Annotated in this window: 167 protein-coding genes, 7 tRNA genes and 1 pseudogene (1 of these 175 running past the window's edge); 108 read left to right on the top strand and 67 right to left on the bottom strand. The window is 60.9% G+C overall.

Annotated features, from left to right (window positions below; translation table 11 throughout):
* Window positions 1-389: 389 nt before the first annotated feature.
* The 5 genes from PSN43_RS09280 to PSN43_RS09260 all read right to left on the bottom strand — a co-directional run bounded on the left by PSN43_RS09280 (window position 390) and on the right by PSN43_RS09260 (window position 4383).
* Window positions 390-1565 carry a pyridoxal phosphate-dependent aminotransferase gene (locus PSN43_RS09280; protein WP_272700432.1) on the bottom strand — a complete coding sequence of 392 codons (1176 nt, stop codon included), beginning with the start codon at window positions 1563-1565 and terminating at the stop codon, window positions 390-392.
* A gap of 76 nt (window positions 1566-1641) precedes the next feature.
* Complete coding sequence (locus PSN43_RS09275) at window positions 1642-2070, bottom strand: FKBP-type peptidyl-prolyl cis-trans isomerase (protein WP_272700431.1); 429 nt, start codon at window positions 2068-2070, stop codon at window positions 1642-1644.
* 69 nt (window positions 2071-2139) lie between these two features.
* The gene (gene trpS, locus PSN43_RS09270; RefSeq protein ID WP_272700430.1) at window positions 2140-3129 is read right to left on the bottom strand and encodes a tryptophan--tRNA ligase; all 990 of its coding nucleotides are present in this window, start codon (window positions 3127-3129) and stop codon (window positions 2140-2142) included.
* Window positions 3130-3153: 24 nt separating this feature from the next.
* Window positions 3154-3795, bottom strand: a complete 642-nt coding sequence (locus tag PSN43_RS09265) for a site-2 protease family protein (RefSeq protein WP_272700429.1) — start codon at window positions 3793-3795, stop codon at window positions 3154-3156.
* Between the two features lie 216 nt (window positions 3796-4011).
* The gene (locus PSN43_RS09260) at window positions 4012-4383 is read right to left on the bottom strand and encodes a response regulator (protein ID WP_272700428.1); all 372 of its coding nucleotides are present in this window, start codon (window positions 4381-4383) and stop codon (window positions 4012-4014) included.
* A 208-nt stretch (window positions 4384-4591) separates the two neighbouring features.
* Here PSN43_RS09260 and PSN43_RS09255 point away from each other — a divergent pair, with 208 nt between their 5' ends.
* From PSN43_RS09255 to lepB, 4 genes are all read left to right on the top strand, one after another.
* Window positions 4592-4789: a hypothetical protein gene (locus tag PSN43_RS09255; protein ID WP_272700427.1), complete on the top strand. Its 198-nt coding sequence runs from the start codon at window positions 4592-4594 to the stop codon at window positions 4787-4789.
* An 11-nt stretch (window positions 4790-4800) separates the two neighbouring features.
* Window positions 4801-5718 carry an ATP-binding protein gene (locus PSN43_RS09250; RefSeq protein ID WP_272700426.1) on the top strand — a complete coding sequence of 306 codons (918 nt, stop codon included), beginning with the start codon at window positions 4801-4803 and terminating at the stop codon, window positions 5716-5718.
* Between the two features lie 4 nt (window positions 5719-5722).
* A complete protein-coding gene (locus PSN43_RS09245; protein WP_272700425.1) occupies window positions 5723-6742 on the top strand; it encodes a glycosyltransferase family 2 protein in 1020 nt (339 codons plus the stop codon).
* Window positions 6743-6906: 164 nt separating this feature from the next.
* Window positions 6907-7758, top strand: a complete 852-nt coding sequence (gene lepB, locus PSN43_RS09240) for a signal peptidase I (RefSeq protein WP_272700424.1) — start codon at window positions 6907-6909, stop codon at window positions 7756-7758.
* A 10-nt stretch (window positions 7759-7768) separates the two neighbouring features.
* Here the strand turns inward: lepB and PSN43_RS09235 are convergent, their stop codons facing one another.
* The 4 genes from PSN43_RS09235 to PSN43_RS09220 form a co-directional block, all read right to left on the bottom strand.
* Window positions 7769-8797, bottom strand: coding sequence for a Ppx/GppA phosphatase family protein (locus PSN43_RS09235; RefSeq protein WP_272700423.1), 1029 nt, complete (start codon window positions 8795-8797; stop codon window positions 7769-7771).
* Between the two features lie 82 nt (window positions 8798-8879).
* Complete coding sequence (gene mltG, locus PSN43_RS09230) at window positions 8880-9944, bottom strand: endolytic transglycosylase MltG (RefSeq protein WP_272700422.1); 1065 nt, start codon at window positions 9942-9944, stop codon at window positions 8880-8882.
* Window positions 9920-10333, bottom strand: coding sequence for a Holliday junction resolvase RuvX (ruvX, locus tag PSN43_RS09225; protein WP_272700421.1), 414 nt, complete (start codon window positions 10331-10333; stop codon window positions 9920-9922). Before ruvX ends, mltG begins: the two co-directional genes overlap by 25 nt.
* Before the next feature lie 168 nt (window positions 10334-10501).
* On the bottom strand, window positions 10502-14023 hold the full coding sequence (locus PSN43_RS09220; protein WP_272700420.1) for an FAD-binding and (Fe-S)-binding domain-containing protein: 3522 nt from the start codon (window positions 14021-14023) through the stop codon (window positions 10502-10504).
* A 495-nt stretch (window positions 14024-14518) separates the two neighbouring features.
* On the opposite strand from PSN43_RS09220, the gene PSN43_RS09215 reads away from it, so the two are divergent.
* The 3 genes from PSN43_RS09215 to PSN43_RS09205 all read left to right on the top strand — a co-directional run bounded on the left by PSN43_RS09215 (window position 14519) and on the right by PSN43_RS09205 (window position 18812).
* The gene (locus PSN43_RS09215; protein WP_272700419.1) at window positions 14519-16219 is read left to right on the top strand and encodes an autotransporter family protein; all 1701 of its coding nucleotides are present in this window, start codon (window positions 14519-14521) and stop codon (window positions 16217-16219) included.
* A 231-nt stretch (window positions 16220-16450) separates the two neighbouring features.
* Window positions 16451-17593: a pyridoxal-phosphate-dependent aminotransferase family protein gene (locus tag PSN43_RS09210; RefSeq protein ID WP_272700418.1), complete on the top strand. Its 1143-nt coding sequence runs from the start codon at window positions 16451-16453 to the stop codon at window positions 17591-17593.
* Between the two features lie 34 nt (window positions 17594-17627).
* A complete protein-coding gene (locus tag PSN43_RS09205; protein WP_272700417.1) occupies window positions 17628-18812 on the top strand; it encodes an NAD(P)-dependent oxidoreductase in 1185 nt (394 codons plus the stop codon).
* Window positions 18813-19162: 350 nt separating this feature from the next.
* Here the strand turns inward: PSN43_RS09205 and PSN43_RS09200 are convergent, their stop codons facing one another.
* From PSN43_RS09200 to PSN43_RS09185, 4 genes are all read right to left on the bottom strand, one after another.
* Complete coding sequence (locus PSN43_RS09200; RefSeq protein ID WP_269942148.1) at window positions 19163-19321, bottom strand: YqaE/Pmp3 family membrane protein; 159 nt, start codon at window positions 19319-19321, stop codon at window positions 19163-19165.
* A gap of 69 nt (window positions 19322-19390) precedes the next feature.
* Window positions 19391-20101: a DUF3298 and DUF4163 domain-containing protein gene (locus tag PSN43_RS09195; RefSeq protein WP_272700416.1), complete on the bottom strand. Its 711-nt coding sequence runs from the start codon at window positions 20099-20101 to the stop codon at window positions 19391-19393.
* A complete protein-coding gene (gene hypF / locus PSN43_RS09190) occupies window positions 20098-22428 on the bottom strand; it encodes a carbamoyltransferase HypF (RefSeq protein WP_272700415.1) in 2331 nt (776 codons plus the stop codon). Before hypF ends, PSN43_RS09195 begins: the two co-directional genes overlap by 4 nt.
* Before the next feature lie 40 nt (window positions 22429-22468).
* Window positions 22469-23392: a DUF362 domain-containing protein gene (locus tag PSN43_RS09185; RefSeq protein WP_272700414.1), complete on the bottom strand. Its 924-nt coding sequence runs from the start codon at window positions 23390-23392 to the stop codon at window positions 22469-22471.
* Between the two features lie 79 nt (window positions 23393-23471).
* On the opposite strand from PSN43_RS09185, the gene PSN43_RS09180 reads away from it, so the two are divergent.
* From PSN43_RS09180 to PSN43_RS09165, 4 genes are all read left to right on the top strand, one after another.
* The gene (locus PSN43_RS09180) at window positions 23472-24962 is read left to right on the top strand and encodes an ABC transporter ATP-binding protein (RefSeq protein WP_272700413.1); all 1491 of its coding nucleotides are present in this window, start codon (window positions 23472-23474) and stop codon (window positions 24960-24962) included.
* A gap of 251 nt (window positions 24963-25213) precedes the next feature.
* Complete coding sequence (locus PSN43_RS09175; protein ID WP_071544271.1) at window positions 25214-25480, top strand: RNA recognition motif domain-containing protein; 267 nt, start codon at window positions 25214-25216, stop codon at window positions 25478-25480.
* A gap of 296 nt (window positions 25481-25776) precedes the next feature.
* Window positions 25777-25932, top strand: a complete 156-nt coding sequence (locus tag PSN43_RS09170; RefSeq protein ID WP_272700412.1) for a hypothetical protein — start codon at window positions 25777-25779, stop codon at window positions 25930-25932.
* Window positions 25933-26026: 94 nt separating this feature from the next.
* A complete protein-coding gene (locus tag PSN43_RS09165) occupies window positions 26027-26257 on the top strand; it encodes a cold-shock protein (protein ID WP_272700411.1) in 231 nt (76 codons plus the stop codon).
* On the opposite strand, the gene PSN43_RS09160 is transcribed toward PSN43_RS09165, so the two are convergent.
* Window positions 26254-28215, bottom strand: a complete 1962-nt coding sequence (locus PSN43_RS09160) for a molybdopterin biosynthesis protein (RefSeq protein ID WP_272700410.1) — start codon at window positions 28213-28215, stop codon at window positions 26254-26256. The two genes, PSN43_RS09165 and PSN43_RS09160, sit on opposite strands and share 4 nt — an antisense overlap.
* Before the next feature lie 264 nt (window positions 28216-28479).
* Complete coding sequence (locus PSN43_RS09155) at window positions 28480-29682, bottom strand: aminopeptidase (RefSeq protein ID WP_272700409.1); 1203 nt, start codon at window positions 29680-29682, stop codon at window positions 28480-28482.
* Between the two features lie 287 nt (window positions 29683-29969).
* Between PSN43_RS09155 and PSN43_RS09150 the strand changes: the two genes are divergently transcribed.
* The 5 genes from PSN43_RS09150 to PSN43_RS09130 all read left to right on the top strand — a co-directional run bounded on the left by PSN43_RS09150 (window position 29970) and on the right by PSN43_RS09130 (window position 33053).
* Window positions 29970-30158 (top strand): ferredoxin, encoded by a 189-nt coding sequence (locus PSN43_RS09150; RefSeq protein ID WP_066802455.1) that lies wholly within the window; start codon window positions 29970-29972, stop codon window positions 30156-30158.
* A 290-nt stretch (window positions 30159-30448) separates the two neighbouring features.
* The gene (locus PSN43_RS09145) at window positions 30449-31267 is read left to right on the top strand and encodes a YkgJ family cysteine cluster protein (protein WP_272700408.1); all 819 of its coding nucleotides are present in this window, start codon (window positions 30449-30451) and stop codon (window positions 31265-31267) included.
* A gap of 3 nt (window positions 31268-31270) precedes the next feature.
* On the top strand, window positions 31271-31636 hold the full coding sequence (locus PSN43_RS09140) for a hypothetical protein (RefSeq protein ID WP_272700407.1): 366 nt from the start codon (window positions 31271-31273) through the stop codon (window positions 31634-31636).
* 15 nt (window positions 31637-31651) lie between these two features.
* Window positions 31652-32278, top strand: a complete 627-nt coding sequence (locus PSN43_RS09135; protein WP_272700406.1) for a tetratricopeptide repeat protein — start codon at window positions 31652-31654, stop codon at window positions 32276-32278.
* 85 nt (window positions 32279-32363) lie between these two features.
* Entirely contained in the window at window positions 32364-33053 is a 690-nt protein-coding gene (locus PSN43_RS09130) for a DVU0298 family protein (protein WP_272700405.1), read from the top strand.
* Window positions 33054-33122: 69 nt separating this feature from the next.
* Here the strand turns inward: PSN43_RS09130 and PSN43_RS09125 are convergent, their stop codons facing one another.
* Window positions 33123-33524, bottom strand: a complete 402-nt coding sequence (locus PSN43_RS09125; protein WP_272700404.1) for a VOC family protein — start codon at window positions 33522-33524, stop codon at window positions 33123-33125.
* A 197-nt stretch (window positions 33525-33721) separates the two neighbouring features.
* Here PSN43_RS09125 and PSN43_RS09120 point away from each other — a divergent pair.
* The 9 genes from PSN43_RS09120 (at window position 33722) to PSN43_RS09080 (ending at window position 43738) form a co-directional block, all read left to right on the top strand.
* A tRNA-Val gene (locus PSN43_RS09120) sits at window positions 33722-33796 on the top strand.
* 219 nt (window positions 33797-34015) lie between these two features.
* The gene (gene thrS, locus PSN43_RS09115) at window positions 34016-35953 is read left to right on the top strand and encodes a threonine--tRNA ligase (protein ID WP_272700403.1); all 1938 of its coding nucleotides are present in this window, start codon (window positions 34016-34018) and stop codon (window positions 35951-35953) included.
* A gap of 1 nt (window position 35954) precedes the next feature.
* Window positions 35955-36485 (top strand): translation initiation factor IF-3, encoded by a 531-nt coding sequence (infC, locus tag PSN43_RS09110; RefSeq protein ID WP_272700439.1) that lies wholly within the window; start codon window positions 35955-35957, stop codon window positions 36483-36485.
* A gap of 41 nt (window positions 36486-36526) precedes the next feature.
* Window positions 36527-36724: a 50S ribosomal protein L35 gene (gene rpmI, locus PSN43_RS09105; RefSeq protein WP_015416378.1), complete on the top strand. Its 198-nt coding sequence runs from the start codon at window positions 36527-36529 to the stop codon at window positions 36722-36724.
* 183 nt (window positions 36725-36907) lie between these two features.
* Window positions 36908-37261 (top strand): 50S ribosomal protein L20, encoded by a 354-nt coding sequence (gene rplT / locus PSN43_RS09100; protein ID WP_014321735.1) that lies wholly within the window; start codon window positions 36908-36910, stop codon window positions 37259-37261.
* A 3-nt stretch (window positions 37262-37264) separates the two neighbouring features.
* Window positions 37265-38317: a phenylalanine--tRNA ligase subunit alpha gene (gene pheS, locus PSN43_RS09095; protein ID WP_442874869.1), complete on the top strand. Its 1053-nt coding sequence runs from the start codon at window positions 37265-37267 to the stop codon at window positions 38315-38317.
* A 225-nt stretch (window positions 38318-38542) separates the two neighbouring features.
* Window positions 38543-40945 carry a phenylalanine--tRNA ligase subunit beta gene (pheT, locus tag PSN43_RS09090; RefSeq protein WP_272700402.1) on the top strand — a complete coding sequence of 801 codons (2403 nt, stop codon included), beginning with the start codon at window positions 38543-38545 and terminating at the stop codon, window positions 40943-40945.
* A gap of 305 nt (window positions 40946-41250) precedes the next feature.
* Window positions 41251-41559, top strand: a complete 309-nt coding sequence (locus PSN43_RS09085) for a MerR family transcriptional regulator (protein ID WP_272700401.1) — start codon at window positions 41251-41253, stop codon at window positions 41557-41559.
* A gap of 31 nt (window positions 41560-41590) precedes the next feature.
* A complete protein-coding gene (locus PSN43_RS09080; protein ID WP_272700400.1) occupies window positions 41591-43738 on the top strand; it encodes an AsmA family protein in 2148 nt (715 codons plus the stop codon).
* Here PSN43_RS09080 and PSN43_RS09075 read toward each other — a convergent pair.
* Genes PSN43_RS09075 through flgB form a run of 7 tightly spaced genes read right to left on the bottom strand, consistent with a single transcriptional unit; the run spans window position 43735 to window position 49740 of the window.
* Window positions 43735-45156, bottom strand: a complete 1422-nt coding sequence (locus PSN43_RS09075; RefSeq protein ID WP_272700399.1) for a FliI/YscN family ATPase — start codon at window positions 45154-45156, stop codon at window positions 43735-43737. The two genes, PSN43_RS09080 and PSN43_RS09075, sit on opposite strands and share 4 nt — an antisense overlap.
* A gap of 2 nt (window positions 45157-45158) precedes the next feature.
* Window positions 45159-45908 (bottom strand): FliH/SctL family protein, encoded by a 750-nt coding sequence (locus PSN43_RS09070; RefSeq protein WP_272700398.1) that lies wholly within the window; start codon window positions 45906-45908, stop codon window positions 45159-45161.
* On the bottom strand, window positions 45895-46893 hold the full coding sequence (gene fliG, locus PSN43_RS09065; protein WP_272700397.1) for a flagellar motor switch protein FliG: 999 nt from the start codon (window positions 46891-46893) through the stop codon (window positions 45895-45897). Before fliG ends, PSN43_RS09070 begins: the two co-directional genes overlap by 14 nt.
* A 3-nt stretch (window positions 46894-46896) precedes the next feature.
* A complete protein-coding gene (fliF, locus tag PSN43_RS09060; RefSeq protein ID WP_272700396.1) occupies window positions 46897-48489 on the bottom strand; it encodes a flagellar basal-body MS-ring/collar protein FliF in 1593 nt (530 codons plus the stop codon).
* Between the two features lie 52 nt (window positions 48490-48541).
* Window positions 48542-48871, bottom strand: coding sequence for a flagellar hook-basal body complex protein FliE (gene fliE, locus PSN43_RS09055; RefSeq protein ID WP_272700395.1), 330 nt, complete (start codon window positions 48869-48871; stop codon window positions 48542-48544).
* A gap of 17 nt (window positions 48872-48888) precedes the next feature.
* On the bottom strand, window positions 48889-49329 hold the full coding sequence (gene flgC / locus PSN43_RS09050) for a flagellar basal body rod protein FlgC (RefSeq protein WP_269942167.1): 441 nt from the start codon (window positions 49327-49329) through the stop codon (window positions 48889-48891).
* Window positions 49330-49740, bottom strand: coding sequence for a flagellar basal body rod protein FlgB (flgB, locus tag PSN43_RS09045; protein WP_272700394.1), 411 nt, complete (start codon window positions 49738-49740; stop codon window positions 49330-49332).
* Between the two features lie 432 nt (window positions 49741-50172).
* On the opposite strand from flgB, the gene PSN43_RS09040 reads away from it, so the two are divergent.
* The 3 genes from PSN43_RS09040 (at window position 50173) to hflX (ending at window position 53645) form a co-directional block, all read left to right on the top strand.
* Complete coding sequence (locus tag PSN43_RS09040) at window positions 50173-50736, top strand: tetratricopeptide repeat protein (RefSeq protein ID WP_272700393.1); 564 nt, start codon at window positions 50173-50175, stop codon at window positions 50734-50736.
* 463 nt (window positions 50737-51199) lie between these two features.
* Window positions 51200-51796 (top strand): IMP cyclohydrolase, encoded by a 597-nt coding sequence (locus PSN43_RS09035; protein ID WP_272700392.1) that lies wholly within the window; start codon window positions 51200-51202, stop codon window positions 51794-51796.
* A gap of 400 nt (window positions 51797-52196) precedes the next feature.
* A complete protein-coding gene (gene hflX / locus PSN43_RS09030; protein ID WP_336314028.1) occupies window positions 52197-53645 on the top strand; it encodes a GTPase HflX in 1449 nt (482 codons plus the stop codon).
* On the opposite strand, the gene PSN43_RS09025 is transcribed toward hflX, so the two are convergent.
* The 3 genes from PSN43_RS09025 to PSN43_RS09015 form a co-directional block, all read right to left on the bottom strand.
* Window positions 53642-54604: a cation diffusion facilitator family transporter gene (locus tag PSN43_RS09025; protein ID WP_272700391.1), complete on the bottom strand. Its 963-nt coding sequence runs from the start codon at window positions 54602-54604 to the stop codon at window positions 53642-53644. The genes hflX and PSN43_RS09025 overlap by 4 nt on opposite strands.
* A gap of 4 nt (window positions 54605-54608) precedes the next feature.
* Complete coding sequence (plsY, locus tag PSN43_RS09020) at window positions 54609-55196, bottom strand: glycerol-3-phosphate 1-O-acyltransferase PlsY (protein ID WP_272700390.1); 588 nt, start codon at window positions 55194-55196, stop codon at window positions 54609-54611.
* A gap of 71 nt (window positions 55197-55267) precedes the next feature.
* The gene (locus PSN43_RS09015) at window positions 55268-57322 is read right to left on the bottom strand and encodes a ribonuclease catalytic domain-containing protein (RefSeq protein WP_272700389.1); all 2055 of its coding nucleotides are present in this window, start codon (window positions 57320-57322) and stop codon (window positions 55268-55270) included.
* 90 nt (window positions 57323-57412) lie between these two features.
* On the opposite strand from PSN43_RS09015, the gene PSN43_RS09010 reads away from it, so the two are divergent.
* Window positions 57413-57709, top strand: coding sequence for a SemiSWEET family sugar transporter (locus PSN43_RS09010; RefSeq protein ID WP_272700388.1), 297 nt, complete (start codon window positions 57413-57415; stop codon window positions 57707-57709).
* Window positions 57710-57766: 57 nt separating this feature from the next.
* Here PSN43_RS09010 and PSN43_RS09005 read toward each other — a convergent pair whose 3' ends face one another.
* Window positions 57767-59041 (bottom strand): IMP cyclohydrolase, encoded by a 1275-nt coding sequence (locus PSN43_RS09005; RefSeq protein WP_272700387.1) that lies wholly within the window; start codon window positions 59039-59041, stop codon window positions 57767-57769.
* Between the two features lie 241 nt (window positions 59042-59282).
* Here PSN43_RS09005 and PSN43_RS09000 point away from each other — a divergent pair, with 241 nt between their 5' ends.
* From PSN43_RS09000 to PSN43_RS08985, 4 genes are all read left to right on the top strand, one after another.
* Entirely contained in the window at window positions 59283-59675 is a 393-nt protein-coding gene (locus PSN43_RS09000; RefSeq protein WP_272700386.1) for a hypothetical protein, read from the top strand.
* A gap of 111 nt (window positions 59676-59786) precedes the next feature.
* Window positions 59787-61049 (top strand): adenylosuccinate synthase, encoded by a 1263-nt coding sequence (locus tag PSN43_RS08995; protein ID WP_272700385.1) that lies wholly within the window; start codon window positions 59787-59789, stop codon window positions 61047-61049.
* A gap of 12 nt (window positions 61050-61061) precedes the next feature.
* Window positions 61062-61901 carry a DNA polymerase III subunit delta' gene (locus tag PSN43_RS08990; protein ID WP_272700384.1) on the top strand — a complete coding sequence of 280 codons (840 nt, stop codon included), beginning with the start codon at window positions 61062-61064 and terminating at the stop codon, window positions 61899-61901.
* A 2-nt stretch (window positions 61902-61903) separates the two neighbouring features.
* Entirely contained in the window at window positions 61904-62383 is a 480-nt protein-coding gene (locus tag PSN43_RS08985) for a GNAT family N-acetyltransferase (protein ID WP_272700383.1), read from the top strand.
* Between the two features lie 77 nt (window positions 62384-62460).
* On the opposite strand, the gene PSN43_RS08980 is transcribed toward PSN43_RS08985, so the two are convergent.
* The 3 genes from PSN43_RS08980 to PSN43_RS08970 form a co-directional block, all read right to left on the bottom strand.
* A complete protein-coding gene (locus PSN43_RS08980) occupies window positions 62461-64158 on the bottom strand; it encodes a Na+/H+ antiporter NhaC family protein (RefSeq protein ID WP_272700382.1) in 1698 nt (565 codons plus the stop codon).
* Window positions 64159-64334: 176 nt separating this feature from the next.
* Window positions 64335-64655: an antibiotic biosynthesis monooxygenase family protein gene (locus PSN43_RS08975; protein WP_272700381.1), complete on the bottom strand. Its 321-nt coding sequence runs from the start codon at window positions 64653-64655 to the stop codon at window positions 64335-64337.
* Window positions 64631-68461, bottom strand: coding sequence for a class I adenylate cyclase (locus PSN43_RS08970; protein ID WP_272700380.1), 3831 nt, complete (start codon window positions 68459-68461; stop codon window positions 64631-64633). Before PSN43_RS08970 ends, PSN43_RS08975 begins: the two co-directional genes overlap by 25 nt.
* A gap of 274 nt (window positions 68462-68735) precedes the next feature.
* Between PSN43_RS08970 and PSN43_RS08965 the strand changes: the two genes are divergently transcribed.
* From PSN43_RS08965 to PSN43_RS08950, 4 genes are all read left to right on the top strand, one after another.
* Window positions 68736-70892 carry an acyl-CoA dehydrogenase family protein gene (locus tag PSN43_RS08965; protein ID WP_272700379.1) on the top strand — a complete coding sequence of 719 codons (2157 nt, stop codon included), beginning with the start codon at window positions 68736-68738 and terminating at the stop codon, window positions 70890-70892.
* A 351-nt stretch (window positions 70893-71243) separates the two neighbouring features.
* A complete protein-coding gene (locus tag PSN43_RS08960) occupies window positions 71244-73085 on the top strand; it encodes a 4Fe-4S ferredoxin (RefSeq protein WP_272700378.1) in 1842 nt (613 codons plus the stop codon).
* A 594-nt stretch (window positions 73086-73679) separates the two neighbouring features.
* Window positions 73680-74489, top strand: coding sequence for an electron transfer flavoprotein subunit beta/FixA family protein (locus PSN43_RS08955; RefSeq protein WP_272700377.1), 810 nt, complete (start codon window positions 73680-73682; stop codon window positions 74487-74489).
* 11 nt (window positions 74490-74500) lie between these two features.
* Window positions 74501-75517: an electron transfer flavoprotein subunit alpha/FixB family protein gene (locus PSN43_RS08950; RefSeq protein ID WP_272700376.1), complete on the top strand. Its 1017-nt coding sequence runs from the start codon at window positions 74501-74503 to the stop codon at window positions 75515-75517.
* Between the two features lie 179 nt (window positions 75518-75696).
* Here the strand turns inward: PSN43_RS08950 and PSN43_RS08945 are convergent, their stop codons facing one another.
* The 4 genes from PSN43_RS08945 to PSN43_RS08930 form a co-directional block, all read right to left on the bottom strand.
* Window positions 75697-77772, bottom strand: a complete 2076-nt coding sequence (locus tag PSN43_RS08945; protein WP_272700375.1) for an ATP-binding protein — start codon at window positions 77770-77772, stop codon at window positions 75697-75699.
* A complete protein-coding gene (locus PSN43_RS08940; RefSeq protein ID WP_272700374.1) occupies window positions 77769-78191 on the bottom strand; it encodes a response regulator in 423 nt (140 codons plus the stop codon). Before PSN43_RS08940 ends, PSN43_RS08945 begins: the two co-directional genes overlap by 4 nt.
* A gap of 283 nt (window positions 78192-78474) precedes the next feature.
* A complete protein-coding gene (rarD, locus tag PSN43_RS08935) occupies window positions 78475-79398 on the bottom strand; it encodes an EamA family transporter RarD (RefSeq protein WP_272700373.1) in 924 nt (307 codons plus the stop codon).
* Between the two features lie 79 nt (window positions 79399-79477).
* Window positions 79478-80902, bottom strand: coding sequence for an aminotransferase-like domain-containing protein (locus PSN43_RS08930; RefSeq protein ID WP_272700372.1), 1425 nt, complete (start codon window positions 80900-80902; stop codon window positions 79478-79480).
* 142 nt (window positions 80903-81044) lie between these two features.
* On the opposite strand from PSN43_RS08930, the gene PSN43_RS08925 reads away from it, so the two are divergent.
* From PSN43_RS08925 to PSN43_RS08910, 4 genes are all read left to right on the top strand, one after another.
* The gene (locus PSN43_RS08925; RefSeq protein WP_272700371.1) at window positions 81045-81764 is read left to right on the top strand and encodes an AzlC family ABC transporter permease; all 720 of its coding nucleotides are present in this window, start codon (window positions 81045-81047) and stop codon (window positions 81762-81764) included.
* Complete coding sequence (locus PSN43_RS08920) at window positions 81740-82066, top strand: AzlD domain-containing protein (protein WP_272700370.1); 327 nt, start codon at window positions 81740-81742, stop codon at window positions 82064-82066. Before PSN43_RS08925 ends, PSN43_RS08920 begins: the two co-directional genes overlap by 25 nt.
* A 9-nt stretch (window positions 82067-82075) precedes the next feature.
* Complete coding sequence (locus tag PSN43_RS08915) at window positions 82076-82765, top strand: aspartate/glutamate racemase family protein (protein WP_272700369.1); 690 nt, start codon at window positions 82076-82078, stop codon at window positions 82763-82765.
* Between the two features lie 145 nt (window positions 82766-82910).
* Window positions 82911-84752, top strand: coding sequence for an AMP-binding protein (locus tag PSN43_RS08910; RefSeq protein WP_272700368.1), 1842 nt, complete (start codon window positions 82911-82913; stop codon window positions 84750-84752).
* A gap of 160 nt (window positions 84753-84912) precedes the next feature.
* Here PSN43_RS08910 and PSN43_RS08905 read toward each other — a convergent pair whose 3' ends face one another.
* From PSN43_RS08905 to PSN43_RS08895, 3 genes are all read right to left on the bottom strand, one after another.
* Window positions 84913-85458, bottom strand: coding sequence for a peptidylprolyl isomerase (locus PSN43_RS08905; RefSeq protein ID WP_272700367.1), 546 nt, complete (start codon window positions 85456-85458; stop codon window positions 84913-84915).
* A 126-nt stretch (window positions 85459-85584) separates the two neighbouring features.
* Entirely contained in the window at window positions 85585-85956 is a 372-nt protein-coding gene (locus tag PSN43_RS08900) for a response regulator (protein ID WP_272700366.1), read from the bottom strand.
* A 184-nt stretch (window positions 85957-86140) separates the two neighbouring features.
* Complete coding sequence (locus PSN43_RS08895) at window positions 86141-86383, bottom strand: hypothetical protein (protein WP_272700365.1); 243 nt, start codon at window positions 86381-86383, stop codon at window positions 86141-86143.
* Between the two features lie 16 nt (window positions 86384-86399).
* Between PSN43_RS08895 and PSN43_RS08890 the strand changes: the two are divergent.
* The 3 genes and pseudogenes from PSN43_RS08890 to PSN43_RS08880 form a co-directional block, all read left to right on the top strand.
* Window positions 86400-89189, top strand: a pseudogene (locus tag PSN43_RS08890) (sigma 54-interacting transcriptional regulator); the annotation flags it as partial.
* 27 nt (window positions 89190-89216) lie between these two features.
* The gene (locus tag PSN43_RS15985) at window positions 89217-89396 is read left to right on the top strand and encodes a helix-turn-helix domain-containing protein (RefSeq protein WP_442874870.1); all 180 of its coding nucleotides are present in this window, start codon (window positions 89217-89219) and stop codon (window positions 89394-89396) included.
* Between the two features lie 138 nt (window positions 89397-89534).
* On the top strand, window positions 89535-89882 hold the full coding sequence (locus PSN43_RS08880) for a thioredoxin family protein (RefSeq protein ID WP_272700362.1): 348 nt from the start codon (window positions 89535-89537) through the stop codon (window positions 89880-89882).
* Window positions 89883-89962: 80 nt separating this feature from the next.
* On the opposite strand, the gene PSN43_RS08875 is transcribed toward PSN43_RS08880, so the two are convergent.
* A complete protein-coding gene (locus PSN43_RS08875) occupies window positions 89963-91324 on the bottom strand; it encodes a putrescine aminotransferase (protein WP_272700361.1) in 1362 nt (453 codons plus the stop codon).
* A gap of 54 nt (window positions 91325-91378) precedes the next feature.
* Window positions 91379-92932: an amidohydrolase gene (locus tag PSN43_RS08870; RefSeq protein ID WP_272700360.1), complete on the bottom strand. Its 1554-nt coding sequence runs from the start codon at window positions 92930-92932 to the stop codon at window positions 91379-91381.
* A 570-nt stretch (window positions 92933-93502) separates the two neighbouring features.
* Between PSN43_RS08870 and PSN43_RS08865 the strand changes: the two genes are divergently transcribed.
* Window positions 93503-94198 carry a substrate-binding periplasmic protein gene (locus tag PSN43_RS08865; protein ID WP_272700436.1) on the top strand — a complete coding sequence of 232 codons (696 nt, stop codon included), beginning with the start codon at window positions 93503-93505 and terminating at the stop codon, window positions 94196-94198.
* Window positions 94199-94261: 63 nt separating this feature from the next.
* On the opposite strand, the gene PSN43_RS08860 is transcribed toward PSN43_RS08865, so the two are convergent.
* Both PSN43_RS08860 and PSN43_RS08855 read right to left on the bottom strand, forming a co-directional pair.
* A tRNA-Ala gene (locus PSN43_RS08860) sits at window positions 94262-94337 on the bottom strand.
* Between the two features lie 37 nt (window positions 94338-94374).
* Window positions 94375-95904 (bottom strand): glycosyltransferase family protein, encoded by a 1530-nt coding sequence (locus tag PSN43_RS08855; protein ID WP_272700359.1) that lies wholly within the window; start codon window positions 95902-95904, stop codon window positions 94375-94377.
* 70 nt (window positions 95905-95974) lie between these two features.
* On the opposite strand from PSN43_RS08855, the gene PSN43_RS08850 reads away from it, so the two are divergent.
* The 3 genes from PSN43_RS08850 to ruvC are packed head-to-tail and all read left to right on the top strand — an operon-like array spanning window position 95975 to window position 97883.
* The gene (locus PSN43_RS08850; RefSeq protein WP_272700358.1) at window positions 95975-96574 is read left to right on the top strand and encodes an RlmE family RNA methyltransferase; all 600 of its coding nucleotides are present in this window, start codon (window positions 95975-95977) and stop codon (window positions 96572-96574) included.
* Window positions 96575-96628: 54 nt separating this feature from the next.
* Window positions 96629-97375: a YebC/PmpR family DNA-binding transcriptional regulator gene (locus tag PSN43_RS08845; protein ID WP_272700357.1), complete on the top strand. Its 747-nt coding sequence runs from the start codon at window positions 96629-96631 to the stop codon at window positions 97373-97375.
* A 4-nt stretch (window positions 97376-97379) separates the two neighbouring features.
* Window positions 97380-97883: a crossover junction endodeoxyribonuclease RuvC gene (gene ruvC / locus PSN43_RS08840; RefSeq protein WP_272700356.1), complete on the top strand. Its 504-nt coding sequence runs from the start codon at window positions 97380-97382 to the stop codon at window positions 97881-97883.
* A 68-nt stretch (window positions 97884-97951) separates the two neighbouring features.
* Here ruvC and PSN43_RS08835 read toward each other — a convergent pair whose 3' ends face one another.
* Entirely contained in the window at window positions 97952-98413 is a 462-nt protein-coding gene (locus PSN43_RS08835; RefSeq protein ID WP_272700355.1) for a hypothetical protein, read from the bottom strand.
* 152 nt (window positions 98414-98565) lie between these two features.
* On the opposite strand from PSN43_RS08835, the gene ruvA reads away from it, so the two are divergent.
* The 3 genes from ruvA (at window position 98566) to PSN43_RS08820 (ending at window position 100411) form a co-directional block, all read left to right on the top strand.
* On the top strand, window positions 98566-99186 hold the full coding sequence (gene ruvA, locus PSN43_RS08830; protein WP_272700354.1) for a Holliday junction branch migration protein RuvA: 621 nt from the start codon (window positions 98566-98568) through the stop codon (window positions 99184-99186).
* Entirely contained in the window at window positions 99183-100169 is a 987-nt protein-coding gene (ruvB, locus tag PSN43_RS08825) for a Holliday junction branch migration DNA helicase RuvB (RefSeq protein ID WP_272700353.1), read from the top strand. The genes ruvA and ruvB overlap by 4 nt, the downstream gene beginning before the upstream one ends.
* 86 nt (window positions 100170-100255) lie before the next feature.
* Window positions 100256-100411, top strand: coding sequence for a rubredoxin (locus PSN43_RS08820; protein ID WP_272700352.1), 156 nt, complete (start codon window positions 100256-100258; stop codon window positions 100409-100411).
* Between the two features lie 71 nt (window positions 100412-100482).
* On the opposite strand, the gene PSN43_RS08815 is transcribed toward PSN43_RS08820, so the two are convergent.
* The 4 genes from PSN43_RS08815 to PSN43_RS08800 all read right to left on the bottom strand — a co-directional run bounded on the left by PSN43_RS08815 (window position 100483) and on the right by PSN43_RS08800 (window position 104787).
* Window positions 100483-100737: a hypothetical protein gene (locus PSN43_RS08815; protein ID WP_272700351.1), complete on the bottom strand. Its 255-nt coding sequence runs from the start codon at window positions 100735-100737 to the stop codon at window positions 100483-100485.
* Between the two features lie 258 nt (window positions 100738-100995).
* On the bottom strand, window positions 100996-101874 hold the full coding sequence (locus tag PSN43_RS08810; protein ID WP_272700350.1) for a CPBP family intramembrane glutamic endopeptidase: 879 nt from the start codon (window positions 101872-101874) through the stop codon (window positions 100996-100998).
* Window positions 101867-103039 carry a class II aldolase/adducin family protein gene (locus tag PSN43_RS08805; protein WP_272700349.1) on the bottom strand — a complete coding sequence of 391 codons (1173 nt, stop codon included), beginning with the start codon at window positions 103037-103039 and terminating at the stop codon, window positions 101867-101869. Before PSN43_RS08805 ends, PSN43_RS08810 begins: the two co-directional genes overlap by 8 nt.
* Window positions 103036-104787, bottom strand: coding sequence for an aldehyde ferredoxin oxidoreductase family protein (locus tag PSN43_RS08800; RefSeq protein ID WP_272700348.1), 1752 nt, complete (start codon window positions 104785-104787; stop codon window positions 103036-103038). The genes PSN43_RS08805 and PSN43_RS08800 overlap by 4 nt, the downstream gene beginning before the upstream one ends.
* Window positions 104788-104879: 92 nt before the next feature.
* Here PSN43_RS08800 and PSN43_RS08795 point away from each other — a divergent pair, with 92 nt between their 5' ends.
* Window positions 104880-105407 (top strand): tetratricopeptide repeat protein, encoded by a 528-nt coding sequence (locus tag PSN43_RS08795; RefSeq protein WP_272700347.1) that lies wholly within the window; start codon window positions 104880-104882, stop codon window positions 105405-105407.
* 71 nt (window positions 105408-105478) lie between these two features.
* Here the strand turns inward: PSN43_RS08795 and PSN43_RS08790 are convergent, their stop codons facing one another.
* Window positions 105479-105952, bottom strand: a complete 474-nt coding sequence (locus PSN43_RS08790; RefSeq protein ID WP_272700346.1) for a hypothetical protein — start codon at window positions 105950-105952, stop codon at window positions 105479-105481.
* Between the two features lie 188 nt (window positions 105953-106140).
* Here PSN43_RS08790 and PSN43_RS08785 point away from each other — a divergent pair, with 188 nt between their 5' ends.
* A complete protein-coding gene (locus tag PSN43_RS08785) occupies window positions 106141-107427 on the top strand; it encodes a DUF401 family protein (protein ID WP_272700345.1) in 1287 nt (428 codons plus the stop codon).
* 104 nt (window positions 107428-107531) lie between these two features.
* Entirely contained in the window at window positions 107532-107912 is a 381-nt protein-coding gene (locus PSN43_RS08780) for a pancreas/duodenum homeobox protein 1 (protein ID WP_272700344.1), read from the top strand.
* A gap of 155 nt (window positions 107913-108067) precedes the next feature.
* On the opposite strand, the gene PSN43_RS08775 is transcribed toward PSN43_RS08780, so the two are convergent.
* Genes PSN43_RS08775 through PSN43_RS08750 form a run of 6 tightly spaced genes read right to left on the bottom strand, consistent with a single transcriptional unit; the run spans window position 108068 to window position 113584 of the window.
* On the bottom strand, window positions 108068-108868 hold the full coding sequence (locus tag PSN43_RS08775; protein ID WP_272700343.1) for a tetratricopeptide repeat protein: 801 nt from the start codon (window positions 108866-108868) through the stop codon (window positions 108068-108070).
* A gap of 27 nt (window positions 108869-108895) precedes the next feature.
* A complete protein-coding gene (carA, locus tag PSN43_RS08770; RefSeq protein WP_272700342.1) occupies window positions 108896-110020 on the bottom strand; it encodes a glutamine-hydrolyzing carbamoyl-phosphate synthase small subunit in 1125 nt (374 codons plus the stop codon).
* Window positions 110020-110760: a 3-deoxy-manno-octulosonate cytidylyltransferase gene (kdsB, locus tag PSN43_RS08765; RefSeq protein ID WP_272700341.1), complete on the bottom strand. Its 741-nt coding sequence runs from the start codon at window positions 110758-110760 to the stop codon at window positions 110020-110022. Before kdsB ends, carA begins: the two co-directional genes overlap by 1 nt.
* A gap of 18 nt (window positions 110761-110778) precedes the next feature.
* Window positions 110779-112065: a 3-deoxy-D-manno-octulosonic acid transferase gene (locus PSN43_RS08760; protein WP_272700340.1), complete on the bottom strand. Its 1287-nt coding sequence runs from the start codon at window positions 112063-112065 to the stop codon at window positions 110779-110781.
* Window positions 112066-112977 (bottom strand): D-alanine--D-alanine ligase family protein, encoded by a 912-nt coding sequence (locus PSN43_RS08755; RefSeq protein WP_272700339.1) that lies wholly within the window; start codon window positions 112975-112977, stop codon window positions 112066-112068.
* On the bottom strand, window positions 112943-113584 hold the full coding sequence (locus PSN43_RS08750) for an HD domain-containing protein (protein WP_442874868.1): 642 nt from the start codon (window positions 113582-113584) through the stop codon (window positions 112943-112945). Before PSN43_RS08750 ends, PSN43_RS08755 begins: the two co-directional genes overlap by 35 nt.
* Before the next feature lie 404 nt (window positions 113585-113988).
* On the opposite strand from PSN43_RS08750, the gene hypD reads away from it, so the two are divergent.
* Complete coding sequence (hypD, locus tag PSN43_RS08745; RefSeq protein ID WP_272700337.1) at window positions 113989-115083, top strand: hydrogenase formation protein HypD; 1095 nt, start codon at window positions 113989-113991, stop codon at window positions 115081-115083.
* 2 nt (window positions 115084-115085) lie between these two features.
* Window positions 115086-116090 (top strand): hydrogenase expression/formation protein HypE, encoded by a 1005-nt coding sequence (hypE, locus tag PSN43_RS08740; protein WP_272700336.1) that lies wholly within the window; start codon window positions 115086-115088, stop codon window positions 116088-116090.
* A gap of 498 nt (window positions 116091-116588) precedes the next feature.
* Here hypE and PSN43_RS08735 read toward each other — a convergent pair whose 3' ends face one another.
* From PSN43_RS08735 to PSN43_RS08725, 3 genes are all read right to left on the bottom strand, one after another.
* Window positions 116589-117602, bottom strand: a complete 1014-nt coding sequence (locus PSN43_RS08735; RefSeq protein ID WP_272700335.1) for a chemotaxis protein — start codon at window positions 117600-117602, stop codon at window positions 116589-116591.
* A 62-nt stretch (window positions 117603-117664) separates the two neighbouring features.
* Window positions 117665-118684 carry a tRNA dihydrouridine synthase gene (locus PSN43_RS08730; RefSeq protein WP_272700334.1) on the bottom strand — a complete coding sequence of 340 codons (1020 nt, stop codon included), beginning with the start codon at window positions 118682-118684 and terminating at the stop codon, window positions 117665-117667.
* Between the two features lie 65 nt (window positions 118685-118749).
* The gene (locus tag PSN43_RS08725) at window positions 118750-119427 is read right to left on the bottom strand and encodes a substrate-binding periplasmic protein (protein WP_272700333.1); all 678 of its coding nucleotides are present in this window, start codon (window positions 119425-119427) and stop codon (window positions 118750-118752) included.
* A 373-nt stretch (window positions 119428-119800) separates the two neighbouring features.
* Between PSN43_RS08725 and PSN43_RS08720 the strand changes: the two genes are divergently transcribed.
* The 48 genes from PSN43_RS08720 to PSN43_RS08485 all read left to right on the top strand — a co-directional run bounded on the left by PSN43_RS08720 (window position 119801) and on the right by PSN43_RS08485 (window position 152147).
* Window positions 119801-119876 (top strand) — tRNA-Thr (locus PSN43_RS08720).
* A gap of 12 nt (window positions 119877-119888) precedes the next feature.
* Window positions 119889-119974: transfer RNA gene (locus tag PSN43_RS08715), tRNA-Tyr, on the top strand.
* A gap of 63 nt (window positions 119975-120037) precedes the next feature.
* Window positions 120038-120114, top strand: a tRNA-Gly gene (locus tag PSN43_RS08710).
* Between the two features lie 47 nt (window positions 120115-120161).
* Window positions 120162-120237 (top strand) — tRNA-Thr (locus PSN43_RS08705).
* An 84-nt stretch (window positions 120238-120321) separates the two neighbouring features.
* Window positions 120322-121515: an elongation factor Tu gene (tuf, locus tag PSN43_RS08700; protein ID WP_272700332.1), complete on the top strand. Its 1194-nt coding sequence runs from the start codon at window positions 120322-120324 to the stop codon at window positions 121513-121515.
* Window positions 121516-121517: 2 nt separating this feature from the next.
* Window positions 121518-121667: a 50S ribosomal protein L33 gene (gene rpmG, locus PSN43_RS08695; RefSeq protein ID WP_269941391.1), complete on the top strand. Its 150-nt coding sequence runs from the start codon at window positions 121518-121520 to the stop codon at window positions 121665-121667.
* Between the two features lie 12 nt (window positions 121668-121679).
* A tRNA-Trp gene (locus PSN43_RS08690) sits at window positions 121680-121756 on the top strand.
* 84 nt (window positions 121757-121840) lie between these two features.
* A complete protein-coding gene (gene secE / locus PSN43_RS08685) occupies window positions 121841-122098 on the top strand; it encodes a preprotein translocase subunit SecE (protein ID WP_272700331.1) in 258 nt (85 codons plus the stop codon).
* A gap of 33 nt (window positions 122099-122131) precedes the next feature.
* A complete protein-coding gene (gene nusG / locus PSN43_RS08680) occupies window positions 122132-122689 on the top strand; it encodes a transcription termination/antitermination protein NusG (protein ID WP_272700330.1) in 558 nt (185 codons plus the stop codon).
* A 43-nt stretch (window positions 122690-122732) separates the two neighbouring features.
* Window positions 122733-123158, top strand: a complete 426-nt coding sequence (rplK, locus tag PSN43_RS08675) for a 50S ribosomal protein L11 (RefSeq protein WP_272700329.1) — start codon at window positions 122733-122735, stop codon at window positions 123156-123158.
* A 14-nt stretch (window positions 123159-123172) separates the two neighbouring features.
* A complete protein-coding gene (gene rplA, locus PSN43_RS08670) occupies window positions 123173-123880 on the top strand; it encodes a 50S ribosomal protein L1 (protein ID WP_272700328.1) in 708 nt (235 codons plus the stop codon).
* Between the two features lie 151 nt (window positions 123881-124031).
* Complete coding sequence (gene rplJ, locus PSN43_RS08665; protein ID WP_272700327.1) at window positions 124032-124553, top strand: 50S ribosomal protein L10; 522 nt, start codon at window positions 124032-124034, stop codon at window positions 124551-124553.
* 40 nt (window positions 124554-124593) lie between these two features.
* A complete protein-coding gene (gene rplL / locus PSN43_RS08660; RefSeq protein ID WP_272700326.1) occupies window positions 124594-124980 on the top strand; it encodes a 50S ribosomal protein L7/L12 in 387 nt (128 codons plus the stop codon).
* A 287-nt stretch (window positions 124981-125267) separates the two neighbouring features.
* The gene (gene rpoB, locus PSN43_RS08655) at window positions 125268-129401 is read left to right on the top strand and encodes a DNA-directed RNA polymerase subunit beta (RefSeq protein ID WP_272700325.1); all 4134 of its coding nucleotides are present in this window, start codon (window positions 125268-125270) and stop codon (window positions 129399-129401) included.
* A gap of 83 nt (window positions 129402-129484) precedes the next feature.
* Window positions 129485-133639, top strand: a complete 4155-nt coding sequence (rpoC, locus tag PSN43_RS08650) for a DNA-directed RNA polymerase subunit beta' (protein WP_272700324.1) — start codon at window positions 129485-129487, stop codon at window positions 133637-133639.
* A 214-nt stretch (window positions 133640-133853) separates the two neighbouring features.
* On the top strand, window positions 133854-134225 hold the full coding sequence (rpsL, locus tag PSN43_RS08645) for a 30S ribosomal protein S12 (RefSeq protein ID WP_014324023.1): 372 nt from the start codon (window positions 133854-133856) through the stop codon (window positions 134223-134225).
* Window positions 134226-134323: 98 nt separating this feature from the next.
* A complete protein-coding gene (gene rpsG / locus PSN43_RS08640; protein ID WP_272700323.1) occupies window positions 134324-134794 on the top strand; it encodes a 30S ribosomal protein S7 in 471 nt (156 codons plus the stop codon).
* 15 nt (window positions 134795-134809) lie between these two features.
* A complete protein-coding gene (gene fusA / locus PSN43_RS08635; RefSeq protein WP_272700322.1) occupies window positions 134810-136882 on the top strand; it encodes an elongation factor G in 2073 nt (690 codons plus the stop codon).
* A gap of 130 nt (window positions 136883-137012) precedes the next feature.
* Window positions 137013-137333 (top strand): 30S ribosomal protein S10, encoded by a 321-nt coding sequence (gene rpsJ, locus PSN43_RS08630; RefSeq protein WP_014324026.1) that lies wholly within the window; start codon window positions 137013-137015, stop codon window positions 137331-137333.
* 10 nt (window positions 137334-137343) lie between these two features.
* A complete protein-coding gene (rplC, locus tag PSN43_RS08625) occupies window positions 137344-137976 on the top strand; it encodes a 50S ribosomal protein L3 (protein WP_272700321.1) in 633 nt (210 codons plus the stop codon).
* A 12-nt stretch (window positions 137977-137988) separates the two neighbouring features.
* Entirely contained in the window at window positions 137989-138609 is a 621-nt protein-coding gene (rplD, locus tag PSN43_RS08620) for a 50S ribosomal protein L4 (protein WP_272700320.1), read from the top strand.
* Window positions 138609-138902, top strand: a complete 294-nt coding sequence (rplW, locus tag PSN43_RS08615; RefSeq protein WP_272700319.1) for a 50S ribosomal protein L23 — start codon at window positions 138609-138611, stop codon at window positions 138900-138902. The genes rplD and rplW overlap by 1 nt, the downstream gene beginning before the upstream one ends.
* Before the next feature lie 3 nt (window positions 138903-138905).
* Window positions 138906-139736 (top strand): 50S ribosomal protein L2, encoded by an 831-nt coding sequence (rplB, locus tag PSN43_RS08610; RefSeq protein ID WP_272700318.1) that lies wholly within the window; start codon window positions 138906-138908, stop codon window positions 139734-139736.
* An 11-nt stretch (window positions 139737-139747) separates the two neighbouring features.
* Window positions 139748-140017, top strand: coding sequence for a 30S ribosomal protein S19 (rpsS, locus tag PSN43_RS08605; protein WP_272700317.1), 270 nt, complete (start codon window positions 139748-139750; stop codon window positions 140015-140017).
* Between the two features lie 12 nt (window positions 140018-140029).
* Window positions 140030-140362: a 50S ribosomal protein L22 gene (gene rplV / locus PSN43_RS08600; protein WP_272700316.1), complete on the top strand. Its 333-nt coding sequence runs from the start codon at window positions 140030-140032 to the stop codon at window positions 140360-140362.
* A 1-nt stretch (window position 140363) separates the two neighbouring features.
* A complete protein-coding gene (rpsC, locus tag PSN43_RS08595; RefSeq protein WP_272700315.1) occupies window positions 140364-141002 on the top strand; it encodes a 30S ribosomal protein S3 in 639 nt (212 codons plus the stop codon).
* 2 nt (window positions 141003-141004) lie between these two features.
* On the top strand, window positions 141005-141418 hold the full coding sequence (gene rplP, locus PSN43_RS08590) for a 50S ribosomal protein L16 (RefSeq protein WP_272700314.1): 414 nt from the start codon (window positions 141005-141007) through the stop codon (window positions 141416-141418).
* A 1-nt stretch (window position 141419) separates the two neighbouring features.
* Complete coding sequence (gene rpmC / locus PSN43_RS08585; RefSeq protein ID WP_272700313.1) at window positions 141420-141611, top strand: 50S ribosomal protein L29; 192 nt, start codon at window positions 141420-141422, stop codon at window positions 141609-141611.
* A 3-nt stretch (window positions 141612-141614) separates the two neighbouring features.
* A complete protein-coding gene (gene rpsQ / locus PSN43_RS08580; protein WP_014324036.1) occupies window positions 141615-141881 on the top strand; it encodes a 30S ribosomal protein S17 in 267 nt (88 codons plus the stop codon).
* Between the two features lie 18 nt (window positions 141882-141899).
* Window positions 141900-142268 (top strand): 50S ribosomal protein L14, encoded by a 369-nt coding sequence (gene rplN / locus PSN43_RS08575; protein ID WP_269941378.1) that lies wholly within the window; start codon window positions 141900-141902, stop codon window positions 142266-142268.
* Between the two features lie 7 nt (window positions 142269-142275).
* Window positions 142276-142599, top strand: coding sequence for a 50S ribosomal protein L24 (gene rplX / locus PSN43_RS08570; protein WP_272700435.1), 324 nt, complete (start codon window positions 142276-142278; stop codon window positions 142597-142599).
* An 8-nt stretch (window positions 142600-142607) separates the two neighbouring features.
* Window positions 142608-143147: a 50S ribosomal protein L5 gene (rplE, locus tag PSN43_RS08565; RefSeq protein ID WP_272700312.1), complete on the top strand. Its 540-nt coding sequence runs from the start codon at window positions 142608-142610 to the stop codon at window positions 143145-143147.
* An 11-nt stretch (window positions 143148-143158) separates the two neighbouring features.
* A complete protein-coding gene (locus PSN43_RS08560) occupies window positions 143159-143344 on the top strand; it encodes a type Z 30S ribosomal protein S14 (protein WP_014324040.1) in 186 nt (61 codons plus the stop codon).
* A 15-nt stretch (window positions 143345-143359) separates the two neighbouring features.
* A complete protein-coding gene (rpsH, locus tag PSN43_RS08555; protein ID WP_272700311.1) occupies window positions 143360-143743 on the top strand; it encodes a 30S ribosomal protein S8 in 384 nt (127 codons plus the stop codon).
* A gap of 12 nt (window positions 143744-143755) precedes the next feature.
* Window positions 143756-144292: a 50S ribosomal protein L6 gene (rplF, locus tag PSN43_RS08550; protein WP_272700310.1), complete on the top strand. Its 537-nt coding sequence runs from the start codon at window positions 143756-143758 to the stop codon at window positions 144290-144292.
* A 10-nt stretch (window positions 144293-144302) separates the two neighbouring features.
* Entirely contained in the window at window positions 144303-144662 is a 360-nt protein-coding gene (gene rplR, locus PSN43_RS08545) for a 50S ribosomal protein L18 (RefSeq protein ID WP_272700309.1), read from the top strand.
* Between the two features lie 16 nt (window positions 144663-144678).
* Complete coding sequence (rpsE, locus tag PSN43_RS08540; RefSeq protein WP_272700308.1) at window positions 144679-145170, top strand: 30S ribosomal protein S5; 492 nt, start codon at window positions 144679-144681, stop codon at window positions 145168-145170.
* A gap of 12 nt (window positions 145171-145182) precedes the next feature.
* The gene (rpmD, locus tag PSN43_RS08535) at window positions 145183-145356 is read left to right on the top strand and encodes a 50S ribosomal protein L30 (RefSeq protein WP_272700307.1); all 174 of its coding nucleotides are present in this window, start codon (window positions 145183-145185) and stop codon (window positions 145354-145356) included.
* Window positions 145353-145799: a 50S ribosomal protein L15 gene (gene rplO, locus PSN43_RS08530; protein WP_272700306.1), complete on the top strand. Its 447-nt coding sequence runs from the start codon at window positions 145353-145355 to the stop codon at window positions 145797-145799. The genes rpmD and rplO overlap by 4 nt, the downstream gene beginning before the upstream one ends.
* Window positions 145800-145831: 32 nt before the next feature.
* Window positions 145832-147142 (top strand): preprotein translocase subunit SecY, encoded by a 1311-nt coding sequence (secY, locus tag PSN43_RS08525; RefSeq protein ID WP_272700305.1) that lies wholly within the window; start codon window positions 145832-145834, stop codon window positions 147140-147142.
* 2 nt (window positions 147143-147144) lie between these two features.
* Window positions 147145-147915 (top strand): type I methionyl aminopeptidase, encoded by a 771-nt coding sequence (map, locus tag PSN43_RS08520; protein WP_272700304.1) that lies wholly within the window; start codon window positions 147145-147147, stop codon window positions 147913-147915.
* 131 nt (window positions 147916-148046) lie between these two features.
* Window positions 148047-148160, top strand: coding sequence for a 50S ribosomal protein L36 (rpmJ, locus tag PSN43_RS08515; protein ID WP_014324049.1), 114 nt, complete (start codon window positions 148047-148049; stop codon window positions 148158-148160).
* A gap of 12 nt (window positions 148161-148172) precedes the next feature.
* On the top strand, window positions 148173-148544 hold the full coding sequence (gene rpsM, locus PSN43_RS08510; protein WP_272700303.1) for a 30S ribosomal protein S13: 372 nt from the start codon (window positions 148173-148175) through the stop codon (window positions 148542-148544).
* 78 nt (window positions 148545-148622) lie between these two features.
* Window positions 148623-149009: a 30S ribosomal protein S11 gene (gene rpsK / locus PSN43_RS08505; protein WP_014324051.1), complete on the top strand. Its 387-nt coding sequence runs from the start codon at window positions 148623-148625 to the stop codon at window positions 149007-149009.
* A 15-nt stretch (window positions 149010-149024) separates the two neighbouring features.
* On the top strand, window positions 149025-149651 hold the full coding sequence (gene rpsD / locus PSN43_RS08500) for a 30S ribosomal protein S4 (RefSeq protein ID WP_272700302.1): 627 nt from the start codon (window positions 149025-149027) through the stop codon (window positions 149649-149651).
* A 12-nt stretch (window positions 149652-149663) separates the two neighbouring features.
* Window positions 149664-150704 (top strand): DNA-directed RNA polymerase subunit alpha, encoded by a 1041-nt coding sequence (locus PSN43_RS08495; protein WP_272700301.1) that lies wholly within the window; start codon window positions 149664-149666, stop codon window positions 150702-150704.
* Window positions 150694-151185, top strand: a complete 492-nt coding sequence (gene rplQ / locus PSN43_RS08490; protein WP_272700300.1) for a 50S ribosomal protein L17 — start codon at window positions 150694-150696, stop codon at window positions 151183-151185. Before PSN43_RS08495 ends, rplQ begins: the two co-directional genes overlap by 11 nt.
* Before the next feature lie 77 nt (window positions 151186-151262).
* The gene (locus tag PSN43_RS08485; RefSeq protein WP_272700299.1) at window positions 151263-152147 is read left to right on the top strand and encodes a selenium metabolism-associated LysR family transcriptional regulator; all 885 of its coding nucleotides are present in this window, start codon (window positions 151263-151265) and stop codon (window positions 152145-152147) included.
* Here PSN43_RS08485 and PSN43_RS08480 read toward each other — a convergent pair.
* From PSN43_RS08480 to PSN43_RS08465, 4 genes are all read right to left on the bottom strand, one after another.
* Window positions 152144-152977 carry a menaquinone biosynthetic enzyme MqnA/MqnD family protein gene (locus tag PSN43_RS08480; RefSeq protein WP_272700298.1) on the bottom strand — a complete coding sequence of 278 codons (834 nt, stop codon included), beginning with the start codon at window positions 152975-152977 and terminating at the stop codon, window positions 152144-152146. The two genes, PSN43_RS08485 and PSN43_RS08480, sit on opposite strands and share 4 nt — an antisense overlap.
* Window positions 152977-154047, bottom strand: a complete 1071-nt coding sequence (mqnC, locus tag PSN43_RS08475; protein WP_272700297.1) for a cyclic dehypoxanthinyl futalosine synthase — start codon at window positions 154045-154047, stop codon at window positions 152977-152979. Before mqnC ends, PSN43_RS08480 begins: the two co-directional genes overlap by 1 nt.
* A 90-nt stretch (window positions 154048-154137) precedes the next feature.
* The gene (mqnE, locus tag PSN43_RS08470) at window positions 154138-155232 is read right to left on the bottom strand and encodes an aminofutalosine synthase MqnE (RefSeq protein WP_272700296.1); all 1095 of its coding nucleotides are present in this window, start codon (window positions 155230-155232) and stop codon (window positions 154138-154140) included.
* Window positions 155233-155236: 4 nt separating this feature from the next.
* Window positions 155237-155878 carry a TetR/AcrR family transcriptional regulator gene (locus PSN43_RS08465; RefSeq protein ID WP_272700295.1) on the bottom strand — a complete coding sequence of 214 codons (642 nt, stop codon included), beginning with the start codon at window positions 155876-155878 and terminating at the stop codon, window positions 155237-155239.
* Between the two features lie 124 nt (window positions 155879-156002).
* Here PSN43_RS08465 and PSN43_RS08460 point away from each other — a divergent pair, with 124 nt between their 5' ends.
* On the top strand, window positions 156003-156830 hold the full coding sequence (locus PSN43_RS08460) for a 1,4-dihydroxy-6-naphthoate synthase (RefSeq protein ID WP_272700294.1): 828 nt from the start codon (window positions 156003-156005) through the stop codon (window positions 156828-156830).
* Here the strand turns inward: PSN43_RS08460 and PSN43_RS08455 are convergent.
* The 7 genes from PSN43_RS08455 to PSN43_RS08425 form a co-directional block, all read right to left on the bottom strand.
* On the bottom strand, window positions 156827-157732 hold the full coding sequence (locus tag PSN43_RS08455) for a DMT family transporter (RefSeq protein WP_272700293.1): 906 nt from the start codon (window positions 157730-157732) through the stop codon (window positions 156827-156829). The two genes, PSN43_RS08460 and PSN43_RS08455, sit on opposite strands and share 4 nt — an antisense overlap.
* A 172-nt stretch (window positions 157733-157904) precedes the next feature.
* Window positions 157905-158174: a hypothetical protein gene (locus tag PSN43_RS08450; protein WP_272700292.1), complete on the bottom strand. Its 270-nt coding sequence runs from the start codon at window positions 158172-158174 to the stop codon at window positions 157905-157907.
* 143 nt (window positions 158175-158317) lie between these two features.
* Window positions 158318-158845, bottom strand: a complete 528-nt coding sequence (yjgA, locus tag PSN43_RS08445) for a ribosome biogenesis factor YjgA (protein ID WP_272700291.1) — start codon at window positions 158843-158845, stop codon at window positions 158318-158320.
* Window positions 158845-159462, bottom strand: a complete 618-nt coding sequence (locus PSN43_RS08440; protein ID WP_272700290.1) for an ABC-type transport auxiliary lipoprotein family protein — start codon at window positions 159460-159462, stop codon at window positions 158845-158847. The genes yjgA and PSN43_RS08440 overlap by 1 nt, the downstream gene beginning before the upstream one ends.
* A gap of 12 nt (window positions 159463-159474) precedes the next feature.
* Window positions 159475-160626 (bottom strand): MlaD family protein, encoded by a 1152-nt coding sequence (locus PSN43_RS08435; protein ID WP_272700289.1) that lies wholly within the window; start codon window positions 160624-160626, stop codon window positions 159475-159477.
* Between the two features lie 3 nt (window positions 160627-160629).
* Complete coding sequence (locus tag PSN43_RS08430) at window positions 160630-161433, bottom strand: ABC transporter ATP-binding protein (protein WP_272700288.1); 804 nt, start codon at window positions 161431-161433, stop codon at window positions 160630-160632.
* A 9-nt stretch (window positions 161434-161442) separates the two neighbouring features.
* Complete coding sequence (locus PSN43_RS08425; protein ID WP_272700287.1) at window positions 161443-162585, bottom strand: ABC transporter permease; 1143 nt, start codon at window positions 162583-162585, stop codon at window positions 161443-161445.
* A 157-nt stretch (window positions 162586-162742) separates the two neighbouring features.
* Between PSN43_RS08425 and PSN43_RS08420 the strand changes: the two genes are divergently transcribed.
* From PSN43_RS08420 to PSN43_RS08410, 3 genes are all read left to right on the top strand, one after another.
* Window positions 162743-163216 (top strand): Lrp/AsnC family transcriptional regulator, encoded by a 474-nt coding sequence (locus PSN43_RS08420; protein ID WP_272700286.1) that lies wholly within the window; start codon window positions 162743-162745, stop codon window positions 163214-163216.
* Between the two features lie 18 nt (window positions 163217-163234).
* Entirely contained in the window at window positions 163235-166255 is a 3021-nt protein-coding gene (locus tag PSN43_RS08415; RefSeq protein ID WP_272700285.1) for a proline dehydrogenase family protein, read from the top strand.
* A gap of 572 nt (window positions 166256-166827) precedes the next feature.
* On the top strand, window positions 166828-166856 hold the 5' end (the start) of the coding sequence (locus tag PSN43_RS08410) for a TetR/AcrR family transcriptional regulator (protein ID WP_272700284.1). The gene runs 553 nt beyond the window's last position; 29 of the gene's 582 nt are visible here — the first part of the coding sequence; it begins with the start codon at window positions 166828-166830; its stop codon lies beyond the right edge, outside the window.

Below are 166856 nucleotides of genomic sequence, written 5' to 3'. Positions count from 1 at the left end.
TTCACCTCTTTCCAGGGCATGTGCACCTCCAGGCTTCCATGCCCAAAGTGTTACCCATGTTCCCGGACTAATGTGTTACCTATGTACCCGGACTGTACCTTCTTTCCTCCCCTTCCCCCGGACCCCCATCCCCTCCTTTTCCTAAACTTTTTGTGCCGCTTCGCGGGATGTGCGCCGCCCGCAATTTCAGCGGTATTTCAAATAGTATTCGGCCCCTTGCCGAAGGCGCGCTAAAAAGTTTTGGAGAGTCCAGAGAACCTTTTCCAAAAGGTTCTCTGGCAGGTCCAGGGCAGCGCCCTGGCCGTCGGAGACGCCCGGCCGGCCAGCCGGCATGAAAAAACGGGGGCATGTGACCATGCCCCCGTTGCGGGTCGTGTGGCCGGTCGCGGTTAGGCGAGGTCTTTCAGGTATTGTTCCAGGCGGTTCATGCCTTCCTCGATGTTGGCCATGGAGGTGGCGTAGGAGAAACGAACGTAGCCTTCCGCGCCCTGTCCGAAGTCGATGCCGGGGGTGACGGCGACATGTGCTTTTTCGAGGATGTCGTAAGCCAGCTCCAGGGAGGAGCCGTCGAATTTGGCGGCCTGTTTGCGCATGTTGACGAGGATGTAGAAGGCCCCGGTGGGCTCGTTCTTGACGGGCAGCCCCATGCTGTCGAGGCGTTCGAGCATGTAGACGCGCCGTTTGTTGTAGGTGGTCTTCATGCGTTCGACGTCGGCCCCGGCTTCCTTGAGGGCCGCCAATCCGCCCCATTGCGCCATGGTGTTGGCCGAGATGAAGAAGTTCTGGCAGAGGTTCCGGAGAGTGCGCATGAAGTTCGGCGGGGAGATGAGGTAGCCGAGCCGCCAGCCGGTCATGGCGTAGAGCTTGGAGAAGCCGTTGAAGACGAATGCGCGGTCCGTGTATTCGAGGATGGAGTGTTCCTTACCCTCGTAGACCAGGCCGTGGTATATTTCGTCGGAAATGATCCACAGGTCGTGCTCCTCGGCGATTTCTGCGATGGCCTTGAGGCGTTCCTCGGAGAGCAGGGTGCCGGTGGGGTTGGCCGGGGAGTTGATGAGGATGGCCTTGATGCCGTCGTTTTCGGCCAGGGCCTTGCGGATGGCGGAAACGCGGTACTGGAAGCCGTCGTCCTCGAAGACCGGGACCTTGACGGGTTCGGCCCCCGCGAAGAGGATGAAATTGTCGTAGCAGGCGTAGCACGGGTCGGAGGTGATGACCTTGTCGCCTTGCTGGAGGATCGTTGAGAAGAGGACGAGCATGGCCGGGCTGGTGCCCTGGGTGACGACCATGTTGTCGGGGTCGAGGGTCACGCCGTAGCGCTTCCCGTAGTCTTCGCAGATGGCTTCGCGCAGTTCACGGATGCCGAGGGAATGGGTGTAGTGGGTCAGGTTCTCGTCGAGGGCCTTGCAGGCGGCTTTCTTCGCGCATTCGGGGGTGTCGAAGTCGGGCTCGCCCACACACATGCGGATGACGGACTGCCCGGCCCGCTCCATGGCTTCGGCTTTTTCGTTGATCTCCATGGCCAGGAACGGGGCGATGCCGCAGCATCTGTCGGATATGCTCATGTCGCGTCTCTTAAAATAAAACCCCGCCCCTCGCCGATGCAGCAAGAGGCGGGGAAGTTGGTCGAAGTTGTATTTTTTACGCTACTTCCACTATTTCGATGTCGAAGACCAGCGTCTCGCCGGCCAGGGGGTGGTTGCCGTCCAGAGTCACCGTTTCGTCGTCGAATTCGGTCACGCGGACATAGGCGGGCTGGCCGTCCTCGGTGCGGATTTCCAGCATGATTCCCTCTTCCAGCTCCACGTCGGGGGGAAGCTGCTCGCGACGGACCTGGAAGACCAGTTCTGCGCTGGGGGAGCCGTATCCCTCCTCGGGGGGGATTTCCACGGTCACGGTGTCGCCCGCGGACCGGCCTATCACGGCATTCTCGAAACCGGCGATGACCATGCCTTCTCCGAGCTTGAACTCCAGAGGCTCGCGGCCCTGGCTGGAATCGAACTGGCTGCCGTCCTCCTTGAGGGTGCCGGTGTAGTGAACCTTGACGGTGCTGCCTTTCTGCGCAGTCATAGAATCTCCTGGATGGTTGTTGGACCCGATCTCGGCCGGGTTGATTTCCTCAATATAGCCTGTTTTTGCCTAGAAGTCGAAGTTGATGACCTTTCGGACCTCTTCCATGGTCTGCCGGGCGTAGACGCGGGCCTTCGCGTTGCCTGCTTCGAGGATTTCGCGAACCCGTTCGTCGGTGCACGCGGCGCGGCGTTCGTGCAGGGGAGTGAGGAAACGTTCCAGGGATTCCATGAGCAGCTTCTTGCAGTCCACGCAGCCCCAGGAGGCGTCCTTGCATCCCTTGACGATCTCGGGAAGTTTTTCCGGATCGGTCATGAGTTTGTGGTAGGGGAAAAGGTTGCAGATCGCGGGGTCGCCCGGATCGGACTTGCGCAGCCTGTTCTCGTCGGTCTTCATGCCGCGAACCTTAGGCATGATCTCGTCCAGCGGCTCGGAGAGCATGATGGAGTTGCCGTAGCTCTTGGACATCTTGCGGCCGTCCAGGCCGGGCAGGACCGGGGCTTCGGTGAGCATGTCGGCCGGTTCCGGGAACAGCTCGGTGTTGTTCAGGTGGTTGAAGCGGCGGGCGATTTCGCGGGTCAGCTCCAGGTGGGGCAACTGGTCCTTGCCCACGGGCACGGCCAGGGGCTTGTACATGAGAATGTCGACGGACATGAGGACCGGGTAGCCGAGAAATCCGTGGGTGTTCAGGTCCTTCTGGGTCAGCTGTTCCTTTTGGTCCTTGTAGGTGGGGCAGCGCTCAAGCCAGCCCAGCGGGGTGTACATGGACAGAATCAGGTTGAGCTCGGCGTGCTCCTTGATCTGGGACTGCTGGAAGATGGAGCATTTTTCCGGGTCCAGTCCCGCTGCCACCCAGTCCTTGACCAGGCCGGGAATGAATCCCTTGATGCGGGTGGGGTCGGCGTATTCGCTGGTCAGGGCGTGCCAGTCGGCCACAAAGAAATAACAGTCGTATTCTTCCTGAAGCTTCAACCAGTTGGCAATGACGCCGAAGTAGTGGCCGAGGTGAAGGGGACCGGTGGGTCTCATGCCGGAGAGGATTCGTTGTTTTTCGCTCATGATGAAGTGGTCTGCTGTTAGAGGTTAGAGGGGCACGCCCAGCAGGGAGCCCAGGCCCTGGACCAGGGGAATGACCACCCGGCCGACGATATCGAGCCCGGTGTATCGGCCGAGCAGGATGATGGCTATGAGGATGATGAATCCGTAGCGGCTCAGGGACATATACTTGTAGGCGGCCCGGGGTGGAAGAAAGTACGCCAGGATGTTGCTGCCGTCCAGCGGCGGGATGGGCAAAAGATTGAAGGCGGCCAGGATGAGGTTCACGAAGACCCCGTAGTAGGCGACTGCGTAGAAGGCGTTGGCCGGGTTCAGCCCGAAGAGTCCCATGAGATGGAACGCGGCGGCGAACGCGGCGGCCAGGATGAAGTTGATGCCCGGCCCGGCCATGGCGGTATACATCATGCCCTTGCGCGGGTTGCGGAAGAAACCGGCGTTGACCGGCACGGGCCTGGCCCAGCCGAAATGGACGAAAAAGAAGGCCAGGGTGCCGATGGGGTCCAGGTGCTTGAGCGGGTTCAGGGTCAGCCGCCCCTGCGACTTGGCCGTGGGGTCGCCCAGCAGGTAGGCCACGTAGCCGTGCGCCACTTCGTGGAAAACCAGGGCGATGAGCAGCCCCGGCGCCAGGGTCAGATATATTCGGATGTCCTGTGCAGTGATGTCGAACATCTGGAGCCGCTACCATGCAACGGGGTGGGGCGGCAAGGGAATTCAGCCCGGCAGACCGCCCTGGACGGCCGTTTTCACACGTTCGCCGTCTTGTGGGCGGACATCCGTGAAATGCGGGGCGCAGCGGGTTTCGCAGATTTTCGGTTGGCCATAAACGCCGGACGCCTCCCCTTGCGGGAAGGCGTCGTTTCGGGAGTGGAGGCGCGTGGCGGTCGGCTACGAGCCGGCTTTGTTCAGCGCCATTCTGACCTTGTCCTTCAGTTCGGTCAGATCCACCGACTTGACCACGTAGTAGTCCGCGGCGATGGATTTGAGGTCGTGCTGGAATGAATCGTAGGCCGTCGAGAGTATGACGGGTATCTGCTGATCCTTGGTGCGGATTTCCTGCAACAGATCGAGCCCGGAGCGGTTGACGCCCAGCTTGATGTCCAGAATGACGATGGTCGGACGTTCCCTGGCGACGACGTCGAGAATGTCCTCCTCGCCGTCCGAGGTGGCCACGGTATAGCCGTCCGCCTCCAGTTCTTCCCTATAGAGCATTCGGATGTGTTTTTCATCGTCGACGACGAGAATCTTTGGTTGGCTCATGGCTTCCTCCTTGGATTTAGCCCTTGTTTCGAACATAGGCGATATTTCACTTTAGGGTCAACCGCGGTTTGAACCTTTATGGCGAATAATCATCGCGCTCACGGTGTGCGGGACGGCGGGAGGGGGCGAACTTGAACTCGATCGCCAACCTGGGTACTGTCCGGCCAGCCGTTGGCCCTCAAAATGACCTGCGGCAAAGGAGACCCACATGATCTTTGTTAATCTTGAACCGGACGGAAAGCGCATCGAGCTGAGCGACATTCGCACGGTGCAGGCTGTACTGAACAAATTGCAGCTCCGTTCCACCATGGCTATCGTCGCCAGGCGCGGCGAATTGCTCACCGCGGACCGCAAGCTCTCCCATGGGGACGAGTTGCTGGTCCGCAAAGTAACCTCGGCCGGTTAGGGGGGCGACACATGAAATGCACCCGATGCCGCAAGACGGCCCACGTGGCCCTGCCGAGCCACCATTCAGGTTTTTGCGCGGACTGTTACCCGCTTTTCTTCACCAAGCAGGTGGAGACGGCCATCCGCCGCGAAAAGATGTTCACCCATGACGACCGCATCCTGGTGGCCTTGTCCGGGGGCAAGGATTCCCTTGCGCTGATGCTCGAATTGAAGTTGCAGGGGTACGACGTGACCGGCCTGCACATCGACCTGGGCATCCCGAATTCTTCGGAGAAGGCCCGGAAAAAGGTCGAGGATTTCTGCTCGCTTCACGAGCTTCCCTTGCGCGTCTTCGAGATGGCGGCCTGGGGGCTGCCCATCCCCGACGTCAAGAAGCACATCAAACGCCCGGTCTGCGCCGTGTGCGGAAAAATGAAGCGCCATCATTTCAACCGTATCGCCGTGGAGGAAGGCTTCGACGTCCTGGCCACGGGACATAACCTGGATGACGAGGTGGCCCGGCTGTTCGCCAACACCCTGCGCTGGGACACGGCCTACCTGTCCGACCAGGGGCCTGTCCTGCCCGCGTCCGAAGGGTTCGTGCGCAAGGTCAAGCCGCTGTTCAGGCTGAGCGAGTTCGAGACCGCCAACTACGCCTTCCTCAAGGGGATCGAGATTCATTCCGATCCCTGCCCGTATGCTTCGGGGGCCAGCTTCACCGGCCACAAGGAGTTGTGGGGTGAGCTCGAGCACCGCAGTCCAGGACAGAAACTCCAGTTCTATCAGTCGTTTCTGAAGAACGGAAAGCCCGCTTTCGCGCACATGGAAAAGGAGAGCGGGGCGGAACTCGCCCCGTGCACCGAGTGCGGCTCGCCGACCAGCGCCGAAATCTGTTCGGTCTGCCGTATCAAGGCGGCCGTGGCCGAAAGCAAGGCGCAGGCGGAATAGCGTCGTGGCCGCCCCGAGAATATCCGTGACCATGCCCTGCTATGAGTGCGGGGATACCGTGGCCGAAGCGCTCGATTCGCTCCTGGCGCAGGAGGGCGCGGATTTCGAGGTGGTGGCCGTGAACGACGGCAGTACCGACGACACTGCGGGAATCCTGGCCGAGTATGCGCGCCGGGATTCCCGCGTTCGTTGTTTTTCGATTCCGCACGGCGGCGTCATCCGCGCGGCCAACGCGGCCATCGAGGCCGCGCGGGGCGAGTATATCGCCCGCATGGACGCCGACGACATCGCCTTGCCGGGGAGGCTGGCCGCGCAGGCCGCGCTTCTTGACGGCCACCCCGACGTTGGCCTTGCCGGGTGCCGGGTGCGGTTCGGCGGCTGCCGGAAAACCTGCCGCGGGTACGCCCGCTATGTGGACTGGACCAACAAACTTCTCACCCACGAGGCCATCAGCCTCAACCGGTTCGTGGAATTTCCCGTGCCCAATCCGTCGATCATGTTCCGCCGGTCCACCCTGGAGGAACATGGCCCCTATCGGGAGGGTGATTTCCCCGAGGATTACGACCTGCTCCTGCGTTGGCTGGAAGGCGGGGTGCGCATGATGAAGGCGGACGCCGAACTGCTGGTCTGGAACGATCCGCCGGACAGGCTGTCGCGCACCCATCCCCGCTATGACGTGGACGCCTTTTACCGCATCAAGACCGAATACCTTGCCCGATGGTTGAAGCGGAACAATCCGCATCATCCGGTGGTCCATATCCTCGGTTCGGGACGCACCACCCGCAAGCGGGCCGACCGGCTTCTTGCCCATGGCATCAAGTTCGCCGCCTATTACGATGTGGACCCGAAGAAAATCGGCCACAGGGTGAACGGCCTGACGGTCCGCGACCGCTCGGAGATACCGGGACCGGGGGAAGGTTTTTGCATCCCCTATGTGGCCAGCCGGGGGGCGCGGGAGGAAATTTTCAAGTTTTTCGACGAGCGCGGCAGCGTGCTTGGGCGGGATTATATTCCAGCCGCCTGATTTTCGTCTTCGCCTGGCCAAACGTGCCGGAATCTGGCACTCTTTTCCTTAGACGAGTTTTTCCCCTTGTCCCGCATCCGTATCGGATCGCGGCCCCGGCCAAGAGCGCAAGGCCGGGGACGAATCGCTCAAACCGGCCGCCTCCGGTTCGGGAGGGTCCATACATGACCCATATCGATGTTCATACGAATCGGGGCTTCGTCAAGCCCCGCAACCCCTGGCTGGCGCTGCTCCTTTCCCTGGCTGCGCCGGGATTGGGCCAAGTCTACAACGGCCAGTGGAAAAAGGGGATCGGCTTCTATCTGGCCGAGTTGGCCCTGGCCCTGTTCATGCTTCTGTTCTGGGCGGATTTCGCGGCCATGCTCCTGTGCGTGTCGATCCTGCTCGGCTACAACCTGTTCGTGGCCGGGGAGGCTTTCGCCGTGGCCCGGAGGCTGAAGGAATACACGCTCAAGCCGTGTAACAGGTGGTGGGTCTATCTGCTTTGCCTGCTCGTCAGCTTCGTTTCGGGCCTGGTGTTCGAGGATGTGGTCAAGGGGCGGTTTTTCATGGCCTACCAGGTGCCGTCCGCGTCCATGCTGCCCACCATTCGCGAGGGCGATCATTTTATGGTCGAGATCCTGGAGCCCGAGGACGAACTGCGCCGGGGCGAGATCGTCATATTTTCCCTGCCGGCCACCCGGGAGTTCGATTTCGTCAAGCGGATCGTCGGGTTGCCCGGCGAGACCGTGGAGATCAGGGATCGGCAGGTGCTGGTGAACGGCGTTCCGCTGGAGGAGGCTTACGCCTTCCATTCCAAGGAGGGGATGATCCCGGTGCGGGACCTCTTCGGTCCGGTGGTCCTGGGAGAGGACGAATATTTTCTCATGGGCGACAACCGCGAGGACAGCTACGACTCGCGTTGGCTCGGGCCGGTGCCCAGGACGCGGATAAAGGGAAGGGCCGGATACGTGTATTTCCCCGGCGACACCGGGGCATCCGACTGGTCGGACAGGCTGGGCGAGCCCCTGCGGTAGGCGGCGCGGCCTACCAGAATTCCCGGGCAGCCAGCAGGCCGTCGGCCTGGTTGACCTTCAGCGGGTGGACTTCCTTGATGCCCAGGGCGTCCATGTAGCCCAGAACCAGAATGAGGTTGGTCAGACGGCTCTCGGCATACTCGCTGTTGAAATCCTTGTCTGTTTTGCCCGTCCATTTTTTGAGAGCCGCCGCCACTTCGTCGCGGGTGTAGGCCGCCTTGCGGACGCCCAGAACCTCGGGCACAGAGTAGTAATGCACGCCGCCGATTCCAGCCACGGTCAAATTCTGGTTGGCCAGCCTGTTGCATATGTACATAGGAACGGTCATGGCCGCGTGGGACTGTATGTAGGCCAGGGCCTGGCTTGCCTCTTCGGAGCTGACCGGGTTGGGGCTGACCGTCATGTTTATGTCCTTATTCTGGACGATCTGAATGACCACGTTCTTGAAGGCCACGGAGGCCATGGGGTCGAGATAGAAGAGCAGGCCGCCGTCGTCCTTGCGGATGGTCATCTGCATGGAGTTGCCGCCGATATCCCAGACCAGGAGGTCTCCGGCCTTGTCGGCCAGGGCGTGGCGCGCCGCATGGAAGCTGAGCATGGCCGCCTGCTGCTCCGAGATGATCCGCGCCGGGATGCCCGTCTCCTGACGGATGCGCACGAAGTACGCTCTTCCGTTCTGGGCCTTTTGAAAGAGTCTGCCGCCCACGGCGGAGTATTCCAGGGCGTTCCGCTCCACGGCCATGGCTTTGAGCCGTTCGAGGATCTTGATCCCCTGGGCCATGACTTCCTTGCTCAGGTTGCCGTCGTAGGAGCGGCTCAGATCTTCGGCGAAGTCGACCTTTTCGGACCGGCTGTCCACGGTGTTGACGATCAGTCCGGTGGAGACGTCCACGTCCGCGACGATGCATTTGATGACCGCCGCGCCGATGTCGAAGGCCGCCCGCCGGACGACGGTGGCGTCCTGCGCCGCTCCGGGCGAGGCGATGAACAGGCCAAGTAGAAACCCTGCCAGCAATGCCGTATTCAGTCTCGGACGCATCCTATCCCCCATGAGTCCTGTCGCGATTGCTTTTGTAACCTATAGAAAAAACGGTGACACCGCAACGGCAGGCGGAGAGCCGTTACTGTTTGGTGGAGCGGTAGGTCGCGCGGTTGCGTTTGAGCTGATACATGCGCACGGCCCGGTTGTGTTCCGCAAGAGTCCGGCTGAAGTAATGGGAACCGTCTCCCTTGGCGACGAAATAGAGATAGTCGTGCTCCTCCGGATGCATTGCGGCCACGAGCGATTCCAGGCCGGGTGAGCAGATGGGGCCCGGTGGCAGCCCCCGATGCACGTAGGTGTTGTAGGCGTTGTCCTTGTCTTGCAGGTCGCTTTTTTTCAGATTCCCGTCGAAGTCCGGGCCCAGGCCGTAGATGACCGTTGGGTCGCATTGGATGAGCATGTGCTTTTTCAGCCGGTTGTGGAATACGCCGGAGATGCGGGCCCGTTCCGTCGCGTCGCCGGTTTCCTTCTCGACGAGGGAGGCCAGGATCACGGTCTTGTGCAGCTCCTCTGCCGGAGGCGGGCCGCCGGGCCATATCTTTTTGATGCTTCGGAAGAATTCCCGGATCATGACCTCGGCCATGTGTCGCGAGGGGCGTTCCTTGGGCGGGGTGACCAGGTAGGTCTCGGGGAAGAGGTACCCCTCGGCGTCCCTGGCATTGATGCCGAATTCGGCCAGCAGTTCGGAATCGGCCACGGCCTTGGCGAAACCGGCCGCATCGCCGAGGTCCGATTCTTCGAGAACCCGGGCCGTCTGCCACCATGTCAGCCCTTCGCGGATCGAAACCCGCTGCATGACTCCGCTGGACGAAGTCAATTCATTCAGGATGCGTTCGGGCAGCCACCCCGTGGACAGGCGGAATACGCCCGCGCGCACGGCCGAGCCTCGTCCCGTGCGCACGGCCAACTGGTAGAAGCGCCGGGTGTCGGTGATGAGCCCTTCCTTCTTGAGGTTGGCGGCTATGGTGGTGAATATCTGGCCCGGCGCCACGCGGAACTGGACTTCGCGGCCCGGCGTCTCGGGCGCTGTGGTCAGGAACTGCTGCTCTTGCCACGCCTTGAACCATGCGTAGCCGCCCGCGCCGAGCGCGGTGAGGGTGGCCAGCAGGGCCAGGGAGATCAGGACGTAACGGAATCGAGCCATGAGCGAAGGATGACCACGGCCGCCTGGCTGTCCAGAACGGCCTTGCGTTTTTTGCCGCGCAGCCCGGCGGCGTTGAGTTCCTCTTCGGCCTGGGCGGAGGTCAGCCGCTCGTCCATGAGGTGGACGGGCGCGTCGATCCTTCGTTCCAGGCTCTCGGCGAAATTGCGGGCCTGCCGGGTGGTCAGGGTTTCCTCGCCGGACATGGCGAGGGGGAGGCCGACCACCACCGCTTCGATGGCTTCATCATGAATGATGTCGGTCAGTTCGTCAAAGAGGGCCTGGCGAGTGGTCCGCTCTATGGTCCGGTAGGGCGAAACCAGGGTGCCCGTGGGGTCGCAGACGGCCAGCCCCACGCGCTTGAGCCCGAAATCTATGCCGAGCGCGCGCACTATGCGGCCTCCGAGGGGAGGCCCGCCAGGCGGCAAGCGGCCGGGACGCGGGAATCGGTCCCGTCGGATTCGTCTTTTATTTTGTGGCTGTCCATGGTCTCCTCCATGCGTCGTTTCAGGCTTCGGAGGCCGGGCGGGCCCGGACCGATCAAGTGAGCCGCGAGGGGGCTAGGCCCCCTTGCGTTCCACCATGTCGAGCAGTTCGTTGAGTTCCTTCTCCCACTTGGGACCGCCCACGCATTCGGCCAGGTATTCCACTGCGTGCAGGACGCGGTTGGGCCGCTTCATTTGCAGCATGGACCGCTTAATGCCGACCTTGCAGGACGGGCAGCCCACCACGATGGGACGGTGCCGGTCGAAGCCGAGGTCCTCGCGCAGTTGTTCCTGCTTGCGTTCGCGCAGCTTGTTGTAGATGGCCGGGCTGGTCAGGGCTCCGAGGCCGGACTCGCCGCAGCAGCCGGGGGAGAGGTCCACGTTCGCGCCTGTCAGGCTCGCCAGGGCCGAGCGATACATCTCCGGAGCCTTGAGCTTGGGCACGCCGGTCCACTCCATGTGGCAGGCCGAATGATACAGGATCGGTTCGGCCCGGCGTGCGGCGGGCAGCCGCTCCAGGAGGAACTGGACCACGTCGAGGTGCTTGAGCGGGTCGGCCAGCTCGGAGGAGAAATCGTAGGTCTCCAGCGACTCACGGCAGGTGCCGCAGGCCGTGAGCAGGGTAGTCGCCTTCAGCCCCGCCTTGCCGGTCTTGACCAGCAGGTCCAGGAATTCCTGGACGTTGCGGTGGCGGTTCGTCTTGTATGCCTCCTCGCAACCCGAGGCGAGCAAAGGGTAGCCGCAGCACATGTGGTGGTCGGGCAGGACCACGTTCACGCCGGACTTGAGCAGCAGATAGACCGAAGCCATGCCGATGGACCTTGAGAAGAGCGATGCTCCGCAGCCGGGAAAGTAGAGCACGGTCTGGTCGCGGTCCACGCCCGGGTTCTTGAAGACCGAGCCTTCTTCCAGATGCAGCCTCTCCGCCAGGTTGTGGTAGTCCATATGCGGGCTGCGGTTCTTCACCACCGGAGACTGGATCTTGGACAGCCAGCGGGCCGGGACCATACCGAGCGTCTTGTCCTGGAGGGACTGTCCCACTGCCAGGACCTTCGCGGCCACGGGCAGGGTCTGGGCCGGATTCTTTGCCAGGTTGCGCAGGACGATCTGCTTGAGCGGATGCCCGGATTTGCCCTTGGAGTCGAGGAACGAGCGCATGGAGAGGGCCGCGCCGGCCGAGTCGATCTTGACGGGGCAGGCTGCCTGGCATTTGCCGCAGGCGGTGCAGTGGTCCATGAGGTCGCGCAGTTCCTTCATCAGCTCGTGGGCGGGCTCGCCGGTCTGGGTCTGCGAGTAGTAGATGCCTTCGATGAGCGCGCCCAGGGCGATGTTTTTGTTGCGCGGGTGGTACATGAGCCCGCGGGCGGGCTGGTACATGGGGCAGACCTGCTTGCATTTGCCGCAGCGGGTGCAGGTCTGGATATTCCTGAGCAGGCCCATGAGGGCTTCCTTGTCCTTGAGGGCGGTCTCGTCCAGGTCGTGGATGAGCCGGTTGAAGGAGAAGGTGAAGGGCGTGCTCGGCAGTTCGCGCGAGGCCAGCTTGCCGGGGTTGAACACCCCGTTGGGGTCAACTTCCTTGCGGTATTGGGAGAGGGCCCTGATCTTTTCTTCGCTCAGGAAGCCTATCTTGGTGATGCCGATGCCGTGTTCGCCGGACACCTGCCCGCCGATTTCCAGGACCTTCGTCATGACCGTGTCGGCGGCTTCGTGCGCGGCGGCCAGCATTTCCGCGTCGTTGGAGTTGACCGGCAGGTTGACGTGGCAGTTGCCGTCGCCTGCGTGCATGTGGTTGGCGATGACGATGCGCTTGAGCTGGAGTTCCTGCCACAGGTCCTTAATCTCGCGGTCGAGCTTGGGATAGGTGTCGCGGAGCTTCAGGAACAGGAATCGGCACTGGGCCTCCTGCTCCACATCGGAAAAGTCGCGGGACGTGATGCTGCCGCCGAGGATGGAACGGATGCGCCTGCGCGCTTCCCTGATGTCTTCATCCTCGGGATTGACGCCTTCCAGGTTCTCGATCTTGTCCAGGGTGGTCGAGTATATCTTGGCCAGATAGACCAGGTTCAGGTCTTCGAGGAACTCCGAGAACTGGGGGATGACCTCCATGGGAATGACAACGTCCTCGTTGACCTTGAAGCCCGAGGTGCGCTTGGCGATGGCGGACAGCTTGTGGCGGTCCTCCCAGAACAGCTCGGCTTCGCGCTCGTCGCGGGCGGCGAAGATGTCCACGCCGTCGTAGGGCTGGGCCAGGGCGAGCACGGTCTGGCAGGCAGCGTCCAGGGCTTCCCTGTCGTCCGAGTCGAGCTGCATGATGATGACCGAGATGGGGTCGCCTTCGTATCGGGTGGATTTGGTCTGGTATTCGATGGCTTGGACGTATTTCGGCCCGAATTCCTCCAGTGCGGAGATTTTGACCCGGTCCCCCTCCTCGCGGATGGAGTCGCGCATCCCGACCACGTCCTTGATGACCAGCATGGCGTTGTTCATGGACCGGCCGAAGAACTCCAGGCAGAGCACCTGCGAGTGGGCCAGGGCGGGGTGGCAGATGAAGGTCGCGGTGGTGATGATGCCGTCAGTGCCTTCCTTCTGCACGCCGGGCAGGCCGCCCAGGTACTTGTTGGAGACGTCCTTGCCGAGTCCGGGGCCGCGAATCTCGTCGCCGCCGAGCGTCACGGTGTCGAGGAGCTTGCCCTTGTTGTCGAGGATTTCGAAAATCGCCGTGTCGGAGGGGTAGATCTTGTGGCGCGGGTGGTCCTTGCGGCGGATTTCGATAAGCGAGCCGTCGGGCCGGACCATGCGGTAGCTGAGGAGATTGTCGATGGTCGTGCCGTATTCGAAGGCGAACGGCCCGCCCGCGTTCTCGGAAATGTTGCCGCCCAGGGAGGAGCCCGCCTTGGATGCCGGGTCCACGGTGAAGAGCAGTCCCTTCTTGGCCGCAGCCTGGATGGCGTTCAGGGTGATGACGCCCGACTGGGCGGTCATGGTCCGCGCCTCCGGGTCGATGTCGATGATCCGTTTGAAACGGGAGAGCGACAGGATCACGCTGCGCGCCTCGGCCGGAATGGCTCCGCCGGTCAGTCCCGTGCCGCCGCCGCGCGGGATGAGTCCGAAACGCATTTCGTTGGCCAGCCGGACAATGCCCTGAATCTGCGATTCGTCCTCGGGGAAGAGCACGAGCATGGGCAGTTCCATGCGCAGGTCCGTGGCGTCGGTGGCCGACTCAATGCGGGAGTGCGGCTCGTGGCCGATGGCGTCCTCGGGCATGAACGCCTTGAGGCGTTTCACGATCTCGTCGCGGAAGGCCAGTTCGTTGCCGTGGCGTTCCCAGAAAAGTTCGATGCCCTTGGTCAGGATGGTGGCGAATTCACGGTCCAGCATGGGACGGGACATGTTCAGCCGCCGGTCCACTGCCGTGCGGACCAATTCCGGGTCGATGAAGGGGTTGTAGCGCACGAGGAAAAGCTCGGCGGCCAGGTTCGAGGCGAGTTTCTTCACTTTTTCGGGCCAGTGCTGAAACTGTTCCATGTCCACCACTCCGAGGGCGCGGGTGATGAGCTGTTCATCGGAAATAGATATATGAGGTCCAAGCTGGGCCATGTCTTATTACTCCATGGGTTGGGTGAAGAGGTGAGAGTTAAGCCCTTTTTGCCCGGTTGGCAAGTTTGCGCCGGTCCGCTTCGGACTTCGCGCCGGCTTTCGGAAATATATAAAACAATGAGTGTTGCAATCGCTTGACTTGAATTCGTTTTGTCGGTCAATATAAGACAATTCTATAATTGAGTGAGGATTCATGTTATGCCGCATCCCAAGGGGAAATGTCTCATTGCGTCTCTGGTCACATTATGCTTGGTCCTGTCGGTGACGCCGGGGTTCGCCGCGGATTACGTGATCGACAGCCCCACCACCACGACGCAGGATTTGGCTGCGGGCGACACGTTGGAAGTTACGGGTAGCGGTAGTATCACGCCTCCCTTAGGCGATAGGGGCGTCAACGCAGTGGGTGGGGGGCATACCATCAATAACGCTGGCGAGATTTCGGCCTCGGGGATCGGCACGACGTACGCGGTTCATGCCGAAGGCGGTTCCAGTTCCGTGAATAATACCGGTAGCATCACCGGTTCTGGTTCGCACGTCTTGGGCGTTCACCTTGTAGACGGGAACAATCAGATCACCAACTCGGGCGAACTCATGACCACAGGGAACGGTGCGGACGGAATATTGGCCCAAGGCGGCTCCAGCTCCGTAAATAATAGCGGGACCATCGTCGTCACAGGAGCGGGCAGTTACGCTGTCGACCTCCAGGGTGGCGACAACCAGGTGGTCAACTCCGGTACGATCACGACCTCCGGCAACACCGGTGTGGGCATCTACGCCACCGAAGAGAACAACATGATCGTCAACACCGGCACAATCGCGACCACGGAAGGCTCTGGCGACGGCATCCACGTCGAGGACGCCAACAACACGGTCTCCAACTCGGGAACAATCACTACCCAAGGCACGAGCGCCCACGGCATCTCCTCCGATGGCGGCGGCAACACGATTACCAACACGGGAACGATCACCACCCACGGCGCTTCGGCCGACGGCATTCGGACCGAGGACGACAACAACACGGTCACCAACTCCGGGAGAATCGTCAGCGACCAGTCCAATGCCATCACCTTTTTGGGGGCAGGCAACACGCTGAACCTGAAGGCTTTCTCCTTCCTCGGCGGAGGCGTCGACTTGGGCGGCGGGACTACGGTGAACATCGATTTCGCTCCTTCCAGCTCCGTTTTTTGGGAGTTTTCCGGCACAGTTGACGCCATGAATTTTACCGGCTCGGTGCCGGTCTTCTACAATGCCGCCACCTCCCAGGTCGCGACCTTTGATCCCACTGCGTTTTCAGGTTCCTCGGACGCGCTCGCGGACATGACCGACAACGTTTCATCCGTGATTCGCGACCGTCTGGATTGCGTCGGAGATCGTTGGTGGACATCGGTATTCGGTTCGACATCCAAATACGACGGCTCTTCGGCAACCTTGGACTTCGACTCCAGCAACATGGGCGTGGCCATCGGCTATGACGCATCCATTACGGAAAGCACCACTTTGGGGGTTCTGGCCGGCTATCTTTGGAACGATTTCGACGTGGATTCTCTCAACGCGAAGTCTTTCGACAACAAGTCGGACGGCGCTTTCCTCGGCATCTACGGCAGGCAACGCTGGAGTTCCGTGTTTATTGATCTCGCCGTCACCGGCGGTTGGCTCGACCATAGCGACGACCGCATGGTCAACAACAACCTTGCCGCTTCGGGAGAGTCCGAAGCGGAGGCTTCCTACGACAGTTGGTGGTTTTCGCCTGAAGCCACCATCGGATATGAATTCGCGTTGAGCGACGAATGGTCCCTGGTCCCTGCCGCGAGCCTGCGTTACGCCCGGCAGACCATGGACAGCTATACCGAATCCGGCGGCGGCGACGCCAACGCGCATGTCGCCGGACGCGACGTGTCCATGCTTGAACAACGGCTGGAGCTTGGCGTGCGCGGGATGATGGATTCCTTTTCCCTGAATGTCCGGGCGGGCTGGCAATACCGCAACGCCCTGGGCGATGATGACGTCGAGTTGACCATGCTCGGCCAGAACAAGGCCGTGTCCACGGAAATGGAAGATCGAAGCGCCCTGTTCCTCGCCGGAGGGGTCGCGGCGCATCTGACCGATGCGGTGTCGCTGAAGTTGAACGGCGAAGCCGAATTGGGCGACGACAGCACTTCCATCGGCGGTTCCGCCATGGTCTGCGTTTTGTTTTAAAGACTCCGGGCGGACCGGCCGTTTCAGGATGGCCGGTCCGCGCCGTACGAAGGCCGACGAACCCGGTCATTTGCGGAAGGCCGTTCGGCCTGTCTCATGCGGTTCAGAATACCGCGCCCATCCCCTTGTCCCCCTTGCCTTTCAACCACTGCCGTTATACTGATTTGAAACATTTTTCATGGTATGGGGTAGTCTTTTCATTTCCGTCATCATCACTGAAGGGTAGAGATCATGAGCAAGCCGAATTTTGCGCCTTTGAAACTGTTCATCACGGGGCCGACCTACATCCGGCAGGATGTCAAGGAGGCGGCTCTGTTGCCCGAGTTCGGGCACCGCGACACGGAAAACGAGCTGCGGTTCGGGCCCATCCGCGAGAATCTGCGGAAGCTCGCCGGATGCGGCGACGATTTCGAGCCGATTCTGTGCCTCGGCTCCGGCTCCACGGCCATGGAGACCTCGGTTCGCTCCCTGGTGGCTGAGGACGAGACCATCCTCAACGTGTCCGTGGGTTCCTTCGGCGACATGTATTTCAATATCGCGGCCAGCAACGGCAAGAAGGCCGTGAACCTCAAGTTCGACTACGGCGAGGCCATCGATCTCAACGTGCTGGAGGACAAGCTGAAGGAAGTCCGCCCCCAAGTGGTCTCCTTCACCCATAATGAGACGTCCACCGGCGTGGTCAACGACGTGAAGGCCGTTTGCTCGCTCGTCCGGCAGTATGGGGCCATGCCCATCGTGGACGGCGTGTCCATCTTCGGCGGAGCCGAGCTGGCGCTGTCCGAGTCCGGTGCGGCCATGTATTCCACGGCCACCCAGAAGGCGCTCGGCCTGCCCGCCGGGTTCGGCATCGGGTTCGTCTCCGGCGAAGCCGAAGAGAAGGCCCGTAAGGTGACCAACAAGGGCCATCATCACGACATCACCAAGCATCTCGACCGGGCGCGCAAGAATCAGACCCTGACCACGCCCAACACCACCCTGGCCAACCAGATGTGGTTCCAGCTCGACCGCATCGTCAACGAGGAAGGCATCGAGAATCGTTTCGCCCGCCATCGCGAGATGCGTTCCATGGTCGAGAAGTGGGTAGGCGGCCTCGACGGGTTCGAGATGTTCGCCCCCGAAGGGCACCGCTCGCCAACTCTTTCCACCGTGATTTGCCCCGAAGGCGTGACCACGGCCCAGCTCAAGGGGAAAGTGAAGGAAGCTTTGCGCGGCGAGGGATACCTCATGGACCCCGGCTACTTCAAGTTGAACCAGCTTCTGGAGGAAGCGGACCGCCGCCCGATCTTCCGTGTGGGCCACATGGGTGACATCACGCCCGCCATGCTCACGGAATACCTGGCCAAATTGGAAGGAGAACTCGATAAGCTCCGATAGATCGACGACATAAGCATGTCACGGGGAGGTGGATATGCGGATACTTGCCAATGACGGCCTCGTGGAAGAGGCGCGGAAGTACTTGAGACAGCAGGGATTCACCGTTGAAACCGAGAAACGCGACGAGGACGATCTCATGAGCGAGATCGGGTCCTTCGACGCTCTGCTCGTACGCTCCGCCACCAAAGTCACCCGGGTCTTGCTCGAAGCCGGGGTGAAGGACGGCGGCAAGCTCAAGATCGTCGGGCGGGGCGGCGTGGGCACGGACAACATCGACCTTGAGGCGGCCAAGGAGCTGGGCGTCATCGTCAAGTTTGCGCCCAACGGCAACACCAACGCCACTGCCGAGCACGCCTTGGGACTCATGTTCGCCATCGCGCGCAAGGTGCCCTTCGCCCATCGCACCCTCATGGACGGGACCTGGCACAAGAAGCGGTTCAAGGGCGTGGAGCTCTTCGGCAAGACGCTCGGCATCATCGGCTGCGGCCGCATCGGCCAGTCCCTGGCGGCCAAGGCGGGAGCTCTCGGCATGAAGGTCCTGGGTTATGATCTCTACCGTTCCATCGACGCCCCCCTGACCTATGTGGACTCCATCCCCGAGCTGCTCGAAAAATCCGACTTCGTCTCCCTGCACTGCGGTGGTGCCGAGCCGGTCATCAAGGCCGAGGAACTCGCCCTGATGAAGGATTCCGCCTACCTCATAAACGCTTCCCGCGGCAAGAACGTGGCCGAGGACGCCCTGTACGAAGCCCTCAAGACCGGGAAAATCGCGGGAGCGGCCCTGGACTGCTACGAGTCCGAGCCCAAGCGCGAGGGAGAGCCTTTCCGGAACAAACTCCAGGAGCTGGACAACATCGTCATGTCCGCCCACCTGGGAGCCTCGACCAACAACGCGGGCATTCGCACCGGGCTTGAAATCGCCGAAGTGGTCGCCGGATACCTCAAGCGCGGCGAGTACGGCAATTCCGTGAACGTGGGGGAGACCGTGGAGGAAGAGGGGGCCGATATCTACACCATCTTCATCACCCATGAGGACAAGCCCGGCATGTTCGGCAAGTTCGGCACCCTTATGGGCGAGATGGGCGTGAATATCCGCGAGAACAATTCCCGCAAACTCGGCGAACAGGTCCAGACCGTGTATATGGTCCACGCCAAACCCACCGAAGAGGTGCGCGAGGCCCTGAGCCGCATCGAAGGCGTCAGGCGCGTGACCATTTAGTCTTTGCGTGAAGCAGTAGTGGGACCGCCTTCGGCGGATTTGTCAGGTGATTTCGCCTCCGGCGGGCAAGGGGCACACCCCCTTGCATCCCGATTGCGCCCCTGCGGGGCGGAAATGGCTTTTCAATCAAATCTGTTTCAATTTGAAAGACCTGATTGCTCCGGGAACGCCTTTCATTGATAAACCTTCGCCGAAGGCGACATAGGGATTCCAAAGGGGGCCCGCCCCTTTGGCCGCCGGAGGCGAAATCACCCATCCATCCCGCCGAAGGCGGTTCCTCTACTGCTTTCACCGGAAAGTTTCGGAACAAAAAAAAGGCTCGGCATATGCCGGGCCTTTTGGTTGTCGGGTCATCGTCTGGACAGCAGCCAGATGACGTGGACCAGTCCGGGGAAATAACCCAGGAGGGTCAAGAGCAGGTTGACCCAGAACTGAAGTCCCAGGCCTACCTTGAGGAATGCGCCCAGCGGCGGGATGAGGACGGAGATGATAATGCGGATGATTTCCATGCGGGCTCCTTTGAGCGGTTTTTAAGCTTGATTATCCTTATCGTTTTTCCCGCATGGAAGCAATGTCCGTCAGTTCCCAAGCGCGGCTTTCGCGATGTCCTGGGAGATATATCCCTTCAGGTGGTCATAGGGGATGGTTACGACCTGTTCGCCCGCGGCATACGGGGCCACCTGGTAAGGGGCGAAATAGAAGGCCACGCCTTCCGGGGTCAGGATGAATTTGTCGAAGTTTTTCCCGAGGGGTTCAATGCCGTAATTGAGCATTTCCGGCAGATACATTTCTCCGAGGGACTTGGTGAGCACTTCGCGGCAGATGGCTGAAATCTTGTCCAGGGCGGCCACGCGGTTGGGGAAGAGCTTGCCCAGGGTGAGCGAACTGCCGTCGGTCATGTCGAAGACCCAGGTCATGGGCCAGTGGTTGGGGTGCGCCCCGCCGGTGTAGAACATGACGTTGAGCTTGACGGAAACATAGCGGCCGCCAGCGATGGGCCAGACCCCGTACCGGGTCATCATTTCGTACTGGTGGGGGAAGAAGCTCCGGTCGTGCTCCGGGTCGCTCATCTTGAAGTCGAGGATGGAGGCGGAGACATAGTCCCGGATGGTCTTGCTGGCCTCGCTTTGGCAGAGCACCGGGTATTCGGCGTCCACCTTGAATCCGGGCGTGTCCTCCTGGATGGAAACCGAGGTCAGCACGGGCGGGGCGCAGGGCGGGGCTGCCTGGATGGTTGCCGGGACGAGCAGCAGAAAAAGGGCGAAGAGTAGGGTCGCTATACGGTTCATAAGGTCTCCTGAGAGTTGAGCAGCAATTTCCGCATCCCCCATGCCGCCTGTCCCAGGGAGATGCAGCCGTCATTGGGCGGCAGTTGGGTATGCACCAAGGGTATCAGACCCGCGCCTTGCAGGGCCAGGGGCAATTCGACTGCGAGGGTCAGGTTCTGCATGACTCCGCCGGACAGGGCCACATGGTGGATGTCCAGGAGCATGGAAAAGGAGAAGGCCAGTTCGGTCAGCCCGGCAATGAGGCCGAGGTGGAAACGGCGGGCGATTTTAGCAACCGGCACGCCCCGTTCCAGGTCCTTCAGGACCGCCGCCACCAGGGAAAGGGTGTCCAGCGCCACCGGATCGGCGGATTGGAGCGGACAGGGGTAGGCCTCGGTTTCGTCCATGTCTTGGGCTTTTTCGAGGAGGATGGCCGCCTGCCCTTCGTAAGAGATGGTTTCGGCCAGTCCGCAGAGGGCGGCCACGCCATCGAACAGCCTTCCGCAACTGGAAGTCTTGGGCGCGTTGATATCCTTTTCGAGCAATTGCGGCAGGAACCGGCTCGCGGCTCCGAAGCGTTTCAGCCACGGCCATTCGTAGCGGCCCGGCTCCCGGACGCCGAGTTCCCACAGGGCGGCTTGAGCTATGCGCCACGGCTCCTTCACGGCAGTCTCGCCGCCGGGCAACCGGATGTGGGCGAAGCGGGCGAGCCGCTGGTGATCCAGGGTGGACGGGTCGACCAACAGGCATTCCCCGCCCCAAATGGTGCCGTCCTCGCCATACCCGGTGCCGTCCAGGGCCAGGCCGATGACCGGGCCGTCGAATTTGTTTTCGGCAAGGACGGCGTGGATGTGCGCGTAGTGGTGCTGGAGCGCGGCCACGGGCACGTTGCGTCTGCTCCCCAGGTCTTCGGCCAGGGTGGACGTCATGTAGTCCGGGTGCAGGTCGCGGACGATGAGCTTGGGCTCGACTTGCAGGATATCTTCGAGGTGGGCTTGGATCTCATTGTGAAAACGCATGGTTTCCAGGTTGGACATGTTGCCGATGTGCTGGCTGGTGAAGGCCTGGTCGCCTTTGGTCAGGGTCAGGGTGCACTTGAGCTCCGGCCCCACGCCGAGGACCGTGTCGCCTTTGACCGGCAGGAAAACCGGGGAGGGCACGAAGCCGCGTGCCCGGCGCATGAAGATCGGCTCGCCCGTCCCGGGATTGACCCGGATCACGGAATCGTCCGTACGGATGAGGATGTCCCGGTTGTGGAATAGAAAAATGTCGGCGATGGACGACAGCCTTTCCAGGGCCTCGTCGTTGTCCAGGCAGATGGGCTCCGAGCTCATGTTGCCCGAGGTCATTATCAGGGCCGCTTCCGGTCCCATCAGTTCCGCATAGTCGTGGAGCAGGATGTGGTGGAGCGGGGTGTACGGGAGCATCATGCCGATGAAATTCGTGTCCGGGGCCACTGATCGGGCTAGGGGGAAGGGGCGTTTTTTCGCCGTCAGCACGATGGGACGCCGGATGCCTGTCAGCCATTCTTCCTCGGCCGGAGAAATATGAGCCAGCCGTTGGGCGGTAGCCATGTCCGCGACCATCACGGCCAGCGGTTTGTCCGGCCGGTGCTTTCGCAGCCTGAGTTCGGCCACGGTACTGTGGGAGGCCGCGTCGCAGACCAGATGGAAGCCGCCGAGACCCTTGACCGCGGCGATTTTCCCTTGGGCCAGTTCGCGGGCCAGTCCCCGCAGGGATTCATCGCCCTGGGAAATGACCGTGCCGTCGGACCGGGTCAGCCATGTGGCCGGGCCGCAGGCCGGGCAGGCGTTGGGCTGCGCGTGAAAGCGCCGGTCCAGCGGGTCCATGTACTCGGTTTCGCACTTCGGGCAGAGGGGAAACTTGGCCATGGAGGTCTGGGGCCGGTCATAAGGTATTGAGCGGGTGATGGTGTAGCGCGGCCCGCAGTTGGTGCAGTTGGTGAACGGGTAGCGGTATCGCCGGTTGCCCGGATCGCTCATGTCGTTCAGACAGTCGCGGCAGGTGGCCACATCCGGGGATATGAGCACGGAGTTCCCGGATTTGCGGGTGGATTCGAGGATGATGAAGGCGTCCTCGCCTTCGATCGGCTTCATTCCTTCGGAATCGAGGGTGACGATGCGCGCCAGGGGCGGCAGCTTGCCCGTCAGGTCCCTGGAAAAACCGTCCACCTGTCCGGCGTCTCCCTGAACTTCGATGAGCACTCCGTCCGACGAATTGTTCACCGAGCCTGTGACGCCGTGGTCGAGGGCGATGCGGTAGACGAAGGGCCTGAAGCCCACGCCCTGCACCTGTCCGGTAATGGTGAATTTTTGGCGTCTATGCATGGTTGTCTTTATCGTTCAACGCTATTTTTCGCAAGGGGAATCAGTTTCTTGCAAGGTGTTTCAACAGGCTGCGGAGCCTTCCACGAAGCAGCCGCATGGGTGCGAAAGAAAGCTCGCGTTCCTCGGAGAGAATGAACCCGGCCGAGTTGAAAGCGCCGGGCGTGTCCAGGGGGTACTCCAGCGCGGACGGGTCGGCGCCTTCCATTCCCCTGAGGCGCGCCTCTTCCCACAGGGGGACCTGTTCCGGGGTCAGTCCAAGCAGCGCGGCGGCCATCGTGTCCAGGGCCACGCCGTTTTCGGCCGCGGCCATGAGTCCCAGCGGGAACGGCTCGCCCTTGATGGGGCCGTCCCGGTGCATGGGGCGGACGCCGTCCATGAGGTGCGCGGCCTGCGGCAGGGCACGATACACGTCCATGAGCATGGACCGGAAAATTGCGTGGCTGTGTCCGAGCCGGTTGTGAGCCAGCGCCTTGCGGAAGCCCACTACACAGCCGAACAGGTTCTTGACCGCGCCCGACAGGGTCATCTGGCAGTGGACCTTGAGCTTGGGCAGGTTGAGGATGCGATCCGCTTCCATGGCGTCCAGCGACAGGCCGATGGTCCCGCCCAGGGTGAGCGGAAGGGGGGTCGGCCGGGCGAGGCTCCGCACATCGAGGCCGAGTTCGGCCAGAGCCTCTTCGAGCCCGGAGGCGCGCGCCACGGAGGCGGCGGACCCGAAGGCCGGGGAGTCGGCTACGGTCACTCTCGCGCCGTGGTCCAGCAGCCATGCGCAGGCCGCTCGAACCACCTGTGGATGGGTGGTGCAGTGGGCCGCATTGCTTCCGTTGACGAGGTTGGGCTTGACCAGCACCCGATCGCCATGGGCGGGAGCGAAGCCGATGCTTTCGAGAAGCGCGGCCACGGCCTGGGCGAGCTGTTCAGGACGGTATTCCGGAACCCTGAGGATGGCGACGGTTTCGGGCATGACGGGCAGCATAGGCCCGGCCGTCGCGGATGACAAGTCGGGGGTTGCCAGCCGGGCCGTGAAAGGAGAGAGTGGCCGCATGAATCCACTTGTATCCTTGAAAGACGTGAGCGTGACCCGAAACGGCAGGCGACTGCTCGGGCCGCTCGATTGGCGGTTGGAACGCGGCGGCCACACGGCGGTGACCGGGCGCAACGGCGCTGGCAAGACCACGCTGCTGCGGCTCCTGCGCGGCGAAATCACCCCCGACCCCGGCGGGGAGCGGGTCTACGATTTGGGCGAAGGGCCGCAACGGTCCGTATTGGGCCTGCGGCAGCGCATCGGCCTGGTCTCGGCGGACATGCAGGACTTCTACTTTCTTCATACGCCCAGGGTGAAGGGGCGCGATGTGGTGTTGGCCGGATTCTTCGACACGCCCATCCTGTACCAGCCCGCGTCTCCGGAACAGGAGAGGGCGGCCGACGCGGTCATCGACCGGCTGGGTATCCGAGATTTGGCCGAGAGCGAATTGCGCGCGCTGTCCACGGGGCAGGTGCGTAAGCTGCTGGTGGCCAGGGCCCTTGCGCCGGAGCCGGATATCCTGCTCCTGGACGAGAGTTTGGACGGGCTGGACGCGAGGGCGCGCGTCGAGGTCGTCGAACTGCTCGGCCTGGCCGCGGAGCGCGCCACTCTGGTCTGCGCCGCCCACCGCGCAGGGGACCTGCCCGAGTGCGTGGACCGGGCGCTGGCCCTGGACAACGGGCGCGTGCTTGCCGAGGGCGTTCGGGATCAGGCCATGCGGGCTTTGAGCGAGACGGCCCCCGACATGGTTGCCTGCGACCTGCCGCCCGCACCCGCGTCGGACCATTTCGATTTTCTCCTGCGCATGAAGAACGTGTCCGTGGTGGCCGACGGCGTCCGCATCCTCGACAGCATCAACTGGGAGGTCCTGCCCGGCGAGAATTGGCTCGTGCTCGGCGAGAACGGAGCGGGCAAGTCCACGCTGCTCAAGCTTATTACCAGCGAGATCGCGCCCTATGCCGACGGCGAGCGGGGAACGGGCGCGGTGGAGAGGCTGGGCGGCATGACCATGGACGAGGCCCGGCCGCTCATAGGCGTGGTCTCGCCCGCGCTTCAGGCGAGCTATGCCCGCGAATTGGGCTGGGAGGTGACCGCCGAAGAGACGGTCATGTCCGGGTTTCGGGGGTCCGTCGGAATGCTCGACGAGCCCACCAGCCGGGAACGGCTCGGGGCCGAGCAGTGGCTGGAAATCGTCGGCCTCAAGGGTTTGGGCTCCCGGCGGCTCCGGCACATGTCCTACGGCCAGCAGCGCCGCGTGTTCCTGGCCAGGGCCATGGCTCCCGGTCCGAAACTGCTCCTTTTGGACGAGCCCCTGTCCGGTCTGGACCCCGCTTCGCGGGCGCACCTGATCGAGCTTGTCCAACGCCTCGCAGAGGCCGGAACACCCCTGATAATGGTCTCTCATTACCCCGAGGACCGTATCCCGGCCATAAACCGGATTTTGGAAATTGAGGGTGGGCAAATGCGCCTTTGCGGCGATATCGCAAAGGGTAAGAGGGCCTTAGGATAGGGGGGATGTCGGAACTGGTCGGGATTATTCCTTTTAAATTTAGAAAAACCCCTTGACTTGTTTCTCTTTTTGTCCAAATGTGCCCATCAGTGTGTCAGCGTACCCCTGTAGGGACGGTCTATTTCCGGCCGACGCTGACTGGGGAAAGGAAACAGGTATATCGAGAAGCAGTGTGCGCATCGTGTACGCTGCTTCTTTTTTATTTAGATCGATGCTTAAGCATCATACCGCATTCACGGGAGTGAATAACCATGTCTAAGAATATCTATGTCGGCAATCTGCCCTGGTCCGCAACCGAAGACGAAGTCCGCGCGGCTTTCGAGGCTCACGGCCAGGTTTCCTCCGTTAAACTGATCGAAGATCGTGAGACCGGCCGCCCCCGCGGTTTCGGCTTCGTGGAAATGGACGACGATTCCGCCGCTCTGGACGCTATTGAAGCTCTGGACGGCAAGGACTTCGGTGGCCGCAACCTGAAGGTCAACGAAGCCAAGCCCCGCGCCGAGCGTCCCCGCTGGTAGCCCAGCGCGCCTGATAAAGGCATCGATGCCCGTCTCTCGCGAGGAGGGACGGGCTTTTTTTTGGGGGATTTCCCGTTAACTCCCTGAATGGGAAGACCGGGCGTTGAAAGCCGCTTCGCGGCAAAGGCCGGGCTGTTTCGTCTCATGCGGGCAAGGGCCGCACCCTTGCTTCCCCTGCAAGCGCCTTCGGCGCGGGCTTTTTCGCTCCACGGCGTTCCGCCTCCAAAGCGGGGAGTTAATGATATAGGTTCCGTTTTTTGCGGCCTTGGGCCGTTAACCCTGAACAGGGAGTTGTTTTGGCCAAGCCAAATTATAAGTTTGCGAAACGGCAGAAAGAGATGGCTAAGAAAAAGAAAAAAGAAGAAAAACAACAGCGTAAGCTGCTGAAGAAACAGGAAGGCTCTGAGCCTGGCCAGGATGATGAGTCCGAGGACGAGGACGGCGGTTCCTGATTCCGAAGCAGGCCGGGGTTGGCCGCGTATTGCCAAGACCCCGGCCAATGGGTAATGTCAGGCAAAAATCATTCGATTTCCTGCGGAGGCGACAGTGCGACACTCGGGCGAAGTGACCTGGTTCAACGAGCAGAAGGGATTCGGCTTCATCCTCGGTGAGGATGGGCGTGACGTCTTCGTCCATTACACTGAAATCGTCCGCGACGGTTTCCAGACCTTGGAACCCGGTGAAAAAGTCACCTTCGGCCTCGTGGACGAGGAAACGGGCCCCAAGGCCGTGGAAGTCCGCCCGACCGAGGAAGCCGGGACCGTCGGCCTGAGCTAGTCCTGCCCCAATCCCATGCCCGGCTCCATAATCCGGCCGGTCATATCCGTTTCATATCCGCCCTGCGCCTTGATTCTGGCCTGGACGTCCTTTTTCCCGATGATCTCGATGAGAGTTTGAATGCGCTCGTCGCCGACGTATTTTTCGGGAATGATCAAATCATAGCGTTCGTGGGCCAAGGGCGCGAAGTCCAGGTCCAGCGCCTTGGCCGCGGCATAGATGCCCAGCCCGCATGAGGCCGCGCCGGTGAGCACGTTCACGGCAACGGCCATGTGCGTGAATTCCTCGTTCTCGTATCCGGCTACATCGCGCGGGCTGATGCCCGCCGTTTTCAGATGATGGTCCAGGAGGATACGCGTCCCGGCTCCCCGTTGGCGGTTGATGAAGACCACGTCCTTCCGGGTCAGGTCGCCGACCCCCTGGATGGAAAGCGGGTTCCCCTTCGGCACGATGAGCCCCTGGTGGCGGATGGCCAGGTTGACCACGGTCACCGGCAGGCCGCCAAGATACTTTTCGATGAACGGAAAGTTGAAGTCTCCGGTCTCGGGGTCGAACAGGTGCGCCCCGGCGAACAGGGCCGAGCCCGCCTTGAGCGCGGTCAGGCCACCCATCGATCCGGCGTGGCTCGAAACCAGCCGCAGGGGTTCGGGCAGTCCCATGAGTTCGTTGGCGAGCAGGTCCAGGGTGTTGTCGTGGCTGCCCACGTGGACCAGCACCCGGTCGAGGTCGCCCTTGTGGACCAGCAGTTCGGCGCGGACGGTCTCGCCCTGTTCCACGCCCTCGACGTCCTCGGGAATGTAGGCCACGGCCTGGGCTTTGGTCATGGTCGTTATCATGCCCGCTCCCCGGGCCAGCGGAGCGCCCACGATGTTCTCGCCGATGCGTCCCGCGGCGAGCCGGATGGCTTCGCGCATCCCCGGCCTGGACGGCGTCTTGCGGGCCAGGACGATGTCCGTCAGCCTGCGTTCGGGCGCGGATTTGCCCATGAGCCAATGGACCACGGGCGCAAGGATTTTCTCGTGGCAGACCACGGCCGATACCGGGTAGCCCGGCGCGCCCACCAGGAGTCTGCCCGGATAGCCGCTGCGTTCGTCGGTCACGGCCAGCAGCGTGGGCTTGCCCGGCATGACCGAGATGCCGTGGACCAGAACCTCGCCGATGGATTCGAATACCTTTTTAGAATAGTCCTTGCTGCCCGCGCTCGACCCCGCGCCGACCACGACCATGTGGCACCCCTTGGCCAACCCGTCCAGCACCGCCCCGCGCAGTGCGTCCTCGTTGTCCGGCACTGGCGCGGACCAATCCGCGTCGATACCCCAGCCGTTGGCGTAGGCGCGGAAAACCTGGGAGTTGGATTCGATGACCTGTCCGGCGCACGGTTCCGGCTTGTCGAGGAAATTCAGCACTTCGTCGCCCGTCGGCAGGAAGATGGTTCGGACCCGTTCACGGACCTCCACCTCATAGATGCCCGCCGAGATGAGCGCGCCGATGTCGGACGGCGTCAGCTCCCGGTTCTGGGGAATGAGCAGTTCGGTGGCCACAATGTCCTCACCGATGCGGCGTACGTGCTGCCACGGAAAGGCTGGCGCGTCGATGAGCACGGTGGCTTCATCTTTCTGGACCACGTTTTCGATCATGACCACCGCGTTTTTGCCCTCGGGAAGCGGGTTGCCCGTGTTGACGAACACGAATCCCTCGCCGAGCGCGAGGGCCACGGGCGCGTCCTCGCGGGCCAGGAAGGTGGATTCCGCCGACACCGCCACGCCGTCCATGGCCGCCGCGTGGAAGGTGGGCGATGAGTACTTCGCGTATATCGGACCGGCCGTGACTCGTCCCGCGGCCTCGTGGGTGGGCACCTGCTCGGTGCCGAGCAGAGCCTCGCGGTCAAGGTGCGCCTTGGCCAGAGCCACGGCTTCTTCGGGCGGGACCGTCTTCAAATATATATTGCGTTTGGTCATGTCGGATGCCTCCGGCGGCCAAGGGAACCCCGCGCGGAGTCTGCCTTGACCTTTCTTGCTGAGTTGTTTTCGCACTTTCGCGGCATGGGTGAACAGGCGTTGGTGTAACGTCCCGGCGGCAATAATAGCAAATTTTTTCCCGGAATTCCCGAGAAAAAGCGGTGTCCTCGAATCGGACCATGGGGAGGGGAGGAGCTGCGTGGAGTGTAGGGAAGGGAGAAAGGGGAAGGTTCCTTGCGACGGAACCTTCCCCTTCTTGTGAGTCTATTCGTACTGGAATTCGCCGTCCCTGTAGATGACGAGCTCTTCGCCGCCCTTGAGGGTGGCGGTGACGGTCTTTTGCTGGGTGTTGACCAGGTCCCAGTGCAGGGCGGAATCATTGAAGCCGAGTTCCTCCTTCCGGGCCTTGTCCAGCGTGGACTGGTCTCCGGCGAAAGTGTCGGCATAGGACGCGCCTACGGCTACATGGCAGTTGCCTTGGGGGCCGCCGAAGTTCTCGTCGAACAGCGTGTTGGCCATGAACGCGTTGATCTTGGAGAAGCGGCGGTCGGTCAGGGAGAATTCGCCCAGCCGGTTGGCCCCCTCGTCCAGGGTCAGTTGCTTGGCCACGAATTCGCCGCCGGACTTGGCTTCGGTCTTGACTGCCACGCCCTTTTCAAAGGTCAGACGCACGCCTTCGACGAAGTTGCCCGAGCGGAAGGAGGGCTGGTCGGCGTAATAGACGCCCTCGGTGCCGCGCCAGTCCGGGGAGAGGAATATCTCGAAGGACGGGATGTTGTGGCCGGACACGCCGAGCCATTGGCGCTGTTCGCCCGGGGTGACGATGAGGTCGGTGTCCTCGGACTGGATGCGCAGGTGTTCGACGTCCAGCGCGTTGAGCCATGCCTTGACCTTTTGGGTTTCTTCGAAAATCTCGTGCCAGCGGGCGGGCGGGTTGTCGTCGTCCAGGTAGCACGCCTTGACGACCTGGGCCTTGAACTCGTCCATGGACAATCCGGCCGCCTTGGCCAGGGCCGGGGTGGGGTAGATGCACAGGGTCCAGCCGAAGTCGCCGGACTGCTCGCGCTTTTCCATGATGTCGCGCATGAACTTGCGGGCCACGGCGGCCTGTCCGATGCGTCTGGAATCGACGTCCTGCAAATGCGTCAGAGAGGCCGGGGCGATGAGGGAGATGAGCCCGTTGAGCCCCCCGACGAATTCCTTTTCGCCCGCCGGGATGGCCGTGAGCTGGTTTTCGTCGCTCTTTCCATAGAAGGAGAGCTCCATGTGGGGGGTCAGGTTTTGACGGGGGATGGGGTTGATGCCCTTTCCTATGAGCAGATCATACATGGCGTCGGCCAGGGGCATGGCGTCGGTGTCGAAGCGCAGGAGCACGAAATCGCCGGGCTTATATGGTTTGGTGCGGGCGGTGGACAACCCCCACCACAATGTCTCGGCATATTTTTTCAATTCGTTTTCAGTGAACATATGGGTACCTCTTTTGGTTATGAGCGGTATTTGAGGCAGTCAGAGTAAACGACTCCGCGCCGCATCACAAGCGGTGGGGGAAAACGGGAATTTGCAGGACTTTTGAAAAGCGCTTTCATGTCTTGACACATGGCGGGCATGAATATATCAGCAAGTTCGTGCCCGGCCTGCATGGTCGGCATCGTACCTTGAAATGTCGTGTCTCGCCCCGGTCGCAGGCCAAAAGGGCAGCGCGCGAAACAGTCCCGCATACGGCGGGCATCCCAAATTATTTTCTGGAGGGAAAAATGGGCTACACTATCACTATCGACACCGACAAGTGCACCGGCGACGGCGAATGCGTGGACGTTTGCCCCGTTGAAGTTTACGAACTTCAGGACGGCAAAGCCGTTGCGGTCAACGAAGACGAATGTCTCGGTTGTGAGTCTTGCGTCGAGGTCTGTGAGAACGACGCCATCACCGTCGAAGAAAACTAGTCTTCACGATTTGATATGGTTACGGGAGCGGCGGGTATCCGGCGCTCCCGTTCCATTTTGAGGCCGCCGGAAGAGTGGCTGCGCAGCGGGTCGCGGCCACGGGAAAATGTTCCGGTCCAGGCCTGTTCGGCGCCGGAGCCGTTGTCGGGGATCGTCTCGTCTTCCCATCCGGCAACCCCGGCCCTTTTTTTGGGGGCCGTCGGTTGACGGCGTCGAATCAAGACTTAATTGGTCTGAGCAACCACACCCATGGCCGGCGTCTCCGCCGGGCCGGTCCAGGAGCAGACAGAATGGCCCTTGATTTTACCGAGTATTTCAAAAAATACGAAGCCATCGTGGCCGAGGTCGATGCGGTCTTCAAGAAATTCGAAACCGAGATGCCGGACCTGGTCAAATGCGGCAAGGGATGCAGCGACTGTTGCTACGCCCTGTTCGATGTGACGCTGGTCGAGGCCATGTACATCAACGCCAAGTTCAACGAAAAATTTTCCGGCATGGAGCGCTCGGCCGTTCTGGACCGGGCCGACAAGGCCGATCGCCAGATTCACAAGCTCAAGCGCAAGGTATTCAAGGCGAGCCAGGAAGGCCGCCCGGTCAATGAGATCCTGCTCGAAGTGGCCAAGGCCCGTGTGCGCTGTCCCATGCTGGGCGACGACGATCTCTGCTCCATCTACGAGAACCGGCCCATCACCTGCAGGCTGTACGGCGTGCCCACCTCCATCGGGGGCGAGGCCCATACCTGCAACAAGGCCGGGTTCAAGGGCGGCGAGAAGTACCCCACCGTGAACATGGACATCATCCTGGACAGGCTCCTGGCCATCGGCAAGGAAATCCAGACGGGCGTGGGCTCCCGTTTCCGCGAATTGGGCGAGATGCTTCTGCCCGTGTCCATGGCCATCGTCACGGAGTACGACGAGGCGTATCTCGGCGTGGGTGAAAAGACCAACCTGCGTGAGAAGAGCCCCGAGGAAGAGGTGCAGCCGCGCGAGATCATCGCTCCGGCGGCGGCCAAGGGCCCGGCGAAGTCCGCAGCCTGCGCCTCCTGCACCGAATCCAAGTCCTCCTGCGAAACCTGCGGCGAGTCCATCGTACTCGGCGGCAAGGAATAGCCTATGACCAAGACCGTCAATTACGAGGAAATGCCCGAACACGAGGTCGAGGCCCGCAAGCGGCACATGTACGAGAAGATGTCGCCCCGGCGGCGCAAGTTCGTCGACCGGCTGGGCTATGAGAACTGGGACCCGTTCGCGGCCCCGTTCGATCCCATCGACATTCGCGTGGAGAAGACCGGCCTGACCCAGGCACAATTGACCCAGCTTTTCATTTTGCAGTCCGGCAGGCATCTGAATCAGGAATACATCGACCAGGTCAACGAGTTCAACGTCATGCTGGTCATGAACTTCGAGAAGGTTCGACCCATCTACGAATTCTGCCTCTGGTACGCTGAGCATTGCAAGAAACACGGCGTCGAGCCATAAAGCGAGGATATTCACATGGAACACTTCGACAATATTGATGATTACATTGCCGATCTCAAGTCCAAGCTGCGCGACAACCCCAGTTGCGGCAACACCCATTACAATCTGGGCGTGGCCTATCTTTCCCGCCGCGACTTCATGGAGGCCGAGCGCGAGTTTCTGGACGCCGTGGCGCATTCTCCGCGCATGGCCGAAGCCTATGTGCAGCTCGGCGGCATCGCCCTGCAGCGCGGCGATATGGATTCCTGCCTGAGCTACAACGTTCAGGCCACCCAGCAACGGCCGTTCTTCGCCGTGCCCTGGGGCAACATCGGTTTCGTCTACATGCAGCAGGGCGACAACGACAAGGCGCACAAGTCCCTGAAGAAGGCCCTGAAGCTCGATCCCGAGTTCGCCCAGGCCCAGGCGACCATGTCCAGCGTGCTCATCGCCATGGGCGAATACGAGGAAGCGGACATGATCCTCAAGTCGCTTCTCGAAAAGCAGCCCCACTTCGGCCCCGGCTGGAACAACAAGGCCATCATCGAGGCCGAGCGCGGCAACTGGGCCGAGGCGGCCACCTGCATCGAGCGGGCCGAGGAATCCGGTTTTGAGGTCCCGGCTGATTTTCGCCAGGAAGTGCAGGACAATATCGCGAAATAAGAATCGTTCCTGTTGCCCGGTCCGAAAAGATGATTATATCAAGGGAGCTGTCCATTGACGGCTCCCTTTTTTCATGGAGGTTTGCATGTCACGATTCCGCAGCATCAAAAAGGCCGTCCACGATATCCTGGCCGATGACGATTGGCAGGCCCGGCTCGTCGAGCTTGACGACTATCGTCCCGTGGACCTGGTCCCGCCTCTTCTGAATCTTCGCCTGGACCGCCTGGAGACGGTGCGCTGGCGGTCCGCTACGGCCTTCGGGCTGACTGCCGCGCGCATGGCCGAGGCATCCATGGAGAAGGCCCGCATCCTCATGCGCACGCTCATGTGGTACATGAACGAGGAGTCGGGCAACCTCGGCTGGGGAATTCCGCATTTCATGGGCGAGGCCATGGTCAACAGCGAACGCATCGCCAAGGAATTTCACAAGATCCTGGCTTCCTACATATTCTGTGACGAGGAGTGCGACGGCAATTTCCTGGATCACCCGGAATTGCGGCGCGACGTCTACTGGGGGCTGGCCCGCTTGGCCGAGGTGCGGCCCGAGCTGGTGGCGCACGGCGAAAAATACCTCGTTGCCGCTTTGGACGACGCCGACCCGTACAACCGCGCCTACGCGGCCCGCGTGCTCGGTCTCATCAAGGCCGAAGGGGCCAGGGGCGGAATGGCGGCCCTGGCGGATGATCCCGTCGAAATACGCACTTTTCTCCATCGCGAGCTTGTCGATACCACCGTGGGCGAGCTGGTGCGCAACGCCCTTGAGGATCTCGGGTAGCCGTTGACCTCCAGTAGTGAAAAAAACGGGGCGGCACGCACGGCGGCCCCGTCTTGTCCGACGTATCCCTTATAAGTGGTATTTCTTGAAATCCTCGCTTGGTTCGATTTCCACATAGACGTACAGCGCCACGCCGTAGGGATCGAGGGTGCAGAACCCGCGGTCGCCCCATGGGTGGTCCTCCAGAGGCATGATCATGGGCAGTCCTGCTTCGGTCAGTCGGCCGTGCGCCTCCTCGACGGCGGCCGCGCTTTCCAGCTTGAGGTTGCAGGTCAGGCCGCCGCCGTATGGTTGGTGGCCGGGGTTCTGCGGCTGCATGAAGTGCAGGGTGGGGCCGCCTTCGCCGAATGCCAGGCCGATGTACCAGCCGCAGTCGAAAATCAGGCGGCCGTTCAGGTGGGTTGTGTAGAAGGTTCTGGCCGGGGCCAGGTCCTCAACCGTGATGGTTGGAGAAATTTCTATCGGATTCATGTGGTTTTCCTTGGTTGCTGTTCCTGTATCCGTACGTCAAATCAAATGGTTGCGCCACCATGGAGAATCAAAAAATGGCGGCATCAGCGGGTTTGCGGGGAGGAGGCGAAAGGATGATTCGTGAAAAGGAAAAAAAATACACATCGTGCTTGACAACTGACCGCCCTCCATATACTTTCCACTCCGCTTCGACGTGAAGGCGCGTAGCTCAGGGGGAGAGCATTTGCTTGACGTGCAAAGGGTCGTGGGTTCAAATCCCTCCGCGCCTACCAGAACATCCCCGAAAGGGAGGCCTAGTGCCTCCCTTTCATTTTTTGAGGAAGCAGGCGAAATCGCCGAACTGAGCCGTCGCCCATTGACGGCCCCGGGTTCCGTCCCTACCTATTCCCCTTGGCGGATGTGAACCGCAGCCTGCGGATCAGGTATTTCACGGCGTCGCAATTTGGCGCGCCATAATGTTCCGGCGGCCCGCCGGACAAGGGAGAAACGAAGTGTTGGTTGATATCTCCGGTAAACAGGTTGAATTGGCCGACGGCGCCACCTGCGCCGACGCCCTTCAAGAAGGGTTGTCCAAAAAACAGTTCAAGAACGTCGTGGCCGCCAAATGCGGCGGAACGACCGTTGATCTGTCCACTCCCGTTGCCGGTACCTGCACTACCATCGAGCCCGTCTTCGCCGAGAGCGAGGAAGGGCTCAACGTCATTCGGCATTCTGCCGCCCATGTCATGGCCGAAGCCGTCAAGAAACTGTTCCCGACCGCCAAGGTGACCATCGGACCCTCCGTCACCGACGGGTTCTACTACGACTTCGACTACGAACGTCCGTTCACTCCCGAGGACTTGGAAGCCATCGAGAAGGAGATGCTCTCCTCGGTCGGCGCGAACAAGGAGTTCGTCCGCACGGTCATGTCCAAGGCCGACGCCAAGAAGATGTTCGAGGCCAAGGGCGAGACCTACAAGTCCGAAATCATGGATGACCTGGGCGGCGACGAATTTTCCATTTACACCCACGGCGACTTCGCCGACCTGTGCCGCGGCCCGCATGTCGCCCGCACCGGCCAGATCAAGGCGTTCAAGCTGCTTTCCGTGGCCGGGGCCTACTGGCGCGGCGACGAGAAGAACAAGCAGCTCCAGCGCATTTACGGCACCGCCTGGGAGGACCCCAAGGCGCTCAAGAAGTATCTGACCCGGTTGGAGGAGGCCAAGAAGCGCGATCACCGCAAGCTCGGCAAGCAGCTCGACCTGTTCTCCTTCAGCGACGAGATTGGTCCGGGCATGTCCCTGTGGCATCCGCGCGGCATGTTGCTGCGGACCATCCTTGAGGACTTCGAGCGCAAGGAGCACCTCAAGCGCGGCTACGAGCTCGTTCAGGGGCCGATCATCCTCAAGCGTGAGCTGTGGGAGAAGTCCGGTCACTACGACAACTACCGCGAAAACATGTATTTCACGGAAATCGACGAGCAGGCTTACGGCATCAAGCCCATGAACTGCCTGGCGCACATGATCATCTATAAGAGGAAGATCATGAGCTACCGCGATCTTCCGCAGCGCTACTTCGAGCTGGGCGTGGTCCATCGCCACGAAAAGTCCGGCGTGCTCCACGGGCTCATGCGCGTGCGCACCTTTACCCAGGACGACGCGCATCTGATCTGCCGCCCGGATCAGGTGGAGGAGGAAATCCTCAACCTGATTAAGTTCTACAAGGACATCTACGCCCTGTTCAATTACGAGTTCGACGTGGAGCTGTCCACCCGCCCGGAGAAGTCCATCGGTTCGGACTCGGACTGGGAGCTGGCCACCGAAGGACTGCGCCAGGCGTTGGATAAATCGGGTATGCCGTATGCCATTAACGAGGGCGACGGCGCGTTCTACGGCCCGAAGATCGATTTCCACCTGCGTGATTCCATCGGACGGAGTTGGCAGTGCGGTACGATTCAGGTAGATTTCACCTTGCCAGAGCGCTTTGACATAGTATATGTCGGCGAGGACGGCGAGAGGCACCGGCCCGTGATGATCCATCGCGCCATGCTCGGCTCCATCGAACGCTTCATCGGCGTGCTCACGGAGCATTGTGCTGGCGCGTATCCTGTATGGCTGGCTCCCGTTCAGGCACGTTTGTTGAATGTGACTGACTCGCAACTTGATTTTGTGAAGAAAGCCAAGGAGTTCTTCGTTTCCAAGGGCATCCGCATCGAAGCGGACACTCGCAACGAGAAACTTGGCTACAAGATACGGGAAGCTCAAGTCGAGAAGATCCCGTACATGTTGGTAATCGGTGACAAAGAGGTTGAGGCCGGGTGCGTCAACATCCGTTCAAGGGACGGAGAGGACCCCGGGATGGTGACACTGGAGGAAGCTGCGCAGTTGATTCTTGATGCTGCAAAGGCGCCCTTCAAAGCAGGAGGAATGAGTTATAGCTTTTCGGGGTAACATCCGCCGCGACCAGAAGAGGGAAGACCTGGTCCGGCGCAACGAAAGGATTCGCATCCCCAAGGTGCGGGTCGTGGATGATGACGGTGAGCAGCTTGGTGTCATGGCAACCCGCGACGCGCTTGATCGCGCCCGGGAAAAGGGTCTTGATCTCGTGGAGGTCGCGCCCAACGCCGACCCGCCTGTCTGCAAGATCATGGATTACGGAAAGTTCAAGTACCAGCAGCAGAAGAAGCTGCAGGAAGCTAAGAAGAAACAGACCGTAATCAAGATCAAGGAAGTCAAGTTCCGGCCCAAGACCGACGAGCACGATTACCAGACCAAGCTCAAGAATATCGTCAAGTTCCTGGAGGGCGGCGACCGTTGCAAGGTTACCATCTTCTTCCGGGGACGTGAAATAGTCCATAAGGACCGCGGGCTTGCCATGCTCGAACGAGTCGTAGTGGACACCCAAGATTTAGCCAAAGTCGAGAGCAAGCCCATGTCGGAAGGACGGACCATGACAATGATGCTCGCTCCGGTGAAAAAATAGATACTCGCGAGGGACCACCTGTCCCTTTCTAGGAGGATACTATGCCTAAGATCAAAACCCGCCGTGCAGCCGCCAAGCGGTTTTCCAAGACCGCTACCGGTAAGTTCAAGCGCCGCCGCAAGAATCTCCGGCACATTCTGACCAAGAAGAATGCCAAGAGAAAGCGTCGCCTGGGCCAGTCCACTACCGTGGACTCTACCAATATGAAGGCTGTTCGTCGTCAGTTGCCCAACGGCTAGCAATCCGACTGATTAGGTCTGTCGGCGGCGTATCAAGAGAGGCGGGGAAAGGCCCCGGCTCGCACGTTCGCCGACTCGACCCAGACGAGATGCCCGTTGATCCCTTTCAACCTATAAAGCAATCCACCTCGCCGGGGGAGTCCGTCCGGCCCGGGAGGTAGTAGAAGCGATGGAGGTTTTACCATGAGAGTAAAGCGTGGAGTTGCCGCCAAGCGGCGTCACAACAAATATCTGAAAATGGCCAAGGGTTACCGCGGCGCAGGCTCCCGCCTGTACCGCACCGCTCGTGAGCGTGTGGAAAAGGCTCTGTGCCATGCCTACAAGGACCGGAAGCGCAAGAAGCGCGAGTTCCGGAAGCTGTGGATCATGCGCATCAACGCCGCCGCCCGCATCAACGGCATGTCCTACAGCCGCTTGATGGATGGCCTGAAGAAGGCCGGCATCGAGCTGAACCGCAAGGTTCTGGCGGATATGGCAGTGCGCGACCCGCAGGTGTTCGCCAAGATCGCAGAGGCAGCCAAGGCCAAAGTGAGCTAACAAGTGAGTAGTGAATTGAAGTCCTTCCTGGAAGGACTCGACAGCCTGGCCCAGGATTGCGCTTCGCGCAAGGGCCAGGCTTGTTCGTTAAAGGAACTGGAGGAACTCCGCATAGAGTTCCTGGGCCGGAAGGGTAAGCTCGCCCAGATCATGGGTCGCCTCGGCAAGCTCGACGTCGCCGACAAACCCGCAGCGGGCAAGAAGGCCAACGAGGTCAAACAGGCGGTCACCGGTATGATCGACGCCTGGGAGGCCGAGCTGCACGCGGCGGAGTCCGGTCAGGCTCTGTCGCGCTTCGATCCTTCCATGCCGGGCCGCAAGCCGTGGGCCGGTTCCCTGCATCCCGTGACCCTGGTCATGGACGAAATCGCCTCCATTCTGGTCGGGCTCGGCTTTGAGCACGCCGCCGGTCCCGAGGTGGAAAACGACTGGCACAACTTCGAGGCCCTGAACATGCCGCCGGACCATCCGGCCCGCGACATGCAGGATACCTTGTACGTGTCGGACAAAATCGTCCTGCGTACCCACACCTCGGGAATGCAGATTCGCAGTATGCTCAAGCGTAAGCCTCCGGTGGCCGTCATCGCCCCGGGCAAGGTCTACCGCCGCGACTCGGACCTGACCCACACCCCCATGTTCCACCAGATCGAAGGGCTGCTGGTCGACCGCAATGTTTCCATGGGCGACCTCCGCGGCACTCTGACCGTGTTCGTGCGCAAGGTCTTCGGTCCCAAAACCGAAGTCCGCTTCCGTCCGAGCTTCTTCCCGTTCACCGAGCCTTCGGCCGAGGTGGACATCTCGTGCGTCATGTGCGGCGGCAAGGGCGAGACCGACGGGAAGACCTGCCGGGTGTGCAAGGGCACGGGCTGGGTCGAGATTCTGGGCTGCGGCATGGTCGATCCCAACGTGTTCAAGTCCGTGGGGTACGACCCCGAGGTCTACACGGGTTTCGCCTTCGGGCTCGGCGTCGAGCGCGTCGCCATGCTGAAGTACGGCATCAACGACCTGCGCATGTTCTTCGAGAACGACGTCCGCTTCCTGGAACAGTTCGCCTAGATTTTGCGTGGCGCACGAAGAGCTAAAGCTTTTCGTGCGCCCCATTGACATATTGAGCTTCACGAAGCTCGCACCCTACGAAGACAACTTTTCCACCTCCCTTCGACTGCGTGGCCGCGATTGCGGGCAGTCCGCGAGGGGCAGGGGATGGCGGGCCGTGAGACGAGGGACACCCCCTTTTGCGAAAAGGGCGTCTCTTTCCTGATTCGGCTGCCGGAGGCACTCATGTTAGTTAGCTTGAATTGGTTGCGTGAATTTGTTCCCTACGAGGGAGATATCCAGGTTCTCGGGGACAAGCTGACCATGCTCGGACTGGAGCTGGACGGCATCATCGATCCCTTTGAATCTATCCAGGACATCGTGGTCGGCCATGTCGTCGAGCGCGAAACCCATCCTGAATCCGACCACCTGTCGGTATGCACCGTGGACGTCGGCGGCCCCGAGACCCTGACCATCGTGTGCGGCGCGCCCAACGTGGGCAAGGGCCAGAAGGTTCCTGTCGCCATGGTGGGCACGACCATGCCCGACGGCATGAAGATCAAGAAGGCCAAGCTTCGCGGCGTCAAGTCCATGGGCATGATCTGCTCCGAGCGCGAGCTGGGGCTTTCCGAGGACCATGAAGGCATTTGGGTGCTCGACGATTCGTTCAAGGTGGGCGACAAGCTGGTGGACGCCCTGAATCTCGAACGGGTGGTCTTTGATTTCGACATTACTCCCAACCGCGCGGATTGTCTTTCCATTCTCGGTTTCGCCCGCGAGACGGCACTTGCCTTCGATCTGCCGCTGACTCTGCCTGAGCTGAATCTTGTCGAAGGGGGCGGCAACGCTTCCGACGAAGTCAAGATCGTCATCGACGATCCCGAGCTGTGTCCGGCCTACCACGCCCGGCTCATCAAGGGCGTGCAGACCCGCAAGGCCCCGGACTGGATGCGTTTCAAGCTCCTTGCCCTGGGGCAGCGTCCCATTTCCAACATCGTCGACGTCACCAACTACATCATGTTTGAACTGGGCCAGCCGCTGCATTCCTTCGATCTCGACCTGATCGAGAAGGCGACCATCCGCGTGGCTCCCGCCACGGACGGCATGAAGTTCACCACCCTGGACAACATGGAGCGGACTCTTACCGCTCACGATCTGCTCATCTGGGACGGCGTCAAGCCCGTCGCCCTGGCGGGCGTTATGGGCGGCCTGAATTCCGAGATGGGCGCCGGGTCGAGCAACGTTCTGCTCGAAGCCGCCGTGTTCCGTCCCGGCACGGTTCGCAAAACCGCCCGCAGGCTGTCCCTGCCTTCCGAAGCGTCCTACCGCTTCGAGCGCGGTGTCGACCAGGTCATGACCCGTTTCGCCCAAGATCGCGCCGCTCAGCTCATGGCCGAGACCTCCGGCGGCACGGTTGTTTCCGGTGTCGCCACCGCCGAGCCCTGCCCGTGGCAGGACCGTACCCACGGCTACCGCCACAAGCGGTGCATGTCCCTGCTCGGCCTGGACCTGGAGCCGGAATTCGCCAAGAAGGTTTTTGTGCTCGAAGGGTGCACGGTCAACGACGCCGATCCGGACAACTGGACCGTTTCGTCTCCGTCCCATCGCCTCGACCTCGAACGGGAAGTGGACTTGTACGAGGAAGTGGGCCGCGTTTATGGCCTTGACCGCATTCCGGCGGTGCTGCCCAAAGTTGCCAAGTCCCTTGAGGGCGCGGACGGGACCCCGGTGTACGATTTCATCAAGCGCGTCAAATTCTGGGGGCGCGGCGTTGGGCTGAACGAGGCCATCAACTACAGCTTCACAGGCTCCGACGATCTCGACCGGCTCGACCTTCCCGAAGAGGGCCGGGTTTTCATCGCCAACCCCCTGTCCGAGGAACAGAACGTCATGCGCACCGAGCTGGCCCCGGGTCTGCTGAATGCGCTCAAGAACAATCTGGCCCAGGGCAACAATCACATCCGTCTGTTCGAGGTCGCCAAGCAGTTCGTGTACGACGAGACCTCCGAGACCGAAACCCGTGAGCAGTCCCGTCTGGCCATTCTGCTTTACGGCCCCCGCCATGCGCAGGAGTGGCCGTGGACTCACGGTGATGTGGACTATCTGGATATCAAGGGCCTGGTTGAGCATCTGCTCGCCGACACCCTCAAGCTCGAAGCCCCGGTCTTTACCCTTTCCGAAGGGGGGCATCCCTACCTCGAGCCCTGCATTCAGGTGAGCGTGGCCGGTCAGGCCGTGGGGCTCATCGGCCGGGTCCGTGAGGAGATGGCTGATTACTACCATGCCCGCAAAGACGTTTGGCTGGCCGATTTCAACCTGGACGGCCTGCGCGACATGGCCGACGCCCACCGGATCAGCTTCCGGCCGCTGCCGGTCTTCCCGCCCAGCCGCCGGGACGTCACCGTCATCGGCCCTGTGACCCTGCGCGCCGACGCCATCCGCGACACCATCCTCGGCGCGGATGTGGATATCCTCGAATCCGTCGAGCTGGTGGCCGAGTTCGTGCCCGAAGGACATGAGGAGGAACGCAATCTCTCCTTCCGGCTGACCTACCGTTCGCCCACCAAAACCCTCAAGGACAAGCAGGTCGACAAGGAGCACCAGAAGATTCTGGAGGCCCTCGAAAAAAGCCTGCCCATCCGGTTCTAGGACAACGAATATGCTGTTGAAGGCCCTGCTCCCTCGGGAGCGGGGCCTTTTTTCGTGGGCCTGTCCCTTTCACTCGTTGAATAATCGGGCGTTGAAAGCCGCTTTGCGACAATGGTAGGGTGATTTCGTCTACGGCGGGCAAGGGCCCGCACCCTTGCATCCCCTGTATGCGCCTTCGGCGCGGGCTTTCCTCGGTTTCGCGGTATCCTGCCGCGGAGGCGGGGATAAAAAAACGGGAAAAAGGAGAGCGGCATCTTCTTCGGAACACTGTTGAATGCGGCGTGGGTATTTGCTAGAAATAACAAATGGAAGATTTGCGGGACTTCAAGCGGTACAAGATCGGGCAGGCCGCCAAGGAGATAGGGGTCAAGACCTACGTACTCCGCTTTTGGGAAGGGGAGTTCGATGAGATCGATCCCATTCGGACCGAGAGCGGCCAACGGCTGTACACCGAGGAGCACCTGGAAATCATTCGCGAGATAAAAAGGCTTCTCTACGACGAGGGGCTGACCATCGACGGGGCCAAGAAAAAACTGCGCAGCCGCGAACAGGCCCATATTCTGGCCGAGGTGCGCGACGAACTGCTGGCCATCCGGAATCTTCTGAGACGCTAGGCTGCGGGGCCTTCCCGCAAGGGGGCGGACCATGGGCAACTTTTTGAAATTCGGACTGATCGGTCTGGGCGTCTGCCTGGCGTTGTTCGTTGTTTCCGCCCTGGTTTTCGTAGCTGTCTTTGATCCCAACAACTACAAGGAACGCATCAGCCAGGCCGTGCTCAAGGAGACCGGCCGAGCCCTGACGTTTGAAGGCGACATCAGCCTGACGTTTTTTCCCGGCCTGGGCGTTGCCTTGGGTGGGCTTTCCCTGAGCAATGCCGAAGGGTTCGGCCCCGAGCCCATGGCTTCGGTGAGTTCGGCTCGCGTGACCGTGCGTATCCTGCCCCTGTTTATGGGAAAGATCCGTTTCGGCCAGCTCGTGCTCGACAGGCCGGTCCTGAACCTCGGCCGAGACGAGCAGGGCCGGGCCAACTGGGACGATCTGGTGGGCCGCAAACAGGCCGACTCCGGGCGGGGAGGCGGCAAAGATACCTTCGATCTGGATGTGGCGGGCGTGAGCATAACCGGAGGCGGCCTGACCTGGGATGATCGGAAGGCGGGCACTTGGTTCGTCCTGCGAGGCATGGACGTGACTACCGGGCGCGTCAGCAGGGGCGGCCTTTTTCCCGTGAAGGTGAACGTCGGCTTTGACTGCCGGAATCCCGACGCCAAGGGAACCTTGAGTCTTGAAGGACAATCCTCCTTTGATCTTGCCTATCGCGAATACGGCCACATGGACATGCGCGTGGCGGTCAAGGCCGTAGGCGGCTCCATACCCGGCGGGAGCGTGGACGGCACCTTGTCCTTTCAATTCCTGGCCCTCGATTTCAACAAGGAGACCGCCCAGGTGACGGGTCTCGAATGCTCGGCCTACGGGGCGACCCTGCTTGCCGACGGCACCATCAGGGGGATTACGGATACGTTGTCGGCGCTTACCGCCAACCTCACGTTGAAGCCGACGAACCTGCGGACCTTGATGACCGCTCTGGGGGCCAACACGCCGAATACGGCCGATCCCGAGGCCCTGACCAAGGTGGGCGGGACGGGGCGGGTGGATTTCGAGACCGGACGGCTGAGGCTGGAGGACGTGGAGCTTTCGGTGGACGGGACCCGCATAGTGGGAAGCGGGGAGGTGACGCGAGGCGGCAAGTGGCCCCGCTGGGTGGCGCACGTGGATGCGGGAGACCTTGATCTGGACCGCTATTTGCCCCCGGACCACGCGGAAAAGGGGGCCGTGTCCCAGGAGCGGGCCAAGTCCGGTCTGTTGGACGACATGATCCTGCCCGCGGAAATCCTGCGGCGGCTGGATTTCGATATGGACGCCAAGGCTGCCCGGCTCAAGGTCGGCGGAATGAATTACAGCGATGTGTCGGTGACGGCCAAGGGCAAGAACGGGGTGCTGACCATTGATCCCCTTTCGGCCTCGGCTTATGGCGGAAATATCAAGCTTTCTTTTTCGGCGGACGCGGGCAAGGGAACGCCGGTGGTCGCGTCCGACCTGCATGTGGAGCGGCTTGACGTGGCCGGAGTGTCCGAGGACCTGACCGGCAAGGCCGATTATGCCGGTGTTGCGGATTTTACGTCGAGTTTGAAGGCGCAGGGCGAGCGGATGCGTGATCTGCTCTCCACCCTGGGCGGCAAGCTTTCCTTCAGTCTGGCCGATGGCGTATTCCCCGGCGTTGACCTTGTGCGCATGGCCCGGACCACCGCGTCGGACAAGGACGGGAAGGGGACGGTGGAGGCTGAGCAGACCGACTCCACCAAATTCGGCTCCATCACCGGCACCGGCACCGTCGCCGATGGCGTGATCTCCAACAGCGATCTTGAGGTCAAGGCTCCCGGGCTTCGCGCCGACGGGCACGGGGCTCTCTCCCTGGTCACGCGGCAGATCGATTACATCGTCAAGGCCAAGCTCGTTCCCACGGCTTCGGGGCAGGGCGGCAAGTCGTCCCATGAACTTGTCGGCGTCATGGTTCCCATCCGCGTGACCGGGACCATCGACAAGCCCCGGTATTGGGTTTCTGTCTCAGAGTACGTGAAATCCCTCGGCGGGGTGGTGATCGACACCGTGGGCACGGTTTTCGGCGGGATGAAGAATGTGGTCAAGGGCGTAGGCTCCGCCCTGGACAAGTCGTGCTGCGAGGACGAACCCGAGTCCGGCGCGCCGGAGCGGAAGAAATTCCTCGGGATATTTTAGCGGACTTTCATCTTGATGTTGGCGGGAGCCGGACCGTTTTTGCGGTTCACCTTCTTGAGCTGCTGCCGCGAATTGGTCTTGGCCTGTGAAGGCGTCGGCTGCGCGGTCTCCGCCTCGTCGGCCACCAGCTCGTGCATGGCCTTGAAGGCTCCGTCCAGAGTCTCCTGTTCATCGACGAGCTGACGCAGGAATCGGTTGATGGGACCGACCATGGCGATGGCCCTGTCCACTTCCGCATTGGCTCCCTTCTGGTATGCCCCGATGTTGACCATGTCTTCCACCCGCTTGAAGGTGGCCATGTGCCGCAACAGGGTGCGCCCGTCGGCCTGCGCCTGCTTGGTGGTGATGTCGCTCCGCAGACGGCTGATGGACTTGAGCACGTCGATGGCCGGATAGTGGCCCATGTCGGCCAGCTCGCGGGTCAGGACGATGTGGCCGTCCAGGATGGAACGGGTGGAGTCCGCAATGGGTTCGGTGAAGTCGTCGCCATCCACCAGGACCGTGTAGACGCCGGTGATGGACCCCTTGCGGTTCTTGCCCGCGCGTTCCAGAAGCTGGGGCAGGTGGGCGAAGACGGACGGGGTGTAGCCGCCGCGCGTGGGCGGTTCGCCCGCGGCCAGGCCGACCTCGCGGCCCGCCATGGCGAAACGCGTGACCGAGTCCATCATCAGCAGCACGTCCTTGCCCTGGTCCCGGAAAAATTCTGCGATGGCCGTTGCGGCGTAGGCCGCTCGCATTCGGATGAGCGGGCTCTTGTCCGAGGTGGCCACCACGAGCACGCTGCGGGCCATGCCCTCGGGGCCGAGGTCGCGCTCAATGAATTCCACCACCTCGCGGCCGCGCTCACCGACCAGGGCTATGACGTTGATGTCCGCCTTGGTGTACCGGGCCATCATGCCCATGGTCGTGGATTTGCCCACGCCGGAACCGGCCATGATGCCGACGCGCTGCCCCTTGCCGAGCGTCAAAAGTGCGTTCACCGAGCGGATGCCCACGTCGAGGGGCTTGTCGATGCGCGGGCGTTCCAGGGGGTTGGGCGGCTCGCGGTGCAGAGGGGCGAACGCCTCGGCGTGAAACGGCCCTTTGCCGTCGAGCGGCTGCCCGAAGGCGTCCACGGCGCGGCCGAGCATGGCCTTGCCCACGGGGATGTGCGGCGGGGTGGCCGCGTTCTGGATCAGGGAGCCGGGACCGATGCCGCGCATGTCCGAGTAGGGCATGAACAGGCACGCGCCGTCGCGGAATCCGACCACTTCGGCCGGGATGGGATCGTGCCCGGACGGCAGGAGATAACAGACCGAGCCGAGGGGGGCCTTGATGCCCCGTCCTTCCGCGATGAGGCCGACCACCTTGGTGACCTTGCCGAAGGTCTGGCAGGGATCGAGCTCTTCGAGAAGGGCGAGCTTCGAGTCCGCGTCCATGGCTATTCCCCGTTTCCGGATGTAATCTGCTCGGCCAACTGGTCGAAGAGGGGTTCCACGCTCTTCCAGCGGGTGTCCACGGTGTTGTCCACCTTGCCTTCGTCGGCCTCGATGACCACGCCGCCCATCTCGATGGAGGGGTCGCCCTTGACGGTCCAGTATTGAAGGGAGGGATTGCGGTCCTGGATGGTCTTGACGAACTCGTCAAGCTCTGCTGCCTCCTCCGGGTTGCAGCGGATTTCGATGCGGCGCTGGGACTCAATGCGTTCCAGGGCTTGGGTCATGAGTGCCTGAAGGGCCTCGGACCGTTTCTCGTCCAACTCGACCTTGAGGGTTTTGCGCAGCGCCAGCCTGATAAGCCGGGTGACGTCCTTTCGCCGGGCCTCGTAGATGTTGCCGCCCTGGGCTCCGAGCTGGGCGAACAGGGCCTCGGCCTTGGCCGAGATGTCCCTGATGTGCTGGTCCACGAATTCCTGGGCTTCGGCCATGCCCGCCGCAAATCCTTCGTGCCGGGCCGTGGCGCGCAACGCTTCGGCCTCAAGCTCCGCCAGCATCTTGATTTCTTTGGCCGCGTCACGGGCCTTCTCACGTACCCGGGCCAGATATTCCTCGTTGGTGGACTCGTCCCACACGAGCTGGCGTTTGCCCTCCAGCTCCTGGATGGTCATTTCGTCCGGGCCGGGCGTGTTCATGCCGACCACGACCTTGCCCGTCATGCGGGGGCGATGCGCCTGGTGCTTAGATAAAGACATCGCTGCCACCTCGGCTGATGACGATCTTGCCTTCGTCCTCCAGACGGCGGACGGTCTTGACGATGGCCTGTTGCGCGGCCTCCACCTCGCTGAGCTTCTTGGGCGGCATGATTTCCAGGTCTTCCTTTATCATGGCCGAAGCGCGCTCGGACAGGTTCTTGAAGAATTTTTCGCGCAGCTCCTCGCTGGCTCCCTTGAGCGCGACGGTGAGGTCCTCGTTGGAAACCTCCTTGAGCAGTTCGCGGATGGCGATGTCGTCGATGCTCTTGACGTCCTCGAACACGAACATGAGGTTGCGGATGTCTTCGGCCATCTGGGTGGACTCCTCCTCGATCTCGGACAGGACCTCTTCCTCGGTGTTGCGGTCCACGGCGTTGAGAATCTCCGCCACGGAATTGACGCCGCCGACCTTCTTGCCTTCCTTGCCGCCCATGGCGATGAGCTGGCTTTGCAGGACCTTGTCCACTTCCATGAGCATTTCCTCGGCCACGGCTTCGAGCTTGGCGAGGCGCATGAGCACTTCGGCGCGGACGCCCGCGGGAAGGTTCTGGATGAGCTCGGCGGCCTGGTCCGGGTGCAGATGCCCCAGGATAAGGGCCAGGGTCTGGGGATGCTCGTTGCGGAGAATCTGCGCCAGGATGCGCGGGCTGACGTTCTCCAGTTCCTGGAACGGCGTGGGGCCGGTGTCCAGGTCCAGGGAGTCCATGATGTACTTGGCCGTTTCCGAGTCCAGGGACTGGGTCAGCAGACGCTTGACCTGTTCCGGGCCGCCCACCAGAAGTTCCGCGCCGTATGCCAGGGCCTCGTTGTATTCCTTGAGGACTTCCAGCACCTCCTCCTTGGGAATGGAGTCGGTTTCGAGCATGGCCTTGGACACGGCGGCGATTTCGTTGCGCTCCATGCGCTTGAACACCTCCGCCGTGAACTTCTCGCCCAGGGCGAGGAGCACGATGGCCGTTTTCTGGGGGCCGCTAAAATCTGCCATGTCTTATGCCTCCTGGGTGAGCCAGGTCTTGAGCAGGTGGACCGCCTGATCGATATTTTCGTCGGACAGTTGAATCGCGTGATTCTTGGCGTTTTCGAGCCGCCTGGACGTATCCAGGGCTTCCTCGTCCATTTCTTCCTCTTCGAGGGCCAACCGTTCGGTGCCGGGCAGCCCCGCCATCTCCTCGATCTCCTGTTCGGCGATCCTGGGCCGGATCAGGGCCATGACCACCGGCCGGACGACCAGGATGAGGAAGAGGAAGATCAGCAGGCCGTTGAGGAACGGCTTGCCCAGCCGCTGGGCGTATTCCAGCATGGTCCGCATGAGGGAGTCGCCGTCGGCCAACTGCGGTTCGCCGAAGGAGATGTTGCTCACCTCGATGGTGTCGCCGCGCTGCGAGTCGAAGCCCACCGCGTTTTCTATCAAGGTGCGGATACGGTTGATTTCCTCGGCGGATCGGGGCGCGTAGACCGCATTGCCGTCGGCGCCCGTCTCCCACGTCCCGTCAACGATAACCGCAACGGTCAGGCGTTTCAATTCCCCGACGGGGGTAATAATATTTTCTTCCTGCCGGTTTATCTCGAAGTTGGTGGTCCTGGACTCGCGTGTGGAATCCTGTGTGGTCTGGGTTCCGGTGAAGCCGTCGCCCCGGAAATTGACGTCGGGCTCGCCCCCGGCCAGCGAGGCAGCGCCTTGCGTGGTCTCTTCATTGCGGGTTTCGGAGCGGACCACGGAGCCGTCCGGGTCGTAGGTCTCCTTGCGCACGGTGCGCTGGCTGAAATCGAGGTCGGCGTTGACGCGGGCGATGACCTTGTCCGGGCCGACGGCGGGGCCGAGGAGTTCGAGAATGCGGCGTTGCAGCTTGCCTTCCACATCCGCCTTGTAGAGGAGTTGGGCGTTGGACATGGCCAGGCCGGAGGTCTCGTCCTCCGGGGTGTACAGGGGGTGCCCCTTCATGTCCGTGACCGTGATGTTCTTGGGCTCAAGGCCTTCCACGGCCATGGACACCAGATTGACGACGCCCTTGACCTCGTCGGGCTCAAGCTTGCCGTCGCCCTTGAGTTGCAGGACGATGGACGCCGACGGCGCTATCTGGTCCTCGATGAACAGGGACTTCTGCGGGATGACCAGGTGGACACGGGCTTTGTCGACGAGGGGAAATTCCGTGATGGTGCGGGCCAGCTCGCCTTGCAGGGCGCGCTGGTAGTTGACGTGCTGCACGAAGTCGGTCTGGCCGATCTGCACTTCGTCGAAAATTTCAAAGCCGATGCCCTGGCCGTGCAGGTTGCCTTCTCCCGCCACCTTGAGCCTGAGCTCGTACACCCTGTCCGCCGGGACCTTGATGGTCCGGCCGTTGTCCTCGAGCTTGTAGCTTTCCTTCTGGCCCTGGAGCAGGGCCACGATCCTGGATGCGTCCTCGGGGTAGAGGTTTGTCATCAGGACCCTGTAGTCGGGCTTGTTCATCCAGTAGATCATCAGCGCGAAGGAAACGATCACTGCGGCGGCCAATCCACCGATGAGGATACGTTGGGACGCGGTGCGGTCTGCCCAGAGACCCTGTGCTTTGGACCAGTATTCGGCGACGAACGGAGGCATCTTTCTATTCTCCAGCTTGCGTTGGCTGTGTTGCTACGGGTTGCGGCGACGCCTAGAACGGCATCTGCATGATTTCCTTGTACGCCGACATGACCTTGCTGCGGACGGCGCCGGTCATCTGCATGGCCATGCCCGCCTTCTGCATGGCGATCATCAGCTCATGCACGTTCTGGCTCTTGCCGGATGCGAATTCCTCGATCATGACCTTCTTCTCGCTTTGCAGGTCGTTGACCTTGACGAGGGAGGACTTGAGGGTGTCGTTGAAGCTCCGGACGGGTTCCTGGGGCTTTTTGAGGCTCTCGGAGACCGTGGAATCCACCGTGCGGCGGCGGAGGTCCATGGCGCTCTGATACGCGTTGATGGCGACGCTCTTGACGACCATTTGCTATCTCCTTTTCCCTAGCCTTGTCCGATGACGAGGGCTTTCTGGAACATTTGCTTGGCCGCCTGGATCGTCTGGACGTTGGCCTCGTATCCGCGCATGGCCTGCATCATGTTGGCCATTTCCTCAACCACGTTGATGTCCGGATAGAACACGTAGCCCTGGTCGTTGGCGTCGGGATGGTCAGGCTCGTAGACCTGCTTGAAGGGCCGCTGGTCGGCGGTCACTCCCAACACCTTGACTCCTTCCAGGTTGCGGTTGAGCTGGTCCTGCATGGCCTGGTCGAAGGGCGAGTAGACCGGGGTCGCCTCGAAGGAGACGGATTTGCGCTGGTACGGGCCGCCTTCGGCCGTCTTGGTGGTCCGGATGTTGGCCATGTTCATGGAAATGACGTTGAGCTGCGCCCGTTGGGCCGTGAGGCCGGACGCGCCGATGTCCAGGGCTGTCATGATATCCATTTACTTGCTCCCTTCCTGAATGACCTTGCCCATGCCGTCGAAACTTTTTTTGATGACCGAGGCCAGGGCGTTGTACATCATGGTGTTCTTGGCGTTCGTGGCCATTTCCTTGTCCAGGTTCACGTGGTCCATGCCGTAGACCTCGCGCGCCCGGAAGTCGTCCAGCCCTTCGCCCTTGAAGCCGTCGGGATCGAAGGTTGCGGGAAGATGGGACCCCTGAGTGCGGGTGAGCTTGCCAAGGGCGTTCTGGTTCAGCGCGTCCTGCAGGCGGCCTTCGAATTCGAGGCTGCGGGCCCGGTAGCCCGGCGTGTTCACGTTGGCGATGTTGCCCGTGACGACATTTTGACGTTCCAGGCGCAGGTCCATGACCTTTGCCGTCAGGTTGAGCTGGTGCTCGAAAAGTCCTCGCATTTCTTGATCCTCCTGCATTCGCGTAACCGTGGCCGTCCCGTGGGGGCATGATTTTCCGCCGGGACCGAAAAAGAGTAAGCAACTCCCGTTCCAAACGAATAATATCCTGGAATAATTCAAGATATATAAAATGTTGGAGACGGCGCGTCAGAGTTGCGGACAAGGGGACGGCCGCCGGCGCGTCATTTTGGCGGAAACAGAGGTAGAATCTTCCCTCCGGCCCCTCGTGGGGGAGGAGAAATGGAGGGGGCGCGGTTAGGCGTATGCCGTAAAATATGATTTTTTACAGTGGGTTATAGTTTTATCTTTGCAATGGCCTGTTGTGGCGGAATCAGTTGTTGGCACATTGATTGCTAGATCGGTTTCGGCCGAATCGGCCAAGGAGATTTTTTCAGCCCGGCCCTTCGGGAAAAGGAGAAATGGAGGGGAACTATGAGTGGTCATCTGGATTACGAAATCAACAAGGAACTCGGCGAATGCTACCTGTTCATGGGTGAGCTGGACAAGGCCGAGGAGTATTACAAGAAGGCCGTCGGTTCCAACGGCGTCCATCCCGACCCGTATCTCGGCCTGGCTACCGTCGCTGTCCAGCGCGGCGATTTGAAGAACGCCGAGATCATGTACCGGAAGGCCCACAAGATCGAGCCTTCCGACAAGAGTCTTTCAGGGATCGGACTCATTCTCATGGAGAACGGCGGCAAGGAAGAGGCCTTCTCCCTGTTTGTCGAGGCCGTCGGCATGAACCCCGAGAACATGGTCGCCCTGTTCAGCCTGATTCGGCTCGGCCATGAGCTGAACCGTCTCGGCGAGACCATCCCGCATCTCGAAAATTACCTTGAAATCGATCCGGCCAAGCATGAAGTGCGCTATTCTCTGGCCGGATGCCTCGTTTGTGCCGGGCAGACCGAGGCGGCCGTCAAGCAGCTTGAGATCATCCTCGAAAAGGATCCCGAGCACGCCGCCGCCAAGGAAATGCTCGACCAGATCAGGTCCTGATAAAGGTCTCCCCTCCCGTTGATTTCCCGTCCCGCAGCCTTTTGCCGCGGGGCGGGAGGTCAGCCCTCAGGGCGTCGAGACGCTCGTCGGCCGCGTGAAGACGTTTCCCCGCCCGGGGATGTCCAGCGTCGGTCCTTTCCGCTTTCCGAGTTCAGCGGCGGCCCTGCCTGGGGCTGTTCGCCGTCCCCTTTATTCCGTTCCAACGTCAGATGGTCACGTTGCTTGTTCATCGTCCTGCAATGATGGGCTGTTGAGTGTTTTCCGCCCGTTCACCCGTTTCGGCGAGGGCGGCTCGGTTTTGGTTTTTTTGCAGTTTTTGCCGTCGGGAATCAAAGTTTTTTGAACAGCTGTGGAAAAACTCCGGTCCATTGCGCTGATTTTCGCCGGAAACCGTGGCCTTCCGCGCCTTGCCTTTGGGCAACAAATCTGGCACAGGCTCACAAAACATCAAGTGAGGTTTGCGATGAATCTGTTGCCTGTTAAGAGAGCTATTCTTTCAGTGACCGACAAGACCGGTCTTGCCGAGTTCGGCGAGTTCCTGGTTGAGCAGGGGTGTGAACTGGTGTCCACCGGCGGCACCAAGAAGATGCTGCAGGGCGCCGGGCTGCCCGTCACCTCGGTGTCCGACGTCACCGATTTCCCCGAAATTCTCGGCGGCCGGGTCAAGACCCTTCACCCGCACATCCACGGCGGCATCCTGGCCGACAAGGATGACGAGGCGCACATGGAAACCCTGCGCGATTTCGGCATCGAGCCGTTCGACCTGGTTTGCGTCAACCTGTACAACTTCGCCGACGCCGTAGCCAAGGGCCTGGACCTCAAGGCCGCGGTGGAGCAGATTGACATCGGCGGTCCCACCATGTTGCGCGCCACCGCCAAGAACTTCCATTCCATCTGCGTGGTCCCCGATCCCCAGTACTATGAGACGGTACGCCAGGAGATCGAGGAGCACGGCGGCCTGACGCTCGCCTTCCGCAAGGAGATGGCCACCCTGACCTTCAGGCTGACCAGCGAGTATGACGCCATGATTACGAAGTACTTGAGCGAGAACGACGCCTAGTCGCAGTTTTCGCCCCGCCGCGCGGCATCAGGGGGATTGCCGCGCGGCGGAAGTGAGTGCATAATCGTGCCGCGGTTCAGGGAGCGGAGGCCGGAGCGGCGCAATTTGCCGGACATCCGGCTTCCGCTCCCTGAATCGTACTGGAAGGGGAAGAGCTTCGGCGTTGGGCCGAAGTCGAATATTTCCGCGTAAACAGGGGAGCGTCGTCATAGCCCAGAAACCCAAGGGCAACCTGCAAGGGTTGAAGCCCAACCATGTAAAACGGCTGTCAAGGCTGTATCAGCGTCAGTTCCCGACCACCGGTGTCTATACCGTCGAGCAAGGACGCGAACTGGCCGAGCTGTCGTCCGAAACGGGTCGTCAGATCGGATTGCTCATCGACCGCCAGGGCAAAGTGGAAATGGTCCTGGTGGGCGACAATCGCGCCATCTTCATCCCGGAATTGCCGCGAGCCCGCATGAGCTCCGGCCGTCTGCGCGGCCTGCGGCTGCTGCATACCCACCTGGCCGACGAAAGCCTGAGTCAGGAGGACCTCATGGACATGGTCTTCCTGCGGCTCGATTCCGTGGCCGTGCTGACTGTGCGCGAGGGCGCGCCGGTCACGGTGGAGGCCGCCCATCTGCTGCCGCCCAATCCGGACGAGAAGAGTTACGAGTTGCTGCCGCCCGTGCGTTGGGACCGCTTCGAGCACGACCTCGGGGCCGTGACCTCCGCCGTGGAGGACGAGTTCGGCCGCCAGGCGGCCGGGCAGGGCACCGAGTCGGACGAGAATCGCGCCCTGCTGGTCAGTGTGGACGAGACGCCGCGCCCGGTGCAGGAGCTTTCCCTGGAGGAGCTGGCTGAGCTGGCCGATACCGCCGGGATAATATCCGCCGGAACCATGATTCAGCGGGTGCGCAAGCTCAATCCCAAGTTCATCATGGGCAAGGGCAAGCTGGCCGAGCTGGAAGTCCGCGCCTTGCAGGCCAACGCTTCCATCATCATCTTCGACCAGGAGCTTTCGCCCACCCAGATGCGCAACCTGGCCGAGATCACCGAGCGCAAGATTCTTGACCGCACGCAACTCATTCTCGATATTTTCGCCCAGCACGCCACATCGAAGTCGGGCAAGCTCCAGGTGGAGATGGCTCAGCTCAAGTACACCCTGCCGCGATTGGTGGGGAAGAACCGGGCCATGTCCCGGCTTATGGGCGGCATCGGCGGGCGTGGTCCCGGCGAAACCAAGCTTGAGATCGACCGCCGCAGGGCCAACGACCGGCTCACCCGGCTCAAGGCCGAACTCAAGCAAGTCCGCAAGCATCGTTCGCAGACCCGTGAGCGGCGCGCCAAGGCCGGGCTGCCCATTGTTTCCCTGGTGGGCTACACCAATGCGGGCAAATCCACCTTGCTCAACACCCTGACCCAGTCCAAGGTTCTGGCCGAGGACAAGCTCTTCGCCACCCTGGACCCGACGAGCCGCCGCATCCGCTTTCCCGAGGAGCGCGAGGTGGTCCTGACCGATACCGTCGGATTCATCCGCCGGTTGCCGCCGGACCTCAAGGAGGCGTTCCAGGCCACGTTGGAGGAACTGGATTCCGCCGATCTGCTGGTGCAGGTCTGCGATGCCTCCCATCCCGAGGTGGAGGAGCAGGTCGAGGCGGTCCGCGCCATTCTCGACGATATGGACCTTTCCGCCATTCCTTCCATCCTGGTGCTGAACAAGTGGGACAAGCTGGACGAGGAAGGAAGGGAAGCCATGCGCAACATCTACCCCGAAGGCATCCCCGCCGCGGCGGTGGACCGGCCCACGCTGGAGCCGATGGTCGAGGCCATCCTCGAGAATCTTCCCTGGGAAAAGCAGGGGAGCTAGTCTTCGTCCTTGGCCCGCTTGACGCCCATGCACGGGCCGCCGAGAGAGGCCGCGCATTCGCCGCCCACCTGATGGCCGTCGTAGGAGGTCTCGCTTTCCAGCGGCTCCACGTGGATGGTCACTTCGGCCCTGGGCAATTTGGAGTGGATAAGCTCCTCAATCAATTCGCATAGTTCATGGGAATCATGCACGGTCATGGAGCCGGGCACCACCAGGTGGAAATCGATGAACCGCCTGGGGCCGGACTTGCGCGTGCGCAGTCCGTGGAAGGTGGCGTCGTCGCCCGTGTAGCTGTGTATGGCATTGGCGATGAGCTGGAGCTCGCCGTCGGGCAGGGCGTCGTCCATGAGCCCGCCCACGGACCGCTTGAGCAGGCCTACGCCCGTGAAGACGATGTTCACGGCCATGATTATGGCGATGATCGGGTCCAGGAGTTTCCATTCCGGCATGACGATGATGACGGCCAGGCCTGCCACCAGTCCCACCGAGGTCCAGACGTCGGTCAGGAGATGCCTGGCGTCTGCTTCGAGGGTGATGGAGTCGAAGCGCTTGGCCGCCCGGAGCATGATTCGGGCAGTGAGAAAATTGATGAGCGAGGAAACAAAGGCCAGGAGCAGGCCGATGCCGAGGTTGTTCAGGGGCTGCGGCGAGAGAAATCGCATGACGGCCGCATAGGCGATGCCGATGGCGGCCACGATGATGAGCACGCCCTCTATGCCGCTCGAAAAGTATTCGGCCTTGCCGTGGCCGTAGGCGTGGTCGGCGTCGGCCGGGCGCAGGGCGATGGTAATGGCCGTCAGGGCGAGCACCCCGGCGGTCAGGTTGACCAGGGATTCGGTGGCGTCCGAGAGCAGCCCGACGGAGCCGGTCATCCCCCAGGCGCCGAACTTCAGCACCAGGGTCAGGATGGAGGCCACGATGGAGTAGACGGCGTACCGTTTGGGGGAAGCTCTCCGCACTCCGTTATTCCTTCTTGAGCCAGGGGTTTTCCTCGCCCCGGGCCAGCCGCCGGATGTTGTCCTTGTGCCTCCAGAACAGGATAAGCATGACGACGAGAGCAACCGGGATGAAGGAAATGTTGCCGGACAGGAGCATGAGCACCGGCAGGGACAGGGCGAAGGTCAGGGACCCCATGGAAACGTGGCCGGTCAGCCAGACCATGAGCAGGCAGAGCGCGATGGCGATGAGCGCGGGCCAGAAGGCCAGCCCCAGGAACACGCCCACGGTGGTGGCCACGGCCTTGCCGCCCTTGAAGTGCATGAAGCAGGAAAATACATGGCCCAGGATGGCCGCGAGGCCGACCAGGGACAGGGCGAAGGGGGATTCTATCCAGGAGGCCGCGAAGACCACGGGCAGGAGACCCTTGAGCAGGTCGCAGGCCAGGGTTGCGATGCCGTATTTCATGCCGCACAGCCGGGCCACGTTCGTCGCGCCGGTGTTCTTGCTGCCGTTCTGTCTCGGGTCGGTGCCGCACGCCGATCGGGCAATGAGCAGTCCAAAGGGAATGGAGCCGAGGACATAGGCCAACAGGATCCAGAAGATGAACGTCATGGTGATTTCTCCAGCTATGGTCTCAAGTTTAGCGTGTTGTAGCGTTTTTGAAGGTATAATGGAAGCCGCGGCTACTCTTCCAGGGCTTCGCTCAGTCTGATTTCGTTGTTCAGCGGATCGATGCGCGAGAAGTTGATGAGGAATTTCTGCCCGGGATAGAGCTTGTCTCCAAGCATCTTCTTCGGCGCGCGAACATTGACCTGAAGATGCGGCATGGCCAGGGTGGCCATGGGCCCGGCCTCGTCCACGAGTACGGCGGGTTGGAATTCGCGGCGGCGTTTGGCCAGGTAGACCAGCTTCCAGTATCTGGGCCGGAACCGTTGCACCGCCCCCACGGCCTGGATACGCATATTCAGGTGGGGAATGATCTGGTCCAGTTCCTCGCGATCGAGCCGCGGTTGGCCGGTCGACAGAAAGGAGCAGACCTGGGCCATGTTCAGAAAATCGGTGTACCGCCGCAGGGGTGAAGTTATGGGCGCGTAGGCCGGGACGCCCAGGGCCGCGTGCCGTTTGGGCGAGGTCTCCAGGGTCGGGGGCAGGAGCAGTTTCACCGAGCGCAGGATTTCCGCCGGTTCGGTGAAAATTCCCGCAGACTCCGGCGGCAGGGCGATGTCCTGCGTCCGGTGGAGCAGGGGCACCTCGTGTTCGGCCGCCCATCGGGCAAGGCCCGCGTTGGCAAGTATCATGAATTCGCTGATGACCAGTTCGGAGCGGGGGCTGGGCTCCTTGAGCTCGATTTGCACCGAGGTCTGTGCGCCGCTGCCCTCCAGGGTGACGATGGGCTCGGGCCTGCGGATGACGCACGCGCCGGAAGCCAGCCGCCGTTCCAGCAGCCGGGTCGCCAGGTCATGGGCCAGCATCAGGGACTCGTCCGTCCGTTCCCGGATGGCCGCGTCCGTTATCTCATAGGTGGTGTTCGAGGCCAGCCGGACCCAGGCCGTGCGGGGCTCGACCCTTTCCAGGGAGCCGTCGGCCGCCAGGAAGAAGTCCGTGACCAGGGCGGGACGCGCTTCGCCCTCCAGCAGGGAGTACAAGCCGGTCCCCAACTGTTCGGGCATCATGTGGCTGGTGCCTTCGGGAAGATACAGGCTGCTCGCACGGTGCAGGACCGCCTTGTCCAGCGGCGAGCCGAAGTCCCAGTGGGATTCCGGCCGGGCCAGGGCGAGGGTCAGCCGGTAGCCTGTGCCGTGTTTCTCTATGCGGAAGGCGTCGTCGATGTCCCGGGTGGTGCTGGCGTCGATGGAGACCAGGTCTTCTATCTCGGAAGGTTCTGTCTGATTGGAAAAGCGTTCTTTTATCTGTTCGATATCTATGGAAAAGGATTCCGACCAGTCGTTGCCCCAGTCGTATTCGGCCTCGTCCAGGTGATAGTTGTGATGGACCGGCAGGATGGACCAGGTCTGGGCCAGGAGCAGCGCCAGATGCGGGGTGTCGGGCAATCCCTTGGATATGGCCGTCCATATCTTTCGGTCGTTTTCGTCCAGGGTTTCGCCCACCTTGCCCCTGAGAATGCGGGACAGTCCTTTGGCAAGGTCCGGGGCGATTTCGGGCAGGCGGGGCTTGCGGCCCTGGCTGTAGGCTCCCCAAAGTTCGCCGAGCAGGGTCTGACCCGCGGCGGTGATGGCCTCCCGTTCCTTTTCCTCGGCTTGCAGCCTGAGCTTTTGCTCGACTTTTTCGGCGGACCAGATTTCGAAAACGGGCGGCCGGAATTTGAAATGCGTCTTGGCCTGAAGCATGGCCCTGCCCAGGGCGGCCAGATGGTCCGCGTCCCATTCATCCCACACGAGATCAGCGAACCAGGTCAGGGGGGCGGATTCCAGTTCGCCCTGGGCCAGTTCCCATAGCTCCATGACGTTGAGCCCCGCCTGAATCTCCCCGCGCGCCTCCTGGCGTTCATTGAGAATGTTCTGGATGTCCTGGCGCGTTGCGTCGGCGGACAGCAGCGGCCCCTGCCAAGGCAAAAGGCGCGGAGTGGGCAGCTTTATTTCACGCTTGTTGATGGTCAACAGGCGGAGCTTGCCGGAGGACTCCTCCAGCACCCAGGCGAGCTGGGGTTGGTCGCCGTGCATGAATTCCACCACCATGCCGGGGCGGACCGAGGGGCCGAGCGGGATTGTTTTAGCCATATGTAAATCAGTTCTTTGCTTTGGTTGCGTTACCGGTCCATTTAGCATGAAACGGTTGTCAGGGTAAGGCCGAGCGCGTAATGGGGAGACATGCGCATGGATCTTGTGGAACTCCTCGGCGTTTTCGCCGGCTGCTGCACCACCCTGGCCTTTTTCCCCCAGGTCCTGCACACTTGGCGGACCCGTTCCGTGGCGGATATTTCACTGCGCATGTATCTGCTGCTTACCCTGGGGGTTTCCCTGTGGTTGGTCTACGGTATCCTGATCGGCTCTTTGGCCGTTACTCTGGCCAATGCCGTCACTTGGGTCCTGGCCGTATTCATCCTGGTCATGAAACTCGTTTTCGGCAGACTGTCCCGCAGGGAGTTCGACAGCCGTCCCAAATAAAAGGCTTCGCCGAACTCCTGCCCGGCGAAGCCCATTTCATCATTTTCGTCCGGCGCTCTAGTGTTTGAAGGAGCGTTGTCCGGTGAAGACCATGGCCACTTGCGGCGTGGCTTCGTTCACGGCGGTGATGACCTCGTGATCGCGGATGGAGCCGCCGGGCTGTGCGATGGCGGTCACGCCCTGGTCCATGCACAGGTCCACGCCGTCGCGGAACGGGAAGAATCCGTCCGATACGACCACGGAGCCGGGCAGGCCGCCGCGCGCTTCTTCGGTGCGTTTCTCGATGTCCTCCAGCTTCGCCTTCATCTCGGGGTCCTTGATGGCCGCGAGCTTGAGTTCGAACAGGGACTTGCCGAGTTCCTTGGAGGACAGCAGGTCGGCATACTTGATGTACGCCTTGGTCACGGCCAGCAGCACGCAGCCCACGCGGTCCTGTTCGCCGGTGCCGATGGCGGTGGTCACGCCGCCGCGGGCGAAGATGACCGAGTTGGAGGTCACGCCCGCCTCGACGGCCCAGGCGAAGAGCAGGTCGTCCGCTTCCTGGCTGGAAGGGGCGCGGGCCACGAACCTGTTTCCATCCTTCTCGGCTTCGGCCGGAAGGAAATCGTCGGCGGCCAGGATCGCGTTGCGGAAGGAGAACTGAAGGACCATGCCGCCGTCGGAAAGGGACTTGATGTCGAGGAAGGGCGTTTTGGACAGCTTCTCAAGTTCGTAAATGCCCGGGATTTCGAGAATCCGCAGGTTCTTTTTCTTCTTGAGCACTTCAAGGGCATCGGCGTCGAATTCGGGAGCGGCCACGACTTCGAAATATACGGAGTTTATCAGTTCTGCGGTGGCCAGATCGAGCTTGCGGTTGACCACGACGGCTCCGCCGAAAGCGGCGATGCGGTCGGCCTCGAAGGCGCGCTTCAGGGCGACGGATACGCCCTCTTCGGTCCAGGCTGCGCCGCAGGGGTTGTTGTGCTTGAGGATGAGCGCGGCGGGCTTGGCGGAAAGGTACTGAAGGATGTTCAGGGCGTTGTCCACGTCGGTCAGGTTGGTCTTGCCGGGATGCTTGCCCGCCTGGAGCATGTGTTCCTCGGTCAAGGCGGAAACCAGTCCCTGGCCCGCGCCGATGAACTTGACGCCGCCGACCTCAAGCTGTCCCTCGGCCAGCTCGTAGAGCGCGGCGGGTTGATCCGGGTTCTCGCCGTAGCGCAACCCCTTGGTCTCGCCGTCGATCTCCCAGGTCCGCTTCCTGAAGACCAGCTCCTGGTCGCCCAGGGTCAGCTTCATGTCTGCGGGGAACGGGTCCTGCTGCAAAGTATGGTACATTTTTTTCAAATCGCTCATCGGTTGGACTCCCTGTTGTTGCCGTGTGAGGGGGCGGTCATAACACACCTTCCAGAGGCGGGCAACGATTGCGGGATCACCCGTCCCGGCCGCGGGAGACCTGCCCCGGACAGCCGCCCGCCGCGTTGCCCTGCGGCGTGTTTTTGTCGGGGATGAGGGTGATTTTGCCATGGCGGGGCGTGCAGATGTTTGTTATGAAGGACATCCCGGCGTGCGTTTTTTCACCAATCAAGGAATATCGATGTCAGAAAGCTACATGGAAAAGGCGCTCTTGAAGCTCGCCCGTCAGATCAATGCGTACGATGAGGCCTCGCTCATGAGCCTGTGGGAGAAATACGCGGAGAAGGTCCGCAATTTCGAGCCCACCAAACGATGGGAGGAATCGGTCCTGGTGTTCAACCTCATCCAGTCCACCCGTCTGAAAAATCAGCTTTTCAATTATAATTGGGCCCAGTCCCGCCAGCCCGGAGACGGGCCGACGGAGATCGACCTGGCGGCCCTGACCGCGCCCGAAAAATTCCCGGAGCCGGAGATTCGCGAGTTCGCCGACGGAAAGGGGTCGTGCAAATCCGGGTCGGAAAAGAAGGACCGACGCGGGAAGCTGCTCACCCTCACGCCCAAGAACAACAAGTAAACGACGCGCTGGCCGGTTGACACGGGCCCCCATTTATATTTACGGGATATAACCGTTTGTGCGCGCATTCCAATCCGGGGTCCGGAATTCCGGTATTTCAAGGAGCTAACAATGTCCAATATGGTGGTTTTCGGTTCCCAGTGGGGAGACGAAGGTAAAGGCAAGGTCGTCGACATGCTGGCCGAGAAGGCGGACGCCATCGTCCGTTTTCAGGGCGGCAACAACGCCGGGCATACCCTGGTGGTCGACGGCGAGCAGTGCATCCTGCACCTGATTCCTTCCGGTATCCTGCACCCCGGCAAGCAGTGCCTCATCGGCAACGGCGTGGTCCTGGACCCGTTCGTGTTCTGCGAGGAGCTGGACAAGCTCGCCGCCAAGGGTGTGGACGTTTCCGCCGGTCGCGTGATGATAAGCAAGAAGACCCATATCATCATGCCTTACCATCGGCTCATGGATTCGGCTCGCGAGTCCTCCCGTTCCGATGACGGCAGGATCGGCACCACCGGCCGGGGCATTGGCCCGTGCTACGAAGACAAGATGCACCGTTGCGGCATCCGGGCCGGTGATTTCGCCGATCCCGAGCTGCTCCGCGAAAAGATCGCCACGGCCCTTGAAGAAAAGAACGTGCTTTTCCAACACCTGTACGGCGCCGAACCCATGGACGCACAGGCGGTCTTCGACGAGGTCCTGCCCGTGGCCGAGCGGCTCGTGCCGTATCTCGGCGACGTGTCTTCCGCCATCCAGGATGCCGATTGCGTCCTGTTCGAAGGCGCGCAGGGCACCCATTTGGACATCGACCACGGCACCTATCCCTTCGTGACCTCCTCCAACACGGTCACCGCCAACGCGGCCTCCGGTTCCGGCTGTTCGCCGCGCGAGTTGGATCGAATCATCGCCATCGTCAAGGCGTACACCACCCGCGTGGGCAGCGGCCCGTTCCCCACGGAGCTGCTCGACGCCGACGGCGAGTACCTGCAGAGCAACGGCCACGAGTTCGGCGCCACCACCGGGCGCAAGCGCCGTTGCGGCTGGCTCGATCTGGTCGTGCTCAAGGAATCCGCCCGGCTGAACGGCCCCACCGAGCTGGCCATCACCAAGCTGGACGTCCTGTCCGGCCTGAAGGAAGTCAAGCTCTGCGTGGCCTACGAGTATAACGGCGAGACCATCGCCTACCCGCCCCAGGAACAAAACGGCATGGCGCACGTCACCCCGGTCTTCGAGACCCTGCCCGGCTGGGACGAGGACATCACCGGCGCGCGCGGCTGGGATGACCTGCCCGAGAACGCGGTCAAGTATCTCCGGCGGATCGAGGAAATCACCGGCGTCAAGATCGGTATCGTGTCGGTCGGCCCGGACAGAGTGCAGACCTTCTAGGAGGCGCAGGGCATGACGCTGTGCGAAGACCTGCTGGCCCGCCTTGAGGGGCAGGAGCACGCGGTCAGGCGTCTCAACGCCATCGCCCATGACCCGCCCCAATCCATAGTTATCGAGGGGGGCGACGCGGAATCCCGCGTCGCCCTCGCCCTGTATTGGGCCATGCGGCTCAATTGCGAAGGCGGCGGTGAGCCGTGCTGCCATTGCGCCGCCTGTCGGCAGATCGCCGATCTGGCCTTCAACGATCTCTTTTTCTTCGACGGACGCGAAGGGCTCATCAAGGTTGAGTCCGTGCGCGAGAAGCGTTCCACGTGGGGCCAGCCGCCCAATGGCGACGGCTACCGCGTGAGCATCTTCGCCGAAGCCCAGATGTTCATGACCGAGGCGGCCAACGCCCTGCTCAAGTCGCTGGAGGAGCCGAGGCCGGGCAACGTGTTCGTCCTGGCTGCGCCTCAGCGCGAGCGGCTTCTGGAAACCCTGGTCTCCCGTTCCTGGGTAGTGACTCTGGCGTGGCCCGACGTGCGTGAGAATACGCCCGAAGTGACGGAGTGGACCTCGGCTCTGGTGAAGTTCTGGCAGACGCGCCAGGGGTGGTTCGAACGGACGCAGGTGCGCGGCGCAGTGGACCGCGATTTGGCCATGGCTGTTGTCCTCGGTATGCAGCGCGAGCTGCGCGAGGCCTTGTCCGGCTCCTGCGGCACGCCGCTTTCGGCGGGCATGGCCCGGGCGTACGGTCCGGCGGACCTGCGGCGTATCGGGCTGGTTCTGGATCAGGCCCAGGACGCCCTGAATACCCAGGTTCCGGTCAACCCGACCATGGTTCTGGACTGGGTCGCCACCCGCATGGTGTAGTCATGCGCATCGTTCCATTCGACGGGCACGACTCCGACGCGATCGTCGAGCTCATCACCACCATTCAGATTGCCGAGTTCGGCGTGGCCACTTCGGCTGAGCAACAGCCGGACTTGCGGCGCATTCCCGAATTTTACCAGCAGGGCGCGGGCAATTTCTGGCTCGCGTTCGAGGACGGGGAGCTTGTGGGGACCATCGCCCTCAAGGATGTGGGGGGCGGCATTTGCGCCCTGCGCAAGATGTTCGTGAAGCAGGCGTTCCGGGGCAGGGAGCGCGGCATTGCCGCGACGCTCATGCGGACCCTGCTCGACCACGCGCGGGAAAGGGGCGTCCGCGAGATATACCTCGGCACCGTTGACGTCTACCACGCTGCCCATCGTTTTTACGAAAAATCAGGTTTCACCGAGATCGCCAGGGAGGAGGTGCCGGATTTGGTGCCGCTCATGGATGTGGACGTGAAATATTACCGCCATCGTTTTTAGCGTCTTTGCGAGCGCAACGAAAAACGCCCGGATCGTTGAATCGATCCGGGCGTTTTTGTTTGCGTTGGCGATGGGGTTTAGTCGTCCACCTTGCGTCCGACGAAGCGGATGACCAGGGCCGTGGCCAGGATGCCCAGCGGCAGGGTCAGGCTGACGGGCAGTCCGAGACCGGCCGGGAGGTAGCCGGTGAGGATGGCCAGCGCGGCCACGGTCACGGAGTAGGTCAGCTGGGTGCGGACGTGGTCGATGTGGTCGCAGCCCGCTCCCATGGAGGACAGGATGGTGGTGTCCGAGATGGGCGAGCAGTGGTCGCCGAAGATAGCGCCGGTCAGCACCGAGCCCACGGAAAGGATCACGAACTCCGGGGACGGGTTCAGGGCGAAGGCCAGCGGAATGGTCAGGGGCATGAGGATGCCCATGGTTCCGTACGAGGTGCCCGTGGCGAACGAGATGATCGAGCCCAGGATGAAGATGATGGACGGGAGCAGGTAGGCGGGCAAGGTCTCGGACAGCGCGCCGACCAGATAGGTGGCGGTGCCCAGCTCCTTCATGACGCCGGACAGGGACCATGCCAGGAGCAGGATGACCGCCGTGATGTTCATGGATTTGATGCCGGTGACGAAGGTTTCGATGGCTTCCTTCAGCGGCATGATCTTTTTGCTGACGGCCATGCCGATGGCGACCAGGGAGGCGAGGAGAGCCGCCTGGAAGAGAACCACCGAGGCGTCGGAAGCGCCGAAGCAGGTGCGCATGGCGGTGAAGCTCAGGGGCGAGGCGTTGACGGAAGCCAGCACTTCCGGGTCGTCGATGGCCTGATAGCCGTTGAAGTAGAAGCCGAGGAATGCGGCGACCATGAGAGTGCCGATGGGCAGGATGGCGCTCCAAACGGACGGCTTGACGTGGGAGGCCGGTTCAAGGGTGGTGGCTTCCTCGGAGGCCATGGGCACGGCGTTGTCGGCGATGACCTTGCCTTCTTTGCGGGCGCGTATCTCGGCCTTGTACATGGGGCCGAAGTCCCGCTTGAACCATACGGCAATGAGAATGAAAAGCAGGATGTAGATGTTGTAGAAGCGGTAGGGGATGGTCTGCACAAAGATGCCGTAGGCGTTGCCGCTCAGGCCGATGGCCTGGTAGCCGTCCCGGATCAGGCCGACTTCGTAGGCGACCCAGGTGGAGATCAGCGCGATGCCCGCGATGGGCGCGGCGGTGGCGTCGATGATGAAGGCCAGTTTTTCGCGGGAGATGCGCAGGCGGTCAGTGACCGGACGCATGATCGGGCCGACGGTCAGGGAGTTGGCGTAGTCGTCGAAAAAGATGAAAAGACCCATGACCCAGGCCGCCAACTGGGAGGAGCGGGGAGTTTTGGCCCAGCGGGAGATGGCTCCGGCGATGGCTGTGGCGCCGCCCATCTTGGAGATCAGCGCGATGAGGCCGCCGATGGCCAGAACCTGGAGCACGATGCCCGCATCCCAGGGATCGGCCAGGGAGGAAAGGACCTGACCGGAAAGGTGCAGGAAGCCGCCGACCATCGCGTGGTAGACGTCGAAGCCTTTCAGTTCGAGCATGAAGCAGCCGGAGAAGACGCCGATGAACAGGGACAGGACGACGTTCTTGCTGGCGAAGGCCAGGATGATGGCCAGCAGGGGCGGAATCAGGGTCAGGGCGCCCCATTGTAGGGCGTTGTCGGCGGCTGCGGCCGCGTCGGCGGCCGAGGCCTGGTCCGGCATGAATGCGGCTGCCAGGCAGACGGCCGCCAGAATGAGTGGTTTGCGCATGAACTTCCCTTTGAAAATAGCTCGTTGAGGTGCGAAAAAGACCGAAATCGGTACAAAAAACAAAAGACTATGCGGTAACGACGGTGTGGAGGCATATATCATTCAGCGGGTTTTGTCGATGGGTGAGCATATCGACAACCGGATGAATTGTAGAAAAATTGAATGGGTGCGAGAAATCAGGGGAAGATTTCAGTGCGTTCCACCCGACAGATGCGGGCGGTGAAGGATGCGTACCACTCCCGCCGTCCGCGTTCCCGGGCGGCGCGATGCTCAGGGTGCTCTTTCCAGGCGCGGATGGCTTCCAGGCTTTCCCAGTAGGAGACGGTCACGCCGATTTCCTCGCGGGCGGAGTCGACCCCCAGGAAGCCGGGCATGGACCGCGCCAGAGCGAGCATCCGCGCGGAGGTTTCCGCGTAGCCGTTGTCCGCGTCCGTGCGCGTGGAGGTGAAGATCACCGCGTAGCAGGGAGCCGTCAGGTCAGGCTTATTCGTTTGCATTGCGCCCCCTTGGGCGTGAAGATTCCCAGTTTCGGCGACAGGGCGATGGATTGATCTATTTTTTCGGACAGGAACACGGTCGGGTTGTGCTCCAGGAGTTGTCCGGGCCGGGGGAAGGTCCGGCAGAACATCTCGCCCCAGTTGGTGGAGTAGATCACGGCTACCTGCTCGATACGCCCGGTTTCAGGCGGGTCGGTCAGGTTGAGGATGAAGAAGGCCCGGTTGACCTCTTCGGAGCGCAGGCCTTCGTTGATGTCCGGCTCGAAGGTCTCGGCGAAGGGGAAGAAATCGTGCAGGGCGGCCATGAGGTGCTGGAGGTCCGTCAACGCCATGGGCGCGATGGAGCGGTCGGCCTGCAACAGGCTGTCGGGATGGTATATCCGGTTGGCCATGAGCCAGGCCAGCAGATGCGCCGGGTCCTGGTTGCGATGCAGGATTTGAAGATTTTCGGCGGGCTGCTTGGCGTCCATCCGTTCGCCGCCGCGGACTGTCCATTCGGTCGGCTTGCCCTGAGTCTTGTCCGCCGCGAAGTGCAGTATGGAGAATCCGTTTTCCCGGATGTCCATGAAGGGCACTCGCATGATCTTGTGGCTCTTGTTCGCGAAGTTGGCCGCGATGCGGCGGCCCATGCGCGTCAGGTCCTCGGGGCTGACCAGGGCCTTGGTCCGTCCCTTGGGCGCGAGGCCTTCCTGGATTCGGCGATAGGTGTCGACCATGTACCGGCGAACGTGCGCGCCCATGCGCAGGGACTTTTCGAAGGGCCAGGCACGGTGCGACTCGGCCAGTCTGCCTGGTTCCACATAGCCCGAGCCGAACAGGACCGAGATGAGGCTTTCGTCCTCGGGGCGCGCGGGCAGGTTCATGAACAGGGGAATGTCCGGGAGATTGGCCTTGAGTCGGAAAGACTCCTTGAGCAGGGCGGCCGCGTTGTTCTCTCCGCGTTCCGAGTAGTAGGCGTGCAGGGTGGAGAACAGGGCCGTGTACGGGTCGGTGTCCATCTTGCCCTGGCGGTTGCGGATGAGATTGCGCTTGATGCGGTCGCACAGGGGCAGGCCGGACGTTCCGGGCGAGGAATAGGTTTCCAGCAGGCCCAGCTTGAGCACGGATTTGAAGGGCGAATGCACGGCCTTGACCATCTGCCAGAGCGAGCCGCCGAAATATTCGTCCGGCGGCACTTCCGCCAGGTAGCCGAAGTCCTCCAGCCTGGGCTTGCCGCACAGGGGGTAGCGCCGGGCGGCTCGGATGCAGGCTTCGTAGGTTTTGCGGCTCGCCCCCGCCGGAGTCACCCACCAGGCGATGTTCTTGCCCGCCAGCTTGAGCGCGGTGCGGTAGAATTCCTCCTTGAGCAACAGCGCCTGGGCCGAGCCCGAGCTTTCCTCGTCGCCGGACAGGAAGCGGTTTTCCCGCACGTCGTCCATGCGCATCGGGTAGAAGTGGACCTCCAGGCCGTATTCGCTGTTGGCCCACAGGGCCATGGCGTCGAGTTTGCGCTTGAGCCCGTGCTCCATGGCCATGGTCACGTCGCCGTCGTAGCAGATCCAACAGTCCAGGTCGGAGCGTGAGGTTTGGGCCACGGTTCCCAGGCTGCCCATGGCGTAGACGGCCAGGATGCGGATTTCCGGCCCGGTGCGGCGGCCGGGCGTGACGCCCAATCTCTCGCGGACCAACTCCAGGTCGGTCAGGCCGGGATGGTAGCCCCACACGCGGCAGGCGGGAATCTTGCCGAAGTTGTAGCGGCGTTCGAAGACGTCGCTGTCGAGCAGCAGCGGGAGCATACGCAGAAATGTCTGCTGGTCGTGGGACAGGGTGCCGATCGCCCTGTGCATACGCTGGCGGTTGTTGTCGAGCATACGCCGTTCCCGGCGCATGAAGGTCAGTTCCCTGGACCATGCGATGAGTACCCTCTGGACCGCGAACGGATCGGCCTCTCCGGCCGAAGGCGCGCCGGTACGTTCCACTTCGCGGGCGAACAGGGTCATCTGGCGGATGCGGTTGGCCAGGAATTGAGGGTGGGCGGCGTCCGAGTTCTTGATGATGGACCTGGTGACAGGCGATCCGGGCAGTTCCATTGACGCCAGGATGCAGTCCCGGACGTACATGGCGTGCAGGCAGCAGCGGCTCAGTTCCACGCCCTGGAAATCGTCGCCCACAAGCTCGGTGAAGGAAAAGTCGCACGCCTCGAACCTGGAGGTGTGCAGGGTGCAGCCGTGCAGGGCGCTTCCGGCGAGTCCGCACAGGGTGAAGTCGGCGCGGGTCATCCGGGTGTCGCGGAAAACCGTTTCGCTGAAGACCGAGGCCCGGAAGCGGCATCGTTCGAAGGTGCAGTTGGAGAAGAATGCGTCGGAGAAGACGCAGTCCGTGAATACGCAGTCCTCGAACCGGGTGTCGGCGAACTCCGCGCCGGTGAAGCGGACTTCCCGGAATTGGGTGCCTGCCACTTCGCAGCCCCGGAACAATCCGTCGGACATGTCGACGCGTTCTACCCGGGTGCAGGAGAAGCCGGCGCGGACAAAGGCGGAACCGGCCAGGCCGAGCCGGGTCAGCTCGCGGTTTTCCAGCCGTTCGCCGTCCACAGTCGACGGGTCAAGGTCCATGTCGCGGACGTTGCGCGAACGGGGCAGGAGGGCTTGGAGGGTGCGGGGCTTTGGTTGGAAGAGTCTTTTGAGAAGGCCGGTCTTGGGTGGTTCGAGGGCGTCTCGGCGCGGGGCGGCGGGCGGTCCGGCCCCGGCCCTGTCCGGGGAGAATATCCCCTTGGGCGGGCAATCGTCCGTGACGCAGCGGACGAAGTCCGGGGCGATGGCCTTGAGCGCGCCGAGTATTTCGAGCTGCGCGGCGGCCCGCCGGTCCTCGGGCAGGGAGGCGATATACTGGAAGAAGCCGATGTCGCCGAGCAGCGGAGCGCGCGACACGGCGGCCGCGCGGATGCCCGGCATACGGGTGCGGACCGAAGCCAGCAGCTTGCCTATTCCCGGATGGTCCTGGGCTATGAGCGCCTCCAGGCAGGCTCCGGCCAGGGGAACGTCGGCGGCGGGCAGGATTTTGAGGAGCGCGCCGAGAATGGTCTTGTTGCCCGCTTCGCCCACGGCCGCGATGGCCCTCAGGACCGCGACGTTCGCCTTGATGCGGCCCAGCTCTACGGCTTTGGCCAGGGCTTCGGCGTAAGCCGCGTCGCCCATGCCCCGGAGGACCATGCACAATTGCTCCAGATCCCGCCCCTCGACCCCGTTGGTCAGCCGGGAATTGATCCAGCGGCCGAACAATCCGCTCATAATGGCCTGTCTGACCGGGAAGGCCAGGGTGTCGCCCTGTTCGCCGAGACGGGCCACGAACGGCGCCAGTTCCTCGGGATCGGTGCCCATGAGCGGCTTGAGCAGCTCTTCCAGCCAGGTCAGGGTTTCCCTGTCCTTTTTGCCGGGAAAATCCTTGAGCATCTCGTGCGCCAGGGCCAGCCGTTCGGTGGCGGGCCAGGACGCGACCTTGGGCGCGAGTTGGGGAAGCGGCGCATCCCTGCCCTCGATGAACCGCGCGCAGAGGGTCCGCCCGAATCTCCCCGACCTCGTCATGGCGTGGAGGCAGGTCTGGATCGTGTGGATGTCGTTGGAGCCCGATGCCAGCCGATTGAAGGCCAGGACGGCTTCGCCCTGGGGCACGGCTTCGGCCTGCGAAGGGCGCGGCGTCAGGTCGCACCACTTCATGAACGACTCGGCCAGCCGCCCTATGCCGGGGCCGTCGTTCAAGGACGGGCCGTCGGCCAGGTCGCCTATGGCCGAGGCCAAGGTGCGTATGTTTGGAATGTCGTGGCTCATCACCATTGCTGCCTGGGTAAGATGGCGCGATAGTGCAGGGAAACCGGGGCGAAGTCAAAGCCCTGTTGGCCCCTTTCCCGGCCTTATTTTCAGGGGAGCGGAACAGGGTGTTTCAAGCGGTTGAAAACACGGCCTGAAAAGCCCGGGAAGCCGCTGAAACACTTGTTTAAGGAATAAAAACATTTTGACTCACCCATGACAATGGCCTATCGTCCCCACCTATTATTGATTCTGAAAACTCCGGTACAAAATCAACATTTCAGGGATGACACCTATGTATACACTTCGTACCCTTCCGGGCGACGACGTCCGTCAGATCATGTGGCGTTTCGCCGAGAGGTTCGATATCCAGATGTCCGTGCAGAGCGCCCGGTCCATCGCCCGCTCCACCGTGGCCAAGCTGGTCGCCGAAGGGGCGCGCAATACTCATGAGTGGACCGAGCGGAAGGGCGACCTCCTGACCGCCTTCGATCAGTCCGGCCTGACCTCCTTGTTCATGGACCCCCATCAGGGCGGATACATCGAAGGTCCCAAGAACCTCGCGCTCGCCTTGGTCGCCTTCGAGCTGGCCTGGGTCGACGCGGGCGCGGCCACCTCTTCCCTGGCCTCCTGCCTTGCCCTGGCTCCCATTCACGAGAAGGGCACTCCCGAACAGCGGGACAAGTACATGTCCGCCTGCGTTCCGCCCCAGCCGGGCGAGGACCGGGAAATCTGGCGCGGCGCGTTTGCACTGACCGAGCCGCTTCCCTACGTGGGCGTGGATACCGGCGTGCTTTGCGGCAAGGCGTCCGTGGCCGAGTGGAATGACGGCGAGGAGCCCATGCTCCGGATCGACAAGCGCGGCCGGTTCATCACCAACATGGACTTCGCCAACTTCGTCACCGCCGCCGTGGAGTCCAGCGACGAGCGCATCAAGGGTTCCTTCATGGTCATCCTCGAAGAGGGCGACGAAGGCGTGTTCGACCGGGGCGCGCCGACCCTCAAGATGGTCCATCAGCTTTCCTCCACCCGCGATCCTGTCCTGAACCTCAAGGTTCCCGCCTCCCGCATCATCGGCGGCTATGAGGTGGTCGACGGCGTGATCGTGCCCAAGTACAACCACTCCGAGATCATCGGCGCGGTCTTCCACCGCACCCGCATTCCCGTGGGCCTGATGACCTCGGCCAAGCTTCTTTCCGCCGTCGAGCCGGTCATCCGTTATCATCGCAACCGCTTCCGTGGCGGCGACGCCTGCCACGAAGGCTCCCCGCGTTTCGACAAGGGCATCCAGAACAACGAGGACGCCCTGCAGCGGCTCGTCGACGTCTGGGCTTCCGGCGAGGCCGGTTGCTCCCTGGCCTTTGCCGCCGCGCGGCTGGCCGATCGTTTCGATCCCATCGAGAAGGCCAAGGAGGCCCACTTCGAGGCCGAAGGCGTGACGAGCATCCGCAAGCAGATGTCCGCCTTGCGCCAGCTCCACGATCAAGTCCGTGAATTCATCGCCATGGAATACGGTCCGGCCGGGGAGCGCGACGAAGCCCGCTACAACGAGCTTTCCAACGACACCCTGGTTCAGTACGCCTACATGGAGGCCCTGGCGGGCATCCTCAACCCGGGCGTGAAGCTCTGGAACACGGGCGAGGGCGCGAACAAGATGCGCGAGGCCGTGGCTTTGGTCGGCGGTTACGGCATCACCGAGGATTGCCCCGGCTTCCTCATGCAGAAGTGGACCGACTGCCAGCTCGAAGCCACCTACGAAGGCCCCGAGGCCGTGCAGCGCCGCCACCTGACCATGACCATGACCTCCGATATCTTCGGCTGCATCATGGAAAACTGGATCGCGCAGATGCGTCGCGCGGGCAGGGACGTTCCCGGTCTTGGCGGCTATGTGCTGGCCTCGGCCATGGAGCTGTGGCTGTGGACCCTGGCCCACTTGCAGGAGGCCAAGGACGAGAACGGCAGGAAGCTGTATCATAACAAGCGGCAGGGCGTTACCTTCGCCATGGCCGACGCGCTGGGCTGGATTCTCGGCCCCTACTTCCTGGCCTGCGATGTCATGGAGCTCATGGAGAAAGGCCCCATGTCCCCGATTCTGGCCGAGGGCCTCGATGACCTGGTCGGGTTCTACAAGGACCTGTGCCACGTCCAGGCCGCACGCGCCGCCGGAGAAGTCGCCCGCATCTGTTCCGAACTGGTCTACGGCTTCAACTGGAACCATTGTCCGACCCCGGACGGCGGCATCGCCGAGAAGTGCGAGCCCAAGGGCGAATGTGCCGAGGACGGCACTCTGGGCGACCAGTCCAAGTGCGCGCGTCCGGACCTTGTCCATTTCCGCGAGCTCAAGGCTACCGTGGACATGTGCCTGGCCGGTTCCCGGCTGGCCAAGGACCGCGCGGGCAACGCCCTTGCCGAGGTCATGATTCCCGAAGCCCTCGACTATCCGCAGGGCTAAGAAAGATAGCAAAAAGCGAGAGGGAAGCCTTTTCAAAAGGTTTCCCTCTCGTGTTCTTCCTTCCGCTCTTTTTCCGTCGCGCCGTCTGGAAGGGAAGGGGACATTCATATATGATACGGGCGGCGCTGAGAGCGCGGGTATGAATCCCGCGCTTTGAACTATTCAAACTTCAACCCAAACCACCCCGCAGGCGCACCGGAAAGGGGCGCGCCCGACACACTCCCCGGCTTATCCGCGAAGCGGCTAAAAAATTCAGGGGAGGAAAGGGGATGGGGTCCGGGAGAAGGGGAGAGGGGAAGCCCTTTTCAAAGGGGGCCCCTCTCCCCTTCCCCCGGCCGCCGGAGGCACCCAATGAGCGACGAAACGCCGCGTGTCGAGATGGAAACGGACATTGTATGCGTGGGCTTCGGCCCTGCCGCGGGCGGGTTCCTGACGACCCTGACGCGCGGCCTGATGAACGAGGACGGCACGCCTGCGGTTGAAAGCAAGGTCATGCCTGGAATGCCGCCGCAGGTCATCTGCTACGAGCGCGCCGACGATATCGGTTTCGGCGTTTCGGGCGTGGTCACCAAAGGCCGCGCCATCAAGGCGAGTTTCCCCGATCTGGACCTGTCGCAGATTCCCATGGCCTGCGAGGTCAGGGAAGAGAAGATCTTGTACCTCGGCGACCCCGTGGGCGCGAGCCGCAGGCCGAAGCTGTTCAAACTGGCGGACAAGGCCCTCGGCCGGTGGATGAAGGACGGCGCCTACGAGCTGCCGTACATTCCGCCGTTTCTGGAAAAACATCCGGGGCTGGCCTTTTCCATCGGCCAGTTCAACCAGTGGGTGGGCGCGAATCTGATGGGCACCGGGATGGCACAGATCTGGCCGTCCAGCCCCGTGGCCGAACCCCTCGTGGAAGGTCGGGCCGTCAAGGGCGTGCGCATGGCCGACCAGGGCGTGGACAAGGACGGCACTCCGGGCGCGGGCTATATGCCCGGTATGGACATGAAGGCCGCCCTGACCGTGGTCGCCGACGGCCCGGTGGGCGCGGTGGGGCAGACGCTTAACCGCAAGCTCGGAATGCCCGGCGACAATCACCAGCGCGAGTGGGCCGTGGGCATGAAGTGCGTGGTGGAATTGCCCGAGGGGTGCGACTGGCAGCCCGGCACCGTGCTGCACACCATCGGCTATCCCGAACCCGAAATTTTCGGTTTTCTGTACGTTTACCCCGACAATGTCGCCAGCCTCGGCATTTTCGTGCCGTCCTGGTTCGACAATCCCGTGCGCACGGCCTACCGTTACATGCAGCATTGGATGCTGCACCCGTACCTGTGGAAGCGGCTTCAGGGGGGCACTCTGCGCTCATGGGGGGCCAAATCCCTGAACGAGTCGGGCAAGCGTGGCGAGCCCATTCTCTGCGGCGACGGTTTCGCACGCATCGGCGAGGGCTCCGGCTCCACCAACGTGCTCATCGGAGCGGGCGTCGACGAGGCGTGGGCCACGGGCGTCCAATTGGGCGAGGCCGTGTTGGAACTGCTCAAAAGCGGCCGCGGGTTCACCAAGGAAAACCTGGAGAACACCTATGTCTCCCGCCGCCGCGCCTCCTGGGTCGAGAAAGAGGCCGAAGTGGCCAAGAAATCTCGCGACGGCTTCACCAAGTCCGTGTTGTCCGGTTTCCTCGGCATGGGGTTGAGCGGCCTCACCAACGGACTCCTGAATATGCCGGGACAGGCGCTCAAGCCTCAGGAGCGCATCCCGAGCGTCGAGGACTACTACCGGGACGTGATCCCGGCGGGCGAAATCGCCGATATCCGCGCAGAATGCGCCAAGAAGGGAGCGAGCCTGCACGACGCGCTCATGAACCGCGCAGGCTGGCCCGAAATCCCGCTGGACGGGCAGCTTCTGGTCTCCCACCAGGACGCCCTGCTCATGGGCGGCAAGGTGCAGGCCAATCCCGGCTACGGAGACCACGTGCGTTTCGCCGACCCGATCATCTGTTCCGCCTGCCGCGAGCAGGTTTGTGTGGAGGCGTGTTCGGGACAGGCCATTTACGCCAATCCCGAGGGCGGCACACCGCTTTTCGACCGGGAGAAGTGTATTCACTGCGGCGCGTGCATGTGGAATTGCAGCAAGTCCGATCCCCAGGATCGTGAGCGGACCAACGTCAAGTTCATGGCCGGTTCCGGCGGGCTGCATTCCGTGGAGAATTAGGATAGGAAAAGAACGGACCGCCTTCGGCGGACAGGTCGGGTGATTTCGCCTCCGGCGGCCAAGGGGCTATGACCCCTTGGAACCCCATTGTCGCCTTCGGCGAATTGGTTCATTGATAAGGCCGCCTTTTCGCGGACACACCCCGCGAAGCGGCGCTAAAAAGTTTTGGAGAGTCCAGAGAACCTTTTTCAAAAGGTTCTTTGGCCGCCGGAGGCATTCTCCCAGCGGCCACTGGAATCCCGCCGCCTTCGGCGAATTGGTTCATTGATAAGGCCGTCTTTTCGCGGACACACCCCGCGAAGCGGCGTTAAAAAGTTTTGGAGAGTCCAGAGAACCCTTTTTCAAAAGGTTCTCCGGCCGCCGGAGGCATTCTCCCTGCGGCCGCCGGAATCCCGCCGCCTTCGGCGAATTGGTTCATTGATAAGGCCGTCTTTTCGCGGACACATCCCGCGAAGCGGCGCTAAAAAGTTTTGGAGAGTCCAGAGAACCCTTTTTCAAAAGGTTCTCTGGCCGCCGGAGGCAAAATTCGCCGAAGGCGGAAAATGGACGGCATGAGAAATGCGATTGCCGCCGCTAATTTAAGGAGAACAATGAATGGGTAGTGAATTCCACATCGTGGTCTGCGGTTCCATCGTTCCGGATCCGCTCCAGACCCTCGCGCCCCAGGATGGTCCTGTCGGGCCGTCTCTCAAAAATGAAATGATGCTTCCCGCCGTGCTTGACCCGTGGGCCGGGCACGCGTTGTTTGAGGCCGCGCACCTGGCGGCCGCCAACCCGGGCAGCCAGGTCTGGCTGGTGAGTCTCGGCCCCAAGGCCAAGCTCCAGCAGGTCATGATGTCCGTGGCCCAGAAAGTCCCGTTCCAGCTTGTTGTGGCCGACGGCTCGGCCTCGGGCTTTGCCGATGCGTATGAGACCGCCAAGGTTTTGGCCGGGACCATCGAAGGCATTGCCGGGCTGGACAAGTCCAAGCTGCTGCTCTTCGGCGGTTGGCAGTCCGCTTCGCGCGGATCTGGCGCGGTTATCCAGATGGTCGGCGAGATGCTCGGCGTGACCGAGCAGTTCCAGGGCGTGGACAAGCTCACCGTGGGCGGCGACGGTTCCCTCGAGGTGCTTGAGCGCGTGGAGGGCGGCGCATACCAGAAGTCCGTTGTGGACGGCGCGCCCGCCGCATTCGGCTGGGCCACCGGCGAACTGCCCGAGCCTCCGAACAATCCGCAGATCGGTATGCAGAACATGCAGCGGAATATGCCCGCCCTGATGCAGGCCAAGCCCGCCGATCTGTCCGGCACCACCCTGAAGTTCTCCTCTGTGGAGCTGCCGCAGCAGCGCCGCGAGACCCGTATCGTCAAGGACGTCTCGGTGGAGGATATGGCCAGGGAAATCGTCGAATGGATCAAGGGGTAAGGGGGAACGTCATGACAGTTTTGTATCTTGTACACACCGAATGCGACAATTCCCTGCACAAGTCCGCCCTTGAGGGGCTGAGCGTGGCCGTAAAACTGGCCGGGGACATGGGTTGCGACCTGGCCGTCGGGCTCATCGGCGCGGACATCCAGGCCGCTGCCGATTCCATCGGCGGCTGCGGCGCGAAGTTCTACGGCGTGGCCGGTTCCGGCTTCGCCGACGGCCGTTACGCGTCCGACATTGCCGCCGCCGAGGCCATGGCCAAGACGTGTATGGCCGAAATGGTGGTGGCCCCGGCCACGTCCCGCTTCAGCCGCGCCCTGCCGGGCCTGGCCGTTCGCCTGGACGGCCGCGTGGACACGCACCTGTCCAACCTCGAGGTTGTGGACGGCAAGCCCGTGGCCAAGCGGTGGTTCTATCGCCAGCGCATGGAAGGCGTCCTTTCCCGTGAAGAGCGGCCCTGGATCGTGACGCTGGATTCCGGCTGCGCAGAGCCTTTCGAGGGCGCGGGCGCGGGCGCGGCGAGCGTGGAAATGCTCGACGTGGACGTCGCCTCTGTGCGCACCAAGGTGGCGGGCATGGAGTGCGCTTCCGAGGACGCTCAGACCATTCGTCCGGACGCCGATCTGCTTTTCGTGGCGGGTGCCGGCTGGACCAAGAAACAGGCCGACGGCGCCACTCATGTCGAGGATGCCGAGAAAGCCATCCTGTCCTTCCTGGACGCGACCAAGTCCTCCCTCGGCTCGTCCAAGTCCCTGGTGGATATCTCGGGCGAGGGCGGCAAGGTCATCTCTTTCCTGACGCACATGCATCAGGTCGGGCAGACCGGCGCGACCCCGCGTCATCCCAAGGGCTTGTCCTCCTGCTGCCACGGCGAGGAACCGCACGTTGTCGGCTGGCGTTTCATCAAGGAGCGCCGCGCCATTAACCTGGACGCCGGTTGCGGTTGGGCCCAGGGCAAGTGCGACGTGCTCTACGTCGGCGATGCCTTCGCCATCATGGCGAAGGTCAACGAACTGCTCGGCTGACCCTGGTCGTAACGATGATTACGCAGGCCGCGCCCGTTTTCGGGTGCGGCCTTTTTCATGGGACCTGTTTGTTCGGAATTACTAATCGCGGCGGAAGGTCGCGGAGCAGGGGCAAAAAATCGGAGACGCATTCCGAGCGTGATCGGGGCGTTGGGACGTTGTCGGGGCGGTTCTGTTTATCAAGGCCGTTGCGCGGGAAAGGGACAGGTCGGACGGTGGCGTATGGCCGCGTTGAGAATGGCCTCCAGAAGATTGTTGTCTTTGAAGGGCATGGTCACGACCTCGTTCATTCCCTTTTCCTGGAAACGCTTGCGTTCCGCCTCGCCGGAGAAGACGGTCAGGCCGACGATGGGGATGTCGGCGTCAATGCCCTCCGCCGCGCCGGAGCGGATGATTTCCGTGACCTCGATGCCGTTGATTATGGGCATTTGGACGGCCATGAGCACGAGGTCGAAACCGCCTTGCATCAGGGCGTCGATGGCGTGCTGACCGTTGGTGACCACCAAGACATTGTGCCCTTGATCCTTGAGCAGCCGGGTGGTCGCCAGGGCGCTGATTTCGTCGCCATCGGCAACGAGAATGTTCAGGCGCAGGGAGTTTTCTTTACTGGAATAGTTAGCGTAGGCTTTGTTCGACACAACGAAAAACGGCAGGGACAGGGTGAAGACGCTGCCTTCGCCGGGACGGCTCTCGAGACTGATGGTCCCGCCCATGATCTCGGCCAGCCTGCGGGAGATGGTCAACCCCAAACCGGCGCCGCTGTACCGTTTGGTCATGAGATCCTCGCCAAGCATGAAACGTTCGAAGATGTCCTCCCGTTTGTCCTCCGGGATGCCGACGCCGGTATCGGCCACGGATATCCGAACCTTGAGCAAGTCGGGAATGTCGCGGCTCGCTTCGGAGCAAGCGGAGACGGTGACGTGTCCCTCTTCCGTGAATTTCACGGCGTTGTGCACCAGGTTGATGAGGATTTGGCGCAACTTTTCGCCGTCGCCGTGGACCATGGCCGGAAGATGGCGGTCCAGGCTGCATTCAAGCCCGATCTCCTTCAATTCCGCTTGCGGGCGCAGGAGATCTGTGGCGGAACGGATGGTCTCGTGCAAGTCGAAGTCAGTTCGGTTCAGGTTCTCCTCGGCCGTTTCGATGCTGGACAGGTCGAGCAGCGACGAGAGGACACGGGAAAGCTGGATGCCCGATTCCAGGCTGAGATTCAGATATTCCTTTTGTTCATCCGTGAGCCCGTCCGTATTCAGGAGCAGTTGGGTCATGCCCATGATGCCGTTCAGCGGAGTGCGTAATTCGTGGCTCATGTTGGCCAGGAATTGGGTTTTTGCCCGGTCCGCAAACCGTGCTTCATGCATGGCCCGGACAAGCTCCTTCTCCATGCGCTTGCGCTGGATGATCTGCCAGACTCCGTCCATTATCAGGGAAAGCTGAACCGAGTCGGAGTCGGTGTAGTCGCTGTCCTTGTTGGCCACTCCGACCAGTATCTGGATGCGGTTGCGGTCGATGACCGGGACGTTCATGTGCCGGAATAGGGAAACGTGTCCCTCGGGAACTCCCCGTCGCTCCGGGGCGTTGGCGTAGTCGTTGATGATGACGGGCGTTCGTCTTCGTACCGCTTCGGCCCACAAGCCCCCCTTCTCGACGGGGAAGGTGCGCGATTTGTCGGGAATGGTGCATTCGTCCGGACCGGAGATCGACCACGGCCGCAGGGTAATGAATGTCTCGTATTCGTCCATGAAGCCGATGTATCCCATGCGGCTGTCGGTAAGATGCACGGACTGGGTCAGGGCGTAGTCGAGAATTTCCTCCTCGGTTCGGTTTATCATGCGCGAGATGGTGTACAGGGCCCTGAATCGCTGCTCGTTCAGGTCGGCCAGGCCTTCCCGCTGCCGTCTGAGCGTGATGTCCCGGATCATGACGATGAAGAGGGGGACTCCGTCGAAGACGAGGGCGTGGGATCGGATTTCCACAGGCGTGTTGCCGATGTCGGAGCGCAGAGTGTGCTCAATGCGGCGGGAACCGGTTTCGAAACGGGAGTCGTCTTTGGTCAGCGCGGAGAAATTGGTGATGATCTTGCCCGGAGTACTGCCCAGGATCTCTTGGCGGGTCAGACCGAGCATGGCGCAGGCCGTTCGGTTGACTTCGATGATTTGCGCGTTGGCCGGTTCGGCTCCTCCCGCCCGGCAAGCCAGTGCGGCGTCCGGTTCCTGCAACTCGAGGATGCTTAGGAGAGGAGTGGGGGCGGTCATGGCCGAGTCCTACCCCCTAGTGTACGGGCTACGAATTCAAGCAGGTGGGCCTTGTGAATCGGTTTGGCCAGGAAATCGGTGCAGCCCGCTTTCAGGGAGCGTTGCCGGTCCTCGGTGAAGGCGTTGGCGGATACGGCCACGATGGGCACCGGGCGAAGCCCCTGTTCCCGCTCGAATATGCGGATTTCACGGGTGGCGTCCAGGCCGTCCATGATGGGCATGAATATGTCCATGAGCACCAGGCCGTAAGAACCGCTCTTGAAAAGTTCCACCGCTTCGCGTCCGTTCCATGCGAAGTCCAGGGAGTAGCCCGAGTTGTTGAAGAACAGCGAGAGCAGCATCTGGTTGCTCTCCGAGTCTTCCGCAACAAGGATGTTCCCTCGCTGGTCGAGCTCATTCGCCGTTTGCCGATTGTTCACTCCGTCTCCCTATCGTTCTTTTCCCGCTTTGCGCAGCCCGTGCGTCGTCCCGGTCGCCGACCCCATGTCTGTGGCGGTAATGCGGAATGTGCCGTTGGCCGCTTCAGGGGGGTGAAATAGCGGCCTGAATGCCCGTTTCCGTATATTGTTCAAGATTCGCCCCGGGCAGAGTGGAATATGTCGATACTACTTCCGATTATTGAATATATAGCCCAATGGAACGAGATGGGCAAGCCCCCGAAAGAACGGTTTTTTGAGCTTGCGGCCGAAGAGGGAAAATCGACTAGGCTGCGCGACCGGAATTCGTCATGCGGCGATGGCTTCGTATGGTCGCCACCGATTCGGCCGTGTAGACGGCCAGCCCGGACCAGATCAGGGCGAAGGTCACCATGTGGCTCGTGGTGAACGGCTCCTTGTAGACGAACACGCCGAGCAGGAAGGCGATGGACGGGGCCAGATATTGGAGCAGTCCGAGGGTTGTCAGTTGCAACCGTCGCGCTCCGAAGGCGAAGCCGATGAGCGGCGAGGCCGTGACCACGCCCGCGCCGAGGAGCAGCAGGTCCACCTGGAACCCCTGATGGAACAGGGCGGACGCGCCGTGGGCCTGGAGCCAGAGGATGTAGGCCAGGGCAAAGGGGCCGAGGACCATGGTTTCGAGGAACAACCCGGGCAGGGATTCCACGGAGGCGATCTTTCTGAGCAGGCCGTACAGGCCGAAGCTTACGGCCAGGACCAGGGATATCCATGGCAGTTCGCCGTGGCTGATGACGGAATTGAGCACGCCCAGCGCGGCCAGCCCGATGGCGGCCATTTGCAGCGGGCGCAGGCGTTCGCGGAAGAAGGCGAAGCCGAGCAGAATGTTGACCAGCGGGTTGATGTAGTAGCCGAGGCTGGTGTCCAGCACGTGGTCGGTGTTTACGGCCCAGATGTAGAGTAGCCAGTTGCCGCCGATCATCAGCGAGCTGGCCGCCAGGATGAGCAGGTCGCGCGGCGACTTGAGCGGAACGAGGGTTTCGGACCACCCTTTGCGGATGGTCAGGATGACGGCGATGAAGACCAGCGACCAGATCACCCTGTGGCAGAGAATCTCGAATGGATTCACGGTGACGAGGGATTTCCAGTATACCGGGAGCAGCCCCCAGCCGAGGAAGGCGGCCAGGGCGGCGATGAATCCGTATGATTTCTGCTTGGGATCGATTTGGCGCATTGTCTCCTCTTGAGTCTTCGGAGCGCGAGAATACGCCCGGATTCCCGCAGGGTAAAGCCGGAAATGTCGGCAGTCCCCGTCAGGGGCGGCACATGGACCCGGCCAGTTCGCCAAGGGTTCGCACGCCCTGTTCCAACTCGTCGGTCCAAGGACAGCCGCAACTCAGGCGGATATAGTTGGCGAACTTGTCCCGCGTGGAGAAGATGGCTCCGGGGGCGATGCCCACGCCGACGGCCCTGGCCTGGAAAAACAACTCCACCGAGTCCACGGATTTCGGCAGTTCCAGCCAGAGGACCGCGCCGCCTTCGGGGTGGGTCACTCTGGTCCCGGCCGGGAAGTGGCGGCCCAGATGGAGCTGCATGTCGTCCATCTGCCGCTCCAGGTCGGAGCGAAGTTTTTTCAGATGGCGCTCCATGCGCCCCTGGCGCAGGTACTCGGCGATGGCCATTTGGGCCGGGGCCGAGCTGGACACGTTGGTGGTGGCCTTTATCTCCAAGGTCTTTTGACGGAACCTGCCGGGCAGCAGCCAGCCCACCCGGAAGCCGGGCGCGATGGTTTTGGAGAAGGAGGAGCAGAGCAGGACCAGTCCCTTCGTGTCGAATTCCTTGAAGGTGCCGGGCCGCTTCGCACCGAAATGCAGGTCCGAATAGACATCGTCCTCCACCAGCGGGATGTCCCGCTTGGCCAGCATGTTCACGATTTCCCTCTTGGCGTCGTCCGGCGTCAGGCTGGAGTCCGGGTTGTTGAAGTTGGGCGCGAGCACGCAGGCGGCGATGTCGAAGGTCTTCAGGGCATGGGCCAGGTCATCGGGCAGGACTCCGCGTTCCGGGTCGGACGGCACTTCGATGGCGCGCAGGCCCAGGGTTTCGAGGAGCTGGAGGAAACAGTAATAGGTAGGCGACTGGATGAGCACGGTGTCGCCCCGGCGGCAGACGGACCGCAGGGAGAGATACAGGGCCTCCATGCATCCGGCGGTGATGATCGGTTCGTCCGGCTTCACCGGGATGCCGAACTCCATGGACCTGTATGCGATCTGGCGGATGAGTTGCGGGTCGCCGGGAATGGGGGCGTATCCCATGGCCCGTTCCGGCTCGGCGCGGACCATGGCCGCAGTGATGCGGCCGAGTTCCCGCAGGGGCAGGCGTTGCGGGCTCGGCGCGATGACGTCAAGGGCGATCCGGTCCGCCGCTCCCACGGATTCCAGCACCGTCTGGATGAGCCCGATGCGCGTCACCGGCCTGGGACGTTCCATGGGGGCGGGCGCGGTTTCGGTGCGAGGCAGCCGTTTGGCGGTCCGGCGCACGAAGAATCCCGACCTGGCGCGGGCCTCGATGACCCCCTGGCGTTCCAGTTCGAGGTAGGCCTGGTTGACCGTCGATACCGAAACGCCCAGCTTGGCGCTCAGTCCCCGCAGGGACGGCAGCTTGTCGCCAAGCCCCAGGGCCCCGGCGTCGATCATGGCCATGACGTTCTTTTCCACGGTGCGGTAGCGGTATGTCTCCATAGGGATCGCCTGAATCTGTTTTGTATTATTTTTGTTTGAACTGTATCTGTACCGGTTACAGATTTTGCGCTTTACTGCAAGGCGTGGATACAGCAGATTTAACCGGGCGATGGCCCGAAAACCGTTTACGGAGTCCTTTGTCATGACCATTCCGGGCGTTGCCGACGAATCTTCCGGCTCCCCCATACTGTCCGCCGCCAGACAGGTGGCCCCCATCGTCATGGGCTATCTGCCCGTGGGCGCGGCTTACGGGGTGCTTGCTCAGCAGGCGGGACTTTCCCTGCTCAATACCGTGCTCATGTCGGTCCTGGTCTACGCCGGGTCCGCGCAGCTTATCGCCGTGGGCATGTTCGCCGCGGGCCTGAATCCGGCGTCCATCGTCGCCACCACGTTCGTGGTCAACCTGCGCCATCTGCTCATGAGCGCCTCGCTGGCCCCGAATCTCAGAAGCTGGAACAAGTGGGAGCTCGCCCTGTTCGCATACGAGGTCACGGACGAGTCCTTTGCCGTGCATTCCATGCGGTTCGCGCGCGGGGACCTGAACAAGACCGTTTGCTTCGGCATCAACGGGCTGGCCCAGCTTTCCTGGGTGCTCGCGTCCTTCGCGGGCTTTCTCGCCGGGGCGTCCATTCCGAGCGTGGAGCCGTTGGGCATCGACTACGCGTTGCCAGCCATGTTCATCGCGCTCCTGGTCATGCAGATGAAAAACGGCCTACACGTCCTCGTGGCCGGTTTCAGCGGCTTGCTGGCTCTTCTTTTGAACAAGGCCGGAGCGGATCAGTGGTCGGTCATTCTGGCTACGGTCATCGGCGCAACCTTTGGAGCGGGAGTGGAGTCATGGACCAGAAAACGGTCTTCATAACCATCGTCGGAATGCTCGCCGTAACCTATATTCCCCGCATGGTTCCGCTTGTGGTCCTGGCCTCGCGGACTCTGCCGGGGCCGGTGGTGCGCTGGCTTTCCTACGTCCCGGCGGCGGTGCTCTCGTCCATGCTGTTCCCGGCCCTGTTGCTCAGGAACGGCAATCTCGACGTCTCCTTCGACAACTATTTCCTGTGGGCGGCGGTCCCGGCCTTTCTCCTCGCCTGGCGGACAAGATCCTTTTTCGGGACCGTGGCGCTGGGCATGGCTTTGGTGGCGGCGGGCCGCTGGTTTCTCGGATAGGAGGGCTTCATGAAGACCATCGGACTTATCGGCGGCATGAGCTGGGAATCCTCCCTGGAATACTACCGTGTCATGAATGAGGCCGTGAAGGCGCGTCTCGGGGGCCTGCATTCGGCCCGCATTCTCATGAACTCCGTGGATTTCGCCCCGTTGCGCGAGCTGATGCTCGCGGGCGAGTGGGACCGGGTCGGCGAAACGCTGGGCCGGGCGGCCCGCACCCTGGAGCTCGCCGGGGCCGAACTCATGGTCATCGGCACCAACACCATGCACAAGGTGGCCTCGCAGGTGGAGGCCGCCGTGAACGCGCCCCTGGTCCATATCGCGGACGCCACGGCCGAGGTCGCCAGGGCGCGCGGCTTTTCGCGGGTGGCTCTGCTCGGGACCATTTTCACCATGGAGGACGATTTCTACACGGGCCGCCTGCGGCGTCACGGCTTCGAGGTGCTTGTCCCGGAAGCCGAGGACCGGAGGCTCGTGGACCGGGTCATTTTCGACGAGCTGTGCCGGGGCGCGTTCCTGGACGGTTCCCGCGCCGAGTATGTGCGCATTATCGAGGACTTGGCCGGGCGGGGCGCAGAGGCGGTCATCCTCGGCTGCACCGAGATCGGCCTGCTCGTCGGCCCGGACGATACCGACGTTCCCACCCTGGATACCTGCCGCATCCACGCCGAAAAGGTGGTGGACATGGCGCTAGGTTGATCTCGCCCGGAAGCTCCTGGCCGCCGGTCTTTCCGCATCCCGCGCTTGACGCGGCCCCGTAACGTGATATGGCATGTTGGCGCGCCGCGAGGGGTGCTTTTGTCGCCAGTTTAGAGGGGAGAGCGAGTTGACCGAGACAACCGACATGACATTGAAGGATTTGCTGAGCCGTTCCGTGGAGCTGTACTCCGATCGGACCGCGCTCGGGTTTGTGGGCGGCGAGACCCTGACCTACGCCCAGTTCGGGAAGAGCGTGGCCGAGCTGCAAACCGTGATGCGCGGGCTCGGCATCAAGCCCGAGGACAAGATCGCTCTCATCGGCGAGAACATGCCCAACTGGGCCATCGGCTATTTCGCGGCGACCACCATGGGCGCGATAGCGGTGCCCATCCTGCAGGAATTTCACCCCAGCGCCGTGCAGCATATCCTTCGCCATTCCGAGGCGAAGATGGTCATTGCCTCCAGGCGGTACGTGGACAAGGTCGAGGGCGACAACATCCCCGATCTTGAAACCGTCATGATAATGGATGATTTTTCCATGGAGGACGAGGAGGGCAAGCGGACCACCTACGTCGAAGCACTGGAAGCCGCCGGAGAGCGCATCGAGCAGTTCGCCGAAACGGCCCGCGAGCAGTTGGAGCATCTGGGTGAAGCGGCCGTGGACAAGCTGTCCGATACCGCCCGGGAGCGTGTGAACCGCTTCAGCGACACGGCCAGGGAGACGATGGAGAAGTTTTCGGATTCCTACAAGGAGACCGTTGACTGGTTCAGCGCCTCGGCCCGCCGGTTCATAGACTGGAGGACCGGCAAGCCCTTCGAACTGACCGAAGACCATGTGGCCGCGATTCTCTATACCTCCGGCACCACCGGCCATTCCAAAGGCGTGGTCCTGACCCATCGCAATCTTGTGCAGAACTGTATCGGCGGGGTCAAAACCATTCCGGTCCTCGAAACAGACCGTTTTCTGTCCGTGCTGCCCATGGCCCACACCTACGAGTCCACAGTGGGCCTCATCATTCCTCTTCATTCCGGCAGCTCGGTCTTCTTCCTGCAAAAGCCGCCGACCCCGAAAACGCTTTTGCCCGCCATGCAGGCGGTCAAGCCCACGGTGATGAACGTGGTCCCGCTTATCATCGAGAAAATTTACAAGAGCCGGATCAAGAAGAAGCTGACCGGAACCGGCGTCACGCGCGGTCTGATGAAGATCGGCCTGACCCGGCGCAAGCTTTCCCAGGTGGCCGGAAAGAAGCTCATCGACGCCTTCGGCGGAGAGCTGCGTTGTCTGTGTATCGGCGGCGCTCCCCTTTCGCCCGAGGTCGAGCAGTTCCTGACCGACGCCAAGGTTCCCTATGCCGTGGGATACGGCATGACCGAGGCTTCGCCTCTGCTGGCCGGGACCGATCCGTCCCTGCAACGGCATCGCGGCATCGGACCGGCTATCCCGGGCGTGGAGCTGAAGATCGACGACCCCGATCCCGAGACGGGCGAGGGCGAGGTCCTGGCGCGTGGGCCGAACATCATGCGCGAGTATTACAAGGCCCCCAAGGATACCGCGGCGACCTTCACGGAAGACGGCTGGCTCAAAACCGGCGATCTCGGCAAGTTCGAGGACGGCTACCTCTACCTCAAGGGGCGGCTCAAGAACGTCATTCTCGGCCCCAGCGGCGAGAACATCTATCCCGAAGAGGTCGAGTCCATTATCAACGCCAACGATTCCGTTCAGGAATCATTGGTCTACGATTCCGGCGGCAAGCTGATGGCCCGCATCCACCTCAATTACGAAAGCCTGGACGAGCAGTTCGGCGTCAACAAGATGATCGAATCCGAGGTCCGCGCCAAGGTGCAGAAAATCCTTGAAGACATTCGCGTCGAGGTCAATTCCAAGGTCTCCTCCTTTGCCCGGCTCAACCGCGTTGTCGAGCAGATCGAGCCCTTCGAGAAGACGCCCACCCAGAAAATCAAGCGGTTCCTTTACACCGATCAATAGCGACGGGGTTGCCCGCGTTGCGGTCCGGCGGGATTTGATCGCGCCGCATCCGCGCTTTTACGGAACAAAAGATAATCCCCGGCTCGATTTCGAGCCGGGGATTTGTTTTGCCGTTTTGGAGAGGACAGCGAGAACTGTCCGGCAAGCCGGGGAGGCGCTGCTACTGTGCGTCGGCGGCCACGCGGAGGCTGACGATTTTGTCGGGGCCGCTGACCATGCCGTTTCGGCCCGCGCCTTTCTTGATCTTGTCCACGAACTCCATGCCCGAGACGACCTGGCCCCAGACGGTGTACTGGCCGTCGAGGAAGGGCGCGGGGGCGAAACAGATGAAGAACTGGCTGTCGGCGCTATTCGGGGAGGCGGCGCGGGCCATGCCCACGGTGCCGCGCTCGAACGGAGCCTTGCTGAACTCGGCGGTCAGGTTCTTGCCGGAGCCGCCCATTCCCGTGCCGGTGGGATCGCCGGTCTGGGCCATGAAACCGTCGATGACGCGGTGGAAGACGATGCCGTCGTAAAATTTCATGCGGGCCAGTTCCTTTATCCTGGCCACGTGGGCGGGAGCCAGGTCGGGACGCATTTCAATGACGACCCGGCCGGAGTCGAGGTCGAGGTAGAGGGTGTTTTCCAGGTCTTGGGCCAGAGCGGCGGGGCCGGCCAGCAGCACCAGGAGGGCGCAGATAACAAGAGTTTGCAACAGGTTCTTCATATGGCTCCCGTGGGTTGTCGTTAGGGGTGAAGACGCGGCCGCGAGCCGCGTACAGCAGTGTGTAGCGGCTTTTCCCGTTGAAGGGAAGCGGGGCGGGGCGTTTGCGTCTGCGGATAGGGGGTGGAGTTACTTGGCGCCGAGGCAGCGGGTGATGTAGTCCCGCAGCTCTTCCCTCTGGAGAGGCTTGGCCAGGAACAGGGTGGCTCCGAGCTTGAGCAGATTGGAAATATCGTTGATGCCGACCACGGCGGACATGATGACGATGGGCAGGTCGTGAAACCGCTGGTCGCCTCGCAGGGTCTGGATGAGTTGCCGGCCGTCCATTTCGGGCATCATGATGTCGGTCAGCAGCAGGTCGATGTCGTTGCCCGCCATGAGCGTTTCATAGGCGTGTTTGCCGTGCGGACTGACAAAGGCCGTGTGGCCGAGCTCCTCGACGATCTTTACGGCGAGCTTCCGGGATATGCGGTCGTCTTCGGCAATCAGTATCTTGGCCATGGGCGTCCCCTCCTGTTCACGCGGCGCGCCGACGCGCCAAGCATGTTGGAAAGAAAAATATCAGATACTGCATTTTTTGTCATCGGCGTTAGAAATCGGAAGCCGAATCGACGGGGAATAGCGGGCCGAAATGGGCGGGGGAGGGAAGGTTCGGCCGCGTCCGGAGGCGGGCGCGGCCGGGAAATCAGATCTTCTCGACGTGCATGATGTCGCCGAAGTCACAGGTGATCTTGTACTTGCCGCCATTGGTTTCCACAACGAAGTCATTGCCGGGGAAGAGGGTACAAGCGGGCGCGAACCCGTCATTGACCATGATGTCCTTGGCCTCTCCGTTGGATTCGAATCTGACAGTGGTTCCATCGGCGAGAGTGATCATTTCGCCATGATGTACGTCCACGGGCAAATCAGCTTCGGTAAACGATGACATATTCTCCTCCTGATTGATGGAAAGGAATCCTCCACAACTCGCCTATACACCCTGGAATCTGAAAAGAACAGTCCAAAAGGGTGACGGGGTTTCCGGGACTGGTTTTCGGTGTGCAAGTGATGTAAGGATTATTAAAGGAGATATGCCGGTGAGCTCGACCATTCTTGTCGCCGATGGCGACGCCTCCATACGCGCGCTGATAAAAGATATCCTCGAGGCCCGTGGATACCGGGTGGAAACCGCCTCCAGCGCGGCGTCCGCTGCGGCCCTCATGGCGCGGAGCGGGCCGGACCTGGTGCTGGCCGCCCACGGCGAAGAGGATAACGGCGGCTCGCTGGTGAACGAGGCCGCCGGGCTCAAGCTGGTCACGCCGGTCATTCTGCTCATCTCCGCCACCACCGATAATCCCGGCCGTTTGGCCCGCGACTGCGGGGCTATGGCCTATCTGCAAAAGCCCGTCGTCCGCTCCCAGCTTGAGATGCTGGTGCGTCTAGGGGTGGCCGAGAACGAGCTGCGTTCCGTGGCGATCGAACAGGAGAGGCGGTTGTCGGCCGCCCAGGCGTTCCTCCGTTCCATGCTCAACACGGACGAGGGCGTGATTTTTCTGCTGGACGAAAACGCCTTGGTCCTCGATTGCAGCGGGACAGCGGACAGCCTGCTGGGCTGCGATGTGGCCGAGTGCGCTGGGCAGCCATACCCTTCGCTTTTTCCGGAATCCGTAACCAATCTGCACGAAGGAGCCATCGCTAAGGCGCGGACCACCGGCAAGGCGGCCCGGCTTGAGGAGCACCGCGGCGGCATGGTCCTGGAAACCCGGGTCAGGCCCGTGTTGCAGGGGAGCGTCCTTTCTGGGTTCGTGGTCCAACTTCGGGACATCACCGCCAAACGGCGTACCGAGGTCGGGCTGGCCGAAAGCGAGAAACAGTACCGTAGCGTGTTCGCGGGGGCGTCGGACGCCATCATTCTGGTGGACCGGGAGCGGGGCGTGGTCCTGGAGTGCAACGACGCGGCGGGCCGGGCCCTCGGATACGAGCCGGGCGAAATGCGCGGCATGGCCGTCCAGGGGTTGGTGGCCCATCCCGAGCAGGTGCTGGCGTCCATCGCGCATGGAGGGGAGCGGATATCCTACGATTACCTCAAGCGCAGGAACGGCTCCTCGTTTCCCGTGGAGCTGTCCATGAGCCATTTCACCAATGCTGGAAAGGAAGTGTGCATCCTGTACGCTCAGGACATATCCAGGCGCAAGATCGTCGAGGAGGCGTTGCGCGAGGGCGCAAAGCTCTATCGCGCCGTGGTCGAGGACCAGACCGAACTCATCTGCCGCTACGGCACGGACGGCAGGCTGACCTTCGTCAACAACGCTTTCGAGCGGTTCGTGGGCCAGGACGAGGAGGATGTGCTCGGGCGTAATTTTTTCGCGACCATGGAGGCCATGGACAGCCGGTCCCTTGCCCGGTGGCTGGACGGGTTCGATCCGGCCAGGCCCGTGCTGGACCAGGAAGTGCGGCAGATTCGTTCGGACAAAGAGAAGCGTTGGATTTCCTGGACCCATCGGGCCGTGCTGAACGACCGGAACAATGTCGTGGAGATTCAGGCCGTGGGCCGCGACGTGACCGAGCACAAGGCCGCCGAACGAGCGCTGGTCCGGGCCACCATGGAGAAGGAGCGGTATCGGCTGAATCTGGAGGCGACCTTCTCTTCCATCCCCGACGCCATCCTGGCCGTGGACTCCGACCTGTCGATCATCGCCACCAACAGCGCGGCCAAGACCCTCTTCGGAATCGGGGAGGGGAGGGCCCGCGGGCACAGGCTGGAGGCCGTGGTCGAAGACGAGGGCAACCCTTGCATCCAGGTGCTTCGACAGGTCCTCAAGACCGACAAGCCAGTGCGCGGCTATGAGATCGAAGTGAAGACTCCGGCTCTCGGCGAGCGTATGGTCGAGATCAACTGTTCGCCGCTGGTGGACAGGGAGCACGGGCAATCCGGCGCGGTGCTCGTCGTCCGGGATATTTCGCACATAGCGGACCTGGAAAAGCAGTTGCAGCAGCGGCACGGCTTTCGCGGGATTGTTGGGCGCAGCGGCCCCATGCAGGATATTTACCAGCTACTGGAGCAGCTTTCGTCCCTGGATTCCATTGTGCTTATCCTGGGGGAATCCGGCACCGGCAAGGAGCTGGTCGCGGAAGCCCTGCATTACGGCGGAGTGCGCGCGGGCAAGCCGCTCATCAAGGTCAACTGTTCGGCCCTGTCCGAGAGCCTCCTCGAGAGCGAGCTGTTCGGGCATGTTCGCGGCGCTTTCACCGGCGCGGTCCGGGACAAGGCCGGGCGCATACAGGCGGCCCAGGGCGGAACCCTGTTCCTGGACGAGATCGGCGACATCTCCCCCATGCTCCAACTCAAGCTCCTGAGGTTCCTTGAGAGCCGGGAGTATGAGCGCGTGGGCGAGTCCAGGACCTGCACGGCGGACGTGCGCATCCTCGCCGCCACCAACGTGGACCTGCGCGAATCGGTGCGCCGGGGCCTCTTCCGGGAGGACCTCTATTACCGGCTCAACGTCATGCCGGTGACATTGCCGCCGCTCAGGGACCGGCAGGCGGATATCCCCATGTTGGTGGAGCATTTTCTGGATGCTTTCTCCGAAAATTTCGGCAAGCTTTTCGAAGGGGTGGCCGAGGAGGTCATGGACCTTTTCCTGACCTACTCCTAGCCGGGCAATGTGCGTGAGCTCAAGCACGCCCTGGAGCACGCCTGCATCCTGTCCCCCGGCAAGACCATCGAACTCAAGCATATCCGCAAGGATCTGGTGGATCAGATCAGGGGCTCGGCGCAGGGAATGGTTTCGGCTCCCGAGGGGAGCATCGCGCCGTTATCCTTTTCGGCCAGGCCCGGCCGGGAGGATGTTCTGGCCGTGCTCCGGGAGTGCGGGGGAAACAAGGTGCGTGCTGCTGGCAGGTTGGGCATCCACAGGGCCACCCTGTATCGCAAGCTCAAGGCTTGGGGGGAGGACGTCTGATTCAGTCCGTGTTCGCCCGCCGTGAATTTATAATCACACTAACGTTTTGATCTGATGCATCCAATTCGGCTCCCTGTTATCTTTGGAGCAAGCCTCTGCCAGTGGACCTGCGCGTCGCGGCGGAGAAGGAGCGAAAGGATGCGCAAGGTCAAGACTATCGAGCCTCAGGCCTTTGATGTGGAATTGCAGGGCAGAGGCGTCCCTCTACTGGTCGCTTTCCTGAAACGGAATGAAAGATATTCCGGCCAGGTAGGGGCGCTTGAAGCGACCTGTCGGCAGCGCGGCGGTTCGTTGCGTTGCTTTTTGTACGACGAGGATTATCTGGACATGGCGACCGAACGCTTTTCGGTGAAGGGTACGCCCACCTTCCTGTTGTTTCATGAAGGGCGCGAGGTTGATCGGCTTATCGGAGAGTCCGACGGCGACACCTTGAACGAGTTCATCGGCTTGTCCCTGTCCGGGCTGGACCGGGCGGACAGTCCTTGATTTCAACGCCCATGAAGCTTCAGCGGCCGCCGTCCCCAAAAGGACGGCGGCCGCTGCGGTTTTCGGCTATTCGGCCGGGGCTAGCCCTTGCTGGCGGACAGCGACTTGAAGACGTCTTCCATCCGGTTCAGGGCTTCGTCCAGAAGGTCCATGGGAATGTTCAGCGCGGGTTCGAACCGGATGCACCGCGCGTTGGTGAGGGTTCCGGCCGTGATTACGCCGCGCGCGAACAGGCCCGAGGCCACGTGGTAGCCGATCTCGTCGTCGATGAAGTGCATTCCGACGAGCAAGCCCTTGCCCGTGACCTCCCGCAGGATGCCGGGATACCTTTCGGACAGTTCGTTCAGGCGGTTCTTGACGTATTCGCCTTTCTCGGCGGCCTGGGCAGGCAAGTTCTCCTCGTGCATGACCGTGATGGCCGCCAGGGCCGAGGCGCAGGCGATGGGATTGCCGCCCGTCGTGGTGGTGTGCATGAACGGGTTGGGCTCCATGACCTTCCAGATTTCCGGGGTGGAGAAGAAGCCGGACATGGGCACCACGCCGCCGCCCAGCGCCTTGCCGAAGCACATGATGTCGGGGGCCACGCCCCAGTGATCCACGCCGAATATTTCGCCGGTGCGGCCGAAGCCGGTCTGCACTTCGTCGGCGATCAGCAGCACGCCGTAGCGGTCGCAGACCTCGCGCAGGCCGGGCCAGAATTCATCGGGCGGCACTATGGCCCCGGCTTCGCCCTGAATGGGTTCGGCCACCACGGCGGCGATGTCGTCGCCCACGGCCTGGGCGTAGCGCAATTCGCGCTCCACGGCCTCGACATCGCCGAAGGGCACGTGGCGCACGCCTTCGAGCAGGGGCAGCAACGGCGCGCGGAAGTCGGTCTTGCCCATGAGGGAAAGGGAGCCCAGGGTCTTGCCGTGGAAGCCCTTGAGCATGGCGATGAAACCCTTTTTGCCGGTGTAGAACTTGGCCAGCTTCATGGCGCCTTCCACGGCCTCGGTGCCGGAGTTGGCGAAGAAGCCGTACTGGATGTCGCCGGGAGTCAGCTTGGCGATGACCCGGGCGAGCTTGGCGCGCAGGGGATCGAGCATTTCCTGGGAATACTGGGGCGAGCGGTCGAGCTGGGCCTTGACCGCGCCGACGATCTTCGGGTGGCGGATGCCGTAGCTGTACAGGCCGAATCCGCCGAGGATGTCGATGTATTCACGGTCCAGGGCGTCCTTCAGAATCGACCCCTGCCCCATCCATTCGGTCACGGCGAATTCGCCCGCCTCGGTCACGGATTTGCGGTATTCCAGGAAGCCCTTGTTGATGTAGTCGCGGAAGTTCTCCACGGTTTCCGTGGCGATCCTGCGTCGTTCATCCAGGGAAACCTGGCCTACGGGCTTTGTGATTATATCAATAAATTCAGTAGCTTCTGTAAACGCTTGGTCGATATTTCGGGTCATGATTCCACTCGTGTTTCAGGTAATGCCTCGGGGCGTCTGCCGGGAAGGGGGCGATCAGGCCGCCGGTCCGTCCCTGGGTTCGCCCACCGCCTTGCCATGCACGATGGTTTTGTCGACCCTGATCTCATTGATGGTTTCCGGGGACACCGCGGTCGGATCGGCGCTCAGGATCGCCAGGTCGGCGATCTTGCCCGGTTCGATGCTGCCCCGTTCGGCCTCGTCGAAGGCGCTGTAGGCTGCGTCGATGGTGAACATGCGGATGGCCTGCAAGGGCGTGATGCGCTCTTCCAGGATAGGGTGAAGCACGGCGGTTTGGATGCCGACGAGCGGGCCGTGCGGCGTGACCGGGCAGTCCGAGCCTCCGGTCATTATCACGCCGTTCTTGAGCATGGTCCTATAGGGGTGCAACCTACGGAGGCGGTCCATGCCGAAGCGCTTCTCATAGGTTTCCATGTCGACCAGGTAATGCATGAAGGCGGGCTGCATTCCGGCCAGAATACCCGCCCGGCCCATGCGCTCCACCTGGTCCCAGGTGGGAATTTCGCAGTGCTCGATGCGGTGCCTGTGGTCTTCGCGCGGATAGGCTGCGATGGCTTTCTCCATGGCGGACAGGACCTGCTCGATGGCCCGGTCCGTCTCGCAGTGGACCGCCACCTGAAGCCCGGCCTTGTGGGAGGCCAGGACAAAGGCGTCCATCTCCTCCTGAGTGTAGTTGAGGGTTCCGCAGTTGTCCGGCTGGTCGAGATACGGTTCGAACAGGGCCGCGGTGTAGGCGTTCATGGCTCCGTCGGCGCAGATGCAGCCGCCGATGCGGTCGAGTCCCATGTCCACGGTTTCCTCCACGTCCATGACCTGGTTCCAGAGGACCACGTTTACCGGGAGTTTGTCGCGGTTTTCGAGGACGATGCGGGTGTCGCCGGGGCCGAAGCCGCCGCCTTCGAGGCAGTGCAGGGTGGTGATGCCCTGCTTCAGCGCCGCCTCGCAGGCCTTGCGGAAGCTTTCGAGTTTGACCTCGACCGGCGTGAGGGAGGACACGGCCGGAAAGATGACGTCGGGCGCGCCCGGATCGCGGATCACGCCGGTGGGGTTGCCGTCACGGCCCATGTCCATGCCCGGCAGGTCGACGGGTGGTGCGAGAATATCCAGGGCCATGGAGTTCAGGGCGCACATGTGCCAGGAGGAGTGCACGATCATCGCCGGATTGTCGGGGCAGACTGCGTCCAGTTCCTCCTTTAGTGGCATTCGCTGTTCCTGCAGCGAGGAATCCTGGAGGGTATAGCCGAGGACCCATGCGCCCGGGGCCGTCTTTTCAGCGGTTTCCCGGACCTTTTCAAAGACTGTGTCCAGCGTTTCGGCATCTTGGAAGTCGATGCCGTTCAGGACCTGGCCGGTCAGACCTAGGTGTTGATGGGTGTCGATGAAACCCGGTAGCACGGTTCGGCCAGCGAGGTCGGTGACGGGCCAACCCGCCTTGACCAGGTCCGCCATGTCGGCGTTGGAGCCGACCCGCAGGATACGGCCGTTTTCCACGGCCAGAGCCTCGAACCGGGAGTCCCGGGGGTCCATGGAAATTATATTCCCGTTCAGGAACAACTGACTGTCTTGCATGATGAAATGGAACGGGCGGGAATCTTCCCATCCGTCGTGGTTACGATTAACGGTTGTTTTTTTGTGTCGCCCGGAACCGGGCGCGTGTCCAGTCTTTGTTGCCGCGCTTTCGGCTGACGGCGTCTGATGCGCCCAGGCACAGGGGGCGCGGAGGCGTTTCGTATGGGACATGCGAAGCGGCAGGACCGAATCTGGCGACGTGTTCGCCATCAGTTTACGCTTTTTATTTTAGTTTTCCATTAAAACTATTCGTTTTTTTGCCGATAAGGAATCTGTCGTCCAAAGCGGCGGTGCGAACGGATTTCCGGCAATGCCCGGGTTTGGTTTGTCCGGAAGTCGTTTTGTTGTCGCTTGACATGGGCGGAGATTAATAAAATGTTGCGTTCGTTCAATTTATCAAGCGACGTTGTCGGCAGTTTGCGGAGCTGGAAGGGAAACCTATGGGGAAGATAGGATCCTTTACCAATAATGGACAGTTAGTAACGGCTGGTATATGCTGTCGATCTGTTGCGTTTCAACGTGGGAGAGCTTGTGGGGAAATCGATCATACTGGGCATATGTTTGAGTCTGATGCTGCCGGTATTCGCCCATGCCGGAGATTACGAGATGCTGGCGATCGTCTATCCTCCGTTGGTTTACGCCGAAAACGGTCGGCTGTGGGGGGTGGCGCCGAAGGTCGTTGCCGAGATTCAGAAAATCGTCGGCGATGACAGCCCATTACGCGAGACGCCCTGGTTGCGGGGATACGATCAGGCGCAGAAAATGCCCAAGCAGGGGATGTTCGCCATCGTGCGCATCCCTGAACGCGAGAAGCTGTTCAAGTGGGTAGGTCCGATTTTCGGGGAGGGAGATTATTTTTTCAAGCACAAGGGCGCGGCGTTGCAGGTCCAGACGCTGGACGACGCCCGCAGGGTACCGCGCATAGCCGTGCGCAAGGACGGCTACACCCATCAGACGTTGGCCGCCAGAGGCTTTGATAATCTCGATGTGGGGCCGACCTATGAGTCCAGCTACTTGAAATTGGTGGAGGATCGGGTGGACCTCGTGCTCATGGGCGAGCGTACCTATTATTATATGGTCAAACAGGCCGGGCTGAACCCCGCCGAATTCGAGCGCACGAATTGCAAGCTCGGCGATTCCACGGCCTGGCTTGCCTTTTCTCTGGATGTTCCCGACGAAGCTATTCGGGAATGGCAGAACGCCTTGGACTCCCTCAAGGCCAACGGCGTCTATCAGAGAATAATGGACAGGAATTTCCAGCCATAATCTCTCGATTTCAAATGCAAAAAAGCCCCGCCGCAGTTCCTGCGGCGGGGCTTTTATTTGTCTTGGTGGAGACGAAGAGATTTGAACTCTCGACCCCTGCCTTGCGAAGGCAGTGCTCTCCCAGCTGAGCTACGTCCCCGTTGGAAGAGCGTAGTTACCGCTTTTCCTGATGAAGCTCAAGCATTTTGAGCGAGATTAAAAAACATTGTTTCGAGAATCGTTTCAACGCGGTTGCGGTATGTGTGGTGTTTGCCGATGCATTCCCGCCAGGCGCGGCGCAGGGCCTGCTTTTGCGGGGTTTCCTCGCGGTGCCGGATGACCATATCGTGGATGTCGGCGGGCCGGGAGTAGACGATGGGTTCGACCAGTTCGTTTGGGAAAATGTCCAGGCCGGGGTGGGCGTCCGTCAGCAGGAACCCGCCCGCGCACCAGACGTCGAAGTTGCGTTGGTTGAGCCCTGCGGGGAGCTGCATTCCCGTGACGTTGAGGACGACTCCGGCCGTTCGGTAGATGGCGGGCAGGTGGGCGTAGTAATCCACCGCCGGGCGCGCGTCGGCTTCCGGATTGTCCAATTCCTTCCAGCCGTCGTCGCCGAAGATCACGATGCGGCCCGCCGCATTCAGGCAGTCGCGTTTCCATTTCGATGAGGCGAATTCCGCGCCCGCACCCACGGCCCGTACCCGGTTTCCCGGCCATAACGGTTTGACACCCAGTCTTTCGCGCCACCAGTGGAAGTCGCGCCGGGTCACGCCGTCGCCGGCTCCGGACGCGATCTTGGCGTCATCGGGCACGGTTTCACCGGCGAAGAATTTGTCGCGTCTCGGGAATTGTGATCGGCCCACGAAGACGAGCCGCCCGTCCAGGTCGCGGGCATGTGGCGGGAGCGTCCCGCCCGTCGCGAAGAGGGCCGGTGAAGCCGCCAGGGGCAGGTGTGTCACCCGCCGCGCCCCCGTCTCGATAAGCGGGCCGATGAAGCTGTGGTCGGTAACGAACAGGTCGAGGTCCCGCCACGCTTCGGTCTTGACCGCAGTGAGCAGGTTGAACGGGTTGTCCACCAGCCAGACAGCGACCCTGGCCCCCGCCTCGCGCAGAATGGCCTGGCCCAGGCCGAAGTGATCGAGTCCCTTGAAATTGACGGAAAAGAAAAGATCGGGAACGCCGTCCCGCAGATATTCCGGCAGGACGCTGCCCGGACGCCTGCCCAGGGATTCATGGTCGATACGGACCGTGGTCCAGCCCGATTCGTCGAAAGCCCGGGCCAATTCCTCTATAAGCAGGGCGTTTTCACCAACGGGCAGCCAGACGGTCCGAGCCCGTTTCGGCCGGAAGCGATTCCCGAGACAAAGACGGGCGGTGAGCGGGCCGTAGAAAGACGGGAACGCGTTCTGTGCCGGGAGATATCGGGCCACCCTTGCGTCGGCGGACAATGCCGCCGTGAACGCTTCGGGGGCCAGGGGCCGAAAGTTTGCGGGAACGCGTTCGGACCACCCCTCCACCTGTTCGGCGAAGGCGGGGCTTTCCAGATAGAGGATGTCTTCCTCCTTGGAAAGTCCGAACCATTCCGGTATCTTGTCCGGCTGTGGCCCAAGGCCGATGAAAATAGTCGGTCCCGCGCCGGACCGCCATTCGAAGCGGGCCTTGTCGGCAGGCATGGACTTGAACAAGCCGAGTTCGTCCCGTATGGATATATGTCGGGGTCTGGGCACGTCGTTTACTTGGCTTTTTCGGCGGATTCGGCTACTAAGTCGCTCCACGCCGGATTGACGGAGCGATACCATGAAACAATACCAGGATAAATACTTCAAACGGGCGAAAAAGGAAAACTACGCCGCCCGCTCGGTTTACAAGCTCAAGGAGATGGACAAGCGGTTCCGAATTTTCAAGCGCGGACAGACCGTGCTCGATCTCGGTGCGGCTCCCGGCTCCTGGTCGCAGTTCGCCGGGGAGTGCGTCGGTCCCGAAGGGCGGGTGCTCGGGGTGGATTTGCAGACCACCAAGCACACCTTTGCCGATAACATCACGTTTTTGCAGGCGGACGTGTTTTCGGACTCGCCTGAGCTTCTCGAAGCGATTGAGCCGCTCAAGCCGTTCGATGTCATTATCAGCGACATGGCCCCCAAGACAACCGGAATCAAGTTCGCGGATCAGGCCAACTCTCTGGAGCTGTGCGAGCGGGCCTTCGAGGTCGCGCTCAAGTACCTCAAGAAAGGCGGCAACTTCGCGGTGAAGATTTTCGAGGGCGGTGAGATCAACGACTACAGGGAGATGATCCGTCCTCATTTCGGCAAGATCAAGAATTTCAAACCCTACAGTTCCAGGTCCGAGAGCAAGGAGATATTTATCGTTGCTCTTGGCTTTAAGGGCGTAGACGGGTAAAAACTTCGGGTCGATCGAGTAAACGAGTCGACATCGAGCTATTCAGGAGGAAATATGGCCGGACATAGTAAATGGGCAAATATTCAGCACCGCAAGGGGCGTCAGGACGCCAAGAAGGCGAAATTTTTCACCAAGGCCGCCAAGGATATCATCCTGGCCGCCAAGGCCGGCGGCGGCAACCCCGACGATAACGCGACCCTGCGCCTGGCCATTCAGAAGGCCAAGGCCGTGAACCTGCCCAAAGACAGGATCGAAAACGCCATCAAGAAGGGCACGGGCGAACTGGCCGGCGGCGATCTGGCCGAGATCCTGTACGAGGGATACGGCCCGGGCGGCGTGGCCATGCTCGTTGAGGTCGCCACGGACAACAAGAACCGAACCGTGGCCGAAATTCGTCACGCCTTTTCCAAGCACGGCGGGAACATGGCCGAGAACGGCTCGGTGTCCTATCTGTTCAACCGCAAGGGCGTCATTGTTTTCCTGAAGGATAAGTACACGGAAGACGAGCTCATGGAAGTGGGCCTGGAAGCGGGCGCCGAGGATATTATCGATGACGGCGATTCCTTCACCGTGCATACCGCCCCGGCCGACTTTATGGCCGTGCAGCAGGCCTTTGCCGACGCGGGCATGGAGTACGAATCCGCCGAGTTCAACCAGGTTCCCGAGACTTTCATCCCGGTGGACGCCACCGTGGGCAAGAAGGTCATGAATCTTTTCGACGCGCTGGATGACAACGACGATGCTCTGAACGTCTACATGAACGCCGATCTTCCGGACGACCTGTTCGACGGAGAGGATTAGGCTCATGGCCGAAGGGCTGGTCGTTCTGGGGCTCGACCCCGGCACGCGGGTCACGGGCTACGGCGTTGTCCGGGAACTCTCGGGCAAAGCGGAGCTGGTGGCCACCGGCACCATCCGCACCCCGGTCAAGAAGGACATGGCCACCCGCATGGGGGTCATCTTCGACCAGATCCAGGAGCTTATCCGGCTCCATGGACCGGCGGAAGCCGCCATTGAAAACGTGTTCGTTTCAAAAAACCCCTCGTCGGCCCTCAAACTCGGGCAGGCGAGGGGGGCGTGCATGGCCGCCTGCGCCACCAACAACATCCCCATGGGCGAGTACGAGCCGTCCAAGGTCAAGAAGAACCTGGTCGGCGTGGGCAACGCTCCCAAGTCCCAGGTGGCCTTCATGGTCGCCCATTGTCTCGGGATCAAACGGCCCGATTGGCCCGAGGACGCCTCGGATGCGCTGGCCATCGCCATCTGTCATCTGAACGAGCGGCGTATGCGCCGCATGACCGGCGTCTGATTTTCGGCAAGGCGCGATAAAAGGCCCGCCCGGCATCTGCCGGACGGGCCTTTTCCGTATGCTCGGGGCTACTTCTTATGCGCCTTGCTTTTGCCCTTGTCCTTTCCCTTCGCCTTGCCCGCGGCGGAAGGATGCGCGCCGCACTGCTTGGCGATCTGGCCCCAGCCCATCCCTGAATTACGCATGGCCCGAATTTGGTCGCTGGTTTTGCCGCACTCGAAGGCGAGCTTGTCGACACGGGCGTTGTCGAGGTTGGAGTGGGCCTTGTCGTAGCGCTCGCGGGCCTGTTCCAGGTCCAGTTCAGCGCGGGTCAGCTCCTCGCGGGAAGCGCTTTTCCGATTGCGCAGGGCATCCAGAATTTTCTGGGCACTTGCCACTTCCTCTTCGGAATCCGAAACCTCCTGCACCACCGATTCACCGACCAGGATGGCGAGTTCGTTCCAGGTCAGATCGTCTCCCTGGGCAGTAGTCGGCGAGGGGGCCGCGATCAGCAGACCGGCGGCCATGAAAAGGCAGGCTATCGTTTTCATGGGAACTCCATCGTAACAGGTTGGCTCCGCAAACCGATGGCGGAGAGCGAGATATTTCTCATTGAATATAAAATTACGGCATCGTTTGGTCAAGCCGGATACCCTTTGAATTACGTTCACTATTCGGATAACGTCACGTCAGGAGGATTTCCATGATCGGATTCTTGCAGGGCGAGTTGATTTCGGCCGACGAGAGAGGGCTTCTTCTGCTCACCCCCGGCGGGGTGGGGTATGAAGTGGCCGCGCCCACGTCGGTCCTGGCCGGGCTGCCGAGGCGGGGCGAACAGGTGCGCTTGTTCATCCATACGCAGGTGGCCGAGAAGGCCATCGATCTCTTCGGCTTCCTGACCGCCGACGACCTAGACCTGTTCCGGACGCTCATCTCCATCGACAAGCTCGGTCCCAAGAAGGCCCTGGCCATTTTGTCCATGTTCGATGCGGCGCACCTGCGCGAGATAGCTTTCCGCGAGGATGTGAACACCCTGTCCATGGTGCCGGGTATCGGTCCCAAATCCGCAAAGCAGATTCTCTGGAATCTCAAGGACAAGGTGGACAAGCTCAAGCCCGCCGTTTCCGGAGGAGCGGGCGCGGCGCAGGAGACGAAGGCCCCCCGGAGCGAATATTTGGACGCCCTTGCGGGCCTCAAGGGGTTGGGCTACGGTGAGGACGAGATCAGGCCCATGCTGATCGAAACCTTCGACGAAGAACCCGACCTCGACGCCGCCGGGGCAATCCGTGCGGTGCTCAAGAAAATCAACGCGGCACGCTCATGAGCAAATGCACCCTTCCCGAGGAAAACGTCCGCCCCAGGAAACTCTCCGATTTCATCGGCCAGCAGGACCTGCGCACGAACCTCGACGTATTCATCCGCGCGGCCCGGGAACGCGAACGCTCCCTGGATCACACCCTGTTCTACGGCAATCCCGGCCTGGGCAAGACCACCCTGGCCCGGATCATGGCTTCGGAACTGGGCGTGAACATGGTTTCCACTTCCGGCCCGGTCCTTGAACGGTCCGGCGACCTGGCCGCCATCCTGACCAACCTGGAGCGCGGGGACATCCTGTTCATCGACGAGATTCACCGGATGCCCGCCACGGTCGAAGAGGTCCTCTATCCGGCCATGGAGGATTTCCAGATCGATCTGGTCATCGGCTCCGGTCCGGGCGCGCGCACGGTCAAGCTCGACCTGGAGCCGTTCACCCTGGTTGGGGCCACCACCAGGCTCGGACTCCTGACTTCGCCCTTGCGCGATCGGTTCGGCTGCATTTTCCGCATCGAATTCTACTCCCCGGAGGAGCTGGGCCGCATCGTGGAGCGAAGCGCGGCTATCCTGGGTGTCGAGGTGGAGCCCGAGGGAGCGCTGATTATCGGCCGCAGGGCGCGCGGTACTCCGCGTATCGCCAATCGGCTGCTCCGGCGCGTGCGTGATTACGCCCTGGTTCACGGCACCGGGGTGGTCACTCGCGAGCTTGCCGAGATGTCCCTGGAACGTCTCGACGTGGACCAATACGGCCTGGACAACATGGACCGCAAGATTCTCACGCTCATGGTCGAGCACTTCAACGGAGGCCCGGTCGGGCTGAAGACCATTGCCGCGGCCTGTGCGGAAGAGGTCAGGACCATTGAGGATATTTACGAGCCGTATTTGATTCAATGCGGCTTCCTGAAGCGCACTCCGCGCGGCAGGGTCGCCACGGCCAAGGCGTACCAGCACCTCAAGTTGCGCATGGAAGACGGCCAGTTGCCGTTACGCTAAATAGTACTCGTTCTCAGAAAAAGGTTGTTTCCCAACTTGGTTCTGCTATCATGGAATCCAACTTGAAAAAAATGGAGGTACGAGAAATGGATAAATGGGAATGCCCGTGCGGCTATGTGTATGACCCGGCTGAAGGCGATCCGGAAAACAACATCGCCATCGGGACCAAGTTCGAGGACCTTCCCGACGACTGGGTCTGTCCCCAGTGCGGCGCGGAAAAAGAATATTTCGAAAAACTCTAAAAAAACGGACGGGGCCACTTGCCATACACGCGAATAGGGGTGTATGGTTGAATCAAGTCAAAGGAATGTTTCTAGGCAACGCCAGACAACCTCAAGATTCTTCGAATCGGAAAGTGTTTCAGGGCAACCTCGCTAACAACAACGAATCCTTTGGTTGAGGCCCGTACCCCGGCAACCTCGAAAACAACATTTGAAAAAGGCCCCCGACCAGGGGGCTTTTTTTGTGGCTGAGCAAATGGCTTTTCAAAACGTGCTGCGTTTTGCGTCAGCCCTGCTTTTCCCGGCAACTTAACGTAAGCGTCTACAGCCGTATCATCGTCTTTCATGAAGGTTTCTATTTGGGCGGGCCGCCACAAGGCGGACGGGAAAAAGGGCCTATAGACTCAACTCTCCGCTATCGCGGGTAATGCCGCGGAGCGAAAAAGCCCGCGCCGAAGGCGCTTACAGGGGATGCAAGGGTGCGAGCCCTTGCCCGCCGGAGGCGAAATCACCTGACTATTGCCGCGAAGCGGCTATCATCGCCTGATTTTACTCTTCAGGAAATTCACGGCTATTTCCCCAAAAAAAAGGGAATCGACTCGAAGCTACACCTGCCGCAAGCGGCGAAGGATGATGATGGTGACGCAGGTGACGGCGGTCCAGACGAACACGCCGGTGAGTCCCATCGCCCCGCCCAGGAGCGGGTGCGCGCCGGGGAACATCCACGTCCATATGCCGTAGCCCTGTGCGTTGGCCGCGCCGTGAAGGAATCCGGCCAGGATGGAGGAGCGGTAGTGGAGGGTCATTTCGTTGAGGAACGCGCCGAATGCCAGGCAGATGAGGCACATCATGACGACGCCCTGGATGGGCTGGCCGGGATAGTTGAGTCCGGCCAGAACGAGCGGAGCGTGCCAGACGCCCCAGAGCAGGCCGAGGATGAGATAGGCGCGGACTTTGCCGAGCGGCATGAGTCGGGGCAGGAGAAATCCGCGCCAGCCGAGTTCCTCGCCAAGACCGAAAACGAAGTTGATGAGCGGCCCCAGGAAGATGGACAGGGGGAGCATGATTTTAAGGGCTGCGTCCCTGCCGATGGGCGTGCCGGACAGGGCGGCCAGTTCGTTCAGGTCGGGATCGAAACCGGAAAGACCCGCACCCCAGGTGAGGCCGTACATGGCGGCGTAGGCCAGGGGGATGAGACCGAGGCTCAGGAAGTATGGGCCGACCGAGCCCATGCGCAGGCTCAAGGCCAGGATGAGATCGCGCGGGCCGGTGCGCTCCACAAACATGGCCACGGCCAGCCCGGCCAGTCCGGGAATCCACATGACGCCCATGAGCCACAGGGCGGGCGAGGACCGGCTTACCAGGTCGTCAAAACGCAGCCCGGAGGCGATGAGCGCGCCCTCCGCGCCCCATGTCGCCGCAAAGGTGAGCAGGACGAAGGCCAGGACCGGACCCGGGCGGAACGATGCGGGGGAATCAGACATATTGGGACAACCTTTCGAAATAGAGTTCACGGCAGCGGTTTTCGATTTCGAGCAGCCGGGCAAAGGGCGCGTTGAAATCGTGCTCGCCCGCGGTGAACAGGCCGTGCCCATGGACCAGGGCCGCGCCGTTGGCGGCCATAGCGGGCGGCAGGGTGTGGCACAGCCCGGTCGGCCCCGTGCCGACCTCTCCCGGCACCACTGGCACGCCGTCCACGGTCCGGCATTCCTTGCAGGCGATGTGGCATCGGCCCCGGTTCGGGCAATCGCCGCGATCGCAGTCCATGGACATGATGACCGAAAATTTGGGGTGGCCGTGCAGGATGCAGTCGTAGCGCGAGCGGCGGTAGACGTCCTCATGGGCCGTCAATTCGCTGGAAGCGGTCAGTCCGTTGGTGGACGAACCGTCCAGGGGACACGGATCAATGCAGCCTGCCAACTCGTCCAGGGAACTGCCGGTCTGCGAGATGTGTATGGTGCCGTTCAACAGGTAGGAAATGTTGCCGAAAAATGAATCGACCAAGCCGAATTCCACCACCTTGCGGCCCGCTTCGGCCATGGCGGAGACAACGCTTTCCTCGTCCCGGAAGGGGCCTTGGGCGAGAGACGGCAGGTCCGTGCGCGGTTTCGGCAGGAGCCGAACCACACGGGAGAAGGCTTCAGCGTATTCGCTGTCGAGCTCGTCGCGCCGGGCGCGGTTGAGGTAGTCGGAAAAGAAGAGGACGAAGGTCGAGAAAATTGCGGAGGAGACGGACACGAATCCCTGCTCCGGAGTGACCGTGCCGCAGGCGATGACGCCCTGGCCCGGCAGGACGATGACCTTGCGTCGTTTGAGCCTGTCGGTCATGGCCGGAAGGGCGAGCTCCGGGCACACGGGTATGTCGTGCAGAAAGGTGCGCGTCTCGGTGTCCTCGGGGCGGATGGCTTTCGGATTGCGCGCGGCCAGAAAGTCCAGGATGGTCCGGAACGGCTCCGCGGGACGGACGAAAACCAGCGAGTTGATGGACAGGTTGTCGAACAGGCCGGAGAGAAGGGGAATTTTCGGGTCCTCCCGGTTCCAGGCCAGTTCGGCGTCAAGGCCGCCTATGAGCGGCGCGTCCGGTCCCTGGGCGGGGGCTATCCCTTGGGCGGCGAGCTTGGCCGCGTATTTTTCGCACAGTTTTTTCATTCGTCCAGTCCCAGTCGCAGCAAGGTCTCAGCCGTGGGCTCGCCGTTCTTGTCCAGCCCGCGCACGACGTAATAATTGTGTCGGGCCTGGAGGAACGCATCCCGATCGATGGGGCGGACTTCGATGCCGCCGCCGGGGGTGCCCGGCTCGGTGAAGAATCGCTCGGGCAGATCGTCGTCCGCCGCGCCGAAACCGTTTGCCGCGTTCATGCGCCGTTCGTTGACGGTGATCCGTTCGCCCGTTTCGAGCAGGGACTGGGCCGACCAGTCCTTGCCCGTGACCGCCGTGAGGGCCTTGGCGTATTCCTCAAGCCCTGCGGCCAGGAAAATGAGGCGGCAGGCGTTGATGGAGTCCGCGGCCGCGAGCGTGTCCTCGGCGAGCTTGACGATCCTTGCCTTGCCGCTGAAGGAGAAACGGTCCGTAGCCACGGGCTTGCGAAGAACTTCATGACTGAGGGGAAAGGCCCGTTGGTGGCAGCCGCCCCGGGTGGAAACCGCGTAGGCCAGGGCCAGGCCGTAGCCGCCGCGCGGGTCGTAGGCGGGCAACTCCATGCCCTTGACCGTCATGGCCGTTTCCGGGCGGTGGCATTCCTGGGCGAGGTGGAAGGCCCCCTGGCCCGACTGGCCGCCTTCGGCCATATCGTGCAGGGCGGCGAGAAGCGTCTTGCCGGAGTAGTCCTTGCCGTCGAGTTCCCGCAGGCAGGCCAGAACGGAACCGGCGGAGACCGGATCAAGGCCGAGCCTGCCGCAGAGGTCCACGCCCGCCATGGCCATTTCGAGGTCGTCGTTGCCTATGAGCGCGGTGAAGTGGGCCAGCGCCTCGAAGCCGGGCAGGCTGCGTCCGTCCTGGGCGATCTTGCGGCAATGGATATGGCAACCGAGGCAGCTATGGTCTCGCGGCTCGCACAATTTGGCCAGGGCCGATGCGTTGACCTTTGCGCCGTGGTCGAAATGCGTCTTTTGGAAATTGTCGGTGGGCAGCATCCGGCGGGAGTTCATCAGGTCGAGCAGGGCCGCAGTGCCCCAGCGCGAGAAGCCGTGGCGGCCCATGAGCACCGGCGAGGCCATGGTCAGCCGCACGATGGCCTCGCGGGCTTCGGCAAGCGCGCCGGGGGCGTGGATCGGCACGTCCCGCGTGCCGCGCACGGTCAGGTATTTGAGATTCTTGGCCGCCCATATCAGCCCGAGTCCGCCGCGCACTCCGCCATGGCGGTGGTCGACGGCCACCGAGGCGAGAAGCGAGCCGTTTTCGGCCGCAGGTCCGATGCAGGCCAGGGAGGTGTCCTCGGGGAGTCGTTCCTCCAACGCGTACAGGACCGCGTCCGTATCTTGGCCCCACAGAGAAGTTTCGACCACGCGCACTTCGTCGTCATCGATTTCGATGCCGCAGGGGGTGGAGCCGCGCCCGGTTATGACAAGGCCGTCGTATCCGGCTTTTTTGAGCCGGGTGGGCAAGCCTCCGCCGATGGAGCCGTCGCACACGGCGCCGGTCAGGGGGGAGCGGCTTACTATGGAGCCGCGTCCCGAGGTGGGCGAGTCCGTTCCCGTCAAAGGCCCGGTGAAGAGAAGCAGCGGCAGCTCGGGATCGGAATATTCCCGGTCGGCGAAGGGACGCAGATAGCGTCCGGCCAGCCCCCGGCCGCCGATATATGCGTCGTAGACTTCGGCGTCGGGATGTTCGGCCGTGGCCTTGCCTGTGGTCAGATCGATATGGAGGACCCTGCCGGTCCGGCCCAACTGTTCACCCATGTGGAGGAATCTTTCACGAACAGCCTGAAAAGGCAACCGGTTGCCGTCTTGACGATGCGGGCGAAACGGGTATTCTTCGGGCCGGAGGAATCATGGCCGAGAAGAAGATCGACAAATCCCGCCGCAATTTTCTGTTTGGGGCCGTTCGCCGTCTGAAAAAGGAAGACGAGCAGCCCGTGGCCTCCACCGCCGGGGGCATCGAGGTGGTCAAGGCCGCCAACGGACTGTACGTGGACGAGAAATGGGAAGAGGCGCGCCTCAAGTACAAGGAGTGCCTCGAGCAGGACAAGAACGACGCGGACGTGCGTTACCGTTTGGGTGTCTGTTCCTACCGCCTGGGCATGTACCGCCAGGCCAAGCTGGAATTCGAGCGCGCCCTGCGGATCGACAAGACCTATCAGGACGCTTTTCTCTATCTCGGGCTGACCATGGTTCGGCTGGGGCGGACGGAAAAGGTCCCGGCGCTGTGGTCGCGTTATTTCAATCCGTCCGCAGTGAAGGTCATGCGCGAGCTCAATTTGCAATTGGGGCTCATCGAAACCGGGCAGCCCGACCCGGACGATGAGATAGCCCTGGCAGTGGAAAAGGCCATCGCCGAATCCGGCGACGACGTTGGGTGAGACATCTTTCCTGCGGGCGCGAAAAAGCCCCGGCACCATCTGGTGACGGGGCTTTTTCGCGCCCGCAGGGGCTAGCAGTTGCCCTTGATCTCGTCGTCGCCGGCTTGCTGCGCGATCTTGGCCATCTGGGCGCGGATGTAGTTGGCGGCGACATCGCCGAGGTCTTCGCGGCCCGAGGTCTTCATGCCGTGTTCCCGCAAATCGTCGTCGATCTGCTTCTCCATGCGCGCGGATTCCAGAAACATGATGTAGGCGAGCACCAACGCCGCATTGTTGCCGTCGGAGCCGTCGCACAGCAGCTCGATATTGTTCACGTCCACGGTTTCCAGCAGCCGATCGATGAACATGGTGATCCATTTTTCGTAAAGCTCGTGCATGATGGGCGGGATCAGGCTGGCCACCTGTTCGGAGGCGTTGCCTGCCGTGCCGGTAACGGCCAGAAATTCGTTCAGCGCTTCAAGCCGACGGGTCTCGTCCTGTTCTTCGACCTTGCTGATAATGGTGGCGAAAATATGGGCTCGTATCTGTTTTCTGTTCATGCTCATCGGTCCTTGTCTCCACTTGATGATCGGCCTTGCCGCAGATTCCTTCTGTAGCGCAATGCGTCGGTCCGGGCAAGGGGGCGCGGTTCGCTCCATTCCTTTGCTGCGGCTTTTGCTTGCTTTTTCGCAACGAAGAACGGAAACTGTGCCGGTTCCCATTACGTCCCGTCCAACCCGCAAGGATGCTTCGCATGGATTCCCTTCTCGTTACTCTCGCGCCCTTTCTCAAGGTGCTTTTCTCCTTTCTGCTCATGCTTGCGGGAATGCGCCTGCGCATCGGGCTGGGGCTGTCCATCCTTCTGGGCGGTGCGGCCATGGGGCTTCTTTTCGGCATGGGCGTCGCGTCCATTGTCGAGACGGGCGTTCTGGCCCTGGCTCAGGAGAAATTTCTGTTTCTGGCGGCCATTGTCGGCCTCATCCTGATTCTCAGCGACGCCATGGAACGGTCGGGCCAGTCCCGACGGCTCATGGAGGCTTTGTCCGGTTTCCTGACGAGTCCGAGGCTCAGGCTCATCTTTTTCCCCGCGCTCATTGGACTGCTGCCCATGCCCGGCGGGGCGGTCTTTTCCGCGCCCATGATAAAGACCGTGTCCGAGGACATGCGCATCACCAATTCGGATCGGGCCGTGCTCAATTATTGGTTCCGGCACATCTGGGAGCTGGTTTGGCCGCTCTACCCCGGCATCATTCTGACCCTGGCCCTGGCCGACATCCAGATCATCGATCTCATTTCCTACACCTGGCCCGGCACCCCCATCATGCTTTTCGCCGGTTGGATATTCTTCCTGCGGCCCGGCGTGCTCGGGAGCCAGGACCTGGCCATCCCCATGCCCGTCACCTCCCGCAGCAAGTCCGCCGCATTCAGGGAAGGGCTGCCGCTGCTCATCGCCATTGTGGGAGCCATCGGGCTGGAGACCTCCATCGCCGCCTTCGCGCCCGCCATCCCATTCGAGTTCGGCGTGGTCGCCGCCCTGGCCGCGGCGGTGGCTTGCGTCATGGTCCAGAATACGCAGCTCGGGCTGGAGTTCTTCCGGCAGGTGCTGACCAAGAAATCCCTCTGGTCCATGGTTTTCGTCATTACCGCCATCTTCGTCTTCAAGGACATTCTCCAGGCCGCGGGCGTGGTCAGCGAGATGGCCCGCGTGGCGGGCGGCAACGCGGCCCTGTTCGCCTCGGCCGCTTTCCTGCCGTTTCTCGTCGGCATGGTGGCGGGCATCAACGTGGCCTTCGTGGGCGCGACCTTTCCTTTGCTGCTCGGCGTGCTCGCCTCCCTCGGTATGCAGGATCAGACTATTCCCTACATCGTGCTGGCCACATTCTGCGGCTTTACGGGCGTGATGATATCGCCCATTCACATTTGCTTCATTCTCACCTGCGAATACTTCCAGTGCGACCTGGGGCGGACCTGGCGCAAGGTTGTGCCTCCGTGTCTCGTCTTCCTCGCATCGGGAGTGGCTCTTTTCTTTCTCTACATCTGATGACCGCCGGTTCATCTTGCCCGGTGCCGGTATTTTGGGTAAACACCAAACTTCGTCAATGTAGGTACCAGCGCTAACCAATTGTTTTCTTTGGGGGACTGTTCATGAGCCCATACGGCCGAATTTTTACAGAGGATATTTTGCGGACCATTTTCCCGCCCGAGCGGACCGAGGCTTTTTTCGAGGCCCTGTTCGGTGACGCCGAAGAGGGAAGCTACGATATTGCCCTGGCCTATGGCGGAGCCGAGGGACAAGTCCTTAATTTCGAACTCAAGCTCGTCCAGCGGCCCGGCAAGTGTCTGGCCTGCAACCTGACCTATGGTTTGCCTCAGGTCTTTTCCCGGCACCCGGTAATCAACGTCAACGGCATCGCCGATGCCGTGGCGCAAGCCGCAGGCGCTCCGTCCGCCGAATGGCAACTCGGCAATACGCGCGAACTCTCCCGCGAACTTCACGTTATCCCCCTGACCATCACCCTCGCCTGACGCCGGGGCGTTGTCGTAGAAACAAACCGGACCGGGGGGCACTCCCGGTCCGGTTTTTTTGTTGAAGATTCGCCTCCGGCGGCCGGAGGCAAAAAAGAAGGGGCTTTCTGCTGAAAGCCCCTTTGAGTCGTGAATGAGGTAGAGTCCGTCAGCCGTCAGCTCATTTTCTTCTGGGCGAATTTAAGCATTTTGACGGCTTCGGCGAAGTCGGGGTTGATCTGAACGGCTTTGTTGGCGGAGCTGGCCATTTTGGCCCATTTGCGCCAGTCGTAGTAGAGTCGGCCCATGTTGTAGTGCAGGTATTCGTCATCGGAGGCCAGGGTGAGCGCCTTGAGGTAATACTTTTCGGCGGTCTCATAGTCTTGCATCTTTCGCAGGACCATGCCGATGCGGTTGTATAGATGGATGGCGTTGGGGTCGTCCTTGAGCGCGTCATCCAGCATGGAGTACGCTTCCTTGTACCGGCCCGCGTTGAGGTAGCGGTCGGCGATGTCCGCCTTGAGCTCCGAATCTCCGCTGAAGGTGCGGACGAGCTGGTCGAAGACCGAGTTGGCCTTATCCCATTCCTGGGCGTCCAGATGTGCCTGTCCTTTCTCCAATTCGGCCCTTTTCTGGGCGTTGAGGGCCTTCAGGTCGCTTTGAACCTCTTCGTTGAGGGCCTTTTGCAACTCTTGCAGGAGCTCGCGCATGGCGTCGAGCAGCGGGCGTTCCTGGCCCGGCTCGTAGCTGATGACCAGGGGGTATATCTTGCGCAGTTCCTTGTCCGAATTGAGCACGTAGGTAACCCGTTTGAGGATCTCTTCGAATTCGTCGCGCTCGTTTTTCATGACCTGATTCTTGAGAAAGAGGATGAGCCCGTCGTGGACCGCCTGAACAGCGGGCATGTATTTGCCCTGTTTCAGGAGGGTGGAGACGGAGTTCAGCTTCTTGCGAGACTTGATCAGATCAGTGGACATGGTTCGTTCCTGGCGGAGGTTGTGGGGCTACAGCCCGGTTCTTTCCCTGACCATATCACGAAACCTCGGGAAGAAATAGCGGCTGTCGTGAGGACCCGGCCCTGCCTCAGGGTGGTGCTGGATGGCCAGGATGGGCTTTTCCTTGTGCCGGAATCCCTCAAGAGTGTTGTCGTTGAGGTTTACGTGGGTCTTTTCCAGGAAATCCAGGCCTTCCACATCCACGCAGAACCCGTGGTTCTGGGAGGATATTTCGATCTTCTCGGTTTGCAGATCCATGACCGGATGGTTGCAGCCGTGGTGGCCGAACTTGAGCTTGAAGGTCGTTCCGCCCATGGCGAGGCCGAGAATCTGGTGGCCGAGGCAGATGCCCGCCACGGGCAGGTCCTCGCAGAGGTCCTTGGCGGCTTCGACTGCGGTGGTGACGGCGGCCGGGTCGCCGGGGCCGTTGGATAGGAACACTGCGTCCGGGCCGAGTTCGCGCACCTGGGCGGCGGTGAAATGGGAGGGCAGGACGATCATGTCGAAGCCCTGTTCCTCGATGAGGCGCAGGATGTTCCACTTGATGCCGAAGTCGTACACGGCGAGCTTGGGCCCGGTGCCTTTCCAGGCGAAATCTTTCAATTCATCGATGAAGACGGGCTTTTTGCCGTCCCATGTGTAGGGCTTTTCGCAGGACACGCGGTCAGCCAGATTGAGGCCTTCCATCTTTTCGATGGACCGGGCTTTCTCGACCAGCTCCGCGGGATCGGCGTCGCCGGTGGCAATGTAGCCGCGCTGTGCGCCGTTCATGCGCAGGTGGCGGGTCAGGGCGCGGGTGTCGATGCCTTCGATGCCCATGACTCCGGCCTGGGTCAGGTACTCGGGCAGGGACATGGAGGAACGCCAGTTGCTGGGCTTCTTGCAGCATTCCTTGACGATGAAGCCCGCCGCCTGGACCTTGTGCGATTCGACGTCCTCGGGATTGACGCCGTAGTTGCCGATGAGCGGATAGGTCATGGTGACCATCTGCCCGGTGTAGGACGGATCGGTCAGGATTTCCTGGTAGCCGGTCATGCCGGTGTTGAAGATGACCTCACCGGAGGCTTCGCCCTGCCCGGTGAAACTCGTTCCCTTGAAAATCGTGCCGTCTTCGAGGGCAAGGATCGCTTTCATCAATGATTCTCCAGAATGGTCTTGACCTTGACGAGGTCTTCGGGCCTGTCCACCCCGTGGCAGGTGTGCCGCGTCTCGGTTACGTAAATATCGATGCCGTCCTCAAGAAGACGGAGTTGCTCCAGTTTTTCCCGGAGCTCCAGCGGACTCGGGTCCAGGCTGCCGAACCGCTCCAACGCTTCCATGCGGAAGGCGTAGAGGCCGATGTGCAGCAAAAAGCCATGCAGCTTTTCGTCACGGTCGAAGGGTACCAGCGAACGCGAGAAATAGAGCGCGCGTCCGTCCCGGGCGCGGACCACCTTGACCCGATCGGGCGAGGCCGCCTCGTCCGGGCCTATGGATGTGGCCAGCGTGGCCACCCGCACCCGGCGGTTTGAGAAGGGCCGTACCAATTCGGTGAGCATGTCCGGCTCCAGGCATGGCTCGTCACCTTGGATGTTAACCACTACCGCGTCGGAGTCAATGGACAGGGTCCTGGCCGCTTCGAGGACGCGGTCCGTACCGCTGCTGTGGTCCGAGCGGGTCATGACCACGGGTACGCCGAGTTCCCGGGCGGCTGCGTGGATGCGCTCGTCATCCGTCGCCAGGGTGACGCTGGTCATCTGGGGACAGGCCGAAGCCCGAGAGTAGACGTGCCAGAACATGGGCTTGCCGTCGATCTCGACCAGCGGCTTGCCCGGGAACCGCGAGGACTCGAACCTTGCGGGGATGATGCCGTGACATTCGGGGAATTCGCTCATTGCTGCTGCGCTGCGTATTTAATCGTTATTGAGGAAATCGGCAACCTGTTTAGCGACCGCTTCCGCGCCGCCCCGGCGATCCCGGATATATTGCCCGGCGGCCGCGGTCACTTTTTCGCGAGGCGGCGTTTCTTCCAGAATCTTTTTCAGCGATTCCAGGGCTTCCCGCCAATCGGCCGCCTCCACCGCCAGGCCGGAATCGATGATCTCGCGGCCCATCCAGGAGAAATTTTTCCAATGAGGACCCGTCACCGGAGTCACGCCGCTGGTCAGGGGCTCGAGAAAATTCTGCCCGCCGAGCGGGGCCAGGGAGCCGCCCACAAAGGCCGCTTTGGCGAGTCCATAGGCCGGAACCAGCTCGCCGAAGGTGTCCCAAAGAATCACGGTGCCGGGTTTCGCCGTTCCGGTCAGGCGGGAGCGCAGGACCCAGTTGAGTCCGGCTCCGTCGATGGCTGCGCGCCACAGGTCCAGGTGGTGCATGTGGCGGGGGAACAGGCCGAGCACCGTGCCCGGACGGGCGGACAGGAGTCCGGCAGCCAGACGGGTGACGGCGTCCAGTTCCTCGCGGCGGACCGAGCCGAATATGACGAAGTCGTCTTCGGCGGCGACAATGTCCTTGAGGGGATTGCTCGCGCGGGTCATGGGGCCGGCGTCGCCCATGCGGTCGAATTTGATGTTGGGCATGACCTCTACCCGGTCGCGGCCGAACAGGGTCCCGAAGCGTCGGGCGTCGGTTTCGGATACGGCCATGATCCGTTCCGGCGCGAGTTCGCGGAACAGGGCGGGCCAGCTCATGTATCCGGCCAGGGACTTGGTGGTCATGCGGCCGTTGGCCAGAAGCACGGGAACGCCGCCGGTCTTGCAGGCGGACAGAAAGCCCGGCCAAATCTCGGTTTCGAGAATGACGGCCAATTCCGGGCGCACCCGGTCGACCATGCGGCGCATGAGGCCCGGATCGTCGAAGGGGAAATACCAGGGCTGCACCGCGAGGCCGGACTTGCGGCCGTTGATCTCGTCCGCCGCCCGGGCCAGGGTCTGGTGCCCTTGGAGGGTATTGGTGGTCACGAGCACGCGCAGGGATGCGGATGCGGGCGGCCTCAGATGCTTGAGAATCTCCCAGGCAAGGTACGCCTCGCCTCCGCTGGCGGCTTGTATCCACAGGTGGGCCGGTGCGGGCAGGCCGCCGTCCAGGGTGCGCTGCTCCCAGCCGTCCTTGAGCCGTCCGTTGAACCTGAGCAGGGGCAGGACGGCCTTCCAGGCCAACCCGTAGGCCCGCAGGCCCATGTTCACGCCGGTTTTTCCCATTTAGCCCCTGCCTTGGAGTCCGAGCCGGATAAGCTCGCCTATCAGTTCGGTGAACGAGTAGCCCACGTGGGCCGCTGCCCTGGGCAGCAGGCTGGTGGGAGTCATGCCGGGCAGGGTGTTGACTTCGAGCAGATAGGTATCCCCATCGGCGGTGGCGATGAAGTCGCCTCGGCTGTAGCCTCTCAGGCCCAGCGCCGAATGCGCGACGAGCATCTGGTCCTGAATGGACTTGGACAGCGCCTCGTCCACGGGAGCCGGACAGATTTCCTCGGCCCCGTCGGCCGCGTACTTGTTTTCGTAGTCGAAGAAGTCGGAACCGTCCCTGGGGGTAATCATGATGAGGGGCAGGGCCTTTTCTCCGAGAATGCCGCAGGTCAGCTCGACGCCGTGGATATAGGTTTCCACCAGCGCGGACTGGCACATGGCGAATACCTTGTCCAATGCCGCCGGGAATTCCTCGGCCGTGCGGACCAGGGACATGCCCAGGGACGAGCCGCCCTTGTCGGGCTTGACGAATACGGGCAGGGGGAGTTTCAGCGGAGTCTCCCGTCCCTGCGTGGGGGTGACGAGCTGCCAGTCCGGTGTCTTGATGCCGTTGGCCTCGAAGACTTCCTTGGCGGCGGCCTTGTTCAAGGCAAGGTAGGAACCGGCGGGACCGGCGCCCTGATAGGGGCAGTCCGCCTTGTCCAGGACGGCCTGGATGAGGCCGTCCTCGCCCGGTTCGCCGTGCAGGTTGATAAAGGCGAAATCAGCGTCTTTGGCTATGTTGAGCAGGTTTCTGAAGTCGTCGGCCGGGTCGAAAAACGTCACTTCATGGCCGAGTTCATCCAGCGCGGTCCGAATCTTCTTTGCTCCGACCAGGGAAACATCCCGTTCGTCAGACCAGCCGCCCGCTATCAAAATCACATGCATTGAGGTCCACCTCGAGTGTGTCGCATATCAGTTGTTCCAATTCCAGGGCCTGCCGCTTGGTTTCGTTTATGCGGTCCTGGAGGTTCATCGGGATTCCGTATCGGATGATCAGGTCCTTGAAGCGGTCTTCGATGGACACCAGCTCGTTGTGGTTCACCCGCTTGTCCGCGTAAAGCACGGCCAGGGGCGTGAAGTAGCGCGCAAGATCCATGTCGAAGGGCCAATAGACGTGATGGCTCACTCCGCAGGCGATGACCGGATTCCCGGTCAGTTCGGCCACCCAGGCCCCGCCGAGCTGGCTGTGATTGCCGCCGTGGCGGATGCAGTATGTCTTGGCCAGGTCGTGGAGCAGGGCCGATGCGCGCACCGTAGGAACGTGCACGTCCATGCCCTTTTCGACGGCCCGTTCGGCGATGCAGGTGGCGACGGCCGCAACCATGCGGCTGTGCTCGGCCACGTTGTCGAGCATGGCGAATTCCTCCCAGTACCGGAAGCACTGCGCGTCGTCCGGGACGAATTGTCCCGGGGCGTGCACGGCGGGCGGCGGCGGGGGAAGGGGCGATCTATACCGACCGGCGGGTCGGAAAGTGTTTTCTTTGGCAGACATGGCATGCGTGCGCGGAGCGCGTCGGGTTGGCCGGGATGCACCAGCGCATCCGATGTCTTCAATCTATCAGCACGGCCGGAAAAAATAAAGCTGGCGGGTACGGGAAAAAACGGACGGCTCACTCCCAGGCTATTCTTTTTCCAGGATTCCAAGGGAAATGCGCGCCATGTAACGGAGTCCTCAGCACGACTTTCCCGGCTGGGCGGGAGAATCCCCGATCGCCGGGCGACAGGAGGTTCCCGTCCCGGAGGGAGAATCCGCATTCCGAAAATTGAGTCGATTTTCATCTATCGTAACCACCGGCCGAATCTCCCGGTTTTTCATTTGCCCATATCTTTCAGAGAGTATATGACTGTCGCTAACCTAAAGAAACCGGTTCATCATTCAGCCTAAAGGATTATGCTTTGAGCTTCGAATTACTTGAAAAATTTCGTGATCCTGACCTGTGCCGGAAAATCCTCGACAAGATGGAATCCGAGCTGGACCGGGAGCTGCGCTTCATGGAGGTTTGCGGCACCCACACTGTAGCCATTTTCCAAAGCGGACTGCGTTCCCTCCTGCCGAAAAAGGTGGTGCATCTGAGCGGCCCGGGCTGCCCGGTCTGCGTCACCCACGAGTCCGAGGTGAACGCCTTCCTTGATCTGGCCGGACGCGACAAGGTCATCATCGCCACCTTCGGCGATCTCATGCGCGTGCCCGGCGACAAGGGCCGCAACCTCAAGAAGGCCATGGCCGACGGCGCGCGGGTTAAGGTCGTCTATTCGCCCTTCGACACCCTCAAGCTGGCCAAGGAGAATCCGGACAGCCTGGTGGTCTTCATCGGCGTGGGCTTCGAAACCACGGCGCCGACCATCGCCGGAACCATGAAGATGGCCCGCCAGCAGGGCATCGGCAATCTGCGGATTCTCTGTTTTCACAAGACCGTGCCCACCGCCCTTGACGCGCTCCTTTCCGACGAGGCCATCAACATCGACGGCTTCATCCTGCCTGGCCACGTCTCGGCCATCATCGGTGTGGAACCCTATCGGTTCATCGCCCGCGATTACGCCAAATCCGCCGTGGTCACCGGGTTCGAGCCCCTGGACATCCTCCAGTCCCTGAACCAGATGATCGAGTGGCGAAACAAGGGCGAGGCGCATGTGTCCAACAACTACACGCGCATCGTCGGCGAGAACGGCAATCCCAAGGCCCTGGAGATCATGTATGAGGTGTTCGAACCCTGCGACGCCCTCTGGCGCGGCCTCGGCCTGATCCCCGGTTCCGGCCTTGAAATACGCTCCGAGTGGGAGCAGTTCGACGCCAAGAAGGAATTCGGCATCGAAATCAAGGAAAGTCCGTCCTTGCCCGGCTGCAAGTGCGGTGACATTCTCAAGGGCGTCAAACAGCCCGATCAATGTCCTCTTTTCGGCAAGGCTTGCACTCCGGCCGATCCGGTCGGCCCGTGCATGGTCTCCACCGAGGGCAGTTGTGCGGCATACTACAAATACAAACTGGATTAGACATGTCTGACAAGGTGTTACTCGATTACGGCAGCGGCGGGCGCGCTTCCCAGCGCCTCATCTCCGAACTCTTTCTCAAGCACCTGGGCAACGACGAACTCGACCGTCTCAATGATGCGGCCGTGCTTTCCCTGTCCGGCAAGGTGGCCATGTCCACTGATTCCTTCACGGTCGACCCGATCTTCTTTCCCGGCGGCGACATAGGTTCGCTCGCCGTGCACGGCACGGTCAACGATGTGGCCATGATGGGCGCGGTCCCGCGTTACATCACCTGCGGCTACATCATCGAGGAAGGCCTGCCCATGGCCGACCTGGAGAGGATCGTGGCCTCCATGGGCGAGGCCGCCCGCAAGGCCGGGGTCAAGGTCGTCACCGGCGACACCAAGGTCGTTCCCAAGGGAGCTTGCGACAAGATATTCATCAACACCACCGGCATCGGCGATGTCATCGCCGACCCTGTTCCCAGTGGAGACGCCGCCCGTCCCGGCGATGCCGTGCTTGTCTCCGGGACCATTGGCGATCATGGGCTGACCGTGCTCGGCACCCGCGAGGGACTCGATTTCGAGGCCAAGGTGCAGTCCGATTCCGCCGCGCTTAACCATCTTTTGGTCAAGCTCGTCAGCGAACTGCCCGAGGTGCACGTCCTGCGTGATCCCACCCGCGGCGGCCTGGCCACTACCCTCAACGAGATCACCAAAAGCTCCAACGTGTGCTGCGAATTGATCGAAAACGATATCCCGGTGCGGCCCGAGGTCAAGGGCGGTTGTTCCATTCTCGGCCTCGATCCCCTTTATTTGGCGAACGAGGGCAAGTTCCTTTGCGTCCTGCCCGAAGAGTACGCCGAAAAGGCCTTGGAAATCATGCGCGCCGACCCCCTGGGCCGGGACGCCCGCCGTATCGGGTCCATGACCGACGCCAACCCCGGCAAAGTCGTGCTCGTCACTCCCCTCGGTGGGAAGCGGCTCCTCGGCATGTTGGAAGGCGAACAACTCCCCCGCATCTGTTAGGCGCTGACGCCCGCAGAATAAACAAAGAGGCCCGGCATCAGCCGGGCCTTTTTGTTTGTTCTGCCTCCGACAGCCAGGAGGAAAGGGGAGCGAGGGCACCCTTTGCAAAGGAAATTACCCCTTCAACTCCCTGAAGACGAAAATCAAGCATTGAAAGCCGCTTCGCGGAAAGAGCCGGATGATTTCGCCTTCCGCGGGCAAGGGTTCCTTTGCATCCCCTGTATGCGCCTTTCGGCGTGGATTTTTCCTTGCTCCACGGCGTCCTGCCGTGAAAGCGGGGAGTTGCCATAAGGGTCCACTTTGTAAAAAAAAGAAGGAAAAATGATCGCGCTCACTCCCCCGCGAAGCGGCGCCAAAAAGTTTGGAAGGGGGAGTCCAGAGGGGGAAACTTTTTCAAAAGTTTCCTCCTCTGGCCGCCGGAGGCTCTTCAAAAACAAGAAAAAGGAGCCCGGCAAACCGAACCCCTTTGTCTTGGAAGTTTATATCAGGCTTGGCCGCTTATCTGCTCCGCGTCTTGCGGTCCTCGATGAGCGCGGCTGCGCGCCGGGCGAGCTGGGTGATTTCGGGTTTCGAGATTTGGTCGTCCGCGCCTACGGTTTCACCTCGGTGGCGGAGCTTGTCGGTGATGAGCGATGAGAAGAGAATGACCGGCAGGCTGCGCAGGACCGGGTCCTCCTTGACGCGCCTGCACAGATGGTGGCCGTCCATCATGGGCATTTCGATGTCCGAGACCAGGACCTGGACATAATCAGTGATGGGCCGGTCCTCTTCCAGGGCGCGTTTCTTGATTTCCAGCAGCCGGTCCCAGCATTCCCGGCCGTTGGTGGTTTTTTCCACCTGAAATCCGGCCTGGCCGAGCATGTCGCGGATCATTTCGCGGATGAGCGGGGAATCGTCGGCGATGAGGGCTTTGTATCCGGAGAAGCCGTCGAGGACGAAGTTGTCGTCGAACCGGAGGCGCATGGCCGGGTTGAGCTCCGAGACGATGCGTTCCAGGTCGAGGATGAAGACGATGCGGTCTTCGAATTTGACCACGCCGGTGATGGAGTCCGAGGACAGGGCGGACACGTATTTGTTGGGCGCTTCCACATCCTCCCAGGAGATGCGGTGGATGCGGGTCACGCCTGAGACCATGAAGGCCGAAGTGACTTGGTTGAATTCGGTGACGATGACCTTGGGCGGCTCGTTTTCCACCCGTTTTTTCTTGAGCCAGATGGACAGATCGAGCAGGGGGATGATCCGTGAGCGGAGGTTGAAGGCGCCGAGCACGGACGAGTGGGAAACCTCGGGCATCTCCGTGACCTTGGGCATCCGGATGATCTCCAGCACCTTGGCCACGTTGACGCCGTAGTATCCTTTGCGGCTGGGTTTGTGCCCGTTTCCGTTCGCCTGGTCTTCCTGGTTGGCCTCGGTTTCGGCGGATTCCTTGGGTTCCTCTTCAAGGTAGAATTCGACGATTTCCAGCTCGTTGGTGCCCGCTTCGAGCAGAATGTCAGTGGACTGGGTGGCCATGATGATATCGTTTCCTTGTCAAGGGTATGAAATGATTAAGGCAACAGAAGTGTGTGTAAACGCTATCGGCAAATTTCGTCAACAGGGGGCCAGTCGGTTTCGGGGTCGGCCGGTTCCAGGTCCCGGATGACCTCGGCCGCCCGTTCCAGATCTTCCCAGGTCTCGCATTGGAGCAGGGAGGCGCGCAGGGACCGGATTCCCCGGAGCCCCTTGGCGTAGCGGGGAACGATGGAGCGGATTTTGCGGAAGGAGCGCGTGTCGCCTTCGAAGAGCCGGGTCAGGCGAATGTGTTCGCAGACGATGTCCGCCAGAAACGCGCCGTCGCGCACGGGCAGGGGGGAGCCGGCGCGGATGGCGGCGTAGCGGGCGAAGATGGAGGGATCGAAGAGGGCTCCCCGGGCGAACATGATGGCGTCGATGCCGGTTTCTTTAATGCAGCGCGCGCCTTCTTCGGCGGAGAACAGATCGCCGGACCCGATGACCGGGATGGAGACGGCCTTTTTGAGCTCGGCCAGTTTTGCCCAGTTGGCCTGGCCTGCGAACATTTGTTTGCCGTAGCGCGGGTGGAGCGTGACCCAGTCGACGCCGACGTCTTCAAGTCTGCGGGCAAGGTCGAGGAAGACTTCCTCGCCTTTGTTGAAGCCCAGGCGGAACTTGACGCCCACGCGGCCGCCCTCGGGGTGCTCGGCGGCCTTGGCCACCATGATGGAGGCCAATTCGACCAGTTTGTCGAGATCCTCCATGAGTTGCACGCCGGAGCCGGACTTGAGGACCTTGCGCACCGGGCAGCCCGCGTTGAGGTCGAAATTGCGGTATCCCATGCCGATTAGTTTTTCCATGACCGGGGGGAAATACTGCGCCTCGGAGCCGAAGAGCTGGAGGACCATGGGGTCGTCTTCGGGACAGGTGGCGATAAGACGCCGTGTGCCGGAGTTCTTGAAGGCCATGCCTTTGACGGAGACCATTTCGGAACAGGCCACGGCACATCCGTATTTGCGCACGAGCATACGGAAGGGCAGATCGGAGTAGCCCGCAAGGGGGGCCAGCCACGGGGAGTCGGGGGTGATGGAAAAGCGGTTCATGACGGGATGCAAATACGGGTTGGATGTGCCCGAGTCAAAGGAAAAGGGACTTGCGCCGGGATAACTCAATAATAGCGTTCGTAGAGCTCCTGGAACCGGCCGGAGCTGATCAGGGCGTTCAGGGCTGCTTGCCACTTGCGGACGGTGGTGTCGTCGATATCCGGTGAAAAGGCGATGTACCCCGCGGACTGGAGCAGCGGTTCGGACACGCGGCTAATGTCGGAGGCAGGGAGTTTCGTTTGCCGGAGTTTGCGCAGCAGCGTCTCTTCGGAAGAGACGGCCAGTGTGACGGCCCCCTCTTTGAGCATGGCGAAGCATTGAAGATAGGTGCGTGCTGGAACGATGTTCGTGAAGCCGAGTTCCAGCAGGGTGGCGTGGTGCTGGCTTCCGTCCACGGTGCAGATGCCCGGGACCTGTTTGGCCTCGGCGAGCCCGCCGATGGGACCGCTGCTGCGGAGGCCGTACAGGTAGTCGATTTCCCGTTGGAGAGGACCTACCCATTTGAACCGCGCTTCGCGCTGTGGCGTCCGGTAGACGTTGAAGAATACGGTGTCCGGCCGGGAGGAGAGGGCCTGCATTCCCTGGGCGAAGGACACCTCCCGGATGCGGCCCTTGTTGCCTATGGCGAGCATGATCTCCCGGACCACTTCAAGGTTGAACGCGCGTTTGCCCGAGTGCTCTATGCCGCGAAGTTCCCAGTTCTCCTGGTCCACGTAGGCTTGCCCGGCCAGGTCGTGAGTCATCACGACAAGGTTGGCGCTTTGCGCTGGGCAGGGAACAAGCACAGCTAATGCTATGAGGAGGAGGGCTGCTAATCTCATGGTCGCGTCGCGGGTTGTGAGTTGTCTACAGGCTAATATACTATACCATTTGCATTCGTAGGGCTATTAGTAAACACGAATATGGGCGCTGGCGGTGGCTGGAAGGGGATCGAAACGGGCTCGTTCAGAAAGAATTTGAAAAAAAAGCAACCACAGGGTTGACAAACTACCGCTTTTCTAATTAAACCGGCCCGTCTTCGAGCGGAAGACGACGCTTCCCGGACAGCGGGAAAAAAGGTCGTTGAAAACTCTTGATTTTTGACATGGCGGCGTATATAGACTTCGTTCCCGGTTGGCTGGCGTAGCTCAATTGGTAGAGCAGCTGATTTGTAATCAGCCGGTTGCGGGTTCAAGTCCCATCGCCAGCTCCAGTAAGATAAAATGGTGGGGTTCCCGAGTGGCCAAAGGGAACAGACTGTAAATCTGTCGGCATTCGCCTTCGGAGGTTCAAATCCTCCCCCCACCACCACTTTTTTTCGAGTCACACTGTAGGAGGCGGCTTCAGGAGCTGCTGATGGACTACAGAGAGTGAGCGGGAATAGCTCAATTGGCTAGAGCATCAGCCTTCCAAGCTGAGGGTTGCGGGTTCGAGTCCCGTTTCCCGCTCCACTAAGCCTTCTCTCTCTTAATCCATCATTACAACAGTGAGTGGCTTTGCTCACGTAGCTCAGTCGGTAGAGCACATCCTTGGTAAGGATGAGGTCACCGGTTCAATTCCGGTCGTGAGCTCCAGAACGTTTTTTTGTTTTAGCGCTGTCAACAAGTATTTAGAAAATAGAAACCTACACAACTTTATTGATCCAGGGGGTTACTGAAATGGGTAAAGCTAAATTTGAACGTAGCAAGCCTCACGTCAACATCGGCACCATCGGTCACATCGACCATGGTAAGACCACGCTGACCGCTGCTATCACCAAGCTGGCCGCCATGGCCGGTCATGGCGAGTTCATTGCCTTCGACGAGATCGACAAGGCTCCTGAAGAAAAAGAGCGCGGCATCACCATCGCCACTTCCCACGTTGAGTACGAGACCGAAAAGCGTCACTATGCTCACGTGGACTGCCCCGGTCACGCCGACTACATCAAGAACATGATCACTGGCGCCGCCCAGATGGATGGCGCTATTCTGGTTTGCGCCGCCACCGACGGTCCCATGCCCCAGACTCGTGAGCACATCCTGCTCGCCCGTCAGGTCGGCGTGCCCGCCATGGTCGTCTTCATGAACAAGTGCGACATGGTCGACGACGAAGAGCTGCTGGAACTGGTCGAGCTCGAAATTCGCGAGCTGCTGTCCAAGTACGACTTCCCCGGCGACGACGTTCCGGTCATCCAGGGTTCCGCCCTGAAGGCCCTGGAATGCGAGTCCGTCGACGATCCTGCCGCCAAGCCGATCTTTGATCTGCTGGCCGCCTGCGACGAGTATATCCCCGAACCGGAGCGCGACATCGACATGCCGTTCCTGATGCCCGTTGAGGACGTCTTCTCCATCTCCGGCCGTGGTACCGTTATCACCGGTCGTGTGGAGCGCGGTGTCGTCAAGGTCGGCGACGAAATCGAAATCATCGGCATCAAGCCCACCATCAAGACCACCTGCACCGGTGTCGAGATGTTCCGCAAGCTGCTCGACCAGGGCCAGGCCGGTGACAACGTCGGTCTGCTGATCCGTGGCGTGAAGCGCGAGGAAGTGGAACGCGGCCAGGTTGCTGCCAAGCCCGGTTCCATCACCCCGCACACCAAGTTCAAGGCCGAAGTCTACGTCCTGTCCAAGGATGAAGGCGGCCGCCACACCCCGTTCTTCTCCGGCTACCGTCCGCAGTTCTACTTCCGTACGACCGACGTCACCGGCGTCGTCACCCTGGAAGAGGGCGTCGAAATGGTCATGCCCGGCGATAATGCCACCTTCAATGTTGAGATGATCGCCCCCATCGCCATGGAAGTCGGTCTGCGCTTCGCCATCCGCGAAGGCGGCCGCACCGTCGGTGCCGGTGTCGTCACCGAGATCACGGAGTAATCATGCGAGTCAACATTCAGCTGCAATGCACCGAGTGCAAGCGTAAGAATTACGCTACGCAGAAGAACAAGAAGAATACTACCGGACGTCTGGAAGTGTCCAAGTATTGTCCCTGGGACAAGAAGCACACTCTCCACAAAGAGTCCAAGTAGATTCGATAGAGCAGGGGCATAGTTCCAACGGCTAGAACGCCGGTCTCCAAAACCGGATGTTGGGGGTTCGAATCCCTCTGCCCCTGCCAACTAAGTCTTTGAAAGCGGTGCGGGGTCTTGCTCGTAAAACGGCAGGGCCCCGCCACATGCTCAATAATTTGGGATAAAGAGATATGGCCAAGAAGAAAGGCAAGAAGGTCGCTGAAAAGCCGACCGCACAGTCCCAGGCAGCCGGTCTGAAGGACAAGCTCACTGAACTCAAGGAGTTCTTTGAGGAGTCCAAAGTCGAGATCAAAAAGGTAGTCTGGCCGACCCGCAAGGAGACCGTCGCCACGTGCATCGCCGTGTTGGTCGTTTCCGTGGTCATCGCTCTCTACCTGGGCGTTGTGGATTTGGCGCTCTCCAAGATCGTCGAGGCCATCCTCTCCTAGGACCAAAGCTACTTGCAAAGGCTGGAACGCAACATGGATGCCATAATGGAACACGCAGCGCCTCGTGCACGCTGGTACATAGTTCACACCTACTCGGGTTTCGAGCAGCGTGTGGAACAGACCGTGCGTGAAATGATGCGCACCGGACAGGACAAGGGCCTTATTGAAGAAGTCGTTATGCCCACCGAAAAGATCGTCGAGATGGTCAAGGGTGAGCGGAAGACTTCGACCCGAAAGTTCTATCCGGGATACATCATGATCAAGATGATCCTGACCGACGATTCCTGGCATCTCATCCAGTCCATTCCGCGCGTGACGGGATTCGTAGGCGGCAAGAACCGCCCGGCCCCCATGCGCGATAGCGAGGCGGAGAACATCCTCAACATGATGGAGAGCCGCCAGGAAAAGCCCCGTCCCAAGTTCAACTTCGAACGCGGCGACGAGGTTCGGGTCATCGACGGCCCGTTTTCCGGGTTCAACGGTGTTGTGGAAGAAGTCAATTACGACAAGGGCAAGCTCAAAGTATCCGTCTCTATCTTCGGGCGTCAGACTCCTGTGGAGCTTGATTTTGTCCAGGTGGACAAGGGATAGCCCGGATTGTCGCTAACAGCGAAATTTCTCATCGAGGAATACAATGGCTAAGAAAGAATTAGGAAAGATCAAACTGCAGATTCCCGCTGGCAGTGCGAACCCTTCTCCGCCGGTTGGTCCGGCCCTGGGTCAGCACGGCGTGAACATCATGGAGTTCTGCAAGGCGTTTAACGCCAGAACGCAGGACCAGAAGGGTCTGATAATCCCGGTTGTCATCACCGTGTACGCGGACCGTTCCTTTGATTTCATCACCAAGACCCCTCCGGCTGCAGTGCTTCTGCTGAAGGCCGCCAAGCTTGAGAAGGGCTCCGGTGAACCGAACAAGGTCAAGGTCGGCAAGGTCACCAAGGCGCAGATCAAAGAGATCGCCGAGTTGAAGATGGCTGATTTGAACGCCAATGACATCGAGCACGCCATGCTTCAGATTGAGGGCACTGCCCGCAGCATGGGCCTCGAAGTCAAGGCCTAGTGAGGTGGAGAAGTATGCCTAAGCATGGAAAAAAATACCGCAACGCCGTGGGTGATCGCGACACCGCTGTGCGCGTCGATGTGGAAGAGGGCGTGAAGGCCGCTGTGGCCGCCGCCTACGCCAAGTTCGACGAGACCGTGGATGTGGCCATCAACCTGGGCGTCGATCCGAAATACTCCGATCAGATGATCCGCGGCGCCGTCAGCCTGCCCAACGGACTGGGCAAGGACATCCGCGTCGCCGTCTTCTGCCGGGGCGAAAAGGAAAACGAGGCCAAGGAAGCCGGTGCCGATTTCTACGGTTCCGACGATCTGGTCGAGAAGATCCAGTCCGGCTGGCTCGATTTCGACAAGGCCGTGGCGACCCCCGACATGATGGCCGTTGTCGGCAAGATCGGCCGCGTGCTCGGTCCCCGTGGGCTGATGCCCAACGCCAAGACCGGCACCGTGACCATGGATGTGGCCAAGGCCGTGTCCGAACTCAAGGCCGGTAAGGTCGAGTTCAAGGTCGACAAGGCCGGCGTGCTGCACGCCCCCATCGGTAAGGTCTCCTTCGGCCCCGAGAAGCTTCTCGAGAACCTCAAGGCTCTGCTGGATACCGTCATGCGCCTCAAGCCCTCCTCCGCGAAGGGCACCTACATGAAAGCGCTGGCTGTTTCGTCCACCATGGGCCCGGGTGTCAAGATCGACCCCCTGACGGTTCGCAAGTTTCTCGAAGCCTAATTAACCCAAGGAATGCCGGACCCCTTCGGGGGTCCAGTAGATAATCGCACGGAAGGTTGAGTCAGAGAAGGCAGGTGGGGCTGTGTCCCCTTAAAATCCTGCTCAGACAACGCTTTGACCTGCTTTCCGGGCCTAAGACGAGGAGTGGTAGATGAACAGGCAAGAAAAAGCCCAGATCATCGAGCAGCTGCACGAAAAAGCTTCGCGCGCCAGCATCGCCGTCGTCACCGACTTCAAGGGCATGACCGTTGAGGAAATGACCCAGTTGCGCTCCAAGTGCTACGAAGTCGGCGTCGATTACCAAGTCGTCAAGAATACCCTGGCCCGGTTGGCTCTCAATGACACCGATCATGGTGTATTGAGCGAACACCTTAAAGAGAACTGCGCCATTGCGCTCGGGTACGATGATCCCATCGCCCTGGCAAAGGCGCTGTCCGATTACGCCAAGACGAACAAAAAGTTCGCCATGCGTTTCGGCACTCTCGAAGGCCAATTTCTTGACAGCGACGCCGTGAAGGAACTCGCCAAGATGCCCAGCAAGCCTGAGCTCTTGAGTTCCCTCCTCGGCACGATGCAGGCCGTACCTCGCAATTTCGTCTGTCTGTTCGCCAACATCGAGCGCAAGTTCCTGTATGCCTTGACCGCCATCAAGGAACAGAAGGAAGCCGCGTAAAACCAAGGTTCAAAGCGAATCAATTTCAAGGAGATTCATCATGGCTGATATCACCAAAGAGCAGGTTGTCGAATTCATCGGCAACATGACCGTTCTGGAACTTTCCGAATTCATCAAGGAACTCGAAGACGTGTTCGGCGTCGAGGCTGCCGCTCCGGCTGCCGCCGTGATCGCCGCTCCGGCCGCCGGTGGCGAAGCCGCCGCCGAGGAAGAGAAGACCGAGTTTGACGTCGTCCTGACCTCCGCCGGCAGCAACAAGATTGCCGTCATCAAGGCCGTCCGCGCCCTGACCGGTCTGGGCCTGAAGGAAGCCAAGGCTTTGGTTGACGAAGCTCCGAAGGCCCTGAAGGAAGGCGTCTCCAAGGATGAGGCCGACGACGCTGCCAAGCAGCTTCAGGAAGCCGGCGCCGAAGTTGAAGTCAAGTAACTTCAACGCCTTAAGCTAACATAGCGAAGAGCGCTCGCCCTCTTGAAAAGGGCGTTGCGCTCTTTGCTCTGTATGTATATATAATCGTTTAATCGCCTTTCGACATTGGGTTTCAGCGCTGTATGATGCGAATCTGCTCCTCGTCGGTGCGCCGGGTTTTTGGTTCCGGCTGCAGCTTATCTACCCAATTTCCGCATCGGTCTTTCTAACAGGCCGTTGCGCCAGACAGAGGGTAAGGGCTCCCCGCCCCGCGCCCCAACCATCAACCGCTCATGCATGAGGGTACAATGGGTCAACTGAGAAAAAAATTCGGCAAAATCGTCAACACGCTCCCCATCCCGCATCTGCTGGAGCTCCAGGTGGATTCGTACAATCGTTTCCTCCAGGCAGAGACCCCGCCGGCCAGCCGGGGCGACTTCGGGCTTGAGGGCGTGTTCAGGTCCGTTTTTCCCATTGAAGATTTCAACAAGACCGCTAGCCTTGATTTCGTGTCCTATGAAATCGGCGAACCAAAATACGACGTCGATGAGTGCATCTCCAAGGGTTTGACCTTTGAGACGCCCATCCGTATCACCGTCCGTCTCGTAGTTTTTGACGTGGATGAAGAGACCGACAACCGCACGATTCGCGACATCAAGGAACAGGACATATACTTCGGCACGCTTCCGCTGATGACAGAGAAGGGCACCTATGTCATCAACGGCACCGAGCGCGTCATCGTCAACCAGCTGCAGCGCTCCCCGGGCATCATCTTTGAACATGACTCGGGCAAGTCGCACTCCAGCCGCAAGGTCCTTTATTCGAGCCGCATCATTCCCATGCGCGGCTCCTGGCTCGACTTCGATTTCGACCACAAGGATATTCTGTACGTCCGCATCGACCGCCGCCGCAAGATGCCCGTGACCATTCTGCTGAAGGCCATGGGGCTCTCCCGCGCGGATATTCTCGACTACTTCTACGATGTCGAATCCTACACCTTGCTGAAGAACAAGGTCATGCGCACGGTTGTGGCCGAGCAGTATCGCAAGGAAGTCGCCTATACCGACGTCGAAGTGGACGGCAAAGTCCTCCTTAAAAAGGGCGTCGATATCACCAGGGGCGCCTGGAAGAAGCTCGTGCGCCACGAAGTGAAGACCATCGAGGTCGATCCCACTTCCCTGGTAGGCCTGTTCCTGGCCCGCGACATCGTGGACAAGAACGGCGAGGTCATCGCCGAGGCCGCCGAAGAAGTGACTCAGGATCTCGTCGATCGCCTTCGCGACGCCAAGATCAAGGATCTTGAAGTCCTGCATACGCACGGCATGGAGGTTTCCTCTTCCCTGCGCGACACCCTGCTGCTCGACAAGACCACGGACATGGAGTCCGCGCAGATCGAGATTTACCGCAGGTTGCGTCCGAGCTCGCCGCCGACTCCCGAGATTGCCGCCAGCTTCTTCGAGAACCTGTTCCGGTCTTCCGATTATTACGATCTCTCCAGCGTGGGCCGCTACAAGCTCAATGCCCGCCTGAACCAGGAAGTGGACCTTTCCATCCGCACCCTGACCAACGAGGACATTCTCCTCGCGGTCAAGGAACTGATGCGCCTCAAGGACTCCCACGGCCCGGCCGACGACATCGACCATCTGGGCAACCGCCGCGTTCGTCCCGTGGGCGAACTGGTGGAAAACCAGTACCGCATCGGCCTCGTCCGCATGGAGCGCGCCATCAAGGAGCGCATGTCCCTGCAGGAAGTGGCCACCCTGATGCCCCATGATCTGATCAACCCCAAGCCGGTTGCCGCCGTGCTCAAGGAGTTCTTCGGAACTTCCCAGCTCAGCCAGTTCATGGACCAGACCAACCCGCTTTCCGAGGTTACTCACAAGCGCCGCCTGTCGGCCTTGGGACCCGGCGGCCTGACCCGCGAGCGTGCGGGCTTCGAAGTGCGCGACGTGCACACTTCGCACTACGGCCGTATCTGCCCCATTGAGACCCCGGAAGGCCCGAACATCGGTCTGATCGTCTCCCTGACCACCTACGCCAAGGTCAACGACTACGGTTTCATCGAGACTCCGTACCGCAAAGTGGTAGACAAGAAGATCACTAACGAAGTCAACTACATGGACGCCTCCAAAGAGGCCAAGGAAGTTGTGGCTCAGGCCAACGCTCCCCTGGACAAGAACGGCGTCTTCCTCAACGCCCGCGTCAATGCGCGTCTGGCTGGCGATGTTCAGCTGACCGCGGCCGAGGACGTTACCTGCATGGACATCAGCCCGAGCCAGACGGTTTCCATCTCGGCCGCGCTGATTCCCTTCCTGGAGCACGATGACGCCAACCGCGCGCTCATGGGTTCCAACATGATGCGTCAGGCCGTGCCCCTTCTCCAGGCCGAGGAGCCGCTTGTCGGCACCGACATGGAAGGCCCGGTCGCGCGCGACTCCGGGGCCTGCGTATTGGCCCAGGAAGACGGCATCATCCACTACGTGGACGCCGAACGCATCATCATCAATTACGACAACGGCTTGTACCCCAACACCGGCGGTTCCAAGCATTACGAGCTGCAGAAGTGGCACAAGTCCAACCAGAACTCCTGCTTCGGCCAGACGCCTCGCGTCCAGGTCGGGCAGCGGGTCAAGAAGGGCGATGTCCTGGCTGACGGTCCGGGCATCGACCACGGCGAGCTTGCCCTCGGCAAGAACCTGCTGGTTGCCTTCATGCCCTGGTGCGGCTTCAACTACGAAGACTCCGTTCTTATCTCCGAGCGTATGGTGAAGGAGGATGTCTATACCTCCATCCACATCGAGGAGTTCGAACTGGTTGCTCGCGACACCAAACTCGGACCCGAGGAAATTACTCGAGACATCTCCAACGTTTCCGAAGAGATGCTCCGTAACCTCGACGAATGCGGCATCATCCGCATCGGCGCCCGGATCAAACCGGACGACATCATGGTCGGCAAGATCACGCCCAAGGGCGAGACTCAGCTTACCCCCGAGGAAAAGCTGCTTCGCGCCATCTTCGGCGACAAGGCCCGCGACGTGAAAAACACGTCCCTGAAGGTTCCGCCGGGAATCGCAGGCACCATCGTCGACGTGAAGGTCTTCAACCGCCGTTCCGGCGAGAAGGATGACCGCACCAAGGCTATCGAGGACGCCGAACTGGCCGCCTTCGACGTCAAGGAGCAGAAGCACGTCGCCGCTTTGACCGACGCCATTCGCGAGAAGGTCTGGACCGTGCTCGAGGGCGCGACGCTGAAGAAGGATCTCGCCGGTCCCAAGAAGGCTACTCTGGGCAAGACCGGGGAGATTATCGATCGCGAGTCCGTGGATTCCGTTCCGGTCAAGAAGCTCATCGGCCTGTTCGACCGCGAGGTCAACGACCAGCTCAAGCTGATCGTGGCCGACTACGAACAGCAGATCGCCTTCATCAAGAACATCTATGATGTGAAGCGCGAGAAAGTGACCGAGGGCGATGATCTGCCTCCGGGCGTCATCAAGATGGTCAAGGTCTACGTCGCCGTTAAGCGTAAGCTTTCCGTGGGCGACAAGATGGCCGGCCGTCACGGCAACAAGGGTGTCGTGTCCTGCATCCTGCCCGAAGAGGACATGCCGTTCTTCGAGGACGGTACTCCCATGGACATCGTTCTGAACCCCCTGGGCGTTCCTTCCCGTATGAACATCGGGCAGATCATGGAAACGCACCTGGGTATGGCCGGACGTAAGCTCGGCCAGCAGGTCCAGGCGATGCTTGAGGAGAGCGAGAACTCCATTGCCTCCATCCGCAAGGAGGTCAAGGCGATCCTTGACACCGGCGACATGGACGAGTTGATCGACTCCATGTCCGACGAGGAGTTCGTGGACGCGGTCAAGAAGCTCAAGAACGGCATCGTCGCGAAGACCCCGGTCTTCGACGGAGCCGAGGAAGAGGGCATCTGGGGCTGGCTGGAAAAGGCCGGTCTCGCTTCGGACGGCAAGTTCATCCTGTATGACGGCCGTACCGGCGAACCGTTCCACAACCGGGTCACGGTGGGCATCATGTACTACCTCAAGCTGCACCACCTGGTTGATGAGAAGATTCACGCCCGCTCCACCGGTCCTTACTCCCTGGTTACGCAACAGCCCCTGGGCGGTAAGGCTCAGTTCGGCGGCCAGCGCTTGGGTGAGATGGAAGTCTGGGCCCTCGAGGCCTATGGCGCCGCCTATCTTCTGCAGGAATTCCTGACCGTCAAATCCGATGACGTGCAGGGCCGCGTGAAGATGTACGAGAAGATCGTCAAGGGCGACAACTTCCTGGAAGCCGGTCTGCCGGAATCCTTCAACGTCCTGGTCAAGGAACTCATGTCGCTGGGTCTTGATGTGACCCTGCACTACGAGGACCGCAAGCGTCCCGGTCAGCCGCAGCAGCCCGTAGCCGTTCCGGCGGGGCCCCAGCCGCTGGTGGACTAGGCCCGGACAAACAAGGTAATTGGCCCGGCCGGTCGTATCCGACCGGCCGGGCATGATATAACTTTTTACGATAGGGGATATCCATGACGTTGGACGATCTGTTCACCTTGCGTGGAGCGCCGAATGCGGCTGCCCAAGGCCGTAACCTGAAGGCTATCCAGATATCCATCGCCTCGCCCGAGACCATTCGCGAGTGGTCCTACGGCGAGGTCAAGAAGCCCGAGACCATCAACTACCGAACCTTCAAGCCGGAGCGTGATGGACTTTTCTGCGCCAAAATCTTCGGTCCCGTGAAGGACTACGAGTGCAACTGCGGCAAGTACAAGCGCATGAAGCACCGCGGCATCGTCTGCGAAAAGTGCGGCGTTGAGGTCATCGCTTCCAAGGTTCGCCGCGAGCGCATGGGACATATCGAACTGGCCGCGCCCGTGGCGCATATCTGGTTCCTGAAGACGCTGCCGTCCAAGATCGGCACGTTGCTCGACATCACCATGGCCGACCTGGAAAAGGTCCTGTACTTTGACTCCTACATCGTGCTTGATCCGGGCGAGACCCCGCTCAAGCTGCATCAGGTGGTCAGCGAGGATCAGTACTTCCAGGTCATCGACCACTTTGGTGAAGACGCCCTGACCGTGGGCATGGGCGCGGAGACCGTTCGCACCATGCTCCAGGCCCTGGATCTGCCGACCCTGCGTACCGAGTTGCGCGAGGAGTCCCAGACCACCCGGTCGCAGACCAAGAAGAAGAAAATCACCAAACGGCTCAAGATTGTCGAGGCCTTCCTGGAGTCCGGCAACAAGCCCGAGTGGATGATCATGGAAGTGATTCCCATCATTCCGCCCGAGCTGCGCCCGCTGGTCCCCCTGGACGGCGGCCGTTTCGCCACCTCCGACCTCAACGACCTGTACCGCCGCGTCATCAACCGCAACAACCGGTTGAAGAGGCTGCTTGAACTCGGCGCGCCCGAAATCATCATCCGCAACGAAAAGCGCATGTTGCAGGAGGCCGTCGACGCCCTGTTCGACAACGGCCGCCGCGGCCGCGCCATCACCGGCACCAACGGCCGTCCGCTCAAGTCCCTGTCCGACATGATCAAGGGCAAGCAGGGCCGGTTCCGTCAGAACCTGCTCGGCAAGCGCGTCGACTACTCCGGCCGTTCGGTCATCGTTGTCGGCCCGAAGCTGAAGCTGCACCAGTGCGGCCTGCCCAAGAAGATGGCTTTGGAGCTGTTCAAGCCGTTCATTTATTCCGAGTTGGAAAAGCGCGAAATCGCCACCACCATCAAATCGGCGAAGAAAATGGTCGAGCGCGAAGACCTGGTCGTCTGGGATATCCTGGAGGACGTGGTTCGCGAGTACCCGATCATGCTCAACCGCGCGCCGACCCTGCACCGCCTCGGCATTCAGGCCTTTGAGCCGCTGCTCGTCGAGGGCAAGGCCATTCAGCTGCACCCGCTCGTGTGTTCCGCCTACAACGCGGACTTCGACGGCGACCAGATGGCTGTGCACGTGCCGCTTTCCGTCGAGGCGCAGATCGAGTGCCGCGTGCTGATGATGTCTTCCAACAACATCCTCAGCCCGTCCAACGGATCGCCGATCATCAACCCGTCGCAGGATATCGTCCTTGGTCTGTACTACCTGACCACGCCGCGTTCCTTCGAAAAGGGCGAGGGCATGATCTTCTCCTCCCCGGAAGAGGTCATCTCCGCGTACGACTTCGGCGCAGTGGGCATTCATGCCAGCATCAAGGTGCGTATCGACGGCGAGATCGTCGAGACCACCACCGGCCGCATCATCGTTTCCGAGCTGCTGCCCGAGAATGTCCCGTTCGAGCTGGTCAACACCGTTCTGAACAAGAAGAACATCGCCGCCCTGGTTTCCGGCGCCTACCGTCTGGCGGGCACCAAGGCCACGGTCATCCTCTGCGACCGCATCAAGGACCTGGGCTACGAGTTCGCCACCCGCGCGGGTGTGACCATCGGCGTCAAGGACCTCAAGATCCCGGACAACAAGCCCAAGATGCTGGCCACGGCCAACGCCGAGGTGGACGAGATCGAGAACCAGTTCCAGGACGGCATCATCACCCGCACCGAGAAATACAACAAGGTCGTCGACGTCTGGACCAAGGTGACCAACGACATCTCCAATGAAATGATGAAGGAGATGTCCACCGACATCCTGACCGACCCCAAGACGGGCAAGACCGAAGTCAATTCGAGCTTCAACCCGATCTACATGATGGCCACCTCGGGCGCTCGAGGCAACCAGGACCAGATGCGTCAGTTGGCCGGTATGCGCGGCCTCATGGCCAAGCCTTCGGGCGAGATCATCGAGACCCCGATCACCGCGTCCTTCCGCGAAGGCCTCTCCGTCCTGCAGTACTTCATCTCCACCCACGGCGCACGAAAGGGTCTGGCCGATACCGCGCTCAAGACCGCGAACTCCGGTTATCTGACCCGTCGCCTGGTCGACGTCGTCCAGGACGTGACCGTGTCCGAGCTGGACTGCGGCACCGTGGACGGCCTGGAGCTGACCCACTACATCAAGGGCGGCGAGATCAAGCAGCGCCTGGCCGAGCGTGTTCTTGGCCGCGTGACCATGTTCGATACCTATGACGAGGAGACCGGTGAACTGGTCGTCCCCGCAAACACCATGATCGACGACGAGTACGCCAAGAAGCTGGACGCTTCCGGCGTGAACTCCATCGTCATCCGCTCGGGTCTGACCTGCAAGGCCGCGCACGGCGTCTGCGCCATGTGCTACGGCCGCGACCTGGCCCGCGGACATCTGGTCAACGTCGGTGAGACCGTCGGCATCATCGCCGCCCAGTCCATCGGCGAGCCCGGCACTCAGCTGACCATGCGTACCTTCCACATCGGTGGTACCGCATCCAAGGAAATCGAGTCCTCCAGCATCGAATCGCAGCACAACGGCCGCGTCATCACTTCGCGTATGCGTACCGTCGTCAACGCCGACGGCGACAAGATGGTGCTCGGCAAGAGCTGCCAGGTCGGCATTGTCGACGAGCAGGGCCGCGAGCGCGAGAAGTACGTGCTGCCTTCCGGCGCGCGTCTGTTGGTTGATGAAGGACAGGAGGTCAAGAAGGGCACTCCTCTGGCCGAATGGGATCCGTACATGGAGCCGTTCATTGTCGACGTGTCCGGTACCATCAAGTTCAAGGATATCATCGAAGGGAAGACAGTCCAGGAGGACCGTACCTCCAAGGCGTCCTTCACCATCATGGAATACCGTACGACCAACTACCGTCCGGCCGTGACCATGTTGGGCGAGGACGGCAAGGCCGTGCACAGGCCCGGCACCGACATCGACGCCAACTTCGCCATGCCCGTGGGTGCCATTCTCATGGTCAAGGACGGCGACAAGGTCCGCGCGGGCGACGTCATTGCACGTAAGCCGCGTGAATCCTCCAAGACCAAGGACATCGTCGGCGGTCTGCCGCGCGTCGCCGAGCTCTTCGAAGTGCGCAAGCCCAAGGATCTGGGCGTGCTCTCGTCCATCGACGGTGTCGTCACCTTCGGTCCCGAGACCAAGGGCAAGCGCAAGGTCGTCGTTACTCCCGAGACCGGTGATTCCCAGGAATTCCTCATTCCCAAGGGCAAGCACATTACGGTTCAGGAGTCCGACTTCGTCGAGGCCGGCGACCTGCTGACCGAAGGCTCCCCGGAGCTGCACGATATCCTGCGGATCAAGGGCGAGAAGTTCCTGGCCCGCTACCTGGTCGAGGAAATCCAGGACGTGTACCGGTTCCAGGGCGTTAACATCAACGACAAGCACATCGAAATCATCGTGCGCCAGATGCTCAAGAAGGTCTCCATCCTGAACCCCGGTTCCACTTCCTTCCTCATGGGAGAGCAGGTGGACAAGCAGCGGTTCATGGAGGAGAACTCCAAGGTTGTCGCCGAGGGCGGAACGCCCGCCGTGGCCGAAACCCTGGTGCTTGGCATCACCCAGGCCTCGCTGTCCACGGACTCCTTCATCTCGGCCGCTTCGTTCCAGGAGACTACCAAGGTCCTGACCGAGGCCTCGCTGAAGGGCAAGTCCGACCAGCTTCGCGGCTTGAAGGAAAACGTTATCGTGGGTCGGTTGGTGCCCGCCGGAACCGGCTTCCGCAAGTATACGGATGCCGAGATCAGCGTTCCCGACCAGACCGAACGCCCCGACAAATTCCTGGAGGAGCTGGAGGAAAGACCGCTTCTCGTGGATGCGCAGTCGGTGTAGCGCTGTAGGGATTATCGCCCTCAGCAATTGATATAATGGATTGAAAAAGTTGGAGAGGCCCGGCCTCTCCAACTTTTTTAAAGGCCTTGGCCGAAAAGTACATCCAAAGTTCGGGCGAAACACCTTGACAACGCCCGGCTGAATGGAGTACTTCCGGTCCTCTTTGCGCATGATTTGCGCACAGGTAGCGTATTAACTAATGATTGGAGGATGAATGCCCACCATTAACCAGCTCATCCGCAAAGGGCGCGAAGCGCAGCCCAAGCGGAAGAAGACCCCGGCCCTGATGGAATGCCCTCAGCGCCGTGGTGTTTGCACCAGGGTGTACACCACGACCCCGAAGAAGCCGAACTCCGCACTTCGTAAGGTCGCCCGTGTGCGCCTCACCAACGGAATGGAAGTCACCGCCTATATCGGTGGTGAAGGCCATAACCTGCAGGAACACTCCGTGGTTCTGATCCGCGGCGGCCGTGTAAAGGACCTTCCCGGTGTCCGTTACCACATCGTCCGCGGTACTCTCGATACCTCCGGTGTCGACGATCGTCGCCGCGGCCGTTCCAAGTACGGCACCAAGCGCCCGAAATAAGGTTATAGCCTCATTTTCATTGCCCGGGGAGGGATGACAAAGTAGGGCGGAGGCTGCCCGAAATAATGTCCCCCCGGCCGAAACTCAAGGAGAAAAAAATGCCTCGCAAAGGTCCTGTCGCCAAGCGGCAGATCCTGCCGGATCCCGTATACGGCAGCAAGCTCATCACTCGCTTCATCAACCGTCTGATGCTGGACGGCAAGAAGTCTACTGCGGAAAGAATTTTCTACAAGGCCATCGACATCCTGGCCGAGAAGACGAACGAAGATCCCCTGCGCGCTTTTGAAAAGTGCCTCGAAAACATCCGTCCTGCTCTGGAAGTCAAGTCCCGCCGTGTCGGCGGTGCCACTTACCAGGTGCCCATGGAAGTTCGTCCCGACCGTCAGACCGCCCTGGCTATTCGCTGGGCTATCGCCTACGCCCGCGGCCGTGGCGAGAAGGGCATGGTTGCCCGCCTGTCCGGCGAATTGCTGGACGCTTACAACAACCGTGGCGGCGCTGTGAAGAAGCGCGAAGATACCCACAAGATGGCTGAAGCCAACAAGGCTTTCGCTCACTACCGTTGGTAGTCACGGAGTAGTACAGTGGCGAGACAAGTACCCAGAGATAAACAGCGCAATATTGGTATCATGGCCCACATTGATGCGGGCAAGACTACCACTACCGAGCGAATCCTGTTCTACACCGGCGTGTCCCACAAGCTTGGTGAGGTCCATGATGGCGAAGCCACCATGGACTGGATGGTTCAGGAGCAGGAACGCGGCATCACCATTACGTCCGCTGCAACCACCTGTTTTTGGCGTGAACACCGTGTCAACATCATCGACACGCCCGGCCACGTGGACTTTACCATGGAGGTCGAGCGTGCCCTGCGCGTCCTGGACGGCGCTGTCGCCGTCTTCGACTCCGTTGCGGGCGTCGAGCCTCAGTCTGAGACCGTTTGGCGTCAGGCTGACCGTTACCGCGTTCCCCGCATCGCATTCGTGAACAAGATGGACCGCATCGGCGCCAACTTCTTCCGTTGCGTCGAAATGATGAAGACCCGCCTTGGCGCCAAGCCTGTGCCCCTTCAGTTGCCCATCGGCGCCGAGGATGACTTCGAGGGCGTCGTCGACCTCATCGAAGGCAAGGCCTACATCTACGATCACAAGGATCACGGCACCAGCTTCACCACCACCGAAATACCGGCCGACTATCAGGACCAGTATGAGATGATGCGCGCCGAGATGATCGAAGCCGTCGCCGAAGAGGATGAAAGCCTCCTCGAGAAGTACATGGCCGAAGAGGAGCTGACTCCGGAAGAGCTGCGTGAAGGCGTGCGCAAGGCAACCACTCGGTTGGCCATTTGCCCTGTGCTCTGCGGCACTGCGTTCCGCAACAAGGGCGTGCAGCCCCTGCTCGACGCCGTTGTCGATTACCTGCCCAGCCCGCTGGACATCGAAATCATGAAGGGCGTTGACCCGAAGACCGAAGAGGTCATCGAGTGCCCCTGCGATGACGACGTGCCCATGGCCGCGTTGGCATTCAAGCTCATGACCGACCCGTTCGTCGGTCACCTGACCTTCCTGCGTCTCTATTCCGGAAAGATCGAGTCCGGCGCGACGTTCATGAACGCCGCCACCGGCAAGAAAGAGCGCATCGGTCGTCTTCTGAAAATGCACGCCAACAAGCGTGAGGAAATTAAAGAGGCATACGCCGGCGACATCGTCGCCGCAGTCGGCCTCAAGAACGTGGCCACCGGCGATACCCTGTGCGACCTCAAGCGCGCCGTGGTTCTGGAGTCCCTGGACATCCCGGAGCCGGTTATCGAAGTGGCCATCGAACCCAAGACCAAGGCAGACCGCGACACCCTGTCCGCCGCTCTCGTCAAGCTGGCCAAGGAGGATCCGTCCTTCCGCGTCAAGGGCGACGAGGAGACCGGACAGACCCTGATCGCCGGAATGGGTGAGTTGCATCTCGAAATCATCGTTGACCGCCTGCTGCGCGAGTTCAACGTGAACGCCAACGTGGGCGCGCCCCGCGTTGCCTACCGAGAGACCATCTCCGCGCCGAACAAGGTTGATGTCAAACATGCCAAGCAGTCTGGCGGCCGTGGTCAGTACGGCCACGTCGTCATCGAAGTCGAGCCCAACCCCGAGAAGGGCTACGAGTTCGTTGACGAGATCAAGGGCGGCGTGATTCCCAAGGAATACATTCCCGCTGTTGACAAGGGCATCCAGGATGCCATGAAGAACGGCATCTCGGCCGGATTCCCGGTCGTCGATGTTAAGGTCAAGTTGGTTTTCGGCTCCTACCATGAAGTCGACTCCAGCGAGCAGGCCTTCTACATCGCCGGTTCTCTGGCCATCAAGGAAGCCTGCAGAGGCGCCAAGCCGGTGCTGCTCGAACCGATCATGTCTGTTGAAGTTGTTACCCCCGAGGACTACCTCGGCGATGTCATGGGCGACTTGAACGGCCGACGCGGCCGCGTGGGCGAAATGGAAGCCCGCACCGGCGTGCAGGTCATTCGGTCCTTCGTGCCGCTGTCCGAGATGTTCGGTTACGCCACGGATCTTCGTTCGAAGACCCAGGGCCGGGCCACCTTCACCATGCAGTTCGATCATTACGAGCGGTTGCCGAGCAATTTGGCCGAAGAATTGATGAAAGGAAACGATTAAACGTAGAGCCGAGGATTTTCCCTTTGCTTGACAGTGCTGCGGAGCGGGTGTATTCAACCCGTCCGCCGCATGGTTCGGCGCCTTTTTCTTTCGGGCGCGGTAAAGATAAATCCTTTGAGGAGAAAGCACTATGGCTGCTTCGATGGCGAGCGATCGCATCAGAATTAAACTGAGAGCATACGATTACCGTATTCTGGACAAGGCTGTCACCGAAATCGTTGACACCGCCCGGAATACTGGTGCGGCTATTGCCGGCCCCGTGCCGCTGCCCACCGACATTCATCGTACCACCGTCCAGAAATCCGTTCACGTGGACAAGAAGTCCCGCGAGCAGTTTGAAATGCGCATTCACAAGCGTCTTCTGGATATTCTTGAACCCACTCAGCAGACTGTTGACGCCCTGGGCAAGCTTTCGCTGCCCGCCGGTGTGGACGTCGAGATCAAGCTCTAGGAGTATAGTTATGGCTAAGACTCTCGGATTGCTTGGCAGAAAGCTGGGCATGACCCGCATATTCAAGGACGATGGTACCATCTGCCCCGTGACCGTTATCGAGGCTGGTCCTTGCCCGGTCATGCAGATCAAAACCACTGACAAGGAAGGCTACAACGCCCTGCAGCTCGGTTATGACTCCATTCCCGAACGCAAGGTGAACAAGCCCATGAAGGGCCACATGGCCAAGGCAGGCAAAGACCTGTACCGCCTCCTCAAGGAATTCCCCCTCGAGGTCGTGGAAGGCTATGAGCTGGGCCAGGAAATCACCGTCGACATCTTTGCCGCCGGTGAGAAGGTCAAGGTTACCGGTACCTCCAAGGGTAAGGGGTTCCAGGGCGTCATGAAGCGTCACAACTTCGCTGGCTCCCGCGCCTCCCATGGTGCCGAGAAGGTGCATCGCGTTCCCGGTTCCGTCGGTAACGCGACCTACCCCGGCCGTGTCTGGAAGGGCAAGAGAATGCCCGGCCAGATGGGTAACGCACGCGTGACCTTGAGCAACGTGGAAATCGTCGATGTCAGGCCCGAGGACAACGTCCTCGTGGTTAAGGGCCAGGTTCCCGGCCCCAACAATGGCCTCGTCATGATCCGCAAGAACGGCTAAGAGGTATACGTCATGGCAAAAATTCAAGTTGTAGATCAGAATAACAATAAGGTGGGCGACTTCGAGCTGGCTCCCGAGGTTTTCGAGGTTGAGATCATGCCCGAAATCCTCAACCAGGTCGTTCGCGCCCAGCGCGCCTCGCAGCGCCAGGGCACCCATGCCACCAAGAACCGTGCCCTGAAGACCGGCGGCGGCCGCAAGCCGTGGCGCCAGAAGGGCACCGGTCGCGCCCGCGCCGGTTCCACCCGTTCGCCCCTGTGGCGCGGTGGTGCCGCCGTGTTCGGCCCGCAGCCCCGCGACTACACCTTCAAGGTCAACAAGAAGGTGCGCAAGCTGGCCCTTAAGATGGCTCTGTCCTCCCGCGTCTCCGAAGCGAAGATGACGGTGGTCAAGTCCATCGATCTCCCCGAGATCAAGACCAAGGCCTTTGCTGAAGTCGCCAAGAACCTCGGCCTGAACAAGACGTTGATCGTCGCCAAGGATGCCGATTCGACCCTGACGATGTCCGCGCGCAACATGCCGCACATCAAGGTCATTGAGGCCGACAAGCTGAATGTTTACGACGTGCTGCTGTACCCCGAGCTGGTTATGCTCGAGTCCGCCGCCCAAGACGTTCAAGAGAGGTTGAAGTAATGGATTATTCGAAAGTCCTGCTCAAGCCCGTGGTCTCCGAGAAGGCCAACGACGCCAAGGAGCAATCCAATCACGTCTCTTTTTACGTCCACCCCGACTCCAACAAGATCGAGGTGAAGAAGGCCGTTGAAGCAGCCTTTGACGTCAAAGTCGAGTCCGTGAATATCGTGAGCAAGAAAGCCATGCCCCGCAAGAAGTTCGGCCGACTCACCGGTGGTCGTATCCCCGGTTACAAGAAGGCCTACGTCAAGCTTGCCGCTGGTGATAAAATCGAAATCTTCGAAGGAGTGTAACCCATGGCAACCCGTAAGCTGAAGCCTACTTCTCCGGGACGCCGGTTCCAGACCGTTTCCGATTTTGCGGAGATTACCCGGACCACTCCCGAGAAGTCGCTGACAAAAGGCCTGACCAAGAAGTCCGGACGCAACAACAACGGCCGCGTGACCATGCGTCGTCGCGGCGGCGGCAACAAGTCCCTGTACCGTTTGATCGACTTCAAGCGGAACAAGGTCGGCGTTCCCGCCAAGGTTGCTGAGATCGAATACGATCCGAACCGCAGCGCCCGTATCGCCCTGCTTCATTATGCCGACGGCGAGAAGCGTTACATCCTGGCCCCTGTCGGCCTGAACCAGGGCGACGTCATCGCCGCTGGCGAAGGTGCCGACATCAAGCCTGGCAACGCTATGCAGCTGACTCAGGTTCCGACCGGTACCATCGTGCACAACATTGAGTTGTACCCGGGCAAGGGCGGCCAGTTCTGCCGTTCCGCCGGCACGTATGCCCAGCTGATCGCCAAGGAAGGCAAGTACGCGCTGCTGCGTATGCCCTCCGGCGAAGTCCGCAAGGTGCTGGCCACCTGCTGCGCGACCATCGGCCAGGTTGGAAACATTCAACACGAGAACATCAAGATCGGTAAGGCCGGACGCAATCGTTGGCTTGGCCGTCGCCCGAAGGTCCGTGGTGTGGCAATGAACCCGATCGATCACCCGCTGGGTGGTGGTGAGGGCCGTAGTTCCGGTGGTCGCCATCCGGTGTCCCCGTGGGGTACCCCGGCGAAGGGTTACAAGACCCGGAACAGGAAGAAGGCTTCCTCGAAGCTCATCGTCAAACGCCGCGGCCAGAAGTAGGAGTATAACCAATGCCTAGATCTCTTAAAAAGGGCCCGTTCCTCGACGGTTCCCTGATAAAGAAAATCCAAGTGGCTGCCGAAAATCAGGACCGCCGCGTGATCAAGACCTGGTCCCGCCGTTCCACGATCGTCCCCGAGATGGTCGGCATGACTTTCGCTGTCCACAACGGCCGTAAGTTCATCCCCGTGTTCGTGACCGAAAACATGGTCGGTCACAAGCTGGGTGAATTCTCCCCGACCCGTACCTACTTCGGCCACGTCGCCGACAAGAAAAAGTAGGGGGAGTAGATAATGGAAGCTAAAGCAGTAGCCAAGTTCATCCGCGTGTCTCCGCGCAAGACCCGCATCGTTGCCGAGAACATCAAGGGCAAGGGCGTAGAGGATGCTCTGAACATCCTCCGGTTCACTCCGCAGAAGCCCGCCGCCATTCTCAGCAAGGTGCTGTACTCTGCCGTCTCCAACGCGGAACAGATGCCTGGTGTTGACGTTGACTCTCTGATCGTCGAGTCGGTCGTGGTCAACGAAGGTCCCACCTGGAAGCGTATCCAGCCGCGCGCCATGGGCCGCGCCTTTCGCGTCAGGAAGCGTACCAGTCACATTACCATCGTAGTCAAGGAACAGTAGTATGGGACAGAAAGTACATCCTTACGGTTTTCGTCTGGGGTATAACAAGAACTGGCTGTCCCGCTGGTACAGCAAAAAGGATTACCCTGCGTTCGTCTTCCAGGACGACCAGGTCCGTAAGTTCGTCAAGAAAAAACTGTATCAGGCCGGCGTTTCCCGTCTCGAGATCGAGCGGGCCGGCGGCAAGATTCGCCTGATCATCCACACCGCGCGTCCCGGTATCGTCATCGGTCGCAAGGGTGTAGAGATAGAAAAGTTGCGTGAAGAGTTGCGCAACAAGTTTCAAACCGAGTTCACCATTGAGGTCAACGAGATCCGTCGACCGGAGGTTGAAGCTCAGCTCGTAGCTGAGAACATTGCCCAGCAGCTCGAACGCCGTATTGCCTTCCGCCGTGCCATGAAGCGCACGGTGGGCCTTGCCAGGAAATTCGGCGCCGAGGGTATCAAAGTCGCGTGTGCCGGCCGTTTGGCCGGAGCTGAAATTGCACGTGGCGAATGGTACCGTGATGGGCGTGTGCCCCTGCACACCCTTCGTGCCGACATCGACTACGGTTTCGCCGAAGCTTCCACTACTTACGGCGTCATCGGTGTCAAGGTCTGGATCTTCAAAGGTGAGATCCTGGACAAAGAGGTACAATAGTAATGCTTGCTCCAAAAAGAGTTAAATTCAGAAAATGGCAAAAAGGCCGACTCAGAGGCAAGGCCCAACGGGGTAACATAGTGTCCTTCGGCGATATCGGGCTGAAGGCATTGGAGCACGGAAAGATCACCAACCAGCAGATTGAGTCCGCTCGTGTCGCCATCATGCGTCACATCAAGCGCGGCGGTAAGGTCTGGATTCGCATCTTCCCTGATCACCCCACCACCTCCAAGCCCGCGGAAGTCCGTCAGGGCAAGGGTAAAGGCGCTCCCGACGGTTGGGTCGCGCCGGTGAAACCGGGCCGCATCATGTACGAAGTGAAGGGCGTCGACATCGAGCTCGCCAAGGAAGCCCTCAAGCGCGCTTCCTACAAGCTGCCGATCAAGACGACCATCGTTGTGAAGGAGGGTCTGTAAGATGACTTCCAAAGAACTTCGTGAATTGGATGACGTCAAACTGGCTGAGAAGCTGAAGGAATCCCAGCATGAGCTCTTCTCCATGCGTTTCAAGCATGCGACCGCTCAGTTGGAGAACACCAAGGCTCTGTCCGGCGTCAAGAAGACCATCGCCCGTATCCTGACTATTCAGCGGGAACGACAGGGAGCTTAAGAAATGGCTGAGTTCAAATACCAAGGCAACAAGCGCCTGCTCACCGGCCTGGTCATCTCCGACAAGGCAGACAAGACCATTGTCGTTCGTGTCGAGACCCTGGTGAAGCATCCGCTGCTGAAGAAGTACATCCGCCGCCGCAAAAAGTTCATGGCCCATGATCCGGCCAATGATTGCGGTGTTGGCGATACGGTGCAGATTGTCGAATCGAGGCCCATGTCCAAGCGCAAGCGCTGGCACCTGGTGAAGATCCTCGAAAAAGCCGTCTAGGGATTAGGAGGAAATCACATGATTCAGGTTGAATCCAATCTCGATGTCGCTGACAACTCCGGGGCCAAGAAGGTCGCCTGCATCAAGGTGCTCGGTGGTTCCAAGCGCCGCTATGCCAGCGTCGGAGATATTATCGTAGTGTCCGTCAAAGAGGCCATGCCCCATTCCAAGGTGAAGAAGGGCTCGGTCATGAAGGCGGTTGTCGTTCGCACGAAGAAGGAACTCGGTCGTCCCGATGGCTCCTTCATCAAGTTCGACAACAATTCCGCCGTGCTGCTCAACAACAACCTTGAGCCCGTCGGGACCCGTATCTTCGGTCCCGTGGCTCGTGAGCTGCGCGCCGCCGGTTTTATGAAGATCGTTTCCCTCGCTCCCGAGGTTCTGTAAGGAAATGATGATGAAGACTAAAATCCGTAAAGACGACAAGGTCATGGTCATCGCCGGGAAGGACAAGGGAAAGGTCGGCAAGGTCTTGAAGATCTTCAAGAAGCAGGACAAGGTCCTGGTCGAGAAGGTTAACATGGTCCAGCGCCATACCAAGGCCAATCCCTATGCCCAGCAGCCCGGCGGCATTATCGAGAAGGAAGCCCCTATCCATGTATCCAATGTGGCTGTGGTCTGCGACGCATGCACCAAGCCCACGCGGGTAGGGTACAAGAAGACTGAAGACGGTAAGAAGGTGCGCTTCTGCAAGAAGTGCAACGAGACCTTCAAATAGGTATCAGTATGACACGTCTCGAAAAGTTGTATAACGAAAAGGTCGTCCCCGAGCTCCAGAAGGAGTACGGTTACACCTCGGCCATGGAGATCCCCAAAATCGTGAAGATCTCCCTGAATATCGGTCTCGGTGCCGCCAGCCAGAACAGCAAGCTCATTGATGCCGCTGTCGAGGAACTGACCGCCGTTTCCGGCCAGAAGGCCGTGGTCACCCTGGCCAAGAAGTCCATCGCGCAGTTCAAGCTGCGCGAGGGCCAGCCGGTCGGTTGCCGCGTCACCCTTCGCGGCGACCGCATGTGGGACTTTTATGACAAGCTCGTGAGCTTCGCTCTGCCCCGGGTCCGCGATTTTCGCGGCGTACCCGACCGCGGTTTCGACGGTCGTGGTAACTTCACCATGGGCATCAAGGAACACACCATCTTCCCCGAGCTTGACATCGACAAGGTGGAGTTGGTGAAGGGCATGAACGTGACCGTGACCACCACGGCCAAGACCGACAAGGAAGGCAAGACCCTTCTTGACCTCCTTGGCATGCCCTTTAAAAAGTAGGAGGACGGAAAGTGGCCAAGACAAGCTTACGCGTTAAGGCAAGCCGCAAACCCAAGTTCAAGGTCCGCGCTTACAATCGGTGCCCGATTTGTGGCCGTCCTCGGGCTTTCCTGAGGCGGTACGGAATTTGCCGTATCTGCTTCCGCAACAAGGCTCTCGCCGGCGAACTGCCCGGCGTCCGCAAGGCGAGCTGGTAATTAAGGAGAATCGAAATGGCTGTTGTTGATCCTGTAGCCGACATGTTGACCCGCATCCGGAATGCGTACTGCGCTTATCATACCGATGTCGCCGTACCGGCTTCCAAGATGAAGTCCTCGATCGCGGGTATCCTGAAGGAAGAAGGTTATATCGCCGACTACGCTGTCGAGGACAGGGACATCAGTATTACCCTCAAGTACGCCGACGGCAAACCGCTTATCACTGGCCTGCGTAAGGTCAGCAAGCCCGGTCGCCGTGTGTACGTTGGTGCTTCTGATATCCCCCGAGTCCAGAACGGCATCGGTATTTGTATCGTGTCCACCTCCAAAGGGCTGCTTGAAGGCGCCAAGGCCAAAGAGGCCAATGTCGGCGGCGAGCTGCTCTGCGAAATCTGGTAAAGAGGTTCCGTTATGTCTCGTATAGGAAAGAATCCCATCGACATCCCCTCGGGTGTCGAGGTGTCTGTCGGAGCCTCCGAAATCCAGGTCAAGGGTCCCAAGGGCTCCTTGAATACTCCGGTCGATCCGTCCGTTGAGTATAAGGTGGAGGATGGCAAGGTGTACGTTTCCCGCGCGGATGATTCCCGTCGCTCCCGCGGCCAGCACGGTCTTCGCAGGACCCTGCTCGCCAACTGCGTGGACGGCGTGACCAAGGGCTTTACCAAGACCCTGGAAGTCATCGGCGTTGGTTACAAGGTGTCCGTGCAGGGCAAGAAAGTCGTGCTCAACGTCGGGTATTCCCATCCGGTGGAGTTCGATCTTCCCGCCGGCCTGGAAGCCAAGGTGGAAGGCTCCAAGCTGACCATCGAGGGCATCGACAAGCAGCTTGTCGGTGAAGTTGCGGCTCAGATTCGTCGTGTGCGCCTGCCGGAACCCTACAAGGGCAAGGGCATCAAGTATCTCGACGAAGTCATTCGCCGTAAGGCCGGTAAGTCCGGTTCCAAGTAGGGGTAAAGTCATGAGCAAAAGCAAGAATGCACAGCGGCTTCTTCGCAAGCCCCGCATCAGAAAGAAGATCTCCGGTACCGAAGTTCGGCCCCGTTTGGTCGTCTATCGCTCCAACCAGCATCTCTATGCTCAGTTGGTCGATGACGAAAACGGTGTGACGCTCGCTTCCACCAGCACTCAGGTGCTGAACAAGGACGGCGAAACTCTGAAGGCCAACAAGGACTCCGCTTCCAAGGTGGGCAAGGCTATCGCCGAAGCCGCCCTGGCCAAGCAGATTGAGACCTGCGTCTTCGACCGGAACGGATATATCTATCACGGCAAGATCAAAGCTCTTGCCGACGGCGCCCGTGAAGGCGGGCTGAAATTCTAGTCACCAGGAAAGAACAATGGAACAGAATGAAAGTGGATTGATTGAAAAAATCGTCTACCTCAATCGCGTCGCCAAGGTTGTCAAGGGTGGCCGCCGTTTCAGCTTCAGCTGCCTGGTGGTCGTCGGCGATGGTGAGGGAGGAGTCGGTTACGGACTTGGTAAAGCCAACGAAGTGCCCGAAGCCATCCGCAAGGCCAGTGAACGGGCCAAGAAGAACATGATCAATGTTCCTCTGCTGGACGGCACCCTGCCGTATGAGGTCCTGGGACGCTACGGCGCGGGCCGAGTTATGCTCAAGCCCGCCAGCCGAGGCACCGGCATCATCGCCGGCGGTCCCGTTCGTGCGATCATGGAAGCCGTTGGCGTCCATGACATCCTGACCAAGGCCATCGGCACCAACAACCCGCACAACGTGTTGCGTGCCACCATGGCCGGATTGGAGTCCCTGCGAAGCGCTGAAGAGGTTTCCTCCTTGCGCGGCGTGTCGGTATCCACTCCCAGAAAGTAGAAGGATAACGCCGTGATTAAAGTCAAGCAGATCAAAAGTAAGATCGCGTGCAAGCCGCACCAGGTGAAAGTCCTGGAATCCCTGGGCCTGCGCAAGATCAATCAGGTCAAAGAGCACGATGACACCCCTGTCATCCGCGGAATGATCTATAAGGTCAGACACCTGGTGGAGGTTACTGAATCATGAGACTTCATGAACTCTACGCCTTCCCGGAAGAGTACAAGAACCGCAAGCGCATAGGCCGCGGCTCCGGCTCCGGTGCCGGTAAGACCGCCGGTAAGGGCCACAAGGGCCAGAACGCCCGCTCCGGCGGTGGCGTTCGTCCCGGCTTCGAGGGCGGCCAGATGCCTCTGGCTCGCCGTCTGCCCAAGCGCGGATTCAAGAATCCCTTCCGTGAAGAATACGAAGCCGTGAACGTGGGCCGTCTGATTGCCCTGTTCGAAGGCAAGGACGAGATCACCCTGGCCGACATGTACGAGCGCGGCGTCGTCAAGGACGGCGCTCCGGTCAAAGTGTTGGGCACCGGTGAAGTCGAGAAGGCCGTGACCATTGAGGCTCATCGCTTCAGCGCGTCCGCTGCCGACAAGATTGCCAAGGCCGGTGGAACCGCCAAGGCCATTGAAGCGTAAACTCACTATTGATTCGGAAGGGTACTGATACGATGTCAGGAGTTGATAATATTGCCCGGTTGCCGGAGCTGCGGAAAAAGCTGCTCTGGACGTTCGCACTGCTCGCTGTCTACCGGTTGGGCATACACATCCCCATTCCAGGCGTCGATAGTGCTGCGCTTTCCGAGTTCTTCGCTCAGGCGCAGAACACTCTCTTCGGCGTGTTCGACATGTTCTCCGGCGGTGGACTCAAAAGGATGTCCATTTTCGCCCTGGGTATCATGCCGTACATTTCGGCCTCGATCATCCTTCAACTTCTGACCGTGGTCAGCCCCGAGCTGAAGCGGCTCCAGAAGGAGGAAGGCGAGGCCGGCCGCAAGAAGATCACCCAGTACACCAGATACGGCACGGTGCTTATCACCATCGTGCAGGGTTTTGCCATCGCAACCGGTTTGGAGTCCATGAGTTCGCCCACGGGCGCACCCATGGTTCTCTATTCCGGGATCGGCTTCAAGCTGATGACGATCCTGACCCTGACCGCGGGTACCGTGTTCCTGATGTGGCTGGGTGAACAGATGACCGAAAAAGGTATCGGAAACGGCATCTCCCTTATCATCTATGCAGGTATCATCGCCGGCCTTCCGGCCGCGGTGATTAACACCCTGCAATTGATGACCGTGGGCGAGATCTCCCTGTTCATCCTGCTGCTCCTGATTGTCGTGATGGTGGCCACCCTGGCCTTCATCGTGTTCATGGAGCGCGGACAGCGTCGTATTCCGATTCACTATGCCAAACGTCAGCAGGGGCGGCGCATGTTCGGCGGCCAGACTACGCATCTGCCGTTGAAGATCAACACCGCAGGTGTTATTCCGCCGATCTTCGCCTCTTCTATCCTTATGTTTCCTGCAACGCTTGCCCAGTTCTCGAGCAACAAGTATTTGCAGGACTTCTCCGCCTACTTCCGGCCTGATTCCGTCTTGTACAACATACTGTACATCGGCATCATCATCTTCTTCTGCTATTTCTATACTGCGATCATGTTTGATCCCAAGGGAATCGCGGAGAATATCCAGAAGCAGGGCGGCTTCATTCCGGGCATCCGTCCGGGAAATCGCACCCGCGAGTACATCGACAAAGTGCTTGCCCGCATCACCCTGTGGGGCGCGCTGTATGTCTCTGCGGTCTGCGTCCTGCCCATGTTCCTGATCAGCAAGTTCGGCGTTCCGTTCTACTTCGGCGGCACCTCGCTGCTGATCGTGGTCGGCGTGGCCATGGACTTCATGGGCCGGATCGAATCCTATATGATCTCTCGCCAGTACGAGGGATTAATGGGAAAAGGTAACAAACTGAAAGGCAGGCGCTAGTTTTGAAAAAGTTCAGGGGCGTCTTCGTCAAGAACGATAAAGAGATTGGCCTCATGCGTGAGGCCAATCGTATTGTTTCCAAGATACTCGACGAGCTGGGAGAGAATGTCCGACCGGGCGTTCCGACCATGCTGTTCGAGGAGATTTGCCGGAAGCGGTGCGACGAGTTCGGCGTCCGCCCGGCATTCCTCGGGTACCAGGGCTTTCCGTATGCCCTGTGTTGCTCGGTTAACGAAGAAATTGTACATGGTTTCCCGTCCAGGACCCGCATCATTGAAGAGGGTGACATCGTCAGCTTCGACATGGGCGTAGTGTTCCACGGATTTTACGGCGACTCAGCCCGTACCTTCGGGGTAGGGCAGGTCTCCGAGGAAAGCCAAAAACTCATGGATGTTACCCGTGAGTCTCTGTATAAGGGTATCGAACAAGCCGTACCCGGTAACAACCTCTATGACATTTCCGCGGCAATCCAGTCATATGTTGAAGGGTTCGGCTTCGGTATAGTCCGTCGTTTTGTAGGACACGGGATCGGAAGCCATCTCCACGAGAAGCCTGAGATCCCCAACTTCGTTCCCAAGGGCATCTCCGGCGTTCCTCTCAAGGCCGGAATGGTGCTTGCCATTGAGCCGATGGTCACGGTTGGGTCGTATGAGGTTGATGTCCTTGAGGACAAATGGACAGCTGTGACAAAGGACCGGAAATACTCCGCGCACTTTGAGCACACCGTCGCCGTGACCTCCGACGGACCTAGAATATTGAGCGTGTCCGATTAGCTCCTGCGGGGGCCTGAAATTCGGGCTTGCACTTTATTCCAAAAGGCTGTATAAAACGCAGCTTCGTTTAAAAGGCCACCCCCCGAGAGGGGGGTATGGGCATTATTGTTATTTAGACATTGGAGATGGTCATGAAAGTCAGACCTTCTGTTAAGAAAATGTGTTCCAAGTGCAAAGTAATTCGGCGCAACGGAGTGCTTCGGGTGATCTGCGAGAACCCGCGGCATAAGCAGCGTCAAGGATAGAGGGTAATAACTATGGCACGTATTGCTGGCGTTGATCTGCCGAGGAACAAGCGCATCGACATTGCGTTGACGTACATTTACGGCATCGGCCGGACCATGGCCCTGCAGATTCTCGACTCCACCGGGATCGACTGGAAGACCAGCAGTGATGATCTCACTGCCGATGAAGTCAACCAGATCCGTGTCGAGATCGAAAACAACTACAAGGTTGAGGGTGACCTCCGTCGTGAGATTACCACCAACATCAAACGGCTGATGGACATCGGTTGCTATCGCGGCCTGCGTCATCGCCGCGGCCTGCCCGTTCGCGGTCAGAAATCCAAGACCAACGCCCGTACCCGCAAGGGTCCCCGTCGTTCCGTCATGGGCCGCAAGAAGAAATAACTCGACATGCGACTATCGCCGGCGCGTGCGTAAGCGTGCGGGCGTTTTACAAGACTTTTATTCAACGGAGAAAAGGCAATGGCTAAACCCCGTCGCTCTGGGAAGAAAAAAGAAAAGAAGAATATTCCCGTCGGTATTGCCCACGTCAAGGCCACGTTCAACAACACGATCGTGACCTTTACCGACGTGAAGGGCAATGTCGTCAGCTGGGCTTCTGCCGGTGCTCACTTCAAGGGTTCCCGCAAGTCCACTCCTTTCGCGGCTCAGATGGCTGCCGAAGCTGCCGCCAAGCGCGCGCAGGATTCCGGTATGCGTACCGTGGGTATCTATGTCAAGGGCCCTGGGTCCGGACGTGAGGCCGCCATGCGCGCCATCAACAACGTCGGCTTCAAGGTCACTTTCATCAGGGACATCACTCCGATTCCCCACAACGGTTGCCGGCCGCCCAAACGCCGCAGGGTCTAATTAAGGAGAAAAATCGTGGCAAGATATACTGAAGCAAAATGCAAGCTGTGCCGCCGTGAGGGGGAGAAGCTCTTCCTCAAAGGTGATCGCTGCTACACCGACAAGTGCGCTTACGAGAAGCGCCCCTATCCTCCGGGACATGCTGGTCGGCTGCGCCACAAGATGTCCGACTACGCTGTCCAGCTGCGTGAAAAGCAGAAGGTTCGCCGCATGTACGGCATCCTGGAAGGACAGTTCCGGATGTATTACCACCGTGCCGACGCCATGAAGGGCGTGACCGGCCACAATCTGCTGTTCCTGCTGGAACGCCGACTCGACAACGTCATCTACCGCCTCGGTTTCGCCAACTCGCGCGACCAGGCTCGCCAGTTGGTTCGCCATGGCATCTTCAAGCTGAATGGCCGCCGCGTGAGCATTCCGTCCATGCAGGTCAAAGCTGAAGACGTCATCGAAGTTCGTGATGAAGCCCGGAAGATCCCTGTGATCAACGAGGCCCAGGAAGTCATTGCTCGCCGCGGTTGCCCCGAGTGGCTGGAGTCCGACGGCGCCAACTTCAAGGGCACGGTTAAGGCCATGCCGAGCCGGGAAGACATCCAGTTCCCGATCAACGAGCAGCTGATTGTCGAATTGTACTCCAAGTAAATAGGGGACTACATGCTTATTGAGAACGGCGACAAACTCATCAACACCCGCAATTGGAGCGAATTGGTCAAGCCCGAGGCTCTCGCGCGCGATCCCAAGTCCTCCAAGACGTACGGTAAATTCATCTGCGAACCCCTGGAGCGCGGCTACGCCACCACCATCGGCAACGCCATGCGCCGGGTTCTTCTCTCCTCCATGCAGGGGTGTGCCATCGTGTCCGCCTCCATTGAAGGAGTGCAGCATGAATTCACCACGATGCCCGGGGTTCTTGAGGATATGACCGAGGTAGTGCTGAACCTCAAGCAGGTTCGCATAGCCATGACCACGGACGAGCCTCAGCGCTTGGTCCTCGAAGCCGACAAGAAGGGGCAGGTCACGGCCGGTATGATCCAGGAAAACCAGAATGTCACCATTCTGAACAAGGATCAGCTGATCGCCACCCTGACCGAGAATCGTCCTCTCAAGATGGAGTTGGAAGTCCGCATGGGCAAGGGCTACGTCCCGGCCGACATGCATGAAGGACTGACCGACGAAATCGGCTCCATGGTCCTCGACGCCAGCTACTCCCCCGTCAAGAAGGTCGCATACTCCGTCGAACAGGCGCGTGTCGGCCAGATGACGAACTATGATAAACTGATCCTGGAAGTGTGGACCGATGGTTCCGTCACTCCCGAGGATGCCTGTGCATACAGCGCCAAGATCCTTAAGGACCAGCTCTCGGTGTTCATCAACTTCGACGAATCCGCTTCCGAGACTCATGAGGAAGAAGACGATTCCATCGATCTGAACCCGAACCTCTTCAAGTCCATTGACGAGCTCGAACTCTCGGTTCGCGCCACCAACTGCTTGAAGGCCGCCAACATTCAGCTTGTGGGCGAACTGGTCCAGCGTACCGAACAGACCATGCTCAAGACCAAGAACTTCGGCCGCAAGTCCCTGGACGAAATCCGCCGGGTTCTGGACGGCATGACCCTCAAGTTCGGCATGTCTGTCGAGGATTTTGACAAGAAATACCAGGAATGGTTGAAGAGGAAAGAGAAAAATGAGGCATAGAAAGTCCGGTCGCAAACTGAATCGGTCCAATTCGCACCGTGCCGCCATGTTCAAGAATATGGCCCGCGCGCTGCTGACCTACGAGCAGATTCGCACCACTGAAGCCAAGGCCAAAGAGCTTCGCCGCATCGTCGACAAGCTCATCACCATGGCACTGCGCAATGACCTGCATACTCGCCGCCAGGCTTACAAGGTCCTCGGCAGCCATCAGATGGTTCAGCGTCTCTTCGACGAAATCGGCCCGCGCTTCGAAGGCGGCGTCGGCGGTTACACCCGCATCGTCAAGATGTCCCTGCCCCGCAAGGGCGACTGCGCTCCCATGGTCATCATCGAGTTGACCAAAAAAGCTGAGAAGTCGGCTCCTGAAGCTCCCGCCAAGGACGAGTCCAAGAAGGCTCCCGCTCCGAAGGCCGAGAAGAAGGAAGAGTCCAAGGCTCCCGAGACTCAGCCCGAAGCCGAGAAAAAGGCTGACGAAGAATAAAGAAGAAAGGGCAGGCCTTACGCCTGCCCTTTTTTTGTCCTTTATTATAGATTTTGTCAATTTATAGGATTGGTTACATGGACATCAGAAAGCTTGAAGCATTTTGCAAGGTGTATGAGCTGCAGAGTTTTTCCAAGGCTGGCGAGGCCATGTTCCTCTCGCAGCCGACAATCAGTTCCCATGTGGCCAATCTTGAGGACGAGTTGGGCGTAAAGCTGTTTGATCGGCTGGGCCGCAAGATTATGCCCACCCAGGCCGGGAATGTCCTCTACGAGAGTATGGTGAGCGTTTTTCGGAGCCTGGATCGGGCAAAGGCGGCCATTGAGGTCCTGCGTGACCGGGTGGTAGGCGAACTTCAGGTCGGATGCAGTACCATTCCCTCCCACAGCATTTTGCCCGAGCTTCTCAAGTCCTTTTCCGCCAAGTTTCCCGAAGTTTCGTTTATCGTGCATACCGCGGATTCCTGCGAAGTCATCAAACGGGTGGCATCCGGCGACTGGCCCGTCGGCATTGTCGGCAAGCGGCCGGAGGAAGATGAGTTGACCGCCACGCTTTTGGCCCGTGACGAGACCATTCTCGTGGCGTCGCCCGACGCCCCTTGGCTGCCCGCCGAGCGCGAACCGTCCCTTGGCAGGCTTGTCGAATTGCCGTGGGTCATGCGGGTCAAAGGATCGGCCACGCGGATGGTGTTGGAAGACGCTTTGAAGAGCGCGGGCTATTCCCTGCAGGACCTTAACGTCCGTTGCAGGGTGGAAGGGACGTGCGAAAGCCTGGCTCATGCCGTGCACGGCGTCGGGGTTTGCTTCACGTCCAAGCTGGCCGCTCAATCACTGCTCGACAGCGGTGAGGTGGTTCGCATCAACGCTCCGGCCCTTGAAGGGCGCAGAGAGTTTTATCTCATCCACCATGGCGGCCGGTACATGTTCCCGGCGTTGAAGGCGTTTGTCGGGTTCGTCAGTTAGACTGCTTCCGGCAGGAAAACCAATTCCGGGACCCGGTCTATGATCTTGGTCTCAACCAGGTTTTCATAGAACGTCCTCATGCCTTTCTGCTCCTCGTCCCCGAGATCGTAGACCAGACCGTCGAAGTAGGAACACATTTCCTCGTCGTTCAGGTTGCTTTCCTCGGCGGCCATGACGCAGACGTCGCTGATGTTCTCTATTCCCCATCGTTTGCCCGCCAGGAGCATCTCTGCCGCCTGCTTCACTCTTCCCCTATCCCGCTCCCAACTCTCTCGCTGCACGATCCATACGCCGAATATGAATGGCAGGCCGGTTAGTTGCCGCCATGCCTCGCCGAGGTCTATGCGGTGCGGGTAGTCCGGGTGATAGCGCAGGTTCAGCGCTTCGTCGCCGATGCACAGGATGGCTTCGGGACGTTCTCCTTTTTCAAGGATCGCGGTGGCGTTATCCGTGAAGAAGCCTGTTTCGATCTTCCACAGTTTGGCCTGAAGGACCCGGAGCAGTGCGGCGGAGGTGTGGGTCTGTGAACTTACCAGGATGGTTTCTCCGTTCAGTTCCTCCACCGGCCGACGGCTCAGGAGCAGCACGGACTGAACCGGGCCACGGCTGCCTATGGCGATGTCCGGAATGAGGTAGTATTTGTCCGCGTGGCGTGCGTATTCCACGCTGGAGGCTGCGGACAGGTCGAGCTTGCCCGCGTCCATGAGCTTGTTCAACTCGGCCGGCGGCCCGGAGGTCACTTCGCAATCGAGGGGAAGGATGCCGGATTCCAGCGGATGATAGATGGGCAGAACATTGAGATAGCCGATTTTCCCGAGACGAACGGACATTACTTTGCCTCCATCAGTGTATAGTCCATCGTGCGTTGCCGGGGAATGAACCCGGCGCCCTCGACGAGGCGGTGGATTTCCTCGCGGGAGAGGCGGAAAGAAACGCCTGCGGCTTTGACCACGTTTTCTTCGATCATGGTGGAGCCGAAATCGTTACCGCCGAAATAGAGGGCCAACTGCGCGATTTTCGGCCCCATGGTCACCCAGGAGACCTGGATGTTGTCCACGTTGTCGAGGACGATGCGGGAAACGGCCAGGGTACGCAGGTACTCGATGCTCGTCAGCTTGCGGCACCGGGACAGGGCGGTGTGGTCCGGCTGGAATGTCCAGGGAATGAAGGCCGTGAACCCGCCGGTGCGGTCCTGAACGTCGCGTACGCGGAAAAGGTGCTCCAAACGCTGGGCCGGAGTTTCCAGGTGGCCGAACATCATGGTCGCGGTGGTGCGGAGTCCCTGCCTGTGGGCTTCTTCCATGACGCCGAGCCATTGGTCGGACGGGCATTTGTTGGGAGCCACTCTGGAACGTACCTCGTCCACCAGTATCTCGGCTCCGCCGCCGGGAATGGAGTCCAGCCCGGCCTCGCGCAACCGCCGGATGACTTCGCTCACGGGGATGCCTTCCTTTTCGCTCCAGAAAACCACCTCGGGCGGAGAAAATGCGTGAATGTGCACGGGATGGTTTTTCTTGATCCAGCGCAGCATATCCTCATACCAGGTCAGCGGCAGGTCCGGATGGTGCCCGCCTTGCATCAGTATCTGGGTGCCGCCCAGGGCCACGGTTTCGTCGATCTTGCGTCCGATCTCCTCGAAGGAGAGCACATACCCGTCCTTGTCGCCCGGTTCGCGGTAGAACGCGCAAAACTTGCAGCAGCATACGCAGACGTTGGAATAGTTGATGTTCCGGTCCACCACGTAGGTGACCAGCGGATCGGGATGCTTGTTCAGGCGGACCTGATGGGCCAGTTGGCCGAGGTCGTGAAAATCCGCCTCGGCATACAACAACCGGGCCTCGTCAAATCCGATGCGTTCGCCGCTCGACACTTTTTCGAATATCTTGTTCAGTTCACTCATGGTATTGCTCGCAAGCGCTATCCCTGTTGCCCCGGCCCGCCTCGAATCGTCTCAAGCGGTTCGCAGCGGGTTGAGGAAGCGAAGGCGTTGTTACACTTCGTTGAAAAAGCCGTCGCGTTCGACGGGAGTGCAGCCGCAGCCCCGAATCATGTCTTCGAGTTCGGATCTGCTCAGCCCCTGTTCCGAGGTGGCTCCCGCTTCGTGGCCGATTTTTTCTTCTATGACGGTGCCGTCGAAGTCGTCCGCTCCGAACTTGAGCGCCGCCTGAGCCTGCTTTACGCCGAGCATGACCCAGTAGGCCTTGATGTGCGGGATGTTGTCGAGGAGCAGGCGGGAGACGGCGATGGTCCGCAACTCTTCGAGTCCCGTCAGCGGGTTGTCGATCTTGAGTTGGCTGTTTTCCGTCAGGAAGGGGAGCGGGATGAAGCAGGTATAGCCGCCGCCCCGGTCCTGGGACTCGCGCAGTCGGATGAGATGGTCCACGCGGTCTTCCAGAGATTCGATGTGGCCAAAAAGCATGGTGGCGTTGGTCTTGAGGTCGAGTCCGTGGGCCTCTTCATGGATGGCCAGCCACTGGTCCGCCGTGGCCTTGCGCGGGCAGAGCCGTTCCCGGACGTTCGGCGCGAAAATTTCGGCTCCGCCGCCGGGCAGCATACCGAGTCCGGCTTCCTTGAGGCGGGACAGGACTTCGCGGGAGGAGATACCCTCCAGGCTAGCGAAGTGGGCGATTTCCACGGCGGTGAAACACTTGAGAACCGCATCCGGATAGCGGTCCCGGACAGCGCTGAGGATGTCCTCGAAATAGGCCAGGCCGAGCCTGGGGTGGCAGCCGCCCACGATGTGGACTTCGCGCGGCGGGAGCGGGGCGGCTTCGAGCTTGGCGAGGACGTCCTCGCGGGTGAGGACGAAGCCGCCGCTTTGGCCTTCCTCGCGCTGGTAGGCACAGAATACGCAGCCGTTGACGCAGACGTTGGTGTAGTTGACATGGCGGTTGACCACGTAGAACGCCTTGTCCCCGTGAAGACGGGTGCGCGCGCGATGGGCCAGGGCGCCCACGGCCAGCGGTTCCGGGCAGCGGAAGAGGCGCAAGCCGTCCTCGAAGGAGAGGCGTTGGCCCGCTTCGACCTTGTCCCGGATGTCGGCCAGATTCATGTTTTCGAAATAGTCGCTCTTGAACAGGGTCATGCGGTTACTCCTGTGAAGGGGCGTCGGCCAGGCCGTGGCGTAGAAAAGCCGCCAGGGCGCGGGCGCGGGCCTGTAGGTTGGCTGCCGGGGCGAGCCCGTTATCCAGTGAAGGCACGGCGTATCCCTGGAGGAAGCGGTCCATGACCGCATGGAGGGTGAAGACGGCCATGTCCACATCCAGGGAGGCCGGGAGCTCTCCGGCCTTGATGCCGCTCTCGATGAGCTGTCGGAGGTACTTGGCGTTCGCCCCCCGGATTTCGCCGAGGAAGCGTTCGCGCAACGGAAAACTTTCGTTGAAGAGCATTTTCAGATAGATGCGGTAAAGGTTTGGGTGCTCGTCCACGAATTGGGCTCCGGCCAGGAAGCTCTGCTCGATGCGTTCGAAGAAATCGAGATCGGGCGTGGCACGGATGGCTTTGAGCGGTTTTTTGAAACCGGCGACAGCGTGGCCGAAGAGGTGTTCGAACAGCCCCTGTTTGTTGCCGAAATATTTGAACAGCGAACCTTTGGCGATGCCCAGGCGGTCCACGATGCGGTTGATGGACGCCTGGTGGTAGCCGTGCTCGGCGAATTCCACGGTTGCTTCGTCCAGAACCCGGCGTTGCTTTTCTTCGGGCAGATTTTCAAAAGTTTTTTTGATTGCCATAGTCTTTGCGTACTTGCGTTTTCCGTTTGGTTTCATTAGTGGTGACCAGGTGGTCACCTTGATTACAAGGGGGCGGCAATCGTGTCAAGTATGGTGTGAAAATCAGTAAAAGAGGTATGTTGTCATGCAAGAAAATCTGACTCTAGGCTATTCTCCCTGTCCCAACGACACGTTCATCTTTCACGCCCTTTCCACCGGGCTGGTTCCGTGGCCGGGGGGGCTCGACGTGACCTTGGCGGATGTGGAGGAACTCAATGGGCTGGCGGCGCAAGGCGCATTGGACGTGGTCAAGGTGTCCACGGCTGCGGCCGCATCCATTCTGGATGACTACGTGCTTCTGCGGGCGGGCGGAGCCATGGGCTACGGCGCAGGGCCTGTGCTGGTGGCGGGACGGTCAAGACCGTTCGCATCTCTGGATGGTTGCAAGGTGGCCATCCCCGGAGAGAAGACGACGGCCAACCTGATTTTCGGGCTGTGTTGCCGTGAGGTCAACATATCGGTCACGCGCCTGCCCATGGTTTTCGATGAGGTGATGCCCGCCGTGGAGGCCGGGCTGGCGGACGCCGGGGTGGTTATTCACGAGGGACGGTTCACCTTCGCCGGGCGCGGTCTCTACCGGGTACTCGATCTGGGCGCGTGGTGGGAGGCGCATACCGGTCTGCCCATTCCGTTGGGGGCCATCGCCATCAAGCGTTCGCTGGGGGAGGAAATGGCCCGGCGCATGAACGAGGCCATTCGTCAGAGCCTGCTTTACGCCCGGCGCAAGCCCGAAGCAGGGCGCGACTATGTGCGCGAGCACGCCCAGGAACTGAGTCCCTCGGTCATTCGCACCCATATCGAGACTTTCGTCACGGACTACAGTTTGGATGTCGGTGAGGCCGGAATCCAGGCGGTTTCGCGTCTTTTGGCCGAGGCGGGCTGCGAACGCGAGGATATTTTCATAGAGATTTAGTCGGTCGAGGCGCTTTTCTCGGCTCGGGAGCCCTGGCTGACGTACACGCCGGCGATGACCAGGGCCGAGGCCGCGTACTGCATCCAGTTGAGCCGTTCGCCAAGCAGGACGAGTCCCATGCCAAGGGTGATGACCGGGATCAGGTTGATGAACGCCGACGCCTGGGCCGTGGGAATCTTGGACATTCCGTAGTTGTACATCCCATAGGCGCCGAGGCTCACGAACACCCCCAGGTAGAGGATGGCGGCGACTCCGGTGAAGTCGAAGGCCGTGGGCAACTCCGTGGTGGGCAGGAACAGGAGCGGGAAATAGAACGCCGACCCGACGAACGCCTGAACCATTGTCAGGAACCACGGGCTGTAGCGCGGAGTGAGCTTCTTGAGAGAGATCATGTAGCCGCAGGCGCAGACCATGGCCAGGAATTCCAGAAAGTTGCCGAGCGTGGGGTTGGATGCCGTGGCCGTCGGTTCGGCCACGCTGGAGAGGATCACCGCGCCGACGATGGCCAGACAGAATCCGGCGACGGTCCGCCATTTCAGCGGCTCTTTCAATGTCAGACGGGCGGCCACGGCCACCATGAGCGGCAGCAGGGCGCAGATCATCCCGGCCTGGGAGGCGTCCGTATAGGTCAGGGCCATGGCTTCGAACACGAAATACAGCCCGGGTTCGCAGATGCCCATGAAGGCGAGCAGCTTCCAGTCGCCCGGCTGGTAGTCGATCTTCCGCAGGTTCTTGAAGACCAGCAGGAAGCAGATCGAGGCCACGAACATGCGGCCGAAAATGACCACCATGGGATCGAAACGCTGAAAGGCGATCTTCAGAACAATAAACGAACTGGCCCACAGCAGCACGGCGGCCCAAAGCGCCGCCAATGCGCGCGTTTTCCCTTCAGCTAAGACCATGGAACATACTCCTGAGAATGTGATCGAACCATCTAACATTGTTAATCTGTGAAGGGAATAGCGGTCGCCATCACATATTCGGATGGAGTACATAGGCCGTTTCGGATCTCAAAACGAGAAAAGGGCCCAACTTTCGCTGGACCCTTTTCCCGGTGTTCTATGAAATATCAGCCTAGTGGGGGCAGACGGCAAGCACGTTGACCGGCTTGAACCCGTTGGCCGGGTCCTCCGCATAGCGGCAACCCAGATGGGAATCGTCGCGTTTATGCATGATGTCGGTCTCGGAGCCGATATAGTGCGGGCAACTGTTGTTGTTGCAGATGAGGATAACCCCCCAGCCCGTTTCGGGCGGGGCCAGCCAGGCGTCCAGCCGTTTTCCGCAATGCGGGCAGTCCCTGTCGGGCAATTCCGTGACGATGCCGGCGTATTCGTGGATAACCATCTATATCATCTCCTTGGATGCGGCGATCAGGCCGTCGTTGATTCAATAAGCAAAGATAATCCTGGAAAACCCGCCGTCAAGAGCTCCATTTCATTTTTTGAGTCCCGGCGGCTTTAAGCCGGACATTTTCTTCGAAATGCCGGTCAGTTCTCATCCGGCAGGCTGCGGAGGAGGCGGAAAAGGGCGCGGGAATCCTTGGGAGCCTTGCCGTTCGCGTTTTCACGGCGCGCTCCGAGAGTCAGTTGCCGGAGTTTCTGGCCCTCGTCGGGGTGGTTGTCGAACAAGGTTTGGAGCAGGTCGTCGTCGCCGTCCACAAGGCGGTCCCGAAGGGATTCCACCCGTTTGAATTCGCTGGTTTTGACTGCGTGGCCGAGCTTGGCGGCCTCCACCAGTTCGCTGACGTGGGTAGTGTCGAACGTGCGCATGAGTTTGCCCACGTACTGCATGTGGCGGCGTTTGGCCTCATGTTTGGTCATGGTCTTGATAAGCAGCAGGGCCTTTTCCACTTCGGGCGGCAGGTCCGCTTCCTTGACCACTTTGTCGCCCAACGCCGCCAGATCGGCCCCGAGCTGTTGCAGGGCTGTCATGTCGCGCTTGAGCTGGGAACGGCTGGGGCGATCTTCGAACTCGTCGAATTCCTCGGGACGGTAGGTTGTTTTTTTCTTGCCCATCAATTTTTGAGCGGCGCGGCGGCCATATCGGTTTCAAGGTTTGCGAAAATGTTCCGGACGGCCAGGGTCATGGCTTGGACCAGGGCGTCGGGGGTGGGCGAAGACATCGGGATCCTCTCCTTGTACGACCCGGAGAAGACGATCGCGTTGTCCTGGGTGGACTCGTCCACCGCAAAGAACTGCATCTCGACCACGGCCGCCGGTTGGGCGGTGGAGTAATCGCCGTACAAAGCGTTGATAGTTCCCTCCAGGGTCAGTCCCGGCACGATCATGCTGCCCGGTTCGATGACATGCCTGAACAGGCCCGAAGCACTCAGCCAGCGGCGCAGTTCGGTGGTCAGCATGTTGGATGGGGGAACGAAGAACTTGTTGTAGAAGTCGGATTCGATGTGCCCTTCGGCCCCCCTGTAGACCAGCTCGCGGGTATTGTACAGGTCCGAGGCCGACAGGCGGCGGACAAGGAGGACGAAATCCTTCGGGGCGTCAACCCGTGGAGCGGTTCGAGCTGGGGATATCTGGTAGAACCGTCTGTCCAGGGGCTGGGCTCCTAGTTTGACGCAGGCGGACGCTGCCAGGGCCGCGATCAGCATGGCGGTGAGTATGGCGTATCGTTTCATGGCGAGCATCCTTTAATTGTTTTCGGGGTGGGGTTTGCTTGGCGGGGTGCCGAAAAGTATTCCGGATGGATATCTTTTGGCCTCGTCCGTGAGTTCCTTGACGTTCAGCATGATCTCCCTGGTGTCTTCGAGGATGGAGCTGATGTTTGTCTCCTGGGAAGCGACAACCCCGTTGAGGCGGTTGACCAGGGTGTGGACCTTGCCCACGGCGGCGGCCAGGTCCGCCGACGCCTGGGAGATGTTGTCCAGGGTGGGGGCGATATTGTCCATGGCTTCGCCCATGCGGGGGTCGGCCAGGGTTTTGCTCAGGTTTTGGGTGGCCAGTTTGAAGCTCGCTACGGCCTCTCTGGCTTCGGCGGCCGTCTGGATGATGTCGTCCGCCGACTCCTCGGTGATCCGGTCGACGTTCTTCAGGATCGAAGCCGTGTTTGGAATGATGGATTCGGCCGCAGGGTCGCCCAGGAGCTTGTCCGAGCGGGCCAGGATGCTCTCGGTGGATCGGAGGATGCCGAGGATTCGGGTGCCCGCTTCCTTGCCCCCTTCGGCCTTCATGAAGTCGTCGAGGGTGCCGACGATGGATTTGACGTCCTTGATGATGGATTCGATATCTTCCTGTTTGAGGCCGCTGACCGTCCTGCTGATGGTAGTGAACGCCTCCTCGATCCGGCTCAGCGTGGACGGCACGGACGGGACGTAGGCATATGTCGGCGTCCATTGGATGGGCAGGGGGGGATTGTTCTTCGGGTCTTCGTAGGTCGTGTTCAGAAAGAGCTGGCCGGTCAGGCCAAGGGAGGTGGCCCTGATACGCATTCCCCGTTTGGTTTCCCGTTCGATGTGGGCGTTGAATTCCTTCTCGGTCATTTCCTCGAAGAGTTCCGGGTTGATTTCGCAGCGAACATAGACGTAGCGCGCTTCGTGGGTATGGGGAAGGTCGTAGATGTTCGTCACGAAGTTGATCTCGGCCACGCGTCCAACCTGGACGCCGCGCAGCTTTACGGGGGAGCCTACGGACAATCCGTTGACGGATTCGTCGAAGTAGGTCTCCAGGGGATAGGCTGTTTGAAAATAGCGCCCGGCCCCGAGGATGATGACGATCGCCAGGAGCATTCCCGTGCCGAGGACGATGTAGAGTCCGAGCTTGAAGTAGTCTTTTTTGCGTACCATGGCCTACCCTTGGGCTGACGGTTGTCCTGTCGGATCGTGTTCGGGGACGCCGATGTTCGGCTGCCTGTGGAAAAAACGTTTGACAAACAGGTTGTCCGACGTGTCCCGCAATACGCGGGGATCGCCTTCGGCCACGATGGATTTGACCGCCTTGTCGAGCATGATAACCCGATCCGCTATTTTGTAAATACTGTCCAATTCGTGGGTGACGATGACGAAGGTGATGCCGAGATTTTTCGAAAGATCGAGGATCAAATCGTCCAGGGCCGCGCTGGAGATGGGGTCCAGGCCCGCTCCCGGCTCGTCCAGGAATAGGATGCCGGGATCGAGCGCCATGGCCCGGGCGATGGCGGCCCGTTTCTTCATGCCGCCCGACAGCGCCGAGGGCATTTTATAGGCCGCGTGCTCCATGTCCACCATGGCCAGTTTGGACAGGGCGATGAGCTCGATGGCCTCGGGCGGAAGGCCGGTGAATTCCTCCAGCGGGAGCATGACGTTCTGAAGCACGGACATGGACCCGAAAAGCGCGCCCATCTGATACATGACCCCGAATTTGCGCATGATGGCCCGGCGCGTGTCGTCCAGGGCGGAAGTCAGTTCGTCCTCTCCGAAATACACCTGTCCGGACATGGGCTCCAGCAGGCCGATCATGTTCTTGAGCAGGGTCGACTTGCCGCAGCCGGAGCCGCCGAGGATGATGAAGACTTCACCCTTGCGGATATCGAAGGTGACGTTGTCCACCACGACGTTGCCGCCGTAGCCGCAGGTCAGGTCGCGCACGCTTATGATCGGGGTTTCGTCAGCCATGCCGAATACCTATATGCCCAGGTAGTAAAATGCCACGGCGAAGAGCCCGTCGGCAAAGGCTATGAGGATGATGCCGGAGACCACGGCGCTGGTGGTGGACAGCCCCACGGCGCTGGCTCCGGAACGGGTCTGGATGCCGCGCAGGCAGCCAACGCCCGCCACCAGGAAGCTGAAGACCAGGGCCTTGGCCATGCCGCCCCAGAAATCGCCCATGCCGAGATAGGAGAAGACGCGCGAGGTGAACGTCACCAGAGGATAGCCCATGGAAAGCATGACCACCGCACCGCCCACCAGGCTGGCCAGGTTGAAGAACATGGTCATCAGCGGAACCATGAGAATTGTGGCGATGATCTTGGGAACCACCAGGAATCGCATGGGGGAGAGCCCCATGGTGGTCAGGGCGTCCAGCTCCTCGTTGATCTTCATTGTTCCGATTTCGGCGGCGAAGGCCGATCCGGAACGGGCCGCCAGGAGAATGGATGTGACCAGCGGCCCCATTTCGCGGAACATCACCAGGCCGAGCATGTTCGGCACGAATATTTCGCCCCCGAACCGTTGCAGGCTGATGGCGGACTGGAAGGACATGATGAGGCCCATGAGAAAGCCGATGAGTACGATGATGAACATGGACTGTACGCCCACGTTGATGCAGGCAAGGGCCACGTCCTTCCAGCGTACCTGGCGCGGGCGGACGATCACCTGGCCGAGCAGGGAGAAGGACTCGCCCACGAAGGCGATCATTTCGCGAGTGTTGCGCCAGATGTCGCCTGCGGAGGTCTCTTCGTCGTCCGCATCCCGTCGCTCGGCGTCGCCGTCCCTTCTCTCGGGCAGCGGAGTGTCCCAGGTGAGGGAGACCAGCCCCTTGTCCTCGTCGCTCAGGTTGGCGAGATCGATGGAGGCTTTTTTTTCGGCGCACAACTCCTTCAGCCTGAGGAGCAGGGCTACGCCCGAGCCGTCCATATAGGTCACGCCGCCGCAGTCGGCGGTCAGCCTGGCGAAATCCGCGGCGGCCGCGCTCTTGACCGTCTCGTTCCAGACCGAAGTCGTGCCTGCCGCATCCAGGCGGCCGGACAGGGCTATGGTCAGCCCGCCGTCCCGGCCTGCTATGGAGACTTGCGCGTCGATTCGGTTGTGATCTTTTGGGGTCGCCATGGGTTTTGTTCCCTGCTTGCGGTGAGGCCTTTGCCCAACCCTGTCTATTTGTAAGATTATCTGAGGATGCGGGAAAAGAAAAGCTGTATGTGCGGCCGCGTTCCCGGGCGCGGAAGACGCTTGACAGGATTGTGGAAGAATATTATTTCTTTATTCTATGAATAACAGAAAGATTGACAAATTGGATTTGGAGATTCTGAACATCCTTCAGGAAGACGGAAAGGTTTCCAACGCCGAAATTGCCCGGAAGGTCGGCAAGGCCCCTTCGGCCGTTTTGGAGCGCGTGCGCAAACTGAGGAAGAGCGGAATCATCAAAGGCTATGAATGCATTGTCAACCACAAAGCTCTGGGGCGGGGTCTGACGGCCTTCACATCCATTCGGGTGGAGGAAGGCGTGGGCGCTACCGAGGTCGGCGAGAAGCTGGCCGAGTTCCCCGAGGTTCTGGAGGTTCATTACACGGCAGGGCGGGATTCGTATTTGGTCAAGGTCCGGGTTGAGGATACCGAGGCGTTGCAGACGACGCTGGCCAAGTTCGGGACCATCGGGCCGGTCAGGGACACCAACTCGACCATCGTACTAACCACGGTCAAGGAGTCGAGAGTCATACCGTTGCCCCACGAAAACGACTAGACGCACAAGGAGTCAGCAATGTCCGCAACACCGACCTCCCTGGATCCGAGAGTTATAGCTCGGGGCAGGGAGTTTTTTTCGTCCATTTCCGGAGAATCTCCTTCGGTTTTCAATAAGGGCTGGTGGACCGGGAAGGTCATGGACTGGGCCATGAAAAACGAAGATTTCAAGGTCCAGATGTTCAGATTCGTTGATGTTCTTCCGTACCTGAACACATCGGACTCCCTGTCGCGCCATATCGAAGAATATTTCGCGGGCGAAGATTCCAACATTCCCGACGTGCTCAAATGGGGCGCCACCAAGACCAAGTTCGGCGGCGGGCTGGTGGCCAAGGTCCTGAACAAGACCATACGCTCGAACATCGAGTCCATGGCCCGCCAGTTCATTATCGGTCAGGAGGCCAGGGAGGCGGTCAAGGGCATCAAGAAGCTGCGCAAGGACGGTTTCGCCTTTGTCCTCGATCTGCTCGGCGAGGCCACCGTGTCCGAGGTGGAATCCGGCGCCTACCGCGACGGCTATTTGGAGGTCCTGGACGCCATCCATAAGGAATTGGACAAATGGAAGTCGCTCGACGCTTCCTCCGGCGACCTGGACTGGGGCCATGCGCCCAAGGTCAACGTGGCAGTCAAGCCGTCGGCCTTCTATTCCCAGTCCAAGCCCGTGGACCTGGAAGGCACCGTGGACGGCATGGTCCGCAGCATTGAGCCCGTCTACAGAAAGGTCATGGAGATGGGCGGGTTCATGTGCATCGACATGGAGCAGCTCAAGTACAAGGAAGCCACGGTCGAGCTCTACAAGCGGCTGCGGCTCAAGTACCCGAACTACCCGCATTTGGGCATCGTTTTCCAGGCCTATCTCAAGTCCGTGGACGAGGATGTGCGCCTGTTCATCGAGTGGGCGCGCGAGGTCGGCCTTCCCGTATCCATCCGGTTGGTCAAGGGCGCCTATTGGGATTACGAAACCGTGCTGGCCAAGCAGAATGATTGGCCTGTTCCGGTCTGGACCCATAAACCAGAGTCCGATATGGCGCATGAGCGGGTGTCCCGTTATATCCTCGAAAATCACGACATTTGTCATTTCGCCTGCGCTTCGCACAACATCCGGACCATCGCCGCGGTCATGGAGAACGCGGCGGAACTGAAGGTGCCCGAGGACCGCTACGAGTTCCAAGTGCTCTACGGCATGGCGGAACCCGTGCGCAAGGGGCTCAAGAACGTGGCCCGGCGCGTGCGTCTGTACTGCCCTTACGGCGACCTCCTTCCCGGCATGGCCTATCTGGTTCGGCGTCTGCTCGAAAACACGGCAAACGAATCTTTCCTCAAGCAGACCTTCGCCGACGAGGCGGACATGGAACGTCTGCTCGAAAATCCCTCGCAAACCCTGCGACGTCAGCTTGAGGGCAAGTGCAGGACCGACCGTGAGGAGGGAGAAGGCCTGCCCCGTTTCAGGAACTTTCCGCCCGCGGATTTCACGCTCCCGGAAGAGCGCGATGCATATCCCGCGTCCATCGCCAGACTCCGGGCCTCCATGGGCGGACAGGTGCCGCTCTTCATAAACGGGAGGGACGTGGTCACGGGCGACACGCTGGATTCCTACAACCCGGCCAATCCCTCGGAGATCATCGGTTCGGTCTGCCAGGCTGGCGTCGCCGAAGTGGACACCGCCGTGGAAATGGCCCGCGAGGCCTATTATACTTGGCGCGACGTCCCGCCCGAAGAGCGGGCGCAGGCCCTGCTCAGGGCCGCGGCGCATCTCAAGGCCAACGTGCACGAGATGGCCGCGCTCCAGGTCCTCGAGGTGGGCAAGCAGTGGGATCAGGCCCAGGCCGATGTGGGCGAGGCCATCGACTTCCTCGAATACTACGCCCGCGAGATGATCCGCCTGGGCAAGCCCCGCCGCATGGGGCGCGCTCCCGGCGAGATGAGCCATCTCTTTTATCAGGGCAAGGGTGTGGCCGCCGTCATCGCTCCGTGGAACTTCCCCATGGCCATTTCCGTGGGCATGGTTTCCGCCGCCATCGTCTGCGGCAACCCGGTGGTCTACAAACCCGCTGGTTCCTCGTCATGCGTGGGCCGCGCCCTTGTGGACATGTGGAAGGCCGCCGGTCTGCCCGACGGGGTCTTCAACTACTGCCCCGGTCGAGGCTCGGTCATGGGCGATCATCTGGTGGACCATCCCGATGTGGCGGTGATCGCCTTTACCGGCTCCATGGAAGTGGGACTGCGCATTCAGGAGCGCGCCGCCGTGGCCCGTCCCGGCCAACAGCAGTGCAAGCGGGTCATCGCCGAAATGGGCGGCAAGAACGCTATTATCGTCGATGATGACGCCGATCTCGACGAGGCCGTGCTCGGCGTGCTTTATTCCGCATTCGGCTTTCAGGGGCAGAAGTGCTCGGCCTGCTCCAGGGTCGTGGTCCTCGACGCCATCTACGACCGTTTCGTAAATCGTCTCGTCGAGGCAGCCAAGTCCGTCAAGCTCGGCCCGGCCGAGAACCCGGCCAACTACATGGGGCCTGTGGTGGACGAAGCCGCCCGGAAGAACGTCATGCGTTACGTCGGGATCGCGGAGGAAGAGGGCAGGGTGCTCATCAAGCGCGAAGTCTCCGACGACCTCAAGGCCACAGGCGGCTGCTACGTGCCGCTGACCATCGTGGGGGATATTACAAAGGAACACCGCATCGCCCAGGAAGAGGTCTTCGGCCCCGTGCTTTCGGTCATGCGGGCCGCCGACATGGACGAGGCGCTGGAAATCGCCAACTCCACCCGTTTCGCCCTGACCGGGGCCATCTACTCCCGCAGCCCGCACCATCTGGAACGCGCCTCCCGGGAATTCCGCGTGGGCAATCTGTATCTGAACAAGCCATCGGTGGGCGCGCTAGTGGAACGCCATGCATTCGGCGGCTTCATGATGTCCGGCGTGGGCTCCAAGTCGGGCGGGCCGGACTACCTGCTTCAGTTTATGGACCCGCGCCTGGTTTGCGAGAACACCATGCGTCGGGGCTTCGCCCCTATAGAAGAGGACGACGACTGGCTGAGCTAGCCGGTTTCGCCATTTGGAAGAGCAAGCCCTGCCCGGTTAACCGGGCAGGGCTTTTTTGGGGATTACTCCTTTAATTCACCGAAGAGGAAGATCAGGTGTTGAAAGCCGCTTCGCGGCGATAGTCGGGTAATTTCGCCTCCGGCGGGCAAGGGCTCACACCCTTGCATCCCCTGTATGCGCCTTCGGCGCGGGTTTTTCGGCTTCGCGGCGTCCTGCCGAGACGCCGGGAGTCGGGTTTAGAGATCATTTTTTTGTGTGATATCCCGATGGTTGCCGGTTTCATTTTCCATGACGCTTCCGCTTCCTTTATGTGCTTCGTCAATCATCTCCTTGCCAGGGGGCTGATGCGCGTCGCGCGTGCAAAAAGGTTCGCGACAGGGCAACTTTTTTCATTTTTTTTCTGTTCGGACGTTTTGGGGGCTTTGACTTTTTCAATGATATTATACCCCTTGATTGTGAAACTGAGTGTTTGCTCAGTTTCGCAGGTTTCTTTGACTTTGTGCCATTTTATCCAGTATTAAAGAAAAAACTGAGTGGACACTCGGTTGGATTGGGAAAAAAGGATCAAAGGCATGAAGAAGAAGGAAGCCATCCTCAAGGT

Origin of the sequence: Desulfovibrio sp. Fe33 (assembly GCF_028532725.1) — a bacterium.
GTDB lineage: Bacteria > Desulfobacterota > Desulfovibrionia > Desulfovibrionales > Desulfovibrionaceae > Pseudodesulfovibrio.
The sequence above is the reverse complement of the archived record's forward strand: the minus strand, read 5'-3'. Positions and strand labels throughout refer to the sequence as shown.

Bases quoted from the DNA above. Each gene is read 5' to 3' on its own strand.
- rpsE (WP_272700308.1), top strand. From the start codon at position 144,679: ATGGAACAGAATGAAAGTGGATTGATTGAAAAAATCGTCTACCTCAAT.
- rpmG (WP_269941391.1), top strand. From the start codon at position 121,518: ATGCGAGTCAACATTCAGCTGCAATGCACCGAGTGCAAGCGTAAGAAT.
- PSN43_RS08955 (WP_272700377.1), top strand. From the start codon at position 73,680: ATGGGTAGTGAATTCCACATCGTGGTCTGCGGTTCCATCGTTCCGGAT.
- PSN43_RS08930 (WP_272700372.1), bottom strand. From the start codon at position 80,902: ATGGAGACATACCGCTACCGCACCGTGGAAAAGAACGTCATGGCCATG.
- PSN43_RS08485 (WP_272700299.1), top strand. From the start codon at position 151,263: ATGGACATCAGAAAGCTTGAAGCATTTTGCAAGGTGTATGAGCTGCAG.
- PSN43_RS09275 (WP_272700431.1), bottom strand. From the start codon at position 2,070: ATGACTGCGCAGAAAGGCAGCACCGTCAAGGTTCACTACACCGGCACC.
- yjgA (WP_272700291.1), bottom strand. From the start codon at position 158,845: ATGGGCAAGAAAAAAACAACCTACCGTCCCGAGGAATTCGACGAGTTC.
- PSN43_RS08785 (WP_272700345.1), top strand. From the start codon at position 106,141: ATGGATTCCCTTCTCGTTACTCTCGCGCCCTTTCTCAAGGTGCTTTTC.
- PSN43_RS08730 (WP_272700334.1), bottom strand. From the start codon at position 118,684: ATGAACCGCTTTTCCATCACCCCCGACTCCCCGTGGCTGGCCCCCCTT.
- rpmC (WP_272700313.1), top strand. From the start codon at position 141,420: ATGACTTCCAAAGAACTTCGTGAATTGGATGACGTCAAACTGGCTGAG.
- rplL (WP_272700326.1), top strand. From the start codon at position 124,594: ATGGCTGATATCACCAAAGAGCAGGTTGTCGAATTCATCGGCAACATG.
- hypE (WP_272700336.1), top strand. From the start codon at position 115,086: ATGTCTGACAAGGTGTTACTCGATTACGGCAGCGGCGGGCGCGCTTCC.
- PSN43_RS09075 (WP_272700399.1), bottom strand. From the start codon at position 45,156: ATGGACGCGGACTCGAAGCTCGCCCTTCTCGAAGAGCTCGATCCCTGC.
- PSN43_RS09280 (WP_272700432.1), bottom strand. From the start codon at position 1,565: ATGAGCATATCCGACAGATGCTGCGGCATCGCCCCGTTCCTGGCCATG.
- PSN43_RS08915 (WP_272700369.1), top strand. From the start codon at position 82,076: ATGAAGACCATCGGACTTATCGGCGGCATGAGCTGGGAATCCTCCCTG.
- PSN43_RS08970 (WP_272700380.1), bottom strand. From the start codon at position 68,461: ATGAGCCACGACATTCCAAACATACGCACCTTGGCCTCGGCCATAGGC.
- PSN43_RS08420 (WP_272700286.1), top strand. From the start codon at position 162,743: ATGAATAACAGAAAGATTGACAAATTGGATTTGGAGATTCTGAACATC.
- PSN43_RS08790 (WP_272700346.1), bottom strand. From the start codon at position 105,952: ATGAGCATGAACAGAAAACAGATACGAGCCCATATTTTCGCCACCATT.
- PSN43_RS08965 (WP_272700379.1), top strand. From the start codon at position 68,736: ATGTATACACTTCGTACCCTTCCGGGCGACGACGTCCGTCAGATCATG.
- rpsJ (WP_014324026.1), top strand. From the start codon at position 137,013: ATGGCTGCTTCGATGGCGAGCGATCGCATCAGAATTAAACTGAGAGCA.
- mltG (WP_272700422.1), bottom strand. From the start codon at position 9,944: ATGGCTCGATTCCGTTACGTCCTGATCTCCCTGGCCCTGCTGGCCACC.
- PSN43_RS08985 (WP_272700383.1), top strand. From the start codon at position 61,904: ATGCGCATCGTTCCATTCGACGGGCACGACTCCGACGCGATCGTCGAG.
- rplJ (WP_272700327.1), top strand. From the start codon at position 124,032: ATGAACAGGCAAGAAAAAGCCCAGATCATCGAGCAGCTGCACGAAAAA.
- rpsC (WP_272700315.1), top strand. From the start codon at position 140,364: ATGGGACAGAAAGTACATCCTTACGGTTTTCGTCTGGGGTATAACAAG.
- PSN43_RS09080 (WP_272700400.1), top strand. From the start codon at position 41,591: ATGGGCAACTTTTTGAAATTCGGACTGATCGGTCTGGGCGTCTGCCTG.
- PSN43_RS09140 (WP_272700407.1), top strand. From the start codon at position 31,271: ATGACCAAGACCGTCAATTACGAGGAAATGCCCGAACACGAGGTCGAG.
- fliE (WP_272700395.1), bottom strand. From the start codon at position 48,871: ATGGTCGTCAAGAGCGTCGCCATCAACGCGTATCAGAGCGCCATGGAC.
- PSN43_RS09260 (WP_272700428.1), bottom strand. From the start codon at position 4,383: ATGAGCCAACCAAAGATTCTCGTCGTCGACGATGAAAAACACATCCGA.
- PSN43_RS08775 (WP_272700343.1), bottom strand. From the start codon at position 108,868: ATGTCCACTGATCTGATCAAGTCTCGCAAGAAGCTGAACTCCGTCTCC.
- PSN43_RS08990 (WP_272700384.1), top strand. From the start codon at position 61,062: ATGACGCTGTGCGAAGACCTGCTGGCCCGCCTTGAGGGGCAGGAGCAC.
- PSN43_RS08750 (WP_442874868.1), bottom strand. From the start codon at position 113,584: ATGTCTGCCAAAGAAAACACTTTCCGACCCGCCGGTCGGTATAGATCG.
- PSN43_RS08925 (WP_272700371.1), top strand. From the start codon at position 81,045: ATGACCATTCCGGGCGTTGCCGACGAATCTTCCGGCTCCCCCATACTG.
- PSN43_RS08795 (WP_272700347.1), top strand. From the start codon at position 104,880: ATGGCCGAGAAGAAGATCGACAAATCCCGCCGCAATTTTCTGTTTGGG.
- PSN43_RS08820 (WP_272700352.1), top strand. From the start codon at position 100,256: ATGGATAAATGGGAATGCCCGTGCGGCTATGTGTATGACCCGGCTGAA.
- PSN43_RS08950 (WP_272700376.1), top strand. From the start codon at position 74,501: ATGACAGTTTTGTATCTTGTACACACCGAATGCGACAATTCCCTGCAC.
- PSN43_RS08880 (WP_272700362.1), top strand. From the start codon at position 89,535: ATGCGCAAGGTCAAGACTATCGAGCCTCAGGCCTTTGATGTGGAATTG.
- PSN43_RS08455 (WP_272700293.1), bottom strand. From the start codon at position 157,732: ATGGTCTTAGCTGAAGGGAAAACGCGCGCATTGGCGGCGCTTTGGGCC.
- PSN43_RS09085 (WP_272700401.1), top strand. From the start codon at position 41,251: ATGGAAGATTTGCGGGACTTCAAGCGGTACAAGATCGGGCAGGCCGCC.
- rpsK (WP_014324051.1), top strand. From the start codon at position 148,623: ATGGCTAAACCCCGTCGCTCTGGGAAGAAAAAAGAAAAGAAGAATATT.
- PSN43_RS08805 (WP_272700349.1), bottom strand. From the start codon at position 103,039: ATGAAAAAACTGTGCGAAAAATACGCGGCCAAGCTCGCCGCCCAAGGG.
- rpsQ (WP_014324036.1), top strand. From the start codon at position 141,615: ATGGCTGAGTTCAAATACCAAGGCAACAAGCGCCTGCTCACCGGCCTG.
- PSN43_RS08450 (WP_272700292.1), bottom strand. From the start codon at position 158,174: ATGGTTATCCACGAATACGCCGGCATCGTCACGGAATTGCCCGACAGG.
- PSN43_RS09235 (WP_272700423.1), bottom strand. From the start codon at position 8,797: ATGCGTCCGAGACTGAATACGGCATTGCTGGCAGGGTTTCTACTTGGC.
- rpsL (WP_014324023.1), top strand. From the start codon at position 133,854: ATGCCCACCATTAACCAGCTCATCCGCAAAGGGCGCGAAGCGCAGCCC.
- PSN43_RS08995 (WP_272700385.1), top strand. From the start codon at position 59,787: ATGTCCAATATGGTGGTTTTCGGTTCCCAGTGGGGAGACGAAGGTAAA.
- tuf (WP_272700332.1), top strand. From the start codon at position 120,322: ATGGGTAAAGCTAAATTTGAACGTAGCAAGCCTCACGTCAACATCGGC.
- PSN43_RS08845 (WP_272700357.1), top strand. From the start codon at position 96,629: ATGGCCGGACATAGTAAATGGGCAAATATTCAGCACCGCAAGGGGCGT.
- PSN43_RS08870 (WP_272700360.1), bottom strand. From the start codon at position 92,932: ATGCAAGACAGTCAGTTGTTCCTGAACGGGAATATAATTTCCATGGAC.
- PSN43_RS08495 (WP_272700301.1), top strand. From the start codon at position 149,664: ATGCTTATTGAGAACGGCGACAAACTCATCAACACCCGCAATTGGAGC.
- mqnE (WP_272700296.1), bottom strand. From the start codon at position 155,232: ATGACCCTGTTCAAGAGCGACTATTTCGAAAACATGAATCTGGCCGAC.
- secY (WP_272700305.1), top strand. From the start codon at position 145,832: ATGTCAGGAGTTGATAATATTGCCCGGTTGCCGGAGCTGCGGAAAAAG.
- rplE (WP_272700312.1), top strand. From the start codon at position 142,608: ATGACACGTCTCGAAAAGTTGTATAACGAAAAGGTCGTCCCCGAGCTC.
- PSN43_RS08875 (WP_272700361.1), bottom strand. From the start codon at position 91,324: ATGACCCGAAATATCGACCAAGCGTTTACAGAAGCTACTGAATTTATT.
- hflX (WP_336314028.1), top strand. From the start codon at position 52,197: ATGGTCCTGGTGGGCGACAATCGCGCCATCTTCATCCCGGAATTGCCG.
- rplX (WP_272700435.1), top strand. From the start codon at position 142,276: ATGATGAAGACTAAAATCCGTAAAGACGACAAGGTCATGGTCATCGCC.
- rpoB (WP_272700325.1), top strand. From the start codon at position 125,268: ATGGGTCAACTGAGAAAAAAATTCGGCAAAATCGTCAACACGCTCCCC.
- PSN43_RS09180 (WP_272700413.1), top strand. From the start codon at position 23,472: ATGAATCCACTTGTATCCTTGAAAGACGTGAGCGTGACCCGAAACGGC.
- rpsM (WP_272700303.1), top strand. From the start codon at position 148,173: ATGGCACGTATTGCTGGCGTTGATCTGCCGAGGAACAAGCGCATCGAC.
- rplR (WP_272700309.1), top strand. From the start codon at position 144,303: ATGAGCAAAAGCAAGAATGCACAGCGGCTTCTTCGCAAGCCCCGCATC.
- PSN43_RS09175 (WP_071544271.1), top strand. From the start codon at position 25,214: ATGTCTAAGAATATCTATGTCGGCAATCTGCCCTGGTCCGCAACCGAA.
- rpsG (WP_272700323.1), top strand. From the start codon at position 134,324: ATGCCTCGCAAAGGTCCTGTCGCCAAGCGGCAGATCCTGCCGGATCCC.
- ruvC (WP_272700356.1), top strand. From the start codon at position 97,380: ATGGCCGAAGGGCTGGTCGTTCTGGGGCTCGACCCCGGCACGCGGGTC.
- rarD (WP_272700373.1), bottom strand. From the start codon at position 79,398: ATGCGCCAAATCGATCCCAAGCAGAAATCATACGGATTCATCGCCGCC.
- PSN43_RS08735 (WP_272700335.1), bottom strand. From the start codon at position 117,602: ATGGCCACCCAGTCCACTGACATTCTGCTCGAAGCGGGCACCAACGAG.
- hypF (WP_272700415.1), bottom strand. From the start codon at position 22,428: ATGCATAGACGCCAAAAATTCACCATTACCGGACAGGTGCAGGGCGTG.
- PSN43_RS09040 (WP_272700393.1), top strand. From the start codon at position 50,173: ATGAGTGGTCATCTGGATTACGAAATCAACAAGGAACTCGGCGAATGC.
- PSN43_RS08430 (WP_272700288.1), bottom strand. From the start codon at position 161,433: ATGGCTGACGAAACCCCGATCATAAGCGTGCGCGACCTGACCTGCGGC.
- PSN43_RS08425 (WP_272700287.1), bottom strand. From the start codon at position 162,585: ATGGCGACCCCAAAAGATCACAACCGAATCGACGCGCAAGTCTCCATA.
- mqnC (WP_272700297.1), bottom strand. From the start codon at position 154,047: ATGAGTGAACTGAACAAGATATTCGAAAAAGTGTCGAGCGGCGAACGC.
- fliG (WP_272700397.1), bottom strand. From the start codon at position 46,893: ATGGCAGATTTTAGCGGCCCCCAGAAAACGGCCATCGTGCTCCTCGCC.
- rplW (WP_272700319.1), top strand. From the start codon at position 138,609: ATGGATTATTCGAAAGTCCTGCTCAAGCCCGTGGTCTCCGAGAAGGCC.
- rpmI (WP_015416378.1), top strand. From the start codon at position 36,527: ATGCCTAAGATCAAAACCCGCCGTGCAGCCGCCAAGCGGTTTTCCAAG.
- rpmJ (WP_014324049.1), top strand. From the start codon at position 148,047: ATGAAAGTCAGACCTTCTGTTAAGAAAATGTGTTCCAAGTGCAAAGTA.
- PSN43_RS09035 (WP_272700392.1), top strand. From the start codon at position 51,200: ATGAATCTGTTGCCTGTTAAGAGAGCTATTCTTTCAGTGACCGACAAG.
- PSN43_RS08465 (WP_272700295.1), bottom strand. From the start codon at position 155,878: ATGGCAATCAAAAAAACTTTTGAAAATCTGCCCGAAGAAAAGCAACGC.
- PSN43_RS09200 (WP_269942148.1), bottom strand. From the start codon at position 19,321: ATGGAAATCATCCGCATTATCATCTCCGTCCTCATCCCGCCGCTGGGC.
- PSN43_RS09220 (WP_272700420.1), bottom strand. From the start codon at position 14,023: ATGGCCCAGCTTGGACCTCATATATCTATTTCCGATGAACAGCTCATC.
- PSN43_RS09145 (WP_272700408.1), top strand. From the start codon at position 30,449: ATGGCCCTTGATTTTACCGAGTATTTCAAAAAATACGAAGCCATCGTG.
- rplN (WP_269941378.1), top strand. From the start codon at position 141,900: ATGATTCAGGTTGAATCCAATCTCGATGTCGCTGACAACTCCGGGGCC.
- PSN43_RS15985 (WP_442874870.1), top strand. From the start codon at position 89,217: ATGGTTTCGGCTCCCGAGGGGAGCATCGCGCCGTTATCCTTTTCGGCC.
- rplO (WP_272700306.1), top strand. From the start codon at position 145,353: ATGAGACTTCATGAACTCTACGCCTTCCCGGAAGAGTACAAGAACCGC.
- PSN43_RS08850 (WP_272700358.1), top strand. From the start codon at position 95,975: ATGAAACAATACCAGGATAAATACTTCAAACGGGCGAAAAAGGAAAAC.
- PSN43_RS09005 (WP_272700387.1), bottom strand. From the start codon at position 59,041: ATGAGCGATTTGAAAAAAATGTACCATACTTTGCAGCAGGACCCGTTC.
- ruvB (WP_272700353.1), top strand. From the start codon at position 99,183: ATGAGCAAATGCACCCTTCCCGAGGAAAACGTCCGCCCCAGGAAACTC.
- PSN43_RS09160 (WP_272700410.1), bottom strand. From the start codon at position 28,215: ATGACCAAACGCAATATATATTTGAAGACGGTCCCGCCCGAAGAAGCC.
- plsY (WP_272700390.1), bottom strand. From the start codon at position 55,196: ATGACGTTCATCTTCTGGATCCTGTTGGCCTATGTCCTCGGCTCCATT.
- PSN43_RS09265 (WP_272700429.1), bottom strand. From the start codon at position 3,795: ATGTTCGACATCACTGCACAGGACATCCGAATATATCTGACCCTGGCG.
- PSN43_RS08800 (WP_272700348.1), bottom strand. From the start codon at position 104,787: ATGGGTGAACAGTTGGGCCGGACCGGCAGGGTCCTCCATATCGATCTG.
- rplT (WP_014321735.1), top strand. From the start codon at position 36,908: ATGAGAGTAAAGCGTGGAGTTGCCGCCAAGCGGCGTCACAACAAATAT.
- PSN43_RS08810 (WP_272700350.1), bottom strand. From the start codon at position 101,874: ATGTCTGATTCCCCCGCATCGTTCCGCCCGGGTCCGGTCCTGGCCTTC.
- PSN43_RS08760 (WP_272700340.1), bottom strand. From the start codon at position 112,065: ATGGGAAAAACCGGCGTGAACATGGGCCTGCGGGCCTACGGGTTGGCC.
- PSN43_RS09205 (WP_272700417.1), top strand. From the start codon at position 17,628: ATGCGGATACTTGCCAATGACGGCCTCGTGGAAGAGGCGCGGAAGTAC.
- PSN43_RS08815 (WP_272700351.1), bottom strand. From the start codon at position 100,737: ATGAAAGACGATGATACGGCTGTAGACGCTTACGTTAAGTTGCCGGGA.
- rplD (WP_272700320.1), top strand. From the start codon at position 137,989: ATGGCAAAAATTCAAGTTGTAGATCAGAATAACAATAAGGTGGGCGAC.
- PSN43_RS08480 (WP_272700298.1), bottom strand. From the start codon at position 152,977: ATGTCCGTTCGTCTCGGGAAAATCGGCTATCTCAATGTTCTGCCCATC.
- PSN43_RS08905 (WP_272700367.1), bottom strand. From the start codon at position 85,458: ATGAAGAACCTGTTGCAAACTCTTGTTATCTGCGCCCTCCTGGTGCTG.
- PSN43_RS09010 (WP_272700388.1), top strand. From the start codon at position 57,413: ATGCGCATGGATCTTGTGGAACTCCTCGGCGTTTTCGCCGGCTGCTGC.
- flgB (WP_272700394.1), bottom strand. From the start codon at position 49,740: ATGCGAGGACTTTTCGAGCACCAGCTCAACCTGACGGCAAAGGTCATG.
- carA (WP_272700342.1), bottom strand. From the start codon at position 110,020: ATGAAAGCGATCCTTGCCCTCGAAGACGGCACGATTTTCAAGGGAACG.
- PSN43_RS08900 (WP_272700366.1), bottom strand. From the start codon at position 85,956: ATGGCCAAGATACTGATTGCCGAAGACGACCGCATATCCCGGAAGCTC.
- PSN43_RS08865 (WP_272700436.1), top strand. From the start codon at position 93,503: ATGCTGCCGGTATTCGCCCATGCCGGAGATTACGAGATGCTGGCGATC.
- PSN43_RS09150 (WP_066802455.1), top strand. From the start codon at position 29,970: ATGGGCTACACTATCACTATCGACACCGACAAGTGCACCGGCGACGGC.
- PSN43_RS09250 (WP_272700426.1), top strand. From the start codon at position 4,801: ATGAAATGCACCCGATGCCGCAAGACGGCCCACGTGGCCCTGCCGAGC.
- PSN43_RS08960 (WP_272700378.1), top strand. From the start codon at position 71,244: ATGAGCGACGAAACGCCGCGTGTCGAGATGGAAACGGACATTGTATGC.
- PSN43_RS09070 (WP_272700398.1), bottom strand. From the start codon at position 45,908: ATGTCTTTATCTAAGCACCAGGCGCATCGCCCCCGCATGACGGGCAAG.
- PSN43_RS09000 (WP_272700386.1), top strand. From the start codon at position 59,283: ATGTCAGAAAGCTACATGGAAAAGGCGCTCTTGAAGCTCGCCCGTCAG.
- PSN43_RS08755 (WP_272700339.1), bottom strand. From the start codon at position 112,977: ATGCATGTGATTTTGATAGCGGGCGGCTGGTCTGACGAACGGGATGTT.
- PSN43_RS08435 (WP_272700289.1), bottom strand. From the start codon at position 160,626: ATGGTACGCAAAAAAGACTACTTCAAGCTCGGACTCTACATCGTCCTC.
- PSN43_RS08980 (WP_272700382.1), bottom strand. From the start codon at position 64,158: ATGCGCAAACCACTCATTCTGGCGGCCGTCTGCCTGGCAGCCGCATTC.
- PSN43_RS09185 (WP_272700414.1), bottom strand. From the start codon at position 23,392: ATGCCCGAAACCGTCGCCATCCTCAGGGTTCCGGAATACCGTCCTGAA.
- nusG (WP_272700330.1), top strand. From the start codon at position 122,132: ATGGATGCCATAATGGAACACGCAGCGCCTCGTGCACGCTGGTACATA.
- PSN43_RS09015 (WP_272700389.1), bottom strand. From the start codon at position 57,322: ATGGCTAAAACAATCCCGCTCGGCCCCTCGGTCCGCCCCGGCATGGTG.
- PSN43_RS08895 (WP_272700365.1), bottom strand. From the start codon at position 86,383: ATGTCATCGTTTACCGAAGCTGATTTGCCCGTGGACGTACATCATGGC.
- rplF (WP_272700310.1), top strand. From the start codon at position 143,756: ATGTCTCGTATAGGAAAGAATCCCATCGACATCCCCTCGGGTGTCGAG.
- PSN43_RS09125 (WP_272700404.1), bottom strand. From the start codon at position 33,524: ATGAATCCGATAGAAATTTCTCCAACCATCACGGTTGAGGACCTGGCC.
- PSN43_RS08440 (WP_272700290.1), bottom strand. From the start codon at position 159,462: ATGAAACGATACGCCATACTCACCGCCATGCTGATCGCGGCCCTGGCA.
- trpS (WP_272700430.1), bottom strand. From the start codon at position 3,129: ATGAGCGAAAAACAACGAATCCTCTCCGGCATGAGACCCACCGGTCCC.
- PSN43_RS08415 (WP_272700285.1), top strand. From the start codon at position 163,235: ATGTCCGCAACACCGACCTCCCTGGATCCGAGAGTTATAGCTCGGGGC.
- PSN43_RS08975 (WP_272700381.1), bottom strand. From the start codon at position 64,655: ATGCAAACGAATAAGCCTGACCTGACGGCTCCCTGCTACGCGGTGATC.
- ruvA (WP_272700354.1), top strand. From the start codon at position 98,566: ATGATCGGATTCTTGCAGGGCGAGTTGATTTCGGCCGACGAGAGAGGG.
- PSN43_RS08945 (WP_272700375.1), bottom strand. From the start codon at position 77,772: ATGACCGCCCCCACTCCTCTCCTAAGCATCCTCGAGTTGCAGGAACCG.
- fliF (WP_272700396.1), bottom strand. From the start codon at position 48,489: ATGCCTCCGTTCGTCGCCGAATACTGGTCCAAAGCACAGGGTCTCTGG.
- lepB (WP_272700424.1), top strand. From the start codon at position 6,907: ATGACCCATATCGATGTTCATACGAATCGGGGCTTCGTCAAGCCCCGC.
- PSN43_RS08725 (WP_272700333.1), bottom strand. From the start codon at position 119,427: ATGACTCACGACCTGGCCGGGCAAGCCTACGTGGACCAGGAGAACTGG.
- PSN43_RS09130 (WP_272700405.1), top strand. From the start codon at position 32,364: ATGTCACGATTCCGCAGCATCAAAAAGGCCGTCCACGATATCCTGGCC.
- PSN43_RS09155 (WP_272700409.1), bottom strand. From the start codon at position 29,682: ATGTTCACTGAAAACGAATTGAAAAAATATGCCGAGACATTGTGGTGG.
- rplA (WP_272700328.1), top strand. From the start codon at position 123,173: ATGCCTAAGCATGGAAAAAAATACCGCAACGCCGTGGGTGATCGCGAC.
- rplB (WP_272700318.1), top strand. From the start codon at position 138,906: ATGGCAACCCGTAAGCTGAAGCCTACTTCTCCGGGACGCCGGTTCCAG.
- PSN43_RS08910 (WP_272700368.1), top strand. From the start codon at position 82,911: ATGACATTGAAGGATTTGCTGAGCCGTTCCGTGGAGCTGTACTCCGAT.
- PSN43_RS08460 (WP_272700294.1), top strand. From the start codon at position 156,003: ATGCAAGAAAATCTGACTCTAGGCTATTCTCCCTGTCCCAACGACACG.
- PSN43_RS09195 (WP_272700416.1), bottom strand. From the start codon at position 20,101: ATGAACCGTATAGCGACCCTACTCTTCGCCCTTTTTCTGCTGCTCGTC.
- PSN43_RS09135 (WP_272700406.1), top strand. From the start codon at position 31,652: ATGGAACACTTCGACAATATTGATGATTACATTGCCGATCTCAAGTCC.
- rpsH (WP_272700311.1), top strand. From the start codon at position 143,360: ATGGCTGTTGTTGATCCTGTAGCCGACATGTTGACCCGCATCCGGAAT.
- PSN43_RS09255 (WP_272700427.1), top strand. From the start codon at position 4,592: ATGATCTTTGTTAATCTTGAACCGGACGGAAAGCGCATCGAGCTGAGC.
- rplK (WP_272700329.1), top strand. From the start codon at position 122,733: ATGGCTAAGAAAGAATTAGGAAAGATCAAACTGCAGATTCCCGCTGGC.
- flgC (WP_269942167.1), bottom strand. From the start codon at position 49,329: ATGGATATCATGACAGCCCTGGACATCGGCGCGTCCGGCCTCACGGCC.
- PSN43_RS09210 (WP_272700418.1), top strand. From the start codon at position 16,451: ATGAGCAAGCCGAATTTTGCGCCTTTGAAACTGTTCATCACGGGGCCG.
- kdsB (WP_272700341.1), bottom strand. From the start codon at position 110,760: ATGAGCGAATTCCCCGAATGTCACGGCATCATCCCCGCAAGGTTCGAG.
- rplV (WP_272700316.1), top strand. From the start codon at position 140,030: ATGGAAGCTAAAGCAGTAGCCAAGTTCATCCGCGTGTCTCCGCGCAAG.
- rplP (WP_272700314.1), top strand. From the start codon at position 141,005: ATGCTTGCTCCAAAAAGAGTTAAATTCAGAAAATGGCAAAAAGGCCGA.
- pheT (WP_272700402.1), top strand. From the start codon at position 38,543: ATGTTAGTTAGCTTGAATTGGTTGCGTGAATTTGTTCCCTACGAGGGA.
- rplC (WP_272700321.1), top strand. From the start codon at position 137,344: ATGGCTAAGACTCTCGGATTGCTTGGCAGAAAGCTGGGCATGACCCGC.
- rpoC (WP_272700324.1), top strand. From the start codon at position 129,485: ATGACGTTGGACGATCTGTTCACCTTGCGTGGAGCGCCGAATGCGGCT.
- secE (WP_272700331.1), top strand. From the start codon at position 121,841: ATGGCCAAGAAGAAAGGCAAGAAGGTCGCTGAAAAGCCGACCGCACAG.
- rplQ (WP_272700300.1), top strand. From the start codon at position 150,694: ATGAGGCATAGAAAGTCCGGTCGCAAACTGAATCGGTCCAATTCGCAC.
- PSN43_RS08780 (WP_272700344.1), top strand. From the start codon at position 107,532: ATGAGCCCATACGGCCGAATTTTTACAGAGGATATTTTGCGGACCATT.
- rpsS (WP_272700317.1), top strand. From the start codon at position 139,748: ATGCCTAGATCTCTTAAAAAGGGCCCGTTCCTCGACGGTTCCCTGATA.
- PSN43_RS08920 (WP_272700370.1), top strand. From the start codon at position 81,740: ATGGACCAGAAAACGGTCTTCATAACCATCGTCGGAATGCTCGCCGTA.
- PSN43_RS08835 (WP_272700355.1), bottom strand. From the start codon at position 98,413: ATGAAAACGATAGCCTGCCTTTTCATGGCCGCCGGTCTGCTGATCGCG.